The sequence below is a fragment of the Allobosea lathyri genome, assembly GCF_900108245.1.
GTDB lineage: Bacteria > Pseudomonadota > Alphaproteobacteria > Rhizobiales > Beijerinckiaceae > Allobosea > Allobosea lathyri.
This window is the reverse complement of sequence record NZ_FNUY01000007.1, coordinates 109,096-332,013: the sequence shown is the minus strand read 5'-3', so window position 1 is coordinate 332,013 and position 222,918 is coordinate 109,096. Positions and strand designations below refer to the sequence as shown.

The window sequence follows — 222,918 nt, the reverse complement described above, 5'->3', positions numbered from 1 at the left end:
CGCATCGGCCAAACTCACGCTATCCATGATTGGCTCCTGACCAGTTAGTTGGTCATGATATAATCTTTGCGGCGCTGCCCTGCAATGCGCAGAGTTTCAATCGGCGGCAAAGCCGATTAAGAGCCATTCGATCGAAATCCCAGGCTCTCCATGTCCCACAACAGCTTCGGCCATCTCTTCCGCGTCACCACCTTCGGCGAAAGCCATGGGCCGGCCATCGGCTGTGTCGTCGATGGCTGCCCGCCGCTGCTGCCGCTGACCGAGGCCGATATCCAGCAAGATCTCGACCGCCGCCGGCCCGGGCAATCGCGCTTCACGACGCAGCGGCAGGAGCCGGATCAGGTTCGGATCGTCTCCGGCGTCTTCGCCGAGGGGGACGGCCCACAGCTCACGACCGGCACTTCGATCGGGCTGATGATCGACAATGTGGACCAGCGCTCGAAGGATTATTCGGACATCAAGGACAAGTACCGGCCCGGCCATGCCGACTTCACCTATGACGTGAAGTACGGCATTCGCGACTATCGCGGCGGCGGGCGCTCCTCGGCGCGCGAGACGGCGATGCGGGTCGCGGCCGGCGCGATCGCGCGCAAGGTCGTTCCCGGCATGATCGTGCGCGGCGCGCTGGTCCAGATGGGACCGCACAAGATCGACCGGAACAACTGGGACTGGAACGAGGTCGGCAACAACCCGTTCTTCTGCCCCGATGCCGAGGCGGCCGCACTGTTCGAGAGATATCTCGACGGCATCCGCAAATCCGGTTCCTCGATCGGCGCCGTGCTGGAGATCGTCGCGGAGGGCGTTCCGGCCGGGTTGGGCGCGCCGATCTACGGCAAGCTCGACGCCGAGATCGCCTCTGCGCTGATGAGCATCAATGCGGTCAAGGGTGTCGAGATCGGCGAGGGTTTTGCCGCCGCCGAGCTCTCGGGCGAAGAGAATGCCGACGAGATGCGCGCCGGCAATGACGGCAGGCCGCTTTTCCTCTCCAACCATGCCGGCGGCATTCTGGGCGGGATCTCGACCGGCCAGCCGATCGTGGCGCGTTTCGCCGTGAAGCCGACATCCTCGATCCTGGCGACCCGGGCGACCGTGACCCGCACCGGCGGCGAGGCCGAGATGTTCACCAAGGGCCGCCACGACCCCTGCGTCGGCATCCGCGCCGTGCCCGTCGGCGAGGCGATGCTGGCCTGCGTGCTGGCGGATCATTACCTGCGCCATCGCGCGCAGGTGGGTGTGATCGAGCCGCGCTGGCCATTCGAGGGCTGAGTTCGGTTCTCCATTCGGGCCGTCATCCCGGACGCAGCGAAGCGAAGATCCGGGATCCATCGTAGAGCTCCGAGCCCTCCGATGGATCCCGGATCGGCGCCGCTACGCGACTTGTCCGGGATGACGGCGAGGATGTTATTTCAGTATCGCTGAAATTTTATGTGCCATTCATTGCAAGTGAAGATATTCCGCATTAGCTTCGCGTCATGAAGCTCGACGCCTGGCTCACCCAGAACAAGATCGGCCGTAGCGCCTTCGCACGGCAGGTCGGCCTATCGCCGGCTAGCGTGACGGCGCTCTGCAACGACCAGAGCGCCTGGATTTCGCGCGAAAGCGCCGAACGCATCGCCGCCGCCACCGGCGGCTCTGTCACTCCCAATGATTTCCTCGGCCTGTCCGGGCCGCGCGAGGCAAACATGACCAGCCATGTCAGCGATACCATCGAAGCCTTCGCCCGGGGCGAGATCGTCATCGTCACCGATGACGACGATCGCGAGAATGAAGGCGATCTCATCGTCGCCGCCTCGCTCTGCACGCCGGAGAAGATGGCCTTCATCATCCGCAACACCTGCGGCATCGTCTGCGCCCCGCTGACCTCGGGCGAGGCGAGGCGGCTGCGGCTCGATCCGATGGTGTCGTCCAACGACGCGCCGCTGGGCACGGCCTTCACCATCACGGTCGATGTCAAGCACGGGCTGACCACCGGTATTTCGGCCGAGCAACGCTGCAACACGGTGCGCGCTCTTGCCAACGGCAATATGGGCGCGACCGATTTCGTGCGGCCGGGCCATGTCTTCCCGCTGATCGCCAAGGATGGCGGCGTGCTGATGCGCTCGGGCCATACCGAGGCGGCGGTCGATCTCTGCAAGCTCGCCAGCCTGCCGCCGGTCGGAGTCATCTGCGAACTCGCCAATGACGACGGCACGGTGATGAAGGGCGCGCAGATCACGGCGTTTGCCCAGAAGCACGACCTGAAGCAGATCACGGTGGCCGACCTGATCGCCTATCGCCAGTCGCGCGAGAAGCTGGTCGAACGCGTGCACTCGTTCCCGGTCAAGACCGCCTTCGGAGAGATGACCGGGCATGTCTACATCACGCCATTCGAGGATACGCAGCATTTCGCCTTCGTCATGGGCAAGATCGGCGATGGCGAGAAGGTGCCCGCCAGGCTGCACCGGGCCAATGTCGTCGAGGACGTGCTGGGTGGCGCGCCCTCGATCCAGTGCGCGCTGAAGCGCTTCCAGCACGACGGGCGCGGAGTGCTGATCTATCTGCGCGACGGGTCGGCCGGCGTCCCGATCAAGAGCGTCGAGGACGGGTCGGACGCCCAGCGGTCGCAGCAATGGCGCGAGGTTGGCCTTGGCGCGCAGATTCTGCGCGATCTCGGTGTCGCCTCGATCGTCAACCTCGCCTCGTCGCCGCGCTCCTTCGTGGGCTTAAGCGGTTTTGGTATCGAGATCGCGGACACGCAGCCGCTGGAGTGAGGGGCTTCACCCCCGCATCAGCGCCATGACATGGGCGGCGGCCGATTTCGACAACCCCTCGAGATCGTAGCCGCCCTCCAGGATCGAGACGAGGCGGCCGCCGGCGTGACGATCGGCGAGCGCCATCAACTCCTGTGTCGCCCAGGCGAAATCGGGCTCGCGCAGGTTGATGTTGGCGAGCGGATCGCGCCAGTGCGCGTCGAACCCAGCCGAGATGATGATCAGATCCGGCTGGAAGGCTGCGATGCGCGGTAGCAGCGCGCTTTCGAAGGCGTCGCGAAATTCGTCCGAGCCATCGCCGCTGCGCAGTGGGGCGTTGACGATGGTGCCGTGCTGGCCGCGCTCGGAGACCGCGCCCGTGCCGGGATAGAGCGGCATTTCGTGGACGGAGGCATAGAGCACGCTGGCATCGTCCCAGAAGATCTCCTGCGTGCCATTGCCGTGATGCACGTCCCAATCGACCACGGCGACGCGCTCCACCCCATGGGCGCGCTGGGCGTGGCGGGCGGCAATGGCTGCGTTGTTGAAGAAGCAGAAGCCCATCGCCTTGACGCTCTCGGCATGGTGGCCGGGCGGGCGCATGGCGCAGAAGGCGTTGCTCGCCTTGCCCGTCATCACTTCGTCGACCGCGTACACCGCGCCGCCGACGCCGCGCAGCGCAGCCTCCATTGTGCCCGGCGACATCATCGTGTCGGCCTCGATCTGGATCAGCCCGGTTTCCGGGGCCGCCGCCATCAGGGCCTCGGCGAAGGCGAGGGGGTGGCACAGCGTGACCTGATCGAGTGTTCCGAGAGGAGCGGTTGCGCGCGCCAGCGCGGCGAAGCGCTCATCCTCCAGCGCCATCTCGACCGCGCGCAGACGCTCGGCGCGCTCGGGGTGGCCCTGTGGCGTCGCATGCTGGAGGCCGGCGGAATGGGTGATCAGGAGTGTCGTCACGGGAGTTCAGCCTATTTCTGGTCGCCAGGCACAGCCGAGCGTGACCGCTTTGCCACGGTCTTCATGGAAGCGGCGGATTGGCTTGCCATACAGGGAACTTGATTGCGCCTTGATTGTTTCGGCCCTAGAGCTTCGACAGGTATTCGATGTCGCAGCGCGTCCCGAAGACACGAAGCGTTAACTTTTGATTCATCATAAAGGCTGCCTTCGGGTCGCGCTGGTGGAAGTCATGAAACAGAACGTGATTGTTGCCTTGGCGCTGGCGTCCCTTCTGGGCGCCTGCCAATACAAGAGCGTGAATGCGCCCGCTTTGTCCGAACGGGATGCCGAATATATCGCGCTGGTGCCGAAGTTCGAGACCGAACTGACACATCTGCCTTACGAGATCACGGACCCTACCGGGCAGCCTCCCGGCACCGTCGTCGTCGATACCAAAGAGAAGTTCCTCTATTACGTCCTGCCGAACAAGAAGGCGATCCGCTACGGCGTCGCCACCGGCGACGAGGCCTTCGGCTGGACCGGCGAGGCGACCGTGCAGCGCAAGGCGGAATGGCCGCGCTGGACTCCGCCGGCCGAGATGGTCGCGCGCTGGCCGCATCTCAAGCCTGTCGCTGGCGGGATGAATGGCGGTCCCGAGAACCCGCTCGGCGCGCGCGCGCTCTACCTGTACCAGAACGGTCACGACACGCTCTACCGCATCCACGGCACCAACGAGCCCGAGACGATCGGCCGTTCGGCTTCGTCAGGCTGCATCCGGATGCGCAATATCGACGCGATCGACCTGTTCAACCGGGTGCCCGTCGGCGCCAAGGTCGTCGTGTCCTGAGCGATCATTCTTGAATTCTACCAGCGCGGCCGCCTGACGCGGCGGTCTGCGCTTCCGGTGCTCACGGACCGATGTCCGCTCCGCTCCGGTTCTCGACCGCCACGCCATGCGACTCGCGTTGGCGAACTCACGAACGATCGCTGGCGCGCTGTCTTAATCTACGGCTGACCGCAATTACCCCAGCTCCACCAACACGATCTCCGGTGGGATTCCGAACCTGATCGGGATCTGGCTCGTGCCGATTCCGGCGGAGACGACGAGATCGCGGCCGTTCTCGTGGACATGGCCATAGGCGTAGCGATTGCCGTAGCGCGACGGCACGATCGGCGACCAGCCGAGCAGCCGAACCTGGCCGCCGTGGGTATGGCCCGAAAGGGTAACGCTGACGCGGCCCGGCATCCTCGCGAAAACATCCGGCTCATGCGCCATCATGATGACGGGCACGCCGTCTTCGGGAATCTGCGCCAAGGTGCCGGCGAGGTTATCGACGCCATGGGGAAAGCCTCGCCGGCGTGGCAGAAAGGCGATCTGGTCGCCGAGACCTGCGAGCCAGAGCGGACCTGCCGCGCTGTCGAGCCGGATCGCCTGGTTTTCCATCACCGTGATGCCGGCGGCCTGCAGGGCCGCGCCGACCTGTGTCGGCCCGCTCCGGTTCTTCTGCGTCGGGGGGTCATGCCACCAGTCATGATTGCCGAGTATGGCGAAGACGCCATTTGCGGCCCGGAGCTGGGCGAGCTCTGCTGCCCAATCCTGCATGGGTGGATCCGAGGCGCGCCGTGTACGGCTGGCGACGAAGTCGCCGAGGAGCAGGACCATGTCCGGCTCGAGTGCGTTGGTCGTCGCCACGATCTCGGCGACACGGGAGACCGGAACGTGGAGGCCGCCGACATGCAGATCGGAAATGACCGCGAGGCGCAGGCGCTTGCCGCTGGGCCAGCCAAAGGGGGTCAGGCGATACCGGGTCACGCGCTGTTCGCGCGGCTCCCAGGCGGCGGCATAGGCGGTCGTACCGAACGCGGCGAAAAAAAGACCGGCGAGAGTCTTCAGAACTCTGCGCCGGTCAAGCATGGAGGGGTCTCGAGATAGAAGCTACGTCGATCAGTCGTCGAAGTCGTCGCGGAGAACACCGGGAATATCGACCCTGCGATCCTCGCTCTTCCTCTCCAACGTCCGGGACACCTGCCTTGTTCCAGCCGCGACAGCAGGAATCGCAATCGGGCGGAACCACGAGGCATAGGTTTCCCTAGCGGTCGCATCGTGGAAACTGGCGGAACGGGGCGCGGTGCTGCGCGGATTGAGAGGAATCATGGCTCCTGACTTCATTAAATGTTGCATGTCGACGGTTCCTGGCCATCGACACGCAGCAATCTGACTGTTGATCAGGACCACGGCGAGGCGTCATCATGATTTGTTCGTGGCGATCTATGCCGGCCTTCAGCTTGCCGCCACATTCGTGAACAAATCGATACGGCGCCTCAGGCTGCGAGCAGCCCTTCCGCCTTGACCCAGTTGAGGGTCTTGTCCAGAGCCCGCTTGTAGCGGCTGAACATCTCCTCGATCTCGGCCTCGGTGATGATCAACGGCGGGCAGAAGGCGACGCGGTCGCCCATGGCGCGGGTGATCAGCCCTTCCTCCTGGGCGAAGAGGACGGATTTGGCGCCGACGCCCTTCTTGGCTTCGAACGGGGCCTTGCTCGCCTTGTTGCTGACGAGTTCGACGCCGCCGATCAGGCCGACGCCGCGGGCCTCGCCGACCAGCGGATGGTCGGCCAGGGCAGTGAGGCAGCGCAGGAAGGTCGGCTCGACCTTGCGGACATGCTCGACGATCTTGTCGCGCTTGTAGATTTCAAGGGTCTTGATCGCGATGGCGCAGCCGACGGGGTGGCCGGCATAGGTGTTTCCGTGGCCGAAGGTGCCGATCTTGCGGCTCTGGTCGACGAGCGCCTGGTAGACCGTGTCGTTCATCATCACGGCGCTGAGCGGGAAATAGGCCGAGGTGATCTGCTTGGCGAGCGAGATCGTGTCGGCGTTCATGCCGTAGGTCGTGGTGCCGAACATGTTGCCGGTGCGGCCGAAGCCGGTGATGACCTCGTCGGCAATGAAGAGGATGTCGTATTTCGCGAGGACGGCGTTGATCTTCTCGAAATAGCCCTCGGGCGGGGTGATCGCGCCGCCGGCGCCCATGACGGGCTCGGCGATGAAGGCGGCGACCGTGTCGGGCCCCTCGCGCAGGATCATCTCCTCCAGCTCGGCGGCCAGCCGCGACGAGTAGTCCTGCTCGCTCTCGCCGGCTTCGGCGAAGCGGTAGTGATGGGCGCTGGAGGTGTGGAGGAAGCCGGGCAGCGGCAGGTCGAAATCGATGTGGTTGTTGGGCAGGCCGGTCAGCGAGGCCGAGGCCACCGTGACGCCATGATAGCCCTTCAGGCGCGAGATGATCTTCTTCTTCTGCGGCCGGCCGAGCGCATTGTTCATGTACCAGACGATTTTCACCTGGGTGTCGTTGGCGTCGGAGCCCGAGGCGCCATAGAACACCTTGGAGATCGGAACGGGCGCGATTTCCTTCAGCTTCTCGGCCAGCTCGATCGCCGGATCATGGCTGCGGCCGCCGAAGATATGGGTGAAGGGCAGCTTCTTCATCTGCTCGGTGGCGGTGTCCACCAGCTCCTGATTGGAGTAGCCGAGCGAGGTGCACCAGAGGCCGGCCATGCCCTCGATGTATTCCTTGCCGTTGGAATCGGTGACGAAGACGCCCTTGCCGCTTTCCAGCACGAGGGGGCCGGTCTCGCGATGTGTCGCCAGGTTGGTATAGGGATGGACCAGGGTCTCGATATCCCTGACGGCGAGGTTGGACAGCATCGTGCGGCTCCCGATTTTTTATGGATCACTTATGCGACCATAGACCCGCAGCCGCGCAAGCGCTGAGCGATTTTCACGCAAGGGGTGGCAGACTCTGGCGCAGGACGGCGCTGCGGCGCAGACTCTGCGACGCGGTGCTCAGTCCTCAGCGAGCGCGGGGGCGGTGAAGCCGCAACCGGCCTGTTCGAGCATGGCGCCGACGGCGATGGCGGTACGGTCCTCAGCCATCGGCGCGACGATCTGCACGCCCAGCGGGAGCCCTGACATCGAGCGCCTGACCGGGGCGCTCAGAGCCGGTAGGTCGGCGCCGGTGGCGAGCGAGGCCCAGAGCAGGAAGTCGAGATAGGGGCGCGGCTCGCCGTTCACCATCAGCCGCCTTGCATGAATGTCGGGGCTGTGATCATGCGGAATCGCCGCGACCGGGGCAGGCGGGCAGAGCAGTACGTCATGGTTCTGGAAGAAGCGCGCCCATTGCCGTTTCAGCGCGATGCGCCGCTGCGAGATTTGCTGATAGAGGCCGGGCGTCATGCGCGCGCCACGGGCCTGCAGCGACTGATGCGAGAGGTCGTTGGTGCTGAAACCGGCCGCCTGCGCCTGGATGCGGGCTCTCACCTTCGGCGGCAGGCCATAGGCGACGACCGCATGGTTCAGCAGGGCGTAGACCTCGAAGGCCTCGGCGAAGCGGATCGACGGACGGGCGGTTTCGCTGACGATCGCGCCGGCATCGGCCAACCGGCGCGCCGCCTCGCGCACCGCGGCTGAGACCTCGGCATCAACGGGCGCGAAGGCATCATCGGCCCAGAGCGCGACGCGCAGACCGCGTGCGCTGGTCGCGCGTGGCGGCACCAGTTCGGGTCCGGGCAGGGCGGCATCGCGCGGGCCTGCGAGGACGGCCAGGATCAGATCAAGATCTTCGGCTGCCCGCGTGATCGGACCGGCGACCATCAGGTCGACATTGCGCGGCGTGCGCCGCTCCGGTGGCGGCGGGATCGCGCCCCAGGTCGAGACCAGCCCCCAGCTCGTCTTGAGGCCGAAGACGCCGCAGGCATGGGCCGGCCAGCGGATCGAGCCGCCGAGATCGGAGCCGAGCTCGAAGGCGCTCATGCCGGTTGCGACCGCAGCGGCTGCGCCACCCGATGAGCCGCCAGGCGAATGGGCGGCGCTCCAGGGATTGTTGGTCACGCCATGGGCGGGGTTGTAGCTCTGGAAATCACCCGAAAAGACCGGGACGTTGCTCTTGCCGATGATCACGACGCCGGCTGCGCGCAGCCTTGCGACAGCAACGGCATCCTCCGTCGGCACGCGCTCGCGATAGGCCGGGAGGCCGCCCGAGGATGGCAGTCCGGCGACGTCATAGGCGTCCTTGATCGTGACCGGCAGCCCCTCAAGAGCGCGGGCCGTGCCACCAGTCAGCCTTGCATCGGAGGCTTGCGCCATCGCCCGCGCCGCCGCGCGATCCTGCGCGACGATCGCATTCAGGCCGGGATTGAGAGCGTCGATGCGGGCGAAGGTCGCCTCCAGCAATTCGGAGGCCGTGAAGCGCCGGGTGAGCAGGCCCTGCCGCAGCGATGTCGCTGACGCCGTCAGATCGATGGCTGGCATTACGACGCCGGATCCGCATCGACGGCCCGGGCGAAATCGCGCCAGAGCAGGACAAGCCGATCGAGTTCGGCGAGGTCGGGGCCGGGCATCTTGCCGAGTGTGCTGGCCACGAAGTCGCGCTGCGTCCTGATCCCGGCTTCGGCCAGCCGGCGGCCTTCCGGCGTCAGATGCATGGCGTAGGAGCGCCGGTCGCCGGCAATGGCGCGGCGCTCGACGAGGCCGGCCTGGACCAGCCGGTCGACGAGGCCGGAGACATTGCCCTTGGTGACGTAGAGGCGTTCCGCGAGTTCGCTCTGGCTGATGCCCTCGCGCTCGGTCAGCGTCGAGAGCAGGTCGAATTGCGGAATCGAGAGGCCGAGCGTGCGGATGCGGGCCGTCATCTGCAGGAGCATGCGCTGATGCAGCCGCATGAAGCGGAACCAGACCCGGTCCGGCTCCGCGGCTTCGATCTGTGGCGCGACTTTCGGTGCGGACATCGCCTCATCCCCCCGGATTTGATGGATCAGACCTAAACCAACTCGCAAGGCGGTGCGAGCCTTTCGTCGCGCCGCCCGGCGCAGTTTCCAGCTTCTCCCATAAGCCTATGGCTGATTGCTTTCCCATCGCGCCCGCCTGCGTCTATCGTCCTGACAACAAGACAGGACGTTCGGGAGAAACGCGCATGCTCGGCCTGATGCAGGACTGGCCCCTTCTGCTGCACCGGATCATCGATCACGCGGCGATCCAGCATGGCACGCGCGAGGTCGTCAGCCGGGCGGTCGAGGATGGCAGCCTGCGCCGCACGACCTATGCGCGGGTGCGCCAGCGTAGCCTGCAAGTGGCGAAGCGGCTGGGCCGCGAGGGGATCGCGCTCGGCGACCGGGTTGCGACGCTGGCCTGGAACAGCGACCGCCATCTTGAACTCTGGTACGGCATCAGTGGCATCGGCGCGATCACGCATACGGTCAATCCGCGGCTCTTCCCCGAGCAGATCGCGGGGATCATCGACCATGCCGGCGACCGGATCCTGTTTCTCGACCTGACCTTCGTGGCGATGGTCGAGCAGATCCAGGACAAGCTGCCCAGCGTCGAGCGCTACATCATCCTGACCGACGCCTTCCACATGCCGGATACGACGCTCAAGGGCGCCGTGCCCTATGAGGACTGGCTGGCGGAGGCCGATGACGACTTCGCCTGGGCCGAGGTCGACGAGAACACGGCGGCGGGTCTCTGCTACACCTCGGGCACCACGGGCGGCCCCAAGGGCGTGCTCTACTCGCACCGCTCGAATGTGCTGCATGCGCTGGCCGTCGCTGCACCCGATTTCATGGGCCTGTCCTCGCGCGACACGGTGATGCCGGTGGTGCCGTTGTTCCACGCCAACAGCTGGTCACTGGCCTATTCCGCGCCGATGACCGGGGCCAAGCTCGTCATGCCCGGCGCGAAGCTCGACGGTCCCTCGCTGCATGCTTTGCTGGAAGGGGAGAGCGTCACCATGACGGCGGCGGTGCCGACCGTATGGCTTGGATTGCTGCAGCATCTCGAAGCCACCGGTGGCACGCTCACCAGCCTGAAACGCGTCGTCATCGGCGGTTCGGCCTGCCCGCGCGCCATGACGGAAGCCTTCGAGCGCAAATACGGCGTCACCGTCTCCCATGCCTGGGGCATGACGGAAATGAGCCCGCTCGGTTCGTTCTGCTCGGTCAAGCCGGTCTATGAGCATCTGGAGGGCGAGGCGCTCTACGATCTCAAGGTGAAGCAGGGTCATCCGCCCTTCACGGTCGAGTTCCGCATCACCGACGATGCCGGCAAGGACCAGCCCTGGGACGGCCAGACCTTCGGCCGGCTGAAGGCGCGTGGACCGGCCGTGGCAAAAGCCTATTTCCGGCGCGAGGACGAGCCAATTCTCGACGAACACGGCTTCTTCGATACCGGCGATGTCGCGACGCTGGATGCCGCCGGCTACATGCAGATCACCGATCGCTCCAAGGATGTGATCAAGTCTGGCGGGGAGTGGATCTCCTCCATCGACCTGGAGAACCTCGCGATCGGGCATCCCGATGTGGCTGAAGCCGCGGTGATCGGCGTGGCCCACCCGAAATGGGATGAGAGGCCGCTGCTTGTGATTGTGCCGAAGCCCGGCAAGACGCCCGGCAAGGACGAGATGCTCGCCTTCATGACCGGCAAGATCGCGAAATGGTGGCTACCTGACGATGTCGTGCTGGTCGAGGCGATCCCGCATACCGCCACTGGGAAGATCCAGAAGACGAAGCTGCGGGAGATGTTCAGGGATTATCGTCTCCCGGGCTGAGCGAGGCTCCTAGGCTGTCCGGGAGCGGGCTTGATCGAGTTCCCGCCCAATCCGCGGCCGCCTTATGGCCCATCACCATTGCGAAGTAACCCGGGAGAGTCGTCGCGCGGTGCGCGGCGGCCGTTATGATGCCGTCGGGGTCGTAGTTTTGCGTTTTCCGCATGGAGTTCGACATGCTCATGGGAGTAACCAGCGTCGCATTGGCTTCAACGCAAGAGCGAGCGTGTTTCCTTGCGTATCCGAGGCTGCACGATGGATACGATTTCCCTCAAGGGTGGAAACCGTCCGGACAGGGGGACGGGGTCGATGCGGTGATTTTGACGACTGTGGTCCCGGACCACGCCCTCAAAATTGTCCTGAACAACATCAGAGACCCGCTTGTCCCGATCGTAAGCTTCGCAGCCGACGATCGGCAGTGCGTCGATGCGGCGGGGCAGGGGGACCAGTTTGCCTGGACGCGGGCCTATGCGATCCAGGCGCGATTGCGTGAACTGCCACCCTCGATCCGCCACAGCACGCAACCGGAAGACATATTGCTCGCCCGAATGTATTCGCGAGACCAAGGTCTGGATGCCCTATACGACTCATCGTGCCGTGGTCTGGTTCGCTACCCGGTTGCCGGACCGCTGGATAACGTATCAGAAGTCGCGACGGGCCTCTTCGACAAAGGGTTTCTGGTCCGCAGTTTCTTCGACCGGATTCATTGCTGTCCCCAATGTCGCTCCGGGCATCTATCGGTTCGGGAAGAGTGCCATTCTTGCCGGTCGCCTAATATTCGCGAAGAGGTCGTCGTCCATCATTTCCAATGTGCTCATGAAGCTCCGGAGTCACAATTTCGGACTGGCTCCGGCTTCGAATGCCCAAAATGCGCACGGCCGTTGCGGCACATCGGCCTTGATTACGACAAGCCCGGGTCGATCACGCGATGTCATGATTGCGGATCAATAAACGACAAGCCAACTGTCGGGTTTAAATGTATCGATTGTGGCGCTCACTATGCAGCCGATCAAGTTCCGGCCAAGACATGGTACTCGTACAATCTGACACCTTCAGCCATACATAGAATTTTTCAGGATGATTACGCGTCAATATCTTTTCAGGGAGGAAAGGAGAGTAGTTTTCAGATTCTTCTCGATCACGCGCAACGAGAACAACGAGAATTCGGGTCTCCTTATCAGGTTGCCAGCATAACATTCGCGCAGCGGGATACGATCGCCGCCGAAAACATCCGGCTCTGGGAGCAGAGCATGCTTCTCATGAGCGATGTCCTGCGCAGTGCTCTTCGCGAGGTGGACGCTGTGCAGGAGCGCCCCAATGGCATTCTTGTCCTGATGCCGAGAACCGACGCGGAAGGGGCCAGACGTGCCATGGAACAGCTATCCAGCCGGATCATGTCTGTTCTGAAAATAGATCCCGGTTTTCAGTACACGCTTGTCGACGATTCCACGGCTCGAAGCATCCATGACCGGGCAGCCTAGGTATGACTGACCTGGACACTCCCCTGGTGATGCTTGGTCAGTTCGACTGGGCTAGCTGGCTCGCGATGTTCTGGTTCATGATCTTGCTGGAGATTCCCCGATACACACTTTCAGGAGTGGCCATATTTATTTCCAGCTTCAGAAGAAAATTCTCGCTGACGGCCGCCGAGAAGAAATCTCTGGATCAGCTGAAGATTAGCGTGGTGATAGCAGGGCATAACGAGGCCGATGCGATCGAGAAGTGCCTAGGGTCCCTTGATGAGCAAACCCGACGGATTGACGAAATTATCTTTATTGACGACGGCTCTACCGATGGCATGCGGGAGATCATAAATAAATACTGTCAGCTGGGGCGGATCGATATCGCTCTGTCAAATCAAGTTCGAAGTGGCAAGGCTGCTTCATGCAATTTGGGTTTTACGATTGCGAAAGGCGATATCATCGTCAATCTTGACGCTGACTGCTCTTATGACTGCGACGCAATCGAAAAACTCATCGAGCCCTTCATAGACCCGCGAGTGGGCGCCACAACCGGTGCGCTGGGCGTGCGCAACTTCAACTGTTCGGCCGTGACTGCCCATCAGGCGATTGAGTACATTGTCTCGATCGGCATGGGCAAACGCGCGCTTGATATGCTCAACATGGTGGTCTGCGCGTCGGGCGCCTTTGGCGCGTTTCGACGCGAGGCCATCAATCAGGTCGGCCTTCTCGCTCCTGGGCCGGGCGAAGATTTCGATGTCACCATGCGGCTGCGACGGTGTGGCTGGGAGATCAGATTTGCTGCGGATTCGTGGTGCTTCACGGACACTCCCGCGACTTTGGGGGCGATAATCCGGCAGCGGCGTCGCTGGGATCGGGACACGATACGCATCCGCATGCGCAAATTTCGCGACGTGTTCAGCCCGGGTCGTCGAAGGTTCAGCCTGCTTGAGACGTTTGAACAGGTGGAGTGGCTGATCCTGAATGTGCTCGTGACATTCGTGTTTCCGATCTATGTTGCATGGCTATTTCTAATTTTCGGTGGCGGAGCTCTATATATATTGAGCTGTGTTGCCATTGTTTATCTTGTCCTGGATGCGATCGGATTCTTTATGGCGCTGGCAATTTGTCGGCGTTACGATTCAAGTATGGTTTTTGTCATTCTGCCGTATCTGCTCACGTTCGGGCTATACAACGGGATATTTATGCGGTGCGTGCGGCTTTACGCATATTATGAAGAATGGATCTACCGCGCCTCGACGCTCGACTCTTACTCGCCCTTGCGGGTCTCTCGCCAAGCCCACCGTGTGCGGGGATGACATGATCACTCAATTGCATGAACATAAACGCGCCGACAGGTTCCTGAACGATGTTCGGGCCAATCAGAAAGCTCGACGAAATTTGGGTCGTTATTTCTATGTTGCCGCTTTGGCTGGCGTTTTTATTTATCTAAGCAATATTTTCTTTGGTCATCTTCTGTGGTTGCGGGCGGAAGGCCTTGTCGTATCCGATTACGTTATCGTGGCGTCTCCCTACGCTGTTCAGGTAACGAAGATGATGGTGCAGCCGGGGCAGCAGGTGAAGCAGGGTGCTGTCCTGGCCAAAGTCAGCTCCCCACAGATCATGGAAGCCATGGCAACGCTCACGTCCAAGGCGGCGGAGACGACAGCTCGGCAGGCTGAGCTTGCAATCAAGCTGGAGGTTGCCAATGCGGTCCTGAAAACGGCAGATGAGCGTCTCAAGGAGACCGAGGCGCAACTTCGAAAGGTCAATACATCCCGCGCATCTCTGGGGTTCGTTTCGGATGCGTTCGCAGCGAATGTCCAAAAAGATCGCTATTTTGCGATGCAGGAGAAGGTCTCGCGCGAGGCCGAACGCCATGGTGCCATTCAACAACTTGCGCAGCTGGATGTGTCGTTGGAAGAGGCCCGGGCGGCTTTGGCCCAGTTGCGCCTCAGTTACAACAATGGCGTCATCGAGGCTCCCTCTGATGGAACGGTCGGATCGAAGACCGCTATTCAAGGGGACGTCCTCAGACCCGGCGACAACCTGATGCAATTGTTCGTCGGGAAGAAATATGCTTTGGTATACCTCGAAACCGGAGCGTTGTACGAAGTCAAATTGGGAGATCGCGTAAACGTCGCCGATGGATTCAAGCAGACGATGGGCGCAATCTCCGAGATACAGCCTCTTACCGTACCGCTCCCCGCAGAATTTCAGCGTGCATTTCGCCCGCCTTCCCGAGGGCAGGTGGCAAAAATCGAACTTGAAACAGAAGTGATATTCCCGATGGCATCAAAGGTCTCGGTTTCAGGTCGATTCTGGTGAGGAACCCCGCCAGCTCCAATAGCTTTGGCGAGCTGTGAGTTTCGAGAGCACCGAGAGAACACCGAGCTTGAGTGGTTCACGACGTCGGGGATGACGCCCGCTCGATGAAGGGTGCGGTTGCCGCCGCCGCTCTTGTCTTCTCGCCGCTCTTGCCTTCCGGCCGCTCTTGCCTTCTGCCGGCTACGGGATCACCTATGCGCGATGCACCGTCGTCTCGTCTTCGAGGAGCCCGTGTCACGCGCCGCGCTGTGGAGCCGGCGGCTGGCCTGGTTTGCGCTTGCGGTGCTGCTGCTTTCGGTTCTGGCGTTCCGGATGGGCGAGCCTAGCGTCGAGGGGCTGGCCCCGATCATCGGCGCCTATGGCTTCGTCATCCTCGCCTTGCTGCTGGCCCTGACTGCCTTCGCGCGAATCTGGCAGGCGGGTCACCGCGGCGTCGGCATGGCCTCGACTGCGTTCCTGCTCTCGCTGCTGCTGCTTGCTCCTGCGCTTTATGCCGGTTTCAAGTTCGTGACCCTGCCGACGCTCAGCGACGTCTCGACCGATATCGACGACCCGCCCGGTTTCAGCCGGTCGCGCGTGGCGCTCGATGCGCGCAAGGGCCGCGTGCCGCCCGATGTTCCCGCCGAGCAGCGGCGCGCCCAGCGACAGGCTTATCCCAAGGCGGTGCCGATCGTGCTTGAGGTTCCCGCCGAGATGGCATTCGACATCGCGCGCCGGGCGGCTGTCGGTGTCGGCTGGCAGGTGCTCGAATCGTCGCGGCCGGGCGGGCGCAGCGGGGCAGGGCGGATCGAGGCGGTGGCGCGCAGCCGCATCCTGCGCATCTCCGAAGACATCGCCATCCGTGTGCGGCCCCGCGCGGATGGTAGCCGCATCGACATTCGCTCGGCCTCGCGGATCGGCAGCCACGACCTCGGCGCCAACGCCGCGCGGATCGCGGCGTTCATGGCGGAGGTCGATCTTCTCGTCGATGCGCGCTGAGCCTCAGACGAGCTGGAAACGGCTCGCCAGCAACGGCAGGGGATCGTCGGACGCAACGATGCCGCGCAGGACAAGATCCTCAAGCTGAGCGAGGACCGAGAGCGAGGCCGCGCCGTGCAGTGCGACCGGCAGGCCCTGATAGATCGCGGGCACCATGGCGGCGATGGTCTCGTCGCCTGCGCCGAGCCGGCTGAGGATGGCGGCCTCGCGCAGGCGGCGGTGCTGGGCGAGCCCGCGCAGGAAACGCTGCGGCTCGGTGACGGGGCCGCCATGGCCCGGCCAGTACAGCGCGTGATCCATGCCGCGCAGCTTGTCGATCGAGGCCATATAGGCGGCCATCGAACCGTCCGGCGGGGCAACGATCGATGTCGACCAAGCCATGACGTGATCGCCCGAGAACAGTGTCGCTTCCTCAGGCAGCGTGAAGGCGACATGGTTTGCAGTGTGGCCGGGCGTGTCGACCGCCTGCAGCGTCCAGCCCGGCATCGCAATCGCGTCCCCGTCGCCCATCAGCAGTTCGGGCGCGTAGTCGCGGTCGGCGGCGGCATCGAGCCGGTTGATCTCGCCCAGCGCCAGTTCGCGGGCGGCGCGATGCGGGCCGCAGCCGGCGACGATCGCGCCTGTCGCCGCCTTGATAGCGGGCACGGCCGGCGAGTGATCGCGATGGGTATGCGTCACCAGGATATGGCTGACGGTTTCGCCCTGCACGGCCGCGAGCAGCTGCGCGATATGGGCGGGATCGTCCGGGCCCGGATCGATGATCGCGACCGTGCCGCGGCCGACGATATAGCTGCAGGTCCCGGTGAAGGTCATCGGCCCGCCATTGCCGGCTATGACGCGCCGGACCAGGGGCGAAAGCTGCGCGACCTCTCCCGTCGGTGTCGTTGCCGCCCGGTCGAATTCGATCTCGTCGCTCATGTCGTGCCGCTCATCTCTCGTCGCCCATGCTTCGTCGCCCATCCTTGGCCGACCATCCTTCGCTGACTTGGGCCAGTCCGCAATCGCCTCAGCCCGTTCGCGCGGATGCCGCGCGGCTTGTCGGGCTTTGGCGCATTTCCTATAGACGGAAAAGACGGTCGCGCTGCGGCCCCGGGAAACAGGACGATATGCCCATGGCCGATATGCTCCCTCTTCAAGCCTCGACCCTTGCCAGCGCCGCCCTCCCTGCCGTCTCGCAGCCGCGCGCGGCGCTGCTGCGCAATATCGGCCTTGCGATTGCCGGCAGCCTGCTGCTGGTGCTGGCTGCCAAGATCAAGGTGCCGTTCTGGCCGGTGCCGATGACGCTGCAGACGCTCGCCGTGCTGGGCCTGGGCGCAGCCTATGGCTCGCGGCTGGGGGCGGCGACGATTGCGCTCTACATCGCTTACGGCCTTGCCGGCCTGCCGGTCTTCACCAACACGCCGCCGCTCGCTGCCGGCCCGCTCTATCTCGTCGGCCCGACCGGCGGCTTCCTGGTTGGATTCGTGGTGGCTGCGGCCGTTGCCGGCTGGGCTGCGGCGCGCGGCGCCTCGACGCTGCGGTTGATCGGCGGTCTCATCGCCGCCGAGGCGATCATGCTCGCCCTGGGCTGCCTGTGGCTTGCGCTCGGCGCGCAGATGGCGGGCGGCGTGACCGGTGTCGGCTTCGCCAAGGCCTTCGCCTATGGCGTGCAGCCCTTCCTGCTCGGCGATGCGCTGAAGGTGGCGCTGGCGGCCTGCTTCGCGGGGTTCGGCTGGTCGGTTCTCGACCGCCGCAGCTGAGCGGTCCTCGCAATCGCGATTGAGACGGGCCGGGGCGATCACCCCGGCCTTTTTCTTGGCGGGATGCATGCGCGGATAAGCCCTGTCGATTGATTGAAGAGCGCGCGTCAGCTCGCGCTGCAGGTCTTCAGTTCGCGCTACAGGTCTTCAGGTCGCGCTGCAGGTCTCAGCTGGCACTACAGGTCTTGGGCGCGGGCGGGCCGAAGAACGGGCCGAAATTGCCGCATTTGTCGCAGCCCGCGAGGAACGTCGCCAAACCGAGAATCCCGATGAGCTGAAAGACGCGCTTCATGGACCGTTCCACCGATGTCGTTGGGGGGCATGCTAGCGGGCGTCGCGGGCGATAGCCACCGCTGAAACACCCGGCTGAGCTTTGGCGCGCAAAATGCGGGAAGCGCCAAAGCCTTTAAACCAGTGGTCGGAGTGGCAGGATTTTGAACCTGCGACCCCCTCGTCCCGAACGCCCACTAGGCCAAAAATGGTGCGCGCGTTTGCTGATTTCATTGGGCTTTCGGCAACGATCGTTCCTGTTCGGTTCCATCGTTTCTGTCCGTTTCTGTCCGGCGTTCTCTCTTCGGCCTCATCGCGACAGCAGCAGCGGCGGCCCGATTATGGGTCGGGTGATGATGCCCGTAGACCTCCAAAAGAATTTCAAGCGACATGCCCAGCATGCCAGCAAGGGCGTAGGGTTCGGCGCCGTTCTGCATGCCCCAGGTGGCCGCCGTGTGGCGGAGGATATGGGGCGTCACGTCAGGACCGAGGCCGGCCGCGTCCCTGACAGCCCGGAATGCCTTGTGGACACGCTCGACCGGCTTGCCGTTCCACTCGACCACGAAGCTCTTGGACAAACCCTTGGCCTCCCAACGGCGGAGGTGAGCGAGGAGGCGGCTATCCAGGCCGACCGGCGGGGTGCGCTTCTTCGTCTCGCGGACACCATTCGCGCGCCGGTAGAACAGGCCGCGCTCGACATCGACGTACGCATGCCCAACCGTTGGACGGATAGCGGCGGCGCAAACGGCCCCGGCGCGGGTGCCAGTGTACAGGCCAATAAGGATGAAGCGCGCAACATGGCGCGCGGTGTAACGCTCCGTCTCAAGGGCCGGTCCGCCGTTATGTCCGCGACCACGCTTCTGCTTTTCGCGCAGCCGCCAAGCGGCCCATAGCAATCGCGCAACTTCTGATCTCGTAAGCCAACGCTCTCGTGCCGCACCTGGCGGCGGCAGCGTAACGGGGATCGGGTTCGGGAGGATGCGCTCTTTCCAAGCGAGGCGGAGAGCTGCCCGGAGGTCTTCAAGCTCTCGACGGGCGGCGCCGTTACCGCGCTCTATGGCGTAGTCACGACATGTGCTCGGGCGCACCTCGGAGCAACGCTTCGTTTTCCACCAACCAAGCAGACGTGCGACGCGATTTCGGACTTCCGCAGGCCGTGCCTGCTCCTCGGCGCGCTGATCTAGGTAGAACGCGAGGATGTCGGCAATCAGCGGGTCGTCGGATTGGATCTTGGCCGCAGCGGCAGGATCGTGCTTTTCGACGAGATATCGGCGGAGCGCGTCTTCTGCGGCTGACATCTCATCAGGGCCGCAGCCAGTGCGATATTTTCGCCCTCCATCGCGGATGACCCAGACTGCGGGGTCGAGGACGCCTGCCTTGCTCCGGCTCGCGGGCTGGAGATAGAGGCGGGGGCCTTTCGTTGGGCGCGACATAAGCTCACCATTTCTGAGATGGCTGCAAGGGAGGTGTACTCCTTACCCGCCGTCCGCCAGGTTTCAAGGCGGCCGGTCTGTCGTTCCCGCCGCAGGCCTGATTCAGTCATCGAACCATCGGGGAAGGCAAGCGCCGCCGCAACCGACAGGCGAAGGGGAGTGTCTGGAAGCACACTCGCGCGGTCGATTTTGGCGACGCCCATTCTCAGTAGATGCCCATCAGTTGGCCGCGCGTAGCGCCTTCACACACCACCGCGTCGAGTGAGACGGTGTCGAATTTGGAGAACTGCTTGTAGTGTTCCGAAATGATCGTTTTGGCGTGCTCCGGCTGAACGCGCTTGGGAAAGCGCCCTTCATACACAGCGACGACCAACGCGCTGAAGACGTCATCTCGAACATCGCGCGGCAAAGTGCGCGGGATTGCTGCATGACATCTGTCCATCAACTTGTGCTGGTCGGTCCGGTTAATTCCAAATTTGCTTATCCGCCATCGCCGCCGACGAGCCGCCGCTTTCTCCGGGTGCTTATGATATTGCTTCCGCGACGACGCTCGAATGTACTCGGGATTGGCAGCCGCCCACTTCTTCTTTGAAGCGGCAACCTCCTCCGGCTTTTCGGCGCGGCGCCGCGCCATATATTCGCGCTTAGTTGCGCGTGCGCGTTCAAGATTTGCCGCTCTCCAGAGCCGGTGTTTTTGTCGAGCACGCTCGACTTTTTCTTCCTCGGTTAGCTTCACTCTCGGCATCATCAATCTCCCTTGGAAACTGGCGGCCCTGATCGACCAGCCGGCCTATCAGGGCGACATTTTTGCCAATAATTTCGAGGCGGTACGCTGCATGGCCGAAGTCGAACGCCGCACGCGTCGATACTGACTTCACAAAATGCCGGGTTAAGTCGCAGCCATTTCTTTGGACGCAAACCTGACGCGTGTGTCCGCCGTCTGCGAATGGCCATGCGGACTGATTCGCAGAGCAACTGACCCTGTTTATATTGTCCGCCGGCTTGGGTCGCTCCAATTCGATCTGTGAATTTGATGACGGAGTTTTTCTCGCGGTCCAGGCGGCGTGGAGCCCGGTATCGCTGGACAAGGTTGGCGAGCGGATCGCCCAAGATCGCGGCAATCGCATCGCTCATAACGCCCTCCCGATGGCAGGACGCTGGATGCGGCGGAACGGGCCGGGCTTTGCCTTGGGAGCGTGGCGCGCCAGTCGGGCGCACTGCGTCAATTCATCGGCATATTCGATGCACGCTTCGCAGATGGTTTTCCGCTGGTGCTGGATGCTGATGACCCGGCCGGTCCAGAACTGACTGGCGACGTCTTCGTCAGAGCCGCAGAACGAACAGACAGTTCCAGGAAGCCGGGCGCTGATGCGCTGGGATGGCGGAGGGGGAAAGCGCCAGAAGCTCATGACCGCCCCCCGATCGTTAGCTTTGGGAAGCTCCGAGTCTGGTCGACCGCACGGCCGAGAATGTGAACGAACTTGCCGAAGTCCCGGCGCTCAAAAGTGAACGCGTCATTGATGGTGAAGGCCTCTTTCGGGTCGCCTTTGGGCGTGAACCGACCGTCCCCATCACGTCCCGTGCTCTTCAAGCGAACAAGGCGTGGCAAACCGTGATCGAGGGCGACAACGGCGAGAAAGTTGTCTTCTGTCACGCTCTCGATTGGTTCGACTAAGAGCGTTTCGTCGGCGTACTCGACGAAAGCGCCAGTGCAGCGGATGGGGTCAGTGGCCGCCTGGATGTAGAAGCTGGGGCGCTCGTCGCGCGCAGTTGAAGCGCTCATGACGCCACCTGCTGGCGCGAAGCATGTTGCCCCTGCTCGAAGCCAGCAAAATAGAGCCTGTCCAGGTCGCGGGCGAGATCCCCAACATGGCTGATCGCGTAGATCAAACCGTCCCATTGGTCTTTGGTCAGATCGAAGCGGCGAAGATCGTCGTTGCCGGCGACCATGTCTGGATTTTCCAGCGCGTCGTCCCGCATCGTCTCCAGCAGGATCGACGCGTACCGAAGGTTGGGGATAGAATATTCAAGCTTGCGATAGGCGTCAGCGAGGGCCTTCTCGAAGGCCGGGCACCGCCCCATAGCTGCGACGATAGGAGCGTGGCCCGGGTGGGCTCTCACGTTCTGAGGATTGGCATCGGGTTGCGACATGGCTGCTCTCCGGGTGAACCGTGAGACCATATAGCCGGATCGGGTTAGACACGCAAGCTCGAATTAACCCTAATCGGCTATATCCGTCGTAAGCGACGGAACCGCCCATTTAGCTTCAACCGCTATGCCAAGCTGTTTAGCGCGCAGTCCCTTGCGTGGCCGTCCGGTAGGGGTACTGAGCGTGAGGCCTTTTGCGGTGAGATCACCCAGAAACCCCACGAGACTTTCCCCCTCCATGGTCTGAAGGTGGCACATTCGCCCGACGCCAAGGGCGTAATCATCAGGGCCGACCCATACAAAGCGGATCATATCGTGCTCCGCAAAAAACGGATAAAGGGCATCGCCTTCGCACATAAGCCAGTAGGAATGCGGGTCGTCGTGACCGTCCGCAGGCAAAAGCACGGCATCCCGCATGTCTCCGTCCAGCACGGATACTGTGCCGTCAGACATAATTTCACCTTCAACGACTACCTCTCGGCGCAGAGATTCCTGTTTAGGCAGCAGGTCCGCCATACTGGTCCCCAGCGCGTCGGCCAGGCGGCGCAGCCAATCCCCCGTAAGCTGCATCTTCCCGCGCTCCAGCTTGGATATCGTGATCCAATGGGCGCCGACCTTTTCGGCCAGATCCTGCTGACTGAGCTTCGCCCTCTTGCGGACTTCTCCGACCCTGTTTGGCTGATCTGCCACTGAATAACCCTCCGATACGCAACTGACAGCTTTAGCCGATCCCACTGTGGGGGGAACTGCCGTAATGGCTATATTCACTTGCGACGCGCAGGGAAAGTCGATATAGCCGGATTGGTTTATTTTTGGTCGAAAGCGGAAAATGCTTCCCATTGAATGGCGAACCAAGGCTGGTCTTTCTCAGGAGCATGTCGCGAAGTGCATCGGCCTCGCAGGGCTGAACCCGGCGCGGACATGGAGCCGATACGAGCGGGGCGAGCGCCAGCCGCGCCCGGACGTCATCGCTGCGGTTGAGAAACTGAGCCGTGGCAAAATCAAAGCCAGCTCATGGGCGGACGCGCGAGCGGCCCATATCGAGAAATCGGCCTCCGCGCCCGCCCACGCACATGCAGGTGCGGGACGCGCCACGCGCGAGGACGTCGCACCATGATCGCAACCGTAACGAAGATTGCGGACGCGCCGGTCCCCGACCATGTGACCCGGCTTTGGAATGAATACGTCGCAGCGCAGAACCGCGCCAAAGAGACGTTGTCCATTCAGGACGGTCTGGCGGCCGGCAAGGCATGGGGCCGCTGGCTTCGCGTGTATGAAGGGCGCGAGCCTGCCATGGGGGGAGGCATCGCGCGCCTCTCAGACCGGAGGCGCACTTGATGCCTCCCGCCTCGGCGTCCGGCGAACAGCGGACGGAATGGGCGGCGAGCACGACTGAACTAGAAGCTGCACTGCTCGGCGGCGTTCTGATGACACCCGACAAGGCAGGCCCGGCATTGTCAGCCGGGCTTGAGGCCGTGCATTTCCTCGACGAAGGGCTTGGCCTTCTCTGGGAACGCATCAGGGCCGTGGCTATGCGCGGCGATGCCATCGACCTGCGGTCTGTGCTGCAAGGGGGCATCGGTACGATGTTCGGGGCTGGCGTGAGCTTCTATGAGGCGCAGGCGCAGCTTTTGGGGATTGCGGCGCATCCGGCAGTCTTTGGGCAATACGCTCGCAACATTAAGGCGAATTGGGCACTTCGGCGGATCGCTGACATGGGCGATAACGTCCGGTCTACCGCCCTGACAATGGACGCCATCCAGCTCGTCGAGCAAAGCCTGTCGCATCTCGATGAAGTCCGGGAGGTCACGCTAGACCGCAAGGGCACGCGCCGGGGCACGGCAGCAAGTATCGCGAAGACTTTGGCAACCGACGTCCGGGGCATGATGTCCGGCGATATCGTGCGGCCCCCTGGCACAGGCCTTGTGACACTCGACAGGCACTTGCCCAGCCGAGGGCTTGCGCCGGGCTCCCTGATCGTCCTGGCAGGCCGGACGGGCATGGGCAAGACGATGGTGGCGTCGTCGATCGCCGGCAAGGTCAGTCGCGCCGGCCACGGCGTGGCATTCTTTTCCCTAGAGGTGCCATCGTCGGAAATCATCGCGCGGATCATCGCCGAGCGGATCGGCGGCAAGTCGCCGTCCTATGGCGATATCCTTGCCGGCCATGTCGCCGAATCCGATCTCGACATGATCGAATGGGAGCGCGACCAGTTTGACGGCGTGCCGCTGCTCATTGACGACACGCCAGCCCTGAGCATCGCCGACATGATGGTCTCATGCCGCCGGGAAGCCGCACGGCTGGAGTGCGAGGGGAAGCGGCTCCGGTTGGTCGTCATCGACCATTGCCAAATCGTGAAGCCTCCTAATCGCTATCAGGGCAACCGCGTCAATGAGCTGGGCGAGATTGCCAACGGCGCAAAGGTGCTGGCGAAGCAACTCGGCTGTGCCGTCATCCTCGGTTGTCAGGTCAACCGCGCATCAGAGGGCCGCGACGAGAAGCGTCCGACGCTTGCGGACCTACGCGCCTCCGGCGAGATCGAGGAGGCTGCAGACGCCGTCCTGATGCTCTATCGTGAGGCCTATTACATCCTCAACTCCAAGAAATATCGCGACCGCGATGGCGAGGCCCTGAACGAATATCAGCGCACTCAGAACCTCGTCGAGATCGGTATCGAAAAGGCCCGGCAGGGCTCGACAGGGCGCGTCACGCTGTGGTGCGACCCGGCCCGCTCCATCGTCGTTGATATGATGGGAAACGCGGCATGAGTGAGCGAGGCGTCTTCGCTGTCGATCGCGGCATCTGGGAACACCCGACGCTTGCCGAGCCGGGGCCGTATTCGCTGCGCGAGGCGTGGATCTGGCTGTTGTCTCAGGCCGCTTGGAAGCCTCACCGCAAGCGCGTCGGATCGGCCACGATCGAGATCGGGCGCGGACAGGTCGCGCACTCCTATCGCTTCATTTCGGAGGCCTGGGGGTGGAAGCTGGGCAAGGTTCAGCGATTTTTGGGGCGTCTCAAAACCGATACGATGATCGATACGCGAAGCGATACAGGCGTGTTGGTCATAAGTATCTGTAATTATGACAAATATCAGCGCGTGAGCCTGCCCGGCGATACACCTAGCGATACGCCCGCCGATACACTTCCGATACACGACCGATACAAAGTAGAAGACAAGGAAAACAAGGAATTAGATAATACGTCCGATTTGGCAGGGAAATCGACAGAAGCAAAGCAGCCCATCGGAAAGCCTTCGAAGGCTGCAAGCGATGACGCATTCGAGCGGTTCCGGGCAGCTTATCCCAAGCGCAAGGGCGTCGATCCCCGCGCCAACGCGAAAAAGCGCTTCGATGCCAAGGTCAAGGGCGGAGCAGATCCCGAAAGGATAATCGCGGGCGCCAAGGCGTTTGCCGCCGCCGAGGCCAAGCGTGGCGCAGAGGGGACAGAGTTCATCCCGCATTCGGCGACGTGGTTGAACCGTGACGGCTGGGAAGATCACTTCGACGCGCCCGGCACTGTCGGCGCAACGGCCGCCGACGACGTCGAGAGCTGGCGCATCCCGGTCGCCAACTGGCGGAATGACCCGACGAGTTGGACCAGTCATGCATGGGGGCCGGCGCCCGGCGAGCCCGGCAGTGCCGTGTCGACGACCATCCTTGCGAAACTTGGCGTCGAAGCCCGGAGAGCAGCATGACCAGCAATACGACGACGTCCCCCACACCGGAGGAGCGCGCCAGCGCCCTTTGCGCGCAGCTCCGTATGCTCGGCTCACCTACCATCAGCACGCATCTGGGAGAGCGCCAGGGCGGCACGATCTTCTGGGAACGTGACGGCTGGCCTTTCGTAAAAGCGGCCATAGCCAAGGCATTTCGCGAGATAGAGGGTGCGCCGAGCAAATGAGCAGGGCGAAGAAATCAAAATGCCGTTCCCGCGTAGCTCGTGCTCGTGCCGCCCGCCGCGCCGCAGCGCTCGCGTCGCAGCAATCGAGGGAGGAGGTCGCGTCGGCGCCGGTCCTCGGTATAGTTGAAACGCGCGTCCCGGTTTCTTCTGATCTGGACACCGGTTTGGACTGGTATCTCGTCTACACGGCGCCGCGCCGCGAGGAGCATGTTCGCAAGGGGCTGGAGGAGGCCGGTTGGACCACGTTCCTGCCGCTGCTCCGTCGCATCAGCACGACTCGTCATCGACAGGTGGTATACGACGTCGCGACTTATCCCCGGTATTTGTTCGTGGCCGGCGTCCCCGATGGCGCCATTCGCGAAATAGACGGCGTGGTGGATGTCGTGCGGGATGGGCCTGCCTGGGCGCGGGTCAAGCCACATGAGATAGCGGCGATAGCGGCCTTCCAGAACGCGCCGCCGCCACCCCCGCAGAAGCGCAAGCCCGTTGACGTCAACGACTCCGTCAAGATCATGTCCGGCCCATTCATGGGATTTCACGCGACGGTGCGGGAGGTTCTTGGGCGGCAGGAAGCGGAATTGCTTGTGGGTATGTTCGGAGCCGAAACAACCGTGCGGATGAATATTGGACTTCTGGCCGCCGAATGAGTACAAATGATTTGCGGCTTACGCGTCTGGGTGCCCTTGCTTCGGCGGGCTGAGCGCCTCGCGCCCTGCGGCGTTGAAAAACGTGCAATGTAGGCTTGTGCCATAATCAACCCCAGACAGGTCTCATATGGACAAGCTGAAGCGTTTTCTTGTGCTCGTACGAGTTTACGACACGACGCGCGACAACCTCGCAAAAGTGGTTCCGCCTCTGCAAGCCCAACTCGCACAGTTGGGCCAAGGATCTCCGGAACAAGTGTTCCGTTCGTTGGGTGGTGACACCTTTGGGTATTTTATTTCGTCGAAGCTGGCGTCAGGCCAAATCCTTGCCGCTTTGGAATCGCCAGGAAAGGGCGGTTACGCCGGAACTGAGCCATTTTTAGGCGGTAAGGATGCTCTCTTCGTGATGGAGATTGGCTCCGATTTCCAAGCGTCGCAGGGCTTCACTCGTGCCGGGACGTGGTTGCAGCGAAACTGACCAGACTGGGCGGCGGCGATAAGTGTCACTTCGACATAAAGGCCAAGATGCCGATAACAACTCCGCCTAACCCAGTTAGAGCGGTAACAGCTGTCCCGAGGGTCTTTAGCCACCATTCCCAAGACGCCCGCTGCTCCAGCGCCTCCTTCCGTACCGCGCCCCGCAAGTTATGGAATGCGGCGTCGGTCAGAGAAGAACGACCATTCCAATTCGAGCGCGACCAGTTGTCTTGATCAGTCGGAAGTGGAACGCGCAGTCTCATAGCTCGGCGAGTTAGACGTTCGCTGTGTATCTGGTCAATTTGATCGACGTATTCCTGTTCTTCGAAAGCTTGTTGCCCGTGAAGCTCGCCAAGTTTTTCATGGCGCTCTCGCCCGTCCAGTTTGCTGATCGTATCTAACGTTTCCTGATGATAGATGGCGCGCAGTTTGACTAGCCCGCGTCGGTATTCCCGAAGCCGCATGGCTTCCCTAGTCCATCGAATCGCCATGCAAGCCCCCGTATTCCGTGGTCCCTAATAGCACGGCGTGAATTACCGGTTCAGACTCTCGTTTAGCTCACGAAATTCGACAAGCAGGATGCAGCCACGGGATCAGTGGCCTGGTGGTCCGAGCAGGCTGACAAGACCGGCTGCCCACCCGCGATCCTCAAGATTGTCGCGATGTCGAGGCGGCCTGTCGGCCCGGTCGCTATGCCGGGCTTCGACGTGGCCGACAGTTGAAGAGGTGGCAGGTTCAACAATGACAGGACGGCGATCAACGTTCACGCAGGAGACGGCAGACACGATTTGCGAGCGCATTGCCGATGGGCAGAGCCTTCGCTCGATCTGCGCTGATGACGACATGCCGGCGAAGTCGATGGTCTTTCGCTGGTTGGTCAGCAACGAGGCCTTTCGGGACCAATACGCGATCGCGCGCGAAGCTCAGGCCGATGCGCTGTTCGATGAAATCCTAGACATCGCTGACACGACGGAAGAGGGCACGAAATCCAAGAGCGGCCCGAACGGCATTGAGACGACGACGGGCGATATGATCGAGCACCGACGCTTGAGGGTCGACGCCCGCAAGTGGATGGCGAGCAAGCTCCAGCCCAAGAAATACGGCGACAAGACGCAGTTGGAGCACTCCGGCGCAGTCGCGTTGACGCCAACCATTCTCCTCAATGGCAAGCCAGGCTGACGCGACGATAGAGGCCGATCTGCAACCGCGTCCGTGGCGATGACCGTTGGATGCCGGCTTGGCTGCACGGCCGCCCGCTCTGGTACGTCGCGCCCGCGGTGGGCCTGCTCGCAGCGCTCGTGCAGCCGTGGCCGGTCGCGGCCTCGCTGGCCGTCACCTACCTTTTATGGGGGCTGTTCGCCTGGGGCCGCTGGTTCGACCTGGGCCGATTGCCGATTGATCCCTTCCGGCCGATCGATGCACTTGAGCGGGCAATTGGTGCAGTCTCGGGCGGCTCCGATCACCTCGCGCTGTTCCTGCGCCATGTGCTGATCTTGCCCGGTCTTGCGCTCGTCGGATTTGTCGGCGGGGAACCCTGGCTGAGCGCGGTCGCGCCGTTCTTCGCTGCCCTTGTCGTCGCGCTCTATGAGGCCGCGTGGCGGCTCTCCCCAACCGCTCCGATCATCCTCGCCGAAATCGGCGTCGGGCTGCTCTGGGGCGCCCTCATCCTCCTAGTCTGACCCGGAGCCGACCATGATCCGATTTGTCCTCACGGGCGCGCTGGCGCTCGCGCTTCTCTCCGCATGTGCCGCCCGGCCCCAACCTATGGGCGAAGGCATTTGGAAGGCCGTTCCCTCGCATGAGGGGCAGCGCCGATGACCGACCGATTCCCTGCCTGCCTTCCGATCACGCTCGCCTATGAGGGCGGGTACGTCGACCACCCCAAAGACCCCGGCGGCGCAACCAACCTCGGCGTCACGATCGGCACGCTTTCGGGCTGGCTTGGACGCCCCGCAAGCAAGGCGGAGGTCAAGGCTCTGACCCTCAAGGCGGTCGAGCCCATCTATCGCAAGTACTATTGGGACGCGGCCAATTGCGGCCGATACCTGCCCGGCGCCGACCTCTGTGTGTTCGACGCGTCCGTAAACTCGGGTGTCTCGCGCGGGAAAGGATGGGCTGCCCAGGTGAAAGCCGGCGCCGACGCCAGGGCCTTCGTCGCGCAGTTCTGCGATATCCGCCTCGGCTTCCTCAAGCGGCTCGGGACGTGGTCGACCTTCGGCAAGGGGTGGTCGCGCCGCGTCGCTGACATCCGCGCCAAGGCAACGACGATGGCGCTCGCCTGGATGGGCGTCACCGGATCGGCGGCAAAGGTCACGCTACTGCTGGAGGCCGACAGGTCCGAGGGCAAGGCCAATCGCGATGCGACTGCGGCCGGAACTGGCAGCGCCAGCGTGGCTGTCTCGCCGGTCGCGGCCGACGGCGCGACGAGCTGGGGCGTCATCGCCATCTTGGCCGTGGTGGTCCTCGGCGCCGTCGCCTTCCTCGTCATCCGATCCCGCAACCGTCGCGATGAAGCGACTGCATTCCGGCAGGAGGCCGCCAATGTCTGACATTCTCTCGACGTTGGCGAGCACGCTTGCGAAGCAGGGGGCGCCGATGCTCGGAGGCCTGATCGGGACGGCAATCGGCGGCCCTGTTGGCGCTGCAATCGGCGGGCTGGCGGGCAAGGCCATTGAAAGCTTGGCCGATGCGTTCGGCGTGCCCGCCACTTCCGAAGCGGTCACGGCGGCGGCCCAGACGCGGCCTGATGCTCCGGCCGTCATCGCGACGGTCGAAGCGCAGGCGCCGGCCTTGATCAAGCTCTGGGAGATCGAGGCGCAGCGCGTGACCGATGCTCAGGCGGCGGAGATCGATAAGGGGTTCGGCTCCTGGCAGTTTTGGCGCGGGGCGTGGCAAGGGCTCATCATCGGCGGATGGGCTGTGATCCTGTTCGCTGGCGTTTTTGGAGGCGGGCACGTGGTCCCCATGCTGCCGATGGCGGACATTGTCAGCGCATGGGGCTCCGTCACCCTGACATGGCTTGCGGTATTCAATGGCGGCCACACGCTGAAGGAAATCGCGCCTTCTATTGGCTTCGGGAGAAAGCGGGCATGAACCTGCGAGTTAATCAGGACGGCAAATTCTGGGACAGGTTCGTCGCCTCGGCTATTCCGGCTGCGATCGGGCTTACGATCGCCGGCATCGTCTGGTGGAGGGATGCAAGCAATGCGGATAGCCGCGCTTCCGAGGCAATCGGTCGAATCGAGCTGCGTATCGACAAGGTAGAGGTCGAGGCTAGGGAAGCCCGGCGCTCGGCAGCCGAGGACCGACAGAAGACCGTGGAACTGGCGGCGGACATGCGCAATGTCTTGCGCTCCACGAGCCGGATCGAGACGCTGCTCGATCGCTGGATGGGCGCGCCTCCTTCGCCTTCGAGGCCGTGAACACTCGCCGCGCAAGAACTTCAACTCAGTCTCGGCGCAATAGCGATTTCGTGTGAAAATTTGGAACGAATTCTTAAGGCAGCAGTTTGAGAATGGGCACTGCGACAAACACGACGCTTGACTAACGGCGATTAATTATCAAATAAAGTCCCATCAGAAGAAAGGGGGCCCCGAAAGGCCCCCTCGGTTGTCGGTCCGCTATGAGCTGCCACTCTCAGCGGAAAATAAGCCAGATCACAATCTTTTTGGCCAACCTCGCAAGCGTGGGACCGCATGCGAGGAAAGTTTCTTTATACATTCGCACCTTGGCAGCCCGCGGGCCCCTCGATGCGAGCGTGGTTGCGGTCAGTCGCAACACGCAGTCCTCGTACCCCTCAGCCTCGGCCCTATTCGGATAACAGATCCGAATGGCCATCCGAAGATGCAGCGGCAGAGACCCTTCCCCCTCAGAAGGGGGCTCAGTCTCGGTCATTAGTCTTATAACCTTGGCGCCGTCGTTAAGTGGACAAGCTTACGCGCCGCGCATCACGCGTAAGCTGCATTGAAGTGGGCACTGGCCATCTTTTCGCCAAGCGACAGAGCGAGTTCGCCTGTCGGTGTGATCGAAAAGAGACGCCTGGGGCGCCCACCGTTATCGGAAGATGAAGACCCGCTCGTCTTAATCAGACCTTTCGCCTCCAGATCCAGTATCGTATTGTATACGGTTGCTAGTCTGATCTCCTTATTTATCTCCTTTTCAATCATTGCTAGGACGTCAGCCGTGCAGACGCCAGCACGGCTTGTCTTGACAGCTTCAAGAATTGCGATGTCCCGCCCGTTAAGAGCGATCGTCGAGGCCTTGTCGCTGTCGAACAGCTTCAAAAGGCTCACGGTTGTACCTCACTATTTACGTGTCGTTCCTTTGTGATGTCGCATCTCCCCGATGCGACAAGGGTTGGCGCGCTATGGTGCCTCGGCTGGGTTGGATTGCATGGTCCGGCTTCCTTACCTCTGGTTGGGTTTCACGTGAGGGGCTGCACGGCCCTTATTCTCACGTCAGAGTTATATACGCGAAACCGATAAAAATAGCAAGGAGAATGAAACGCCTGGGCCGCCGTTTCGACCTGGCATGCCCTTCATTGGATTCTCCTCTGACGACTTGGTGAGCGGAGGGGAACAAGGGCGTCTGCAAACGGTTGTCCCGGCGCGCTCCTTGGCGCCGCGTGGCTCGCCACACCCCCCAGCCGGGCGGGCCACGCGTTCTACCGCCGGCCAGGAAGCTAGCCGCGGATGTACCGGCAACATCCCGCGGTAGCGAACCAATCTTCGGTGCGGCCAGCGCGAGTTGGCTCCACTTGCTAGCAACACCAGTTCAGGGCGTTCCTGGCTGCCATAGGGCCCACGTTGCGTCAGCGGCATGGTTCGACATGGCAGATCGGATGGCGTTGACGGTCATATCGGGGCAAGCTACCGTATCGGCGGTTGGTCGAGCGGACAATACTTCCGTGGATAAGTCTATGGCTAATACTAACGCCTCGGCCTCTCCTGTTCCAAATATTTCACACGACGATATTCGCGCTCAATTGCATTGCATTTTAGCAAGTTGCGATTTTGATGAACCCGACAGGGTGCGCGCGTTTCTCTCCTTTGTTGTTGAAGAGACCCTCGCTGGCCGGGCTGACCGCATCAAAGCATATGTAATCGCAGTCGAGGTTTTCGGCCGGGGAGCCGATTTCGACGTCACGAACGATCCCGTCGTCCGCATCGAGGCGGCACGGCTCAGGCGGGGGTTGGAGCGCTATTACCTGCTTGCAGGCAGCAGCGCGTCGATCGTGATCGATATCCCAAAAGGCGGCTACGTGCCCAGCTTTCGCTGGCAGTCGAACGACCTATGCGGCCCAGAGCAGCCTCGGATTCCCGTTCTGCAGCCATCCGCAGACCCCCGCCCGCGAATGATCACCTGGCTGAGGCTGCCTTGGCTCGGTGCTTTTGCTTTAGCGCTGGCGATCGGCTCGTTGGTGACCTTCCTCGCAATGGCGGACCAACAGATGAAGACTACACGAGCCAGCCCAGAGGGGCCGGCACTTGTCGTGAAGCCCTTCGTCAATCTCAGCGGGAAGGTCGAAGCGCAGGTTTTCGCTGCCGGGCTTGAGGAGGAAATTCTCTCACAGCTCACTCCGACAAAAGAACTCAGGATTTTTCGCAGCGAGGCTGTCAAAGCCTTGGCTTCCTCCGTATCCTCTTCCGATATCGATCGCCCACTTGGCCGACGGTACATGCTTGAGGGCGTAATCCGTGAAGGCGACGGCAAGCTCAGGATTTCAAGCCGCCTGGTCGATGGGGAAACGACCGCTATCATCTGGTCAGGCATCTACGAAGCCGATTTGAAGGCCCTCAGTGGCTTTGATATCGAGACGACCCTGGCGAGCAAGATCGTCGCGTCAGTCAGCCTCCACAGACCATGGGCCAAGGTGCAGTAGAATGTGCAGAGGTCGGCTTGATCGATAGCCGGCCCGTTTCTCTGTCTGGCCGTGGATAGGGATCGGCCCATACCAAGATCGCTATTGGGGGGCTCAAATTTGGCGCTGGGTGCCCGAAATGTCACTCCGAAATATATTCAGCGCGCTTCCTTTCTAAATGAGCGCCGTTAACTTCCCGTCAATGATGCCACATGCAATCGTTGGCGCCCCTGACTGTGCATGGGAGGAGGATCACATGCGTTTAGGCCTTGTATCCACTACTGTTCTAGCAATGTGCCTGGCAGGCTCGGCCTTTGCGGCCGATCTTCCGAGCCGCGCACCCCCGCCGATCGTCTATGCACCAGTGTTCACGTGGACCGGCCTATATGTTGGTCTGAACGCCGGCGTGGGATGGGGCGATTCTGGCGGAGTTATCGTCACGGGACCCACAGCGGTCTCGTCCGGGTCTCTCGGCGGTGGCGGTAGCGACGGCCGGTTCGTCGGCGGTGCCCAGATCGGCTATAACTGGCAGTCTGGCGCCATCGTTTACGGCCTCGAGGCCGACATTCAGTATGTCGACACCGGGGGTAATCTAAATTGGGGACCCTATAGCTGGTGGGGTGGTCGGGGTGGTGGTGATGGCGCCTATTTGGGTACCGTTCGCGCCCGCCTGGGCTACGCCATCGACCGGACCTTGATCTACATCACGGGCGGTCTGGCCTATGGTGGCCTCAACACCAACCCGCTCACCGGAGACTCGACGAGCAACGCTGGCTGGACCATCGGCGGCGGCGTCGAATATGCCTTTACCAACAACTGGACCTTCAGGGTCGAAGGTCTTTACGTCGACACCGGCGAGGGAAGAAAGACCCAGGCCTTCGTCAACCCGGCAGGCGGCGTCCTTCCGGCTGGTGTCTATACCGCGACGACCAGTGGCGGCGGTGGCGCCGGGCTTCTTCGAGTCGGCGTGAACTACAAGTTCTAAGCCCAGCACTATGACCTGTGAGCAGCCCCGCGCTTTGCGCCGGGCTGCTTTTTAGTTTCCGGTGATTACATCGACCCAGCTGCGCCAGCAGCAGATGACGCGCGTCTACCCCACCGTGGGAAGAAGAGGCAGAACGCGACGGCTCCACCCTTGACCAACCGGACCCAACCGTTCGACGAGAGCCTCGTCTATGAGTGGGCGATCGACCTCATTTTACGCGAAGGCCTGGTGCCCGAGGCTTTCCCTCAGATCGCGCGCAGGTTATCTGCCGAGGCCTTGCCCGACCTTTTGTCCTGGACAATCTCGTAGGATACTTTTTGGCCCTCTTGCAGGTCACGCCAGCCCGCCCGCTCGACCGCGCTGATGTGAACGAAGGCGTCCTGACCACCATCATCGGGCTGGATGAAACCAAAACCCTTGGTCGAGTTGAACCACTTCACCGTACCTGTTGCCATGACACACCTTTTATTTTGGAAGCGGCACCATCGCATGGCTGATGAAATCGGCAAGGCGAATATGGCCATGGAGGTTGGCTATCAAGGAGCCAAGGACCACCGACTTCCGAGTTAGTGAATTCAGATCGTACAAGCGGGTGGTTGGCAAAGTCGCGGGCGGGCACAGGGAATCTCCTTGCCGCGTGTCTAGGCCGTCAGCGCTAGCGCCGTCACGATCATTCGCAGCCGATTAAGTTGCTGCGTCATTTTTTCTCCTCCCAAGCCTGTATCGCCTTCACAAGCGCGTTCAATTCCTGCTGCGCTGCATGGTCTTTTGTGCCCTTGGTGAGCGACTTCACTCGTCTAACTGCTAACGCGTAATCCTCGGGCGTTTCGATTACGAAGGACAGCTTACGGGCAGGCTCGTCTCTATCTTGGCGGATTTTGGTTTTCATGGCCCACCTCCGACAGCTCAACCAAGTGGCGGGTTTAACGTTCCGCGATGCCATTGCGACGCCGTCGAAGTTCGGCGCCGTCTCACCTGATCAGAGGCAGTAAGGTTACGGCGGCGATCACAACCACGATCGCGGAGCGGATGAGAATGCCGTGGCAGTGCTTCATAGTCACGTCGGATTGCGCTCGCATGCTCAACTCCTTTGCGCCCCCACCTCAGGCTTGCGCGGAGGCGGGTGTGTCACAAGAGCGAAGTCGGTTTGACAGCCCGTTCGTCAGGCGGCGTGGCGCAAAGAGCACGCTACCCAGAACGGCCAGCGGCAATTTCGCGTTGGACGCGATCAGTCCCGCCTTGACTCCCGTCGGCGCTCTGATGTTCCATATTTGTTCTCAATAAGAGGACGCGAGTATGTCAGCGCAGCCAGAGCCGGAACCCGATGAAACGGAGTGGGAGATTGCTGAACTCGTTGCCGAACACGGCAGCGAGCGCGCGGCCCTCAGGGCCGTGCTGCACGACTTGAATGTGCTTTTGCTCGACGCCGATCAGGCTTCGTCGCGCGGCTTCCTGCGAGGTCTGTTTTCAGCCGGCGCTAGGCGCCCTGATATCGAGGATGAGCCGTGATGGTTCAGCGCAGCAAACGCAGCATGCCACGAAGCAAGGTCGAGGAAATGAAGGCCGTGCTAAAGCCGTTTCATTCGGAGGTTCGCCGTTGGTGCGGCGAGATCCCAATCGGCTCGACGGTGTACGTTGCCCTTGAGAGCTTGAATTCAGCGCTGCTGCTGACCGATCGCCAGTTCAACGCCGAAATCGATGGGCGCACCCAGGGCAAGGGAGATAACGGTCTCCACGATTTCGAGTGACCCTAGAGCGGCAGTTCATCCGAGAACGGCTCGATCGTGCTCGGATCGTCGTCCCCTTCGCCGGTCTTGTTGACCCGCTTTGAGACGATCCATTCCCGTAGCTCACGCGGCGGCTGCTTCAGCAATTCCATGCCGCCCGAACCATCCAGCCAGGCGTCGAAATCCCGTCGCAGGAGCATGCAGGGCATGCGGTCGTGATATTGCGAAGTCCAGGCATTGGCCTCGCGGACAATCATCGTGCAGGTGGTGATGTTCTCGCCCGTCTCGGGATCGCGCCAGCTCTCCCACAGGCCAGCAAACGCCAACAGATCCCCATCGGCGGCGGAGAAAAAGTGAGGTACCTTATCCTTCTTCTCGCCGGTCCATTCGAAGAAGCCCGAGGCCGGTATGATGCATCGTCTGCGGGCATAGGCTTGCTTGAACGTGCCACTCGTCTCGACCGTCTCGACTCGGGCGTTGAACGTGGCGAGCTTGAAGTCTTTCAGCCCGCCCCTGTGCCAGCCGGGAATAAGACCCCACCGGGCCTTGCGCAGCTCGCGGCCCGTCTCGGTGTTCAGGATAATATCCACATCCGTCGTCGGTGCGATGTTGTAGCGCGCGCGCAGGTTGGGCCGATCAGCAGGCACCGTCAGCGGCTGGCTGAAGGCGACAATCTCCTCCCACGAATAGGCTTGGCTAAAGCGTCCGCACATGCGCCGTGATCCTTGCTGACTAATACCAGCCTAGCAGCCTGACGACCTACACCAAAACTGCGTTCAATTGGCCTCGTCAGCACCCGCTGGCGGGGCCTTTTTATTGGCTGGAACGATTCACCGACGCCGCCGTTTCGACTCGTGTGTGTCGGAGTTGTGTTATGTGCGCGCGTCGCGTTTTGCGCTCGGGTCCCGTGGCCGAGATTGCCAGAAGTCCGCTTCCGAAGCGCCGGGATGCACGCCAACGCGCGCTGACTCTTGACCCCATGCCTGACCGTGTCGAGCCCTGCCTGGCGCTCCTGGCATCCAAGCCACCGGTTGGAGATCAATGGGCCTATGAGGTGAAATGGGACGGCTATCGCCTTGCTGTTCATGTCGACCCCGGCCGGAGGGTCCGGATACTGACCAGGGGTGGTTTTGACTGGACGCTGCGGTTCCCGACCATCGCTCACGATATCCGCGAGTTGGGCGTCGACAGCGCCATCATCGACGGCGAGGCCGTGGTCCTCGACGAACGTGGCGCCTCCGATTTCGGCGCCTTGCAGCAGGCCCTTGGAGGACGCGGCGGCAAGCGCTCTGCCGCAGGGGCGCTGCTCTACGCCTTCGATCTGCTCTATCTCGATGGCCGCGATCTGCGGGCGCTTCCCCTGTCCGAACGGCGGCGCTTGCTGATCGACTTGATCGGCAAGCAGCACAGTTCCATCCGCCTCAGCGAGGAAGTCGATGCAGAGGGCGCGCCGTTCCTGAAGCTCGCCTGCGAGATGGGCCTTGAGGGGATCATCGCGAAGCGGCTGGATGCACCCTATCGCGCTGGCCGGGGCGGCGAATGGCTCAAGATCAAGTGCGTCCAGTCGGAGACGTTCGTAGTGATCGGCTACGAGTTCTCGGCCTCAGCTCTCGGTGGACTAGGTCGGCTGCTGCTGGCAGCGCGCAAAGGGAGCACCGATCTTGTTTATGTGGGCGGCGTGGGTACGGGCTTTGGTCAAAAAGCCGCAACGGCAATTCGAAAGCTACTGGACGGTTTCATCATTCCGAAGCCGGCAATACCTCTTAAGCGGTCGAACGTTCGTTGGGTGACGCCCATGATACCCGTCGAGATACAGTTCCGCGCTTGGACTAATGACGGGAAGTTGCGGCATGCTTCCTACAAGGGCATGCGGGAGGACGCTGACATGGCTGATATCTTCGTCGTGAGCGACTAGTGAGCGTGCTTCAAGACGCCGCCGCAGCAGAGCATTAAAAGCAGGTTACGCTATTTCCGATGCGACTGCATGTGACCCGACGAGGGGATGCCGCAGCCGAAGCAGCAGATGCCATCTCTGCGTTACTGTTTCGAGTGGCCTCCTGGGTGCCGATTTGCGCGCCGACCTGAGCGAACTCCAGTTCGGCCTGAGCATCGGATATTTGCCCCTTGTCCTGCTTTTCAGCGATGGCAAGGCGGGACGCCAGTCGCAATTGGAGTAGGTCAGGCTTGTCGTAGACGGCGGACATCTTCTGTTCGGCGCTGTTGATGCAACGAGCAAAGGCTACCTTGGTAGGGAAGGTTTGCGACCGGCATATCTCCTTATCGGCCGCGATCTGTTTCTGCACCTCCGCCTGCCTTGAGACACACCCTGCCATCGCCATCGCAACGGCGGCCAAAACGACAAGCTTCATTGATTCCCCCAGGTAGGCACGACGGCAATTTGATCTCGTGGCGGATCCTTGAGGGGATATTACCACCAAAGGTTAGCGAGTCGAGTTAGGAGCTAGTCTGAAGCAGGCGCTGGATCTCCAATTCCTTCCGCCGTTCGATCAACCGCTCGCGAAGGAAATCAAGACGCTTCCCTGCCTCGCCGGTGGGGCGAGGGCCAAACCTGCGAGGCTTTCCTTCGGCTTCTCGTTCGTCGTCTCTGAGGTGGTGCAGTTCTTCGCGTGTCAGAGAGACGGCCCACTCCGGCGGCGGCTTGATCGTGTGATCGTTGTCGTCGCGGATGAAGCCATATTGAGATGTCAACTCGACGGGCTCGGTCATCCGACGAGCCAGTCGGGTCGCATTCGTGATCTCCCGCACCATCTGGGATAGCTCTTCCAGCCGCTGACCGAGACCGTCCTCACCTCGGTCAAGCATGGCGTAAGTCGTGCTCGCCTCGTCCAAGCTGAAGCTGGCTTCAAGCCGCGCAACGATTTCTGCGTTGATCGACCGCCGGTTTTGGTCGGACGCGTCTCTGATCCTGTCCCGCAGATCGGCGGGCAGGCGAAGTCGAAAGTGTGGATCATCAGCGGCCATGACGCACCTATGACGCAGATTCTGCTTGACCGCGATGACGCATGCTGCGTCTGTTGGTTGACGCACGATGCGTCATAGGAGAATCAATGTCCAGAGAAGACTCGCATTTCAGATTGAGGCTCGCGCCTGACATCAAAGCTTGGATCTCGGCCTCGGCCGCGCGCAACCTCAGGTCGATGACGGCAGAGGTCAGCTTCGCTCTTCGTGAGCGTATGGCAGCGACGGGGGAGACCTTGCAGGGTGAAGCCCCCGCCGCTGCTCTGAACCAAACCGCCCTGGCAGGCGGCTCCATCTACCAACGGTCGTAAGGAGACCATCGGATGGGACAGATCATTACCGTCAATTTCCGTGGAGACCAACTCTACGGCTTCGAGAACGACGACGGCACCTTCGTGGCGCTTAAGCCCATCGTCGAGAGCATGGGCATGGACTGGTCTGGCCAGCTCCAGCGCGTCAAACGCAACCCTATCTTGGCCGAAGGTATGGTCGTCATGCCCATACCCTTCGGGCGTGGCGGCGACCAAGAGGCGGTCAGCATCAAGCTCGAACTGGTCAATGGTTGGCTGCTGACTATCGACACGGGCCGCATCCCGAACGCCGAGGTGCGGGACAAGGTGCTGCTCTACCAGCGCGAATGCTATGCGGTGCTCTACAAGCACTTCTACGGCCGTTCGCAGTCGGAGCGCCGGGATACGATTGAGGGAACGCCGAACACCGAAGAGCCGATGCAGACCAAGCGTTCGCTGGTGACGGAAGCTCGGCAGACGTTCGGCTGCCAGTCGGCCCGCGAACTCTGGTTCAAGCTGGGCATGCCCACGACGCCTTCCATGTTTGCCGACGAGCGACAGGGTGAGTTCTTCACTTACACCGCGATCAAACGCGACCCTGCGGTCGAAGCGGCCTGATCGACGAGCCGACGCGGCGCTGAAACACCGCGCCGGCTCTCCCAACACTCAATCCTCGGGAAATCGAGCGGTGCTTTTCGACATGGAAGATGATGCCCGGGGGGCGGTCGAAATGGCGCAAGCCATATTCGAACTCGTAGAACAGGAGATTGTCAGAGGGAACAAAGGTCTCTCGCCGCTCCTGCGCTGCGTCGCGCATATGCAGGATCACTCAAAATCCGTCCTGCGGATCTGGGAGCTTGCTCATCAACAGGAGACGGGGCGGCCATGATTCGCTGCAATCTGTCCGGGTTTCTGTCCGGAACGAGAAAAAGCCCCGAAGGGCTTTTGTCGTAACGACTTGATATAATACGGGAAATTTTGGTCGGAGTGGCAGGATTTGAACCTGCGACCCCCTCGTCCCGAACGAGGTGCTCTACCAGGCTGAGCCACACTCCGATCCGCTGGTGGGCGGCTTATAGCCAGCGCCGCGGGCGGGTGCAACAGGCCATCACGTCCGGGATGCGGAATTCTTCGTGCAGTCGACACAACTCGGTGCAGCCGTCACTACCTGTTCGTCCCGCGCACGCGACAGGTTGCGCAAGGCTGCGCCGCGTTCTAGAAGGCGCGGCGCGTTGGGGCGTCGCCAAGTGGTAAGGCAGCGGTTTTTGGTACCGCCATTCGGAGGTTCGAATCCTCCCGCCCCAGCCAGAAAAATCGCGCCGAAAACCTCAAAATCTTCGATAAGCACGGCGGTTTCGGGCCTTTCCGCACCTTGCTGCAGACCGGCGTCACGTCGAGGAAGCTGCCATCATCACCAAGCGCGAACTCGAAGCGCTCTGGTCGACCCTCGCCATGCACGCGATCCCGACGACCGGGGAACAAAGCTTGGCGAGACCACAAGGACCGCATATAGGCGGTTCCCGAAGCTTCAGACAGTCACGATTGAGGAGATCAATTTTGGCTTCGTGAACCCGGCGTCGCGCCGGGTCGCGTGTGAAGCCGTGTCGGTCGATAGACTTTCAACGATACCGTGAAATTGCAACGATACCCTGAAATTCCAATGATACCCTGACATTCGTGGCGAGGAGAGTCTCTCGGTGAGATTGCGCAACCTACTGGTCGTGACTATTGGCGCGATCTTGCTGGCGTTTTTTGTCGCCTCGATCATGGCCGGACATAGGGGCCGGGCGCTGGCGTCCGCCCTGTATAACGACGGCAAGCGGTTGGTGGTGGGCGACTATCGCTCGCTGCATGTAGCAGATTTGCCAATCCATTTTTGGGGAGACAGTCTCACCTCCGGCTATGGCGGCTCGGCCTGGCGGGATTATCCGCATATGCTCCAGGCGATTTTTCAGCGGCGGACCGTCAATCTCGGCATTCCCAAGGAAACCAGCTCCGACATCAAGGCCCGGTTCCTTCAGCGCCCTCGAATAGCGGGACCGGAATCGGTCGTGATCTGGGCGGGTCGCAACGACTCCTACCTCCCGGATCAGGTCATCGCGAATGTCGGGGCGATGGTGGCGTCTCTAAATCCGGGGTCAAAATACCTCGTGCTGGGCGTGACGACGGCGGATATGCCGAACGAATTCGTTGGCGAGCCCGACCATAACAGCATCCTCAAGATCAATGCTGCGCTCAAGGCTGCCTATGGCGAGCGGTTTGTCCCGATAAACGACTTGCTGCTCGCCAAGGCGAACCATCGGTTCGAAGAAGACAGGCTTGCGGTTTCGCGCGGCACGCTCCCGCGTTCGTTGCGGTCCGACAAGCTGCATTTGAACGACGCTGGAGCGCTGGAGGTGGCGGTCGCGGTAAACGACGCGTTTGTTAGACTAGGCTGGTAGAATGCTTGGTCCCGTTACGCGCCGCTCGTGCCTCGGCATGCTTGTCGGCACTGTGCCTGGCGTGACGTGCGCTCAGGCCCTTCAAACTGGCATGGTGCCAAAACTCCGACGTGGGATCGGCGTTCATCTGCCGCTGAACTGGCCCGAGGTGAAGCAGGTCGATGGAAAGACCGTGTACGCATGGCCAGCATTCAAGGGGGCGCGTTTTCAACTCGGAGACGATGACCTTCGGATGCTCTCCGCGTGGGGGTTCGATTTCGTAAGGTTGACGCTCGATCCTGGGATTTTCATGGACGCCGCCGGAACGGAGCGGGCGGCCGTGCTCGACGGGCAAGCCATAGCTTTGGTCCAACGCTTCCAGGCCGCCGGGTTTAGCGTGATCGTCGATCTCCATCCCATCGCCCTCAACCCCGTTTATTCGCCTCGGAGCCTGATGGCGCCGGGAGCGGCCGTCTTCTCGTCCTACGGCGATCTGGTGGAACGCCTCGCCGGCGTTCTGAACGGCCTGCCGCATGACAAGACTGTCTTCGAGCTCATGAATGAGCCCTGGATCGAGGCTCCTGCCGATCTACCGCGCTGGCAGGTGATGCTGGAAACACTGCACCGCCGCGCGCGCGCCGCAGCACCCAACCTGCCGCTGGTCCTCACGGGAGCGATGTGGAGCAACTGGCCGGGATTGGTGCGTCTGGATACGCGGCCCTTCCAGGGCAGCAACGTCTTCTACACATTCCACTACTACGACCCGCACAGCTTCACACACCAGGGCGTGCCCGGCGACGATGCGCAGTTTCTCGCCGGTGTGCCGTGGCCTATGACTGCCGCTGAGGCTCGGGGGCTGGTCGATGCCGCTACCCGGCGCGTCCAATCCGCTCCCGATCTCGTCGGCGACGCAAGTGCCAGGGCTACGGCGCGGACTGGTCAACTCGTCGACGCGCTGGTGCGGAAGGGCCACGGCCCGGCGCAGGTCGAGAAGGATTTCGCCACAGTGGCAGCTTGGGGACGCTCGAACGGCATCGAGCCGGAGCGGATATTGCTCGGTGAGTTCGGCTGCGTCGCAAGCGCACGTGAACGACCGCTGGGCGGCGACAGATTGCGGTGGATCGAGAACGTCCGGCGGGCGGCCGAGAGCCAGCGAATGCCGTGGGCCTATTGGAACTTCAAGGGCTGGGGGGGCATGGAGATGGTCAGCCCGCAGGGTAAAATTGACGAGACCGTCCTAGCGCCCTTGGGGTTGCTGCGCTGAGCGCATGCGGCGCTTCCATGGGCGTCCTCGATTCCGACGCAGCCGTCCGTCGCAGCCGCCATTGACGGTTGGTGGAGCCCGGCGCGGGTTTTGCGCCGGTGGATTGCCGGTACAGATCGGGCAAACCGACGTTTTCCGCTTTCGATCGGATCGAGGCGTTACTTGCACGGGGTCACTCGACCAGAAGGCTGGCGTGCTTTCGGAGGCAGTCCTTCAGTGCGCCGATGGGCGATTGGGCATCATTCGCTGCGCCAATACGGTAAGCACATCGTGTCGGAGGCGTCTCTGGGCGACCGCAAGCTGATTCTGACGATAACCCGATGCCGCCAGTCATCGTACTCGGTGATTGGAGCGTCAGCTTAGGGTTGAGGGCGACATCGGCAGCATGTCCGATAGCAGGCATTTGTGCAGCAGCGGCGAGTGCCTGCGATGGGGAACGAAACCGCGTTCTGCCGCATGGTAACCTTGCCGACAAGCTTCAAACGACCGAGTCTGCCCGCCGCCCGTGACGAGGAGACTCTCCGGCTAGACAAGGGCAATGCGGACGAGGTCCGAGTGGCAACGTAACCTCTTACCGTCACCTGCGAATGGTCGAGAAGCGCTTCCCGCCGTAAGTCGCGGTGTAGGGCACCTGGATGTACTCAAACGCCTTCTGAGCTACGCGGGCTGGCAATGTATCCTTCTGCTTGGAAAAATTTGGCAGGTTCCCTGCTCCGAAGAGGACCTCATTCAAATTGAGGCCGACACCGACGTAGAATGTCCGCTCGATCGGATACCTGAGAGCGCGCTCTTTATTTTCAAAGCCACGCGCATCGAAGCCGACATGAAGTTCAGCATATCGCAGCGGCGTGCTTTTGAGCGGGGCAAATCCACTCCCCTTCAATGCCATGACATAGCGTTGACGTTCGTAAGGCGGCAGGAAGCCGCCATCAGAGGTCGTGATCCCGTACTTTTCATAGCTCGCAGGCGTGTACAGCAATCGCCAGTCCAGCTTTTCTCTCATTCCAGGGACCGTGTTCCGGATCATCGAGAACGCCGCGCCGACAGCATTTGCGGCAATGTCCTCCCGCGAGAAGCGATGCTTGCCAGCGAACCCGTCGAGGGTCTCAGCTAAACCCATGATGCCGAATGCGAGTAGCGAGCCGGTGATCTGGGCACCGGTGGAATTGGCCGCACTTGCGCGGATCCGGTCCGTGAGGAGGTCCGCAATGACGAAAGTGGAAAAGGCATGGCCGATCTTGTCCATGCCGCCATGGCGCGTGTTCTTGGCAAACCAGCCTTCCTCAATGAACCGAAAGTTGGAATCCCCCCATCCCCAATCAGCCAACCCGATGACGGCAAGCGCACCGCCGACGGCGGCCAGTTCCCAGCGTACAGACCACAGATGATCACCAAGCTGGCCCACGGAATAAGAAGGAGAGAGCGTGCTGGCGTCCCGCGGTTCCGGCTGCTCCATGCGAGGGGGAACGCCAGACCCTGTCTTGGCCGCCCGGCCCTTCTTCTTGTCGCCCGAACCTGCCTCTGTCGGTTCGGCCGCGTTTGCGATTGCCCCGAAAGTATTGAGCCCGGACGGAGGACTCGCAAAGACGCCTAAGCACGCAAACACGGCAACAGCCGGCGCAGACCTTATGGGAGGACGGTGCGGCACCGAACTGGTAGGCCTAGGCCGGGTTCCAGGCACCATCAAGTTACTCCGTCGTCGTTCCCGATTTAAAAGTATCCTCGCAGGCTATTGGTCGTCGCGGCTGATCGCCACAGCTACCGATTCAAACGACAATGTGTGAACAAAGTGGCATTTTTGGGCTGACTGGGCTGCCCAAGAGCGGGCGTTCTGGACGTCCTCGTCGAGTCGAAAGCGGTCACGATCCTCAATACAACGGGGCTTTGATCTAACCGGCCGCGGGAGACGTATTGGACGGGTTTCCACGCAAGCCCGACGTTCACGTCACCTCTTGCGAGCCACGATGTAGGGGCGGTTGTCGTTGCCCTTCGTTGCGTGGTTTTCCGTGGTGAGAATATCGAAGCCTGCGGCGTGGATATGCCGGCTGAGCTCCGCCGCCCGAAAGACGCCGGCATAGGGGGCTTTGCCGATCGCGCGCATCGCGGGCAAGGCAAGCCGGATGAGCGGGTTCATATCCCCGACGCAGGGTGTCTTGGAAATGAACAGGCCCTCCGCCGCGAGCAAGGCGTGGATGCGGCGCAGCGTGCCGGGCAGGTCGCGGACCAGATGGAGATAGCTGAATCCCAGAACCGCGTTGAACTGTCCGGCGTCGGGCGCAAGCGCTTCTGCGGTCGCGGTGCGGAAGGCTAGGGCCGGAATAGGCTTGGCCGCGTGCTTCTCATTGGCAATTGCGATCATTCCGGGGGAAACATCCGTCGCAAGATAGGTTTGAACATCGCTTGAGAGCCGGAGCGCCGTCGTTCCGGTTCCGCAGCCCAGTTCCAGCACCCTGTCGGCCGGTCCCAACAGGGCGCGGGTCCGGTCCAGCGTGCGCTCGTATCCAGCCTGATCGGCAATCGCACCTTTGGCGTATTTTCGTGACGCCCGGTCCCAGAAACGGGCGTCGTTCGCTATGCTCATGATGGGCGCCTCCTCGCCAGGAGCCTTATCGGAAAAATGCCGCAGCTGCGTGAAGGGCGGCGTTCAAGGCGAGGTACTCGTGCCTCCGGTGCGGGGTTGTCCGGCGCGCATCGCGATGGCCAGGGCCAGGAGCAGCAAGCCACCGGACAGGCCGAAGGTGATGCGCATGCCGGTCGCGATCACGTCCGGCGTTGAGGTCGCGATGCCGTCGGCCCGCGAGGCGAAGGCAAACACCGCGCCCATGGCAGACGCGCCGGTGACGAGGCCGAGATTGCGGGCGAGGCTCAGCATTCCCGAGACCAGCCCGCGCCGGTCCGGGCCGATGTCCCTCATCACGGCCGTGTTGTTGGCCGCCTGGAACAGCGCGTAGCCGGGCGTGAGGACCATCAGCGCTACAATGTAGCCGGCGATGCCGACCCGCAGCGGCAGGGCCGCAAGGAGCAGGGCGGCGAGGATCATGATCGCGAGCCCGGCCAGTGTCATCAGCCGCGCGCCGAAACGATCGACCAGGCGGCCGGCCGGCACGCCCGACAGGGCCGAGACCACCGGCCCGACAGCCATCGCCAGGCCGATGCCGGCTGCATCGAGGCCTAGCGCTCCTGCGAGATAGAAGGGACCGACGACGAGCGTCGTCATCATCACCGTCGCGACCAGCATGTTCGTGAGCAGACCGGTCCGCAGGACGGGCTCGCGCAGCATCGCGAGGCGGATCAGTGGGGAGGTCACCTTTGCCTGAACGTAGACGAACAGGCCGGCTCCGGCAGCAGCGGCCAACAGGAGCGCAGCGTTGAGCGGGCCGAAACTGCCGCGCCCCCAGGTCATGGCCAGCGCGTAGGCTGCCAGGGTCGCGGCCAGCAGCAGCGTGCCGAGCATGTCGAAGCGCGGCCTGTCTCCCGTCTCCCTGAAGCGATCGGGCGGAAGACCACGCCCTATGATCGCAAAGGCGAGGACGCTGAAGGGCAAGGTTGCGAGAAAAATCGCCCGCCAGCCGAAACCCGCTATGAGAACGCCGCCAAGCGAGGGCCCAAGCGCCGTGCCCACCGCCGACATCGTGCCCAGCAGACCCATGGCGCTGCCGGTCCGGTCTTTCGGCAGGGCCTCTCCGACGAGCGCGAGGCTCAGCGTCATCATGATGGCGGCGCCCGAACCCTGGACAGCGCGTGCTGCGATCAGTCCCGGCAATCCGGAGGCGAGGCCGCATGCTGCGGACCCCAGCGTGAAGAGGGCTATGCCGACGAGGAGGAGACGGCGGCGCCCGAACAGGTCGCCGAGCCGCCCGACGCCGACGCTCAGCGTGGTGATGGCGAGCAAATAGGCGAGAACGACCCATTGCACCTGCTGGAAGGAGGCGGAAAAGGCCTGCGCCAATGCGGGCAGGCCGACATTGGCGATGCTGGTGCCGAGGGACGATAGCAGCATGCAAAGCGACAGGCCGGTGAGGCCCCATCGCGCGGAGGCGCTTCGCATCGGCGCGGCTTCGAGGGAGTGTTGGATGTTCACAGGCATTGCTTCCGCCTCTCCGCTGCCGGCGAGGCTGGTTGCGACAGGGCGAGCAAGCAGCGCGATGTCGAGACGGGCTGGGGAAGGCGATGAACCGGGACGGGAGCAAAGCGACAGGGGATCATGATGAGCTCCGAAAAGGTGTTTCGAAGCAGATAGCGGCGTGCGTGGCGTGGCGGAAGGCGCAGCTTTTGCACTCGATCAGTGCATGAAACGCCATGTCACCATTGACTGTGCTAGTCTTGCCGGCATGACACCGCCTGATCTCAACCTGCTCGTCACTCTCGATGTGTTGCTCGCCGAAGGCAGCGTCGCCGTTGCTGCCCGGCGCTTGCGGCTCAGCCCTTCGGCGATGAGCCGGGCTCTGGCGCGATTGCGCGAGACGACCGGCGATCCGCTCCTGGTCAGGGCTGGGCGCGGCCTCGTGCCCACGCCGCGCGCGCTTGAATTGCGGGCGCGTGTCGGGCCGGTCGTGCAGGAGGCCGAAGAGATGCTGCGCCCCGCCTCGGCGCTCGATCTGCAGCGCCTCGTCGCGACGTTCTCGATCCGCGCCAGCGACGGCTTCGTCGAAGCCTTCGGCCCGGCGCTGATCGTGCGCCTGCAGGAGGAGGCGCCCAGCGTGCGGCTGCGCTTCGTGCAGAAGCCGGACAAGGACAGCGCCTCGCTGCGCGATGGCAGCGTCGATCTCGAAACCGGTGTGATCGGGCCGGCGCAGAGTCCGGAAATCCGGGCGCAGGCGCTATTCTCCGATCGGTTCGTCGGTGTCGTGCGCCAGGGACATCCACTGGCGCAAGGCGAGGTCACGCCCGATCGCTATGCCGCCTGCCGGCATATCCTCGTCTCGCGCCGTGGCCGCGATGCGGGTCCGATCGATGAGGCGCTGGAGGCAGTCGGGCTGCGGCGCGAAGTCGCGACGATCGTGGGTGGTTTTTCTGGCGCGCTGGCGCTCGCACGGGCCTCCGATCTCGTGGCCGCCGTGCCCGAGCGTCATACGCAGACGATGCGCGCCGGCATGATCACGTTTCCGCTCCCCGTCGCGGTGCCCGAGATCACCGTTTCCCTGCTCTGGCATCCCAGGCTGGATGCAGACCCTGCCCATCGCTGGTTGCGCGACTGTGTGCGCGCGATCTGCCGGTCACCGCCGGCTTTTGTACAAGCCTGAAGCGGGCCCCAATTCTCGGTTTCTTCGACTTAGCCGGGCTTTGGACTCAGCCGGGCTTGCGGGCCGAGATGATGAAGCGGTCCTGGCTGGCGCGTTCGAGCCGCTGGTGAAGCGGCATGAAACGGCCCTGCGCGCGATGGATCGCCCGCAGGTTGCGATCGATGGCGATGTCGACGAATCCGGTCTCGCCGAGGAGGCGCGCGATCTCTTCAGGGCGGCAACCTGTCGAGAAATAGACGCGGGAGACGATGTCGTTGTGAACAGCGGCATGGGCGCCTGGCGGCGGCGGATTGGCGATCTTTCGTGCCAGCCGCGCGAGCACACGCAGCGCCTTTCCGTTGCCGGGGCGCGGATTGATCATGTCGACATCGACGATCCCGACACGGCCGCCGGGCTTCAGCACGCGGAACCATTCGCGGAAGGCCGCAGGCGGGTCGGGCAGCGTCCAGACCAAATGACGTGTCGCGACGACATCGTAGCTATCGGAGGCCTCGAATGTATCCTCGGCATCGCCCGCATAGAGCTTGATCGGCTTGCCGGAGGTCTTGGCACGAGCCCGCGCCAACATCGCCTCGGAGAGATCCAGCCCCGTCACGCTGTAGCCGAGTTCTGCCAGAAGCAGGGAGATGACGCCGGTTCCGCTGGCGAGGTCCAGGGCGCGGCCGCCTTGGGCGTCGCCGAGATGGCGCGCGAACAGCTCAAGCCAGCCCCGGCGCTCGTCGTCCGAGAAGATCTCATGGCCGGGCATGGTGTCGAAGGTTTCCGACCGCATCGACCAGTAGTCGCGAATCTCGTCCTTGAGGCTGAGATTGTGATGCAGTGCCGTCATGATCCGCGACATTCGTTTTTGCGTTCTATCGCGCGTCAAAACCACGAAAGGGCACCGGGAAGCAAGCGGCATGTGACTCTGGCGCTGCGGAAAGATCAGTGTCCTGAAGTGGCGAGTTTTGTTTTTGTTTAGAGTAATTCCAGAACATAAATCTTGCGTCTCCTGAATGCTGACCATAGGACCCAACGAGTTCATCTTGAAGGCTGATCTCATGGTTTCCTTGCGCGGACTTTTTCGTGGGTCGCTTCTTGCCGCGTCCCTCATCGCTTCGCTGCCGGCCTTTGCCGAAAAAGTCGTGGTCACCGATGTGCTCGGCCGCAAGGTCGAGGTCGAGGCGCCCGTCCAGCGCGTCATCCTCGGCGAAGGGCGGCAGATGTATTTCGTCGCCGCGCTCGACAAGGATGCGCCCTTCAAGCGCGTCGTCGGCTGGCGTGACGACCTCTCCAAGGCCGATCCGGACAGTTACAAGGCCTATCTCGCGCGCTATCCCGAGATCGCCAAAATCCCGAGCTTTGGCGGCATGAAGGAGGGCGCCTTCGATATCGAGCAGGCGATCGCGCTCAAGCCCGACGTGCTGTTCCTGAATGTCGAGGCCAAGGTCGCCAGCGACGAGGCGAGCCTCGTCGAGAAGCTCGCCTCGGTCGGCATCCCCGTCGCCTATGTCGATTTCCGCGAAAAGCCCTTCGAGAACACCGAGCCGTCGATGCGGCTGATCGGCAAGCTCTTCGGCAAGGAGGCGATCGCAGAGGATTTCATCGCCTTCCGCGCGGCCGAGATCGCCAAGATCACGGACCGCCTCGCCAAGGTGCAGAACCTGAAGAAGCCCGTCGTGATGATGGAGCGCGCGGGCGGGTTCTCGGATGATTGCTGCATGTCCTTCGGCAAGGAGAATTTCGGCAAGATGGTCGAGATCGCCGGCGGCCGGAACCTTGCCGCCGACCTGATCCCGGGCACCTTCGGCACGGTCAATGCCGAGGCGGTCGTGGCGGCCAATCCCGAAGTCGTCATCATCACCGGCGGCAATTGGGGCGCCTATGTGCCCGGCGGGGCCTGGGTCGGCCTCGGCCCCGGCAACGACATGGTGGAGGCGCGCCGCAAGCTCGCCGCGCTGGCGATGCGCCCGGCCTTCGCGCAGACGCAGGCCGTGAAGAATGGCCGCGTCCACGCCGTCTGGCACCAGTTCTACAACAGCCCCTATCAGTTCGTGGCGATCCAGGAGATCGCGACCTGGCTGCATCCCGAACTGTTCAAGGACATCGATGCCTCCGCCACGCTGAAGACGCTGCATGAGCGCTTCCTGCCGCTGCCCTACGAGCCCGGCTACTGGGTCACGGTCGAGCGCCAGTGAATTCGCAAGTGAACTTGCAAGTGAGCTCGACAGTGACCGCGACCGCACCCGCGCAGGGAACGGAGGCACGCTTCGCCTATCGCGCGCTGAGCTTCCGCCGGCGCCTGATCCTGGCCGGGTTGTTTTGCCTGCTGCTTGCCAGCTTCGTCGTCGATCTCATGCTCGGCCCCGCGCGCTACAGCGCGACGCAGGTGCTCGATGCTCTCCTCGATCCGGCGGGCGTGCCGGCAGCGCTGCGCGTGGTGATCTGGGACATCCGTCTCCCGGTCGCGCTGATGGCGGTGGTCACCGGGGCGTCGCTGGCGGTTGCGGGCGCGCAGATGCAGACCATCCTGAACAACCCGCTCGCCAGCCCCTTCACGCTGGGCATCTCGGCGGCTGCGAGTTTTGGCGCGGCGCTGGCGCTGGTCTTCGGCGTCGGGCTCCTGCCGATCGCCGCTGACTACATCGTGCCGATAAACGCCTTCCTCGTCGCCATGGCGACCGCGCTGCTGATTCATGTCCTCAGCCAGTCTCGCGGCGTCACCACGGAAACGGTGATCCTGCTCGGCATCGCGCTGGTCTTCACCTTCAATGCGCTGCTGGCGCTGCTGCAGTTCTTCGCTTCCGAGCAGGCGCTGGGCGCGGTGGTGTTCTGGATGATGGGCTCGCTGACCAAAGCGAGCTGGAGCAAGCTCGCCATCACAACCGGCGTCTTCGTGCTGAGCCTGCCGTTCTTCTTCCGTCATGCCTGGGCGCTGACGACGCTGCGGCTGGGCGACGACAAGGCGGCGAGCTTTGGCATCAATGTCAGGCGCCTGCGGCTCGAGATCATGCTGCTCGTCAGCCTGCTTGCCGCCGTGCCTGTCTCGTTCGTGGGGACGATCGGCTTCATCGGGCTGGTCGGCCCGCATATCGCGCGCATGGTCATCGGCGAGGATCAGCGCTTTTTCCTGCCGGCGTCGGCGCTGGCCGGGGCTGCGATCCTCTCGGCTTCCTCGGTCGTCTCGAAATCGCTGATCCCCGGGCTGATCTTCCCGATCAGCATCGTCACGGCCCTGATCGGGGTGCCCTTCTTCTTCAGCCTGATCATGTCGAGCAGGAAACGCGCATGGTAAGCCTCGCGCTCAAAGGCGTCGGCGTCTCCTATGGCCGCCGCATGGTGCTGCAGGGGGTCGACACGCCGGAATTGAGGGGCGGGGAGGTCGTGGCGGTGATCGGCGCCAACGCGGCAGGCAAGTCCAGCCTGTTTCGCCGCATCGCCGGTCTTGTTCTGGGCACGGGTCAAGTTTCGATTTCCGGCAACAGCATCGTGGCCGGGCGAGCCCGCCCCAGCGCCTGCTACCTGCCGCAGGACACGGCGGTGAACGCGGTTCTCACCGTCTATGAATCGATCCTGCTCGCCTTCAAGCAGGGCGGTTCCTGGTCGGTCAGCGATGCCGAACTGCGGCGCATCGATGCGGTGCTGCGCGAGTTGGAGATCGAGGACCTCGCCTTTCGCGGCTTGGGCGAGCTCTCGGGCGGCCAGCGCCAGCTCGTTTCCATCGCCCAGACGCTGGCGCGCGAGCCCGACATCCTGCTGCTCGACGAACCCACCAGCGCGCTCGACCTGCACCGCCAGTTCGAGGTGCTCTCGCTGGTCCGGCGGCTGGCGCATGAACGCCGCATGCTGGTGCTCATCTCGATCCATGACATCAATCAGGCGCTGCGCTTCGCGGACAAGGTGATGGTGCTCGCTCATTCGCGCCTGGTGGCGCTCGGCGCGCCGCGCGAGATCGTGACCCCGGCATTGCTCGCCGATGTCTATGGCGTGCGCGCTCGCGTCGAAGTTCTCGACGGCGACCAGCCGCACGTAATCGTCGAAGGATCGGTCAAGCACGCGGCGTGACGCTCCCGCCCGATTGCTCGCGGCTGTGTTTGCCACTCTGAAACGACTCTGGCTGCATATCGGGGAATGTCGACCGATCCAGAGGTGCTGCGTGGAAACGTCTCTCTATCTGCCCGTCAAGCGCTTCCTCGAAGGCCTGGGCTACATCGTCAAGGGCGAGATCGGGCACTGCGACCTCGTCGCGCTGCGTGACGATGAACCGGCCGTGGTCGTGATCGGCGAGTTGAAACTGACCTTCAACCTCGAGCTCATCCTGCAGGGCGTGGACCGGATGAGCGTCGGGGACGAAATCTGGTTGGCCGCACAGCTCTCGATCAAGGGCAAGGGGCGTGAAAGCGATCCGCGATATCGCAATCTCTGCCGTCGCCTCGGCTTCGGGCTGCTCGGTGTCAGCAAGGCCGGTTATGTCGAGGTGCTCGTGTCCCCGACCGCGCCGACGCCCCGGAAAGACCCGCGACGGCGCTCGCGGCTGGTCGATGAACACAGGCGCCGCCAGGGCGATCCAGTCGTCGGCGGAGGCACGCGCAAGCCGGTCATGACGGCCTATCGCCAGCAGGCGCTTGCCTGCGCGGCAGCGATGACATCGGCACCGCAACGGCCGCGCGATCTCAAGCGATCCTGTCCCGATGCGCAGAAGATCCTGCATCGGAATGTCTATGGCTGGTTCGAGCGCTCCGAACGCGGCGTCTATGCGCTCACGGCGATGGGGCGCAGTGCAGTGGCGGAGTGGACGCCGCCGTCACTTGCTCCGACTCCGGACCGGGACAGGATGTCGGCTTAGATCGTTTCGCGTTCAAGTAAATGCGGTTAGTCATCCCGGGCGGAGCGTAGCGGAGACCCGGGATCCATTCCGGAGCGCGTCCGATAGAGGTTCCGGAATGGATCCCGGATCGGCGCCGCTATGCGGCTTGTCCGGGATGACAGCGCTCCCAACCAAAACGCGAAACAAACCGGAGCCCGAGTTCGCCCCTAGCGCGGCCTTGGTCCGATATCGGGCATCGATGGTGGCAGCGTCGGGTAGTCGGCGTTGGGATCGGTGCTCGGGGGCTTCTTCATCAGGCGCATGACGAGATAGGCGGCGGTTCCGGCCGAGAGGACGCCGATATAGGCGAGCAGGCCCTGGGGGCCGAAGGCCTGCATGAAGCCTGTAGCGGCGACCGGGCCGATTGCCGCGCCTGTCCCCCACAGGAAGAGCAGCCCCGCCGAGAGCCCGACCGCCCGTTCCTGGCCCAGCCTGAGATAGGCGTGGGTCACGGCGACCGTATAGAGCGGGACGCTGCCGCCGCCGATCACAGCAAATAGCCCGAAGAGCCAGAGCCGGTAATGCGAGGAGCCGACGAGAAGCACACCGCCCAGCGTCGCCACCGCCAGCACGACCGTCGTTGCGGCGCCGAGCATGATGATGCGGCTGTCGAGCCGGTCGGCCAGGAAACCGATCGGCCATTGCAGGATGAGCGCGCCGATCTGGATCGCGGCCGTCAGCAGGATCGCCGATGCCTGGTCCAGCCCGATCAGGATGCCGTAGGCCGGCGCGACATTGGTTAGAGGTCCGCTCATCAGGCCGACAAAGAGGCAGCCGATCACGGCGGCGGGCGCGTGGAGCCAGAGCGTGCTCAGCTTGACCGAGACGAGCGAGGCCGATTCCGGGCCGCGCGCGCGGGTGAGGCCGACGGGGATGAGCGCGATCGAAAAGGCGGCGCTCGCGATCAGGAAGATGTTCTGGCTGAGCACTGCCGCATAGCCGACCGCCACCTGCGACGCGATCAGGGCGATGCGGTTCATGATCTGGTAGAGGCCGAAGATACGGCCGCGATGGCTGGAGCGCGCCTGGCCGCTGATCCAGCTTTCGATACAGATGCCGTGGCCGGCGGCCGCGACGCCCATGATGAAGCGCGACAGGCTCCACCACTCCACCGGCAACAAAGGCAGGCTCAGCGTCAACGCGGCCTGGAGCGCGGCAAATACCGCAAAGCCCCGGATATGCCCGATCCGCCGGATCAGCGAGGGGATGGCGAAACAGCCGATCAGGAAGCCGACCGCGTATGCCGAGCCGACGATGCCTATGAGCAGGGGCGGCTGCTTCTCAAGCGCGAGGCGCAGCGGCACGACCGTGTGGACGATGGTGCTCGCCATCTGCAGGATCAACGCGCCGGTGACGATCGCGCTGAGAGCCGCAGCCGTGCCGGGTTGCGATCTCTCGGACTTGGTCTCGGGCTTGGTATCGGACTTGGTCTCGGGCTGTTTCACGGGCGCTGCCCCTGGCCAGGCCGGGCTGGCTCAGAGCGTGGACATCGCGCGCGGGGCTCCCGGCCGCCGCCAGCATCTGGCTGAGGGCCTCGAGGTTCTCCTCCGCATCGGCGCCGTCCCATCGGTCGAACCTCCCCTCCGCATGCCCTGCAAACGGAGGTCGTCGTCAGTCATCCGCCCACGCGCGCCAGAGTCGTCGCGCACCCGCCCGTTCTTAGATTCGACGGCGGCCGATGATGGCCCATCCAAGGTGGTTCGGCCAGCCTCGCATTGCGCGGCGTGGCGCTCGGCGGGTTATTTGATCCAGCGCTTGTCGCCGATGCGGGTGCCGAAATCATGCGCGAACAGCAGCAGCGCGTCGACGACCGGCTGGTCGCTGGCGCTTTCGAAGGCGAAGAGCGGATATGAGACGCTGATGGCGATGTTCATGCCCTTATGCTGGTCCTCGAAGGCCACCGAGATGGATTTCACTCCCTCGAACAGCTCCTGGTTCGATACGGAGTAACCGCGCAGGCGCGACATCGCGATTTCGCGCATGAGGTCGTCGACCGAGGCGACTGTTCGCTTGGTCGCCGGTTCGGCCGGCGTGGCGAAGAGGTTTTTGATCTCGGCGTCGCTCTTCACGGCGAGCAGGGCCTTGCCCATGGCGGCGGCATGGGCCGGCAGCCTGTGACCCGGCTCGACCGTGAACTGGATCGGCTGCGAGCCCCGCGCCGTCTTGAGGACGACGACCTCGGCGCCCGACAGCACGCCCAGCCAGACCGTGTGCTCGGTCTTTCGGGCGAGCTCTTCCATTTCCTTCTGAGCCTGTTCCACCAGATCGAAATTCCGGTGGAAGCTTGCCGCGAGCTGCACGGCCAGAATGCCGGCCCGGTAGCGCTGGGTCGCCGGGTCCTGCTCGAGAAGACCGCCGCCCGCCAGCGAAGCCAGCAGGCGCGAGGCGCTGCTGCGGGTGACTTTCAGGTGGCGGCTGGTGTCTCCGACCCGGAGCTCGCCTCCGGAGTCGACGAGCAGCTGGAGGGCGCTCACCGCCTTCTCGATCGATTTCATGAATCCCCGGCTTCACGGCTTGACGCAGAGCAAATCCGCTGCGTACCATAAATAATCAACATGTTGCATAATACGCAACACTATCTGGATGTCAACAGGAGACACCAATGCGGGGCACCGGCGGCGCGCTACTTTACGAGACCCTCAAGAGCTACGGGGTGACCTGCCTGTTCGGCATGGAGGACCCGATCCATGTGTTCCACGCCGTCGACCGGGCGTTCACGCGGATCGTGACGGTGCGCGACGAGAAGCATGCGGCGATCATGGCGCATGGCTATGCCCAGGTGACGGGCCGTCCCGGCGTCTGCGCCGCCACATTCGGGCCCGGTGCCACCAATCTGATCACGGGTCTCCTGGAGGCACAGCGCTCCTCGGTGCCGGTGATCGCGCTGGTCCAGGACCATCCGCTGCGGCTCAAGAACAAGAACGCCAGCAGCGCGCTCGATCACGCCGTCGCGCTGGCGCCCTATGTCAAGGACGTGACGCGCATCGATACGCCCGAGCAGGCCGCCGATGCCGTGCGGAAGGCGTTCCGCATCGCGACCTCGGGCCGCCCCGGCCCGGTCGTCCTGCTCTGTCCCGGCGACGTCATGGCCGCCGAGGCCGAAGCACAGGTCTGGGCCGATCCCGCCTACACGCATTTCCCGGCCAATCGGGTGCGGGCGAGCCGCGAGTCGATCGAGACGGCGGCGGAGCTGCTGTCGGCGGCGCGCCGGCCTCTGATCATCGCTGGCGGCGGCTCGATCATTTCCGGCGCATCCGAGGAAATCCGCATGCTGGCGGAACTGTTCGACTGCCCGGTGGCCACCACGATGACAGGGCGCGGCGCGATTGCCGACACGCATCCGCTCGCAGCGGGACCGCTGGGTTCAACCACAGGTGGCCGCTACGGCCGGGGGCAGATCTCGAACACGCTCTTTGCCGAGGCCGACGTCGTGTTCGTGCTGGGCTCGCGCACGGGCCAGCTCTGCTACAGCGACTGGTCGCTGCCCAAGCCGGAGACCAAACTGATCCATCTCGACATCGACCCTGCCGAGGTCGGCCGCAACTTCGCGACCGAGATCGCGATGATCGGCGATGTCAGGGATACGCTGCGCGATCTCATGGCCCATTGCGCCGATCGCGGGCTGGCACGCACGGATGGGGCGCCTGCAAAGCGGATCGCGGAGCTGACCCAGGTCTGGAAGGCGGAGTTCGAGCCGGTCGCGACCTCGACGCAGCAGCCGATCCGCCCTGAGCGTCTGCTGGCCGAGATTTCGGCTCAGGTCGATGACAAGACGCTCATCGTCACCGACGCCAGCTACATCACCGGCTGGGCGATGAGCCATATCGACGTGCCGCGCACGGGCCGCTTCATCCTGTCGCCGCGGGGAACCAGCGGCATCGGCTGGAGCTTGCCGGCAGCGATCGGCGCCAAGATGGCCGATCCGTCGCTCAAGGTGATCTGCCTGACCGGCGATGGCGCCTTCGGCTATGTCTTCAACGAACTCGAAACGGCGGCGCGCTACGGCGTCGACGTCACGGTCATCGTCTTCAACAACGGGACGCTCGCCTTCCAGCGGCATTGGGAGCTGAAGGTGATGGGCCGCTATCTCGAATGCGACTTCCTCGACATCGACTATTCGGAGGTCGGTCGCGCCCTGAAATGCAAGGGCGAGCGCATTACCGATCCCGAGACGATCGCCGCGCGGCTGAAGCAGGCGCTTGCGACCGAGGCGCCCTATGTCATCGACGTCGTCATCGACCCCAACGCGACTGCGCCCATCGTGGGGTTCGAAAAGCTGCAGCTCGAACGCGATGCCGTCCACTGACGGGCGATCACCTCACGAGAGCCGATCTGTTTTACAGCACCAACAAAAGGGGAAGACCATGCTGAGAACTATCGCCAATGCACTCGCCTCGGCCGCCGTCGCGGCGGTCGTCGCGTTTTCGTCCACCGGCGCCTCGGCCGGGCCGACGCTCGATCGGATCATCTCCGAGAAGAAGCTGGTGGTGGGCGTCGCGCCCTGGAACAAGTTCGTCCTGCTCAACCCCAAGACGAGCCAGTATGAAGGCCTGATCGTCGACGATATCCGCAACCTCGAGGCGATGACGGGCATCAAGGTCGAACTCGTCAACACGACCTGGAGCGGTCTCGTGGCGGGTCTTCAGGCCGGCAAATGGGACGTCATCATGAGCGGCCTCGGAGCGACGCCCGAGCGGGCCACCGCCGTCGCGTTCGGAGAAGCCTTCGGCTATCTCTCCTCCACCGCCATGGTTCGCGCCGACAGTCCGGTGCGCTCCTTCGCTGACCTCGACAAGGAGGGCAACACCGTCTCCGTGGTCTCGGGCACGGCGGCCCAGCAATATGCCCAGCGCAGCTTCAAGAAGGCCAAGGTCACGCCGCTTTCCGACACGGGCGCGGCGGTGCTCGAGGTCATGCAGGGGCGGGCGACAGCCTATATCGGCGATTCCGTCTCGAATGAGTTGCGCGCCCAGGAGCGGCCGACCGAGCTTCGCAATGTGAAGTTCGCCGCCGACCAGACGGAGTGGACCAGCATGAACCATGCGGTTCGCTATGCCGATCTCGATCTCCTCGTCTTCCTCGACACCTATGTCCGCGCGATGAAGCTGCGCGGCTGGTATCGCGGGCTCGCGGAGAAGTGGAACCTGCCGCCCGAGCTGGCTGTCGGCCCGCGCTAGTCGTCTATTCCTGCCGGGGACGGATGCGGATCGGCGCCCGTCTCCCGGCAGGCGGAATTGCCTTTGGTCGGATCACCGCTGATCGGGTTGAATCATGAATTACACATTTCAGTTCGGCGTCCTGACCGAATACGGCCCCTATCTTGCCGGCGGCCTGTGGCATGCGTGGTGGACGAGTTTTCCCAGCATCATCATCACGACCATCCTCGGCGTCGTGCTGGCGGCGATGAGCATGTCGCAGCGATGGTTGATGCGCGGGTTCTCCGTCGTCTTCGTCGACCTGTTCCGCACGCTTCCCGTCGTGGTCCTGCTGATCTGGATCCACTATGTCATGCCGATCCTGACGGGGATCTCGTTCTCGCCGACCACGAGCTCGATCATCGCCCTGTCGCTGAACGGCGCGGCGCTCGCCTGCGAGGCGTTTCGCGGCGGGCTGGAAGCCATCCCCGCGACGCAGGTGCAGGCGGCGCAATCGCTCGGCTTCTCGCGCTGGAAGGTGATGCGCTACATCACCTTGCCGCAAGCCTTCTTCGCGACGCTGCCGTCCCTGACCAATGTCCATATCACCGTGATCAAGAACGTGACCGTCACCGTTCTGATCGCCGTTCCCGAAGTGATGTTCCGGGCTCAGGAACTCACCGTCCAGTTCTTCCGTCCGCTGGAATTCTATACCGGAGCGGCCGTGCTCTATGTCGCGCTGATCTGGGGATATGCCCTTCTCATGCGGATGCTCGAAAGGCTTCAAAAATGGCAGCCGATCTGATGACGGCCCCGACGGTTCCCGCGGCGACGACGGCCTTCATCCGCATTCGCGACGTCCACAAATCCTATGGAGCGGTCAGCGTTCTCAACGGCATCTCGATCGATGTCGCGCAGGGCGAAGTCCTGGTGTTGTGCGGCCCAAGCGGCTGCGGCAAGAGCACGCTCCTGCGCTGCATCAACGGGCTGGAGACGATCCAGCGCGGCGGCATTTCGGTGGGCGGGCGCAATGTCGAGACGGCCAATGCCGATACGCTGCAGCAAATCCGCCTCTCGACGGGGTTCGTCTTCCAGAACTTCAACCTGTTCCCGCATATGACGGCGCTCGACAACATCACCATCGCGCCGATGAAGATTCTCGGGGTATCTCAGCGTGAGGCTGTGGAGCAGGGCAGGGCGCTGCTCGAACAGGTCGGCATGCAGGAGAAGGCGGATGTCTATCCGTTTCAGCTCTCGGGCGGACAGCGTCAGCGCGTCGCGATCGCCCGGGCGCTGGCGATGAAACCCTCGCTCATGCTGTTCGACGAGCCGACATCGGCGCTCGATCCGGAGATGCGCGAGGAGGTGCTTCAGGTCATCCGCAAGGTGCACCACGAGCACAACATGACGATGGTCGTCGTCACCCATGAGATCGGCTTCGCCAAGAGCGTCGCCAGCCGTGCCATGCTCCTCGATGCGGGTCGTATCGTCGAAGAGGCGCCGGCGCGGCGCTTCTTCGAGAATCCCACCGAAGAGCGCACGCGCCGCTTCCTGCGCGCCATCATCAACGACTGAAGCCCTGGCCGCCTCTAGAGCTTCAAGATTTTGCGTGGAAACACGCCGTCATCCTGGGCGACCGCAGGTCGACCCGGGATCGATCGTAGAACGCTGTTCCCTATGATGGATCCCGGATCTGCGCGGCTTCGCCGCTTGTCCGGGATGACGGCGCGGTTGTAATCAAGTCATCGCATCTAGTCGGTGCTGCGCGGCGCGTTCTCCAGGCGGAAGGCTGCCGCGCGCCTGTGGCCTTCGAGCCCTTCGCTGGCGCTCTGGCGGATGGCGGGCGGCGCCACGGCTGCGACGCCGCGGGCATCAAGCCATTGATGCGTGCAGATCTTGACGAAAGAACCGACCCAGAGGCCGCCGGTGTAGCGTCCCGCGCCCATGGTCGGCAGGGTGTGGTTGGTCCCGCAGCACTTGTCGGAATAGACCACGCTGGCGAGCGGGCCGATGAAAAGCGAGCCGTAATTGCGCAGTTTCGCGGCCGTCGCATGCGGATCATGGGTGTGAACCTGCAGGTGCTCGGCGGCGATATGGTCGGAATAGGCGAGCATCGCCTCTTCGCTCGCGCAGATCGCGATCTCGCCGAAATCGGCCCAGGCGCGGCCGGCCACCGGCGCGGTCGAGAGCGTTGCGAGCTGCCTGTCGACTTCCTTCAGGGTCGCTTCGCCGAGTGCGCGGCTGGTGGTGATCAGCCCGACCCGCGTGCGCACGTCATGCTCGGCCTGCGCCAGCAGATCGGTCGCGATCATCTCGGGATCGGCGGTCTCGTCGGCGACGATGAAGATCTCGCTTGGGCCCGCCAGTTGGTCGATGCCGACCGGGCCGAAGACCTGGCGCTTGGCTTCGTTCACATAGGCATTGCCGGGGCCGACGATCTTGTCGACGGCCGGAATGGTCTGCGTGCCGTAGGCCATGGCGGCGATTGCCTGAGCCCCGCCGACGCGGAAGATGCGGTCGGCTCCGGCGAGGTGGCAGCCAGCGATCATGGCGGGATGGGCGGTCGGCGGCAGGCAGGCGATGACCTCCTCGCAGCCGGCGACCTTGGCCGGAACCAGCGTCATCACCGGCGCCGACAGCAGCGGATAGCGGCCGCCGGGAACATAGGCGCCGACGCGCTGGATCGGGATGACGCGGTGGCCCAGATGCAGGCCAGGCAGGGCCTCGAGCTCGAGCGGGAGGATGGTCGCGAGCTGGGCCTGCGCGAAGGCACGCACCCGCTCGATGGCGAATTCGGTATCGCGGCGCGTCTGCGGATCGAGAGCGGCCAGCGCGGCAGCACGCTCCTGAGCCGTAACCTCGATCGATTCCGGGTCCATCTTGTCGAATAGCTTCGAATAGTGCCGCACCGCCTCGTCGCCACGGCTGCGCACGGCGTCCAGCACCTCCTTCACGGTTTCCGCGATCCGCTGGGTGTCGCCACCGTCATCGGTGCGGGGCGCCTTGAGATGGTGGATCTGCTCGCGAAGAGCGGGGTCGATGTCCGGCATTGACGTTCCCTTGGAGGTACCCTGCGTGGGGAGGCCGATGGTGAGGCCCCGGCAAGGCGTCCGCAATTGGCGTTGGGGCTGCCGTCTAGTATATTCACCAGACGTACAGAATAATGGGACCGCGCTGATGCCGCATGTCGGACCGGGAATTCGGGAACTGCGCCGCCGCCGCGGCCTTGGCATTCGCCGCCTCGCACTGCGCTCTGGCGTCTCGCATTCCTCGATCTCGCTGATCGAACGCGACCGGATCAGCCCCTCGATCGATACGCTGGCGGCCATTCTGGAGGCGCTTGGAACGACCCTCGTCGGCTTCTTCTCCGAGCTGCAGCAGATGTCGTCCTATTCGCCCTTCTATGAGGCGGGCGAACTGCCCGAAGTCGGCAGCGGCGATGCGATTTCGTACCGTGTGATCGGGATCAACCACCCAAACCGGCAGATTCTGATGTTGCACGAGACCTATGCAGTGGGCGCGGATACCGGCGAGGCCTTCTCGCATACAGCGCAGGAGGGCGGGATGGTCATCCGCGGCGCCGTCGAAGTCACGGTCGGCAATCACGCCAAGACGCTGCAGGTCGGCGACGCCTATTATTTCGACAGCCGCCTGCCGCATCGGTTCCGCAATGTCGCGGAGGGGCAAAGCGAAATCGTCAGCGCGATCAACCCGCCGACCTACTAGCGGTGGCGGTGCCCATATCGGCCCTGCCGTCGAGCCTGACGTAACGGCCAAGAAAACGCTTCACATCATGCCAAAACGGTCGATATCTTCACCGCCCTGCCTTTAGGGGCGGCAAGTATTCTGTCGCCGCTGGCGGAGGCGTGCTTTGCTGCCGCCATAAGCAACAAATGAGGGGACGTGACATGACAACGAAATCTGCACTCTTGCGGTTCGCTGGCGCCGGTTTGGCGCTCGGCCTGCTCGCCGGCGGCACGGCCTCGGCGCGCGATCTGACCGTGGTGTCCTGGGGCGGCAACTATCAGGACGCCCAGAAGAAAATCTATTTCGAGCCCTTCGCCAAGAAGCTCGGCAAGCCCGTGCTCGACGAGAGCTGGGATGGCGGCATCGGCGTGATCGCGGCCAAGGTGAAGGCCGGCGTGCCGAACTGGGATGTCGTCCAGGTCGAGACCGAGGAGCTGGAACTCGGCTGCGCCGACGGCTTCTACGAGAAGATCGACTGGGCCAAGCTCGGCGGCAAGGACAAGTTCCTGCCTGCGGCGGTCAATGATTGCGGCGTCGGCGCCATCGTCTGGTCGACCATGCTCAGCTACGACGCCAACCGCATCAAAACCCCGCCGACCTCCTGGGCCGATTTCTGGGACGTGCAGAAGATCCCCGGCAAGCGCGGCCTGCGCCGTGGTCCGAAATATTCGCTCGAATTCGCCCTGATGGCCGATGGCGTGAAGGCTGAGGACGTCTACAAGGTTCTGGCGACCTCGGCCGGCGTCGATCGCGCCTTCAAGAAGCTCGACGAGCTCAAGCCGCATATCGTCTGGTGGGAGGCCGGCGCCCAGCCCCTGCAGCTGCTCGCCTCTGGCGAGGTCGCGCTGACGACGGCCTATAACGGCCGCCTGTCGGGCATCAACAAGGCGGAAGGCAAGAACTTCCAGGGTGTCTGGCCGGGCAGCATCTATGCCATCGACAGTTGGGTGATCATCAAGGACAGCCCGAACAAGGCTGCTGCCGAGCAGTTCATCGCCTTTGCCAGCGAGCCGGCCAACCAGTCGAAGCTGCCCGAATACATCGCCTATGGCCTGCCCAACAAGGAAGCGGCGGCTGCCGTTCCCGCCGCGCAGCAGAAGGACCTGCCGACGACGGCGGCCAATCTTCCCGGAGCCATTCCGCTGAACGGCGCGTTCTGGGTCGACAATGTCGAGGAGCTGACCAAGCGCTTCAACGCCTGGTTGGCGAAGTAGTCCAGAAGGTTCGCAAAGTTGGAACGGCGCGGCATTGTAGTGCTGCGCCGTTTCCCTGAGACATCATTTGCCAATGCGAGCCTTGGTCCTGAGATGCTGCTTCGCGGCTCCTCAGAGACTGGCCGTGAAAGCATGCATTGCAATCAAATCTTGGCCATCGTCGAACAAAGCGCCGTCATCCCGGGCGACCGAAGGGAGACCCGGGATCCATGCCTGAACCTTTCAGAACGGCGCTCCGGAATGGATCCCGGGTCTCCGCTGCGCTACGCCCGGGATGACGGCGTTTTATTCGACATGGCCAAGCCATTGAAAACACAATCATCATTTCAGGCCAGATTCTGAGGATGAGGGCTGAGGGGAAAGCGAATTGCCGCTCGAAACATCGTTGCGCTCGGCAAATGAGCAGTGGGACTCATCAGCTGTCTCCACTTCGCCCGAAAATGCATTAGCATCGACCCGTGGGCCGAACTTCGCGCCCATCCATCGATCATGACCGGAGATTTCTGTTTGGCGCCGTTCATCCATTTCGATCAGGTGACGAAGTCGTTCGGCTCGCTGCGGGTCGTCGACAATCTCGATCTCAGGGTCGAGAAGGGCGAGTTCCTCAGCCTGCTCGGCCCGTCCGGCTCCGGCAAGACCACCCTCCTGATGATGCTGGCGGGTTTCGAGAATCCGAGCCAGGGTTCGATCCGGCTTGACGGCACGCCGATCGAGAACATGCCGTCGCACCGGCGCAATATGGGCGTGGTGTTCCAGAACTACGCGCTGTTCCCCCATATGACCGTGGCCGAGAATGTCGCCTTTCCGCTGCTCATGCGCGGGGTCGGCAAGGCCGAAACGGTACGGCAGGTCACCCGCGCGCTCGACATGGTCAGGCTGGGCCATCTCAAGGAGCGGCGCCCGGCGCAGCTTTCTGGCGGGCAGCAGCAGCGTGTGGCGCTGACCCGGGCGCTGGTCTTCGAGCCGACCGTCGTGCTGATGGACGAGCCGCTCGGCGCGCTCGACAAGCAGTTGCGCGAGCATATGCAGCTCGAATTGCGCGACCTGCACAGAAAGCTCGGCCTCACCGTGATCTTCGTGACGCATGACCAGTCGGAAGCGCTGACGATGTCGGACCGCATCGCGCTGTTCAATGCGGGGCGCATCGAGCAGCTCGACACGCCAGAGGGCATCTACGACCGGCCGCGCACCCGTTTCGTGGCGGAATTCATCGGCGAGACCAATCTGTTCGAGGGCGTCGTGCGCAGCGTCGCCAACGGCACCGCCGAGGTCTCGGTCAACCCGCGCGTGACGCTGCGGGCGGAGAACCCGGCCGGCATCGCGGCCGGCGCGCCGATCCTGATTTCGGTCAGGCCGGAACGGGTCCATCTTCAGACGGAGGCCGGCGCGGGCAACGCGGTTCCCGTGACGATTTCCGACCATGTCTACCAGGGCGACCATGTCCGCACGCATCTGGCGGGGCAGGACTTGTCGCTGGTCGCCAAGATCGAGCGGCGCGCCGGCATCGGGCCGATCGGCAGTGCCGCCTTCGCCTGTTTCGATCCCACCGAATGCACGTTGATTGAGCCATGATGGGGCCGTCCGCACGCTCCCGGCTTTCCGCCATGCTGCTGGTGGCGCCGCTTTTCGCCTTCCTCGCCATCTTCTTCATCTGGCCGCTGGTCACGATGATGGCGGTGGCCGTGACCGACGGCACGGTGCGCGTGGTGCTGCCGCAAACCGCGACCGCGATCGCCAGTTGGGATGGGCAGGCGGTTCCATCAAAGGCTGTTCAGGATGCGCTGGTGGCGGATCTGCGCACGCCGTCCGAGCAGTTGGCCTTTGGCGATGCGGTGCGGCGGCTGAACAGCGAAGTTTCGGGCTTCCGCACGTTGCTGGGGCGCACCGTCACCGCCGTGCGCCAGGCCCCTGCCGGCCAGCAAGTGGACCTCGTCGCGCTCGATCCGCGCTGGGGCGAGAACAATTTCTGGCTCGCGCTCCAGCGCTCGATGCCGCGCTATACCGACCGTAACCTGCTCGCCGCAATCGACCTGAAGCGCGATACCGCCGGAGCGGTCGTCGCCGACGTTTCCGCCAACCGCACCATCATGCTGCGGACCTTCACGATCTCCCTGATGGTGACGCTGCTCTGCGCCGCGATCGGACTGCCCTATGCGATGATCGCGGCTGCAAGCACCGGCTGGGTGCGCAATCTCCTGCTGCTCGCCGTGCTGCTGCCGCTCTGGACATCGCTGCTGGTGCGCACCGCCGCCTGGGTCATCCTTCTGCAGAATGAGGGGCTGATCAACGGCTTCCTCACGACGATCGGCATCGTCGACAAACCGATCCAGCTGATCTTCAACCGCACCGGCGTCGTCATCGCCATGACGCATGTGCTGCTGCCTTTCATGGTGCTGCCGATCTACAGCGTGCTGCTCGGCGTGCCCCGCAACCTGATGCCGGCAGCGAGTTCGCTCGGCGCGACGCAATGGCGGGCGTTTCGGCATGTGCTGCTGCCGCTGACGCTGCCGGGGCTGATGTCGGGCTCGCTGCTCGTTTTCATGGTGGCGCTCGGCTATTACATCACGCCGGCGCTGATCGGCGGGGCCGAGGACCAGATGATCAGCTCGGTCATCGCCTTCTTCGCGACAGGCACGGCGAACTGGGGCATGGCCGGCGCGCTCGGGCTCATCCTGCTCACCGTCACGATCGCGCTTTATCTGGTCTATGGCCGGCTCTCGCGCTCGCCCCAGATGGTGGGGGCCTGACATGGCGCAGCGCTCGCCCGGCCTCCGCACGGCCCAGATCGTCTTCGGCGCGCTGGTGATGTTCTTCCTGATCGCGCCGATCGTCGCGATCCTGCCGCTCGCCTTCAACTCCAGCGTCTTCCTGAACTATCCGATCGAGAGTTTCTCCTCGCGCTGGTTCGTCGAATTGCAGACCAGCGAGACCTGGCGCCGCTCGATCGTGAACAGCCTGATCATCGGCAGCGGCGCGACGGTGCTATCCACAGTGATCGGCACGTTGGCCGCGCTTGGCCTGCGTAATGCGCGGCTGCCGTTCCCCGATGTGCTGCGCGTCGTGTTCCTGCTGCCGATGGTGGTGCCGGCGGTGGTTCTGGGCGTGGGCATGCAGATTCTCTACGCGCGGCTAGGGCTCGCCAGCAGCTATCTCGGGGTCATCATCGCCCATGCCGTGCTCTGCGTGCCCTTCGTCGTGGTCAGCGTGTCGGGTTCGCTCGGGGGTATCGACGCTTCGGTTGAGCGCGCCGCAAGCAGCCTCGGCGCCAATCCAGCCAATGTGTTTCGGCGGGTCACCTTGCCGCTGGCCATGCCGGGCGTGGTCTCGGGCGCTGTCTTTGCCTTCGCGACCTCGCTCGACGAGGTTGTGATCACGCTTTTCGTTGCCGGGCCGAATCAGCGCACCTTGGCGCGCCAGATGTTCGCCAGCATTCGCGAGAATGTCAGCCCGGCGGTTGCCGCCGCAGCCTTCCTGCTGATCATCGGCACGCTCTGTCTGGCGGCACTTGCGGGGCTTCTGCGCTGGCGCCAGCAGCGGCTGGCCAAGGCTGTCCCCGCGGAGGCCGAGGCCTTGCCGGTGGCATAGGCAGCACGAGCCTGGCTGACCCGACCTATCCTGTCCTCCCGTGAGATTTTTTGCACCGCTGCCATGCCCTATGGGCAGCGGCATGGCATTGCCCGGTCGGAAACCGTAAATGGATCTGTCAGAGCGTATTGAGCGCCGGCTGGATGCGCTGAGGAACAGCTTTCGACCCGTTCACAAGGTGACGACGGCCGCTTTTCTTTCTCTGTCGATTGGCGCATAAGATTACTTGGCGTGTTTAACGCAATCTTAGCGATACAAGAGCCTCTCCATGCAATCGTTGCGTTTATCTAGCACGAAGGCTCTCCATAGCGACCTGGACGTCGCGACGCTCCGGCCGGCCAACGACAATGTGCCGGAAGAGAAAGAGAGCCGTACGAGCATCCTTCTCGGCAGAGTTCTTATCGTTTTTGCTGTGATGGGCGTGGCTGTCGTCACTTTCGTCTGGGTTGGCTGGTTTGGCCGAATGGCTTGGAAAGCCCTGATGTGGGCAATCGGCTGACGAACCAGCCTGGCTGGCCCCGCCTCGACGCCGTTGCATCGCTCGCTCGAGATCCGGACGCGAATGTCGCGTCATTTGACCGTAGCGAAGGGTTTCATTAAAATTTTAGTGAATATCCTGTTCCTGAACCGGGATGCTGATTTTACCCCGTCGGGTGCAGGCAGCCGCGTATCCGGGTTCGAGTCGATATCCGTTTTCGCCGTGCAGGTCAGGCCGGGCGTTTTTACCGATCGGGAACTTCGTTGCATTCCAGCGTCCTGGACACGATCACTGGTATTGCCCCCCTCCAGAAGGCGGGTGCGAACACACGCGCCCTTCACGACCTTCTAAGCGATTGCGAGCGCTCCGACGCCGCGGTCTTCCTGTTCGGGAGTGATGAGCAGGTCGTCTGCCAGCTTCGCGACAAGGTCGGCAGCGCTTTCCCCCGGCTGAAGATAGCGGGCATTTGCGATGCCGATTTCGAGGGCCCGGCGACGCGCGAGGTCGTCGAGCATATCGCGAATGCGCGCGCCGACGTCATCATCGTCGATATGGCGCCTCGGGTTTTCCGCGCCTTTGCGCGCGATCATGCATCGCAGCTTGCAGCCGCTTCGCTGGTGAACCTGCCGGCAACGTTCCGGAGCTATGTATTGCCTGGCCGGGTAGACCGATACCGGCCGCGCAGTCTTGCTGCGGGGGATTCGCTGCTTCCGCGAGCCATGCGTCGTGGCGTCGTGCAGATGCTCGATGGCGGGCGTTTCGCGCGGGTGATCCTTGGCCAATTCGTGGGCCAGGTCGTGCACGGCACCATGCGTCGGCTCCGGACGCAACGGCCCGCCGCCGTTCCGCGCCGCGACGTCTAGGCCCGCCCGCCAAAGCTCGGGCGGTGCGCTCGCGACCCGACGCAGGCTTTCCGCAGCCCTTCTCAACCCGCGTTCATGAAGGCCTTCTTGCTCAGCACGGTCCGGAACAGGATCGCGATATCGAGCCAGAAGGACCAGTTGTCGATGTACCAGTGGTCACATGCGACGCGCTTGGCCATCTTCTCGTCGGTGTCCGTCTCGCCGCGCAGGCCGTTGACCTGGGCCCAGCCGGTGATGCCCGGCCTGACATTGTGGCGGCGCGCATAGAGAGCGATCTTGCGCTGGAACTCCTGATCATGCGCCAGGGCGTGCGGCCGCGGTCCGACCAGGGACATCTGGCCGGCGACGACGTTGAGCAGCTGCGGCAACTCGTCGAGATTGTAGCGCCGCAGGATGCGGCCGATTCTGGTGATGCGCGGGTCGTTGCGTGTCGCCTGGACGATGACGTTGCCATCATCTGTCGTCGTCATCGTCCGGAATTTGAAGATGCGAAAGGCCTGCTGGTTGAAGCCGTAGCGGCGCTGCCGGAACAGCACTGGTCCGGGTGAGTCCAACCTGATCATCAAGGCGATGGTCAGGAGCAGCGGCAAGGCCAGGAGAATGATCAGCGATGCCGCCACGATGTCGAAGCTGCGCTTGGCGGCCACCTCGACAGCCGACAGTGCAGGCCGCGTCAGCCGCAGGCTCGCAAGCGTGCCGGTATGGACGATGTGGGGCGTGTCGAAGCGGTCCATGATCCGCTCCGGTGCCAGATGGATCGCCACGGGCAGGTTCATGAAGGCATCGACACAGGTATCGATCGTCTCCTGATGCGACCAGGGCAGGGCGATGAAGACCGCGTCCGGACGCTTCGCGCGGCAGTTCGCGACGGCGGTGGCGAGATCGGCGGCCAGCGCCGCTGCGGGGTCCTTGACGCGCGCCGGGTCGGCGCTGCGCAGGAAGGCGACGTCGACGATGGCGAAGCCGACATTCCAGGGTTGATGCCGGGTGACGAACGACATCACATCCGGCTCGCGCCCGATGATGAAGATGCGCTCCGACGTGATGCGCCCGGCCTTGCTCGCAAGCGAAATCGTACGGACGATGCCCGAACGCGCCAGGGCAATCACGGGAATGCCGACGAGATAGGTCGCGAGAATGACGGCGCGCGAATAATGATCGGCGATCTTGAGCAGGAACAGGATGGCGATGAATGCCACCATGGTCACGTTCCAGACCGTGAATGCCGAGGCCATCTGCCCCTTGGTCGAGAGGTAGTTGCCGATCTGGTATCGGCCTCGCATCAGATTGATGAAGACGAAGATCACAGCGATGATCGTCGCGAGTTCGAGCGTGACCTGCTCGCTGCCGATGCCGCCATAGACGTGCAGATGATAGGCGACGGACACGGCTCCGACCATGGCCATCACGACGGCTGCATCGATCGCGGCCGTTACGATGCCAAGCCAGTAACGCCACGCATTGGCGCGGGATTCGGAGCTCGCCGCGGCGGCGTAGTTGAGTTCATTGACTGTCATTGTCGGCCCGGCATCCGCTATTGCACACAGGCCGGAAGACCTTGTGTGGCTGCTGGCGCTCCGGCCCGGCACAGTTTGCCGAACCGGATTGCACTGAGCGGACGGTCGCAAGCGCCGTGCCGTACGGGCATGCGCCAGAACGGGGCGCGACCCCGTAAAATATTTGGATTCTGGTGGGTTTACGTATGGTCGTCGGCGGGCGCTTTGAGGCGCCCCATCAGCCCCGTGCCAATACGAAACAGCTGTTGTGGCGGGGCGTTAACCGTTCTTGAGCTACCGCGTTCCGCTTCAGGACGCGCGGCGCAGTCGGTTCACCAGCTTGTCCGCGATGATGGCCAGTGTCATGCCCACCAAAGCGCCGAGAAGCTTGACGACGGCATCATGCGGCTGCCCGTGCCGGCTTGGCTCGAAGGTCTGTCCGACCTCCAGCCCGATCACGAGCGCCACGACCGCGATGAGGACGACCCAGGGGCGTCTCGGATAGGCGAAGGCAAGGGCTCCCGCGAGCAGAAGGAAGGCGGCGAAACGCTCCATGTCTGCGCTCATCGCGCCGATATGCGGCCGGTCGCCGATCGGCGCCAGCGTCGCAAAGGCAATGAAGAGCAGCGTGCTCCAGCCGATCAGGGTCGAAAGGCTCCTCATACGGGCTGCGATGCTGCTCACGCGAATTGTCTCGATCTCGTTTGCCGGGGAAGCCGCGCAAGGCAATTTTCGCGCCGGTGCGTGGTGGGTTGGGGCGGGCCGGGCCGCTTTATCGATGCATGCGCCCGATCGATCAACTGGAAAGTGCATTTGGGCCGCGATGTCTCAGGGGTCAGGCCGCGGCGACCAGCGCCATGTGGTCGACATTCATCAGGCGGACGCCGTCCGGGACGATCAGGATCGTCTTGTCTTTTGCCAGACGCGTGAGGGTCCGGCTGACGGTTTCGATGGTCAGGCCGAGGAAGTCGGCGATGTCCTGCCGGCTCATCGGCAGCGGCACCGTCACCGAGAACTTGCCGACCTTGGCCCAGCGTTGCTGCATGCCGAGCAGGAAGCAGACCAGCTTTTCCTCGGCGGTGCGACGGCCGAGGAGAAGCATCTGCTCCTGCGCAAGCGTCAGCTCATGGGTGGCGAATTCATGCAGCCGTCGCAACAGATGCGGCTTGGCATCGACCAACCTGGCATAGGCGGTCAGTGGAAATGCGCAGGCTGCGACTGCATCGACCGCATCCGCCGAGACGCCGAAGCTGTCATGCATGGACAGGCCGAGGAAATCGCCGGGCAGCGCGAAGCCGACGATCTGACGGCGCCCGTCGGGCAGCATCTTGTACAGCCGCACCACGCCCGCCGTGATGTTGTAAACGCAATCCGCGTGCTGGCCCTGAACGAAGAGCGTCGCCTTCGGCTCGAACCGAACCGGGCGCGCCATCGCATCGAGGGTGATCAGCTCTTCGGGGGAGAGCGAGGCGCAGACGCTGGCGAGGCGGGCCTCGCATGTCAGGCAGCCGCACTCGGCTCGAGCTCCGATGCCGGCATTGACCAGGTGACAATCCACGATCGCGTACCTTTCAGGCCAGCTCCAGACCGGTTCTTCCTGGCCGGTTCTTCCGGCCGGCCCGACAGAAGATGGTATCTACAGCATCAAGCCGTGAATTCGCTGGGGAGCAATGCGTCATATCGATCCAGCGCGATTTGACCGCCTGCCGAGGGCGGCAGCTGGCGCGGTTTTGGCTTCCGGGCTACCTCTCGACCATTGATTTTGACGGGATAACGCCATGACCGCACCTCTCGCCACTCTCTCCCATGGCGGCATCGCCCATGGCGGCATCGCTCAAGGCCGCATTGCTCAAGGCCGCATCGCTCGCGGCGGCAAGGCGATCTATGGCGCGCCGTTGGGCATCGTGATGCTGGAGGCGCGGTTTCCGCGCATTCCCGGCGATATGGGCAACGGCACGACCTGGCCTTTTCCGGTGCTCTATCGGGTCGTTAGTGGCGCAAGCCCCGACAAGGTGGTGCTGCAGGGGGCTGCCGGCCTGCTGCCGAACTTCATCGCGGCCGCGCAGGAGCTGATCCGGCTCGGTGCGGAGGCGATCACGACCAATTGCGGCTTCCTGTCCCTGTTCCAGCGCGAGATGGCCGCGGCGCTCGGCGTGCCCGTCGCGACCTCCTCACTGATGCAGGTGCCCTGGGTGCAGGCGACCCTGCCGCCGGGCAAGCGCGTCGGCCTCGTCACCGTCTGCGCCTCCTCGCTGAGCCCGGCGCATCTCAAGGGCGCTGGCGTGCCGCTCGATACGCCGGTGGTCGGCACGGAAAACGGGCGCGAGTTCTTCCGTGTGCTGATCAAGGCGGAGAAGGACGACATGGATGTCGGGCTCGCCGAGCAGGATGTGGTGAATGCGGCGCTGGAACTGGTCGCTGAGAACCCCGATGTCGGGGCGATCGTGCTCGAATGCACGAACATGCCGCCCTATGCGGCAGCCGTGCAGGCGGCGACCGGGCTGCCGGTCTACGACATCTATTCGATGATCACCTGGTTCCACGCCGGCCTGCGGCCGCGTGTCTTCGGCTGAGGGGCGCGGGGAGAAGGGCGGCGGCTTATCCCCGCCCGTCGTTCCGCGACGGATAGTGGCGCTCCGACCTTGCGCCCCAAAGGGCGCGCCACCCCTCGCGAGGCCCCATGACAGTCACGCCGCGGCTTTCCCTGCCCCTGCTCGCCGCCGGGCAGGCGCAGAAGCACGTCACCCATAACGATGCGCTGACGCGGATCGATGCGCTGGTCCATCTCGTCGTCGACAGCCGTACGCGGACCGTCCCGCCGGCCTCGCCGACCGAGCTTTCGGCCTTCATCATTCCCGCTGGGGCGACAGGTGCCTTCGCTGGACGTACCAACCAGCTCGCGCTGTTCGAAGATGGCGGCTGGACCTTCCTCGTGCCACGCACCGGCTGGCAGGCCTGGGTCGCGGATGAGGCCGAGCACCATCTCTGGACGGGTACCGAATGGCGGCGAGCGAGCCCGCTCAGCAGCCTTGGCGCCGATCGCTGGGGCGTCAACGCGACGGCGGATTCCAGCAATCGCCTTGTCGTGTCGGCCGAGGCCAGCCTGTTCAACCATGCCGGTGGCGATCACAGACTGAAACTGAACAAGGCCAGCGCCGGACAGACTGCGACCGTTTTGTTCCAGAACGGCTTCTCCGGCCGGGCCGAATTCGGGCTGGCGGGGGATGATGATTTCCGGGTCAAGGTCAGCGGGGATGGCTCGGCCTGGACCGAGGCACTCGCGATCGATCGTGCTTCGGGGCTCGTCACCTTGCCGGCATCGCCCTGGGCGGCCGCGCCCAACCTGCTGATCAATGGCGACATGCAGATCAACCAGCGCGGTTTTGTTGGCGGGGTGCTGGCGGCCGGGGCCTATGGTTTCGACCGCTGGAAGGCAGGCAGCGCAGGCGCCACGCTTTCGTGCAGTGGCTTCGATATCACCCTGACGAATGGCGCCATCATCCAGCCGGTCGAGCCTGCCCTATGGGGCGTGGCGCACTTTGCGGGGAGGCCGCTCACCGTGTCGGTGGAGGACCTTTCGGGCGGGTCGCTGACTGTGGGGATCGGCAGCCAGAGCGGCGCGATCACGGCCGGGGCCGGCCGCCGCGCGCTGACGCTGACGCCGGCCGCAGGCGATACGGGCAACCTGCAGATCAGGCTGGCGTCTGCCGGAGGCGCAGCCACCTTCCGGCGGATCAAGCTCGAATTCGGCATGGCTGCGACCGGGCACCAGAACCGGCCGCTGACACAGGAACAGCAGCTCTGCTGGCGTCACTACTGGCGGCACGAGGGCACGATCCGGCTCGACGCCTATCAGGTGGCGGGCGGCGCGTCGCGACAGGTGATCGTGTTGCCGGCGCGCATGCGGGCGACGCCCTCCGTCAGCTTTGCCGTCGTGAGCGATGCCAATGTCCAGGGCGGGGCCGAGCGCGGCATCTATGCGACATCGGCCCAGGGCGCCTATGCCGGCGTGGTCGCCGCCAGCACCGGGCGCGTCCAGGCGGAGTTCGGAGACATCGCCTTCGACGCCGAGATTTGATCGGGTTCGAGCTTCCAGAGCCCTTATCCTGAGAGCCCGGTGGATCATGATATCCCTGTTTTCAAGGGCTTGACCATCCGCGAAAACCCGCCGTCATCCCGGGCGACCGCAGGGAGACCCGGGATCCATTCCTGAACTTCACCGGCAAACGCTCGGGAATGGATCCCGGATCTCCGCTTCGCTGCGTCCGGGATGACGGCGCGTTTCGCGGCGAAATGCCAACCGACTTAAATCGCTTACGACAGTATCGGCCATGTTAGCGAGCCATGTCCCGGGGAATGACGTCTCGAAGGATGTTTCAGGAGGTTCTGGAACCCGCTGGATCATCCTTCGAGACGCTGCTTTGCAACTCCTCAGGATGAGGGCTCAAGTCCCATTTCGTCGCTTCAGTCCAGATAGATGCTCTTCACATGGGCGTTGATCGCGGCGATGTCCGGCAAGGTGCCGCCATTGCGGGCGGCGAGATGACCTTCATGCCAATACCAGTCGTCGAAGCCGACATTCAGCCGCTGATAGCCGGCCTCCGAGAGGAGCGTGCGCATCTCCTCCCGGCGCGGCTCGACGAAATTGTGCTCGATGGTGAAGAGCGCGATGCGATGGCGGTCGAGCGCGATGGTCCTGAGGATATCGAGTTCCGAACCCTCGGTATCGAGCGAGACATAGTCGAAGCCGCGCTGCGGGATATCGCCGATCAAAGCGAGCTCGTCGAAAGTGATGGTCGAGACGGTGATCAGACCGCCAGCGCTGATGGCTTGCCGGCGATGCTCGGCATAGCCATCGGCCTCGGCATATTCGGCGAGCGTGCCGATTTCCTGCGAGGCGACGAAGGAGAGCAATTGACCGGATTCACGATAGACCGCCTTCTCGACCCCGATCGCCGTGCGGCTGCGCGACAGCGCAGCGAATAGCGCCGGGTTGGGCTCGACCAGCACCCCGCTCCAGCCATGGTCGGTCTCGAGGCGATAGGTGTTGCTGAGATGGACGCCGTCGAAGGCGCCGATCTCGGCAAAGCGCCCGTCGCGCCGCCCTTCGCACATCGCCAGAACCCAGCGCTCCTGCTCGATCTGCGAGTTGGTTGGCGCGTCGAAAGCAGCCTGCCAGGAAAGACGGGCGGAGAGCGATGAAGGGGGCACGATCTGTGTCTCGTTGAGAGCGGTGAGACAGCGTACGGCAAACGGCTTGCTCACATAACCTGTTCGTCATCCTGGACAAGCGGCGAAGCCGCGCCGATCCGGGACCCATCGTAGAGCGCAGTTGCCTTCGATGGATTCCGGGTCAAGCCCGGAATGACGGCGCCAATGGACATCGATGCGGAGACTATTCCGCGACGGGTCAATGAATCTCCGGCTCGGGGATCTTCGCGGTGCCTTCGAGATAATCGAAATCGCAGCCCTTGTCGGCCTGGCGGATATGGGCGGCCGACATTTTGCCCCAGCCGCGCGGATAGTCGCGGTTCGGTGGCGACCAGGTTGCGAGCCTGGACCCGATCTCGGCATCGCTGAGATTGACCGAGATACTGCGCGCCTCGACATCGACGCTGATGATGTCGCCGGTCCGAACCGCCGCAAGCGGCCCCTTGATATAGGCTTCCGGCGCGACATGGAGCACGCAGGCGCCGTAGCTGGTGCCGGACATGCGGGCATCCGAGATGCGCAGCATGTCGCGCACGCCCTGCTTCAGCAGCTTGCGCGGGATCGGCATCATGCCCCATTCCGGCATGCCGGGACCCCCGACGGGGCCGCAATTCTTCAGCACCATGACATGGTCGGCAGTGACATCGAGCGTGTCGTCGTTCACTGCCTTCATCATCGCGTCGTAGTCCTCGAAGACCAGCGCCGGGCCGCTATGCTTGAGCAGGCGTGGCTCGGCGGCCGAGGGCTTGATGACGCAGCCATCGGGGGCAATGTTGCCCTTGAGCACGGCAAGCCCGTTGGCGGTCGAGACAGCGCGATCGAGCGGGCGAATGACGTTGTCGTCATAGACCTGCGCCAGCGCGATCGTCTCCGAGATCGGCTTGCCGGTGACGGTCATGGCGTCGGTGTGGAGCTTGCTCTCCAGCTGCTTCAGCAGGGCAGGGAGCCCGCCGGCATAAAAGAAATCCTCCATCAGGAATTCGCCGGAGGGGCGCAGATTCGCGATCACCGGCACCTTGCGGGAGAATGCGTCGAAATCATCGGGCGTCAGCGGCACGCCGGCGCGGCCTGCCATCGCGATGAGGTGGATGATCGCGTTGGTCGAGCCTGCCACCGCCATATGCACGATCAGGGCGTTCTCGAAGCTCTTGCGCGTCAGGATGCGGTCGGGCGTCAGATCCTCCCAGACCATCTCGACGATGCGCTTGCCGGCGGCTGCGGCCATGCGGGGATGGGCGGCATCGGCGGCAGGGATGGCCGATGCGCCCGGCAGCGTCAGACCGAGCACCTCGGCATGGCTCATCATGGTTGCGGCCGTGCCCATCACCATGCAGGTGCCGTGGGAGCGGGCGATGCCGCTCTCCATCTCCTGCCACTGGTCATCGGTGATGTTGCCGGCTTCCTTCTCGGCCCAGTACTTCCAGACATCGGCGCCCGAGCCCAGCACCTTGCCGGCCCAGTTGCCGCGCAGCATCGGGCCGGCCGGCACGAAGATGAAGGGCAGGCCGGCGCTGCAGGCGCCCATGATCAGCGCCGGGGTGGACTTGTCGCAGCCGCCGAGCAGAACCGCGCCGTCGAGCGGGTGGGAGCGGATCGATTCCTCCGCCTCCATCGCCAGGAAGTTGCGGTAGAGCATGGTGGTGGGCTTCTGGTACTGCTCGGACGCCGACATCACGGGTATCTCGACGGGAAAGCCGCCTGCTGCCCAGACCGCGCGCTTAACGGCTTCCGCGCGGTCGCGCAGATGGGTGTGGCAGGGGTTGATCTCGGACCAGGTGTTGATGATGCCGATGACCGGCTTGCCCATGAACTCGTCATGGCCAAAGCCCATCTGCAGGGCGCGCGAGCGATGCCCGAAGGAGCGCAGGTCGCTGGCGCCGAACCAGCGCTTGGAGCGCAGGGTGTCGGGCGTCTTGCGGGGATGGGTCATGGCGCTTCCTTGGATGGTTTCTTGGTGTTCGAACCTCTCCGTCATCCTGGGCGACCGCAGGTCGTCCCGGAATCCATCGGAGGGCGCTGCGTTCTACGATGGATCCCGGATCTGCGCCGCTTCGCGGCTTGTCCAGGATGACGGGGAGGTTGTCAGTTCGGCTGGTCCGGTTACTCCGCCGCGGCGCGCATCGTGCCCCAGGCGGAGACGATGGCGCGTAGTTCCGCGCGCTCCGTCTCGTTCAGTTCCGGCAATCCAGGCAGGCGGACGGGGCCCACCGGCGTTCCAAGCATGCCGAGAGCTTCCTTGACCACGGTGACATTGGCGCCGTTGCCGTATTTCGTCCGCATGGTCTCAAAGCCGGCGATCTCGCTGACCTGTGCGCGTGCCGTCGCATAGTCGCCGGCCTCCAGCGCGCGCCAGATCGCCAGCGAACGTTGCGGCGCGACATTGACCAGCCCCGAAGTGAAGCCGCGGGCGCCGAGCGCATGGAAGGGCGCGGCCCAGCCTTCGGCCAGGCCGCAGATCCAGTTGGCGCTGGTGCCTTCCGTTGCGCGGACGCATTCGGCAAGCAGCATCACATTGGTCGCGGCGAATTTCACGCCCGCGACATTGGCATGCGTCGCGACGCGGACGAGATCCTTCAGGCCGATCGCATCCGAGCGGATATAGGCGACGACGGGCAGGGGCAGCGCATCGGCGATCGCGATGATGTAGTCGGCCTGCGATTGCGGCGCGGCGAAGGGGTCGAGCGGATGGTGCACCATCACCGCGTCGCAGCCGGCCTTTGCGGCGAGCTTTCCGGTCAAGACCGCTTCGCGCAGCGAGCGGCCGATGCCTGCCGTGACCATCGCCTTGCCGGCAACGGCTTCAGCCGCGACGGCATGGCTGCGCACGACCTCGTCTGTCGTCATCGGGTAGAACTCGCCGGTGTTGCCGGCGGAGACGATGTTGTGGATGCCGGCCTCGGCGATGCCGCGCACGATCCTGCCGGTCACCGCCCAGTCCGCCTCGCCATCGGTGCCCCAGGCCGTGACATGCACGCCGGAGATGCCGCGCAGGGCCTTGCGCAGTTCTTCATTCGTCATAAGCCAGTCCCTCCGCATCGGCGCCGAACACCTGCCGCACATGGGCTTTCGCCGAGCGGACGATGTGGCGGCGCATCCTTTGTTCGGCGAGTGCCGGATCGCGGCCGGCAAGCGCCTGATAGATCGATCGATGTTCCTCGAAACCCTGCCGGCGCTCGGCCGGCTCCGCCAGCAGCGCGATGCGCTGGGCGTGGTCGTACATGCGCTGTCCGTCGAGCCGGCGCTCGAGATAGGTGCAACCCGAGATCCGGTGGATCGCGCCGTGATAGGCCTCGTTCAGGAGGACGAGGTCTTCGAGCGCGCTGTGGTCGGTGGCATGCTCCATGTCGTCGATCAGCTGAGCCATGGCGGCAATATCGGCATCGCTCAACCGGTTGGCCGCGATATGGGCCATCACGCTTTCGAGCGCGGCGCGGCCGAGCGCCATCTCCAGGGCCTGCCGCGCCGAGAACTCGACGAAGACGCCGCGCCGGGCCTCGGTCCTGACCAGCCCTTCGCTTTCGAGCTTGCGGATCGCGTCTTTCACCGGGGTCGTGCTGACGCCGAGCATCTCGGCCAGATGCCGCTCGTTCAGGCGTTCGCCGTTCCGGAACCGCCCGGCCACGATCGCCCGGCGCAGGCGCTCATGCACATGCTCGCGCAGGGAGCGCAGCAGATGGGGCGCGACAGGCTCGATGGTGATCAGCTCAGTCATCAGGGTTCCGAAAAGGCGACATTGGTGGCAGCGAATCCGGATGGGATCGCCGCCGCCCTCACTGCCATCACCGCATCAGACATCACAAACGGCAAGCCGCAGCAAGTCTGAAATTTCAGATTTCAAATCTGGAATCCTATGCTATGTCCGATCTCAAGGGTCCGCCAACGGACTGCGCCGGCCACAACCGTGCCGGAGGAAACGGATCGGGAGGTAATGAGATGACGATGACCCGCAGGGCGATGATTGCCGCCACCTGCCTGCTGAGCGCGAGCGCCGCATTGGCGCAGGCCGACTATCCCGGCAACAAGGTCGTGACGATCATTGTGCCCTTCGCCGCGGGCGGCACGACCGACCTGCTGGGCCGGGTCCTGGCGGAGCGTCTTGCCGCACGGCTCAATGGCAAGTTCATCGTGGAGAACCGGCCCGGCGCCGGCGGCAATACCGGCGTCGCGGCTGCGGCCCGCTCGACGCCTGACGGCTACACTTTGACCATGGGCACGGTCTCGACCCATGCCATCAACCCGGCCGTCTATGCGAAGATGCCCTTCGACCATATCAAGGATTTCTCGCCGATCTCGCAGGTGGCGAGCGTGCCCAACATCCTGATGGTCAATATCGATCTGCCGGCCAAGACGGTGCCTGAGCTGATCGACCTCCTGAAGAAAAACCCGAACAAATACTCCTTCGGCTCGTCGGGCGCCGGCACCTCGACGCATATGGCCGCGGAGTTGTTCAAGGTCTCGACCGGGACCGACATGGTCCATGTGCCCTATCGTTCGAGCGGGCAGGTGACGCAGGACCTGCTGTCGGGCCAGATCCAGATCACCTTCGACAATATCACCATCGCCTGGCCGCATGTGGAGGCCGGGAAGATCCGCGCGATCGCCACCGCGACGCCGCAGCGGCTGGCCGTCGCCAAGGACCTGCCGGCCCTGTCGGAGTTCATCCCCGGCTATGATGCGGCCTCCTGGCATGGTTTCTTCGCGCCGTCGGGCGTGCCCAAGGAGATCGTCGCCAAGCTCTCGACAGAGACGCAGGCGATCATGCGGGAGCCCGCGGTAATCGAGCAGATGAAGAAGCTCGGCGTCGACCCGGTCGGTTCCAGCTCGGAGCAGTTCACCGCCCATATCGCCTCCGAAACCAAGCGCTGGGCCGATGTGGCGCAGAAGGCGAATGTGCGGATCGAGTGATCGACCGCACGATAATTCCGCCATCGTGGCCTTCTGGCGCGGCTGTCTGCGCTTCCGGTGCTCACGTACTCGAGTACGCTCCGCTCCGGTTCTCGACAGCCACGCCAGTCGACTCACGCTGACGAAATTCTCGAACGGTCTCCAGAGGACTTTAAATTGATGACCACTACGACCCTGACAGCCGAAAACCGCGAGAAGCTGAAGCGCGTTTCCAGCGCCACGCTGACGACCGCCCTGTTCAAGCGCGGCTTCCGCAACGTCTTCATCCAGGATGTCCGGCCGCTGAACCCGGCGGCTCCGCGCATGGTCGGCGAGGCCTTCACGCTGCGCTATATTCCGGCGCGGGAGGATATCGATCATCTCGGCATGTTCGAGGGCACGCAGCATCCGCAGCGCCGGGCCGTCGAGGATTGCCCGGCGGGTCATGTCATGGTGATCGACAGCCGCAAGGATGCGCGCGCGGCTTCGGCTGGCGGCATATTGGTTTCGCGGCTGATGCAGCGCGGCGTGGCGGGCGTGGTCACAGATGGCGGCTTTCGCGACAGCCCCGAGATCGCGGCGATGGCGTTCCCGACCTATCACAACCGCCCGAGCGCTCCGACCAACCTGATCCGCCATCACGCGCTCGACATCAACGCCCCGATCGGCTGCGGCGACGTGCCGGTCTATCCCGGCGACATCATCGTCGGCGATGGCGAAGGGGTCTGCGTCGTCCCGGCCCATCTCGCCAATGAGGTCGCGGCGGAGGCCTATGAGCAGACGGCCTATGAGGATTTCGTCGAGGAGCGGGTCCGCGCGGGGCAGGGCATCTTCGGCCTCTATCCGGCGAATGCCGAGACGAAGGCGGAATTCGCCAAATGGCGGCCGGGCTGGTCTTAAGGCCGGGTCTCAAGGGGGCAGTCGAGTCAGCCCCTCTTCCGCTCTGCGTGAGCGGGTCGTCCAAGCATCGCGCGGCGCACTCTTTTGGGGCGCGGCGCGGGACAAATAGCGATCAATCGATCGTGGGTGCGCGATCTGCCAGTTCAAGAAAAATGGCGGTGCAGGACAGGAAGAATATCCCCACATAGATCAGCATCGTATCCTCCAGGATCGTTCGAGACCTGGATAGGACGCCAACCGCTACACCGCCGTTTCGGTATATGTTCAAATTTTAGATAAGTCCGCCTTTGCGCCCTTTTGCCATTGCAAGGGCGTTATTCGCATGAAGAAATCGAGTGAGCTGGGGCCGCCATTAAACTCAATTTCTTGCATGCAGCGTGGGCCGAGCCAGCCTACTTGCCTTGCCAGTTCGGTGGGCGTTTGCCGAGGAAGGCTTCCATGCCCTCGCGGAAATCGGCGCTCATATAGCACATGACGACGAGATCGCTGGTTTCGGCGTGGCGGCCTTCGAGCGCCAGGCGGCGCAGCGATTCCTTGGTCGCGCGCAGGGTCAGCGGCGCATGGCCTGCGATCGTCGTCGCGAGTTCGGTGGCGCGGGCGATCAAGCCTGCGTGATCGGCGACGAGTTCGTTGTAGAGGCCGACTTGGTGGCCCTCTTCGGCTTCGACCAGCCGGGCGGTGAAGACGATGTCCTTGACGCGGGCGGGGCCGAGCAAGGTCGCAAGCCTGGCGTAGTTGCTCATCGAAAGGCAGTTGCCGAGCGTGCGCGCGACGGGGAAGCCGAAGCGGGCCGAACGGGTCGCAATGCGCATGTCGCAGGCGCAGGCGATGCTGGCGCCACCGCCCGTGACAGCGCCCGAGATCGCCGCGATCGTCGGGATCGGGCAGCTCTCGATCGTGGTCATGACGCGATCGATCCTGGTCTCGTAGGCGAGCGCGTCCTCGGGCGTCCTGAAGTCCCGGAACTGCGAGATGTCGGTGCCTGCCGCGAAGGCCTTTTCGCCGGCCCCCGTCAGGACCAGGACCTTTGGTGCGCCATGGCCCTCGATATCGCCGCAGATCTCGGCGAGGCGCTCATACATCGCGAAGGTCAGCGCGTTGCGGGCCTGCGGCCGGTTCAATGTGACGAAGCCGATGCCGTCACGGATTTCATAGAGAAGCTCGTCGTTCATGCGTGGGAACTCCCTTAGATCGCGCCGAGGCCCTTCAGCCGCGTGATATCGGCCTGATCGTAGCCGAGCTCGGCCAGGATCTCGGCATTGTGCTCGCCGGCCTCGGGCGTCGGCGTCGCCACGCTGGCGGGCGTGCGCGAGAGCGACACGGGCTCAGCCACGACGCGGATGTCGCCGAGTACAGGATGCGTCACGGGCTGCGCAATTCCCAGATGCTGGACCTGCGGATCGTCGAACATCTCGTCGACGGCGTAGATCGGCCCTGCCGGGACGGCGTGCGTCTCGAAGGCGGCGAGCCAGTCGGCGGAGTCGCGCTGGCTCAGGATGCTCTCGATCAGGACGCGCAGTTCGGGGCGCCTGGCGAAGCGCTTTTCCATGTTGTCGTAGACAGGGTTCTCGCCGAGTTCGGGATGGCCGATCGCCTTGCAGAACGAGCGCCAGTGCCCCTCCGCGCCGACGCCGATATTGATATGGCCGTTGCGCGTCGCATAGACGCCCATCGGCGTCGAATAGGGGTGGTCGTTGCCGGCCTGGGGCGGCACCGTGCCCTCGACCAGAAAGCGCGCCGCCTGGAAGTCCATCATCGCGATCTGCGCTTCCAGCAGCGAGGTCTGCACCCATTGGCCCTTGCCGGAGGTTTCGCGCTCGGTGACCGCGACCAGCGCGCCGATCGCGCCATAGAGGCCGGCGGCGGAATCTGCCACCGCGATGCCCGCTCGCACCGGCCCCTGTCCTTGCAAGCCAGTGACCGACATCATCCCGCCCATGCCCTGGGCGATCTGATCGAAGCCGGCCCGCGTCCGGTACGGGCCGCTCTGGCCGAAGCCGGAGACCGACACCAGGATCAGGCGCGGGTTGAGTTTATGCAGCGTCTCGAAATCGAGGCCGAGGCGGTCCTTCACATCGGGGCGGAAATTCTCGATCAGCAGATCGGCGCTCTCGATCAGCCTGAGCAGGATCGCCTTGCCTTCCGGCGTCTTCAGATTGAGCGTCAGGGAGCGCTTGTTACGATGCAGGTTCTGCATGTCGTAGCCGTGGCGCGGCCCGCTCATGTTCTCGTTGGGATCGAGCCCGGGCGGGCTCTCGACCTTGATCACATCGGCGCCAAAATCCGCGAAGACGCGCGCGCAGGTCGGGCCCGCCCTGACGCGGGAGAGATCGAGGACGCGCAGGCGTTCGAGAGCAGAGGACGGCGTCGGGCGGGGCATGTTTCGTCGCAGGCAAGTGAGGGGCGGCGGAACGCAGCTCTATGTCAGGGAAACGGCCACGCGCGGGTATCTTGCATGCAAATTCCTGAAGCGATAGAGGCGTGGCGAATCTACAAGAAAGACTAATTAAATCATTGTTCTAGGCGCCGGCGCAGGTGCTCGGTGCGGGCTTCTGCCGCTGGCAATCTGAAACGGGCCGAGCCTCATCATGAGACTCGGCACTCGTGTCACACCGTGCGTATGGCGCGGCGCCCGCGCAAGCGGCGGACGGCGGTGCCAATGAGCGGCATCAGCAGCAGGATGAGCCCGATCGACATCAGCGTTGCCACCAGCGGGTTCGACCAGAAGATCTTCAACGAGCCTTGGCTGAAGATCATCGACTGGCGGAAGGCATCCTCGGCCTTGTCGCCGATGACCATGGCGAGCACGAGCGGCGCGATCGGGTAGTCGAGCTTCTTGAAGACGTAGCCGACGAGGCCAAAAGCGAGCGCCAGCCAGATGTCGAACTCCTTGCTCGCCGCCGTATAGGCGCCGATGAAGCAGATCACCACGATGATCGGCCCGATGATCGAGAAGGGGATGCGCAGGATCGAGGCGAAGAGCGGCACGGTCGCCAGGACGACGACGACGGCGACGACATTGCCGAGATACATCGAGGCGATCAGGCCCCAGACGAAATCGGGGCGGTCGGTGAACAGAGTTGGGCCGGGATTCAGGCCCCAGATCATCAGCCCGCCCATCATCACGGCGGCCGTCGCCGAGCCCGGAATGCCCAGCGCCAGCATCGGCAGCATGGCGGCGGAGCCCGCGGCATGGTCGGCGGCCTCGGGCGAAATCACGCCTTCCGGCTCGCCCTTGCCGAATTTCTCCGGGTTGCGGGAGGAGCGCTTCGCCATGGCGTAGCTCATGAAGGAGGCAGCCGTCGGGCCACCGGGCGTGATGCCCATCCAGATGCCGATCAGGCTCGAGCGGAGCAGGGCCAGCCAGTAGCGCGGCAGCTTGGCCGCCGTGACCACCACGTCGCGGATGCGCACCTTGGCGGCGACGCCCTCGAACTTCAGCCCCTCTTCCATGGTCAGCAGCAATTCGCCGATGCCGAACAGGCCGATGACCGCGATCAGGAAGCTGACGCCGGCCAGCAGCACGTCGAAATCATAGGTCAGGCGCACATTGCCGGAGACCGAATCCATGCCGATCGAAGCGAGCGTGAAGCCGATGCCCATGGAGACGACGGTCTTCAGCGGCGAGGAGCCGCCGAGCCCGATGAAGCTGGCGAAGGTCATGAAATAGACGGCGAAATACTCGGGCGACGAGAAGCGCAGCGCGAATTTCGCGACCCAGCCCGACAGCAGCGTGATCAGGATGACGCCCGCCAGCGCGCCGAAGCCGGCCGAGAGGAAGGCGAAGGAGAGCGCTTCCGTCGCCCGGCCCTGCTTGGCCATGGGGTGGCCGTCGAAGGTCGTCGCGACCGATGAGGGTTCACCGGGGATGTTGAAGAGGATGGAGGTGGTCGAGCCGCCGAAAAGGGCGCCCCAATAGAGCGAGGTCAGCAGGATGATCGCCGAGACCGGGTCCATGCTGAAGGTCAGGGGCAGCAGGAGCGAGACGCCGTTGGGCGCTCCCAGCCCCGGCAGCACGCCGACGAGGACGCCGAGCAGCACGCCCGCCATCATCAGCAGGATGTGGTGCGTGGTCAGCGCGACCGAGAAGCCGTGCATCAGGTTGGCGACGTTATCCATGGCTTACGGCACCGCTTTCGTTGTCGAGCCGATCACAGGCCGATGAGCGTTTCGAGGGGACCCTTGAGCAGGCCGATCTGGAAGAACTTCTCGAGCGCGAGATAGAAGAACGCTGCTGTGATCAGCGCTGTCGCCAGGGTCTGGAGCCAGCCATAGCCACCCTGAAAGCGCATCGTGAAGACGAGATAGACGATCGTTGCGACATACATGCCGAGCGTGACGCTGAGCACGACGAAGGCGATGAGCGGCAGCAGGAACGAGGCCACGCGCTTGGCGCGCACGCCATCGAGGAAATTATCGTCCAGAGGTACGTTGCCGGCGACTTTGCGGCCGACGGTCAATGCAAGCGTGCCGCAACTCGCCAATGCCACCAGCGCGCCGATGTAGAATGGGAAGGCGCCGGGCTGCGGGCCCGACGAATCCCAGCCGATGCCGAATTCGAGCGCGCCGTTGACGATGACGAGCCCGAAAGCGAGCGTCGCCAGCGCGGTGATGATTTCGGCCCAGAAGCGGGTGATCATGCAGTCGGTCTCCCCATGGTCACGGAAGTGGGGTTGGTCGGCCGGGCCCGCGTGCCGTCTTTGCGAGGAGCAAAGCGACGAAGCAATCCACGAGGGCTCGCGAGCGGCTCTGGATTGCTTCGCTGCGCTCGCAATGACGAGGAGCGCGCTGGTCAGCTTACTTGGCGACCCAGCCTTCGGCCTCGAACACCTTCTTGTTGGCGGCTTCGTCCTTGGCGACGAAATCGTTCAGTTCCTTGCCCTTCATGAAGCGGCCGGTCTGCGCGGTGCGGGTGACGAATTCCTGCCATTCCGGGGTCTTGCTGACCTTTTCCATCAAGTCGGCATAGAAGGCGACGGCGTCGGCGGGGACTTCGGCCGGCAGCCAGACGGTGCGCGGCATCTGGAAGGTCTCGAGCGGCAGGCCGGCTTCCTTGCAGGTCGGGATGTCGCCCCAGCCCTTGCCCTCGAAGACCGCATCGCTCTTGGCGAGGCGGACCGGCGAGAAGACGCAGAGCGGCTTCACCTGTCCGGCCTTCCACTGGCCGATATTCTCGTTGGGGTTGTTGACGTTGGAGTCGATATGGCCGCCGGCGAGCTGCACGGCTGCCGCGCTGCCACCCTGGAACGGCACATAGATCCATTTGGCGCCGGTGGCGTCCTGGATCATGGAGGTCAACGTCTGGTCGGTGTCCTTCGACTGGCTGCCGCCCATCTTGAAGCCCATCGGCTTGGCCTTGACGGCCTCGACATAGGTCTTGGCGTCCGTAAAGGGCGCGCTGCCATTGACCCAGAGCAGGAACTCGTCGAGCGCCAGCGCTGCAACCGGCGTCAGGTCGGAGAATTTGTAGCCGAGCTTGGCGACATAGGGCAGCAGATAGGCGTTGTTGGTGCCGAAGATGACGCGGTTCGGATCGCCCTTGGCGCCCTTCCCATAGACGTAGCCTTCAGCGCCGCTGCCGCCGCCCTTGTTCACGACCACGATCGGCTGGTCCATCAGCTTATGCTTGGCGATGATGGACTGGATGATGCGGGCGAAATTGTCGGTGCCGCCGCCGGCGCCGGAGGTCACGACGAACTCGACCGGCTTGGTCGGCTGCCAGGCCTGCGCGGCGCTGATGCCAGCGAGAGCGAAGGCGCCAGCGAGGGCCGCTGTGATCTTGTAGGACTTCATATGCGTCTCCCTGATGATTTGGGTTGAGAGGCGGCTCTTGAAGTGGCCGCCTTTGGTTAGATCGACGGTTTCAGGCTGCGGCTTTGGCCTTCGCCTTTCCGTCCTGCGCCATCTTGATGGCGAGCGAGAGCGCGGCGCGGGTGGCGCCGAGATTGGCGATGCCCTTGCCGGCGATCTCATAGGCCGTGCCATGGGCGGGCGTGCAGATCGGGAAGGGGAAGCCGCCGATCAGGGTGACGCCGCGATCGAAGCCGATCAGCTTCATCGCGATCTGGCCCTGGTCGTGGTACATGGTCAAAACGGCGTCGAAATCGCCGTTCTTGGCGCGCAGGAACACGGTGTCGGAGGGGAACGGCCCCTCGACGGTGAAGCCCTTGGCCTTGGCTGCCTGAACCGCGGGCTCGATCGTGTCGATCTCGTCACGGCCGAAATTGCCGCCGTCACCGGCATGGGGATTGATGCCGGCCACCGCGATGCGCGGCGGGTTGAAACCGGCGGCGCGCAGATTTGCGTCGGCGAGCGTCAGCGCCCGCAGGATGCGCTCCTGCGTGATGTTGGCGGCGACCTCGGAGAGCGGGATGTGCGAGGTGACGCGCGCATTCCAGAGCTTGTCGAGGACGTTGAATTCGCTTGCAGGCCCCTCGAAACCGATGGCATCGCGGACGAAACGGATCTCGTCGTCATAGCCGGGATAGGCGAAGCGCATCGCCGCCTTGTTGAAGGGCGTGAAGAACACCGCGTCGGCCTGGCCTGAGGCGGCAAATTGCAGGGCGTGGCGGAAATTGTCGGTCGCGGCGGTGCCGCCGGCGAGCGTCGCCTTGCCGCGCTGAAGGTCGGCCGGATCATGATTGGCGAGGTCGACGAAGACCGGCTTGCTGCCGGCTGCGGGCATCGGCTCGCCCTTGCGGATGACGCTGACGTCGGGATCGACATTGCCGTCCTTGGCGCCGAGATCGAGCAGGCGCTTGTCGCCGAACACGACATAGCGCGCGGCCGAGCGCAGGTCGGCTTCGACAAGGATGCGGGCGGTCAATTCAGGCGAGATGCCGGACGGGTCGCCCATGGCGACGGCGATTACCGGAAGCCGGCTGTTTGCATCGCTGTCCAAAGGGGCATCCTCCAAAGAGTGTCTGATTGGCAGTGTCTGATCGGCCTTTGGCTACCACGACCCTCTGCCGCCATCAAGTATGCTGTATGCAGCATAATCGCCTTGTTGTAGGAATGTCGAAAAGGCGCGGCCTGTCCTGCCGGGATGGTCGCCGATGGAGGAGCATGGCCTTGAACTTTCACGCGCATTACGCCGGGATCACCCAGCCGATCGAGACCTGCCTTGTCGGCAGCGGCGGCTTTGGCCGTAGCTTCATCGCACAGGCGCGCCGGGTGAGGCTCGTCAACGCGCGCATCGCGGTGGACGTCACGGCAGAGGCAGCGGGCCGCGCTTTCGCGTCGGCGGGCATCCCGGCCAGCGAGATCGTGTTGTGCGAGACACCGGCCGAGGCGCGCGCAGCCTGGGATGCTGGCCGTCATGTGGCGGCAGGGCGGCTCGAAACCGTGCTCGACCTCCCGTTCTCGATGCTGGTCGAGGCGACGGGCGCGCCTGAGCCGGCGGTGCGGCACAGCCTGCTGGCGATCGAGGCGGGGCGGCATGTCGCTTTGGTCTCGAAGGAGGCCGACAGCGTCGTCGGACCGGGGCTGGCCAGACTTGCGCAGCAGAAGGGCGTCGTCGTCACGCCTGTCGATGGCGACCAGCCGAGCCTGCTGATCGCGCTCGTGACCTGGGCAGAAGTGCTGGGGCTCGAGATCATCGCGGCCGGCAAATCGAGCGAATATGATTTCGTGCTCGACGCCGCGACCGGTGCGGTCAGTTGCAATGGCGTCACCAAGCTGCTGCCGGAACTGCTCGGTCACTGGCTGCCGGGCGAGCGTTCGGTCGTCGCGACCTCGGTCGAGCGGGCGCGGATTCTCGGCCAGGCCTTTCCGCTGCGGGCGGTGCCCGACCTCTGCGAAATGACACTCGTCGCCAACGCCACCGATCTGGTTGCCGACACCGCCGGCTTCCATGCGCCGCCCGCGCGCGTCCCCGAGATCGCAGACCTGTTCGCCGAAGCCTCGCGTGGTGGCCTGATGCAGGGTTCGCGGCGGATCGACGTCTTCCACCATTTGCGCCTGGCGGAAGAGGCGAGCTTCGCTGGCGGGGTCTTTATCGTGGTACGCTGCGAGGACGAGACGACCTGGGCCATGCTTGCCGAGAAGGGCCATGTCGTCAGCCGCAGCGCGGGCACGGCCATGCTGTATCTGCCAAGGCATCTCCTCGGGGTCGAGGCGGCCACGAGCATTCTCGATGCGGCTGGGCTCGGGCGCTCGGGCTATGGCGACGATTATCGTCCGCGCCAGGACCTGATCGCCGTGGCGGAACGCGATCTTGCGGCGGGCACGATTTTAGCGATGGGCGGGCACCATCACAGCATCGATGGCGTCGGCGCGCAGGTGAGGCCTGCCGCCGCGCTGGCGGCCGACAGACCGGCGCCGTTCTATCTCGTCGCCGACCGCGTATTGACGCGCGCCATCAAGGCCGGCGAGCCGATCATGCTGGGCGATGTCGCAATCCCCGAGGATTCGGCGCTGCTGGCCATGCGGCAGCGCCAGGACGCGCTGTTCGTCAGGGAGATGGAGGAGGCGGGTTTGACAGCGTCGGAGCCGCGTGCCGTAAACGATGCCCATAGAGGAGCCATGGCGGCACAATGAGCGATGCGATAGCCGAGTACCCGAGGATCATGCGTCGCACCTTGCATGAGGAGGTGCTCGAGCGCCTGCGCGACATGATCATCGAAGGTCGGCTCGCGCCTGGCCAACGCATCAATGAGGGGCAACTCGGGGCCCAGCTCGGCGTCTCCCGCACACCCTTGCGCGAGGCGATCAAGACCCTGACCAGCGAGGGGCTGGTCGAGATCCTGCCCGCCAAGGGCGCGCTCGTTCGCAAGTTCAGCGACGCCGACCTCACGCAGATCCTCCAGGTCCTGAAGACGCTCGAACAGTTGGGCGGGCGGATGGCCTGCCAACTGGCCAGCGACGAGACGATCGAGGCCATCCACATCCTGCACAAGCGGATGATCGAGCTCTACGAGACCAAGGACCGGCTCGAATATTTCAAGCTGAACCAGGCCATCCACAGTGCCATCGTGGCCGCCTCCGGCAATGCCGTGCTGGTCGAGATGCACGAGACGCTGCAGGCACGAATCAAGCGGCTGCGCTTCATCGGCAATGAGGGGCCGGTGAAATGGGCAGGGGCAGTGGCGGAGCATGAGGAGATGATCATCGCACTCAAGCAGCGTGATGCGGACGCCCTGGCCGATGTCATCGGCCGCCATATGGATTCGACGCGACTGCGCGTGCGGGAAGTCCTGTAGAGACCGTCGCACTCTCCCTGGGGTATTGGTGTTGCCTCGTCTGCGCCGCAAAACTCCTCGCAAGCTCGGGCCGGGCGGGCTAAGGTCTCTCGCAATAGCGAGATGAACGTCACGGGTTGCCGAGGAGTTCCCGATGAAGATCGTAATGGTAGGATCGGGCTATGTCGGCCTGGTCTCCGGGGCCTGCCTTGCCGATTTCGGCCATGACGTAACCTGCATCGATAAGCTGGAAGGCAAGATCGAAGCCCTGAAGCGGGGCGAGATTCCGATCTTCGAGCCGGGTCTCGCCGATCTCGTCAAGACGAACGCGGCTGCGGGACGGCTGTCCTTCACGACCGACCTCAGCGGTCCCGTTTCGCGGGCCGATGCGGTGTTCATCGCTGTCGGAACCCCTTCGCGGCGGGGCGATGGGTTCGCCGATCTCTCCTATGTCTATGCCGCCGCGCGCGAGATCGCGCAGGCGCTGGACGGCTACACCGTGATCGTGACGAAATCGACCGTGCCTGTCGGGACCGGCGACGAGGTGGAGCGCATTGTCCGCGAGCTTCGTCCCGAGGCTGATTTCGCCGTCGTGTCGAACCCCGAATTCCTGCGCGAAGGCGCCGCGATCGAGGATTTCAAGCGCCCTGACCGCATCGTCATCGGCACGGAGGATCTGCGCGCGCAAGGGGTGATGGGCGACGTCTACCGGCCGCTCTATCTCAACAGCGCGCCGATCCTGAACACGAGCCGGCGCACGGCCGAACTCACGAAATATGCGGCCAATGCGTTCCTCGCCACGAAGATCACCTTCATCAACGAGATGGCGGATCTGTGCGAGCAGGTCGGCGCCAATGTGCAGGATGTCGCGCGCGGCATGGGCCTCGACAACCGCATCGGCAGCAAATTCCTGCATGCCGGGCCGGGCTATGGCGGGTCCTGCTTCCCCAAGGATACGCTGGCGCTGATCAAGACCGCGCAGGATTATGGCACGCCGACGCGGATCGTCGAGACGGTCGCGGCCGTCAACGACCAGCGCAAGCGCGCCATGGGCCGCAAGGTGGTGGCGGCCTGCGGCGGCTCGGTTCGCGACAAGACCATCGCGGTCCTCGGCCTGACCTTCAAGCCCGGCACAGACGACATGCGCGATGCGCCGTCACTCTCCATCGTCACGGCCTTGCAGGACGCGGGCGCGCGGATCAGGGCCTTCGATCCGGAAGGCATGGAGCAGGCAAAGGCGCTGTTGCCGCCCGAGGTAATCTATTGCGCCGACGCCTATGAATGCGTGGCGGGGGCCGATGCGGCGGTGATCGTCACCGAATGGAACATCTTCCGTGCGCTCGACCTCGATCGGGTGCGGAGCCTGATGAACGCGGCCGTCCTGGTCGATCTGCGCAATGTCTATCGTGCCGAGCAGGTGCGCGCGAAGGGCTTCACCTATGTCGATATCGGCCGCGGCGTGCTTGAGCCCGCCGCCAAGGGAGTCGGGCAGGCGGCTTGAGCGCGGCCCGTTGCTTGCATCGATGCCGCGACGGCGTTGGAGGTACTTCTCCGTATACATGTCGCTGCCGCTGACAAGGGAGCCGATTCATGATGAACCAAAGCATTGTACAGGTTCCCATATGATCCGGACGCTTCCTCGTTTTAAGGTGCGTCCTACAGCCCTGCCTAACATGACCAGCTACTGCGGAAGCCAATGACAACCTCATCGATTGTACCGTTGATCATGGCCGGCGGGTCCGGCACGCGTCTTTGGCCGCTGTCGCGCGACACGATGCCGAAGCAGTTCATCGCGCTGCTGGGGGACGGGCTGTCGACCTTCCAGGCGACGCTGCTTAGGATGAAGGACGACCGCTTCGACAGGCCGATCATCGTCACCAATCACGAGTTCCGCTTCGTCGTCGCCGAGCAGATGCAGGCCGTCGGTGTCGTGGGCGAGATCGTCCTTGAGCCGGAACGGCGCGATTCGGCGGCGGCGATCGCCGTCGGCGCGCTGCTCGCGAGCCGGCGGTCGCCCGATGCGGTCTGCATTGCGCTCGCGGCCGACCATGTCGTGGTCGACACGGACAGCTTCCGGACCGATTGCATCACGGCGGCCGGGCTTGCCGGGACCGGGCTGATCATGACGCTCGGCATCGTCCCGACGCACCCCGCGACGGGTTACGGTTATCTGGAGCCCGGCCCGTCGCTGGATGTGCCCAAGGCCAACAGACTGGCGCGCTTCGTCGAGAAGCCCGATGCCGCAACGGCCGGACGCTATATCGAGCAGGGCTTCCTGTGGAACAGCGGCAATTTCGTCTTCGGCGCTGCCACCATGCTCGAAGAACTCGCGGCCTATGCGCCTGAGGTTCTGGAAGGTGCGCGGGCGGCTGTCATGGCTGCGAAGACCGACCTCGATTTCCTGCGGCTGGATGCGGCCGGTTTTGCCCACGCCACCAAAGTCTCGATCGACTATGCGGTGATGGAAAAGACCAAATATGCCGGCGTGCTCGCGGCGAGCTTCGACTGGTCCGATATCGGCTCCTGGGATTCGATCTACGACGTCAAGCCGAAGGACCCCGAGGCCAATGTCCTGGAGGGCCCGGTTGTCGCGATCGACACGACGGGCTCGCTGGTGCGCAGCGAAGACATGCTGACAACCGTGATCGGACTTCAGGACGTGGTCGTGGTGGCGACGCGCGATGCGGTTCTGGTGACGTCGAAGGCGGCGGCCGGCAAGGTCAAGACGCTGGTCGAGCGGCTGAAAAGCGAGGGGCGGCGCGAAGCGACCGAGCATCTGCGCATGTATCGGCCCTGGGGCTGGTATCAGCGCATCGATCTCGGTGCGCGTTTCCAGGTCAAGCGGATCAACGTCAAGCCAGGTGGGTTGCTCAGCCTGCAGAAGCATTTCCATCGCGCCGAGCACTGGGTCGTCGTGCGCGGAACGGCTGAGGTCACGGTCGATGGCAAAATCAGCCACGTCCATGAGAACGAGTCGGTCTACCTGCCGATCGGCTGCACCCACCGCCTGACCAATCCGGGCAAGATCGAGCTTGAGCTCATCGAGGTTCAGGTCGGCAGCTATACCGGAGAGGACGACATCATCCGGCTGGAAGACGTTTACGCGCGGACCTAGAGTCTGCTGCGTTTTTGTGGAAGTGCGGGCCATCCCGGCCGGAGCCCGCGGGTCCGACCTTCGGTCGGCCCAAGGATAGACTGCGCGCAGAGCCGGAATCCATGCCTGAACGATGACCGCAAGCGGTCCGGAATGGATCCCGGGTCAAGCCCGGGATGGCCCAGTGTTTCCGAGTGAATTCAGCACGCTCCAACGAAGGCGAACGCGCGGGTTCTCGGCGAGAGAACCGGCTAGACCTTGTAGAAGTCGCGGTACCAGGCGACGAAGCGCGCGATGCCTTCTTCGATCGACGTGTCCGGCCTGAAGCCGACGCGGGCTGCGAGCCCGCTGACATCGGCATAGGTCGCGCGGACATCGCCGGGCTGCATCGGCAGGTGGCGCTTGATCGCGCTCCTGCCGCAGGCGTCTTCGATCACGGCAATGAAACGGTCGAGCCGCACCGGGGTGTGGTTGCCGATATTGTAGATGCGGTAGGGCGCTGCGGCCGTCGCGGGATCGGGAGCCAGCCTGTCGAAATCGGGATCAGATGCCGGCGGCAATGAGGCGAGCCGCACGATCGCCTCGCGGATGTCGTCGACATAGGTGAAGTCGCGGCTCATTTCGGCTTCGGCATAGACGTCGATGGGCTGCCCTTCGAGGATCGCCTTGGTGAATTTGAAATAGGCCATGTCGGGCCGGCCCCAGGGTCCGTAGACCGTGAAGAAGCGCAGGCCGGTCACCGGTATTCCGTAAAGATGGGCATAGCTGTGCGCCATCAATTCGTTGGCGCGCTTGGTCGCGGCATAGAGCGAGACCGGATGGTCGGCGCCGTCATGCTCGCTGAACGGAACCTTGGCATTGGCGCCATAGACCGAACTCGACGAGGCGTAGATCAGGTGGCTGACGGGATTGTGCCGGCAGGCCTCGAGGATGGACAGGAAGCCGTCGAGGTTGGAGCTGGCATAGGCGCGCGGGTTCTCCAGCGAATAGCGCACCCCGGCCTGTGCCGCGAGATGGATGATGACATCGGGCTTGTACGCGGCAAAGGCGGCCTGCAGCACGTCGTAATCGGCGATGTCGATGGGTTCGAACGAAAAGCCGTTGCGCGGCAGCAGCCGGTCGAGGCGCGCCTGCTTCAATGCGGGATCGTAATAGGGAGTGAGGTTGTCGATGCCGAGGACTTCGACGCCCTCGCCCAGCAGCGCCTCGGTGACATGAAAGCCGACGAAGCCAGCAGCTCCCGTCAGCAGCACGCGTCGAATGGGGGCGTTCATATCCAAGCACACCGCCTGCGCCCGGGGCGCCCAGCCGGCCCCGCCATGTTACTCGATCGACGACTTGAGAGCGCCGGGCTCCCTGCCTCGAACGGCGCAACAGCGCGGCCCGTCAGTCGCGCCCGATATTGGCCGCGATGCCTGACTTGTCGGGTGATTTGCGGCGTTGGGCAAGCTCAAATCGATCGGGGCGAAAGCGGGCTGGCGGGATGTGGTTCAGCCGATGACGCTGGACGACAACGGCGCCAGGGTCTTGTTCTGGCCCGGTTCATCGAGAGCGCCGCATATCGGCGTGCAAGGACAAGGACGGTGGCCTCGATATTGCCGCCGCCTTGTCGCCCGATGCAGCGATGAGGCAGTTGAATGACCTATATGCCGGCGCAAGCCCAGTTCGCTTGCTGCGAATGCGGTTCTCCCTCGATCATCTTTCCGGCAGATATCGCCGATGAGGCAGCCGTATCCTGCGGCGGCTGCCGGCGCGTCATCAGTTCCTGGCTTGGTTACAAATCCTTCGTCAGCCGTTCGATCGGCCTTGAGGCCGGAAGCTCCCGGAGCGCGAAGTCGCTCTGCGTCGACCCCATCATCGCCTCGCCATTGGAGGATGTCCTGGCCGATCGCCAGATCGACAAGCGTTAGATCATCGGACCGGATATCGTATCCGACCCGATGATCTAGCTCTTTGTTTTTGCATCGGCTTTTCCCGAAAACCGCATTCCACTTTTCGGGCCGATGCATTAGCGCGGCGGGATACCAATCGTTCCGGTCGGACTTCGTTCTACTAGTTGACGCGGGCCGGCGGGGCTATCGACCAGTCCCCGCGCCATAGACCCAGCTTTCCCTGCTGGGCAGCCCTGGCGTAGGGGGCGAGGCGCTCGATCATTGTGCCCGTCGGGCGCGCCCATCCGAGTTCGACCAGCAGGAAAGCCAGATCCCTGTCCGTCCAGTTGCTTCCTCCGACGGAGCCGAGGACGCATCGGCTGGTATACTGATCGGGCCCCAGCGACTGGCGCGGCTTGCAATATAGAGTGCTTCCGGCGAGCAGATTGTGAAGGGCGGCGCGGGCCTGCAGGCCGCAGGCCCATTTGGCGCCGGTCTCGTCGAGGCAGACATCGGAGGCGCCGGGCCCTTCGACGCCATCGAGGCGGACCATGTCAGTGCCTCGCAGCAATATGGTGCCGCTTGCCGAGACGAACGGGGCCGCGAGGGCGAATTCGGGCATAGCGGAAAGGTCGGCCCCGGCTTGCGCCCTGATCGCCTCGGGTATGCGATCGACAATCTTCTGGGGAGGTTCCGGGGGCGCCGGTGTCGCCACGCTTTCGGGAGGAGGCGGTGGGGCTACGGGAGCAAGGCCGATGCCGGTCAGTGCTGCGCCGACAAGCAAGAGCAACATCAGCAGGGCAAGTCGGGCGAAGCCCTTTCGGCGAAGCATGTAAGGCACCCTAGACCATCGGCCCGGATATTGTATCCGACCCGATGATCTAGCTCTTTGTTTTTGCATCGGCTTTTCCCGAAAACCGCATTCCACTTTTCGGACCGATGCTTGAGATCACTGTGCCCTGTACCGGAAGGAGCCGCGACAGCCGAGATATGTGGGAGGGATAGCAGCTTTCGTCTGGTGTTCTAGCCTGCCTTCGGCGGGTGGTCGAACAAGCCGCCCAGCTTTCTGGGGCCGCCGGTCTGGGGCGCGGGCGTGACGGCTGGCGCCTTGTCCCGGCGCCAATTGCGGGTTTTGCGGAACTCGCGGCGCATGATGCTCTCGGGAGAGCGCGGCAGGGTGGCAAGGAAGAACAGCGCGCCGAAACTCACGACGCCGTCGAAGCCCACCGCAAGCAGCGCGCCGGTTTCCGTTATGGCGTGAACAAGCACGCAAAACAGCGTTATCAGCATGAATTCGATGGCGCCGCGGTCTTCGCGGCCGACGAAGGGAAGCCATTCCAAGCCGTTTCGCATGGCGCCGAAATAGGGCACAAAAAACAGGACGAAGCCGATCAGGCCGAGATCGAGCAGCAGCGTCAGATACCCGCTCTCCGCACCGAGGATCGCCTGCTGGATAGCCTGCTCGAGCAGAACCAGAAATGTCTCGCCGCCGAGGCTCAGGTAGCCATGCCCTGTCAGCGGGCGCTCCCAGAACTGTTGCAGCGCGAGGTTCCAGACGAGGGTTCTCCCGCTGAGGGTTGAATCCCTGCCGAGGAATTCGAAAAGAGCTTCGCCCGCGAAGTAATAGAGAATGGCCGCGCTGACCGCGATGCCTCCGACAAGGGTGGCGACGAAGCCGGCCGAATTGCGCCTGAGCAACTGCAGGATGGCCCAGGCGGAGATCATGGCGAGCACCATCACCACGGCCGTGGAAGACTCTGCAAAAATCAGACAGGCGATGGCACTGATCCGGGCGAACCACCAGTAAAGCCGCGGTCCTCCCGCCATCCAGGAATGGGTGAAGAGGAAGACGGTGCCATAGGCCGCCCAGGGACCCAGGCCATTCTTATGGCCGAAGATCCCGCGCCAGCGGCCGGCATGGACGTATTGAACCGCCTCCAGGCCGGTATGCCGCCCGATGCTGGGAACGAGAACGGCGAGCAGGAAACTGGCTATGCAGACGACCGCGATCAGATGAAGCGCGGCCCGGACGGTGTCGGCAGCGCCAAGGCGGTGCATGACCATGGAAACCGAGATCCAGATCGCGCAGACGACCACCGCATTCTGGAACGTGGTCATTGGGGCATCTGCCCAGGATGCCGAGGCGAGCGCGAAAATCATGAATGGAGCGAATTGCATGGGAATGCGTGAGATCGCCCAGTTGATCGTCGTATGCGTCGTGACGACGACGATACCGATGACGCAGGACAGCAGGCGCAGGTAATTTATGACCGCGCCGATGGGGTCATAGGCTGTGGGATCGTTGAGCTTGTTGAAGAATACGTCCCGGCCCAGGCCGGCATAGGCCCAGTAAATGCCAATGAAAGCGGCAAAGAGGGCGAAATGCTCCAGCGAGCCCCGGGCCGCGGTATTGCCCAACAGCCGCAACTTGCGCTTGCGGGTCGGTATCGCCTGTCCGTCGAGCCGTTGTGCCATGCGGTGTCCGTGGCGATCCCCGTCATTCACGCAAGCAGGCTCATATAGCAGAGCATGCCCATGCGAAACCCGGACAGCCGCGGTACCGACCGGTTCTGCGCGGGGATGAGCGGTTTTGGTAGCGCCTCCTACGCCCGCGCTCGTCAGGTCTCGCGGAAGGCGCGGCGGAACTGGTCGGTCAGGGGTTTGGTCAGGTAGGACATGACTGAGCGGTCCTCCGTCCTGAAGAAGCTCTCGACGGGCATGCCGGGCACGAGCGGCTTGCCTTCGAGCCGCGCCAGCGCCGCCTGATCGATCCTGATGCGCACGGTGTAGAAGCTCGCGCCGGTGCGAGGCTCCGTCGTGAGGTCGGCGCCGACGCGGTCGACGATGGCATCGAGTTCGGGCGTCGTGCGCTGGTTCAGGGCGGCAATGCGGAGCATCACGCCCTGTCCGGGGTAGATGTGGCTGATTTCCTGCGGGGTGACGCGCACCTCCACGGCGAGCGAATCGTGATTGGGCACGATGCTCATCAGGGCCTCGCCCGGGCTGACGACGCCGCCGATGGTGAAGAAGGCCAGGCCATGGACGATACCGCCCTGCGGGGCGCGGATGTCGATGCGCTTGAGCTGGTCCCTGGCCGATATCTCACGCTCGACCAGTTCGGCGGTCTTGTCCTCGATCTCGCGCAACTCCTTGGCGACCTCGCTGCGGAATTGCTGGTCGATCTGGATGATCTGAAGCCTGATCTCGCTGATCTTGCCTCTGGCCGAGGAGGTCGAGGCCACCAGCAGGCCGAGCTCGCCCTGGATCCGCGCACCCTCGCGTTCCAGCAGGTTGACCCGCGTCACCGGCACCAGGTTCTTGCGATGGAGTTCGCGCACGCCCTCCAGCTCCGAATTGATCAGCGCGATCTCGCGTTCCTTGGCCTTGCGCTGGACGATCTGGCCGCTGATTTCCTCCTCGAGCTGGGAGATGCGTTCCTGCAGCTGGGATTTCTGGCCCTCGCGCGTCGCGGTCCGCAAGGCGAAGAGGCTCTCCTCTCCCGCGATCAGCGCTTGCGCATCCTCATCGCGCAGGCGGGCCTGCAGGCGCTTCGGCGAGACCATGACGGTGGACGCATTGCGCTCCGCTTCCAGGCGCGCCTGCCGGGCGGCCATCTGGTCGAGGGAATTGCTGACGATGGCAAGGTTGGCGCGCGTCACGGTCGGGTCCAGCCGCATCAGGATGTCGCCGGCTTTCACCGTCATGCCCTCCTTGACGGCGATCTCGCCGATGACGCCGCCGGACGGGTGCTGCACCTTCTTGACGTTCGACTCGACCACAAGATGGCCGCTCGCGATGACCGCGCCGGCGATCTCGGTTGCAACCGCCCAACCGCCGAGACCAAAGACCAGTGCGAACGAGAGGCCCAGGCCCAGCCGCAGATAGCGGCGGACGGCCTGCATGGGGTCGGCCTGCATGGAATTGGCCGGGCCGTCGACGCCTTGAGGAACGCTCATCGTTCAGCCTCTCGCCCGTTCGCCGACCTGCCTTGCGGCAGCGGGTCTGGTGATTGCGGCCAGCACTTCGTCCTTGCTGCCGACCATCTGGCAGCGTCCGCCGGCCATCATCATCAGGAGGTTGCAGCCGGCGATGGCGGTGGGCCGATGCGCGACGATGACCACGATGCCGCCGCGTGCGCGGACGCCGAGGATCGCCTGGGTCAGGGCTTCGTCGCCTTCGGCGTCCAGATTGGAGTTCGGCTCGTCGAGCACGACGAGAAAGGGATTTCGGTAGAGAGCGCGGGCGAGGGCGACGCGCTGCTTCTGTCCGGCCGACAGGGCATTGCCCTGTTCGCCGATCTGCATGTCGTAGCCGCCGGGCAGCTTCACGATCATCTCGTGGATGTCGGCTGCTCGCGCCGCAATGATGACGGCCTCAGGTTTGAAGCCGGGCTCGAAGCGGGCGATGTTTTCCGCCACGCTCCCGGCGAAGAGCTCCACGTCCTGCGGCATGTAGCCGATATGCTGCCCCAGCCTCTGGGGCGACCACTGGTCGAGCGAGGCCCCGTCCAGACGGACCGCGCCCCTGGCCGGCTGCCAGACGCCGACCAGCGCCCGCGCCAGGGACGATTTTCCCGATGCGCTGTTGCCGATGACGCCAAGCGCATCGCCTGCTGCCAGCGACAGGGAGACTTCCCAGACATTCGCATTCGCTGCGCCCGGCGGGACCAGCGTCACGCCTTCGAGCGACAATGTCCGCGACGGTGCGGGAAGCCGCATCTGCTGCTGCTTGGGCATGGTGGCAAGCACCTCGCCCAGACGCCGCCAGGCGAGGCGAGCGCTGACGAAACCCTTCCATTGGCCGATCGCCATCTCGACGGGGGCAAGGGCCCGCGCAACGAGGATCGAGCTCGCGATCATGATGCCGCCGGTGGCCTCCTGATGGATCACGAGCCAGGCGCCCAGAGCGAGCACGAAGGATTGAAGCGCGGTGCGGAACATCTTCGACAGCGAGCTCAGTCCGAGCACCACATCCGAGATGCGGCTGTTGGCGGCCAGATAGTCGCTATTGGCCTTCCGCCAATGGGCGCCCAATTGTTCGGCCATGCCCAGCGCCTGAATGACCTCGGCATTGCGGCGCGAGGCCTCGCCGGCATGCCAGCGCCTGGTCGCATTCTCCGTCGCCGTCCTCGTGGCGTCCCGTGTGCCGTGCTCAGTCAGCAGGGTCAGGGCGACAAGGATCAGCGCGCCGACGACTGCGGCGATGCCGATCCAGAAATGGAAGATGAAGCAGATGAGCAGATAGACCGGAATCCAGGGCAGATCGAGGAAGGCGACAGGGCCGCCGCTGCCCAGGAACTGCCTAACCTGATCGAGATCGCGGCTTGGCTGGAGCGGATCCACCTTGCGCTGGCTGACCGACAGGTGGATCGACGCATCGTAGACCCTGCCGGCGAGGCTGTTGTCCAGCATCGTGCCGATCCGCACGAAGATCCGGCCCCGGATCAGGTCGAGCGCGCCCTGAAATGCGTAGAGCACAAATGCGATCACGCCGAGCGCGACCAGCGTGGGGACGCTGCGGCTCGGCAGCACCCGGTCGTAGACCTCCAGCATGAAGAAGGAGCCGGTCAGATAGAGCAGGTTGATGACGCCGCTCATCAGGGCGACGCCGATGAAGGCTCCCCGGCAGGACGCCATGACGGAGCCGGGGGAGATCTGCTCCGGCGCGGATGCGGCAACGCGCATCTGGCGGAGATCGACGAGGGAATTTGCTTTCACCATTCGTCCCCGGAAAATCGCAGGAAAATCGGCGGCCATGAGCCGATGCCGCTGAAGCGTCTCCCGCTTTTATGCCGAAAGGGCCCAAAGGATCGCTTAACGCGGGGTGCGGAAAGCTTGGCTGCGCTGACTGTCTTTTGAGCACAGTGGGTGTTTGCAGGCGGAGATGGCCTGCCCTAAACAGGGCCCGCTTTCACAACAGACCATCTTTCATGGGGCGCGGCTGGAATGCAGGCGATCGCTAGACTTCACCGCCTGTCCCATGCGTGCCATCGGCGCGGGGTTAAGGGGCTGTCGCGGCTTCTCGACGGCGTGTCGCGGGTCGCTTTCGGCTGTTCTGTTCCCGGGCGCGCGCGCATTGGCCAGGACGTCTTCTTCCATCACAGCGGTCTCGGCGTCGTCATCAACGGCGCTTCCGTGATCGAGGATGGTTGCGAGATCGGCGTTCACGTCGTCCTCGGCGGGCGGGCGCCGGTCGTGGGGGCGCCTCATATCGAGCGCGATGTCATCATTCATGCGGGCGCGCGGATCATCGGGCCGGTGCGGATAGGGCAGGGCTCGGTGGTGGCGGCCAATGCCGTGGTTCTGCAGGATATGCCGGCCAATTCGCTGATCGCCGGCGTACCGGCCACGGTTCGGCGCAGCGGTATCGACAACAGCGCCTACAGGCACGACGCGCCGCCGCAAATCCTTGGGCAGGCCGAACTGGCGGCTGAGGGTTAAGCAACCGTCTATCGACCGAATATGATTTGATCGAAGTATTTTTGAAGCTATAAAGTAGGTTATTGCTTCGATTTCTTCTGTATAGACCTCGTTTACGCGCGTTGTCGTTTGTTGCTCCACAGGTTTTACGTGGAGCCTTCAAGTGCGACGCTCAATTCTCTGCATGGTTTTTGCCCTGTGCGGTCTGGCTCTTTCAACTCTGGGGGCGAAGGCCGACCTTTCGCCCTCCAGAATGCTTCGGCCTCAGTATGAGGGCTCGGACATGCGCGAGGGGCCTTTCGTTCTCGCGCCGCAGGCGTTCCTGGCCTTCTGCCGTTCCTATCCGGCCGACTGCGCTCCTTCGGAGGCAAATACCATTACGCTGGACGGCGAGGCGAGCGATCTGCTGCGGCGCGTCAACATGCAGGTCAACCGGAGCGTCGCGCCCGTCGAGCTGCGCGGGCCCGATGTCTGGGAGCTCGATCTGAAAGCGGGGCATTGCGCGATCTATGCGGTCCAGAAGCGTCACGAACTGATCGAGATGGGGATGCCCGCGGCCGCCCTGTCGCTCGCCGTGGTGACAACGCGCACGGGCGATCTCCACCTTGTTCTCGTCGTCCGGAGCGATCGGGGCGCGGTGGTGCTCGACAATCTCAACCCGGAGATCCTGCCGTGGACGGCGACCGGCTATGAGTATCGCCGCGTGCAATCGCGTGACAACCCGATGTTCTGGGTCGCGGTTGCCGGCTCGCGCCCGGTGATCGAAACGGCAGGCCGTGGCGACCAGCGCAAGGCGTCCAAGCTGGCTTCGCTTGGTCTGCCGACGCGTGCCGCAGAGATGGCATTTCGGGAATTCGGGGGGCGAGATCCGCTTCGCGCGCTTCCGCCTCGCGTCGAACTGGCGCTGCTGCTGGGCGACACCCTGACGCAGTGAGGAGGTAACGGGCAAACAAGCTATCGCGAGTTAAACGCCGAGCTGTTAGTTGCCGGGCCTGTCGGCCAGAGGCTTTGCCGGACTCGCGAGGAATTGCAGGATGCCGTTTCGGATTTCACGCAGGCAGTGCCTCGGCGGCCTGGCTGCCATCCTGCCGGTGGCTGCCAATGCCCAGGCCGTCCCTGCTCAAGGCGCTGCCGGTCGGGATGCGCCCCGGCTGAAGCGCGGCATCAACATTCACAATGCCCTGAACTGGCCGCAAGCGACGCGCGCCCGCGAGAAGACCTATTATTCGTGGCCGGCCTTCCGGGCCGCGAACTTCCAGGTCAGCGATGCCGAGCTGAAGACCCTTTCGGCGCTGGGCTTCGACTTCATCCGGCTTACGGTCGATCCGGGCATCTTCATCGATGTGGCGGCCGATCGCTTCGCGGCGCTTGACGCCCACGCGCTGGCGCTGGTCAAGCGTTTCATCGGCGCGGGCTTCAGTGTGGTCTTCGATCTGCATCCGGTGGCGCTCAATCCCGATTATGCCCCGCGCCGTCTCGTCGCGGAGGGCTCTCCGGTATTTGCAGCCTATTGCGACCTCGTCGAACGGCTGGCCGGCGTCCTGAACGAACTGCCGCACGACAAAATCGCCTTCGAGCTCATGAACGAGCCCTGGATCGAGACGCTGCCCGAGCTGCCGCGATGGCAGCCGATGCTGGAGACCCTGCATCAGCGTGCGCGCAAGGCAGCGCCCAATCTGCCGCTTGTCCTGACCGGCGCGATGTGGGGCGATCTTCAGGCGATGGTACGGCTCGATACGAAACCCTTCAGGGCCAGCAACGTCATCTACACCTTCCATTATTACGACCCGCACAGCTTCACCCATCAGGGCGTCGCGGGCGACGACGCGCAATATCTGGCGGCGGTGCCGTGGCCAATGACAGCGCGCGCCTCCACGCCCCTCGTCGATGCTGCGTCCGACAGGATCGCGGCGACTGCCGGGCTCACGAATGAAGCCAGGACACAGGCGATTGCCCGCAGCCGGCAGCTCGTCGACAATCTCCTGCGCAAGAATCATGGTCCAGCGCTGCTCAAGAAGGATTTTGCCCTGGCGGCGGCCTGGGCGAAGACGAACGGCATCGGGACGGATCGGCTGCTGCTCGGCGAGTTCGGATGCGTCGCCAATGCCCGCGACATGCCGCTGGGCGAGGACCGGCTTCGCTGGATCGAAGCCGTGCGTCAGGCTGCCGAGGCGGAGGGCATCGCCTGGGCCTATTGGGCCTATAAGGGCTATGGCGGGATGGAAATGGCTGATCGGGCGGGGAAGCTTGATACGACCGTCCTGCCGCCGCTCGGCCTGAGAACTCCGGCTTAGTCTTCGATGAGCGTGGCGATCCTGCTTTCCGGATATGGGCCGATCTCCGGCCTTGCCATCGCGACCCCGCCGGCCTCCGGGACAGGCTGGTTGACATGGGCCGGTATTCCTCCCACAGCCGCGCTTGAACCGGCGGATACCGGAACGGTGGTCGATGAGCCCTGCGAATAAACATCCGGGGCCCCCGGCGACGATCAAGAACAATTGGCGGGAAATCGCGGCTATCTCGAGAGATACCCGCGCGCCGGACCGAATCTACGCCCATTATCTGCTGGAGCGGGAACTCGCGGCGCGTCTGATGGCGGCTCCGGCGAGCCAGCGGGGCGAAGTTTACGGCGCCGTCTACAATGAGCTGTTCGCCCGCCTGAGCGATCATCCGCAGAATACGCGCAATACCGAGGAATCCCAGGCCATCACCTGGCAGCTTTCCCTGCTGAGGAATCTGGTTCCGGCCGGTGCGCGCTTTGCCGAAATCGGCGCAGGCGATGCGAAGGTCAGCCTGGGTCTGTGCGATCTTTGCTCGGAAACGGTGGCTTTCGACGTCAGCGACTCCGTGCTCTCGGCCGGGCCGAAGCCCGCGAACTTCCGGTTCGAGAAGATCGACGGCCTGCATTTGCCGTTCCCGACCGGCTCGTTCGATTTCGTCTACAGCAACCAGCTGATGGAGCATCTCCATCCTGACGATGCGATCGCGCAGTTGTCGGAGATCCACCGCGTCCTGCGATCGGGCGGCGTCTATCTCTGCATTACGCCGAACCGGCACACCGGCCCCCATGACGTCTCGAAATATTACGACGCCACGCCGACCGGCTTCCATCTCAAGGAATACACCTATGCCGACCTGTCCCGCCTGTTCCGGGACAGTGGCTTTTCACGCACGGCGGCCATCTGGAAAAAAGGCCGCAGGCATATCGTCGTGCCGGGTTGGGCGGGCATGGTTCTGGAAACGGTGTTCGCCAGGCTTTTCCGCAGAGGAAGCGGGCCTGTAACCCAGCGCGTCGTGCGAAATATCATGGGCGTCAATCTTATCGGCTATAAAACCTGACCGGTGGCGCGGCAGGATTCACCAATTTCCGAAAATCAATCTCGACTCTGTCATCCAGTTGAGCGATGTCCTCGACTAGAGTGCGTGTTAAGTTTCGGTTTACCTCATTGCGGGTCGTAACGTGAGAGCTTCCAGTTCGGTTCTTCTCGGCATCTTTGCCGTGCTCGTGTTCGCGCCCGCCGCGCAGGCGGCGGAAGGATGCGTCGTGTCCTCGACGGTCTCGGCCGATGACCTCGCACGCTATCAAAGGTCGCCCGGAGACGTGCTTCAGCTGCCGGAGGGCACTGCCGCCGAGGCGCGGGCCGGCCTGCTCTCGTCACGCGTGCGCAATCTGATCGCGAGCAATCCCGACAGTCTCGCCGGCCTCGTTCCATTCCTGAAAGTGGCGACTGGCGATGAGGCGGGCGGCCTCGGCGTCGGCCTTGGCGCCGCCGCGCAGATTTGCGTGAAGCGCAACCCGCTGGTCGCGCAGGATATCCAGAAGGCGGTTCTGGAAGCCAACAACAACGACCTTTCCCGCTCCTTTGCCGCCATCATCGGCGACCAGCCGGTCCTGGCGGTTTCGTCCACGCCTGCAGTGCCGGTTGCCGGCGACACCAATGTCGGCGGCGGTCCCCATCGCGGCACGACAGATCTGGTCTACGGCTTTCGGGCGGGTTCGGTGCCGGATGGCTCGTCGAGCTTCGCCAGCGCCGGAACGCGCTCGTCGCGCAGCGCGTTTTCCTCCGTCAGCGGTTTCCGCTGAGGACGATTTGCCCGACGCGGCCATTGGCATTCGGGATGTTGGGCCTGACGTGAGCAGGGGCGCCAGTTTGGGGCGGCCGGGCTCGTGGTGCGTGAAATGGCGATGACTTCAACTCACGCCGTTGGAACCGATGGCGCTCGGACCCATGGCGCTGGCCGGGCTACCGGCGTGCGGGACGCCGGCCCTGTCGAGACATTCGCGCTTTCAGCCGTCTTCGTCGCCATCATCTTCATCTATGCCGCGCTCGGGCGTGACGTGTTTTCCAACAGTCTGGTGCAGGGCCAGAATGACGATCTGATCAGCGCTTTGCTGCCATTTCTTCGCGTTGCGATTTGCGCGGCCGGAGTGGTCATCGTCATGGCCCGGGCCGGAATGGACTGGATCTTCGCCCGTATCCCCTGGCTGTTCCTGCCCTTCGTTCTTGTCGCCTCGGCGTCAGTGGTCTGGTCCGTGGATGCGAAGACGACGCTGCGCAATGCCGCCGGCCTTGCCGCGCTATGGATTGCCCTGCCGATCGTCGTGAACCGGATCGGATTGCGCAGGGCAGTCGCGATCATCGTCCATGTCGTGGCGCTCGTGCTGATCGTGAGTTTGATGCTCGCCCTGTTCGTGCCGGATATCGGCCGGCACACCGGCATGGAGATCATGCAGCAGAGCCATGCCGGCAGATGGCGGGGGATGCTGGGGCACAAGAACAGCCTCGGTGCATGGGCGGCGCTGGGCAGCGTTTTCCTGTTCACGCATACACGCCAGCTCGGGGGGCCGAAGCTGTATTGGTGGCTGGCGCGGGCGGCGGCCCTGAGTTGTCTTGTCGGCGCGGAATCCGCCACCGGCATCGTCGTGATGTGCGTGTTGTGGATGATCTGGCTGGGATTGCAGATCTTGCGGCGCGCTCCGCTGATGCTGGCCATCGCCATCAACATCGTGCTGGCGGCCGTGATGACTGTCGGCGGGTTTGCCCTCAACGACCTGCTGTTCGACGTGCTCGGGCGGAATGCGGGGCTGACGGGGCGGCCGATCATCTGGGCAATCGCCGAGCACTTCTACTGGATGAGGCCGTGGCTCGGGAGCGGGCTTGGCACGCTCGGCGGGCCCGAATTCCTCGAATACATCCTCAACAGCATCGGCCAGGCGATTCCGGGACCGGAAAACGGGTATTTCGTGCTCCTGCTCGAAACCGGCATCATCGGCACGGCCTGCTTCCTGCTCGCGATACTGGCGGCGCTGATGGCGGGTTTCGGGTGGCTGCGTTATGTCGACGCGGATGACCGGAGTGCGATCGAATTCATGCTGATGATCCTGCTCGCCGCGCTCGTGACCGGCATCGCGGAATCCAGGGCATTCATCTATTACGGTACGGACACGATCGTGACCTATTGCGCGCTGCTTTCGCTGCTCGCCCTGCCGAAGGCGCCGCGCGCCGTGCAGCGAGCCCAGATGCGCCTGGCGAGTTCCTTCCTGCCACCCACTCCCGTGGATGTGCCGGGGCGCGGGACGTTCAAATGACGCGTCGGCTTCGTATCGTTCTGTTCGCGCCGCATTTTGCGGAATATGCGAGCCGGCTGGCGCTGGGCCTCGCGCGCGATGCCGAGGTCCTGCTGTTCCTGGATCGCCGCAACGCCGCGCAGGAATGCGATGCTGAACTCATGGCGGCAGTTAGAGCTCGCGTAGAGGTCGTTGAGTTCGGCTCGATCGGCCGATCGGAGCGGGCCCGGGCCTTGCTGTCGGTGGTGGTGCGGACCACGGCCTTTGCCCCGGACGTCTTTCATATCCAGGAACAGGTCGACAGACTGACGTTATGGGTCGCGCGGTTCGCGGCGCGGTTCCACCGGCTTTGCCTGACTGTCCATGACCCAAGGCCCCATACCGGCAGCGATTCCGTCTATGCGGCGGAGAATGCGGCCAACCGGGAGATCATCCGACGCGTCAGCCATGCCTTTCACGTGCATGGCAGCTTCTGCCGGGGCGAACTGACCGGGGTCATTGGGATTGGCCGCCCCGTGCTGGATACGCCGCATGGCGTGCTGCTGGTTCCCGGTCCCGGAGAGAATGTCGCGCCGGAACCGGGACGCGTCCTGATGTTTGGCCGGATGGAGGCCTATAAGGGGCTGGAATGCCTGCTCGATGCCGCGCAGATCCTTGCCGACCGGCAGGTCGCGTTCAGGCTCGTCCTGGCCGGTCGCGGCCCCGAACTCTCCCGCCTGTCGGGGAGGATCGCCGGCGCGCGGCATATCGAGCTCATCGAGGGATTTCTCGAAGCGCCGATGGCGCGCCGCGAGATCGGGCGGGCCTGCTTCGTGGTCGCGCCCTATAGCAATGCGACGCAGAGCGGCGTCGTCTCTGCATCCTTCGGCGGCGGGCGCCCGGTTGTGGCATCACGCGTCGGGGGGCTGGCGGATGCCGTTATCGATGGCGTCAACGGACTTCTCGTCGCGCCTTCCGATCCCGTTCTTCTGGCGAATGCGCTTGAAGCCGTGCTTCGCGATGCAGCGTTGCGGGCCCGGCTTGCCGAGGGAGCTGCTGCGAGCGCGCGCGGAGCTTTCGACTGGGAGCATATCGCGGCGCAGATGCTCGTCTTCCATCGGGAGAGGTTGATCCGTGAAGGCTGATGCGTCGCCGCCAGAGGCCCGGCGCAAGCCACGGATCCTGCTCTTCGTGCCGGTGCTCGTGGTCGGAGGTGCGGAGCGGCACACGGTCGATCTATGCGACTGGCTGCGCCAGCGCGGTTTCGACTGCCGTATCGTGGTCCATGGCGCGGCGCGGTCCGAAGCCATTACCGACACCCCGGGCGGCCGCGATGCCATCTTCCTCAATCTCAAGGGTATGTCGGAGCTGCGCGGCTGGTGGACGATCCGGCGGCTGTTCCGAGAGATGAACCCCGATATCATCGTCGGCATCAACCAGACGCCGCTGATCATTTCCGTGATCGAGCGCGCCATCGGCGCGACGCGCGCCAGGCTCTGCTGCATCTTCCACACCACGCAGATGCAGGCCTTCGAGGCCTATCAGGCCAGGATTTTCGCCGTTGCGTCCCGTTTCGCGGATGCGCTGGTCTATGTCAGCGAAACCCAGCGCGAATTCTGGACCGGGCGAGGCGTGGCGACGCGGCTGACGCGCGTCATCATCAACGGGGTTGATATCGACCGTTTCGCCCCGCGACCGGAGGCCGGGGCCGCGATCCGGCAGGCATATGGCTTGGCGCAGGATGATTTCGTCGTCAGCGTCGCAGCCTCGTTCCGCCCCGAGAAGAACCATCGCGAATTCGTCGAGGCGATGGCGCTGCTGCGGGAGAGGGGCGTTATGGTCAAGGCCATGCTGATGGGCGGGGGCGAGACGCTGGATGCGACCAAGGCGCTCGTCGCCACGCTCGGGCTTGGCGACCTGATCCTGTTCGCCGGCGAACAGCGCGAGGTCAATCCGTTCATGTGCGCCAGCGATGTCGGCGTGCTCTGCGGGAAGGCCGAAACCCTGCCGCTATCGGCGTTGGAGTATCTGGCCAGCGGTACGCCGATGATCTGCACAAGGGTCGGCGGGGTCGAGGAAATCCTTCAACATGGCGTCAACGGGCTGCTCTATGAGAGCGGCAGCAGCCTCGCGCTCGCCGATGCGATCGCGGCAATGGCCGACCCCGCCTTCCGCAAGCCCTTGGCCGAACGGGCGCGATCCTCGATCAGCCATCTCTCGCTGACGGACATGCATCTCGCCTATGAGCGGCTCTTCCTCGACATGGTCGCGCAATAGCGCGGCGAGCAGCCTCCGCGCATCGCTCCGGGATGATTTATCCCCGGTGTGAAAACCTCCCGTACTCTTGGGCAATCACCGCCAGGACCGAGAGGATCGGATGCAGGACTTCATCGAAGGCTTTCCCTTTACGACGCCAAGGCTCGCATTCGCCCCGCCCTTCGCCGATTATGTCGAGGATGTCGTCCTTGCGGCGGATGTTGTGCAGCATGTCGCCATTCCCTCCAGTGCCAGGTTCGTTCTGCTGAACTTCGACGGAGATGTCCGGGCCAAGGTCGGCGTGCCCGGCACCGTACTGGCCTCGCCCTCCGTCTCGACGACCAACGGGGCCGGCAGCGAACTCAATCCGACGGCGCGGCGCATTCCCGCGACGCTTGCCGATGGCAGCACCGTGCCAAGCCATATCGTCCTTCGTGCTTCGCTTGCCTGCAAGGGCTCGCTGGCCTTCTACAAGTGAGGGCGCCGGAATGAACGGGTTCAACACACGGGTTTCGGTGTCCGCGGCGCGGTACGCAGCTCTCCGGCAGCGTCCGCTCAACAACAGGATCGGCCTGATCGGCCATTCCATGCTCGATCAGGCCATCGGCCAGTTGGTGTCGGGTCAGCAACTGCGCAGCGCATCGCTTGCGCTGACGGCCTTCCCGAGCTGGGTGTCGATGCTGTCGCGGGGGCGCTACCTCATACCTGAGAACTGCAAGTTCGCGGTCGCGGCCTCGCTCGTCTCCGACCTGTCCGAGAGGACGCTGACGGCTGCGACGGCACCAAGCGGCTTCGGGCTTGGTAAAACGCAGCTCCAGGCCGCGATCGATTGCCCGGCGGCGACGATCGCGGTGATGTCGGGTCACAACGACCGCATGAATGGGGTTTCCTTGGCGACGTCGATCACGAAGATGACGCTGGCGTTGAATGCGCTGACGGGGGCGGGAAAGATTGTCCTGCTCTGCTCGGCGATACCGACCGGCAGCGCATCCTTTCCGACGCGCCGCCTCACTGGAAGCCAGCTCGCCGCCCATCTGGCATGGTGCGACTGGACCACGCGGATCGCCCCGACGCTGTGGCCGGGGCAGGTCTATGCCATCGATTTCTGGCAGGACATGGTCGACATGGCGCCGAGCGCGACGGCGGGGGATGTCGTATCGGCCAAGACGCAGGACGGCGTGCATCCTTCCAGCTGGGGCGCCTATCTGATGGCGCGACGCGTGCTCGCTGTGCTGGACGGGCTCGGCATTCCCGCAGCCGCGCCCAACGTACATCGGCGCGGGGAGATCTACGATGCGACCAGCAATCCTCGCGGCAACCTCCTGGGAGCAAACGGGCTTCTGGCGGATGCCGGGACCGCATTGAGCGGAAGCTCGGGTGGCGTCACGTTCTCCGGCGTTCGGCCCAGTGGCGCGAACGTCTACGTCAACAGCGCCGGTCAGGCGGGGACCCTGACGATCGCCGGGGCGATGGTGACGACGCCGACCGGCGCATGGTGGCAGATGACCGTCACCGGGACGACCGCCGCCAATGCGGGGCCAAATTTCACGCTCAACCCGCCGAATCTCTCTCCGGCAAATGTCGCGCCAAATGACGTCCTGCATGGTTTTGGCGAGTTCGAGATCGACGCAGGCGGGACGGGCCTGTGCGGCTTTCCGCTGGCGCTCATTCGCAATCTGCCGGGCCCGCAGGTCGACAATATGAACATGGGCTATGGCGGCGAGAGCACCGGCGTCCTGGATCCGGTGCTGTCCGGTTTGCCCGGGCCCTTGTCAGGCTCATGGAACGGGGATCTGCTCAGCACAGTTTCCGGGGCGGAGACCGCGATCTCCACCTATCTTCAGATCAATCTGAAGGCATCCGCCACGGTGAACCTCACCATGCGTGTCCGCAATCTCGCGGTCCGCAAGGTCATGTGAGTTTCCGGCGCCCGGAATGGGCGCTTGCGTTGGGCTGTCGACGCGGCGGAGCCTTTCCGCCGCGTTAAGCTTGTCTCAGACATGAAACCCCATGTTATCATCCTCTTAAAGGCCTGCGCGCGAAGTATCCCTCATCCAGAAGGGAGATGCTCGGTGCCGCAGATTTGGTTGAGCGACGAAGAACTCGGCGCGATGTTTGGATGCTCCCGTGCCGTGGCGCGCGACCGCTCGATCGCCCATGGCTGGGCCAGGCGTAGAAGCATGGACGGCCTTAGCCGGACGAAGCTTCCCCAGGAGATGTTCGAAGAGTTCCTCCTGGACTATGCGGCGCGGCTTCTGGCCAAATCAGCCGCCGATTCCTCTGTCGCCCAACTGCGCGGGATGCTGGCAAGCGCACAGCGATTCGAGCGCTATCCAGATCTCCGTCAGGACAACATGGCAGCCTGACATCGCCGCTTCCGATCGTGCGCATTTTTCTTTGATATTGGTGTCGTTCGCGTGTCATATGCGGATGGTGCGATGCGGTAGAATGCCATATTCGGATGGTGCGTTGCGGTCACGCCGATGGTTGGTTGCGGGGAGAGCGTGTGGCGCACTCGACCCGCTGCTAGCGATGGCACGGCCGTCAATGCTGGTCTTGGAGAGAATAGTTTTGCGCGTCTCGCTGGTTTCGATGCACTATGCCGAATATACTGGCAGACTTGCTATGGCGCTTGCATCTCGGCACACGGTCGAACTTCACCTGTCGACATTCAATGCACGAAACGAGGTCTCTGAAGAATTCTTGCGCAGGTTGGCGGCAACCGGCGTTCAAGTTCATCTTCATCCGCGTCCCCTGCGCAAGAATGCGGTCCTTGATGGATGGCGTCTGGGGCGCGCCATCGCCCGGTTCGCGCCAGATGTAATTCATGCTCAAGAGGCGGCGGCATGGACGGTCTTGGCCAGCTTGATGCTGGGGCCTCGGCGCCGGCGTCTGGTGCTGACGGTCCATGATCCGAAGCCGCATCAAGGGGCTGATATGGCGGCCCGCGCCCGGGCGGAATGGGCGGTACGCCGCGTGCGAACCATGGCTGACGACATCATCGTCCATGGCGACAGCCTACTTCAAGATATGGCGGATGCCTGCCCGTCGTTCTCGGGTCGCCTTCATTCGGTTCAGCATGGCGCGCTCGGCGAAGTTCCGGGCGAGAGCCCGAAGGCGCCATTGAATTCGATTTTGTTCTTTGGGCGGATCCAAGCTTACAAGGGTTTGGGGGTGCTGCTCGATGCGGTGGATATCATGACCGCTCGCGGCTTGTCTTTCGAGCTTCGGATTGCCGGAACGGGGCCCGACCTCGATCGCTATCGTGATCGACTGGCGCGGTTGCCAAATGTCCACCTCGATGAGCGATACATTCCCGCGGAGGAGATCGCACCTGCGTTCATGGCGGCGGCGATCGTCGTGATGCCTTACACGGAGGCAACGCAAAGCGGCGTTGCCGCCTATGCCCTGGCGGCCGGCAAGCCCGTGGTCGTAACCCGTGTGGGCGCCATCACGGAGGTTGTTCGCGACGGGTTCAACGGGTTGGTCGTCGAACCCAACGATCCCATTGGACTTGCGGATGCTTTGACCCGCCTCGTGCAAGAGCCGGACCTTGCTGCCGAACTCGCCGATGGTGCCTATCATACTGCGGAAACGATGCTGTCCTGGTCCGTCATAGGCAAGAAGACATCTGTCATCTACGGCCTTGCATCGTAATCGATTTTAAATTCGGACTATTTGTTCCGATCTGGAGATTGTAGATGAATTTTAATCTGTATAATTCGGTGCGTAGCATAAAGAGATACGTCTTTTTAAGATACGAATTTTGGCGTGATTATTTTTCGACGGGCGAATGGGAGCTGCGTGAGATCGGCAAATTCGTAAAATCAGATCGTATGTCTATCGATGTCGGAGGGAATATTGGGGTATACACCTATCATCTTCATCGATTGTCGTCCGAAGTCGTCACCTTCGAGCCTAATCCGCAATATGTAGAGGTGATAAATGATCTCGGCCTGCGGCGTGGTCGAATCGAGGCGGTCGCTCTCTCCGATCAGTCCGGCAATGTGACGCTTCGAGTTCCGAAGCTTGCAAGCGGTTTGGAAGACCGGGGAATGGCCAGCATCGAACCTTCGGTCGTTTCGGATGAGGCCTTGTCGCGCGCGATCGTTGTTCCGATGCGCCGTCTCGACGAATACGGTTTTAAAAATGTGGGGTTCATAAAAATCGACGTCGAGGGTCATGAAGAGGGCGTTCTGGCGGGAGCGCTCGAGACCATCCGGTCGAACAAGCCGGCCCTGTTGATCGAGATCGAAGAGCGCCACAATCCAGGTGGCATCAAGCGGATCGAGACCCTGCTGGCGACGCTGGGATATCAGGGCTTTTTCTACGAAATGGGAAAGAAGACATCGCTAGCGGGCTTCGATATCGGCAGGCTTCAATCAGCTCCCCCCGATATCAAGGCCAAGAAGGACCGCCGATCAGGGGGCTATATCAATAATTTCCTGTTTGTCGCCAACGCATAGCCATTACGGCAGCGACGGCCGATGGATTGCACTCAACCCCTGCGCCTGGACTCCAACACCTCAGGCGCGGCGGCGAACCCTCGCCAGCAGATCTCGCTTCTGGGTCGTGGTCGCGACCAGCAAGAACACGGCTATGAAGCTCACCGTGACATGGGCGCCCGCCACCGCGCCGGTGAGCCACCACGCTCGCCATGCGACCATCGATCCGAAATAGGCGAAGGGCGCTGCAACCACGGCTGAAATTAAAAGCGGATAAAGCAGCTTCCAGTCGACGAGAAGGATGCCGACCACACGAATGATCTGGATTTGGCGGATCACCGTCAAGATCAAGATCGTCGAGAGCGTGGCGAGAGCGGCGCCCAACATGCCGAGATAGGGCACCAATAGCGCGCATGCCAGGAGTTGGACCGCCAGCGCGAGCAAGTTGTTGAACAGCTCGGTCATGTGTCGGCCGGTCATGCTAAGGGCGACGCTGCTATAGTGCGTAACCGTCATCAGCCATTGCGTCAGTGCCGCGACGATGAAGACGGATCCGGTGATCTGGTAGGTTGGGCCAAGCAGCAGATCGATGTCTCGTCCCCAGATTGCGATCGCAACACAGAGGGGCGCGCACAGAATCGACGCCAACGACATGTTGTTCTTGAGGATGGTCGCCATCAGGGCCGTGTCGCCATCCCGCGCGGCGGCTGCAACGCTGCTCGCCAAGGTCTGTCCGAGCGCAATCCCGATCATCGCGACGAGCTGCCCGACCATCTGGACGATGGCGTAACGCCCGACATCGGCCAATGTGGCCCAGTATCCGAGGGATATTGTGTCGAGCGATCGCGCTACCGTGAAGATGAAGGTGGATACGCCAAGCACGAGTGCGTAGCGCATGACCTTGGCCGCCTCATGCCGCGCGCCCAGGAAACCTGCTCCCACGGGAAACAGGCTATGGGCCCGGGCGGCCTGAAGCGCCCAGGCGAGGATGAACGAGATCAACGTACCGATGACCACCGCCCAGAGTCCGCTGATGAAGGAAAGCAGGATCAGGATCGCGACGATGCGGATCGTGGGCTGGATGAAGTAGGTTGTGACAACGCTCAGCAAGGGTCGATAGATGCCGCGATAGGCCCCGCCGAGCACTGCCATGTCCGTCGCAAGCGGCAGAGCGGCCATCGTGAATGCCAGGACCAGGCCAAAACCTGCATGCTGGAAAACATGAGCTTCGAGCAGTCTCGCCAGATCGGTGAACAGAAGTGCCGTGACGGTCGCCGAAACGGTAAAGGCTGCTAGACGCAGCCATGCGACTTCGTTGGCGCGGCTTGCCTCGCTGGCGCGCGCCAGATGCCGTTGCAATGCCAGATCCAGCCCTAGCGGCGACAGCACGACAGCGATCATGAAGAAATTTCGCGCGAGGCTGACGGTGCCGTAATCCTCCGCGCCGAGACGCGACGCGAGAAAAACTCCGAAAACCGCCGTCGCGAGCTGGCTGTAGGCCATGCTCATGCCCGAGAGCAGCGGCACGAGTCTTCGTCCGCCCGTCTTGTCCAAAACAGCCCCCTTGGTGCGGACGCGAAGCCGAGCCGGCGCCGGAAGGCGGTAGCGATACGGAACGCATCGGGCGATGTCCACCGTCGAGAATAGCAATTTATTGCATTGCAGCATGGGCTGTTGCCACAAGGCCCGCGCGCCCCGTAGATACTCGCGCGAGAGCGGCCGGAGACGGTCGCCGTCCTTTACGTCGAACGTGAGCGACAATGGCAGTTTCGAGCATAGCGACCGGCTCCGTCGACGCTGACCGGGCGGCAAAGCGAGTGATGTTCGTGATGAACACACCTGTGGTCGGGGGCGCGGAACGGCATACCTTCGAATTGGCGAGCGCTCTGCATGAAGGGGGATGGCAGCCGACGGTCTTTGCCATTAAGTCCGGCTCGCTGCCGCCGCCCAAGGAGATCGACCTGTCCCAACCGGCGGCGCCGAATGGGCTTTTTGCGCGTATCGCCGATCTCGCGGAGGCGATCCGGACGGTGGCACCAGATCTCATCGTGGCCGTCAACGAACGGCCGGTGCTGGCCGCCGTGATCGCCCGGCTTCAGGCCCGCAGGCGCATGCCGATTGTCGCCATCTCGCATTCCACGGTTCTGCGAAACCGCAAGGAAGAGTGGATGCAGCGCATCTATACGCCGCTCTTCAACCGGATCGAAGGTGTCGTCTTCATCTCGCAGAACCAGCGGCGCTTCTGGCGGGAACGCGGGTTTCGTCCACGCGGCGAGGTCACGATCCTCAACGGGATCGATCTCGATCGGTTCTCGCCTGATATTCGCGCGCTGCATCGCGAGGGCACGCGGCGTGAATTCGGTTTCGCCCCAACTGATTTCGTCATCGGGCTCTGCGCGGTCATGCGGCCGGAAAAGAACCATCTGCAGATCGTCGAGGCGATAAGCCGCCTGCGGCAGCAGGGGGTTCCGGCGCGCGCGCTGCTCGTGGGGGATGGGCCGATGCGACGTGCCGTCGAGGAACGGGCCGCCGCGCTTGGTGTGGCCGAGCATGTCGTCCTGGCGGGGATGCATGGCGATGTCCGCCCGTTCATCGCGGCCTTCGATGTCGGCGTGCTGTGCAGCGTTTCGATCGAGACGTTGTCGCTGGCCGCGCTCGAAACCATGGCGATGGGCATCCCCATGGTGATGAGCGAACTCGGGGGCGCTTCGGAAGTCGTCGACGACAATACGGGGCGGCTGTTCCCGGTCGGGGATATGGATCGCCTTTGCCAGGCCTTGATGTCGCTGACCCTGGAGGACGTCCGGATCAAGGCGGGCGAGGCCGCGCGGCGGAAGGTTAAAGATATTTTCAATTACCGTGACATGGTTCGTTCATATTCTAGTTATTTCTCCTCATTGGTGTCATGAGACCCTTGGTGGCGTGTGGGGGGCGGAGTCCCGGGAAATATGTGTGGGATCTTCGGCTGGATTATCCGTTCCGAACAGTGTCCGGGGCCGGATAAACTGAAGTCACTGACGGATCTTCTGCTTCATCGTGGCCCTGACGGCGGCAATTACGAGATCAGGCACACAAACGACGACCGCTTCTCCATCGCATTCGGCCACCGGCGCCTGTCCATCATCGATATGTCTGCCAACGGCGCGCAGCCCATGCGGATGTATGATGGTCGGATCAGCATCATCTTCAACGGCGAGATCTACAACTATATCGAGTTGCGGCAGGAGCTTGAGGCCCTCGGCGAGGTGTTCGCGACGTCCAGTGACACCGAGGTTCTGATCAGCGCCTACAAGGTGTGGGGGCAGGAGGCCATTCGCCGTTTCCGCGGCATGTTCGCGTTCGCGCTGCATGACCGGAAGGACGACAGCGTCCTGTTCGCGCGGGACCCGTTCGGCAAGAAGCCGCTCTTCCTGGCCGAGCGGCCCGGCGGGATCGTTTTCGGCTCGGAGATTTTGCCGATCATCGAGGCGCCCGGCGTCGACCGCTCGTTCAATGCCCATGTGCTCGACGACTATCTTCTGGACCGCTATGTGCCGGGTCCCGACACTTTTTTTGCCGGCGTGCGCAAGTTGCCGCCGGGGTCGATGGCGGTCTGGCGGGCAGGGCGCATCGAGACTACGCAGTATTATACGCCGCCCATCGCAACAACGGTTCCGGACCTGACCGATTACGCTGAAGCCGTTCAGCTTTTCAGGGAGGCTTTCGACGACTCGGTCCGCATCCGCATGCGATCGGATGCGCCTTTCGGGGCCTTTCTCTCGGGTGGACTCGACTCGTCCGCGACTGTCGGCGTCATGGCGCGCTACTCCGCGGGGCCGGTGAGGACCTTTTCCGTCGGTTTCGAGGAAACCGCCTTCTCGGAGCTGCGGCATTGCCGCTATGTCGCGGATACATTCGCGACGCGCCACCATGAGCTCGTCGTGACGCAGGATTCGTTCTTCCGCAACTGGGAGGCCGCGATCTTGCATCGCGGTGCTCCGGTCAGCGAGGCGTCGGATATTCCGATCATGCTGCTGTCCCAGGCGGCATCGGCGGAGGTGAAGATGGTCTTGACGGGCGAGGGCGCCGACGAGTTCTTCGCGGGCTATCCCAAACACGTCGCGGAGCACTATCTCAGCTCATATCAGCGTATCGTCCCGTCCGGCCTGCATGACGGGCTGCTGCGCCCCGCCGTTGACCGGCTGCCCTATGGCATGCGCCGCTTGAAGGTGCTCGCCAAGGCGCTTGGAGAGCGCAACCCGGCCGACCGGGTCAGGATCTGGTTCGGCGGGTTGTCGCGCGACGACAAGGACGCGTTGCTGGGTGTGCGCAAGCATGGCCGCGAGCGGCACGATGCACCATTCCCCTCGGGTGCTTCGTCGAATTTGCGGCGCAGCCAGTATTTCGATCAGGTGTCGTGGCTGCCCGACAACACGCTCGAACGCAACGACCGGATGATGATGGCCGGATCGATCGAAGGCCGCATGCCGTTCATGGACACGCAGCTGGCGCAGCTTGCCGCACGCATGCCGGATAATTTCCTCGTTCGCGGCTTCCGCGGCAAATCGGTCGTGCGCAAAGCCATGGAGGGGCTGGTCCCCGCCCGCATTCTGCGCCGCCGGAAGAACGGTTTCCGCGTGCCGATCAACGAGTGGTTCAGGACGACGCAGCGCGATCTCGTGCGTGATCTGCTTGTCTCCGAGTCGTCAAGAATCCGCCGTATCCTGAACGGCGAACTCGTGGACCGGATCGTTTCCGAGCATATGCAAAGTCAGGTCAATCACGAGCGGATGCTTTGGTCGCTGTGCAATCTCGAACAGTTCCTTCGCGCCTACCGGCTGGAGCCGGAAGCCGAGTTGCGGTGGACACCTTGAAAACCCGGCAGGTATCGCCCGACGGCGCGGGTCGCGCCGTCCGCGTCATGGTCGTGACGCCGCTCGGGGAGGGCGGCAAGGGCGGCATCGACAGAATCATGGACGAGATTCGCCATCGGCTCGAAAAGTCGCCGCGGCCCGACCTCTCCGTCAGCTTCCAGGTCACGCGCGGACAGGGGCATATCGCGTTGTCGCCGCTGCTCGTCGCCGGGCTTCTGCTCCGGCTCGCGGGCCGGCCGTTCGGTTTTGGACCGGATGTGCAGCATATCAATCTCTCGTCACATGGCAGCACGCTGCGCAAGATCGCCGTCGCGCGCACTGCTCGGCTGTTCGGCATCCCCTACATCATCCATCTGCATGGCTCGGAGTTCCGCTCATACTGGCAGGGCGCCTCGCCTGGACTGTCGGGGCTCATCCGCGACATGTTCAAGCATGCGTCGGGCATCCTCGTCCTCGGGCGGGTCTGGCATGACTTCATCCTCGAACGCGTGCCGGAGGCTGGCAGCCGGATCGAGATCCTGCCCAATGCGACGCCCATGCCGACCCAGCCACGCAGCGCCGCCGGCGATGTCGTCACGATCCTCTTCCTGGGCGAGGTTGGAGCGCGCAAGGGCGTACCGCAACTGATCGAGGCGTTGTCTTGCCTGCCGCGCGAATTGCCCTGGCGCGCGATCATCGCCGGGAACGGCGCGATCGACGAGGCAAAGACCGCGCTGGCCGGCCATGGCCTGTCCGAGAGAGTCGCTGTTCCAGGCTGGGTCGGCCCCGCCGACGTGGCGCGGCTATTGTCCGAGGCCGATGTGCTCGTGCTGCCGTCTTTCGGCGAGAACCTGCCGATGTCGGTCATCGAGGGCATGGCGCGGGGCCTCGCTGTCGTCACCACGCCGGTCGGCGCGGTGGAGGACATCATCGAGAGCGAGCGGACGGGCCTGCTCGTGCCGCCCGGCGACAGCAAGGCGCTCGCCCATGCCCTGGAGCGCGTGGTCGGTGATGGCGAGTTGCGCAGGAGGCTCGGGGATGCGGCGCAGGCTTTCCACCGCGAGCATCTCGAGATCGGGGGGTATGTCGAGCGCCTCGTGACCATCTGGCGCGATCACGCGCGCCGCTGATCCCGATCCTCCAAACCTTCCAATCCTCCAAGCCTCCAAGCCTTCCAAGCCTCCGGATCCTCAAGCCTCCCGATTTCTCGCCTCTCGAACGGCCCAAAATCTCGATCAAGGACCGCCTACGAATGTCATTGGCATGGTACGTCAAGCGCCTCGCGAATATGAGCGTTCCGGAAATTGCGCATCGCGGTGTCGAGCAGGCGCGCCGGTCGATTTCGCGCCGCCGGACCTATGGCTGGGAGGCGTTCGGCTATTCCGGAGAGGTCAGGGGCGTGCCGGCTTTCGCCGAGGCGCTGCGCGCCGGCCGCAACCCGGCATTCGATGCGGCTCTGCGCCGCTCGGTCACGGAGCTGCTGGCCGGCCGGTTCGCGGCTCATGGCGTCGCCTGGCCACAGCGCGATCCGGCCGATCTGTTTCCCGCCTCCATATGGCGGCTGGACCCGGTGACGGGGAATGCGTGGCCAGGGGCGGAGATCTATTGCTTCGATCTCAAATATCGTCACGCCCGCGGCATTGGCGATATCAAATATGTCTGGGACTTCAATCGGTTGCAGTTCCTGCAGCCGTTGGCTGCGGCAGCCTGCCTCTGGCCGGAGGATAAAGCCCCTCTGGCGGCGATCGAGGCCGCGATCGAGAGCTGGTCCGATGCCAATCCGCCCTTCGGCGGGCTCGGATGGAATTCCGGCATCGAGCTTGCGCTGCGGGCCGTCAGTCTGGTTCTTGTCCTCTCGCTCTGCGGTGAGCGTCTCCGGGCCGATACCGTCACGCGCATCGGCGTCATTCTGGCCGCCCATCTCTATTGGATGACGCGTTATCCATCGCGGTTCTCCTCGGCCAACAATCATCTCATGGCCGAGGCCATGGGCGAATTTGCTGCCGCCTATGCGCTGCCTGACCTGCCGCGCGTGGGGGAGATCGCGGCGCATGCCCGCGCGGTTCTCGAGCATGAGGCCGGCGTGCAGATCGTGGCCGACGGCGTGGGAGCCGAGCAATCGCCGACCTATGGTGCCTTCACTGCGGAAATGCTCCTGGTCGCGGATGTCGTGGCCCGCGCGGGCGGGCGGCCTCTCGCCCCGATCGTGGAAGAGCGCCTGACGGCTTTCGCGAATTTCGTCGCCTGGCTGGCCGATGGGGAAGGTTTCGTACCCGCCATTTGCGATGACGACGAGGGCCGCGTCCTGTCGTTGAGCGACGGCCATGAGACGCGCTATCCCGCTTCGGTGGCGCGGGCGATCGCCGGCCATTTCGGCCGGCCGCCCGAGCTTGCGCCCGTCGAGAGCGAAGCCGAATTGCGCGATGCGGTCTTCGCTGCCCCGCATGACACGAAAGCAGCGCCGCAAGGCGTGCGCTGCTTTCGTCAGGGCGGCTATACGGTCGTGCGGGAGGAGCGCGCTGGCCGAAAGCTGCGCTTGACCTTCGATCACGGGCCGCTCGGCTATCTCTCCATCGCCGCACATGGCCATGCCGATGCCAACGCCATCACGCTGTCGCTCGACGATCAGGACATCTTCGTCGATCCCGGCACCTTCCTGTACCACTCAGGTGGCGAATGGCGGGACTGGTTCCGCGGCACGCCAGCGCACAACTCCGTGACCTTGCAGGGGCAGGATCAGAGCACGATCGCGGGCCCGTTCAACTGGTCGCACAAGGCCAATGCGACGTTGGATGAGGTTCGGGAAGGTGCCGACTGGCGCATCGCGGCGCGTCACGATGGCTATGTCAAACGCTTCGGCGCGACGCATTGGCGGGCTGTGGAGGCCTGCGCCGGCGGTATCGTCATTCGCGACAAGCTGCTCGGCGAAACGGGCGTGCCTGCCGAGGTGGTGTTCCAGCTTGCGCCTGGGCTCGACCTTGCGGGCGAAGGCGCGGCGCGAACGGTGACGCATGAAGGGCGCGCCGTTCTGAGAATCGCATTCTCGGCGCCCGGCGACATTCTCGCCTTGCCCGGCGGAGGGGCTGTCGATGGAGGGTGGGTCTCGCCGCGTTTCGGCGCCAAGCGCCCCGCGGCGCGGCTGGTCTGGCGCGGCATGATTCCGCCCTCCGGGCTGGAGACCAGCATCGACTGGAGCTGAGCCTTCAGGCGTGAGAGCCGTAGCGCCGCCTCAGTCCAAGGAAGCTGCGATAGATCAGCAAATGCGACAGGAACGCGGCGGCGAATGTCGCCGTCAACAGAATCGCCCCGGCCAGCAGGGTTCCCGGCAGGCTCGTCCGCAGGGCCGCGAAATCCACGAAGCTCGCCAGCAGATGCTCGGGCTCCAGATGCCAGAGATAGGCCGCGTAGGACATCCGCCCGATCCAACGCATCGGTGCGATATCGAGCCACGGGTTGAGAACGACGCCCGCTATTCCGCTTTGCAGGCTGACGAAGACCGCGATCAAGCCGATTCCCTGCATTGAAAAGCGGATGGTTTCACGGAACCATGGATCGCGCAGAAACAGGCTGGCAAGCAGCACGCCTGATCCGAACGCAAGGAGTGCCCAGCTGCGCTGCCCTCCAGCGACGGCCTGGAGGCGAGATCCGTGGTGCCAGAGCAGCAATGCGGCCAGGCAGCCATAAGCGATGGAGTCGATCCGCGTTTCCGTTGCCTGATAGGCATAGTCGGGCGAAAATCCCATGCTCCAGTAGATTTGACGTAGGGACAGCGATATTATGCAGATTGAAGTGAGCGTTATTCCGATATTTTTTTTGAATTTATAGATGAGAGATAATAATATTGGATACGTTATATAATAATGCTCCTCTACGGCCAGGGACCATAATTGGACGAATCGAAACCCGTTGATGGGGTCCGGAGGTGGCCACAGAATTTGATGGTAATTGGTGTAATAGAAAATCGCCGCCAGAGTATCTTCAATCGGCGGGCTTTGCGAATATATAAAAAACACCTTCAGAATAATGAAGATCAATAATTCGGGTTGGAGACGTAGAAATCTACGAATATAGAACCTTTTTATATTTATTCTGTTATTTGTATCAAATTCGCGAAGTAAAAGCGTCGTTATGAGAAATCCGCTGATAAAGAAAAATAATGTGACGCCTAACCCACCGGGGATGACGCGCTCAAATCCGTAATGCGCGGCAAGTACGAGGCCGATGCTGATCGCCCGAAATCCGTCTACGCCAGATATCTCTCCGACACGAAGCAACGGTCTCATACTAAGCTCGTCGTTGCCTTTATTTCCGGAGTCGCTTTGATGGCGGGATGCGAGTCGTGCTTGTTTTTTTGTCTCTGGCCGGGTCGCCCGACCGATCTAAACTATAAAAGAGCCCAGAATTTGCTCAATGCAAGCTTTTTGTTGCGTTGCATCATTTTCATGAGCGACGTATAGGACGAGGCCTAGGCGGGCATTGGCGTGCTTGCCCGCCCCGCTCGCGAGCGGGCCAGATTTGCCGACCGACGGGGTTCTCGATGAAGATTGCCATCTATGGCCTGGGCTATGTGGGCCTGACGGCAGCCGGGTGCCTGACGAAGGAAGGGCATGAGGTCGTCGGCATCGACGTATCCGAGCGCAAGGTCGCAGAAGCCGCCGCCGGCATCTCGCCGATCAAGGAGCCCGGCCTGGAGGAGCTTCTCGGCGAGGCTGTCGGCAAGGGGCTCCTGACCTGCACCACCAGCGGCGCCGATCGTATCCAGGACTGCGACATGGCCATCGTCTGCGTGGGCACGCCGAGCGGTTCGGACGGGGCGCACAACATGTCCTTCATCGCCGAAGTGTCGCGCCAGATCGCGACTTCGGTGGACCGCAAGCGGACGACGCCGCTCACCGTGGTGTATCGCAGCACGATCCGGCCCGGCACCATCGACGAGCTGATCCGGCCGATCTTCAAGGCGACCCTTGGCGGCGACGTTGGAGTGGTCGAGCTCGTCTACAACCCCGAATTCCTGCGCGAGGCCGTGGCGATCCGCGACTATTTCGCTCCGCCGAAGATCGTCATCGGCACGCATGACGGCAAGTCCAACGAGCGGATGGAGGAGCTGAACAAGAACATCTCCGCGCCGGTCTTCTATACGGGCTACCGGGAAGCCGAGTTCACCAAATTCGTCGACAACACCTTCCACGCCTTGAAGGTGACCTTCGCCAACGAGATCGGGCGCATCTGCCTGGAGCTCGGGATCAGCGCCAGCAAGGTCCACGAGATCTTCGTGGCCGATACCAAGCTCAATATTTCGCCCTATTATCTGCGGCCCGGCGGGGCCTTCGGCGGCTCGTGCCTGCCCAAGGATGTCAGGGCGCTCCAGTACATTGCGGCGGATGTCGGTGTGCATGCTCAGCTGGTCGACTCGCTCATCCGCTCGAACGACACCCACAAGCACTATCTCTTCGAGCATGTGACGCAGCGTCTGGCGCCGGGCGGCTCAGTGCTGATGCTTGGGCTCGCTTTCAAGCGCAACAGCGACGATCTGCGCGAAAGCCCCAATGTCGACATGGCCCGCAAACTGCTGCAGGCGGGCTACAAGCTGGCGATCTTCGACCCGGCGCTCGAGCCCAGTCATCTCGTCGGCCAGAACCTCGGCTACATCTTCTCGCATCTGCCCGGGCTGCCGGATTTGCTGGTGTCGCGAGACTTCATCCTGGAGCGGAGTTTCGATCTCGTGATCGACACAAGCGGCGCGGCAAAGGAATTGCCCGCCAGCATCGGCCCCATCGTCGACATCAACACCCTCGCCTGAGTTCAAGGAACGTTCTTATGGCTGTGTCCGAGACGATCGAACTCGCTCCCCTGCCGATGGCTTCGGCCGAGGCTCCATTCGAGGCATCCGTGCCGCGCGAAGCGCTGGCGGGGCGGCGGGTCCTCATCATCGTCGAGAATCTGCCCGTGCCGTTCGACCGGCGCGTGTGGCAGGAGGCGCGCACCCTGAAGGCGGCCGGCGCGGAGGTCTCGATCATCTGCCCGACCGGCAAAGGCCACGAGGCCGTCTATGAAGTGATCGACGGCATTCACATCCACCGGCATACGCTGCCGCTCGATGCCGGATCGGCGGCCGGCTATCTGCGCGAGTATTCGGCGGCGTTATGGGCCGAAACGAGGCTTGCCTGGCGGGTCTTTTTTGGGGTGGGCTTCGATACGATCCATGCCTGCAATCCGCCCGACCTGATTTTCCTGGTCGCGCTGCCGTTCAAGCTTCTCGGCAAGCGGTTCATCTTCGACCATCACGACATCAACCCGGAGCTCTACGAGGCCAAGTTCAACAAGCGCGGCTTCTTCTGGCGCCTGCTCGTCCTGTTCGAGCGCCTGACGTTCCGGCTGGCTGATGTGTCGATCGCCACCAATGACAGCTATCGCGAGATCGCCTGCACACGCGGCGGCATGGCGCCGGACAAGGTCTTCACGGTCCGAAGCGGGCCCGATATCGGCCGCATCAAGGCGGTTCCGCCAAACCCTGCGTTTCGCAACGGCCGGCGCTACCTTGTCGGCTATGTCGGGGTGATGGGCGACCAGGAAGGCGTCGATCTCCTGCTGGAAGCCGTCGACCACATGGTTCACAAGCTCGGGCGCAACGACGTGCAGTTCTGCCTCGTCGGGGGCGGTCCGAGCCTGGAGTCGCTGAAGGCGATGTCGGCGCGGCTCGGGCTCGAGGATCACGTCACGTTTCTTGGGCGCGCGCCTGACCGCGAGCTTTTCGAAGTGCTGTCGACGGCGGATGTCTGCGTCAATCCCGACCGCGTCAATCCGATGAACGACCTCTCCACGATGAACAAGATCCTGGAATACATGGCCGTCGAGAAGCCGATCGTTCAGTTCGACGTCAAGGAAGGCAGGGTTTCGGCCGGCGATGCTTCGCTCTACGCGGCGAAGAACGATCCGGTCGATTTCGCCGACAAGATCGTCGCGCTGCTGGGCGATGACGAGGCGCGCAAGCGCATGGGCCGCTACGGGCGCGAGCGCGTCGTTCGCGAACTGTCCTGGCAGACCCAGATTCCAACGCTGATCGCCGCCTATCATGCGGCCGCCCGCCGCTGAGCGGTGGCGGCTTCAGATTATCGAGCCGGATGTCGCATCCGGCCTGATGATCTGAAGCGGGCTGTTTTCAGTCGGAACCGAGTCATCCCGGACAAGCGGCTTTAGCCGCGCCGATCCGGGATCCATTCCGGATCATTTCCGGCAAAAGGTTCCGGAATGGATCCCGGGTCTCCGCTCCGCTACGCCCGGGATGACGAAAACGTTTCCGCACGAAACCAGCTTGCTCCAATGGACCGATGCCCAGCGGGTCAGGCAGTCCCGCTGATCGTTCCGCCGCGCGCATCGAGGAAGCGCACCCCGTGCGATGAGATGACCGCGCAGACCAGCATGCCGGTCTGATAGGCGCCGGTATCGATCGAAATCCGGTTGTGACGCAGGACAGGACGTGCCTGTGGCGTATGGCCGTGCACGACGACCGCGCCGAATGAGGCTGTCGAATTGAGGAAGGCGTCGCGGATCCAGAGCAGGTCGCGCTCGCTCTGTTGCGCGAGCCGAACGCCCGGGCGGACGCCGGCATGGGCGAAGAAGAAGCCGTCATGCTGGTAGAAGAGATCGAGCCCGTTGAGGAAGTCGAGATGTTCGCGAGGGATCGCGGCGTTCAGCGCAGAGCGCGCGGCAGTGACCTCGCGGGCTGTTCGCGGCGGCTGCACCCCATAGGAGCGCAGCGTCGACTGGCCGCCATATTCCATCCACCTGACGAAGTCGTCATCGGAGCGGGTCGCTGAGATCAGCATCGCCTCATGATTGCCGGCAAGGCAGACGACTTTCCGGTCCGTGAGGCGCTGGCGTGCGATGAGAGCGTCGAGAACGCCGCGCGAATCCGCGCCCCGGTCGACATAATCGCCAAGATAGACCTCGACGAGGCGAATCGTCTCGATGGCTGCGAGTCGATCGAGCTGCACCATCATCTGGGCGAGCAGGTCGGAGCGGCCGTGCAGGTCGCCAATTGCCGCGATGCATAGATCGGTTTCGGCCAGGGCAATCGCAGTTGTCGGCGCCCCAGCGGCTGTCGGGGCCTGAGCAGTTCTCGGACGAAACGGCTGCACCGGTGGAGGCTCGTGACTGGACGATTCCTGTCCGAGAATACGTTTCACCCAGCGCAGCAACGGGCGCATCATCCTTCGTCGTTGGCGCAAGGTGCGGCGCGCGACGCAACGGCGTTCCCCGCCGGGGAGGCCGCGCGCGAAGTCTAAAGCGCGGCGGCCAAAAGGGGAAACACTTTGAGATCCGCTTCCGCTTGGCGGTGGTTGCCGGCCCTGTCGCGAGCGTCCGTCCGGGCGCGTCGCAGCTGACCTCAAACGCGACGGGTCAGACGAACAGGAAGTCGTTTGCCGTCAATGAGGCGAGCGCCACGCCCTTGAGCGTGATGATGTCGTGCGGAGTCGCGGTGATGACCACGTCGGCGCCATGCTGGACCATGTTGAGATGCGCGTAGTCGGCGACAACCGCCTTGTCGAACTGAAGCGTATCATGCGCGGGCGAGTCGCCGGCCTTGAAGCCGTAGATGGTGTCGTTGCCAAAATCGGGATGGAACACGAACTTGTCCGAGCCAAAACTCGTGAAGCTGTCGTTTCCGCCGCCTGATGTCATGACGACGTCGGCGGCATAGGATTTGACGACCTGCGAGCCGTCGGCCTTGGTCGAGATGGCGAGCGTCTGCTTGCCCAGGGCATCGTAGAAGGCGGAATAGCTGCTGCCATCCGCCGAGACGCTGTGCACATAGTCCGGCGTTCCATCGGCGTGATAGCGCGTGACGCTCGTCGCGATGTGGGCGGCGTTGTATGTGACGTTTTCCGTCACATAGCTCTTTCCGGTGATGCCGAAATCGGAGACGCGCTGGGCACCATCGTCCCAGTACTGGACCATGTGCTTCAGGGCGCCCTTTTCGTCATAGGAGAGCAGGCTGGAGGTGTAGCCCTTGTCCTTGACGCCGTAATCGTAGACGTCCTTCGAGCCGTCGAGATCGACCACCGTCTTTTGCTTCAGCGTGCCTGCCGCGTCGTATTTCTGATAGGTCGTCGACCCGTCGGCGCCGACCTGCTGCTTGTAGTCGAGCGTCTTGTCCGCGTGATAGCGGACGATCAGGGCGATCTTTCCGCTCGGATCATAAGTTATGGCGTCGGACGCATAGGACTGGCCGGTGATGTTGTAGTGGTAGATTACCGTGTTGCCGTCGGCGCGATGCTGCGTGTTGGTCAGCATGGTCCCGGCGCTGTCATAGGTCATGTGCGCGACGGGGTTGATGGCGTCGTTCGCACCATATTCGAACAGTTCGCGGGCTCCGTTCGCCTGAACCACAGATTTCCGCAGCAATGCGCCGGCAGCATCATATGCCGTGTAGGTGGTCGCCCCGCTGCCGCCGAGCATCTGCGTGTAAGCGAGCGTGCCGTCATCATGATAGCGCAGCAGCTTCGTCATCGCGCCGGACGTGTCGTAAATCCGGTGCTCGCTGGTGTAATCCTTGCCTTCGACATGGCTGAGGAAGACTTCGCGAGCGCCCGTCACCTGGGTCACGCTCTTCAGCGTCTGATGGCCCGCAGCGTCGTACTGGTAATAGGTCGTGACCGCGTATGTTCCGAACTTCTGCTGGAGTTCGACCTGGCCGTCCGCCAGATAGCGGGTCAGGCTCGTGGCCGCGCCGGTCTTGTCGTAGACGGCATGCTCCGAGGTGTAGGTCTTGCCGGTGATGGCGAAGGTATCGACGACGCGCGAATTGTCGGCTGAGGTGAGCACCTTCTGCGTCATCGTGCCGTAGGCATCGTAGAAGAGCGTGGTTTTCGTCCCGTCGAGATTGCGCGTGACCATCGATGCCAGCAGGCCGGCGGAATCGAAGGTCTGCACGCTCATCGAACCATCGGGATTCTCGAGCGTCGTGGTCGCGAGCTTCCCGTCGCTGCCGTACTGGTTGACCTTGTACTGGGTGTCCAGCTTCGTCGGCGCCAGCGCGATGGGGGCGCCGGTCGTGAGCGACAGGTCCGAATAGCTGACCGCCATCGTTTCCGATGATTCCGGCCGGTAGATGCCCTGTTTCCAGTAAACGCTGCTCTGCGTGGAATAGCCGAGCGGGCCGTCATATTCGACGATCTTGACGCCGTCGCGGATCAGGTTGAGGTGGCCGTTGCCATTGGGATCGAAGACGATGTCGATATCGAACTTGTAGTCGTGATTCTGCAGGACATCGGCAGTGTCGGTGTAGACGGTCTTGTAGACGGTCTGCCCTGACGCGGCGGTATAGCCGATGACGACCGTCATCTTTCCATTGGACAGGGAGATGGCGAAAGGCGGCGAGTTGCTCGGCGCACCCTCATAATCGTTCTGGTGGAACTGGCCGAGAACCGTCCAGTAGCAACTCGCGCTGCCGCCCTGCTCGATGTTCATTTCATAGGAAATGTGGATCGGCGTACCGTTCGCGATCTGCACGGTGGACGCGATCTCGGATCGGTTGATGCTGTTGCTGTCGACCTGGGACCAGACGTCGCCACTGCGCACTTCGAAGCGAAGCGTATCGCTGTCGACCTCGGTCAGGCTATAGTTTTTGCCCGCATCCTGAATCCAATAACTTGCTCCGGACCAATCGAACTTTGTGTTCGGCGCAAGCACAACCTGGGTCGATGAGGCTGCCATGGTGTCCTGGTGCTTAGCTGATGGCGGGCTGGCCTCTGCCCCATCTTTCGGTGGCGGCGTCTGACCTTGGATCGAGTCATAGCGGTGACCTGTTAGAGCTCTTTTCGCGGAATCGATTGCATTTTAGCGATATGTGCGATTGCGAAATTCCCTGTCGCGGGCCTGTCGTTGGATGAAGCTAAGACGATCTGATAACAGCCGTGCGATGGGGCGATCGATCTTGTTTTTGATGTCGGGACTTGGCGTTGGCGGGGCCGAGCTTCACACGCTGGGCTTGCGCGCCGGCGTTCAGGCCGATGATGTCAGGACGACGCTCGTCGCTCATGGCACGCGTCGTGCGCAGGCGATGGAGCGTCGCCCTGGAGCGGGTGGCGCGATCCAGCTGAATATCCGGGGCATGTCGAGCCTGCGCGGATGGTGGCGCGTCTGGCGCCTTCTGCGGAGCGAGCGGCCCGATCTCGTGGTCGCGGTGAACCAGTCTCCACTGATCGTCGCCATCGTCGCGAGATTGCTGGGGGCGACCGCGGCTCGCATCGCCTGCATCTACCACACGACGATCCTGCGTCCCGGTGACGAACGGACCCAGGGTGTCTTCCGCTGGGCTGTCGGGCGGTCGGATGCGCTCGTCTATGTCAGCGAGCGCCAGGCCAGCTATTGGCGCGCGCGGGGATTGCTGAGCCGCCGGGACGTCGTGATCCAGAACGGGGTCGACCTCGTGGCCTTCCGGCCGGATCGGGCGGCGAGGGCAGAGATGCGCGCCGGCCTTGGCATCGCTGATGGCGATTTCGTCATCGGCGTCGTCGCATCGCTTTGGGCAGAGAAGAACCATCTGCATGTCGTCGAGGCGGTCGCCGCCCTGCAGGCTTCGGGCGTTGCAGCACGTGCCGTGTTCGTCGGGGACGGGCCGATGCGGACGGCGATCGAGCAGCGCGCCCGGGCGCTCGGCATCGAGGCGCGGGTGGCGATGATCGGCGATGTCGAGGATGTCCAGCCCTATATCGCGGCGTTCGATGTCGGCGTGCTCGCTTCCGTCGCGGTCGAGACGTTTTCCCTTGCGGCGCTCGAATGCCTCGCTTGCGGCGTGCCCATGGTGATGTCGGATATCGGCGGCGCGGCCGAGATCGTCGAGGACGGCGTCAATGGCCGCCTGCTGCCGCCAGGGGATCTGCCCACACTGGTCGCTGCCCTCTCCGAGATGGCCGTTCCGGCCTATCGGGCCAGGCTCGCGGCGGCGGCGCGTGGATCGGTCGAGCGCTATTCGGTCGAGCGCATGCTGTCCGCCTATCGGGCGTTGTTCGCGAGCCTTGGCCGATGATTGCCGGGGCGGCGACCCGTCTGGAGCCTGCTTCGCAGGCGCTCGCTTTGGCGGTCTTCGTGCTGGCGCCGATTCCCCTGGGATCCGCCGACAACCGCTGGGTCGCGCTTTGGTGTCTCCTGCTCGGGCTGAGCCTGGCGTCGGCGGATATGAGCGGTCTCACGCGCCTTCACAAACGATACATTCTGCTGACTCTGGCGCTTCTTGCCGCCTGGGTAGGCGTTGCCGCGTTGCAGCAGGCGCCATCGTTATGGACCGGGATCGCCGATCCCATCTGGGGCGAGGTCGGGGGCCTTCTCCCCGAGCCGCGTTCCGCAGCGCGGGCTGCAGCGACTGCTGCATCGCCGCTGCCGGCTGTGGGGATGCCGATCCTGTTCGCGCTCGCCTTCCTGCGCGCCCTGCTCATCGCGCGAACGCCGGCCGGCGGCGAACGGGTCATGACAGTGCTGGCCTATGCTGTCCTGTTGCTGGGCGTGCTGAGTTTCGTGGCCTATCGTCTCGACCCCGGCTCGATCCTCGGCGAGCCGAAGACCTTCTATCGAAACGTCTTCACCGGCACTTTCGTCAACAGCAACACGGCGGCAGCCTATTTCGGCCTTGGCATGGTGCTGTGGACGTGCCGGCTGGTGCAACGCATCCCCGCGGGTCGGCCGCGCCGGCTCAGTGGCTGGGCCGGACGGCTGCTGCAGCTCACCGACCGCATCACGCCCACGATCATCCTTTCGCTCGTCGCGGTTCTGGCCTGTCTGGGGTTCGTCATCATGACGGCCTCGCGCGCCGGGCTCATCCTGTCGCTTGCAGCGTCATCTCTCGTCGCGGTGCTCCTCCTTCGTGGCAGGCTGCTGCCGCGTCGCCGGTCGACAAGCCTGCTGGTGCTCGGCCTGGCGCTCGTCGTCGCCTTCATCGTGCTCAACGGCGAAGTGGTCGTCAGAATTCAGCAATTCGGCCTGATCGACCAGTATCGGCTGGAGGTCTATCGGATCTGCCTGGGCCTCATTGCGCGATATCCCTGGCTCGGCATCGGGCCCGGTGCATTCGAAGCCGTCTTTCCCTCGGTCCGCACCGAGGAGCTGGGCCTGTTTGGAATCTGGGACCGCGCGCATTCGGTTCCACTCGAACTCGCGGTCGAGATGGGGCTGCCCCTGGCGGCGGCTGTGAGCGCAGCCTGGATCGCCACGCTGGCGATCCTGACGCGCGCCTGTTTCGCAGGTGCACAAAACAGGCGAGGCGGCGGCGTAGATATTGTCATCGCCGCGACCGGTGTCGCCCTGTTGGGGACATTGCATTCGCTGGTCGATTTCCCGCTTCAGACGGCAGGCTTTCTGGCGCCTTTTGCGGCAGTTTTCGGAGCAGGAATCGGTACTTACGGTGCGTTGTTGCCACAGTCCGATTTCAATTTTCATGCCCTCAGGGTTAATGCCCCTGAATCAATATGACTTACTTTTCGCAATGCGATATGCGGGATGACCTTTGGTTGGTTGGGGCGCTAGATTGATGTTATCTTTGCCGGGCGGATTTGCCGCGACGCTCCTTCGATTTGGCCGTCAAGCCGCCACTCTTGCTCCCGCAATGCTGGTCGCGGGAATCCTGGTCGGCTGCACTGCATTTCCCAGAGATACGCCCAATTCCACCGATGTCAGGGGCGGTGCGTCGGTCGCGCTCCAGAATGACGACCGGATTTCCTACGCGCTGGTGGATCTGACCGGCTCGGTGCTCCCCGCCGCCAATGCCGCGACCTCGTCCCGCCGCCCGAGCTTCGGGGCGCTGTCGGGCGGTCGGAGCGGAACGTTCGCCAATGTCCGGATTTCGGTCGGCGACATCCTGTCGATCACGATCTTCGAGGCTGCCGCCGGCGGCCTGTTCATTCCCACGGAAGCGGGATCGCGCTCCGGCAATTTCGTGCAGGTTCCCAATCAGCAGGTCGACGGCACGGGCACGATCGAGGTGCCCTATGCCGGGTCGATCAAGGCTGCGGGCCGGTCTGCCCGCGAAGTCAGCGAAGAGATCCGTCGCAACCTCGCCAATCGGGCGATCGAGCCTCAGGTCGTCGTGACGATCAACGAGCGCCGCGGCAACGACATCAGCGTCCTCGGCGAGGTCAACACGCCCTCGCGCTTCGCGATGGACCCCGGTGGAATTCGCCTGATGGGCGCCGTCGCCCGCGCCGGCGGCCCGCGCTACCCGACCTATGAGACGATGGTGTCGATCCAGCGTGCTGGAAAGACCCATAAGGCGATGCTCAGCACGATCCTGAAAAACCCGGGTCAGGACGTTCAGCTGCAGTCCGGCGACGTCGTCTTCCTCTCGCGCGATCCGCAATATTTCATGATCTTCGGCGCCACGCCGGATCCCAGCGGCGCCAACAGCCGCCGCGTGACCTTCGAGAACGACGATATGAGCCTTGCCGAGGGGTTGGCGAAGGCGGGCGGCCTGCGCACGGAGCGCGCCGATCCGCAATCCGTCTTCATCTTCCGCATGGAGGCACGCAGGACCTTGACCCAGCTGGGCGTCGATATTGCTCCCTATACGACCGATGTCGTTCCCACCGTCTATGCCGTGAACCTGCGGACGGCCGACGGCATCTTCCTCAGTGACCATTTCAAGCTGCGTGATCGCGACATCATCATCGCCGCCGATGCGCAGACCGTCGATCTCGGAAAGTTCCTGTCGCTCGTCAATCAGGTGGCTGTCGTCCCCTATAATGTCGGGGTGATCGCGACACGATGACGGTCGTGCGGAGCAAAGCGACGATGGGGCGGTTCTTGCGCGGTCATACGCGCCTGCGCCGGCCTCTCCTCGTCGCTTCGGCCATCCTGCTGGCCGTCGCCCTCGATGCGGGGAGCGGGCGGCCGGCACAGGCGGCCTGCCAGATTCCGGTCGCTTCTGATTATCTCGAGCAGATCGTGCGCAATCCGCGCGTCGTTCTTCAGAACAGTCCACAAGGGGGCGACCAGCTGATCTATCGGGCGCAGATGCTGGCTGCGGCCAGTATCGCCTCCCTGCGGGGGCTGATCAGCGTCGTCCCATTGGCCAACGTCGCCCAGAAGGCCGCGATCGGCCAGGGCATGGGCCGCGCCGCCGGGTCCTGCAGCGCCCGCTACGGGGACACGACGCGCCGTATCACGGATGCGGTCCGCTCCATGGGCGACCGCGAGGTGACGCGGGCCTTCGCAAAATTCCTGACGCCGGACAGCGGAGCCGTTCCGCTTTCTCCGGGGGTAGGGGCGGGAACGCCGGATTCCGACCGCCAGCGACTTAAGCTGGATGGCAGGATCGCACCGATCGGACCGCTAAGGGACCCGTTCGGCAAGCTGTGATGGGCCGCATGGCTGAACAAGGCGTTTTTTCAGTACCCGCGGCGTCGTTGCGCCACAATTGAATGAGTTATCGGCACGTGCGACTTATGTTGCAGTGCAACCTGACCGAGTGACCGATGCTGCATCTTCCGAATCCCAATTCGATGTCAGGTCAGCCGCAGCGGAGCGAGGGCGGTTTCATGCCGCAGCTCGACCTGCTGGCCCTGATGCGCATGTGCTATCGGCAGTGGCCGGTCGTGCTTGGCGCGCTCGGGCTGGCCCTGCTTCTGGGCACGATGTATCTGGCGACCGCGCAGCGTCGTTACACCGCCAGTTTTCTCATCATGGTCGATACGCGCAAGAGCCAGGTGATGGCGCGACAGGACGCGTCCGGCGACCGTCAGCTCGATCCCGGGCTCGTCGACAGCCAGGTCGAGATTCTGAAATCGGACAGCGTCGCCCTTTCGGTGGTGCGCGATCTTAAGCTGACTAATGATCCGGATTTCGTCGGGACGCCCGGCCTGATCTCCAGGCTGCTTTCGCTGGGAGGCGCAGGTACGCCCCGCTCGCAGGAAGATCTCGAGAAGTCTGCCGTCGACACCCTGACTGCCGGCGTCCGGGCCAAGCGGATTGGCGTGACCTATGTCATCCAGGTCGACTATATCGGGACCAATGCGGAAAAGGCGGCTGCCATCGCCAACGCCCTGTCCGATTCCTACATGGTCGGCGAACTTGAGGCTCGCTATCAGGCGACGCGGCGGGCTAGCCGCTGGCTCGAGGACCGGATCAAGGAACTGCGCGAGCAATCGGGCGCGGCCGATCTCGCGGTTCAGAAATTCAAATCCGACAACAACATCATCGATACTTCGCGTGGCCTGATGAGCGAGCAGCAGCTTGCCGACGTCAACACGCAATTGGTGACGGCGCGTGCGGGTACGGCCGAGTCGAAGGCACGCTTCGACCGCGTCCAGGAGGTCATCAACAGCGATATCGTCAATGGCACTGTTGCGGATGCCCTGCGCAACGAGGTCATCACCCGCCTGCGCGCGCAATATCTCGATATTTCGGCCAGGGAGGCGAATTTCTCGGCCCGTTACGGCAAGGACCATCGCGCCGTCATGGATCTGCGCAAGCAGATGACGGAGATCGAACGGACCGCTCGCGAGGAACTCCAGCGCGTCGCCGAAAGCGCCAAGAGCGACTACGAGATCTCGCAGGCCCGCGAGAGGTCGCTTCGTGAGAGCCTGGATCAGCTGATCTCGCAGGCCGGGTCCAGCAATCAGGCGCAGGTCAAGCTTCGCGATCTCGAAAGCTCGGCGCAGAGCTATCGCAGCCTGTATGAGAGCTTCCTGCAGAAATTCCAGGAGGCGACGCAGGAGCAGACCTTCCCCGTCATCAACGCCCGCATCATCACGCCCGCGGCGGTGCCGACCAGGCCGTCCTCCCCGAGGGCGATCCTGATCTATGCCGGCAGCCTCGTATTTGGTCTGGCGCTGGGTTTCGGCGCGGCGCTCTTCCGCGAGCTGCTCGGCAACAATTTTCGCACGCCCGAGGACGTCAATAATTATGCCGGCCTGGAGTGCCTCGGCGTTCTCCCCCATATCGGGGACGAGACCCAGAAATCCCGCGCGTTGCGCAGCGTGACGCTAACGGATGGAATTCTGGGAAGCGCGAATCCGATCGCTCGCCACGTCATCATCGCGCCGTTCTCCCGCTTCACCGAGACGATCCGCAACGTCAAGGTCTCGCTGGACATCGCGCGCGGTGCCAACCGCGCTGCGGTCATCGGGATCACCTCATCGGTGCCGACCGAAGGCAAGACGACCTTCTCGTCGAACCTTGCACTCCTGACGGCGCAGATGGGTCACCGGACGCTGCTGATCGACGGCGACATGCATAGCCCGTCCTTGACCAAGACCCTGCAGCCCGGCCTGGAGCTGGGCCTGGTCGATTTCCTCAACGGCAAGGCATCCCTGAGCAGCATCATCCAGCGCGATGCCGTGACGGGTCTGGATTTCATTCCGACCATCGTCACCGAGCGCCAGCCGAATATCGTCGCGCTCCTGACCTCGACGCGGATGAACGAGCTGATCGAGAGCGCGCGCAAGAATTACGACTATATCTATGTCGACCTTCCGCCGGTCGTGCCGGTCGTCGACGTCAAGGCGTGCATGCACCTGTTCGACAACTATGTCTTTGTGATCGAATGGGCGAATACGAGCCGCGATGTCGTTCGCGATGCCATGCTCAGCGTCGAGCCGGCCCGCCAGCGCTTCGTCGGGGCCATCCTCAACAAGGCGGACCCGGCCGAGCTGAAGCGCCTCGAGGCCTATCGCGGCGCTGCCTACGGCAACTACTATGTCGAAGCCGATGCCGCATGAGAGCATGGACGGGCTGGGCTCTCAGGGGCGCCGTCTGCCTGCTCGGCTTTGCCGGCATCGCCTATGGCAAGGTCTATCTGCCCGATAACGGGAGGACGCTAGACGCGCTCGCGCGCAAGGTCGTGCTTGGCGAGAGCTTTCCACTGCCTGTTCTGGAGGCTGCGATCGCGGACGGCGCACCCGATCGCCAGTCCTGCGATCTCGGCCGGCTGCGGAGCCTGACGATCCTGCGGGCACAACGCGCCGACGAGATCGTGACGGCAAACAATCTCGAACGGATGGATGCCGCCATCCTCGATCTCGGGCAGGTGGCGGAACGCTTGCTGGCCTGCTCCCCGCGTGAGTCTTTCGGCTGGCTCATGCTGTATTGGAGCGAGACGCGCAGGAATGGGCTGAGCGAGGCTGCGATCAGCGCGTTGTCCAGATCCTATGCCTTCGGTCCGCGCGAGGCCTGGGTTGCCATCCGTCGAAATGCGATGGCGATCGGGGTGCTCAGGCATCTTCCGGAGGGGCTTCAGCAACAGGCGCTCTCGGAATTTGCAGCTCTGCTGGAAATGCAGTTCACAGTGCAACTCGCGGCAACCCTGGCAATGGCGCCTTCCGATGTCCAGGCCAGGCTTTATGGCGTCGCCGCCTCCGCCTCGGAGTCAGCGCGCATCAGATTTTCGTTTGCTTTGCGGGCGCGGGGGATGCCGACCCGCGAGCTCGGCTTGCCGATCCAGCCATGGCGCCCCTGGCGGATGGATTGATCGGGACGCCTGTCAGGCAAGCATCGAGTTCGTGGGCATCGATGATCGGCAGGCAGCGCCGGGCAACCGCGTTCAAGCCGTTGCGATGTCGCTGATCAGGGAAGCGCCAGTTTTGCGAGAGCAAATATCATGAGCCCGATCCAGCCGAGGTTCAGGACGGCGCCCAATCCGATGAGAGCCACTGCCGAACCCGACCTCAGCCGGCGAGGAGAGGTCGGCCTGTCGAGCTGGTCGAGTTGATCCCAGGCCGAGGCGTCCATTTGCGGTGTCGTCATGCCGAACCCTCCCTGGGCTGACAGAGTCAGCCGCTCCCGAAGCGACGTGCGGGCTACCTGAGCTCTACCGCAAATATTGTGCCTTGCGGTAAACATAATATTGCACTGCAGCGTTGCATTTTCATGGCAGCGCAGCTCCCGGCCATTGCCGCGCCTCCAGCTCGGACGAAAGCTTCGATGTGGTGCCCTCGAAACAGGCAGCGCTCGGCCAATTTGGGATGCGCGGAGTTGGTCCGCGTATGCTGGATTCCGGCGCATTTTGGCATCATTTTCATGGTTTCTTGCCATATGGCAAGCGTTATGCCTGTACGTAAGAGATTGTTCCTGCTGGCGCAGTTTTTGCTGTGGCAGGCAGAAAAAGTTTTTGTAGCCTTAATAACGTTACGCAATAGCGCAGTAGTTGAAGCCGGTAATGAAACATCGTAGACGGGCGCTTAACGCGACCCGTCAACTGGGAACGATCATGGCGATCGATTTTACCGCTCAAGGGGTGACACGGCGCGGGCGCTGGTTCCGCTACGATTCGATCGGCGCCTTCGTGATGGTGATCGATGTCGTCGCGATCGTCGCGGTGAGCGTTATCTGCGGGCTGGCCTATAACAGCTTCGTCGGCCATTCGCCGGATGGTTTCACCGATTCCCTGGCGATGGGCGTGCTGTTCGCGGCGCTGTTCGTGCCTTTGGTCCAGCTGCGCGGTCTTTACCGGCCGATCGAGCTGCTGAGGCCACTGCGCCAGATATCGAGCGTGCTGGCTCTCTGGGCGGTGGTTGCCGGCTTCCTCACCATCATCGGTTTCGCACTGAAGATGGGGCATTCGATCTCCCGCATCACGGCGCTCGCATTCGTCCTATGGGGCGTCATGCTGATCGCCGGCCTGCGCTTCTATTGGCATGGCTTCATGGTGCGGGCGCTGGCCAGCGGCGCGTTCGCGACGCGCCGCATCGCCATGATCGGTGATCCCGCGCAGCTGGACGAGAATCTACTGGCCCGGCAACTTGCGCCCTTTGGGTTGACCGTGGTGGCCCGGATGAAGCTTTCGCCCGCTACTCTGACGGATGACGAGGCCGTTCGGGCGGTGATCGCGGATGCCGTGGCAGCGTTCCGTGGCTCGCATGTCGAGGAGATCGTCATCGCCCTCAACGGCAGCCAGCTCGACCTCGCCGAACGCGTCGTCGCGGGTATGCGCATCCTGCCGCTGCCGATCAGGCTCATGCTGGATTCGCGGCTCGGGGACATCGTCTCGCGGCCAATTCAACGCTTCGGAAATCTGGTCTCCGTCGAACTGCACCGCGCGCCGATGACGCTCAGCGAGCGCGGTGTGAAGCGCGCGCTCGACGTCATCTTCGCAAGCGTCGCGCTTTTCCTGATTTCGCCGCTGCTGGCCGTCACGGCCCTGGCGATCCGGCTCGACAGCCCGGGTCCGGTCCTGTTTCGCCAGACCCGCAACGGCTTCAACAACCGGCCGTTCAAGATTTTCAAGTTCCGCAGCATGCACGTCATGGAGGACGGAACTGCCGTTCGTCAGGCGTCGCGCCATGACAGCAGGGTGACAGCGGTCGGGCGGTTGATACGCCGGCTTAGCATCGACGAGCTGCCGCAGCTCTGGAACGTGCTTCGCGGCGAGATGTCGATCGTCGGTCCGCGGCCGCATGCGCTCGCCCATGACGAGCATTTCGAGAAGCTGATCGGCGATTATCCGTATCGCCAGCACGTCAAGCCCGGCTTGACCGGTTGGGCTCAGGTCAATGGCAGCCGCGGCGAGACGCCGACGACCGACAGCATGGTCGAGCGTGTGCGCCTCGATATCTGGTATGTCGAGAATTCGAGCGTGTGGCTGGACATGCGGATCATCGCCCGCACATTCACGACGCTTCTCAACGTCAAGCACACCTACTGATCTGGCCGCCAGCTTCCGGCTCGCGTCGGCGGCGTCCCAATTCGGGCGGGGGGCGGAGAAAACGGGGTCGACTCCCTCGTGCCGAACCTACCGCCAAGGGGCTCTCGCCTTGATCAGGTCGATAGAGAGGGCCCTGGATTCAGATGGTTTTCTGTTCAGTCCATGATCGGCGCACGATCCGCCAATTCAAGGAATATTGCAGCGCAGGCGAGATAGAAGATACCAACATAGATCAGCATTGCTACCCCCAGGAGCATTCTTGTTTTGAATAGACCGCGACCCGCTACTCACTGGTTGCTGGATATGGTCAATTTTCCGACAAAATTGCTAATTTTTTCGTCACCGCCCTGTGATGAAATATTTGGGGTCCGCGGCGAGCCCGCTCATAGCGATAACGAGTGCTGGAACAGGAGCCGCCGAGAAACTGGCGAAGAGGGCCGGGGCATGCCAGCCATCGCCCTGCTGCTCGCGTCATCGTTTTCAGGATGTGAGGCTGGGGTCTGCAGACCGCGATGAGGGTGTGGTAAGCGTCCGGAGGAAGCGGCGGGCGCTGTTCCTGCGATCAAAGATCCAGCGGCTTGGTGAGACCTGGCAGCGGCGTTAGGAGGACACCTCCCACCCTGAACTGTTGCACGGCCTTCGTCACCAAATCGCAGTCTGGATCCGCTCGCCAAAGCGTGACGATGATATGGCCGAGGCGTTCTCTCTCCGCGGCGACACTGAGCGGATCAACGGGACGTTGCTCTTCAAGAATTGCCCAAACGGTGTCGAACGTGGCCGTCAATCTGGCCAGGTCCTCAGGCTCAGCGATTGACCGAAACGGCATATCCCCTCCAGCCGACCACGATACCCCAAGGAGGGGCGGCGCGCGGTAATCAATCTACTCGCGAATCGCGTTCTTTGGAACCCATCTAATGTCGTCAATGGAAGTCCGGACGGCGGGCGTTCCTCGATCTTACCCTTCGATCCCTGCGGCGGCAGGACGAAGCGCTTGCTGCATCCGCCCCCTTCCGCTTAGCCGCGCCCGTCAGCGTGCTCGTGATTTGCTGGACGAGCGGTTCGAGCGCTGTCGCAGGCAAAGAGCAGGAACCGCGCTGGACGGATTTGGCTGAGGCGCCAGGAGGGGCTGGACGAGTGGAAGCAGCCCGGCGCAAAGCGCGGGGCTGCTCACAGATCCAAAGTACTCGTCTTAGAACTTGTAGTTCACGCCGACTCGAAGAAGTCCGGCGCCGCCGCCGCCACTGGTCGTGGCGGTATAGACACCAGCCGGAAGGACGCCGCCTGGCGGGTTGACGAAGGCCTGTGTCTTTCGTCCCTCTCCGGTATCGACGTAAAGACCTTCGACCCTGAAGGTCCAGTTGTTGGTGAAGGCATATTCGACACCGCCACCGATGGTCCAGCCGGCGTTGCTCGTCGAGTCTCCGGTGAGCGGGTTGGTATTGAGGCCACCATAGGCCAGACCACCCGTGATGTAGATCAAGGTTCGGTCGATGGCATAGCCCAAACGGGCGCGAACGGTGCCCAAATAGGCTCCATCACCGCCACCCCGGCCACCCCACCAGCTATAGGGCCCCCAGTTTAGATTGCCGCCGGTGTCGACATACTGGATGTCGGCCTCGAGGCCGTAGACGATGGCGCCGGACTGCCAGTTATAGCCGATCTGGGCACCGCCGACGAACCGGCCGTCGCTGCCGCCACCGCCGAGAGACCCGGACGAAATCGCTGTCGGTCCCGTGACGATAACGCCGCCCGAATCGCCCCATCCCACGCCGGCGTTGAGACCGACATATAGGCCGGTCCAAGTGAACACCGGTGCATAGACGATCGGCGGGGGCGCGCGGCTCGGAAGATCGGCCGCGAAGGCCGAGCCTGCCAGGCACATTGCTAGAACAGTAGTGGATACAAGGCCTAAACGCATGTGATCCTCCTCCCATGCACAGTCAGGGCGTTGATGGTTGCATGTGAAACTATTGACAGGAAGTGAATGACGAGTATTTGCGAACGAAGCATGCGAAATATCTTTTAAAGTGATATTTTAGGCACATATGGCATGCCAGATTTTAGGCATCGGCGGAGATTCGAACATTGCAGTCGAGCCTGTGCGCCGCATAGCCAAGGGCTTACCTCGCTCGCGTCGTTCCTAGCGATCGAAGGTATCCTTCTGATCAGCTTCGGGCTGGTCTCGATCAGAATATGATGGTGGTTGCGGCCGAACCGTGAGGTTCGGTGGCTGCCGCCGGTCCAGTGCACGATCACGCGAAAGATGCGCGCCGAAGGCAGCCAGTCAGCCGGCAGCTGCGCCCCAGCGCCAGGCTGACCCGCCCCAGTCTTCTTTGCTGTCGCCCTTCCACCCCTCGATTATCGCCGAAGGCAACTTCCCTTGGCTGCCGGCCTCCACGTGTCGACACGTCTTGCTTCGGCCCTGCCCCGCCCATGTCGCAGCCGAACGCATGCCGCGCGGCCGGGGCGCCGCGAGCGTCCACAACGACGTCCTAATGTGAAAAGTGCGCCGGAGGTGTTGCCGAGCGCGTGGCTACCGCCGCGCTTCGGCATACCGCCCCCAAATGGGAGGCGCTGACAATGAGGCAGGTGCCTAGTCTAGCTGAATGCCGGACGATTTCGACATCATGGCAACCGCCGCGATCACGCCTCACTGGCTGTTGACGCTGGTCAATGCTGCCGGTGCCACGTTTACATGGTGGCTGGTCGGCTGATCCCGCAGTCGCGCAGCATGTCGCGCACCCTTGCGGGCGGCGTCACCGAAGCGTTCCGCGCGATGGTCGATCATGCCGTCGTGCGCGATGCGCCTGACGGAAAGTATGAGGTTGATGTCGTTGGGCCGCTTTCGGCCCTCACCGGGAAGACGCTTCCTGATGGGGGAAAGCGTTGGTAGCGGGAGAGCGATTCACACTGCCCCCCCGAGCAGAACAGAACAGGTCCGGTTCAGTATCTCGCGGCGTGCCCAGTAGGGCAGGCTTTCCCGAGCGGCTTGCGAAAGAAACCAACTTGGGCACCGCCGCTGAGCCATTGATTCCCCCCGCTCGACAAGTCAGCTATGGGGTGGCAAGCAGACCTCCCGCGGGTCAAGGCTAAGGCTCCTCCACGGAGGAGGTCGCGTAGAGCTTCGCGTCCAGTTCCAACGAAGCTACTATTTCGCGGTAATCGGCAACCATCGTGCTGCTTGTCGGCCTCTCCGACCTCGACCATTGTTCAAGCGCGACCCACGCCTGCTCATAGGCCTCGCAGACGTCAAGGAAGGACTGGCTGGAGGAGCGTTCAAAACGAGCCCGCCAACTTGGCAATCGCATTATCAGACGGGCGCGCCCGCGCTCGTGGATCCGCATCATGTTCGGATCTCGTTAAGTGAGGGCGGGGTGTTCCGATCGGTCCCGCCCCGCTAGCCGCTCGCAACCCTGCACATCGCACATCGATCGCTCTATTGGCCTTGAGGACGATGTAACTGTGAATACTGCGGTCATGCGGGGCCATGGCAATTTGGTCAAATGCGAGTTTGAACAACAAGCAGGTATTCATCGGCTGCAGGCCCGGTGGTCGAAATGAGCATTGCGCGCTTGCCAACGCCAAGATGCAGGATAACTTGATCTGCTAGCAGAAGTTGAAATGGACGACCCGGACCGGGGTGGGGCCATGGAACAAGAGAGACAGGGCGGTTCTCAGCCGGGCGTGCCAGCGGCGCTTCCCTTTTGCGCCGAGCGGATCCGCGAGCAACTACATCGGATCCTCTCCAGCGCCGATTTCGCCATGCCCCCGCGGATCCACGCGTTTCTTTCCTACGTCGTTGAAGAAGCACTGGCGGGCCGCGCCGATCGGATCAAGGCATATTCGATTGCGGTGGCAGTTTTCGGCCGGCCCACAGATTTCGACACATTGAACGACCCGGCCGTTCGTATCGAGGCGGGTCGGCTCAGACGGGGTCTGGAACGTTATTATTTGCTGCAGGGCAGCAACGATCCGGTTCTGATCGATATTCCCAAGGGTGGTTACGTCCCGCACTTCCGGTCACGAGCGAGCGAAGGCGACGCCCCTGTTGTGCCGATAGCCGCCGCTTCGTCGCCTAAGGCCTCATCTCGCCGCTTCCCGTGGGAGTGGCACAGTAACGTTTGGCTGCAAGGTTGCCTTGCAGTGATCGTCGTCAGCATAATGGCTATCCTGTCGGTGCTGTCGGAGCGGACTATTCCGGCTCGCGACACCGTTGCATCTCGACCTTACGTCCTCGTCAAGACGTTCGAAAACCTGTCGGGCAGTCCCCATGCAACGGCCCTGGCGGCCGGTCTTTCCGACGAAATCCTCGCGGCTCTGTCAGCGAAGGGTGGGTTGGCGATTTTTCGCAGCGATAGTGCTCACGGCGGGGCGAAAAATGCCGACGCTCACCCCCCTCGCCAAGCAAAACAGTACGTCCTAGATGGGGCGATCCGTGAAGCGAGAGACAAGCTCAGGATTGCGAGCCGCCTTGTGCAAGCCCAAACGGGTGAAATTGTGTGGTCAAATGTTTACGAGGCTGATCTCCAAGCCGGCATCGACCACGAAGCGCAGGTTGCGACCAAGATTTCGGGTTCCGTGAGCCAGGCCATCCATTCTGCGGAGCAGGGGCATCATCCGCCGCGTTAAGCGGTGACAGTACACTCCGACGCGGCCCTCTGGGTTGATTGCCCAAAAGCGGACACCCTAGATGTCCGATATGGGACACCCTCACCGGCGGCTTGATTGGCCGCGAATGTCTCACACGGGTCGGGAGCGGAGCTTGGCCGTCCCGGAAGGGACTTCTAACAGTATGGTTCGCCAACACGCTTGGGCAGTTCGCCCGCGCGGGATGGTGCCCCTGGCCGGGGAACCTCAAGCCGCCTGCGCCAATAGGTTAGCTGTCGGTGAGAAACAAAGCCGTTCTGTCATTTTCCGGGCGTTCCGAGGGGGCTCTTTCCCACTCTCTCGCGGCTTGGACACCGGAATCGAACTCGGCAATGTCAGATTGGAAGTGGTACCAGGCGTAAGTCAGTTATGGGTGGTTTGCTCACATTTCCGATGTCAGCTCGTGGCGGCAGCTATGCGACAGAGCCGACTTTCGTTTCCTAATGTTGAGCTTCATGCCATTCAGCCACCCAAGAGCAGAACGGCCCGAGGAAAGGGCTTACGAAAATCGGCTCTTCTTTTCCGTTAGGGGTGAAACTATGGAAATCATTCTCGTCGGAAGACCATGTCCCTATTACTTCACCGTCCTTGGTGACTACATCGCCGAAGTCGAACTCACCATATCCAAACAGCGTGACTTTCCAGTGTTGCATCGCATCATTACTCTTCCGCACTGGGTCGGGAGCGACCTTGGCACTTGGTCCTGATAACCCGCTGACGGAATAGCGGACAGGGCGGGATTCGATCCTGACTAGTTTAATTGATTACATTGATCTTTTCGCGTTCATGTTGCGCGAAATGTTGCACGTTCTGTTGTACGATTTGAACCGGCTGCAGCGCTTCGCCGCCGAGGCCGTGCAGGAGCGGGAGAGCGAGTCATATTGCTCCCCCGAGCGGAAAAGAACGGGTCCGGTTCAGCACCGTCGTAGCTCACAATGCGTGGTAGGCGGTAGGGAAGCCCGTAACGACAATCGCCCCGCGTTCAGCGAACCGTGCCCAATTCCGACGTGCCAATTAGCTCGTCAAGGTCCAAGGTATGGAACGACCATTTTGGGATGCTGTCTCTACGCGCTTTAATTTGCTCGATTTTTGCCTTGAACGTGTCAACGCTGCTCGTGTTGAGCATTCCTATCATTTTTGTAAAATAAGCTACGGATTTTGCGCGAGCAAACATCTCGATGACGCGTTCATCGATCGTTGAATATAGTAGCGTCTCCGGCCACCAATGATTATGATACAGTTCATCTGTAGCGTTTCTGATGTATAGAATTAAGTCTGCCGCCATAAGATGTTTAAAATCGATTCCAACCGAATTGCAGCGTTCCTTTAGCAGATCCGCACGCGGCGATATGCGGCGCAGCCGCTTAGCGCGCAGCTCGAAAGATTTTAGATAATCCCGAAAAATCGGATAGGAGGCCATGATCTTTCCTCTTCTTGATCGTGAATTCCCTAGATAGAATTCAGTGCTCAAAAAGAAATCGATCGTTGCAAAGCGTTCATATTTGATTAGGGCCGCGATGAAATACAGGAACAACTCATGGATAATGAATTTATAATTATCGCAGTCATCATCGCGATATGATGTGACGTTGTCGGGACTAAAGAAATAATTGTAAATACTTTCGAAGAATCTATGAACGCTCAAAGCCATATCTTCTGTCGGTCTATGGGCAGCAATAGAAATAAAGGTCGCTACTATTTTGTCTTGCTCAGTCTTTTGATATATTTGCGGCGTTATTATTTGAGCTTCCGTGCCGGCTCCGCCGCTCCTTCGGTTCGATTTCTCGGTGTACTGACGGTCACATACGAGAATAATTTTGGTGACCGAATTATCGGTCGACATTTTTTCCATGAAGGCGTTGGCATCATGGCCGGGCTTCAGATCCCATTTGTCGATTACGATATCAATTCCGTGCCCCATAAGTTCCTTTGCAAAATGTAGAACCCATTCTTCATGCTGGGGCGAGCTCCAACAGTACGAAATGAACACCTTAGGCGTTTGCGTAGACATGAAACCCCCACACTTTCTATGTCAGCGGCTAGCACTGGCTTTGCACAAAGGGAAGGGCATTACCGCCATCTCATTGCGAGGCGGTTGATGGGCAGGCACACCCGTGCAATCCACGCGTTCGGTGGCCGGGTTGGGCGGCGCTCTGGTCGGAGTGCATGAAGTGGCGCGGGTCAAGCGCTCAGAGCCCGGTGACAAGCGAAACCCCAGAATTCCAAATTTCGGTATTTCATACGCGGTCTTGCCAAGCCCTTCGCGCACGCTAATGCTTCGGCGGAGGGGGAAGTTGCGCATGGTTTCTGGGATTTGGAGTTACGTGCCTTCATTCGATGGGCAGACTACGGCTTCGATTGTCATTGGCATTGTAGTATCTTTTTGGACGTATTGGCTGAGTTACAAAAGAACAATCGGAGCCCAAGATGAACGAGTGCGTTCTACAAGTAATGAACTCATATCGTCGGTGATTAAAAGAGTTGCGGTTGAGCGAGAGGTGATGTCCCACGTTCAATTTCGGACAATCAGAAGAGCTAAAGCTTATCGAGCTCAAATTGATAACGATAGATTGATATCATTTGATGATGCGAGAGCTGTTGTTCTTTCCGATGTGATCGACAATAATTTTTTGGATCAAGTGGCTAAATCGGCCATAATAGATCTCCTCGACAAAAGTGGTGAGGATAGACCTGCTTTAACCGAAATTGATTCAAAGAATCCAGCAGAAGATAAAAGAATAAGGCTAAAAAGAACCCAACTAAGGCTGGCAGCTCTGAGTTTTGGAGCCGCGGCTACGCTCTCAATCAATGCAGTCTCTAACTGGCTGCGTCGATATGGAAATGAGATCGAATTTGTCGGACCAGCGGAGTTGGCAATGTTGTTTTCTATTATTGCTGCCGCCGCGATCGTTCTGTTGGGATCATACCTGGTGATACCGTGGTGGCTTAGAAAGTCAGAGGAACAGCAAATGGCGAACAAGCAGGCGCTACTGAAGGAATGAATGAACCTCGGCGCTGGTTATTGGACGATTTCGGCTAAGCCGTCTGCCCATCCTTCTTCACGCCGCGCGCAACCTCGACCAGCGCGCCATCCGGCAGCGGGCGCTGCAGGGCCCTTGCCTGCTCCCACGGCGCCGTCATCCAAGTCTCGATCTCCTCCGGCTCGGTCAGGATCACCGGCATAGCCTTGGGATGGATTGCGCCGACCTCGCGGTTCGGCTCGGTCGTCAGGAAGGCAAACAGGTCGGCCGTCTCGACCCCGGTCTTGATCTTGCGGACGCCGGTCCAGCCGGCCGTCCAGATGCCGGCGAAGAAGGCGAGCGGCCGATCCGGGCTCAGGGCAAACCACACGTCCTGCTTCGCCCCATGATCGAATTCGCTGAAGCTGGTCAGTGGCACGACGCAGCGGTTCGCGACGCCGAGCCAAGGCTTCCAGTGTGCGCTCGAGGTGTTGCGGACATTGGTGGTTCCGCCGTCCGGCTCCATGCGCAGCAGCTCGGTGAAGTCGACTTCCTTGCCCTTGGCCCGCAGTTTGTCAGCCCGCTTCGTCGCCGCTTGGTAGATCGCCTGCTTCGACGAAGGCATGCCCCAGCGCACCATGGCGAGCTCACGCACGCCGTCCGAGGCGTTGCGCACGATCGGCGCCGGATAGTCCGGGAAGATGCCGGGGAATGGCGGGAAGTTCGTCTCATGTCCGGGGCCACGCATGGCGCGCGCCAGGTCGCGGATGGCCTGCTGACCCTTTGTCATGCTGTAGAGATTACACATCCACGTCGCCTACCCTGCGGCGGCGCTCGATCGGCGCCGGCTCGGCCGGCAGCATGTCTGCCTTGCCGCCCTGGATCAAGCTGAAGCCGGTCATGCTGGGCGGCAAGTCCGGCGGGCGCGGCGCAAGCACGTCCGGGCAATAGCCGCCGCAGCGCATGCCATATTTCTGAGGCTTGCGCGCGGGGTTCTGTGGGTCCCACGGACAGCCGGCCACGAAGACGCGCAGGAGGCGGCCGACAAGCGCATCGGAGCCGTATTTCGCGGCCAGAACCGCCAGGCGCGCATCACCGCCGCGCTCGCAAACATGGCAGCGGAAGCGAACGACGACATAAGGGAACTCGCGCAGCGAGGTGTGAGGACTGGGAAGACGAGCCTCTGTCACGGCTCATCGTCGACCACCGGTCGCCGCGCGCCTTCGGAGAACTTGCCCCTCAGGTAACCGCGCGAGACCGCTTGATCAGCGTCCGCCAGCAGCGCGTTCCAATCATGGAGCAACGCCCGCATCGCGGCGCGCTCGCTGCCGTGTTCGGCGATCAACTCTGCGATCTCGCACTCGATATCGTCGAGTTCGTCGTCAATTTTTGGTGCTGGTGATGACATGGTCCGCGCCCTCGGCTATGAGAACGAAATCAGAACAAACTGGTTCCGGAGTCAAGCCATGGCGAACGTCGAGACGTTCTTCCTCCAGCCCTTCAAGACCCATCGCAAGCGGCTGGTGCCGGGCCAGCGCGTGCCGGCTAGAACGAAGCACCACGCGCTGAGCGATGGCGAGCGGCTGGGGCGCACTGCCGAAGGCGTCGCGGTCATTCATGTCACGGCGGACGACGAGACTGGCGAGGTCAGCGCGCTTGAGGTGCTCGCTCGGCACGGCGCCATTCCGGAGGAGTTCGAGGAACAGATCCGCGCGCTCTGATCATTGGCAGTCGGCCTTTCCCACCGCATCTTCCGGAGCAGAAGTCAGAGGAGCGAAACGATGTCCGGCATTCTAAATATCAAGAGAGTCGTTGCGGGTGGCGAGACTGATGACGGCCTCAAGAGTGTGCTCGTTCTCGAGCTGGAAGATGGCCGCCACCGCAAGCTCATCTTCGACCTGGCCACGCTCGACATGGTCAAGCAGGCCGTACAGCTCATGTTGGCGGAATCGTATCGCCGCGCCCGTGCTGCAGGCACCGGAGAAAATGTCGAAGCGGAATTCATCAAGCAGCCGATTGTCGTGACGGACTTCCGCGCCGGCCCCGATCTGATTAACGAGATCGTGCTTTTTCAACTGACCGGAACACCAGACGCGGGAACGCCCGAGGACATGACATCGTATGTCGTCGATGCCCGCCAGGCTCGACGCTACGCGGCACGATTGCTTGAATGCGCCAACGAGCTACCGCAAATGGATCTGCCGCTGTAGCACTCGCGCGCGCCCTGCCTGAAATCGAAACCGACATCGAACACGATCGGATCGAGAAATCACCAACGGACCGACATCTGGCCGTGATCGGCCGCGTTGCGCCGAATAATCGAGCAGCGCAGGCCTAACCTTCGAGCTGATAGATCTCGCCGGCGTCGGCATCATCTCGAACGCCCTTGAATGACGCATGGCGCAGCTTTCCATCGTTCGTCCAGGCGCGAAAGGCGATCTCGGCTTTGATGGTCGGCTCGACCCAGCGCCTGCCCTTCTTGGCGGCGCCAGTGACCGCAGGTTTCTCGATCATTATGCTCATCAGCCGCCGGCGCAGCTCCGTCGCCGTCTTCACGGTAAAGCCCGTCCCGACGCCGCCGACATAGACCAGATCCTTGCCTCGCCGCGCGGCCAGCAGGAGACGTCCGATCCCGCCCAGCGCCCCCGCCGAGGCCTCCCAGCCGACAATCAGGAAGGTCTCGGACTGGATGCATTTGATCTTGAGCCATTCGCCGCCCCGGCCAGAGCGATAGGGCGCGTCGAGCCGCTTGGCGATGATCCCCTCGAGGCCCATCTCGCAGGCGAGCTTCAGGAACGGGGCGCCGTCGGCATCGACCTCCTCGCTGAGGCGGATGGAGCTGTGCTGTTTGCCGATCAAGTCGATCAGCATGCGCCGCCGTTCGGACAGGGGAAGCGCCCGGAGATCGCGGCCATCGAGGTACAGCAGATCGAAGGCATATAGCAGAGCGCCTGCGGCAGAGCGCTTGCCGCCGCGCCCGCCGAGGGCCTGCTGCAGCGCACTGAAATCAGAAGCGCCACGTTCGTCGAGGACCACGGCCTCGCCGTCGACGATGGCACTGTCGACGCCCAGTTCGCGGATATCATGAGCGATCGTCGGGAACCGAAGCGTCCAGTCAAAACCACCCCTCGTCAAAATCCGGACCCTCCGCCCGGGCTCGACATGAACAGCAAGCCGATAGCCGTCCCATTTCACCTCATAGGCCCAGTCGTCACCGGTCGGTGGCTTGGATGCCAGCAGCGCCAGGCAAGGCTCGACACGGTCCGGCATGGGATCGAGCGCAAGTGCGCGCTGGCGAGCATCGCGTCGCTTCGGAAGTGGGCTTCTGGCGATCTCGGCAACAGGGCCGGACCGAAGAACTCTACGCGCGCACACCAACGAAACTCCACACAACCGAGTCGCCAACTAGGATGCATAAGATTCGTTCCAGCCTCGGAACCGACGCGATGACGGACGGTTGAGAATGGAGAGTTTGGTGGCGTAGGTGTCCCATGAGAGCAGAACGCGTCGAACACGTTCAACCGGCGTCTCGCCCGGTACGCGGTCGCAAAAGAGAACTCTACCGGGAGCGTTGCGAAGACAGCGACGGCAACATTTATTGCGTCATCGTCTGGCAGATGTTCCGGGGCCTCGACGTCACAAGTTACACGCTCGAAGACGGTTCACCCGTCAAATACATCGACGGCTGCGAGTTCGAAATCGTTTCGACAGGAAAGATCATCAGCCGCTGCGATGAGCCCGACGCCGAAGCCTAGGTGCTGCCATGAAGATTTTCTGGTGGATATGGACCGCATGCGTTGCCGGATCGATCACCACGATCGTGACTGTACTCGCGTTGACGGCCTAGACAGGCGGCAAGGAGATTCCCTGTGCCCGCCCGCGACTTCGCAAACCACCCGCTCGTCCGGTCCGAATTCACCGGCGAGATGATCTCGACCCATTCCGAAGAGTGGCGGCACGAGTGCGAGGTCGCCTTCCTGCTGGCGATGCCGCTGGCGAAGCGCAATGTCTTTCTGGATGGCGTAGCAGGGACGACCGATCGCGAGGACCGTGGAATCAAGGGCGTGCGCGGCGAGGCGGCGGTTGCGTTCCTGCGCTCAGAGATCCAGCGGCTTAGCGAGATCCGACAGCGGAAGTGAAGGACTCTTGCGGGCGAAGACAGACATCTGCCGAGTCGGAGCCTAATAGCTACCGCGCTCCCCGGAACGGAACTTTAGGTCGCCGGGGACCTCGAGTAATGCCGAATTTTATACCGGCAAGTTTTTCGCACCCTCGATCGATCAGTTCGAGAAATTCGTGCGCGTCCGAAAAGTAATTCTTAAAAGCAACCCTTACCTCATCCGCCGTATCAGCGCGAACTAGCACAATATCCTTGCCGGAAGATTCCTGCTCCAATTTGAAAAGCGCCCTCAGAGCGTCTGGAGCATCGCGATACGAGTGGACGTCAAGCGAGCCATCAGTCGAAAAAATAAGGATCATATTCTTATTCTTTGACACTTCAGCGCTAGTTGCATTCAGTCCCCTCAATAAATTTATGAAGCCAATTTCGTTATCAAGAGCAACGAATTCCTTAATCAAGTCCGCGTCAGCAATATCGGGAAGCGATGATTTAGACGATTCGAAACAGCGAGCCAATATTTCAGAAGACAGCAGTAGTATGTGCTGGAACCGCTTATCGCCTTTTTTAAATTTCGGCTGATTTTCCGTGATGAACCCGATCAGCTCAACGCATGTAGCCCATGCGTGCTGAATGCGGGTCCTATACTGAATTTCGATCAATAGTCCGCGGTACATATCCGCGTATTGACTCCTGACATCGTATTCGTAAACATCGTGTATTCCACGATATCCTGTCTCTGGGTTTGGATGTAAGATATAATTATACTTATCGTCCGCATTCCGTCGTCGATGATTAAAGTTAGCCTTGTGAAAATCATGGCGGAAAGCGGTTAGATCTTGGACGCTCTCAAATATCAATCTGCAGCCCGCGATATCATCCATGCGAGATAGCTGCATTTTAGGGAATCGCGTCAGCTTATCGAAAATCGTCGCTCTACGCTTGTGCCTCTGGGCAACTAGAATTTTCTTTCCACGTGTTCGATTCCGCAGAATGGATTGAAAGGTATTTAGAACCGGGCGATGGGATGAACGCCAGAGGTCGATCACAGCCAAATCCTCATCGGTCGGCGTGCCGGCACGAACTGCATCGCCAGCACGGCGCACACGCTCCTTAGAGCCGCCGGGGTAATTTGCACCTGGCTGCAATGCCATCGACAACCTCCGTGAGGCCACACGCGCAAGCTCCCGTGGGCCAATGACCCATTCTGCGTAGAGACCGCGGACAGGGGAACAAATAGCGTCATCCGGAGAAGCCAATTAAGTCAACCCAAGCGAAAAAAGGCCCGGCCCGCAGTGAAGCGGAGCCGAGCCAAGTTTAGGGAGGAGGCCGCTTGCGGCGGCCAGTCGATCGCCGGTTGAGCTGGGCTCAGCCCGGCAATGGGGTCAGGGCGACGAGGCGCCCGATCGGGGCGGCGTGAAAGGGGGCGCTCCGTCGCGCCAGCGCCGCGCCCAGCGGATCAGCGCATCGCAGATCGTCATGCCGACGAGCCCCAGAGCGAAGCCGACCGAACCCTCGATGTCGCCGGTCGGATAGGACCAGAGATCGAGCCATTTCCGAATGATGGGCATGGCGGCCGGCGTTGCATAGCCGGCAGTGAGCCCACCAACCATGGCGGAGCTGAGGCGTTGCGGCCAGGAGAAGCCCTTGGCGATCAGGCCGCGCACGAGCCCGCCGGCGACGCCGGAGACCACATTCACGACCTTCACACCGACGAGCTGATGCAGGAAGTCAGGCGGAGGCAGATCGGCCATCGACGTGCTTACCTCGCCGATACGATCGGATCGGCAGACGGCATCGAGATCACCGTCTTGTCCGGCATCGCGTCGACCGCTGCGACGAGCCCGGCCTTGCGGCGCACCCAGAGGCCATAGCCGGCAGTCGCGAGCGTGACGATCGCCCCCACAACCGCCTCAAGCGTGCCACCATCGATGTAGCCTTTCGTCACAAGGCTGCCTCCGAGGGTCAGGAGGATCTGGCGCACGAAGCTCCAGAACTGAACGCTGCTGAACATGCTTATCTCCATGGTGATGTTGCTGATGAAGGCGATCAGACGCCGTCGCGGGCCTCGAGGACCGCAGCGTAGGAATCGGCGACGATCGTCAGCGCTGCGGCGACATCGGCCGGCGGATTGGCGCAGACCGTGTTGACGGCCGCTGCAGCCATCGCCGCGATATTGCGCTGCTTCTCGGGCGCGAAGAGCGTGGCCCCGAGCGCAACGGCCTGCAGCGCGCCGCAGTATTTCGTCAGCTGTTCGGAGGCCTTGGCGACCTTCTCATCAGCCTTCGTCTTTCCGATCACCGTCCCGACGCCGACGGCAATCTGATGATATCCGGCGCTGGTCGAGCCGAGTGGGCCGCCGCCATCCTTCGGGACGCAGGCGGAGGCGGCCAAGGCGCAAGCGACAGCAAGCGCCGCGAGGACGTTTTTCATAGTGGTGCTCCGAGTTGTTTGCAGAAAGCGCAAAGATTGCGGCAGGCCCGGCCGCTGCGGGGTTTCGGCGCGCTTCTTGAAGAGCTGTAGGCTGAACCCAAGAAGGCGTTTCAAGTTGAAACAGACCGAGCAATTCTGGGACAGAAGCGCCAAAGCGCGTCAGCCGTTGTTCACAGTATTGGCTGGTCTATCTTTTCAACTAGGTCTGATTGCCTTCGTAGCGATGATGGCATTGCGGCTATTGGAAGGGATGCCCAGATGAACACAAGCCCGCGACTTAAGGAGCTGCGAGACAAGCTAAAGAAGCTGCTCGAGTTGAAGACCGCTAAACGGCGAAAAGCTATGCGGAAATCTGGTGGTTCCTCAAAGCAGCCGCGAGACGGCAGCCCGCATGAGGCTCCCACAGGCGGCAGCGCCAATGACAATAGGATCGAACGCCAACCTTGAGACGTCCCACTTCTGCCGCTGCTTGATCCCCAGCGTGCCCTGCACCTCGGCATGTGACAGAACGGTGCGCGGCGTGACCGGGATATCGTAGCGGCGACAGAGAGCGGCGATCACGGGAGGTAGCGCCGCCCATTGCTCGCGGGTCATAGGCGCTTTGCCCGGGTTGAATGGGCTCTCGATCGCGCCCGCCATGCAGCAGAGCGAAACGCCGATCGAGCCGGTATTGCAGTTGAGCGTGTGCGCCGCGTAGCCAGGGCTTACCCCGCCCGCGTCATTCATCGCGATCGAGGGTATACCTCTGATCAGCTTCGCGTCGTACTCGATCAGAATATGATAGTGGCTGCGGTCGAGTTGTGAGGCTCGATGGTTGCCAGCGGTCCAGTGCACGATCACACGAGAAATGCGCGCGGGAGGCAGCCAGTCAGAAGGGAGCTGCGCCCCAGCGCCAGGCTGACCCGCCCCATCATTCTTCGCCGCCACGGCCGCCAGCAGCGCCTTGATCGTGGCGGGCGTCAGTTCGCCCATGGCGGCCAGCCCGCGCCCACGCTGGAAGATCGCGCAGACCGTCTTGCTGGTCTTGCCCCAGTCACCGTCGACACCATCTTTCTTCGGCCCGGTCTCGCCCATGTCGTAGCCGAGCGAAAGCAGCGCGGCCTGCGCCTCGCGTTTGTCCATTGTGATGCTCCGGGCATGAAAAAGCCGCCCGAAGGCGGCGCGTGATCGGGCGGAAGCGGCGCGGCGTGCGTCACGATTCCGGTGCAAGTACCTCGTCGGCGCGGATCTCGCCGAGTGCTGCGACGATGCCGGCACGAAGATCGGGGAAATTCTCGTCGGAGTGATCGAGGTAGCCTGCACCCTCAAAGATGCGGCGCAGGCGAACCGGCGCTGCGGCTAGCGCCAGATCGAGCGCCTCCGCTTCCGCATCGGAGCAGCGCCGCCAGAGCGTCGCCTTTGACAGCCGCGTCAGGGCCGGCAGAGGCACCTCCGGCGCCTCGACGATCTCGAATGCGCCACCCGCCGCAACAATCTGCTCAACGAGAGGATGGGCTGCAGGAGCGGGTTGACCCTCGCTTTCGGCATGGTCGCGAAGTGCCTGCTGGAATTCAGCGACGGCCGCTTCGATATCGAAGCCCAGAGCGTCGGCGATCTGCTTGCTGATTTGGATTGTCATGGTCACACCCCTGCGTAGATCGCGACGTTTTCGATGATCGAAGGCTGAACGTTTGCGGTGGTGCCGGTCCCATTTGTCGCGGCGTCCGCGCTGACCGCGTATGTCGAGGTGTCGCCGGGGACGAAGTCGAGCCACGTGACGCCAGCGGGATTGGGGGTGCCAAACCGACCAATCTGAGTCTGGGGTGCGGGATTTTGATTGCCGCCCCCGACGCCGAGCCGAGACGAATCGATACCGGATATTGCGCCCGTCAACCGGCTGGCTGCTGTGCCGCCCATGTTGCCTCGCCCGACAGAAGCGCGGTCGCGATAATCTGCCACGCCAAATGTGGTTGAACCGTTGCCATTCCCATTCGGGAAGACACGCCCTGCGCCGCCTGATTGCGTAGCGTTGGCGGTCAGCGAAAGCGTGACGTTATAGGTCGTGCCCGAAACGAAAACGATGGCCGCGACAGTCGTTCCGGCCTGAATGCCCGCCCCCTCTATGGGCATCCCTACCGCGATAGCTTCCGCGAGCTGCGTGGACGCAAGGGCAATCTGCGCGGCCGCACTCGCGTTCGTCGTGTAGGTGTTGCAGGCCACAGTAGTCGCCGCGAATAGCAGGGCATAAGTCGTGCGCGAAAGGTTCTGCCCGTTCGCCCACACAGACAGCGCGGGAAGGGACGTGAATTGCCCGGCGATCTTTTCGCCGATAACGGCGGCCCGCACGCCAAGCGCCGACCGCGCGGCCGCTAAGGTGGTCGCGACAACAAAGTCATCGACAGCGCCCCCTACGCCGAGGTTTTGCCGGCCTTGCAACTTTTCTGGCGTGCTGAAGCTCTGAACAGCGTCGACGCGCAGGCGCTTGGCGAGGGCATCCGCCGTTGCAGTGCCGAGCGCGGCCAGCCCCGATGCCGCGCCGTTAGCGACACCGGCGACGGCGTCAACATCGTCGGCAAGCGCCGCCACCTGGCCGGCGATCGTATCGACCTGGCCGGCGACGGCAGCGACCTGGCCGGAGACGATAGCAACCTGATCGGCCACGGCGGTGGCGCTGGCCTTCTCTCCGTCGAGTTCGACCAGGGCAGCTTGCACCGTGAGGGCAGAGATCCCGCCGGCGGGCGTGAAGGGCGTGTTGGCGGCGCTGATCGCGAGGTTGGCGCGCACTGCCGCTTGCGCCTCAGGATCGCCGGCGAACTCGATCAGGCGGTTTGCCGCCAGCATAGGCCGCGAGACCGAGAGCTGCGTGATCAGCGTAGCGAGACGGCCGATCGGCAGGGCGTTGATCCCGAGCACCAGCAGGCAGGCGCCGACCGCGATATCGGGGCCGACCCAGGGCGCGCCGAGCGCGACGGTGTGATTGTCGACGGTGTGGCGGGCGATAGCCGTCTGTCCGGCCGGGCCGATCAGGATAAAGCCTGCCGGCGTGCCTTCTGCGCCTTCGCCGCCGATCAGCTGGGCGAAGTTGATGGGCTCGGCCGCGCCGTCCGGCGCCGCCAGATGCGTCGCGGTCAAGACCGTGTCGCCCGCCACGACGCTGACGCCGCTCAGGATGTAATAGCCGGTTGCCATGTAGTCCTCACGCGTAGCCGGTGACGTCCACGGCGGCGAATACGCCGTCGCTGCGATAGCCGACGAAACCGTTGCTCATCGGGATCTGGACAGGAGAGATCGCGTTGGCGGCCGAGAGCAGCGCCAGGCTGTGGTTGATGTACTGGCCGCTAACCGGGACGAGAACGGGGTAGATCGAGGCTTCGAGGATCAGCGGCACAAGCACTCGGCCGGCAGCGCCCGCGAAGCCGGACGCGTTACCCCGCACGCCTGAAATTTTCAGAACCTTCGCATTCGACTGGAAGATGAGTTCGCCGGCGGCGTCATAAACCTCGAAGCCGAAGCTGTCGGGGTTTGGCGGCGCATCGTCGAATATCCAGAGATAGGCTGTGCCGCTGCTGGGATAGCCGGCGCCAAGAAAGGTAAAGCCCCAGCGATAGGTCCAGTTCGTGCCGTCAAACTGCGTCGAGAGCAGGAACGGCGCGTAATACTGGCTCTGCATCGCCACCAGCACGGTCCGTCCGGTGATGACGATGTCATGATAGGCATTACCGGCGCTATGGCTGAGACTGATCGCCCGCCGCTCGCGAAAGCATAGATTCTTGTAGGTCTCGTCGATCTGGACCGTACCCGCGTCGTTGATGATCTGCAGCCCGGCCGACATCAATGCACCCCGTAGAACAGCAGGTGATCACCGGGAGAAGCGCCATAGGTCATGGTGTTGCCGCTGAAGCCGATCGCCGGTGGAACCATGGTGTTGTTCATGAAGTTCGCGCCGGCGGCATTGGTGCGCAGGCAGGCGCAGACCCCGGCGCCAGTCAGGAAGCCATCGTTGACGACGCTGCCCGATGTCCCCGCCGGCACGTAGAGGATGCCGAGAAACCGGGTCAGCCGGTCGGTGACCTCAAAGAGGAGATCGACCCCGCCCGGGAAGTAGACTTGCGCGCCGGCTGGCATCACCAGATCCCGATGCGAACGCGCAGGGTTCCGGCCGCGTCATAGACCTCCATGCGCTGATTGGTCAGAACCGTGCGGCGACCGCTCGTGCCCGACCGCATGATGATGCGGGAATCGAACACCCAATCGCCGGCGGCGTAGATCAGCGGCGCGAAGGCATTGCCGCCGGCATTGTCGACGAAGACGAACTGGCTCGCGATCATCGAGATCCGGCTAACGCCGCCGATCACGTCGATCATGAAACCGGCATCGGTCATCGTGCCGCCCGACGTCGTCGAGGCCCGCATGCGGATTCGGCTTGAGGGGCCACCGGGACCAACGGTCGCGACCATGTCGAATTGGCCGTTGGCGGAGACGGCATTGACCTTGGCCTCGATCTCAGTGGCATAGCCGACGCTTGCCTTGCCGGCTTCAAGATCGATGATCGCAAAGCCTTGCGTCGTCACCGTGCCCGACAGCGTATCGAGCCCTGCAGCGGTCACGCTGATCTGCGTCGACAGGGTTGCAATCGCGCCCGTCGCGGTGGCGATCGCCGATCCTTGCGTCAGCACCGTCGCCTTGGTCGCGTCGAGGCCTTCCATGGTCGCGACGAGCTGCGTCGACATCGTCGCAATCGCGCTCGTATTGGTCGCGACCACGGTCTGCAGATCGGTGATCGTCGCCTGCGTCGCGTCGAATTTGGCGTCGATCTGCGTCGCCAGCGTGGCGCGGGCCTCGTCCTGCGTGACGCTGACCTCCTCGACCCGGCGGATCGAGGCGGAGGCCTTGAGATCGGCGTTTGATGCCTCCTGCACCGTATTCCAGACCAGCGTGGTCAGATCCGGCATCAGCACCGGCTGCCAGTCGAACTGCGCCCGGAAGCGCGCCATCAGATCGGGCACGTCGACCAGGAAGCGCGCATCCTTTAAGGCGGTCAGCGAGATCCACGGCGTCCATGTCACCGGCCGGGCCGGGACGGTCGCGATCGTGGCGCGGAACTCATAGTCGAGCCCGGTTGGCGGCTGGTCGAGGATGAACTCGCCGTCGCCCGGACTGTCATCGCGCACCCGGGTTGCGGCGACGCGTCCCACCGGGCGGTATTCGATGATCACGGCGATGACGCGTGCATCGGCAATCGGGTCCCAGCGCATGCGCAGGATCGGCCGGGTCGAACCGTCGCCGCTGGAAATCACATCCGGCTGCACCGTGAAATTCATCACGGTCGAAGGCAGAGGCGGCCCGGTCGGCGCGCCTGCCGGCGGCAGATAGGGCTGCTCGTCGGCGGCCGACCAGGAGTAGATCTCGTTGCCGACCTCCTGCAGCGAGAGCGACGGCGTGTCGTCAGGATTGAGCTGCCGCGAGACGACGCGATAGAGCTTGTCGAAGCCGAAGGTCGCGCTCTGCCAGCGCAGCCAGTCGCCGGCTTCCAACCAGAGCAGGTGAAATCCGCAGGTGATGCTGGCGCTGGCCTGCCGGCGCGTCTCACGCATGCGGATGCGGGCGGCACGCTGCGCCTGCGTGATAGAGGTAATCGCCCCGAAATCGAGCTGCACCGCCAGGCGCTCGCCATCCTCGGCCGAGAAGACCGGCGAGGTGATCGGCGGATAGCTGTTGGCCTGCCCCTGCGCGGCGGGGTCAACGAACTGGCCGTGGACCTCATTGGTGCGCTCGGTGCGCGAGCGCGAGCCCTGCCATTTGACGCCGCGCGTCCAGTCGATATCGGCATCGGTCAGCGTCACCACCGGCAACTGCGCTGCCCCGGCCAGCAGCCCGAAGGAACCGTTGCGCTCGATCAGGTAGCCGGCGAGCGCCTGCACCAGGGGCGCGAGCGCGCTGCGATGGTCGCTGTCCTGCGCGGTGATGACGGCGCTGGCGCGATAGCGGGGCTCATAGCCGCCGGCATCGAGCGGCACGCCCTCGTCGGCGATATTGGCCGCCTGCATGAAGGTGTCGCTGAGCACGTCGTAATCGGCGAGATCGAGCCCCATCAGGGTCTGACCCTCGGACTGGATGCCGCGCAGATAGGCCAGCACCATCAGGGCCGGATTCTGCGTGGATTCCCAGGTCGCGGGATTGGACAGGCTATGCGAGCCCGCCCCGCCGAAGGCCGGGTCCTTGCGCGGATCGTGGCAGCGATAGCCGCTGATCACGAAGAGCAGATCGGGGATGGCATCGAAGGTGTCGTTGTTGTTGATCAGCTCGACCACGACATGCGTCATGCCGGCAAGGCGATCGCTCGGCCCCCAGCGATCGGGCGCGAAAACCTGCGGCCGGCCGGGCGCCGCCTGCCCAGGGCGGCCGTCATAGAACCACAGCGTCATGCGCTTGTCGCCGAAGCCGGTGTCGCCGAAATGGTCGACCGTGAACTTGGCGACCGCGCCATTGTCGGGCGCCGTCGGCGTCAGCGGCAGCGCCTTGTCGCCGACCCAGATGCCGTCGAGCGAGGCGCACCAGCCGTCGGAGAGCACGAAGACCTGGCAGAGCCGCTCATTCGAGACGCCGGCGGTGGCGATGAAGACGAGCTGACCCTTGACCGCGCATTGCCCGAAGGCGACCTGACGCGGAATATCGCCGCCGATCTGCAGCGTCGCCGAGACTTCGCCGGGCTTGGCCGCCGCGCTCTTGTTCGAGCCCAGCGCCGAGGACAGGGCCGAGAGGCCGAGCGACAGGCCAACCGAGAGCAGCGCCTTGCCGACGATGCCCAGTCCCGCGGCAAAGCCCGACACCGCCGTCACGGCCGTGCCGATGGCGCTGATCAATCCAGTGATGAACGGCACGATTCAGCCCTTAGCCGACAGCGAAGACGGCAAGCGCCGAGGAGAGCGGCAGCTGCTTCAGCTCGTTGCCCTGCCGCACCAGCAGGACGGGGCCATAGACCAGCCCGAGCGTGTCGCCGGACGCGGTTGGCGCGGCGAGCACGGCAATGTCGCCGCGCTGCCAGTGCCCGGCCGGACGTTCGGGGTACACCGCGGCGATAGCCTCGCGCAGGCTGGCAAAGCCGCGCTTGCGCAGGACCTTGAGCGCGGCGGCATCGCTGGCATAGCGCACGGCATAGGGGCGCGCTCCGGTCAGGGCTTCCGCTGCATCCATCGCCAGCATGAAACAGTCATGCTTGCCCGGCGCATAGGCCGCCGCCCGATGCCGCTCGATCACGCCGAGCAGGGCATCGTCCCATCCATCGATCCGCATCATCTGATCCTAGAAGAGCCCGAGGAACTTCTTTTTCTGCTTGGTCGCGGCCGGGAATTTCGACCACTTGACCTCTTGCGTGGCCGTGACCTGCACATGCCGCAGCGAGCCGTCCGACGGGTCGATCAGGCGCTGGTCGATATCGGTGCGCATGCGATAGCCGGAGCGGCCGAGGTCGATCGCCATGCTCTCGACGGCGGCCTCCATGTAGACCTCACCGCCCTCGGTAACGTTGTGCGAGATCGTGTCGACCCGTCCGCGAAACACACCCTCGACCGAGAGCAGGGCATAGGTGTCGGGGTGCAGATAGGCGCGATAGACCAGGCAGGGCGCGCCGCGATATTGCACGCTCTCGATCGAGGCCAGCGTGGAGGCATCGAGCCCGGCGCGGGCATCGCCGTTGAGGCGGATGGCGAGGCCAACCGCCGTGCCGTCCGAGACGCCGCCGATCGCCGAGATGTGGAAAAGGTTGCCGGCGCCGACGAAGTCGATGCCCGACCAGGTCAGCACACCCTGGCCGCTGAAATAGGCGCGCTGACCGGTCGGCGCCGGGAAATCGAAAAGCAACATGTCGGCACGCGCGATGCGGCCGGCCTGCAGCTGCGCCAGCGTGCCGGCGTCGATAACGCGGGCCATATCAAGCGACCTTCTGCAGCATGCGGAAGGTAACCGGCGCCATGGTCAAACCGTCGCCCGTATCCGGTTCATCCGACGGATCGAGGATCATCTCGCAGACCGGCTGATGCAGCCGCAGCGTCGCGCCACCGGTGAAAAAGGACGGGATGCGCGGCAGCACCGAGAGCGTCAGCGACAGGCCTTGCGGCTGCGCATCCGCCATGACCCGGAACAGGCCGTATCGGTTGGCTTGCTCCAGGCCGATGAGATCGCCGACGCGCAGCCGGAGATTGGCGTTAGGCGCGCCGGCGACGATCGTCGTCGCAGTCAGGCTCGCCACAGTCAGCGTGTCGGCGAAGGTGCCGGATACGATCTGGCCGCCGGGATGGGCCGCCGGCCAGCATTGCGCCGGCGTATAAATCAGCGCCGTGCCCGCACCCATCAGCGCTTCCACGAAAGCAACGGCGCGGCGGCGGCCATATTCGCGTTCGGGCCGAACCTCGATGCCGGCGCGCCAGACCGGCGTGCCGGTCTCTATGACCTGCAGGCCGGTCGGCAGCTTGGCGGTGGCGACCGAGCGCGCCAGCGAGAACGTCACCCGCCGCAGCACCAGGCCGGAGCTGCGCAGGTCGAGGGGATAGGTGAGAGCCAATGCCGCCTAACCTTTGATTGCTCGACTTTGCCGTGGCGAAGGCCGAAGACACCCGCTTGCGAAGCACGAGAGGATCGAAACCGATGACCAAGACATCAGCCACGCTGCAGGAAGTGAGTTTCGGGCCGGGCGAAACCGATGATCACACCCATGTCTGGGCAACGATCCAGTACGACACCAAGACCGGCCAGGAGCCGATCGGCACATTCGCTTCGATCACCGTCGATCTGAGCATTCCCAACAAGACCACCGTCGGCGAGCTGCCGAAGCTGATCGAGAAGGCTGCAAAGCAACGCGTCACAGACCTGGCGAAGGCTTCGCCGATGGAGCTGTTCAGCGGCGATCCCGAAGGCTGATCGCTAGTACCGGCCGGAGCGTCGCGCGGACTGATACCGCGCTTCGCCAAGCCGCCTGTCGAAATTGGCATCGTAGGCCTTCAGGCCCGACACGATGCCGCTCTGCACCATCTGCTCGATCTCGGCATTGCCGCGCGCGCCGACGACACTGACAGTCAGCGCCATCGAGCCGCCACCGCGACCGGCCGGGACGATCTTGCCCGGCGATGTCGGAACGAATGTCTCCGGGCCACGCTCGCCGACGCGATAGGGCTGGCCGGCGTTGACCGGGCCACCCGTCGCGCGGCCGAAGAGATTGCCGGAGAACAGTGAACCGAACAGGCCGCCGGTCGCGCCATTCTCACCCTTCAAGCCAAACAGGCCAGCGAGCGGGCCGGAGCCCATTAGTGCCGCCTGCAGCGCAGCTTTTGCCAGCGAGGCGGCGAGATTCTTGACGACGTCCTCCGCCTTCTTGCCGTTGACGATCAGATCCTCCAGCGCATCGACAGCGGCATCGCCGAAGAACTTCTGCGCATCCCGCAGACCGTCCTGGGCCGCCTTGAGATCGGCCAGCGTCTTGCGCTTCTGTTCGGAGAGTTCGATCTCCCGCGTCAGCGAGGTGATGATCTTCTGGCGCTCTGTTTCGTCGAGCTTGGCAAGATCGACCTGGGCCTTGGCCAACTCGACCGCGGCGCGCTTCTCGGCGTTCGACTTGCCGAAGGTCGCGACCTCCGCATCGAGCACCGAGTTCTGGCGCATCAGCGTTTCGATATACTTCTCCAGCCGCGCCTGTGCTGTTTCTTCCTCGGTCTTACCGCCCCCGCCGCCGCCTGTCGCTTTGGTCGGGATCGCCGTAGTCCGCCCGACCACAACGCCCGATGGCCGAGAGGGAGGGAAAGGCGCTGAAGTAGCCGTAGGGACCGCTTCGTTGGGAGCCGCCGGCGCCTTGCCATTGGACAGGTCGGCGAAGGTCTGCCCAATCCCGGCGCCGGCCCGTCGCGCGTTTTCCATGCGATTCTGAAATTCGACCGCCTTGCTGATCACCTCGGCCAATGCGAGCCCTGCCTGCGTGACGCTGGCCTTCGCATTGGATGTGAACGCATTCCATGCCGTATCCCACGCCTGATCGAACTGCTTTGCCTTGTCGATCACTTCCGAGCTTAGGATCGTGCCTGCATCCGCCGCGTTCCGAGCGAGCCGCTCCAGAGCCGCAGCCCCACCTTCGAGTAGCGGGACGAAATCGGCCGGCAACCCAAACCGCTTGGCAATCTCGATCTTATCCTGTTCGGTTGCAGCTCGACTGATCAGATCTGCGGCAATGGCCAGAGCTTCGTTTGTCGAGATGATCTCGCCAGTACGCGATTTGACCTTGATGTTATTGGCATCGAGCAGCTTGGAAAGCTCAGTCTCCTCGCGCCGAGAGTCGTTCAGCGCTTTTGCCAATCCCTGGAGACCGGAATCGAAAGCCTTGCCGGCAATGCCCTCGTTTGCGCCGGCGAGTCGGAGCGACTGAAAGCGCTCGACCTCGACGCCAGCGCGCCGCGCGCTCTCGCCGAACGCTGCGATTTCTCGATTTGCGGCCATGATACCGCTGGCGATCTTCTCGAAAGAGATTGCTGCAATTGCACCCTTGAGCACGCCCAGCCCGAAATCCCCCCCAAATGATGGGTTGGCCTGCTTGAATCGAGCTTCCATTTCGTCAGCAGCCTGATCGGTGAGCTTAGCCGCTGCCCGCATTTGGCGTTCGAGATCCTTGATCGAAGCTCCAACCGAAATGACGAGATCGTTGGCCATTGGGCGCTTTCGGTGAAAGTGATATCGGTGCCCCCGCAGAGCAGGGGCGCGGGCGTTATGGGGCTGATCGGCAAGGCAGTAGGCGGTACGGCGCTGCTATTCGGCGGATTATTCGCGGCGGGGCTGGCGGTGACGCCCGATCGGCGCGCCGAGACCCACCAGACCGAGAAACCCGTTCCCGAACGCCAACCGACTGTGATCCCCGAGTCATGGCGGTTAGCGGACCATCTCAGCGTCGAGGTCCAAGGAAAATCGTCCCGCCTATCGAGCGTCGCCGTTCTCACATTCCGAATTCAGAACAGGTCCGACATACATCTCAAGGACGCCACGATAACCTGCGATTTCTTCGGCGAGAGCGGCACTAAGCTGGGGGAGGCCCAGCGCATTGCCTATCGCGAATTTCTTGCAAAGAAGACGGTCACCGTACGCGACATGAATTTTGGCTTCGTCCATCAAGAAGCTGGCAGGGTAGGATGCAAGGCGACCTCGGCGGAACGCGCTTCGCCCGTGTAATTCAGAGGATGTAGTCCGGGGCAGCGTCGAGCATAGCCTCTAGAGCATCGGCCGTATCGTCATTGCTGCGCTTTGCTGCTTCCGGCGAGTTTGCCTTCGCCCAGCCATCCGCGCACACCATGAGCTGCCATAGCGACATCGCTCCTACTTCGGCAGGCGTGAAGCCCATCACCACCCCAAATGCATAGAGGTCCCTGAAATCGAGCTTTCCGTTTAGGCGGTCGGGTCGCTCTCCTGCCCCACCGCCTGCGATTTTCCCACTGGCTCATCCAGCTTTCCTATCAGCACCGCCTGGATAACAGCGTGGGCAGGGCGGACATTTTCCAGCCAAGGTCGATCGAGCACGTAGGCCTTGCAAAGACGGAGTGCATCGACAGGCGCCATGCCACCGCCGATCAGCCCCAAGCGGAGCGTCTGGTAGATGTCGCTCACTCGCCATTCTCCCGATTCTAAGCGATTTGAGATGACGATGGGTCCGGCATCACACTGAGTCTGCAACTCTTCCAACTGCGCGAGCGGCAGACAGAACCTATGCGATCCGTCCGCCCATTCCATTTCGATGCTACAAAGGCTCATGTCAGCGCCGCAACCATGGTGCGGGTCAGCGCGCCGTCGCCGGTTGCTTTGGCGCTGGTCTGCCATTTGCTGCCGCGCTGACCGGTGATGTCGCCGGCGATATGCGCCTTGCCGGAGAACTGCAGATCGGGTGTGCCCGAACCAGAACCAAAGCCGACCATGCGCAGCCGCAGGCTCGTCGCCTCGGCACGGTTGATCGCAGCCCAGAGCAACGGCTCGCCTTCCTTTGTCGAGATACCCTCGAATTCGGCGGACCAGCCCATATTGAGCACATCCGTCGCCTTCCAGGCGGGCGCATCGGGATCGTCGCAATCGGGGATCGTGACGTCGTTGGTATCCTTGTCGATCGTCAGCTTGATCGAGTTGAACCCGCAGATCTTGGTGAAGACCTCCGGCGAAGCGCCGTCGCCGAGATACAAAAGGCCCTTTCCGAACGAAAGGACTGTGGGCTGTGCCATTGCGGCCTCCGCTGCTGTGAAAATGGTTGGTCAGGCTGCCGCGACGAGCGCGCGGAAGGTCAGCACGGCATGGCCTGTATGGCCGTCCGGATCCTTGAGATATCGCGTGCTCTGCCAGGCAATTTCGAGAAACTGCCAGGCGCCGCTGAGCGTGAGATCGGCCTCGTGCAGAGACGTGTGCACGGCGCTGGCAATGGCCTTGGCCTCGGTCTGACCGGGATCAGGAGCGTCGCCGGGCCGGGTCCAGATATGCAGCGGCACGAAGACCTCGAAGCCATCGAGACACTGCGCGCCATCATCCAGCGCCTGAAACTCGCCGATCTCCAGATAGGGGAATGTCGCCGCCGTCGGCACCCGGTCATAGACCCGATTCGCCAATACAGTGACGTCGGCCCGAAGCTTCAGATTGATCGCACCCTGTAGGGCAAGGCTTGGATCGCTCATTCGCTGCCCTGTCCGTTGAACTTCGCCACGGCCTTCCTGATCTCGTGTTCGAGGCCGGCGCGGATGTGCTTCTTGTTGGCGCGATAGGTCGGATAGAAGAACTCGCGGGCCTTCATCTTCTGCGTTCCAAACTCGACCGCATTGGCCGCGTCATAGGTCGCCGACTGACCTTTGCGCACCGGCTTCGTCGTCGTCGGGCCGCCGGCCTTCACATAAAACCGATCGCCACGCGCGCCGCCCTCGACACGCACCGAGGCGCGCAGATCGCCTTCGTCGACAGGCGCGGCGGCGGCGATCAGCTGTCCAAGCCGCTGTGCTGCGAGCAGCGCTTCAGTCGCCGCCGCGGCGCGCACCTGAAGCGGGATCTTCGCCAGCCGGGCGGCCAGCCTCTTTGCGCCCTTCGCCATCGTCGAGAACTCCAGCAGCGCTCGCACGCGCGGCATGTGCGGTCGGGATCAGCAGGCGCTGACCGGCCTTGTAGGCGATGAAGACACCGGGCTTGCACGGACAGTCGAAATCGCGGCCGAAGGTGACACGCGGCATCAGGTGGCGCCGCCGGCCTGCAACATCATCTCGATCTCGGCATTGTCGGGCGTCGGGATGATCGACAGGATCTGGCAGACCTTGCCGGCGTAGGGGCCGGCGAGGAAGACGACGCGATCGGCGGCAGTGACATCCGCAGTCGCCGGCCAGCGCAGTACGGTCAGCGTGCCCTGCAGCGACGATTCCAACCGGCCGGCTTCGAGCTGCTCGCGTCCGAATTTCGGCCGGAAGCCGGCCCAGCATTCGACAAGCAGCGACCACGACTGCAGCACATTGCCGGTGCCGTCATCGGCGCCCTCGATCCGCCGCTCGAAGCGGACGCGGTTATTGCGTTGGCCGGCGCTGAGCATCAGACAAAGCTCCGGCGGAAAGGCGATACCATCCGATCGACCGTGATCGACATCGGCACGGGTGACGACGCGCCGAGCGCCACCGTCTCTGAAAAGCGATAGGCGTCGCCGACCATCAGCAGGATCGCGTGGCGGATCGCAGCGGGAACTTCCGCTGCCTCGCCATAGCCGGCCTTGTAGGTCACCGTTACGGCGTCTGCCTGCCCGTCGAGATCCGGCAGCTGGGCGTCGCGGTTGAGCATCAGCATCGGCCGCGAGGCGCCCGAGAACAGCCGCCAGGACGACGACGGCACCGCAACGAGGCCACCGCTACCGCGCGCCGAAACGCTGATGATCTCAGCGACGGGCGCCAGGGCCAGATCGAAGCAGCGCGACGCTGGCCAATAGGCCGAGAACTGGCGCCAGCTCTGCGCCAGCAGCGCCCGACCGAGAATGCCGGTGTAGCCGTCGAGATGCGAAACTGCCGCCTGAATCGCCAGCGTGATCCTGTCGTCGTCAAGGTTGTGATCGACGCGCAGATGCCGTTTCGCATCGATGAGCGAAACGACATCGCCGGAGGGCGGCGTGACGAGTTCAGGCGGCAGGCAGCGCATCGGATCAGGCCTTGCCGGCGTCCTTGGTATCCGGAGCAGGATAGCCAAGGTTCGACCACCTTCTCAGGTCGGGCGATGCGTGCACCAAGATTGGCGATCCTCGGTGGCAGTGCCTTCAAGCGTCCCATGTATCTAGACATGAAGAAGCCCGCGAGCCGTGAGGCTGCGGGCTGCATAGCTTCGCACAAGGCAGCTGGTGAGGCTTGCGCGGGATCCGTGAGATACAACTCCCCGAAGGGCGATCAAACTGCCAGATGAACCGTGCCGCTATAGGCACCGATTCGCCCGCAGTGAGTCAAGCGGTCACGCCGCGTCAAGTTGTGAAATACCCATCGTCACCACCGTCTCACGTCCGAAGATGTCGATCAGGACATCGGCACGATGCAGGCCGATGGCTTCAATCACGGTAGCCTGGAAGCTCATGAATGGGCCGCTGATCACGGTGAGCTTGTCACCGACCTTCACCGAGCGCTCTGGCTTCAGCACATCATGGCGCGGTGGTGTGATGTCGTTCTGGAAGTTCGCTACCATGCCGACGGCGGCGGATGGAACCTTGAGCCAGCCCTGCGCCGTGCCGACCACCTCCTGAACGCCGTCGATATCGCGGATATCGTCAATGGGACGGCCATTCACCGTGACGACGGACACCCCGTCATCGCCGATGATGTCCCGTCCGCGCCTGCGGAAAGGCATGCCGGCACAGAAGAGATAGCGCGGGAAGGTCGCGACATCATGCTCGATCAGCCTCTTGCCGCAGGTGATGACCCGATGCAGCGCTGGAAGAAAGACCTTGCATCCGGCCTCTGACAGCGAGCGCGCCGCCTTCGCCTCCATGCGGGGCGCCGTATAGACGAGATACCAGTCAAGCGAGAGGTCGATATCCATCGGCGCCGGAACCTTGGTGACCAACTCCTGCCGGAGCCCGTAGTCAGGCTTTGCTGGCGGTTTCGAGTGCCTTGCCCGGTTGCCCATCAGAAAGTCACCCCATCATCACCATCGTCATCCTTCCGGCCCGGCGGCAGTGCGCCCGGCAGGAACACCCGGAAATCGCCCTTGAAGACTGGGATGCGCGCGCCCTTTGCGCCAAGCCATGGCCGCCAAGCGTCGATTTCTGGCCCGTCGCAGCGATAGGGCTGAAGCTCGCCGATGCGCTTGACCGCAGCGGTGAGATCACCCGCCGCGACGGAGATCGATTTGCCCGCGTCTGCCTGCTGGACCGAGAAGCTGATCTTCTGGCGCTGCCCGTCGGCGATGCGGGCCAGCAGCATCAGCCACCATTCGCGTGACCAGCCCTTGATCTCGACGAAAGCGCCTGCCGCTTGCGCCAAGGCGCGGTCAGCAGCCTGCTTCGGCACATGGCGCCAGTTGAACCCGGATAGGTATTTCGGGCCGGAGAGCCGGCCAGCATACCCCGCCGCCTTCCGCTCCGAGACGAACCCGGGAATCCCGTCTATCGCCGCCCAGCGTTCGCCGAACGGCACCGTCGCCCAGGCTGAGGCCAAGGCCGCCTGCTCGTCAGCCCCGGCATGGGGATAGGCCTTGCGGAAATCGTCGAGCGTGGCGGATGGCCGGACTTCGGCCGTGCCCGCAGGCTCGCCCTCGCTCGTTGGCGTGTCCCCGCGCTCATGCGCACGCTCTCTCTCAGATTCTTTAAGGGTTCTACTAAGGGGTTGGGTCTCATCAGATGATACCCTAAGCGCGCCAGATGATAGGGTATCACCGTGATAGGGTATCACCGTGTTACCCTTAGTTTCGCATGGCGGCGAAGCATTGACCGCGCCGCCCGCGCCCTGCGCATGGCTGGAATCGTCCTCGTCGTCATTGTCCGGCAGCGGATCGTGCAGCGCGGCGGCCTCCAGCGCCGGCCAGAATTCCGGCCGGCGGAGACGGAACAGCAGGTCGACATCCATCTCGTAATGGTTGGTCGAGCGTCGGCCTGCGCCGCCCTCGCGCACCATGCGCAGCAGGCCGACGGCCACGAACTCCTTCAGCGTCCGCCGTGCGGTCACGATGGAGCATTCGGCATCCTCCGCCACCGTCGCCAGCGAGGGATAGATGTGGGTGCCGTCCTCATGGCAGCAGTCGACGAGCTTGATCAGCACCAGCTTGCGCGTGCGCGAGCCGAGCTTGGCCTTCATGGCGGCTCCGAGCAGGGCGGCGCTCATAGCTCAAGCGCCTCCTGCCTGACGATCGGAGCCGGCGCCCCGAGGGCGAAGCGAGGGCGCTTAAGCTCGTTGGCGATACGTCGACACGCGATATCGAAATACGCGGGAACGGCCTCGATGCCGATGAAGGCGATGTCGCGCTGGACACAGGCAACGCCAGTCGAGCCGGAGCCCATATAGGGATCGAGCACGTCGCCGGTGCCGCCGAGCTGGTCGATCGACCAAGCCATGAGAGCGACAGGCTTCTGCATATGATGCAGCCGCTTTTGTCCCGCGGTCACCTCATGGCGCGCGCCGGTCCCGACGCTGAGCCCGTCCCAGAGCAATCGATAGATCCGCATCGGCTGATCGCGATTGATCCACGCCGCCTCGCCGTCACCCTGATCCTTGATCTTGCCGTTGGGCACTTTGTCCCAGACGAGCCAGGAGCCTTGCGGCAAGCGGTCGGCAAATCGATGAGCGCCCCAGATCAGCATGTCAGGCGCCAAACCAAGGATATGCGATGGATCGAATGGCTCGTCGTCGCCCTTAATCTCGGCATGCGTGCTGGAATGGACGGGAAGGGACCTGCCGCCCTTCTGAACGACCATCTTCGCCCGCGTACCGCCCGCGTAAAATGTGTTGACCTTGTATCCCTGCCCATAAGGCGCGCAGATCAGCCGCCCGACCTTGCTGAGCGTCGGCAGGATCTCGCGACAGTCGCCGAGATAGAGTGTCACGGAATCGGAGAGATGTTCGACGCGGCTCATTCCGCCGCCTCGCCATCCAGCAACGCTGCATCCGCCACGAACCGCCAGCCGTCGAAGCGCTCTTCGCCGCGCCACTCGGAATCCGTCACGACATAAGCGCCGGCAGTCGGGTAATCCGCGACAGCCGTCAGCATCGCGCCGCTCACGGCGATGATCTTGTGGTTCGGATGCCGGCTTTCGGGCAGGCTGCGCTTGCCCTTCTTGCCATCCATCCACCGGGCGCGATCCTCGTCACTCCACCGCTGGCGGATGCTCTCCAGCCCCTCCATGTCGATGCCATCGGGGGGCGTTGCGGCGTCGATCCAGACGCCGCGACGGCGCGACAACAGATAGCCGCGCTCATCGACCGCGAGGCTGTATGCGGTCTCCGGCAGCAGGAATGGACGCGGCTTGCCCTTCTTGCCATCAGGCGAATAGGCAATCGCGCCGTCGATCATCGCCCGGCCGTAATCCTCGACACTCATGCCCGGTTCGCGCGTGGCGCCGATCGAATGGAAGCCGGTTTCCGAAGGGAAGGGCCGGTTGAAATCGGCAGCGTGAATGCCCTCGTGATCGCCGAAGCAGATGATGGCGCGCACATCGCGGTGCTCGACAATGAATTGCCCGGTCTGGCCCCATTTGGGCACGGTGCCGCAAGGCGCCCAGTTCGCGCGTCGGATCGACATCGGCGCATCGTTGCAGCCGACGCCGAAGCTGGTCAGGCCATTGGCGCGATAGAGGATCGCATCCATGCGCTCGCGCTGCGCCCCGGCTTCGTCGACGGCCTCGCGCATCACGGCGTCATGGTGCAGGTCGATCGCCTCGCCATAAGCCGTGGTCAGTGTGGCCAGATCCTCCGGCAACTCCGCCGCGATGGCATCGATGCGGGCATTCCGCTCGTCGCGCTCGACCTGCCAGCTGTCGCGCTTGGCAGCCTTCGGCTTGCTCTTCCGACCCTTCGCCGGGGCTGCCGCATCGATCGCGATGGACTCGACCACGCGCGCCCCGTCATCGCCGACGCTGACGATAACCTCGGCGCTGATGTCAGGACCGGTAGCCAGGTCCAAGCCTACCGTCACGGGCGCAACAGGTGGCGCCTCCGCCCCCCAAAGGTCCCAGCCCTCCCGGGCCTCACGCGCATTCATCTCGATCTTGGGCAGGCTCGGGAAATACGCCTCGGCGATCTCATGGGCGAAGGGCGGTTTCTGGCTGTGCGGCCCCACGGGGAAGGCCAACGCCGAGCGCAGCTGCGTCCCCATCGCCGGCGCAGGCACATTGCCGCGTGTGCCGACGAGCAGCAGTTCATGTTGATTGCGGAACCAATAGCCGGTGCCGACTTCGTCCTTCAGCCAGACGACATGGCTTTTGTAGGTGAAGCCCCAGGCCGCCATGACGCGCAGCGCGTCCTGCAGCATCGGCACCGTGGCCCACAGCAGCAGCACGCAATCATCAGCCGCGATATCGGCGATAGGCCGGGCGCAGATCGCCTCGGTCGGGGAGGTTGGATAGTGGTTGTCGGCGGCGCGATCCATGCCGCTTTCGCGCGAATAGACTTCGAAACGCCACTCCGGATCGGCGAGAATGACGCCATAGCGTTTACCGCGAGCGATCATCTCTGACAGCGCGGCGTTGCCCTGCTCGATTTTTTCGCCGAGCGCGACCTCCTTGTGCGCGCGCAGCTCTTTCTTCGCAGCCTGCCGAATGTCGCGCTCTTCCTTGATTACGCGATAGAGCGCAGCCGGATCGGCGGAGCGGATAGCCTCCTGCTGTTGCGCAAGCGGAAGCCGCGCCAGATCGGCCGCGGCGGAAACGGAAACCTGCCCTTGCGAGACACGCTCAGCCAGTTCGGGGGCACCATGATCGACTACGGCTTTCGCGGCGCGCACGCTGCGCTCCGACACCTTGAGAGCTTGCGCGGCTTCCGCCTGCGAAACGGGGGGTGGTGATGGCACGACGATACCCGGCAAGTTTGCCGCATTATCGGCCGACGAAACGGGGCGCCCCGGCGCCATGTTCGCCAGCCTCGCCGCAACCATGGCACGCTGGCTTTCGGACAGATGACGGCGATGCAGGTTGCGCGAGAGCACGAACGATAGCGGCGTGCCGTCATATTCGGGCAGGAACCAGCGGAACTGCGGCAGGAGATGCCCGCCGCCTGGGTGCTCGAAGGCACCAGGCGCAATGACGCCCGCGGCGCAACCTGCGCGGTAGCGGTTGCGCCCGTCGAGGATCAGGATGTCGTCGCCATCCATGATCAGCACGATCTTTTCGCGCAGACCGTTTGCACGGACATCGGCAGTCAGATCGTCGAAGGCGACTCCTTCGATCAGCGGGAAGAGATTGGCGAGCGGATGGAAGGGCTCAGCCATGAGACCACCCGTTGCGCTGGCCGCCACGATGCGACTTGTTGACGAACGGAGCGCTCGAAGCGAAGCGCCCCTCCGTAAGCTTGTCGAACAAGGTCATGAATTCGACTTCGGCCCGCACCGGGCTCCAGCATTCCAGCGTGACGCCGAGCGCCTCGACCTGCTCCTCCGCCGCCCAGGGCATCGGCGGCGGCGCCATGTTCTGCTCACGCTCGTCGGTGAGGATCCGGCCGTCGGCGAGATGCACCTCGTGCGGCATCTCGGCGGGCAGGCCGAAGCGCGCGCAGATCGCCAACATCACGGCGGTTTCCGCCGCCTTGTAGCTCGGGATCGCCCGCTTGATCGGGCGCGGCAGGTCGACGAGATAGGCTTCCGAGGCGTCATGCAGCAGCGCCCAGAGCCGGTGCTGCGGTGCGACCGCGCCCGCCATCAGCACGCTATGCTCGGCCACCGAATAGAACAGCCGGGTATGCCCGCCATAGCGGCACAGATGCGCCAGCGCATGCGCGATATCGACGATCGAGACATCCTCGGGACGCGGATCGAGCGGCCAGAAGGCTTGTCCGGAAAAGGTTTGAATCCAGTCGCCGTGTCGGGTCATGCCGCACTCCGGTTGAAAGGTGAAAGCGCGACCCCTGCCGGGTCTCGGGCACAGCAGGGGCCGCGCCTTGCGCGTCCGGCCAAGGGGGTTGAAACCGGTGCGCAAGCGGGAATCGAGGACGCGACGGAACTCAGTCGTTCACGCGGAAACGCCCGCGAGGATCGCGGCATGGACGCGGTCGAAACGCTCGATCGAGCGGCGCAGCTCGGCCAGATCGCGGCCGACGGTCACGGCATCAGTTCGGGAATACTTGCCGTCCGCGACACTGCGGGAGAACGAGCGGCACAGATCGGCCACCTCCGCCATCACGGCGGCGTGCGCGTCGAACGGCGTGCCGTCAGGCTCGGCAACGGGGCGCGCGATTGGCTCAAGCCGGAAGCCGAGCAACTCGGCCTCGACGCGGGTGACGACTGGCTCGCCGCATTCGAGTTCCAGCGCCAGCTTGCCGTCGAGCGTGAGCATGGTCGGATCGTCGCGATCCTTCACCCGGCTCATCAGCTGCTGCGTCACGGTAAGCAGCTGTCCCGCACGCGTCGGACCGCCGACGCGCTCGATCAGGTCGGCCATCGCCGCCTTGCGCTGGTAGAAGCTCAAATCCTTGATGCGCATGGAAACCTCGATTGTGAGAGGCGCGCGATACCAATCGCGCTGCCGGCGGGCAGGCGTTACGAAATGGTCTCGGGAACGGGGCGGGGAACGCGGTCAGGCCAGCACTGATCGGACGGCCAATTCTCGGAGAACCAAGAAACTGCGCGGTCATAAGTCCGGATCGTGATGGTTTTTTCGGATTTCAGCCGATCGTAGAACGTCGGGTCGTTGATGGCTTGGCGCCAAACCGTGGTGACACCGACGCCCCGCGACGAGGCAAAGGCGTCCGACAGAGTGAGCAGGTGCTGCTTGAGTTCGGCTTCCATAACCCAAGCGATAGTTGGATCAATCCAACTTAGTCAAGCGGATTATTCCAACTCGCGCAAGGGTGCTGACATGTGGGATATTTCCAACATGTCCAGCCTCAAAGATTTTGTGACTGCTCGCCTAAAGCAGCTTGACCGCAACCCGTTCGAAGCGGCCCGCACCGGCTCGCTGGAGCGCTCATTCGTCAACGACATTTTGATCGGCAAAAAGCAGAGCGTTCAGGGCGCCAACATCGCAAAGCTGGCCCTCGCGCTCGATTGCGCGGCAACCGATATTGTCGCCGCGATGGCGGGGAGGGCACCAGCCTTGGGTGCGGAGCCGTCCCGGGCGAACGACATATCTTCCGCCTCGGAGATTCGACCAACAACCGAGAGTCTGATCCCCATCAAGGTTGCGGGCAAATTGAAGGCCGGCGACTTCATAGCCATTGAGGATCTGGGCGACTGGGACGAGCCGGAGGTCATCTATGACCGGCGCGACCCGCGATTTCCCGATGCTCGCCACATGGCATTCGAGGTCGACGGCGACAGCATGAACGCGCTTAAGCCCCGCCCCATAATGTCGGGCGATCGGCTCTCAGCGATATCGTACGAGGACGTAGCGGACCGACTACCGCTGCGCGATGGTATGATTGTGGCCGTCGAACGCACGCGGCACGGCGGCCTGGAGCGCGAGTGGTCGGTCAAGCAGCTTGAGATCTACGAAGATCGCGTCGAATTTCACCCGCGTTCCACAAATCCGCGCCACAAGCCGATCGTCGTGGTGCGCGACAACAACGCCGATGATGGAACAAAGGTCGAGATTATCGCCATCATCCGCAGGCTTGTGGCCGAGTTCAATCTATAGCGCCGGCTTCTGCCGACAGCTTCAAACGCACTGCTCTTCTGGCCGCCATTGCGACACGCCTATTAGCGTGCCGATAAAGCTCTCGCAGCCGTCACAGAAATAGCGCTGGTTCTGAAAAAACGCGCTTTCAAGAAGCTCGTCGACACCTCTCGGTGCGTCCTCGACGTCGGGTACGTCGAGCGTCTTGGTAATGTTCCGCTCGCAGTTGAGGCAGCGGTAGTGAACCTTGAAACGAGCGGCTAGGCCATCGGGAAGCGGCATTATCGAACTCCACTGGGGATCGAGACAAGCTGGCTCAGCATTGAGAACATAGCAAGAACCGTGTGATTCCGTTCACACGCTGCATTCAATAGGATGTTTCCAATTTTCGTATTGACAGTTGGATTTATCCAATCATATTTCCCCCATCGAACCCCGATGGAGGCCCGCGTGTCGGCAGTCCCAGCCCTCTACATCCCCCAGCAGACCCCGCGTGACGTCGCCCGGCGGCTGATCCTCCGTCGCTGGCTTGCCACAGCCGGCGAGCTGCTGGCGCTCGTCATCTTCGTCGCCATGGTCTGGATCTGGTCGGCGCTCGGCGCCGGCGCGTGACCGCGACCCTCTCCCCATCCCCCATCTCGGCTTGCGTCCGCGGCACCGGACGACAGGCAGAGCGCACCCGCGCCGTTCCCCGCTCAGAGCGGGTGCATCTCCTCTTGCGTGCCGGAGACGAACAGATGCTCAACCAAGCCCATACGACACGCCCTGCCGGCCGCGACATCGTCGCCAACATGGCCGATTTCATCATCCGGCATAATGCCGGCAGCGGCAGCGTCACCCGTGACGATCTGCTGCTCGATTTCACCGAGGCCGAAATCGAGGCTCATTTCCCCGCCGCCAAGCTCCGCGCCCGCAACACCAGCAAGGCCGCGCGCCAATGAGCGCAGTCGTCCAGATGCCGACGCGGGCGCGAACCATGCCGCGCCCGATCACCGGGCAGATGCGGATCGCGCTTGGCCTGCTCTGCTGCGGCGCGCTCTTCCACGAGCCCAACGGCAGCTGGCGCTCGCGTGCCCATCCCGCCCAGACCGTGCGCGACGCCACGGTGCGCAGCCTTGAGGCACGCGGCTTCGCCCGCATGGAAGAGTTCGCCGGGCTCTACAACGCCCGTGGCGCCTGCCTGGTGCTGACATTCGCCGGCCGCCGCGCCTATGGCAGCGACGGCCACCACGCCGCACGCAAAGCGCCGCCGGTCGCAGCCGAGGCGATCCTCGTCGAGGTCGAGGCGGCGCTCGTCGCACTCAATGCCGAGAGCGCGAAGAGCGACCGCGAATTGGCGCAGCTCAACAGGCTCGGACAGGAGGCCCGCCGGATCGAGGCGGATCTCCTCCGGCGCCGCGCCGGCATCGAGAAGCGCATGGAACAGATCGAAGCCGCCCGCGCCAATTTCAACGCCCGCCGCGTCAATCTGCGCTGCCTCGTCATCGAGGCCGCCGAACGTCTGATGGGGGGCGTCACGTCGTGACCTATCCCCGCAACGATCCCGACATGGATGAGCCGATCCAGGGCAACCAGCTGAAATCCATCGTCGAGCGCATCGAGCGTCTCGAGGAGGAGAAGAAGACGATCTCCGACGACGTCAAGGAGGTCTACGCCGAGGCCAAGGGCAACGGCTACGACGTCAAGATCCTCCGCAGGGTCATCGCCATCCGCAAGCGCGACGCCAACGAGCGGGCCGAGGAAGAGGCGATCCTCGATCTCTACCTGCAGGCCGTCGGAGAGACGGCATGAACCGCGTGCCTCACAAAGAGCGTCCGCGCCTGCCGCCGTCACCACCCGCCGAGCCGACTGAGCTGCTGCACGCCGGTTCGGGCTGGCCGGGACTGTTCGTGCCCTTCGTGCCCGGCGCCGCTGCCGGGGCGCTCCTACTCATTGTCGCATTCTTCTGGGGCTGATCATGGCTGACAAGACCGGTATCGAATGGACCGATGCGACATGGAACCCGATCGTCGGCTGTTCCATCGTCTCGCCCGGCTGCACCAACTGCTACGCCATGACGATGGCCGGGCGGATCGAGGCCATGGGCACCGCGCCGCACTATCGCGGCACTACCAAGCCTAGCAAGGCCGGCGCCGTCTGGACGGGCAAGCTCGCTTTGGCGCCCGAGCACATCCTGTTGCAGCCGCTGCGCTGGCAGAAGCCGCGCCGGATCTTCGTCAACTCCATGGGCGACCTGTTTCATGAGGACGTGCCCGACGAATGGATCGACCGCGTCTTCGCAGTGATGGCGCTGGCGCCCCAGCACACCTTCCAAATCCTGACCAAGCGCGCGGCGCGGATGCGGGCCTATCTGACCAGACCGGCAGGCGATGACATCCAAGACGTCCGCAACCACCTGGCGTGGGATGTGTCGTCCCAGATAATGAGCCTTTGGGCACCAGAGTGGCGATCCGAGAGCATTCAGGGAAAGCACCGGTCGCGCGGCATCGGTGCATTCTCAACCTGGCCCCTCCCGAACGTTTGGCTTGGCGTCTCCGCCGAGGATCAGCGCCGTGCCGACAAGCGCGTGCCGGATCTGCTGGCGACGCCGGCGGCCATGCGCTTCGTCTCCGCCGAGCCGCTGCTCGGGCCGATCGATTTCACGTTGCTGGACATTAACGGTGACGGCGAGATGGATGCGCTAAAGCCGCGCGCTTGGAATGAGGAGATCGGAAGCTGGCGTGGATCATCGCCGACCTGGGAGGAAGATTTCCTCGACTGGTTCAACCTGTCGTCGATGCCCAGCAGCGGCAACCTGCATGCGACGCTCGACTGGATAATCGTCGGCGGCGAGAGCGGCACAGACGCCCGGCCGATGCATCCCGACTGGCCTCGCCAAATCCGCGACGGCTGCTCCGCTGCTGGCACGGCTTTCTTCTTCAAGCAATGGGGAGAATGGGCGCCAAGCGAAACGGCAACCTGCCAGCAAGGTGCACTGGCCGTCCTATGCCGGGATGGCCAGCTGTTGCGCGGTCAGGCGATGGCGACAGGCCGGCTCGATGACGAGCACGCGGAGCTGATCGCCAAGTTCGGGAAGGCAAAGGCCGGACGTCTCCTCGACGGCGCCGAGCACAACGCCATGCCGGAGCTTCGGCGATGAGCGATCCACAGATGGAATTGCGAGACGTTTTCCTGCGCACCGCGATGGATGCAGTTGATCTCGGCAACGCGAAGAATACCGTCGAGGCGGCCGTCGCCGCCATGGGCGCCGCGGCGGTCTTGATAGCGATGCTGCCCAGGCAATCGCGCGACACCGTCATAGCCCAGATCTGCGAGGCCTTGCCGAAGAGTGTCCGCCAGCGGAGCCGCGAAATTGAAAGCGGATTGTTCGACCGACAAATGGATAGGCGGCAATGATAAAGCCCGTCCGCCTCCAGCTCTCCCGCCGCAATGGTTTCGACCTGCAGGCCTGGTCGCTAGGCCTCAATGGACTGCAGGCCGTCAAGGTCACGCGGCCGGGCCCATGGGGCAACCCGTTCAACTTCCGCGATAGCGCCTATTGCTGGGCGGCCCTGTCCTATGGCTGCAGGGCCGATCCGACGGGCCGACAGGAAGCGTCGGTGAGCGCCTTTCGCGAGTGGATCGACCCCGGCCACGGCATGCGCACGCTGTCGATAGAACTCGATCCGGCCATCGTCTCAGGCGAGCGCAGGCTGTCACTCGGCCCCAAGGTCGAAGTCGGCAGGGCTCCGGCCATGGAGGAGATCCGCTCGAAGCTGCGCGGGAGGAATCTCGCCTGCTGGTGCAGGCCCGGTGCCCCCTGCCACGCCGACGTGCTGGTCGAACTGGCGAATCGCCCGACCTGCGAGGCGCTCGGCTGATGTCGCGCGCCGCAGCCAGGCGCGAAGCGACGCTCGATCCCGGCTTGGCCCGGTTGATCGAAGCGCTTGCGCGCGAGGCTGCTCGCCGTGATCATGCCGCCGCCATGGGGCAGGGGAGAGAAGAGACCGATGCGCGCAGCGATCTACGCCCGGTTTTCAACCGACCTGCAGAATGATCGCTCGGTCGATGATCAGTTCGCGCTGTGCGAGGCCTATGTCCGCAAGGCCGGATGGCGACTTTCGGGCCGATATGCCGATCATGCCGCGTCCGGCGCCTCGATCCATGGTCGGCCTGACTATCAGCGCCTGATCGGACTGGCGCTCGCCGGCGAACTCGATCTGATCGTCGCCGAGGATCTCGACCGCCTGTCGCGCAATCTCGCCGACATCGCACGGCTCTTCGAGACGCTGACCTTCGCCGGCGTCAAGATCGTCACCGTCGCCGACGGCGAGGTCTCCGAGATGCATATCGGCATCAAGGGCACGATGTCGGCGCTGTTCCTCAAAGGGCTGGCCCAGAAAATCCGCCGCGGCATGGCCGGCGTCGTCAGGGAAGGGCGCAATGCCGGCGGCCGAGCTTATGGCTACCGGCCTGTTCCCGGCCGGGTCGGCGAACTGGAGATCGTCGATGCGGAGGCCGAAACCATCCGGCGCATTTTCACTGAGTATGCCGAAGGGAGAAGCCCCCGCGTCATCGCTGGCTGCCTCAATGAGGAAGGCATCCTGCCGCCGCGCGGGCGCTTCTGGACGGCATCCACGATCAATGGCAACCGCCAGCGTGGCCACGGCATCCTCGTCAATCCGCTCTATGCCGGACGACCGGTCTGGAACCGGGTCCGGATGATCAAGGATCCGGCGACAGGCAAGCGCATCTCCCGAATCAATCCGGCAGACGAGCACCAGGCCAGCGAGGCGCCGCAGTTGGCGATCGTCGCGGCCGATCTCTATGCGGCGGTCCAGGAGCGTCGCGGCGGGCGGCGAGAGATGGCGCCGCGCCAGCGCGTCACGCCTCGGCATCTGCTTTCCGGTCTGCTGCGCTGCGGCGCCTGCGACGCGGGCATGTCGGTCAAGGATCGCGATCACGGTCGGGTCAGGATACGTTGCACGCAAGCGGCCGAGGCCAACAGTTGCAGCAACCGCCGCGCCTATTATCTCGACGGCATCGAGGCCGACGTCGTCGTGGGCCTGCGCGAGCAGCTGGGCCATCGGGACGCGATCGCGCTCTATCTGCGTGTCTACAACGAGGAGCGCCAGCGCCTGGCCGCCGACAAGGTCAACGAGCGCGCCCGCATCGAACGCAAACTGGCGGCAGCCGAGCGCGAACATGAGCGCGTGTATCGCGCCTATGTGAAGGGACTGATCGAGGAGGATGAGCTTGAGCGCGAACTGCCGCCGCTGAAGGTGGTGCGCGACCGGCTTCGCAGCGAACTGGCCGCCACGGACGAACCGCCGCGCATTGTCTCCCTGCACCCGGCGGCGGTGACGGCCTATCTGCGCGCTATCGACACCCTGCACGAGACGATCGCGGCCGGCGCCGAGCATGGCGAAGAATCAAAGCAGGCCCTGCGCAGCCTGATCGACAAGATTGTGGTGATGCCGGGGGCAGCCGGCGCGAGCCCGGCCTTACGGATTGACGGGCATCTAACGAAACTGATCGGAGGGGAGCATTTTCCGTCCCGCAACATCGTCGGGGGGGCGGATGGTAGCGGGAGAGGGACTCGAACCCCCGACACGCGGATTATGATTCCGCTGCTCTAACCAGCTGAGCTACCCCGCCGCACGGATCGGTGCGCCGAAGTGGGCGTGCCGTCGTGAGGGCGCGATATAGGCAATGGGGCGTCCGCTCGTCAAGCCTTGATCCGGCCAAAACGTCCGGCCGGTTCAAGCCTGGTCCGATGGAGGCCTGGATGCCAGCTTGCGCAGCCGTACCACCTTGAAATAGCCGCGCCCGATATGGACGGTTTCGTATCGGCCCGTCGCGGCCGCCCAGCCCGTCAGCCGGCTGACCTTGAAGTCCGTGCTCCAGCCAATCGCCTTGGCAAGCGGAGCAAGAGCGGTCCATACGGGCGCGAAAACGCCGCCATCATCGACGAGGCGGCTGGAAATGATGATCTCGCCGCCGGGTTTCAGCACGCGGTCCATCTCGGCCAGTGCCTGCTCGGCATTGGGTACCAGCGTGATCACGAACTGCGCTGTGACGGCGTCGAAACGCTCGGCCTCGAAGCCGAGCCGGCAGGCATCCATCACCATCAGCCCGCGCACATGTCCGAGTTTCTGCCTCGCCACCTTGCGGTTGGCGACCTTCAGCATGTCGAGCGACAGGTCGGCGCCGAGTACGCGCGATTCGGGGGTGAAATAGGCAAGCGTCAGGCCGGTGCCGACGCCGATCTCAAGAATATCGGGCCCGCAGGCGCAGGCTGCCGCCACGGCTTCACGCTGCGGCCGGGCCAGCATGCGCTGATAGACCCTGTCGTAGAATTTGGCCCAGGTCGCGTAGACGCGCTTCTGGCTGTCGAGATCGTAGGTCACGGGCATGGAGAAGGCTCGCGGCGGGAAAGGGGAGGGCCTTGGCGACCTTTATCAGGGCAAGGCGAGGGCGAGAGCAGGTCCAGGCACCGGGACGGGCAGGGGCCGCCGCATGATGGTGCCGCCGCCGAGCACGCGCGCGCCGGGGCCGGCATCGGCATAGATCACGCAGGCCTGGCCGGGCGAAACGCCCTCCTCTTCGCCAGCGAGCTCGACCTTGAGCCCGGCCTCGTCGCGGGTCAGGCGGGCTTCGCAGGGCGCGCGGGTCGAGCGCACGCGCACCGCGACGTCCAGCCCGCCTTCGGGCAGCGCATCGGGCGCGATCTCGCCGAGCCAGTTGAGGTCGCGCAGCCGGATTTCGCGAACGCTGAGCGCTTCGCGGGGGCCGACGATGACGCGGGCGTCGTCGGCGTCGAGCCGCAGGACATAAAGCGGCTCGGCTGCGCTCAGGCCCAGGCCCTTGCGCTGGCCGACGGTGTAGCGGAGTACACCGTCATGGCGGCCGAGCACGCGGCCGTCGAGATGGACGATATCGCCCGGCCGCGCTGCGCCTGGCTTCAACCGCTCGATCACATCGGCATAGCGACCGTTGGGGACGAAGCAGATGTCCTGACTGTCGGGCTTGTCGGCGATGGCGAGGCCAAGTTCCGCCGCCAGCGCGCGGGTCTGCGCCTTGTCGATGCCGCCCAGCGGGAACCGCAGCATGTCGAGCTGCTCCTGCGTCGTCGCATAGAGGAAATAGCTCTGGTCGCGGGTGGTGTCGGCGGCACGGAACAGGCCTCGGTGGCCATCGCCCAGATCCTGGCTGACGACGTAATGGCCGGTCGCCAGCGCGTCGGCGCCGAGTTCCTTCGCCAATCCCAGTAGATCGCGGAATTTCACCGTGCGATTGCACTCGACGCAGGGGATCGGCGTCTCGCCGGCAAGATAGCTCTCGGCGAAGCGCTCGATCACGGCGTCGCGGAAGCGGCTCTCGTAATCAAGCACGTAATGGGGAATGCCGATGGCCTCGGCGACGCGGCGGGCATCGTGGATGTCCTGGCCGGCGCAGCAGGAACCGGCGCGATGAACGGCCGCGCCATGATCGTAAAGCTGCAGGGTCACGCCAATGACGTCGTAGCCCTCGCGCTTGAGCAGGGCTGCGACGACGGAGGAATCGACGCCACCCGACATCGCCGCGACGACGCGCGTCGCCGCTGGCGGCTTGGCGATATCGAGGGAGTTCCGGGGCGATGTCATGAGGCGCTCTATACCGGCTTTGCGGGCTGCCTGCCAGCAGGCGATCGGCAAATCCTGCCGGCCGGCTTGGGCAGGGCGGCGGTTCTTGCCGCCAACCATGGCGCGAATGTGGCCTAAGCCTTTGAAATATCGATGGGCATATCTGGCTTGGGACTTGCTGGAGGGTGCGGGGGCATCTCTTTGCCCGCGTTCCGGAACCGCCTGATGTCAATGCAGCCTCTGTCGAACACTTCGCCAGCGTCCGAGCCTCCGGCTCAGCGCCGGCGCGCGGCCGAGCCGGAGGCAGGCCGCGAGTCCGAGCCCTTTACGCTGCCGGATGCTCGCGCCGAACAGGCCGCTGCGGCCGCGGTTGCGCCCGCCGAAGCGGCAGCCGTGTCGGCGGAGACGCGTCACGAGCCTGTCGCCAAGCCGGAGGACACGCCCAAGCCAAACGAGACGGTGCCTGCCCCTCCAGCGAATGCAGCCAAGCCCGATGTCGGCGCGCAGGTCACGATTGCCGCCGCGGCCGCAGCTGCTGCCGTAGCGGGGATCGAGGCCGAGGTTTCGGGGAATACCGCGACAACGGTCAAGGCTGAAGCCGCGAGCAAGACTGAGGCAGGCAAGGCCAAGACGGAGACAGAGAAGACCGAGGCAGAGAAGGCCGAGGCGGGCAAGTCTGAGACGGGCAAGTCTGGGACGAGCAGGTCTGAGACGGGCAAGATTGGGGCTGGCAACGCCGAGATGGGCACGTCTGAGGCGGGCAAGGCCGGCACCTCGGACAAAGCCGAAATGTCCGCCGAGACCGAGAAAGCTGCATCCGAGGCGAAGGCTTCGGAAGGCGAGGCTGCGCCGGTCGTCGTCGTCACGCCGCAAGTTCCGGCTGAACTCGTCGCGATTGCGGCTCTGCCGCTGATCGGCGTGAATCTCGCGCCGGTGCTTGATCCCGCTGCCAAGGCGACGACCGCCCCGTCCGGCGCTGCCGCCGTGATCGGCGCCGGAAGCGCCAAGCCGACGACCCCGCAAAATCCAGCCACGCAACCGGCGCAGACGGCTCTGGTCGCTGCACAGCTTGCAGCCTCGACCGGCCCGGAGGCGAAAGCGCCGGCAGGCCCGGATAAGGGCGATCCGGCACAGCCTGCGATCACAGGCGGACAGGCTTCCGCGACAATTGCCGCCACCGAGGGACTCGCCTCGTTTGCCCAGATCGCCGGGCCGGCGAGCGCTCTCGCCGAATTCAAGCCGCTCGAGGCCGCGCTGCAGGTCCAGAGCCCGATCGATGCATCCGCGCTGGCGCAGCAGGCCGCCGCCAAGGCCGAGCCGTTGCGCCTCCTTGCCGCGCTGGAGCAGCCTGCCGCCGCGACGTCGACCGGCGTGAACGGTCGCGGCACGTCGGATGGCCAGCCGACGCCGCTCCACGTCCTGCCGATCGAAATCGGCCTGAAGGCGCTGTCGGGTGCGCGGCAATTCGATATCAGGCTCGACCCGGGCGAACTCGGGCGCGTCGACGTCAATCTCTCGATTTCGGATGATGGCGAGGTCAGCGCGCGGCTGGTCGTCGATCGCGTCGAAACGCTGCACTTGTTGCAGCGCGACGCGCGCACCCTGGAGCGGGCCTTTGAGCAGGCCGGCCTCAAGCCGTCCGATGCCGGCGTCGACATCACCCTGCGCGACCCGTCCGACCAGTCCGGCTTTCGTCAGAACAGGCAGCAGGACGAGGCAGCGCAACGCAGCCGCGCCGCCGCGGGCGCCACGACCAGCGACGACACGATCGTTCCCGCCGAACCCGCACCGATCCGCCGCCTTGTCAGGCTTGGCGGCGTCGATCTCAGCATCTGAACAAGGAGGAGCGCCATGGCAGTCTCCAGCACAAGCGGCGCCTCGAATACCGCCAATACGAGCACTGCGAATATCGCAGGCTCGTCGTCGATCGCCGGCAATTTCGATCAGTTTCTCACCCTGCTGACGACGCAGCTCAAGAACCAGTCGCCGCTCGACCCGCTCGATACCAACCAGTTCACCGCGCAGCTGGTCCAGTTCGCCGGCGTCGAGCAGCAATTGCGGACCAATGAGACGCTGGGCTCGCTGCTCAGCCTCAGCGCGGCGGGCACCGCCACGAACGCTGTCGGCTTCATCGGCGCCAAGATCACCGCCGATGGTGCGACAACGCAGCTCAATGACGGCAATGCCGAGTGGCAGGTCAACGTGCCGCGTGCCGGCACCGCGACGATCACGATCAAGAACGCCAGCGGCAGCGTCGTGCAGACGATGACGAAAAGCCTGGTGGCCGGCGATCAGGCCTATAAATGGGACGGCAAGACCTCGACGGGCCAGGACGCGGCCGAGGGCGAGTACACGGTCACAATCGATGCCAAGGATGTCGCCGGCGAGATCATGACGGCGAAGACGCAGATCGGCGGCATCGTCGATGGCGTCGACTTCACCGGCTCGATCCCGACGCTCAAGATCGGCGCGATCGGCGTGCCGATCGACAAGGTCAAGAGCGTGGTCCGCACGAACTAGCAGCCCGGCCAAAACACGGAAATCCCGCGTGATCCCTTTAGGCAAATCTTAAAGCCGGCGCCCTATGCTCAGCACAAGTAGGTCTGTTGAGTTGTGTGAGTGTACCATGACCGAGCCTTTGCGACCGCGGGTGAAGTATGTAATCGGACCGGACGGAAGTCCGTTGACGATTGCCGATCTGCCGCCGATGAATACACGCCGCTGGGTGATCCGGCGAAAGGCTGAGGTTGTTGCAGCCGTCCGTGGCGGACTCCTGAGTCTGGAGGAAGCCTGCCAGCGTTATACGCTGACGGTCGACGAGTTTCTGAGCTGGCAGATGTCGATCGACCAGCATGGTCTTGCGGGTCTGCGTACGACCCGTATCCAGCATTATCGCCAGTAGCACCGGCGCTCTGCTTTACGTTCAAAGGCGTCGGTCCCTCCCGGGACCGGCGCCTTTCGCGTTATCGCTCATCGACGATCGCGGGCGGCCGGTGCTGGAATTCTTCCGGTCCAGAGGACGGAGCGCCCGGAGTCCGACGATCTTGCGTGGAAACACGCCGTCATCCTGGGCGACCGAAGGTCGGCCCGGGATCCATCATAGAGCTCTGCTGCTTACGATGGATCCCGGAGCTGCGCGGCTTCGCCGCTTGTCCGGGATGACGGCCTGTTTCCAGATCAAATCAGCATGCCTTGACGCAGAAAAGCCCGCCGAAGCGGGTCTCTCAGGTCGATCACGGCAAGATCGGAGCGCGCCCGGCGGCATCCATCATTACGGCAGGCTCACCGTTTGCGGTTGGATTTGGGTCACCTGCACATCGAGACCCTCGAATCGCGCAGTTCAATCCATGGTCGGTGCGCGGTCTGCCATCTCGAGGAACAGGGCGGTGCAGGCCAGCCAAACGATCGCGGTCCAGATCAGCATCACGTCCTCCCGGCTTCCGATTCTTTTTCGTTATCGAACGCGACCCTTAGCCGGAACCATTGTAGGTCAGTTTTCGCGGTCGTTAAGCCATTGTTTTTGTTGTTGCAGTGCGTTTTTTCTTCGCGGCCGCGAGATGGTTCCGGAGACCGTCGGACATCCGGGACCGCATTTTTTGTGCCCGCCCTGCGCGAAATCCGCTCTCCCGCCTTCAGGGAGGGGTCGGATATTTCGTGTCGGCGCGCCCTCCGCCCTGGCCGTTCCAGACATTCTTTCGTAACAACCCGGCAAAATTAACCACCCGCTAACCATGCACTGGGAAAAACTTGCCTAGTGAGCCGGCCTCTATGTGTGACCGGTGCGGCTTTGTGGAACGGATAGCGGCGTGAGCGGCATCGTCGAGCAGTTTACGAAATTCGGAGCGGCGCGCCTGGCGGCGATGCTGGCGGTTACGCTGGGCCTTGTCGGCTTCTTCGGCTTCGTCATGCTGAAGATGTCCCAGCCGGCGATGAGCGTGCTGTTTTCCGATCTTTCGAATCAGGATGTCAGTTCGATCCTCAAGGATCTCGATACGCGCGGCATCAAATACGAGCTGCGCAGCGACGGGCAGACCGTGCTTGTCGCCAAGGCCGATGTTCCGCGCCTGCGGCTCGACCTCGCCAGCAAGGGCATTCCGGCCGGCGGTGGCGTCGGATACGAGATATTCGACAAGGGCGACGCCTTTTCCTCGACCAGCTTCGTCCAGAACATCAACCATCTGCGCGCGCTGGAAGGCGAGCTTTCGCGCACCATCCGTTCGATCAGCCGGGTGCAGGCGGCGCGCGTGCATCTCGTGATTCCCGAGAAGCGCCTGTTCGAGCGCGATCGCGAGCCGCCCCGCGCATCGATCGCGCTCAAGCTCGCAGGCGAGCTCGACGTCGCCCAGGTCCGGGCGGTGCGCCATCTCGTTGCGTCGGCCGTCGACGGGCTGAAGCCCGAGCGGGTTTCGATCGTGGACGAGCGCGGGCGGCTTCTGGCCGATGGCGCGCAGGGCGAGCAAGGGCTGATCGGTCTGGGCATCGACGAGCGCCAGACCGCGATCGAGAAGCGGCTGAAGCTGCAGATCGAGGACATCGTCGCCAGCATCGTCGGCCATGGCCGGGCACGCGTGCAGGTCTCGGCTTCGCTCGACAGCAACCGGGTCGAAAGCCGCTCCGAGACCTTCGATCCCGAAAGCCGGGTGGTGCGCTCCAGCCAGAACCGCACCGAGAATTCGGCGACCACCGAGGGTGCCAACGGCGCGGTCACCGTGGGCAACGAACTGCCCGGCGCCCAGCAGACGCAGGGCACGCAGCAGAACCAGAAGGACGCCTCCTCCAAGAACGAGGAGGTGGTCAATTACGAGATTTCTCGCACCACGCGCACCGAGGTGCTGGAGGGCGGCCGCATCAAGAAGCTGTCGGTCGCGGTGCTGGTCGATGGCACCTATAGCCGCAGCCCCGCCGGCGAGCTGGCCTATCAGCCGCGCAATGGCGACGAGATCGAGCGCATCGGGCAGCTTGTCCGCACGGCCGTCGGCTTCGATCAGGCGCGGGGCGACAAGATCGAGGTGGTCAACCTCCGTTTCGCCGAAGCTCCCCCGGCCCAGGCCGACCTCGTCGAGCAGGGCCTGATGCAGCAGCTGCTCTCCTTCACCAAGGAGGATCTGGTCCGCTTCGCCGAACTCGGCGTGATCTCGCTGCTGACGCTGATCGTGCTCATGACGGTGGTGCGGCCCCTGCTCAAGCAGGTGCTCGCCTCGGAAAATGGCGGCAGGGCGATCCCTTCCTTCATGCGCAATGGCGCGGTGCTGATCCAGGATGGCGCGACGGGAAATCCTGCCGGCTCGTCGCGCGCGCTTGTCGGCGGGGACGATGGGGTCGATGTCGAGGCACCCTCCGAACGCATGCTCGCGGTCGCCCAGATCAAGGGACAGCTCAAGGCCCAGTCCGTCGAGAAGATCGGCGCACTGGTCTCGCAGAACCCGGCCGATTCGGTCGCGGTGCTGCGTGGCTGGATCCATGAGAAGGCGCCGGCATGATGGATTTCTGAACCATGGCCGACGAGCGTTCCATCGCTACCCTTAGCCCCCGAGAAGGCGCCGTCGAGGCCGGCTACAACTTCGGCGTGACCAAGATTGCCGAAATGACGGGGCCCCAACGGGCCGCGGTGATCCTGCTCGTGCTCGGCGAGGACCATGGCCGCGCGATCTGGCGGGAGTTCGACGACGAGGAAATCCGCATCATCACCCGTGCGATGGCGGAACTCGGCACGGTCGATTCCGACGAGGTCGAGCGGCTGATGCTCGATTTCGTCGGCAAGCTGTCGAGCGCGGGTGCTGTGACCGGCTCTTTCGACCGCACGATCTCGCTGCTGGAGAAGATCCTGCCGGGCGATCAGGTCGCGTTGATCATGGAGGAGATCCGTGGTCCGGCCGGACGCAACATGTGGCAGAAGCTCGGCAATATCGACGCCGTGGTGCTCGCCAACTTCCTCAAGAACGAATACCCGCAGACCATTGCGGTGATCCTCTCGAAGATCCGGGCCGAGCATGCGGCCAATGTGCTGCGCAACCTGCCCGGCGATCTCTCGATCGACGTGGTAAGCCGCATGCTGCGGCTGGAATCGGTGCAGAAGGAAGCGCTCGACCATATCGAGAACACGCTGCGGACGGAGTTCGTGGCGACACTGACCCAGACCCGCCGCCGCGATCCCCACGAGATGATGGCGGAAATCTTCAACGGCTTCGATCGCCAGACCGAGACCCGCTTCCTCTCGGCGCTCGATGCCTCCAACCATGATTCCGCCGAGCGCATCCGCGCGCTGATGTTCACCTTCGACGATCTCGCCAAGCTCGACGCCGCGGGCCTCCAGACCCTGATGCGGCAGGTCGACAAGGACGTCCTGGCACGTGCGCTCAAGGGCGCGAGCGAGACCATGCGGGCGTTCTTTTTCGGGGCGATGTCGCAGCGCGCCGCCAAGAACATGCAGGACGATATGGAAGGCCTCGGGCCGCTGCGCCTCAAGGAGGTCGACGAGGCGCAGGCCAAGCTGGTCGTGATGACCAAGGAACTCGCGGACAAGGGCGAGATCGTCCTGTCCAAGGGCAATGCAGAAGACGAACTGGTTTATTGACGCATGGCTACCGCCACGAAATTCATGTTCAGCACCGATTTCCGCGAAGGCGGCCGCCGCGCCGCCGGGGAGGCGGATCTTGCGGTTGCGCGGTCGGATGCCTTTCAGGCGGGATATGAGCAGGGCCGTCGCGAAGCCGAAGGCCAGCTCAGCGGCACGATGGGGCAAATCGCGCGCACCGCCGAGCGACTTTTCGCCGACGAGGCCACCCGGACGGCGGCGATCGAGGCCCAGGCCACTCATGTCGCGATCGTCCTGGCGAAAGCGCTTGCGGCTGCGGCTTTGGCCGAGCGCCCGCTCGCGGCACTGGAAGGCGCCGTGCGCGAGTGCCTGGCCCATGCGCGGCTCGCGCCGCATCTGGTCGTCCGCGTCAACGATATGGCGGTGGAGATGGTCGAGGCGATGATCAAGAAGCTCGCGCAGGAAAGCGGCTTTGCGGGGCGTCTCGTCGTGCTGGGCGATCCCGATATTGCGACCGGAGACGGGCGCATCGAATGGGCCGATGGCGGCTTCGCCATCGATTCCGAACGCCTGGCGACGTTGGTGGAACAGGCCGTCGCCGGTGTCTTCGCCGGCTCCAACCACTCTGCCGAGTGAGGATTGAATCATGAGCACGGGTAACGATCTCAATCTGCCGCCGCTGAACTCGGCGGACCTGTCATTCGATCACAATGACGGTTCGGTCGCGCGTTCGGGGCCGGTTCCGGTCAAGACCGCCGAGGATCTGGAACAGGTCTTCGACGTCCCGGTAACGGTCTCGGCGGTGCTCGGCTCGTCGAGGATCGCGATCGGCGACCTGCTGGCGATCGTGCCCGGCGCCGTTCTGGAACTCGACCGGCGCGTTGGCGAGGCCATCGACATCTTCGTCAACGAGCGGCTGGTCGCGCGCGGCGAGGTCGTCGTCGTCGAGGACCGGCTCGGCGTCACCATGACCGAAATCATCAAGGCCGACCGGTAATGACCGGCCGGCGCGATACGACTTCAAACGGAAGGGCCTGAGCCATGCGCCTCATTATTGCCGGCGGTCTCAAGGGACAGATCATCGCTGCCGCCAGGATCGCGATTTCCCATGGCGCGAGCGTGACGCATACCGAAAGCCTCGACCAGACGCTGGCCGTGCTGCGCGCCAAGGGCGCCGATCTCCTGATGATCGATGTGACGCTGCCGATCGCGCAGTTCGTCGCGGCGCTGGAAGCCGAGCGCATCCGCACGCCGATCGTCGCCTGCGGCACCTCCACCGATGCGCGTGCAGCTGTCGCCGCAATCCAGGCCGGCGCACGCGAATATGTGCCGCTGCCGCCCGATCCTGAACTGATCGCCGCCGTTCTGGAGGCGGTCGCAGCCGACCAGTCCAGCCTGATCTGGAAGGATCCGGCGATGGAGCGCGTCGTCCAGTTGGCCTCGCAGATCGCCCGTTCCGATGCGCCCGTGCTGGTCACCGGCGAGAGCGGCACCGGCAAGGAGGTGATCGCGCGCCATCTGCATCAGAAATCACTGCGCAAGGACAAGCCGTTCGTCGCGGTCAATTGCGCGGCGATCCCTGACAACCTGCTCGAATCCGAGCTGTTCGGCCATGAGAAGGGCGCCTTCACCGGCGCGATCGCGCGGCGCATCGGCAAGTTCGAGGAGGCCAATGGCGGCACCTTGCTGCTCGACGAAATCTCCGAGATGGACGTCCGGCTTCAGGCCAAGCTCTTGCGCGCCCTGCAGGAGCGGATGATCGACCGTGTCGGCGGGACCCAGCCGGTCAAGGTCGACCTGCGGATCATCGCGACTTCGAACCGCAATCTCGGCGACGCCGTGCGCGAAGGCTCGTTCCGCGAGGATCTGTTCTACCGGCTGAACGTCGTGCATCTGCGGCTTCCCGCACTGCGCGAGCGTCCTGGCGACATTCTGGCGCTGGCCGATCACTTCGCCCGCAAATACGCCGAGATCAACGGCGTGCCGTTGCGGCCGGTGGCGTCAGATGCGCGCAAGATCCTGCTCGCCAATGCGTGGCGCGGCAATGTGCGCGAGCTGGAAAACACGATTCACCGCGCGGTGCTGCTGGCCAAGGGGCCCGAAATCGGGGCCGAGGCGGTGATGACGCCGGAAGGCGAGACATTGGGCCCGGCAAGCTCGCGGGACCCGGCCGCACGCGCGGCGCAGACTGCGGAGGCGGTGACGCGTTCGCTGGTCGGCCACACCGTCGCCGATGTCGAACGCGAGCTGATCCTGGATACGTTGGACCACTGCTTGGGCAACCGCACGCATGCGGCCAAGATTCTCGGCATTTCAATCAGGACGCTGCGCAACAAGCTGAGCGAATACAGCTCGGCGGGCATTACTGTCGCAGAACCCGGCCAGGCGCGCACGAGTGCCGCCTGACCGGGCTTGCCTATGTCAGATCACCAGCGGCGATAGCCACCATAGTAGCGAGGCCTGCCATAATAACGCGGGCGGGCATAGTAGCGCGGCCGGGCATAGTAACGTGGGCGCGCGTAATAACGCGGGCGCGCATAATAGCGCGGCCGGCGATAATAATAATACTGACTGAATTCGGCGTCGCTCTTGTCGAGCGCGTCCTTCATATCCGCGGCGAGGGCTTCCTCGTCCTTGGCAGGCGCTGGGCCTGCAAGCGGTGCGATCTTGGGCTGGGCAGCTTCCACGGCAGCGATGCCGCCGATACTGGCTGCGGCCATGCCGCCGATCAGGGTCATTATGAATGAGCGTCTATCCACGACGTCCTCCCAGACTGTTTTCACCGCATCTTGCTGCCCGCATTAGCGCGGACAATGACAGTGAACGATAACGCATTCTGCGGACAATTGTTCCTCTCCGCCGGGTTTTCTTCGATCATCCCTAAAGTTGCTCGGGACAAACCTTAATCCAATGCATTGAGCGGTCGCGCGACCGTTTCCAGCGGCTTGCGCTCGGCGCGAACAGCAAACAGGGATGCTACGACGGCCGCCGCCAGCATCAGGATGGCGCCGAACACGTATCCGGCAAAGACGCTGCCGCGCGAGCCGGTGTCGATCAGGATGCCGAAGAGCCAGGGGCCGGCAATGCCGCCGGCACCCGTCCCGACCGCATAGAACGCCGCGATCGCCAGCGCCCGCATCTCGACCGGGAAGGTCTCGCTGACGGTGAGATAGGCCGAACTCGCGGCAGCCGAGGCGAAGAAGAAGACGACGCTCCAGCACAGGGTGAGCTGCGATGCGGTCAGGAGATCCTGCCAGAACAGATAGCCGGTCCCGGTCAGCAGCAGGCCCGAGAGCGCATAGGTCACCGCGATCATCAGGCGCCGGCCCAGCGTGTCGAACAAGCGGCCGAGGATGAGCGGGCCGAGGAAATTGCCGGCGGCGAAGGGCAGGATGAACCAGCCGATGGCCTGCGACGGCACCTTGTAGAAATCGGTCAGGATCAGCGCATAGGTGAAGAAGATCGCATTGTAGAAGAAGGCCTGCGAGACCATCAGCGCCAGTCCGACAAGGGCGCGCTGCCGGTGGACCACGAACAGCGTGTTGAAGACCTCTCCCAGCGGCGTGATCGCACGGGGGCGCAGCCGGGTCTGCGGCAGGTTCTCGGCGGGGCTGTAGGTCACTCCGGCGCTGGCCTCGATCGCGGTCACGATCGCGGTGGCTTCCTCCTGCCGCCCGTGGCTGATCAGCCAGCGCGGACTTTCGGGGATCCACTGCCTGAGAACGAGGATGATCAGGCCAAGGGCCGCGCCGATGAAGAAGGCCAGCCGCCAGCCCAGTTCGGGATCGATATGGGCTGGGTCGAGAAGCACGATCGCGCCGATCGCGCCAAGCGCCGCGCCGACCCAGAACGAACCGTTGATGACGAGATCGACCCAGCCGCGCACGCGGGCGGGCACCAGTTCCTGGATCGTCGAATTGATCGCGGTGTATTCGCCGCCGATGCCCATGCCGGTGAAGAAGCGAAAGACGATGAAGCTGGCGAAGCTCCAGGAAAAGGCCGTTGCGGCGGTCGCGACGAGATAGATCAGCAGTGTGATCGTGAAGAGCTTCTTGCGGCCCAGACGGTCGGTGAGCCAGCCGAAGAAGAGCGCACCCAGCACCGCCCCGGCGATATAGGCTGCGCCCGCCATGCCGATCTCGGTATTGGTGAAGCGCAGCGTCGGGCTTTCCTTCAGCGCACCCGACACGGAGCCGGCGAGCGTGACCTCGAGCCCATCGAGGATCCAGGTGACGCCGAGGGCTACGACGACCAGCGTGTGAAAATGCGACCAGGGCAGGCGATCGAGCCTGGCGGGCACATCGGTTGCGATCGCCACCTCGGCGATAGCTGGCTGAACGGATGTGTCCGGCGTCGCCATGCCGGCGTTCCCCCTTGCATCTCGGCCGGCTCAAGGCCGGTCTGGTTATTTGTAGAAAGGGCGGCGGCCACGGCCGCCGCCCTCGTTTGATGGCAGTTCTATCAGCGGACGATCACGCGCCGGCGCACGACGACCGGACGACGATAATAGGGCGCGGGGCGGCGGCGAACGACGGTCCGCTGGCGCACCACGACGGGGCGGCGATAGGGGTAGGGACGGCGCACGACGGTACGCTCACGCACCACCACCTGGTTGAAATCGGCATCCGCCTTGTCGAGGCCGGCCTTGGTCGCTGCGCTGATCTCGTCGGTGGCGGGCATCGCGGGAGTAAGATCCGGCTTGCGCGAGGCTGCCTGGGCAATGGCTGTGCCACCCAGGCTCGCTGCTGCGAGGCCACCGAAAAGGCTCATCACAAAAGAACGTCTATCCAAGTCTTCCTCCAACATCTGCGGTCTTGCCGGTCTTCAAGGGTTTGCAAAACCAATTTTATCGACCCCTGCGCGAGTAGTGCGGCGCCGAGTAGTGCGGCGCAATGGGGCGACAACGCGGCAGATTGATAACGATCCGTTCAGGGAAAGGTTCCGCGGCCCATTTTTTCGACTGTCTTAACCACTCGTTTACCATGCACCCGGCAAGAATTGCCGGGTTATGCCTCTGTCGAGGCGCATGTCTGTCGCGGCGCATGTCCGCTCGCGGACGAGTTCGCCTGGCGGCGGGAGTGGGCTGGTCGATGACCGATGTGACGGCAGGTCAAGGCGGCGGCTTCAACATGCCCGACCGCGGCGCGTTGGGGAAACTCTTCAACCGGCCGGATCTCTTCCTGGCGATCGGCGTCATGGGCATCCTCGTGGTGCTCATCTTCCCGCTGCCGGCGGTCCTGCTCGACCTGCTGCTGGCGCTTTCGATCATCCTCTCCGTGCTGGTGCTGATGACGGCGCTGTTCATCGAGGAGCCGCTGGAATTCTCGGCCTTTCCGACGGTGCTGCTGATCGTCACCATGTTCCGGCTGGCGCTGAACCTCGCCTCGACGCGCCTGATCCTGGCGCATGGACATGAGGGCGGCGCGGCGGCCGGCCATGTCATCGAGGCCTTCGCCAATTTCGTGATGAGCGGCAATTTCGTGATCGGGGTGATCGTCTTCACCATCCTGATCATCGTCAACTTCGTCGTCATCACCAAGGGCTCGGGCCGTATCGCCGAAGTCGCGGCGCGGTTTGCGCTCGACGCCATGCCCGGCAAGCAGATGGCGATCGACGCCGATCTTTCGGCCGGGCTGATCGATCAGGACGTCGCCAAAGTTCGCCGCAAGGCGCTGGAAGACGAGGCGAACTTCTTCGGCTCGATGGACGGCGCCTCGAAATTCGTGCGCGGCGACGCCATTGCGGCGCTGCTGATCACCTTCATCAACGTGCTCGGCGGCATCATCATCGGCGTTGCCCAGCAGGGCATGAGCTTCGGCGCCGCCGCACATAACTACACGATGCTGACAGTCGGCGACGGGCTGGTCAGCCAGATCCCGGCGCTGATCGTCTCGACCGCGGCGGGCCTGCTCGTCTCGAAGTCGGGCGTGCGCGGCGCGGCCGACAAGGCGCTCGGCAAGCAGCTCTCGGGCTATCCCAAGGCGCTCGGCATGTCGGCGGCGGTCATGCTGCTGATCGCGGTCCTGCCGGGCATTCCGATGCTGCCTTTTCTTCTGCTGGCTGGCGGTTCGGGCTGGCTCGCCCGGCATTTCGGCAAGCTCGCCAAGGTCAAGGAGGCCGAGGATGTGGTCGCGGCGCAGGCGGCGTCCCCGCTCTCGGCCGATGGCACGCCGAAGGAAGAGACGCTCAACGATCTGCTCAAGCTCGACGAACTCAAGATCGAGATCGGCTACGGCCTGCTGCCGCTGGTCAATGCCGCCGGCGGGCAGGACAGGCTGACCGACCAGGTACGGGCGCTGCGCCGCCAGCTTGCGGCCGAGCTCGGCTTCGTCATGCCGGCGGTGCGCATCGTCGACAACGTCCAGCTCGAGGCGAACCACTACTACATCAAGATCAAGGAGATCGATGCGGGCCATGGCATCGTCTATGCCGGCCAGTTCATGGCGATGGACCCGATGGGCGGCAGCGTGAACCTGCCCGGCCATAACGTGCTGGAGCCGACCTTCGGCCTGCCTGCCACCTGGATCGACGCGGCGCTGCAGGACGAGGCGCAGTTGCGCGGCTTCACCGTGGTCGACGCCGCGACCGTGATTTCGACGCATCTGACCGAAGTGCTGAAATCGCACATGCCGGAGCTGCTCTCGCATGGCGAGGTGCAGAAGCTGCTGCGCGAATTGCAGAAGGACCATGCCGATCTGGTCAAGGAAATCGTTCCGAGCCAGATCTCGACCACCGGCATCCAGCGCGTGCTGCAACTGCTCCTGTCCGAGCGCATCTCGATCCGCGATCTCGCCACGATCATCGAGGGCATCGCCGAGGTCGCCGGCGGCATCAAGAATCCGCGCGACATCGCCGAGCATGTCCGCATGCGGCTTGCCCGGCAAATCTGCGCGCAGTTCTCGAACGGGCAGGGCACCTTGCCGATCATCACGCTGTCGCCGGCCTGGGAGAGCGTCTTCGCCGAATCGATCATCGGCCAGGGCGAGGACCGGCACCTCGCCATGCAGCCCTCGCGACTGCAGGAATTCGTGCATCACGTCCGCGAGAAGTTCGAGGATGCGGCGCGCATCGGCGAGATGCCCTCGCTGGTGACGTCGGGGTTGGCGCGGCCCTTCGTGCGCCAGATCATCGAGCGCTTCCGGCGCGAGACGCCGGTGCTCTCGCAGGCGGAAATCCACCCGCGCGTGCGGCTGAAGACGGTCGGCAGCGTCTGACGGCGCTTGGCTTGTTGAGCCCTCATCCTGAGGAGCCATTCCGGCAGGAGTGGCGTCTCGAAGGATGGTTCAGGAGGCTCGGGAACCATCTGGAACATCCTTCGAGACGCCGCGTTCCGCGGCTCCTCAGGATGAGGGCTCGGATTTCGAACGGTTTTTCGAGAGCGTGATGATTTGATCTGGAAACCTCATGTCATCCTGGACAAGCGGCGAAGCCGCGCAGCTCCGGGATCCATCGTAGGGAGCAGAGCTCTATGATGGATCCCGGGCCGACCTTCGGTCGCCCAGGATGACGGCGTGTTTCCACGCAAAATCATCAAGCTCCAGTTATCGGAGAGCGGGGCGCTCGCGTTTCCACGGGGGCGCGATGCGAGGCACGCAATGGTCAGCCTCCAAGGCTGCGGCTAAGCCGTGTTGATGTCGCGCAACGCTCTTCTCTTCGCTGTCATGTGCCTCGTCTGGGGCCTGACCTGGCTTCCGGTCAAAGTCGGCGCGACGCATGTGCCGCCGGTCTTCCTGGCGGCGGCCCGCTTCCTGATCGCCGGTCTTGCGATGCTCGTCTGGGCCGGGCGCGATGTGCTGAAGGTGCCTGCCTCGGCGCGGTGGCGGCTGCTGGGCACGGCGCTGCTGCTCAACACCGGCAACTACACACTGCTGTTCTGGGGCACGGCGCATGCGCCGACGGGCCTAGCGGCCATCGTGAATTTCGCGACGATCCCGATCTTCACGCTGCTCGCCAGCCGCGCGATCGAGGGGCAGGCGATCAATGGCCGCAAGATCGCGGCGATCGTGCTCGGCACGGTCGGCCTCGTCTTCCTGTTCGCCTCGCGCGCGATGGGCGGCCTGAACGTCGCGCAGGGCGATCCGCTGGAGGCCTGGGGGCTTGCGGCCGTGGCCGCCGGCACCTTGCTCTATTGTGTCGGCGCGGTGCTGTCGCGGCCAATCGCGGGCGCGATGCCGACGCTGACGCTGGCGGGCTGGCAGACCCTGATCGGCGGCATCGGCCTTGCGATCATGTCGCTCAGCTTGGAGCGGGTCGGGCTTGCCGACGTCCGGGCGCTTGGCCAGTGGCCCGTGCTGCCGGCAGTCGTCTTCCTCGTCATCGGCGGCTCGCTGATGGGGTTCACCATCTATATGCGGCTGCTGCGCGACTGGGGTGCCTTCCGCGCCGGACTCTACGCCTTCGTCAGCCCGGCGATCGCGGTCGGGGTCGGGGTCGCCGCGCTGGGCGAGCCCTTCGGCTGGGCCGAGGCGGTCGGCGCGTTCCTGATGTTCGGTGCGGCGGCGATCGCGCTCAAGCGCTGACCGGTCAGGGCGGTGGCGCGATGCGGGTGCTTCGCTTGAGCTGCGCGCGCTCGAAGGCCAGCACCACCGGCAGCGAGATCACCAGCGGCAGGATGAGATAGAACAACCGCCAGATCAGCAGGGCCGCGAACACGGCCGGCGCCGACACGCCCGGCATCACGGCGAGGAAGACCGCCTCCATCACGCCGACGCCGCCCGGCACCTGGCTGAGCAGCCCGGCCGAAAAGGACAGCAGGAAGGCGCCGAGGACGATCAGGAAGCCGGGATTGCCCTGTTCGGGCAGTGCGAAATAGATGATGCCGGCGGCGCCGGCCAGTTCGAGCGGGGCTGCGAGATACTGCCGCGCCACGATCGGCAGGCGGGGATAGATGACCTCGAGCTTGCCGATCTTCAGTGGCCTGAACTTCAGCCATGAGCCGATCGTGTAGAGCGCGACGAAGGCGAGCATACCGACGCCCATCAGTCGCGCCGTGCCGTCGCCGATCTTGAACCAGCTCGACATGCGCCCGAGCGGGCGCAGGATTTCGGGTTCGTAGAGCAGCACGAGCCCCATCAGCAGCAAGGTGCCGAAGGCGAAGGTGAAGGAGCAGAGCGCGACCAGCACTGCGACTTCGGCCGCGCTGAGGCCTTTGGCGGTATAGGCCCGATAGCGCACCATTCCGCCTGAGAAGACCGAGGCGCCGATATTGTGCGACAGCGCATAGGTCACGAAGGAGCACAGCGAGATGTAGAACCAGGAGATGCCCTTCTCCTTGCCCAGGTGCAGCAGCGCGATGCGGTCGTACCAGGCGAGCGCGGCATAGGCGACGAGAGTTGCCAGGCCGGCATGCAGGAAGGCTTCCGGCGGAATGACCGCGATCTTGTGACCGATGCGCATCGCAACGATCCGGATGTTGTCCCAGAGGCTGCCCTGTTCCAGCAGCGTCTGGATCGCGCTGTCGGTGCCGGCTTCCGCCTTGAGCTTCTCCCAGAGCAGATCGACCGACCAGATGACCGCGACGAGCCCGATGAGCGGCCAGAGATAATCGAGATAGCGTTTCATGAGACCCGCGGGCTGCGAGGAGGCGAGGAGGGCGGCGGGACGGCGCGTGCGACCGCGCTGTCGCGGGCCGGCACGCATCTTGGTCCGTGTGTGCCAGCGGTCAGCCGTAAGGGCAAGCGGCGTTGCTGCCACTTGCCGCAAGGGAAAGTCCTATTTTCCGTTTTTCTTAAGCCAGTCGCGCATCATCGCGATTTCCTTCTCCTGTTCGGTGATGACGCCGGCTGCGAGCTTGAGGATCGCGGGGTCCTTGCCATGGGCGATCACGACCTTGGCCATGTCGATGGCGCCTTGATGATGCGGGATCATGCTGCGCACGAAATCGGCGTCGGCATCGCCGGTGAAAGCGACGTCCATGTCCTTATGCATCTTCATGTTCACGGCCTTGTAAGCCGTCGTCGCGGCGCTTTCGCCCGGGCTGGCCGCAGTGGTGCCATGGCCCTGATGCTGCTGGGCAACAGCGATGCCGGCCAGCGCGAGCGCGCCGGCCAGCGCTGCAGGAAGGGCGATCGAGGCGAAGCGGTTCATGATGGTGTCCTTATTGGATGGGGCAGGTGGCGCGAGGGTTGGTCGGCCTGCCGGAAAAGGGTGTGACGGTTCAGGCAGCAGGCATAAGCGACCCTCGATGCCGCCCGGACGCCGAGCCATCGCCAGACCGCATCCGTGCGTGGGGTTGCGCCCGCCGCCTCGTCGATCGTTGCCTGGAGTCAAAGCGCCTGGAGTCAAAGCCGTCATGCATCATCACGGCATGATCTTTCGACCGCGATCATGTCATGATCGCGGCATCGAGTCCGCCCTGATCGTTCGCACGCCTGAAAAGCCCAGCATGACAGCAGACCTGACCATCAGCCTGACCGGCATCACCGATCTGCCCCCGGGCAAGATCGCGGCGGTCGTGACGTCGCTCGAGATGTTCGCGGCCCCGCCCGTGCGTCCGGACCCGCCCGATATCGCGGCGTTTTCGCTGGAGCCGATCGGTCGGGACGACGCGGCCCGCTATCTCGCGATCTACCGCGTGCTCGGCGAGCGCTGGATGTGGTTCAGCCGGCTGGTCAAGCCGGTCTCCGAGATCGAGGCGCTGCTGGCCGATCCAGCCATCGATTTCTATGCGGTGCGGCTTGCCGGGCGCGATGTCGGCCTGCTCGAGCTCGACTTCAGGGTCGCTGGCGAGGGCGAACTCGCCTTCTTCGGGCTCGATGAATCTGTGATCGGGCGCGGCGCAGGGCGCTGGCTGATGAACCGCGCGCTGGCGCTGGCCTGGGCGAAGCCGATCTCGCGCTTCTGGGTGCATACCTGCACGCTGGATCACCAGGGCGCGCCGGAATTCTACCAGCGCTCGGGCTTCACCGTGTTCAAGCGCAGCATCGAGGTCGATGACGACCCGCGCCTGCAGGGGCACATGCGGCGCGACAGCGTTCCGCATCACCCCGTTATCGCATGAAAAAGGGCGGGGATGCGCTCCCCGCCCTTTTTCAGATTGATCTTCGGGTTCAGATGTTGGCGCGCGAGCGCAGGCCGATCGAATCCATCATCGCCTGATCGCGGGCGGCCTCGGCCGCACGTTCGGTGGCGCGCTCGCGGTCGTCGAGGATCTCAACCTTCTTCATGTCCTCGAAGGCTTCCTGCAGCTCGGCCTTGGCCTCGTCGAGCTGGCCCTTCAGATTGTCGGCCGACTGGCGCAGGTTGTCGCGGCGACCGAGCGCGGCCTTGGCATAGGTCGGGTAGGCAAAATGGCCGGGGTCGGTAATGCCGGCCCGCGTTTCCTCGCTCTGGATCTCGCGGTCCAGGTCGGTCGCCATGCGGTGAAACTCGGCGATCATCATCTCGATCTGGCTTACCCGGCGACGCTTTTCGTCGACCTGGAAGCGTTTGAGACGCAAAAGGGTCTCTCGCGACTTCATTTCTTGTCCAACTCCTGATTACGCATTTGGCTGCTCACCGACCCCTCGGCGTGCAACCGGAACTCCATCCGCGAGACAAAAAGCACAATGGGCCAAGGAGGTTGACCGTTCCTTACCGAAAAGGATTGCTTTGCATGCATGTTCAAACCGCGTCATGCCCGCTGCCGCAAGCTGACAGTTGCGTCTAGTAGCGACTTAGCGCTGCTCCTGCGCGCATCACGGATTCTCTCCTTGCCTGCCTCCCCACGCTTTCCCCAACACGGCCCCCTCCTGTGCGGCCTGGCTCTCACGCGGATCATCGGCTGGGGCTCGACCTTCTACGCGCCAGGCGTTCTGGCGCGGCCGATCGAGGGCGAGATCGGGCTGAGCAGCACGGTCGTCTTTGGCGGCATCACGATCCTGCTGGTGACGGGCGCGGTGATCGCCCCGCTGCTCGGCCGGCACCTCGATCGCGAGGGAACGCGCCGCTCGATGTGCGTCGGAGCGGTGATCTGCGCGCTCGGGCTTGCCTTGCTGGGTGTGGCGCAGGGGCCGGTCAGCTATCTCGCCAGCTGGTTCGTCCTCGGCATCGGCCATTCCATGACGTTGGCTAATGTCGGAAACGTCACGGTGGCCCAGTTGATGGGCGAGCGCACGAGGCGGGCCATCGGCATCATGATGCTCGCGACGGGCCTCGCATCGGCGGTGTTCTGGCCGCTGACGGCGGTGCTGAACGAGACCTATGGCTGGCGGATGACCTGGTTCATCTTCGCCGCGATGCAGATCGTCATCGTCCTTCCGATCCATGCCGCGATTCCCAGCCATTCCCATGCCGCTTCGAGCGCGGGACCAGCTCTGGCCGTGGCTGAAGGGCGCGTGCCGGAGAGGCTGCGCGGGACAGCCTTCTGGCTGATCGCGCTGGCGTTCTCGGCGAGCGGGCTGGTCTCATGGGGGCTGCCGCTCCACCTGATCAGCCTGTTGCAGAATTCAGGGCTCAGCAATGCCGAGGCTGTCGGCATCGCGACGCTCAGCGGGCCGGCCACGCTCATGGCCCGGCTGATCGATGCCACGCTGGGCGAACGGCTGCCGGTCGAGCGGGTGGCGCTGGCGGGGCTGCTGCTCGGGCCGCTGGCCTGCCTGACCCTGGCGCTGGTGCCGATGTCCCTCCCGGTTGCTGCTGGCTTCGTCCTGGTATTCAGCTCGGCCATGGGCGTCATTTCGGTCGCGCGCGCAACCTTGCCGCTCGCCTTGTTCGGCCGGCGAGGCTTTGCAGCGATGCTGGGCCGATTGACGGTGCCGCAAAATCTCGCCTTCGCGGCTGCGCCCCTGTTTTTCGCTTTCGTCATCGAGCGCTTCGGGACGAACCCGGCGCTCGTCACCTCCAGCGTGATCCAACTCGTCGGGCTTGTCGCGATGTTCCTGCTGGTGCGTATGCTGCGGCGCGCCTAGATTTGTTGGACGCGTCTTCGTCACGCGAGCCGGTGCCACCTTGCTTGAAAGCGCCTGGATGGCGCTGGAATCAGACCGCCAGCATGAGCGCCAGGAGAGCCAGTCCAGCCGGAACGGCCTGTATGTAGAGGATCTTCACGTTTGCAGTCGCGGCGCCATAAAGGCCGGCCACGATGATGCAGCCGAGAAAGAAGACCTTGATCGGCAGCCCGGCTGCGCCGAGCCAGAGCCCCCAGGCAAGTCCCGCGACAAGAAAGCCGTTATAGAGCCCTTGATTGGCGGCCAGCGTCTTTGTTCTGGCAGAAAATTCAGCCGTCGTGCCGAAGGCCTTGCGGCCACGCGGCGTGTCCCACAACAGCATTTCCAGAACGACGATATAGACATGGACCAGCCCGACGGCTGCGATCAGGACGGTCGCTATCATGTCTGTCTGCTCCAGATTTGTCTGCTTCAAGCGGTGAGCGCCGGGCCCAGAGGCGGAATTCAGGATGCCATGATCGCCGCAAGCTTCGCATAGCACTCGGGCAGGGAGGTCGCCTCGTCCTTGGCCTGTTTGAGGAACCCTTCCAAAGCAGGGTTCAGGCGAATCGCCTCGTCCACCTCCGCGGAGGCGCCCTGGCGATAGGCGCCGAGGCGAATCAGTTCTTCCATGTCCGCATAGGTCGCAAGCGTTGCGCGGGCCTTTTGGACGACAGGATAATAGGCCGGGTCGCAGGCGCGCGGCATGGTTCGCGAGACGGACTTCAGCACGTTGATAGCCGGATAGCGCCCGCGCTCGGCGATCGAACGCTCCATCACGATATGGCCGTCGAGAATGCCGCGCACCGCGTCGGCGACGGGCTCGTCATGGTCGCCGCCATCGACAAGCACGGTGAAGAGCCCGGTGATCGCGCCGTCACTGATACCGGGCCCGGCGCGTTCGAGCAGGCGCGGCAGCTCGGCGAAGACGGTCGGGGTATATCCTTTAGTCGTAGGAGGCTCGCCGGCTGCGAGACCGATCTCGCGCATCGCCATGGCAAAGCGCGTCACGGAATCCATCAGGCACATCACCTGATTGCCCTGATCGCGGAAATATTCGGCGATTGTCAGGGTCGTCAGCGCGGCCTGCTTGCGCATCAAAGCGGGCTCGTCGGAGGTCGCGACCACGACGACCGAGCGCGCAAGGCCGGCGGGACCGAGATCGTCCTGCAAGAACTCCTGGACCTCGCGGCCGCGCTCGCCGACGAGGCCGATGACGTTGACGTCAGCCCTGGCATAGCGCGCCAGCATCGACAGCAGCACCGATTTGCCGACGCCCGAGCCGGCGAAAATGCCCATGCGCTGGCCGAGACAGCATGTCAGGAATGCGTTGAGCGCGCGCACGCCGAGATCGAGCGGCGGCCCGACGCGGCGCCTTTTATGGGCTGGCGGCGGGTCGTTGCGGAAGGCGCACAGCGTTTCACCTTCCGGCAAAGGCGGTCCGCCATCGACGGGGCGGCCGAGCGCGTCGACGACACGGCCGAGCCAGGCGGAGGTCGGCCTGATACCCGGCTGCGCCTTGTCGACATAGGCCGGGCAGCCGCGACGCACGCCATCCAGGCCGCCATAGGGCATCACCAGCGCCTTCTCGCCGGAGAATCCGATGACCTCGCAGGGGACGCGGGTGCCGGGCGCGATCTCGATCTCGATGCGTCCGCCGAGGCTCATCGCCCCGATCGGTCCGGCAATCTCGACCAGCAGGCCCCTGACGGCGACCACGCGTCCATAGATTGTGAGGGCATCCAGCCCGGAGATGACGGATGCGAGGTTGGACAGACGGTCGGAACCGCGCGGGGGGCTGTTCATAACTGCTTCCGTCAACCTTTCGTTTACCTGTGTGATTAACACTGTGCTTCGAGGCTGCGGCGTGTCGCAGGGCCATTTCGACCCTGTTCCCCGAGGCAGATCTCCGCGAAGGGCGTTTTCGCGGGTGAGAGCATTCCGATCCGTGTCAAATTCGACTCACCTCGACAAGGATCGTTCACTTTCTCCCAGGAAGCGCTTGCGCTCGGGAATCACGGTTTGTTAACCATTTCTTCGTAGCGTGTCGCGTGGCGTTTCATCGGGCAAGCGCGTCGTCGTCCAGAACCGTGCGGGTTCGGATGATAAGAACTGTCAGCTTGCCTGCGGGCGAAAATTGGGGACGTGGACATGCGGGTTCTGCTGATCGAGGACGATAGCGCAACCGCTCAGAGCATCGAGCTCATGCTCAAATCGGAGAGCTTCAACGTCTACACCACCGATCTCGGTGAGGAAGGCGTCGATCTCGGCAAGCTCTACGATTACGACATCATCCTGCTCGATCTGAACCTGCCGGACATGTCGGGTTACGAGGTTCTGCGCTCCCTGCGGGTTGCCAAGGTCAAGACGCCCATCCTGATCCTGTCGGGCCTTGCCGGCATCGAGGACAAGGTGAAGGGTCTCGGCTTCGGCGCCGACGACTATCTGACCAAGCCGTTCCATAAAGACGAGCTCGTTGCCCGCATCCACGCGATCGTGCGCCGCTCGAAGGGCCATGCCCAGTCGGTCATCACGACGGGCGACCTCGTGGTCAATCTCGACACCAAGACCGTGGAAGTGGACGCTGCGCGCGTGCATCTGACCGGCAAGGAATACCAGATGCTGGAGCTGCTCTCGCTCCGCAAGGGCACGACGCTGACCAAGGAGATGTTCCTGAACCATCTCTATGGCGGCATGGACGAGCCCGAACTCAAGATCATCGACGTGTTCATCTGCAAGCTGCGCAAGAAGCTCGCCAATGCGTCGGACGGCAAGAACTACATCGAGACCGTCTGGGGCCGCGGCTACGTGCTGCGCGAGCCGAGCGAAGTCGAGGAACGCATCCCGGCCTGATCGGCGTCACCTGCCGGTCATGATCGGATGACATAAGAATCTTGGCCTGATCGTCGGATGTAAACGACAGGCCGACGGGGACCCCGCCGAGAGGCGGGGTTTTTGTTTGGCGCGCTGCGCAGGGCCGCCGGGGCGACAAATTTCCTCGGATATTCGCCGGTCGGCACGCCAACTTGCGGCGGCCCGGGATAGTGGCCGCAATTCCGGCCGGAATTCAGGAGCGGAGGCTGCCAATCGCTGCGGCGCGTGGCGGGTTGTAAGGCCTGACCGGAACCGCCGTCTGCGCCTTGCCGGAGCGGCCGTCGCGGTAAAGGCTGCGATGCTCCTTGTCGGGAACGATCGTCGTGGTGATCCCGATCACCGTCTCGGCCGCGCCCAGTACGAAGGCGCCGTCATGAGCCAGCCGAGGGGCCAGCGCCGCCAGAACCCTGGCTTTGGTGGGCACGTCGAAATAGATCAGCACATTCCGGCAGAAGATGACGTCGAACTGGCCGAGATGGCCGTTCGGATCGAGCAGGTTATGCTGCTTCAGCGTGACCATGGCGCGCAGCCGCTCCGAGACCTGCCATTTGTCGCCGTCCTGATGGAAGTGCTTCAGCAGCATCTGGATCGGCAGGCCGCGCTGGATCTCGAATTGGCTGTAAGCGCCCTGACGCGCTTTCTCCAGAACCTCCGACGAGATGTCCGTGCCGATGATCTCGACCTTCCAGCCCGCCAGGCGGCCGGCCATGTCGTCGAGGATCATGGCGAGCGAATAGGCTTCCTGGCCGGTCGACACCGCCGCGCACCAGATGCGCAGCGAACGGGTTGCAGCATTGGCTGCGAGCTTTTCCGGCAGGATGACGTCGCGGAACAGGTCGAAGGGGGTGTGATCGCGGAAAAACAGGGTTTCGTTGGTGGTCATCGCCTCGACGACCGCGCTTTCGAGCGCCGCATTGCCGCCGACGCGCAGCAACTGCATCAGCGGGACGAGCCCCTCGATCCCGCGCCTGCGGCAGAGGATGCCGAGGCGGCTTTCGGCGAGGTAGCGTTTCTCTGCGCTGAGCGACAGGCCGGAGCGCTGGTGCAGCAGCATGCGCAGGAAGTTGAAATCCGCTTCGGTCATCACGCGTGAACTCCGCGGACGAGGTTGCGGATGGCCAGGCCGATATCGTCGAGCGGGATCACGGCGCTCGCCTGCCTTGCACGCACGACGGAGCCCGGCATGCCCCAGATCGTGCTGGTCTGCTCGTCCTGCGCGATCACGGCCGCGCCGACCCGCCGCAATGCGGCGGCGCCTTCCGTTCCGTCGCTGCCCATGCCCGTCAGCACGAGGCCGAGGGCGGCGGCTCCGAGATGGCGCGCCGCATCGGCAAACAACACGTCGACCGCGGGCCTGCAGAAGCGCACCGGGGGGGCGTCGCTGATGCTGGCGACGATATGGCCGAGCTTGCGGTCGATGCCGAGATGCCGGCCGCCGGGCGCGACATAGATCGTGCCCCGCGCAAGGCGCTCGCCGTCGAAGGGCTCGCGCGCGGGAACGCCGATATAGTTTGCGACCTGCTCGGCGAAGGAGGCCGTGAAGAGCGGCGGCATGTGCTGGACGACGAGCGTCGTCAGATCCTGGAGCCCTTCGCCGATATCGAAGAGCACCTTGGCCACTGCACGGGGGCCGCCGGTCGAGGCGCCGATCACGAGATAACGCGGCATGACCGATACCAGCGGCCGGAGACTGATCGGGCCGGTCGGGGTGTAATCGAGATCGAGTTCCGGCGGCAACGCGCCCGGCTTTGTCTGGGTCTGCGCGATATTGCCGAGCTTGAGCAGGAATTCGCTGCGGAAATCGAGCGACAGGGTCATTCCGCTGCGGCTATCGGGCTTGGAGAGCACATCCATGGCGCCCTTGGTGATGCATTCCAGCGCGATGCGGGTGTTGCGCTCGGTCAGCGTGGTCGCAAGCAGGACGCCGGTCTTGGGGCTCTCTTTGAGGATCTGGGGCAGGGCTGCGGCGCCGTCGACGCCGGGCATGTCGAGATCGAGCACCATGACATCGGGCTTGAAGCGGCCGGCATGGGCCACCGCGGTCTCGCCGTCCCCGGCCACGGCGACGACATGGAACTGCCCGCTTTCGCCGAGCCAGCGCGCGAACAGGCCGCGGACCACGACGGAATCGTCGGCGATCACGACCGTCTTGTGCCGATGGGCGCCCGATCCGCCGGCGGAGGGAAAGCTGGTCATGCCGCGTTTGGTCCGCTGGCTGCAATCGTGATGCCGGCCGATTGGCCGACATGAGGGAAGCGTGCCGTCGCGACAGCGCAGGCTGCCGCAATCGGCCTCACAGGAGGCCGACCTGATGGAATTTGGAGGCGACGATCTCCTTGTCGAACGGCTTCATGATGTACTCGTCGGCGCCGGCATGCATGGCACGCGCGATATGGGCGATGTCGTTCTCGGTCGTGCAGAAGACGACCTTGGGACGCTTGCCGCCCGGCATCTGGCGCAGCGTGCGCAGGAAATCGTAGCCGTCCATGATCGGCATGTTCCAGTCGAGCAGCACGGCATCGGGCATCTCGCCCTTGCAGGCGTCGATGGCGCGCGCGCCATCCTCTGCCTCCGCGATCCGGAACTGCAGACCCTCGAGGATGCGGCGGGCGACCTTGCGGATCACGGCGGAGTCGTCGACGACGAGGCAATATTTCATGGTCAATCTCCAGATGGCCTGCCGCGCTTCAAGCGGCGGCCGGCATGTCGAGTTTCAGAATGGCGTCGACATCGAGCACCACGAGCAGGCGATCAGAGAGGCGGTGTACGCCGGCGGCGAGCATGGCCCAGGCGCGATCCAGATGGACCGGCGGCGGCTCAAGGGTGGATCGATCAAGGCGCATCACCTCGCCGACTGCATCGACGATCAGGGCGTAGGCTTCGCCGCCATGATCGACGCCGACTGCGACCATCTCGGCCTTGTCGTCGGCGGAGCCGGGCATAGGCGGTCTGCCGAGCCGCTTGCGCAGGCAGATCGCGGTGACGATGCGCCCGCGCAGGTTCAGGAGCCCGACGATCTCGGAGGGCGCGCGTGGCACCACGGTGATGCGGTTGGTGATGAAGACGTCGTGGACGCGTGCGATCGGCAGGCCAAGCAGCTGCTCGCCGACGGTCACGGTGACATAATCCAGCGAATGATCGAAGCCGACGGGGGAGCCGGCCGTGTCGCGGAGATCGTGATCGTGAAGGCTCATGCCGCATGCCTCATGTCGGGCCTGCGCTCGGCGAGTTCGCCGAGAAGCGCGCGGCGATCGAATTTGGCGACGATATCGTCCAGCCGTGCCTGGGCTGCGCGCATGTGGAGCTCGGGCGTCGCAAGCGCGGCCATGCCGAGGATGCGCAGGCGGTTGTCGCCCTGTTCGGCGCGCAGCGTGCCGGCAAAAGCAAAAGCCGCTTCCGGGTCACGGTCGAGGTCGATCAGCACGATGCTCATCGCGCCATTGGCGGATTGCCGGGCAGCGGTGGCGAAATCCGAGGCCATCGCGACGCGGTGTCCGGAGGCCTTGAGCACCGGGCTCAGCATCTCCCTCAGGAAGTCGGAGGGCTCGACGAGCAGGATCTGGGGCGGGGCGGCCGGATCCTGCGTCTCGCGCCGCGAATGGAGCCAGCCGGGCTCGTTCATCGGCAGATAATGCGCGAGATCGATGATGTCGGTGGCGCGTCCGCGGATCATCGCCGAGCCGATGACGCTCCTGTCCTGCGAGACGGCCATCTCGAGATCGAGCGTCTCCTCGACGATGTCGACGATGGCATCGACTGCCAAGGCGATCGTCAGATCCCCTTCCGAGATAATGACCAGCGGTTGCAGACCCTCGGACTTGATCTGCGTCTCCGCGACCGCAACCACGGGGATAAGCCGGTTGCGATAGTGCAGGAGAATGCGGCCGCCACCGTTCTGGAACTGCTGAGCGTCGACCTCTTCGAGCCGCGTCACCAGCGAGAGCGGCACAGCCTTGATGCTGTCGGCGCCGGTGCGGAATACCAGCATCGTGGTCCGCTCGCCTGCGAGTGATTGAGCGGCTGCCGTCGTCGGGTCGCGCAACGGGTCGCCGTTCGCGACCGCGCCCACCAGTCCAGCGACGCCGTTGGGGTCGATGATGAGCACGACGGCGCCGTCGCCCAGGATCGTGTTCCCGGAGAAGATCGGGATGTGCCGGAGCTTGCTCGACATCGGCTTGACCACGATTTCCTCGGTATGGAAAACGCTGTCGACGAGAATGCCGAACTGCCGCTCGCCGATCTGGGTGACGACGATGAATCCGTCATCGCTCATGGCGTCGGTCGAGCCCATCAGGCCCGATAGCGCGATGATCGGCAGCAGGCGGCCGCGCAGCCGCAAGACGGGCGCGCCGTTGATCTCCTCGATACGGTGATCGGCACCCGATTTCACGCGAACGAGCTCGCGCACCACGATCTGCGGTATGGCGAAGCGTTGCTTGCCCGCGACCACGATCAGCGCCGAGACGATCGCCAGCGTGAGCGGGATCTTGATGGTGATCGCCGTGCCCTGGCCGGCCCTTGTGGCGATGTCGATGACACCGCCGATGGCGTCGACATTGGCTTTCACCACATCCATGCCGACGCCGCGGCCCGAAACCGCAGTGATGTTGTCGACCGTCGAAAAGCCCGGATGGAAGATGAAGCGGCTGATCTGCGCGTCGCTCATGCGCTCGATCTCGGCTTCGCTGCCCAGATCGAGCAGGATGGCCTTGCGGCGAATGCGCTCGATGTCGAGCCCGCGCCCGTCATCGGCGATCGCAATGGTGACGGAGCCGCCCTCGTGATAGGCGGCGAGGCGAACCGTGCCGTGCTCCGGCTTGCCGGCTGCAGCGCGCTCGTCAGGGGGTTCGATCGCATGGTCGGCGCAGTTGCGGACCATGTGGGTGAGGGGGTCCTTGATCAGGTCGAGGATCTGGCGGTCGAGCTCGGTATCGGCGCCCTCCATCACCAGTTCGATGCGCTTGCCGAGTTCGGCGCTGAGATCGCGCACGATGCGCGGCAGCTTCGACCAGGCATTGCCGATCGGCTGCATGCGCGTCTTCATGACGCCGTCCTGCAACTCCGCCGTGATCAGGGACAGCCGCTGCAGCGGCGCCTTGAGGCCGGTGTCGTTTTGCTGGCGGGAGACTTCGAGCAGCTGGTTTCGGGTAAGTACGAGCTCCGAGACCATCGTCATCAGGTGCTCGATGGTATCGACATTGACGCGCAGGGTGGCGGGGCCTGCGGCCCGGCTTTCGCGCAGGACGCCGTCTTCACCCGCGCTCTCCGCCGGCTCGATGCGACCGTCGCGGCCGCGCTGGGGGCCCGGCGCGCGCTGGAAGATGAGATCAAGCTCGCTGTCGGTCGCAGTCGAGCCATGGCGGGCGAGATAGGCGGCGACGGGGTCGGCGACTTCGGACGACGGCGGCTTCGCCTTCGCGAGCTGGGCCTTGGCCTGCTCGGCCAGCGCGTGCAGCTCGCCGATCAGGGTCTCGTCGTTGCCGGGCGGTTCCTGGCCCTTGTCGGAGAGCTCGGCCAGGATGTCCTTGACCCGATCGATGGTCTCCAGGATGGCGGTGACGGCGATGGCATTGACGACGGCGCCGTCACGGAACTGGCCGATGACCGATTCCGCCGCATGGGTCAGGGCCTCGAGCCTTGGCAGGCCGATGAAGCCGCAGGTGCCTTTGACGGTGTGAACGAGACGGAAAATATTCCGCAGAATGTCGCGGTTGTTGGGCTCCCGCTCGAAGCGGACGAGTTCCCGATCGACCGTGTCGAGATTCTCGCCGGTCTCAGCCAGGAACTCTTGCAGCAAGTCGTCCATGCAGGGGGGACCATCACTCAACGCGACAACGCTGCGATCTACTAAGCAGGAGAAGGGTTTATGATCGGTTGAGATTGAGCAGACGATGCCGCGAACCGGCCTGCCTCTCGATCAAGCCGCCTTGTGCGCGTTGATCGTCACGGTCTCGCCCTCGATCGCGAAGGTGATGGTCATGTCCGCGGCGCGCGCGACCATGCCGGCATAGAGCGGCTGGACCGCATGGGCGTCGATCGTGCCCGTCTCCGAGCGGCCGGCCAGAAGCTCCTCGACATGGGCGGGAATGCGCGCGTGGGAGCCGGTCGCGGTGATGACGAAGCTCGCCTGCTCGCCCTCTATCGTCGCCCGCGAGACCAGCTTGCCGCCGCGCGGCACGGCCTGCGCCGCAAGAACCAGCAGGTTCAGCAGCAATTTGACCTGGTTCTTCGGCAGGAGCGCGCGGGGGGCCTCCCAGTCGAGCGAGAGTTTTTCGTCGTTGAGGAAGCCGTTTGCTACGTTGCCGGCATCGCCGAGATCGATCATCGCGCCTGCCGAGCCGGCGGCTCCGAAGGCGAGACGGGCGAATTGCAGCCGCGCCGAAGCGTTGCGTGCGCTCTTCTTGATCAGGTCGAGCGCGAAATCGCGCATCGAGGGATCGTCCTCCTCCAGAACCTCCAGCGCGTTGACAATGGCGCCGACCGGGCTGATCACGTCATGGCAGACGCGGCTGCAGAGAAGCGCGGCCAGGTCGAGCGGGTCGAGCGAGATGGCGGTCATGGGGCGATGTCCTGGGATCAGATGCGTGGCGCTCGCGGCAGATTTGGCGCCGTTGCCCAAGATATGGTGGCATCTTGGTTTTCATGTGGTTAATCCCGATATTCAGGGCTCGCACTTCAAAGGATAGGCCGCTGGCATGACCGGCCAACTCAATTCAAGCCTCGCCGATCAAGGCTCCGTCGAGGCGCGCCTCGCCGATTGCGACGCGCTTTCCCGGCTGCTCGCCGAGGCGGCGCGGCTGAGTGCGGCCACGCTGATGACCATGCGTGCGGCATGCGACGTCAAGCTCAAGCGCGACGGCTCGCCCGTATGCTCGGCCGATCTTGCCGCCGACCGGGTCGCGAAGGCTGCGCTTGAGCGGCTGCTGCCGGGCTTTCCGATCGTCAGCGAGGAAAGCGCCGAGGCGGTGGCGCCCGGCCCGGTCTTCATCCTGCTCGATCCGCTCGACGGGACGCGCGAGTTCCTGGCGGGCGGGGATAGCTATTGCGTGGCGATCGCCATCATCCGCGGCGACAGGCCGGTTGCGGGAGCGATCGCGGCCCCGCAGATCGGCAGGCTCTGGTTTGCCGGGGAGAATGCCTTCACGCAGGCGCTCGCAGCCGATGGCTCGGCTGTCGGCGAGGCGGTTACGGTTGCAGTGCGCCCGTTGCCGGGCGAAGGGCCGGTAACGCTGGTCAGCCGCTTCCATGGCGACAGCCAGAGCGACGGGATCGCGTCCGCCATGGGCTCCAGCGCCACAATTCCGGTGTCGTCGGCCGTCAAATTCGGGTTGATCGCCTCGGGCGAGGCCGATCTGCATGTGCGCGGTGGCCAGACGATGGAATGGGACACTGCCGCCGGCGACGCCATTCTCGCTGCTGCCGGTGGGATCGTGCTGACGCTGGCCGGCGCCGTTCCGCTTTATGGCCGGGTCGACCGGCACTTCTGCAACCAGCCCTTCGTGGCCGCGTCGAGCGAATTGCTGGCCCGGCGCGCAATCGCCTCGCTGGTTCCGGCCTGATCCCCGGAGAGCCTGCGCTCTAGTAGCGCGCGATCGTGCGGGAAACTTCGTTCCACTTGCCGTCGGCGAGGCGCAGCATCGCAGCATTCTCGACGAAGCTGCGGCGGTTCTCCGACGTGCGGAACAGGAACAGGCGCGAGCCGATGATCGCGAACTGGCGCGGGTCGGTGTCAACCGCGACGCCAGCGACGATGCCTGTCGGATCGAAACCGGCGAAGGCAGGCGCATAGACCGTGGGTGCATCGCGGAAGGCTTCGAGGTTGGCCGCGGAGGCGAACCACCAGACCGCGCCGTCATGGAGCAGTTCATGCTCGGCGTGGCCAGGGGTTGCGCGCCCCTCGACCTGATAGGCCACGGGATCGAAGCCGTTCAGCGCGAGGCCGGAACGCAGGTCGCGCTGCATGGTCTCACCGAGCGAGGGGAGCATCGGCAACCCCGAAGGCAGGCCGGGGACAGGTTGGCTCGATGCGTTCAGGCTGGGTGCGTTAACGTTGGGCGCGCCGGCCAGCACCGGCTGGATTGCGATCGTCAAGGCCAGGATGCCGGCAGCGATCGAAATCCAGCGCTGCCATGTTACGGCCTTCATCGCGGCAAATCCTTGCGGTTCTGTGATCTCGGGGGCGCTCTGTCCTCACCGGAATCTTCACTCCTTGGATACACTTCCAGCGTATCAAACTGGTTACCGAATTGGTTCGCATTTGCGTGGTGTGTTGCCATGGAGCCCGGAACCCAGCGTATCGCCGGGGTTTTGTGCACTCCCCCACCATGTTGGCGGGGCGCTTGAACGGTTGCCGCGCAGCCGCAAGCCCGCGTCGTTGAAACGGACCAAAAACCCGCTCTGGCACCCGGCTTATGCCTTGTGCCCCGCCCGGAGATTCGATTGATGAAACAGACCCGCCGCAGCCTCATCTCGGGTGGTCTCGCGCTCGCCGGGACAAGCCTCGCCGGCCTGCCGGTGCTTGCCCAGCAGTCCCCCTACGCGCAGAACCGGTCCTTCTCGCAAAACGAACTCGTAACCTCCGGCCACCAGTTCTTCGGCAACGTCTCGCGCGGCTTGGCGCTGACGATCGAGGAAGCCGTGCGCCGCTGGGGCGAGCCCAATGGCTATGTGCTGGGCCAGGAAGCGTCTGGCGCCTTTGTCGGCGGCTTGCGCTATGGCGAGGGCACGCTGTTCACGCGCAATGCCGGCGACCGCAAGGTCTACTGGCAGGGACCCTCCGTCGGCTTCGATTTCGGCGGCGAAGGCGCCCGCACGATGATGCTGGTCTACAACCTCCCGGCCGTCGAGGCGCTCTATCAGCGCTTCATCGGCGTCGATGGCTCGGTCTATTTCATCGGCGGCTTCGGCTTCACCGCGATGGCGGCCGAAGGCATGACGGTGGTGCCGATCCGCACCGGCGTCGGCTGGCGCCTTGGGGTCAATCTCGGCTATCTGAAGTTCACGCCGCAGGCGACCTGGAACCCCTTCTAGAGCGTCCGGGGCAGAGGAGGCGCTGGTCACACCGGCGCTTCCGTGGCAGAATTTCCGGCTGACATCTCGTGACGCGGAGCCACATGTCTTGATCGAAGCCGTCATGCTGGTTGCGCTCGGCTTCCTCTCGGCCAGCCTGCTTGCGCTGGCGGCGATACCCGCTTTGGCGCGTCGGGCGGACCGGCTGGCGCGCAAGCGGGCCGAAGCCGCATTCCCGCTTTCGCTTGCCGAGATCGCGGCCGATCGCGACCATCTTCGCGCCGAACTCGCCTTGCGCGCCCGCGCCCTTGAACAACAGGCCGAGCGCGGCTTTGCTGCCAAGGCCGGGGCCATGCAGGAAGTCGGCCGGCGCGACATGACGATCGGCCAGCGCGAGCGCGAATTGCGGGCGCGGGACGAGCGCATCGGCCTGCTCGAAGGCGAACTCGCTACGACGCGTGGCGAACTCGCCGAGACACGCGAGGCGCTTGCCCGGGACAGCGCGGCCCTGGCCGAGACTGCGGCCGCTCTTGAAAAGCGGCTTACCGACCTCGCCAGCCTCGAACGCAATCTCGCGGATACCCGCACGGCCTTGACCGGAACCAGCGCGGATTTGTCCGTGCGCGCCGAGGAATTGGCGCAGGAACGCGCCACGCTCGGGCGTATCGAGGGCTTGCTCGCCGAGCGGGAGGGCGAACTGGCTACCGCGCGCGGCGAGAATGATCAGTTGAGGGTGGCGCAGGTCGAGGATCGGACGCAGATCATGGTGCTGGAAGGCAAGCGCGACGAACTCTCCGGCAGGCTCGCCGCGACGGAGCGTGGGCTCGATGAGAGCCGGACGGCGTTGAAGGCGATGAGCGTCGACCGTGACAGCGAGCGGCTGCGGGCGGACGCATTGGCGGCGCGCGCCGAACAGGCCGAAGCCGGCCTTGCCGCGGCCGATGCGCGTGCCGGCGCGGCGACAGCGGAAGCCTTGCGGATCGAGGGGTTGCTGAAGCAGGAAACCGAAGAGCATGCGGCCGAGCACGAGGCGAGGGAGGCTGAAGGGCGCGATCTCGCCCTGACCAAGACCGCGCTTCAGGCCGAGCGGCAGCGGGTGCTGGAGGAAACGGCGGCGCTGCGCGAGGATGTGCGCGAACGCGAGAGCCGGCTCGAAACCGTGCATGCCGAAGTGCAGACGATCCAGGGCGCGCTGATTCAGGCACGCGCAGACCGGGCCCGGCTCAAGCGCGAGGTTGCTCAATTGCGCAAACCTGTCGGGCCACCTGCTGCCGACGATGCGGCGGCCAGCGCGGCATTGCGTCAGGAGATCATGAAGGTCGCCGAGCGGCTGATGGCGCTGCCGCCGAAGCAGGAGGCGGCGGAATAGAAACAGATCTTCGCGAAAAACCGGTTCCCGCTTTTTCGCATGGATGCTGTAGGTCTTTGATTCTGCATCGGCTTCTTCCGAAAACCGCATTCCACTTTTCCGGCCGATGCTCTAAGAAGGCGCGCAGCTTCCTGCGCTCCGATCGCCTTTTCCAGATGGTTCCAGTTCCGTGACAGAAACCCGCATCGACCTTCTCTGCCTGGGTGAACCGCTGGGCGAATTCAATGCCACGCGCGGCGAGGCCGGGGCCTTTCAGTTCGGCCATGGCGGCGACACCTCGAACTGCGCCGTTGCAGCGGCCCGGCAGGGCGCATCGGTCGCTTATGCAGGCGCGCTGGGTGACGACAGCGCCGGCCGTTCCATTCGCGCCCTGTGGGCTCGCGAGGGGGTCGACGACACCCATGTCTCGACGCATCCGACCGCGCCGACTGGCCTCTATTTCGTCGATCACGGCCCGTCCGGCCATGTCTTCTCTTATCTGCGCGCCGGCTCCGCCGCGAGCCTGGCGGGTCCGCGCGATCTGCCGCGCGACCTGATCCGCTCGGCCCGGATCGTCCAGGCCTCAGGCATCAGCCAGGCGATTTCGGCGAGCGCCTGCGACGCCGTGTTCGAGGCCTTCGCCACTGCGCGCGACGCCGGCGTGCTCACGGCCTACGACACCAATCTGCGGCTCAAGCTCTGGCCTCTGACGCGGGCGCGCGCCATCATCCACGCCGCCTGCGCGATGGCCGATATCGTGCTGCCCGGCCTCGACGATGCGACCCAGCTCACCGGCCTGAACTCGCCGGATGCGATCGTCGATTTCTATCTCGGTCTGGGCGCAAGGGTCGTGGCGCTGACGCTCGGGCATGAGGGCTCGCTGGTGGCGACGCCGGTCCGGCGCGAGCGGCTGGTCCCGATCAAGGTCAAGGCGATCGACGCCACCGGCGCGGGCGATTGCTATGATGGCGCCTTCCTCGCCGAATATATCCGCACCGGCGACGCTTTCGCGGCGGCTGCCTATGCCAATGTCGCCGCCGCCCTCTCGACGCAGGGCTATGGCGCGGTGGCGCCGCTGCCCAACCGCGCCGAGGTCGAGGCGCGTATCGCCGCCGAAGCGAAGGCCAAGCACTGATGGCGATTCCGATCCTGAAGGAGGCGGGCAGCCTGCTCGCCCGCTACGACGTGCTGATCAGCGATGTCTGGGGCGTCGTCCATGACGGGCTCTGGGCTCTGGAGCCGGCCTGCGCCGCGCTGATGCAGTTTCGCGAGCGGGGCGGGGCGGTGGTGCTCCTGTCGAACGCGCCCAGCCCTTCCCAGCAGGTCGCCGGCTTGCTCGACGCCAAGCGGGTTCCGCGCGAGGCCTGGGATCGGCTGGTGACCTCGGGCGACGTCACCAAGTCGCTGATCGCCGAAAGCCACCATCGCAAGGTCTATCATATCGGCTGGACGGAGGACCGCGCGGTGTTTGCGGGCCTCGACGTCGCGCTCGTCGGCGAGGAGGAGGCCGACATCGTCGTCGCCACCGAACTCAACAATTACCGCACCGAGACGCCCGAGCAGTACCGGCCGCTGCTGGAGCGCTTCGCGGCGCGCGGCCTGCCCTTCATCTGCGGCAATCCCGACCTCGTCGTCCATGTCGGCGAGCATCTTTTGCCCTGTGCCGGGTCTCTGGCTGCGATCTATGAGGAGCTGGGCGGCAGCGTCGCCTGGGCGGGCAAGCCCTATCGGCCGGCCTATGACCTCGCGCTCGAGGCGGCTCGCGCGGTGCGTGGCGGACGCGCCGTCGATCCCGCCCGTGTTCTGGTCATCGGCGATGCCGTTCGCACCGATCTTGCCGGCGCAAAAATGATGGGCTTCGACAGCCTCTTCATCGCCGGCGGCATCCATCGCGACGAGACGATGCATGAGGGCGCGGTCGAGCCCGACGGGCTGGCGCGCGTGCTTTCAGGCCAGCCGGCACAGCCGATCGCCGCGATGGGGGCGTTGGCGTAGGGTCTACTTGGGGGGGAGAAGCGTCATTTTGGAAACCGAGCCTCACACGTTCTGACTTTGTCAGCCACCAAGCGCGGTTCTTTGCTTTGCAGCGCGACCACAGTGTCAACATGCTTCTGCATGTATCTCTGAGCATCCTGTTTCGCCCTGCCCAACTGAGCAAACTCCACCTCGGCCAGCGACGCGAGCCTGTGGAACTTCGCTCTGAAATACGCTGCGTCCGCAGCATTCCCGGCATCTGAATAAGCCTGACCGGCAATTGCGAACGCAGCGCCGCATTGAAAGAAGAGCTCGGTTGGCCGCAATAGATCGACTTGCGGCTGCGCGTGACAGACGACGGGAGCAGTGAGAAAGCCCACAAGGGTGATAATTTTCCGCATACGCCCTCCAAAAGTACTGCGCGTTTAGACGCTTAATTCCCAGCAGCGGCAACGGATCGGATGCCGCCGCATGCAAAGCTCAACCGGCTCCACCGTCACGCCCCACCCGCAGCCGCTTGCCGAGATCCTCGAACAGCCCCTGAAACGGCCTGAACACGAATGTCACGGTCGAGCGTCCGGGCGGCACCTGCACGGCCCGGAACAATACGTTGGCGCGCAGCAGTTCGGCCGGTTTTCCGTTGATCTCGACCTGCCACCAATGGTGCCAGACATCGTTGAGGACGACGATGCCGCCCTGTGGGGCGTCGACGGCGAGCGCCACCTGTGTGGTTCCATAGTCGAGCAGCCGGACCGAGCCCGCCTGGGCCGGGCCTGCCGGCAAAGGCGGCAGGTCATGGTCGAGAAGCACGGTGGTGCGTGGGTCGAAACCCTCAGGCCACCGGCCGCTCGCCAGGATCGCGTCGAAATCGACCTTCTGCGCCTGTCTCACCAGAAGCACGCGCGGCAGGGCGCGGGGATTCTCATAGACATACGCGTCCTTGGTGCGGGCGATCTGGACGAGGTCGCCCGGCTTCAGGGATGGATCGATCCGTTCGACGGGGACGCCAGTCGCGATGAAGCGAAGACCGAGCATGTCGGCCAGCAGCGAACGATAACCCGGCATCAGCGCTGAGAATTTGCGCTGGTCGGGCAGTGCGACATGGTCTTCAGCGCCGGTCGCCTTGCTGTAGAGGCCGAGCCTGAGCGGGTTGTAGCCGAGCGTGTTGTCGAGCTCGTGGACGAGGCTGGCATTGGGCCAGTGGAAGTCGATGCCGGCGAGCTCGATGCGGTCGCGCCGGTCGGGGCCGGCGGTGCGGGCGGTCTCGCGCTTGAGGAGGGCGATCGTCTCGTTCCTGCTGTCGGCGCGCAGCACGTCATAGGTCTGCGAGGGCAGGGCGGTCGACTCGCTTGGTCCGTTGTTGACGGAAAGATCGATGGTCAGCGTTGCGCCGAGAACGATGGCCGCCGCAACTGCCGACCCCTGCAGGCTGAGGCCGCGCGCGGCGACGAGCGCGCCGACGGCGAGCATGGCGCAAAGCAGCGCCGTCACCAGCGGCAGGGCGGCGACGGACAGGCGCCCCACCGTCCAGGCGAGCCAGAGCGCAAGCGCAAGCGCGCCGAGGAGCAGGCCGGCCTCAACGGTACGCTGCCAGGGTTTTGCGCGCGGGGCGGTGTCGGTCATGACCAGATGGGTGAGGTAGCCGCCGAGCAGGGCGAGCAGCGCGCCGAGGATGAAGAGCGCGTCGGCGGGCCGGCGATAGAAATTCACCCCCGGCAGTTCGAACAGAAGGCGGAAGCCCGGCGTATAGCGCCCGAGCGCATAGATCAGGACGATCAGGGCCGCTGCGCTCAGCGCGATGATCTCGCGGCGCAGCAGGGCTCCGCGCACCACCCCCACCGTCAGGATCAGCAGCATCGGCAGGAAGCCGAGATAGAGCTGGCTCATATTGCGGGCGAGAAAGAGATCGACCGAACCGAAGCGCGCCTCCCAGGCGGGGCTCGGCGCGCCCCAGAAGTTCTCGAGCGGCCCGGCTGCGCCATAGAGATTGGCGAAAAGCCCGGTCAGCAGTGCGGCGGGGTGCAGCGAGCCCTTGCCGGCGCCAATGAGGTCGATCTCGGGGCGGTTGGATTCCTGCGCCAGGAAGGCGGTCAGCAGGATCGGGACGGTCGCGACCAATACGGCGCCGAGCGTTCCCGCCAGCAGCGGCGGCAGGCTCGTGCGCAACGCCTGCCAGGGCCGCCGGGCCATCGCGATCGCGGCGATGACGAGACCAGCGAGCACATAGACGCCGATCAGCGCCACCTGGTCGCGGCCGAGCACCATGAAGCCCGCGACGATGCCGGCCGCGAAGCCATAGGCGAGCGAACCGCGCTCCAGCGCCCGCGCTATGAGCACGAGCGTGATGGCGAAGTAGCCGAGGCTCATCACCTGGCCGACATGCTGGATGCGCCATGCAGCAGCCGCGCCGAACGCGAAGGCGAGCGCGGCGACGACCGCGCCGGCAGGGTGCCAGTCGCGATCGCGGAACAGGACGACGAAGGAGAGCGCGCCCGCCAGCAGGGTTGCCAGAACGGCGCCGTCGCTCCAGCGGAAATCTGGTGTCGGATTCAACGCCGCGATCAGCGCGAAGGGCGGTGAGAAGATCAGGGATTGCGGATCGGCCACCTGCGGCGACCCCGAGAAGACGTAAGGCGTCCAGAAGGGCGAAAGGCCCTTGTGCCAGCTGCTCGCCAGGAACTGGAGCTGCGGGTGGAAATGCGCCTTGGCATCCCAGGGAATGGTCAGGACGCCCGACAGCCAGGGCCAGGACAGGGCAAACCAGGCCAGCGTCACGATGCAAAACACGCTGGCGAGGGGCCAGCGTGTTTTCGTGTCAGGCGGGATCGACGATCCGGGCTCGGACATCAGGGCGCTCCGGCCGATGTCGCCGCTCAATCCTTCGGCGCGGCACGCGCCATCAGCGCATCCATGTCGATGAAGTGGCCGGCGCGATCGCGCTTGGAGGCGAGATAGCGGACATTATGGACATTGGGCCGGCCGAGCACGCGCTGCGTCGCCGCGACCTCGAGCCCTGCCGCCTTGATCGCGCCGACCTTGAGCGGGTTGTTGGTGAGGGCTGTGACGCTGGTGACGCCGAGCTGCTTCAGCATCGTGGCTGCAAAATCGAAATGGCGCTGGTCGAGATCGAAGCCAAGCACCTCGTCAGCGTCGTAGGTGTCCCAGCCCTGGCTCTGCAGCTTGTAGGCGCGCATCTTGTTGGAGATGCCGTTGCCGCGGCCCTCCTGGTCGAGATAGAGCAGGATGCCGCCCTCGTTCTCGGCCATCCACTGCACGGTCTCGCGCAGCTGGTCGCCGCAATCGCATTTCAGCGAGCCGAACAGGTCGCCGGTCAGGCAGGCCGAGTGCAGCCGCACCGGAACGGCGGTCGCAAGATCGGGATTGCCGACTATGATCGCGACCTGATCGCGCAGGCCCTCGCCACCGCGGAAGACGACGAATTCGGTGTCGGGCGCGCCTTCAAGCGGAACCGGAGCCCGGCCGACAATGGTCAGCGAAGCTGCCTGCGCCGCGCGATAGGCGTTCACCGCTTCGATCGAGACCTCGAGCAGCGGCTCGCCGGCAACCGCCTTGGCCGAAACCGGGACGAGGATGACGGCGGGGAGGACGAGCGCGAGACGCGCCAGTTCGAGCGCCGCATTGTCGATCTCTGAGGCCGGTGCAACGGGCGCATCGACCTTGCCGTCGATCTTCAACGCCAGGTTCTCGATGCGGCCGAGGTCGATCGCGGGCATGGCGAGGATGCCGGTTTCGGCGCGTCCCTTGGCTCCGAGCCGGCGCAACCGCGCCGCGCTGAGCACGAGATGGGCCGTGCCCCCGGCGAGATCGTCGAGACGCTGGACAAGCCCGGCATCCGCCAGTTCGGCGGAAAGCGCGAGTGCCAACCGCTCGCCGGAGCGCAGGAGCACCGGGCGGCCGGCGCGAAACTCGGAGATCGCCCGGTCCACCGCCACGATGTCGGTTTCATGGGGGCGGCCGAAAAGCGTACGCGACTTGGGCATCGAGCTGTCCGTCAGTGCGCCGTCGAGCGGCAAAGGAGTGGATTGTCTACACGCGAAAGGTGGATATGGATGCGTCGCCCTAACCGTTCAATCAAACGTGCCGGCCGCAGCTCAGTTCCCGCAGCCGAAACTTTCTTATCTGTTGCAATCAGCGGTCAAGCCAATCTTCGAGCGTGCCGTATAATGGCGCGATATTGAACGCGAGATGAATGATAGGAACGGGCCTGCACGGCCGGCAAGCCTGCAATCCGGGAGGGTGGAATGACGCATGATCATGGCCCCGGGAATCTCGGCCCCGGGACTCTTGGCTCCGGGACTCTTGGCCTCGCGACGACTAGGCCGGTTTATGGCGCGATTGCGCGTCGCCTGCATTGGGCGACGGTGGGTGCGGTGTTCGTGATGGTGCCGCTAGGGCTCGCCATGACCTATCGCGGCAATACGCTCGATATCTGGGATGGGCTGACCGACGCGCTTTACAGCTCCCACAAGCTGATCGGTTTTCTGCTGCTGTGGCTGATGGTCGGCCGGCTGATCTGGCGGCTGCTGCATGGTGCGCCCCCTGACGAGCCGAGCTTGCTCTGGTGGCAAAAGGCGGCCTCGCATCTGGTGCACTGGCTGCTCTACGGACTTCTACTCGTCGTGCCGCTGCTCGGCTGGATCGGGGTTTCGCTTTACCCCTCGCTGACGGTTTTCGGCCTGTTCGACCTGCCGGCGCTGGCCAAGCCGAATGAGGACCTTGCCAAGCGCGTGCTCTGGCTGCACGGCACGCTGGTTTTCGCGACGGTCGCGGTCATCGGCGGCCATATCGCAGCGGCGCTCTATCATTATTTCATCCGCAAGGACGGCGTGCTGCGCCGGATGCTGCCCGGGCTGAAATAGGCAGTCCGGGCGCTGTTTCTCGCTCAAAGGGGGTTTTCACTGCAAGACAGGGCTTCGTCAGACAGGTCTTGGTCAGACAGGTCTTGGTCAGACAGGTCTGGCCCAGAGGTCGTGATGCCCGACAAGCGCTGAGGTCGACTGACGCCGCGCCGCGAGCCATTCGGCGACGGCGCCGGCATCGACATGGCCGGTTTCCAGCACGGCATCGGCGATGCCCTGCGCCAATGTGCCGGCGAGTTCGCGCTGCTGTCCGTCGATTCGCCAGGCACTGTCGCCGATCGAGACCGCGAAGCCGGATTTGCGGAAGGCCTCGGCCATGATGTCGGTGGCGTCGGGACCTGCGGCTGGGCCGAAGCCCTTATCCGTATGCTGGTGGTGCTTGAAGGCGGCCAGCATTCGGGCATCGACGGGATGGGCGGGTTCCCAGATTTCGCGACCGTCATAGGTCAGCACGGTATAGAGCGGCAGGCGCTGGGTCGCCAGCGCCGCAACGAAGCGCTTGATCCAGGTTTTCGAGGTCAGATCGAACAGCGCGGCGGCCGTGACGAGGTCGGGCTGCCAGCCGAGCACCCATTCGAGGTCCTTCGTCAGGTCGGCCTGGCGGGTGTCGACGGTGATCGTCCTGTCGTCCTTGGAGAGAACGAGTTCCTCGCCCTGCTCGCGGGCTTCGTCGGCCCAGCCCTTCAGGATCTCGCGTGTCGTGGCCAGCAGGACCGGGTCGTGGTCGACGAGCGTCCAGTGCTGGCGCACCGGCAAGGCGGCGTAGGTGCCGCGCAGGTTGGAGCCGGCGCCGCAGCCGAGATCGACGATGCTCAGCGAGGCCCGTGGCGAGAAATGCGTGCCGACGGCCGCCAGAACCTGCGGATTGCGCGCCGCATGGTCGGCCGGCTCGCGCAGGGCAAGCCAGTCGGGGGAGAAACCAGTCATCGCATCACCTTTCGGCCGGTATCGGCCAGACATGCCCTGGCGACGATCGCCGCCGTGGCCGGCCAGCGCGGCAGCGTGTCGGCAGCCGCCCAGGCGGCGCCGGCCAGCCGCGCACGTTTGGCCGGCGCATCAATCAGTGTCGCGAGCGCCTTTGCAAGCGCTTCCGTGTCGCCGGGAGGGACCTTGAGCGCCGTATCGTCGGGCACCGTCTCGGCGGCAGCGCCGCCCGTCGTGCAGACGATGGGCAGGCCGCGCGCGAGGGCTTCAGTCAAGACCATGCCATAGCCTTCGAAAAGCGAGGGCATGACGAAGAGATCGGCGCGCGCATAGGCGCTGGCAAGAGCGTCCTGATCCACGGCTCCTGCAAGCAAGATCCGGTCCTGAAGTCCCGTTGCCATGATCTGGCTGCGCAGGGCTTCCGCGATGTGCGGGGCGCGGTCTGCCGCTCCAATGATGGTCAGCTGCCAGTCCCTGTTCGCGATGGTGCCGAGCGCCTCGACCAGGATGTCGTAGCCCTTGCGCGCAACGAGCGAGCCGACGGCGAGGAGTTGCAGTGGGCCACCCGTCACGCCGCCGGTTGCGCGGGATGCCGCGTCGACACCGGGAACAGCGATGGTGATACGTTGCGCATCCACGCCGAAATCCAAGACCAGCAGGCGCTTCGTCGTCGGGCTGGTCACCACGATTGCATGGGCATGGCGCAGCGCCGCAGCCTCGCGAGCGACGAAGTCGCGGGCCTGTTCGGGGGATAGCCCGGCCTCGAGGCCGAGCGGATGGTGGACCAGCGCGATGATGCGCGCCCTCAATTCGGCCGCGAGGCTTTCCGGAAAGGCGCCATAGGCCAGCCCGTCGATCAGGAGCGTCTCGTCCTCAGCGCAGGAGAGCAGCAGCTGCTGCGTCAGCGCCAGCTCGGCATCGCTGGGAAAG

The 222,918-nt window shown here is 63.8% G+C and carries 227 protein-coding genes, 3 tRNA genes and 1 pseudogene (2 of these 231 cut by a window edge); 120 read left to right on the top strand and 111 right to left on the bottom strand.

The window, feature by feature from the left end; translation table 11 throughout:
- Positions 1-27 carry the start of a type II toxin-antitoxin system Phd/YefM family antitoxin gene (locus tag C4S73_RS18180; RefSeq protein WP_103873914.1) on the bottom strand. Its footprint begins 216 nt before the window's first position, so 27 of the gene's 243 nt are visible here — the first part of the coding sequence; its start codon is at positions 25-27; its stop codon lies off the left edge, out of view.
- Between the two features lie 123 nt (positions 28-150).
- On the opposite strand from C4S73_RS18180, the gene aroC reads away from it, so the two are divergent.
- Both aroC and ribB read left to right on the top strand, forming a co-directional pair.
- The gene (gene aroC / locus C4S73_RS18175; protein WP_103873913.1) at positions 151-1,266 is read left to right on the top strand and encodes a chorismate synthase; all 1,116 of its coding nucleotides are present in this window, start codon (positions 151-153) and stop codon (positions 1,264-1,266) included.
- Positions 1,267-1,472: 206 nt separating this feature from the next.
- Positions 1,473-2,750 carry a 3,4-dihydroxy-2-butanone-4-phosphate synthase gene (ribB, locus tag C4S73_RS18170; RefSeq protein ID WP_103873912.1) on the top strand — a complete coding sequence of 426 codons (1,278 nt, stop codon included), beginning with the start codon at positions 1,473-1,475 and terminating at the stop codon, positions 2,748-2,750.
- 6 nt (positions 2,751-2,756) lie between these two features.
- Here ribB and C4S73_RS18165 read toward each other — a convergent pair whose 3' ends face one another.
- Positions 2,757-3,686: a histone deacetylase family protein gene (locus C4S73_RS18165; protein WP_103873911.1), complete on the bottom strand. Its 930-nt coding sequence runs from the start codon at positions 3,684-3,686 to the stop codon at positions 2,757-2,759.
- Between the two features lie 229 nt (positions 3,687-3,915).
- Here C4S73_RS18165 and C4S73_RS18160 point away from each other — a divergent pair, with 229 nt between their 5' ends.
- Positions 3,916-4,512: a L,D-transpeptidase gene (locus tag C4S73_RS18160; RefSeq protein ID WP_103873910.1), complete on the top strand. Its 597-nt coding sequence runs from the start codon at positions 3,916-3,918 to the stop codon at positions 4,510-4,512.
- A gap of 174 nt (positions 4,513-4,686) precedes the next feature.
- Here C4S73_RS18160 and C4S73_RS18155 read toward each other — a convergent pair whose 3' ends face one another.
- From C4S73_RS18155 to C4S73_RS18135, 4 genes are all read right to left on the bottom strand, one after another.
- Positions 4,687-5,580 carry a metallophosphoesterase gene (locus C4S73_RS18155; protein ID WP_103873909.1) on the bottom strand — a complete coding sequence of 298 codons (894 nt, stop codon included), beginning with the start codon at positions 5,578-5,580 and terminating at the stop codon, positions 4,687-4,689.
- A 407-nt stretch (positions 5,581-5,987) separates the two neighbouring features.
- Positions 5,988-7,367: an aspartate aminotransferase family protein gene (locus C4S73_RS18145; protein WP_103873907.1), complete on the bottom strand. Its 1,380-nt coding sequence runs from the start codon at positions 7,365-7,367 to the stop codon at positions 5,988-5,990.
- A gap of 138 nt (positions 7,368-7,505) precedes the next feature.
- On the bottom strand, positions 7,506-8,969 hold the full coding sequence (locus tag C4S73_RS18140) for an amidase family protein (protein ID WP_103873906.1): 1,464 nt from the start codon (positions 8,967-8,969) through the stop codon (positions 7,506-7,508).
- On the bottom strand, positions 8,969-9,445 hold the full coding sequence (locus C4S73_RS18135) for a MarR family winged helix-turn-helix transcriptional regulator (protein WP_103873905.1): 477 nt from the start codon (positions 9,443-9,445) through the stop codon (positions 8,969-8,971). Before C4S73_RS18135 ends, C4S73_RS18140 begins: the two co-directional genes overlap by 1 nt.
- 185 nt (positions 9,446-9,630) lie before the next feature.
- Here C4S73_RS18135 and C4S73_RS18130 point away from each other — a divergent pair, with 185 nt between their 5' ends.
- From C4S73_RS18130 to C4S73_RS18110, 5 genes are all read left to right on the top strand, one after another.
- Positions 9,631-11,259, top strand: coding sequence for a long-chain-fatty-acid--CoA ligase (locus C4S73_RS18130; RefSeq protein ID WP_103873969.1), 1,629 nt, complete (start codon positions 9,631-9,633; stop codon positions 11,257-11,259).
- Positions 11,260-11,432: 173 nt separating this feature from the next.
- Entirely contained in the window at positions 11,433-12,737 is a 1,305-nt protein-coding gene (locus C4S73_RS18125; RefSeq protein ID WP_146071403.1) for a TackOD1 domain-containing metal-binding protein, read from the top strand.
- Between the two features lie 2 nt (positions 12,738-12,739).
- Entirely contained in the window at positions 12,740-14,035 is a 1,296-nt protein-coding gene (locus C4S73_RS18120) for a glycosyltransferase family 2 protein (RefSeq protein ID WP_103873903.1), read from the top strand.
- Between the two features lies 1 nt (position 14,036).
- On the top strand, positions 14,037-15,044 hold the full coding sequence (locus C4S73_RS18115; RefSeq protein ID WP_160115826.1) for an HlyD family secretion protein: 1,008 nt from the start codon (positions 14,037-14,039) through the stop codon (positions 15,042-15,044).
- A 201-nt stretch (positions 15,045-15,245) separates the two neighbouring features.
- The gene (locus C4S73_RS18110) at positions 15,246-16,022 is read left to right on the top strand and encodes a DUF1499 domain-containing protein (RefSeq protein ID WP_103873901.1); all 777 of its coding nucleotides are present in this window, start codon (positions 15,246-15,248) and stop codon (positions 16,020-16,022) included.
- Between the two features lie 3 nt (positions 16,023-16,025).
- On the opposite strand, the gene C4S73_RS18105 is transcribed toward C4S73_RS18110, so the two are convergent.
- Entirely contained in the window at positions 16,026-16,940 is a 915-nt protein-coding gene (locus C4S73_RS18105) for an MBL fold metallo-hydrolase (protein WP_103873900.1), read from the bottom strand.
- 194 nt (positions 16,941-17,134) lie between these two features.
- Between C4S73_RS18105 and C4S73_RS18100 the strand changes: the two genes are divergently transcribed.
- A complete protein-coding gene (locus tag C4S73_RS18100) occupies positions 17,135-17,761 on the top strand; it encodes a biotin transporter BioY (RefSeq protein ID WP_103873899.1) in 627 nt (208 codons plus the stop codon).
- Positions 17,762-17,927: 166 nt separating this feature from the next.
- Here C4S73_RS18100 and C4S73_RS28945 read toward each other — a convergent pair whose 3' ends face one another.
- From C4S73_RS28945 to C4S73_RS18070, 7 genes are all read right to left on the bottom strand, one after another.
- Complete coding sequence (locus C4S73_RS28945) at positions 17,928-18,053, bottom strand: hypothetical protein (protein ID WP_280177612.1); 126 nt, start codon at positions 18,051-18,053, stop codon at positions 17,928-17,930.
- Between the two features lie 208 nt (positions 18,054-18,261).
- Positions 18,262-19,329 carry a site-specific integrase gene (locus C4S73_RS18095; protein ID WP_244595648.1) on the bottom strand — a complete coding sequence of 356 codons (1,068 nt, stop codon included), beginning with the start codon at positions 19,327-19,329 and terminating at the stop codon, positions 18,262-18,264.
- 340 nt (positions 19,330-19,669) lie between these two features.
- Positions 19,670-20,209 carry a hypothetical protein gene (locus C4S73_RS18090; RefSeq protein WP_146071401.1) on the bottom strand — a complete coding sequence of 180 codons (540 nt, stop codon included), beginning with the start codon at positions 20,207-20,209 and terminating at the stop codon, positions 19,670-19,672.
- Positions 20,210-20,594: 385 nt separating this feature from the next.
- Positions 20,595-20,873, bottom strand: a complete 279-nt coding sequence (locus C4S73_RS18085) for a hypothetical protein (RefSeq protein WP_103873896.1) — start codon at positions 20,871-20,873, stop codon at positions 20,595-20,597.
- On the bottom strand, positions 20,870-21,247 hold the full coding sequence (locus C4S73_RS18080; RefSeq protein ID WP_103873895.1) for a hypothetical protein: 378 nt from the start codon (positions 21,245-21,247) through the stop codon (positions 20,870-20,872). Before C4S73_RS18080 ends, C4S73_RS18085 begins: the two co-directional genes overlap by 4 nt.
- Positions 21,244-21,615, bottom strand: coding sequence for a hypothetical protein (locus C4S73_RS18075; RefSeq protein ID WP_146071400.1), 372 nt, complete (start codon positions 21,613-21,615; stop codon positions 21,244-21,246). The genes C4S73_RS18080 and C4S73_RS18075 overlap by 4 nt, the downstream gene beginning before the upstream one ends.
- Before the next feature lie 69 nt (positions 21,616-21,684).
- Entirely contained in the window at positions 21,685-22,302 is a 618-nt protein-coding gene (locus tag C4S73_RS18070) for a helix-turn-helix domain-containing protein (protein ID WP_160115825.1), read from the bottom strand.
- Between the two features lie 423 nt (positions 22,303-22,725).
- Here C4S73_RS18070 and C4S73_RS18060 point away from each other — a divergent pair, with 423 nt between their 5' ends.
- From C4S73_RS18060 to C4S73_RS18035, 6 genes are all read left to right on the top strand, one after another.
- On the top strand, positions 22,726-22,950 hold the full coding sequence (locus C4S73_RS18060; RefSeq protein ID WP_103873892.1) for a hypothetical protein: 225 nt from the start codon (positions 22,726-22,728) through the stop codon (positions 22,948-22,950).
- A complete protein-coding gene (locus C4S73_RS18055; RefSeq protein WP_103873891.1) occupies positions 22,950-24,380 on the top strand; it encodes a replicative DNA helicase in 1,431 nt (476 codons plus the stop codon). The genes C4S73_RS18060 and C4S73_RS18055 overlap by 1 nt, the downstream gene beginning before the upstream one ends.
- Positions 24,377-25,306: a hypothetical protein gene (locus tag C4S73_RS18050; RefSeq protein ID WP_103873890.1), complete on the top strand. Its 930-nt coding sequence runs from the start codon at positions 24,377-24,379 to the stop codon at positions 25,304-25,306. The genes C4S73_RS18055 and C4S73_RS18050 overlap by 4 nt, the downstream gene beginning before the upstream one ends.
- Positions 25,303-25,512 (top strand): hypothetical protein, encoded by a 210-nt coding sequence (locus C4S73_RS18045; RefSeq protein WP_103873889.1) that lies wholly within the window; start codon positions 25,303-25,305, stop codon positions 25,510-25,512. Before C4S73_RS18050 ends, C4S73_RS18045 begins: the two co-directional genes overlap by 4 nt.
- On the top strand, positions 25,509-26,159 hold the full coding sequence (gene nusG / locus C4S73_RS18040) for a transcription termination/antitermination protein NusG (RefSeq protein ID WP_103873888.1): 651 nt from the start codon (positions 25,509-25,511) through the stop codon (positions 26,157-26,159). The genes C4S73_RS18045 and nusG (C4S73_RS18040) overlap by 4 nt, the downstream gene beginning before the upstream one ends.
- A gap of 127 nt (positions 26,160-26,286) precedes the next feature.
- Positions 26,287-26,634 (top strand): hypothetical protein, encoded by a 348-nt coding sequence (locus C4S73_RS18035; protein WP_103873887.1) that lies wholly within the window; start codon positions 26,287-26,289, stop codon positions 26,632-26,634.
- A 25-nt stretch (positions 26,635-26,659) separates the two neighbouring features.
- On the opposite strand, the gene C4S73_RS27960 is transcribed toward C4S73_RS18035, so the two are convergent.
- Positions 26,660-27,097 carry a hypothetical protein gene (locus tag C4S73_RS27960; RefSeq protein WP_160115824.1) on the bottom strand — a complete coding sequence of 146 codons (438 nt, stop codon included), beginning with the start codon at positions 27,095-27,097 and terminating at the stop codon, positions 26,660-26,662.
- 262 nt (positions 27,098-27,359) lie between these two features.
- Here C4S73_RS27960 and C4S73_RS18030 point away from each other — a divergent pair, with 262 nt between their 5' ends.
- From C4S73_RS18030 to C4S73_RS18010, 5 genes are all read left to right on the top strand, one after another.
- Positions 27,360-27,812: a terminase small subunit-like protein gene (locus C4S73_RS18030; protein WP_103873886.1), complete on the top strand. Its 453-nt coding sequence runs from the start codon at positions 27,360-27,362 to the stop codon at positions 27,810-27,812.
- Between the two features lie 50 nt (positions 27,813-27,862).
- Entirely contained in the window at positions 27,863-28,312 is a 450-nt protein-coding gene (locus C4S73_RS18025; protein WP_103873885.1) for a hypothetical protein, read from the top strand.
- A gap of 135 nt (positions 28,313-28,447) precedes the next feature.
- Positions 28,448-29,182 carry a glycoside hydrolase family 108 protein gene (locus tag C4S73_RS18020; protein WP_103873884.1) on the top strand — a complete coding sequence of 245 codons (735 nt, stop codon included), beginning with the start codon at positions 28,448-28,450 and terminating at the stop codon, positions 29,180-29,182.
- Complete coding sequence (locus C4S73_RS18015) at positions 29,175-29,726, top strand: hypothetical protein (protein WP_103873883.1); 552 nt, start codon at positions 29,175-29,177, stop codon at positions 29,724-29,726. The genes C4S73_RS18020 and C4S73_RS18015 overlap by 8 nt, the downstream gene beginning before the upstream one ends.
- On the top strand, positions 29,723-30,055 hold the full coding sequence (locus C4S73_RS18010) for a hypothetical protein (protein ID WP_103873882.1): 333 nt from the start codon (positions 29,723-29,725) through the stop codon (positions 30,053-30,055). The genes C4S73_RS18015 and C4S73_RS18010 overlap by 4 nt, the downstream gene beginning before the upstream one ends.
- A 525-nt stretch (positions 30,056-30,580) precedes the next feature.
- Here C4S73_RS18010 and C4S73_RS18000 read toward each other — a convergent pair.
- Positions 30,581-30,925, bottom strand: coding sequence for a helix-turn-helix transcriptional regulator (locus C4S73_RS18000; RefSeq protein WP_146071398.1), 345 nt, complete (start codon positions 30,923-30,925; stop codon positions 30,581-30,583).
- 626 nt (positions 30,926-31,551) lie between these two features.
- On the opposite strand from C4S73_RS18000, the gene C4S73_RS17995 reads away from it, so the two are divergent.
- Positions 31,552-32,514, top strand: a complete 963-nt coding sequence (locus C4S73_RS17995; protein WP_146071397.1) for a hypothetical protein — start codon at positions 31,552-31,554, stop codon at positions 32,512-32,514.
- Positions 32,515-32,749: 235 nt separating this feature from the next.
- Positions 32,750-33,478, top strand: a complete 729-nt coding sequence (locus tag C4S73_RS17990) for an outer membrane protein (RefSeq protein WP_103873878.1) — start codon at positions 32,750-32,752, stop codon at positions 33,476-33,478.
- Positions 33,479-33,723: 245 nt separating this feature from the next.
- Here the strand turns inward: C4S73_RS17990 and C4S73_RS17985 are convergent, their stop codons facing one another.
- Both C4S73_RS17985 and C4S73_RS17980 read right to left on the bottom strand, forming a co-directional pair.
- The gene (locus C4S73_RS17985) at positions 33,724-33,933 is read right to left on the bottom strand and encodes a cold-shock protein (RefSeq protein WP_103873877.1); all 210 of its coding nucleotides are present in this window, start codon (positions 33,931-33,933) and stop codon (positions 33,724-33,726) included.
- A 242-nt stretch (positions 33,934-34,175) separates the two neighbouring features.
- Positions 34,176-34,367, bottom strand: a complete 192-nt coding sequence (locus tag C4S73_RS17980; RefSeq protein ID WP_103873876.1) for a hypothetical protein — start codon at positions 34,365-34,367, stop codon at positions 34,176-34,178.
- 407 nt (positions 34,368-34,774) lie between these two features.
- On the opposite strand from C4S73_RS17980, the gene C4S73_RS17975 reads away from it, so the two are divergent.
- Both C4S73_RS17975 and C4S73_RS17970 read left to right on the top strand, forming a co-directional pair.
- Positions 34,775-34,987 carry a hypothetical protein gene (locus C4S73_RS17975; protein ID WP_103873875.1) on the top strand — a complete coding sequence of 71 codons (213 nt, stop codon included), beginning with the start codon at positions 34,775-34,777 and terminating at the stop codon, positions 34,985-34,987.
- On the top strand, positions 34,987-35,226 hold the full coding sequence (locus C4S73_RS17970; protein WP_103873874.1) for a hypothetical protein: 240 nt from the start codon (positions 34,987-34,989) through the stop codon (positions 35,224-35,226). Before C4S73_RS17975 ends, C4S73_RS17970 begins: the two co-directional genes overlap by 1 nt.
- 2 nt (positions 35,227-35,228) lie before the next feature.
- On the opposite strand, the gene C4S73_RS17965 is transcribed toward C4S73_RS17970, so the two are convergent.
- On the bottom strand, positions 35,229-35,918 hold the full coding sequence (locus C4S73_RS17965; protein ID WP_103873873.1) for an SOS response-associated peptidase: 690 nt from the start codon (positions 35,916-35,918) through the stop codon (positions 35,229-35,231).
- Between the two features lie 161 nt (positions 35,919-36,079).
- On the opposite strand from C4S73_RS17965, the gene ligD (C4S73_RS17960) reads away from it, so the two are divergent.
- Complete coding sequence (gene ligD, locus C4S73_RS17960; RefSeq protein WP_103873872.1) at positions 36,080-37,120, top strand: non-homologous end-joining DNA ligase; 1,041 nt, start codon at positions 36,080-36,082, stop codon at positions 37,118-37,120.
- Positions 37,121-37,154: 34 nt separating this feature from the next.
- On the opposite strand, the gene C4S73_RS17955 is transcribed toward ligD (C4S73_RS17960), so the two are convergent.
- Both C4S73_RS17955 and C4S73_RS17950 read right to left on the bottom strand, forming a co-directional pair.
- Complete coding sequence (locus tag C4S73_RS17955; protein WP_103873871.1) at positions 37,155-37,574, bottom strand: hypothetical protein; 420 nt, start codon at positions 37,572-37,574, stop codon at positions 37,155-37,157.
- 85 nt (positions 37,575-37,659) lie between these two features.
- Positions 37,660-38,187, bottom strand: a complete 528-nt coding sequence (locus tag C4S73_RS17950) for an Arc family DNA-binding protein (RefSeq protein ID WP_103873870.1) — start codon at positions 38,185-38,187, stop codon at positions 37,660-37,662.
- 320 nt (positions 38,188-38,507) lie between these two features.
- On the opposite strand from C4S73_RS17950, the gene C4S73_RS17940 reads away from it, so the two are divergent.
- Both C4S73_RS17940 and C4S73_RS17935 read left to right on the top strand, forming a co-directional pair.
- Positions 38,508-39,092, top strand: coding sequence for a phage antirepressor N-terminal domain-containing protein (locus C4S73_RS17940; protein WP_103873868.1), 585 nt, complete (start codon positions 38,508-38,510; stop codon positions 39,090-39,092).
- A 70-nt stretch (positions 39,093-39,162) separates the two neighbouring features.
- Positions 39,163-39,363 carry a hypothetical protein gene (locus C4S73_RS17935; RefSeq protein WP_103873867.1) on the top strand — a complete coding sequence of 67 codons (201 nt, stop codon included), beginning with the start codon at positions 39,163-39,165 and terminating at the stop codon, positions 39,361-39,363.
- 90 nt (positions 39,364-39,453) lie between these two features.
- On the opposite strand, the gene C4S73_RS17930 is transcribed toward C4S73_RS17935, so the two are convergent.
- Positions 39,454-39,530 (bottom strand) — tRNA-Pro (locus C4S73_RS17930).
- Between the two features lie 177 nt (positions 39,531-39,707).
- On the opposite strand from C4S73_RS17930, the gene C4S73_RS17925 reads away from it, so the two are divergent.
- The 3 genes from C4S73_RS17925 (at position 39,708) to C4S73_RS17915 (ending at position 42,158) form a co-directional block, all read left to right on the top strand.
- Positions 39,708-39,782, top strand: a tRNA-Gln gene (locus tag C4S73_RS17925).
- A gap of 389 nt (positions 39,783-40,171) precedes the next feature.
- Complete coding sequence (locus tag C4S73_RS17920) at positions 40,172-40,915, top strand: SGNH/GDSL hydrolase family protein (RefSeq protein WP_146071396.1); 744 nt, start codon at positions 40,172-40,174, stop codon at positions 40,913-40,915.
- A gap of 91 nt (positions 40,916-41,006) precedes the next feature.
- Entirely contained in the window at positions 41,007-42,158 is a 1,152-nt protein-coding gene (locus C4S73_RS17915) for a glycoside hydrolase family 5 protein (RefSeq protein ID WP_160115823.1), read from the top strand.
- 577 nt (positions 42,159-42,735) lie between these two features.
- Here C4S73_RS17915 and C4S73_RS17910 read toward each other — a convergent pair.
- From C4S73_RS17910 to C4S73_RS17900, 3 genes are all read right to left on the bottom strand, one after another.
- Positions 42,736-43,614 carry a DUF2279 domain-containing protein gene (locus tag C4S73_RS17910; RefSeq protein WP_160115822.1) on the bottom strand — a complete coding sequence of 293 codons (879 nt, stop codon included), beginning with the start codon at positions 43,612-43,614 and terminating at the stop codon, positions 42,736-42,738.
- Between the two features lie 489 nt (positions 43,615-44,103).
- Complete coding sequence (locus C4S73_RS17905) at positions 44,104-44,739, bottom strand: class I SAM-dependent methyltransferase (RefSeq protein WP_103873863.1); 636 nt, start codon at positions 44,737-44,739, stop codon at positions 44,104-44,106.
- A gap of 63 nt (positions 44,740-44,802) precedes the next feature.
- Positions 44,803-46,245: an MFS transporter gene (locus tag C4S73_RS17900; RefSeq protein WP_103873862.1), complete on the bottom strand. Its 1,443-nt coding sequence runs from the start codon at positions 46,243-46,245 to the stop codon at positions 44,803-44,805.
- Between the two features lie 244 nt (positions 46,246-46,489).
- Between C4S73_RS17900 and C4S73_RS17895 the strand changes: the two genes are divergently transcribed.
- Positions 46,490-47,401, top strand: a complete 912-nt coding sequence (locus tag C4S73_RS17895; RefSeq protein WP_103873861.1) for a LysR family transcriptional regulator — start codon at positions 46,490-46,492, stop codon at positions 47,399-47,401.
- 46 nt (positions 47,402-47,447) lie between these two features.
- On the opposite strand, the gene C4S73_RS17890 is transcribed toward C4S73_RS17895, so the two are convergent.
- Positions 47,448-48,533, bottom strand: coding sequence for a class I SAM-dependent methyltransferase (locus C4S73_RS17890; RefSeq protein WP_342210579.1), 1,086 nt, complete (start codon positions 48,531-48,533; stop codon positions 47,448-47,450).
- Here C4S73_RS17890 and C4S73_RS17885 point away from each other — a divergent pair.
- The 4 genes from C4S73_RS17885 to C4S73_RS17870 all read left to right on the top strand — a co-directional run bounded on the left by C4S73_RS17885 (position 48,442) and on the right by C4S73_RS17870 (position 52,226).
- A complete protein-coding gene (locus C4S73_RS17885) occupies positions 48,442-49,578 on the top strand; it encodes an ABC transporter substrate-binding protein (protein WP_103873966.1) in 1,137 nt (378 codons plus the stop codon). The genes C4S73_RS17890 and C4S73_RS17885 overlap by 92 nt on opposite strands.
- Positions 49,579-49,610: 32 nt before the next feature.
- Positions 49,611-50,675, top strand: a complete 1,065-nt coding sequence (locus tag C4S73_RS17880) for a FecCD family ABC transporter permease (RefSeq protein ID WP_103873860.1) — start codon at positions 49,611-49,613, stop codon at positions 50,673-50,675.
- Positions 50,669-51,445, top strand: a complete 777-nt coding sequence (locus C4S73_RS17875; protein WP_103873859.1) for an ABC transporter ATP-binding protein — start codon at positions 50,669-50,671, stop codon at positions 51,443-51,445. Before C4S73_RS17880 ends, C4S73_RS17875 begins: the two co-directional genes overlap by 7 nt.
- A gap of 91 nt (positions 51,446-51,536) precedes the next feature.
- Complete coding sequence (locus C4S73_RS17870) at positions 51,537-52,226, top strand: DUF2161 domain-containing phosphodiesterase (RefSeq protein WP_103873858.1); 690 nt, start codon at positions 51,537-51,539, stop codon at positions 52,224-52,226.
- A 188-nt stretch (positions 52,227-52,414) separates the two neighbouring features.
- On the opposite strand, the gene C4S73_RS17865 is transcribed toward C4S73_RS17870, so the two are convergent.
- Together C4S73_RS17865 and C4S73_RS17860 are read right to left on the bottom strand one after the other, a co-directional pair.
- A complete protein-coding gene (locus C4S73_RS17865) occupies positions 52,415-53,692 on the bottom strand; it encodes an MFS transporter (RefSeq protein ID WP_103873857.1) in 1,278 nt (425 codons plus the stop codon).
- A gap of 294 nt (positions 53,693-53,986) precedes the next feature.
- Positions 53,987-54,742: an IclR family transcriptional regulator gene (locus C4S73_RS17860; RefSeq protein WP_103873856.1), complete on the bottom strand. Its 756-nt coding sequence runs from the start codon at positions 54,740-54,742 to the stop codon at positions 53,987-53,989.
- Positions 54,743-54,849: 107 nt separating this feature from the next.
- Between C4S73_RS17860 and C4S73_RS17855 the strand changes: the two genes are divergently transcribed.
- The 4 genes from C4S73_RS17855 (at position 54,850) to C4S73_RS17840 (ending at position 58,957) form a co-directional block, all read left to right on the top strand.
- Positions 54,850-56,553: a thiamine pyrophosphate-binding protein gene (locus tag C4S73_RS17855; RefSeq protein WP_103873855.1), complete on the top strand. Its 1,704-nt coding sequence runs from the start codon at positions 54,850-54,852 to the stop codon at positions 56,551-56,553.
- Between the two features lie 58 nt (positions 56,554-56,611).
- Positions 56,612-57,424, top strand: a complete 813-nt coding sequence (locus tag C4S73_RS17850) for a transporter substrate-binding domain-containing protein (RefSeq protein WP_160115821.1) — start codon at positions 56,612-56,614, stop codon at positions 57,422-57,424.
- 94 nt (positions 57,425-57,518) lie between these two features.
- Positions 57,519-58,187 carry an amino acid ABC transporter permease gene (locus tag C4S73_RS17845; protein ID WP_103873853.1) on the top strand — a complete coding sequence of 223 codons (669 nt, stop codon included), beginning with the start codon at positions 57,519-57,521 and terminating at the stop codon, positions 58,185-58,187.
- Positions 58,187-58,957, top strand: a complete 771-nt coding sequence (locus C4S73_RS17840; RefSeq protein WP_103873965.1) for an amino acid ABC transporter ATP-binding protein — start codon at positions 58,187-58,189, stop codon at positions 58,955-58,957. The genes C4S73_RS17845 and C4S73_RS17840 overlap by 1 nt, the downstream gene beginning before the upstream one ends.
- 176 nt (positions 58,958-59,133) lie before the next feature.
- Here C4S73_RS17840 and hisD read toward each other — a convergent pair whose 3' ends face one another.
- Positions 59,134-60,432 (bottom strand): histidinol dehydrogenase, encoded by a 1,299-nt coding sequence (gene hisD, locus C4S73_RS17835; RefSeq protein ID WP_103873852.1) that lies wholly within the window; start codon positions 60,430-60,432, stop codon positions 59,134-59,136.
- A gap of 127 nt (positions 60,433-60,559) precedes the next feature.
- Between hisD and C4S73_RS17830 the strand changes: the two genes are divergently transcribed.
- From C4S73_RS17830 to C4S73_RS17800, 7 genes are all read left to right on the top strand, one after another.
- The gene (locus C4S73_RS17830; protein ID WP_103873851.1) at positions 60,560-61,108 is read left to right on the top strand and encodes a cupin domain-containing protein; all 549 of its coding nucleotides are present in this window, start codon (positions 60,560-60,562) and stop codon (positions 61,106-61,108) included.
- A gap of 182 nt (positions 61,109-61,290) precedes the next feature.
- Positions 61,291-62,343, top strand: coding sequence for an ABC transporter substrate-binding protein (locus C4S73_RS17825; RefSeq protein ID WP_103873850.1), 1,053 nt, complete (start codon positions 61,291-61,293; stop codon positions 62,341-62,343).
- A gap of 489 nt (positions 62,344-62,832) precedes the next feature.
- Positions 62,833-63,915, top strand: a complete 1,083-nt coding sequence (locus C4S73_RS17820) for an ABC transporter ATP-binding protein (protein WP_200828038.1) — start codon at positions 62,833-62,835, stop codon at positions 63,913-63,915.
- Positions 63,912-65,090 (top strand): ABC transporter permease, encoded by a 1,179-nt coding sequence (locus C4S73_RS17815; RefSeq protein WP_103873849.1) that lies wholly within the window; start codon positions 63,912-63,914, stop codon positions 65,088-65,090. The genes C4S73_RS17820 and C4S73_RS17815 overlap by 4 nt, the downstream gene beginning before the upstream one ends.
- Before the next feature lies 1 nt (position 65,091).
- A complete protein-coding gene (locus tag C4S73_RS17810; RefSeq protein ID WP_103873848.1) occupies positions 65,092-65,928 on the top strand; it encodes an ABC transporter permease in 837 nt (278 codons plus the stop codon).
- Between the two features lie 268 nt (positions 65,929-66,196).
- Entirely contained in the window at positions 66,197-66,427 is a 231-nt protein-coding gene (locus tag C4S73_RS17805) for a hypothetical protein (protein WP_103873847.1), read from the top strand.
- 242 nt (positions 66,428-66,669) lie between these two features.
- The gene (locus C4S73_RS17800) at positions 66,670-67,269 is read left to right on the top strand and encodes a WecB/TagA/CpsF family glycosyltransferase (RefSeq protein ID WP_160115819.1); all 600 of its coding nucleotides are present in this window, start codon (positions 66,670-66,672) and stop codon (positions 67,267-67,269) included.
- A 62-nt stretch (positions 67,270-67,331) separates the two neighbouring features.
- Here the strand turns inward: C4S73_RS17800 and C4S73_RS17795 are convergent, their stop codons facing one another.
- The 3 genes from C4S73_RS17795 to C4S73_RS17785 all read right to left on the bottom strand — a co-directional run bounded on the left by C4S73_RS17795 (position 67,332) and on the right by C4S73_RS17785 (position 70,323).
- Positions 67,332-68,786 (bottom strand): undecaprenyl-phosphate glucose phosphotransferase, encoded by a 1,455-nt coding sequence (locus C4S73_RS17795; protein WP_103873845.1) that lies wholly within the window; start codon positions 68,784-68,786, stop codon positions 67,332-67,334.
- Between the two features lie 288 nt (positions 68,787-69,074).
- Positions 69,075-69,449 carry a hypothetical protein gene (locus tag C4S73_RS17790; protein WP_244595647.1) on the bottom strand — a complete coding sequence of 125 codons (375 nt, stop codon included), beginning with the start codon at positions 69,447-69,449 and terminating at the stop codon, positions 69,075-69,077.
- A 151-nt stretch (positions 69,450-69,600) separates the two neighbouring features.
- Positions 69,601-70,323 carry a helix-turn-helix domain-containing protein gene (locus tag C4S73_RS17785; protein ID WP_244595646.1) on the bottom strand — a complete coding sequence of 241 codons (723 nt, stop codon included), beginning with the start codon at positions 70,321-70,323 and terminating at the stop codon, positions 69,601-69,603.
- Between the two features lie 220 nt (positions 70,324-70,543).
- Here C4S73_RS17785 and C4S73_RS17780 point away from each other — a divergent pair, with 220 nt between their 5' ends.
- Together C4S73_RS17780 and C4S73_RS17775 are read left to right on the top strand one after the other, a co-directional pair.
- Complete coding sequence (locus tag C4S73_RS17780) at positions 70,544-71,338, top strand: aspartate/glutamate racemase family protein (RefSeq protein ID WP_103873843.1); 795 nt, start codon at positions 70,544-70,546, stop codon at positions 71,336-71,338.
- A gap of 107 nt (positions 71,339-71,445) precedes the next feature.
- Positions 71,446-72,843 carry a DUF2793 domain-containing protein gene (locus tag C4S73_RS17775; RefSeq protein ID WP_103873842.1) on the top strand — a complete coding sequence of 466 codons (1,398 nt, stop codon included), beginning with the start codon at positions 71,446-71,448 and terminating at the stop codon, positions 72,841-72,843.
- A gap of 386 nt (positions 72,844-73,229) precedes the next feature.
- Here C4S73_RS17775 and C4S73_RS17770 read toward each other — a convergent pair whose 3' ends face one another.
- The 4 genes from C4S73_RS17770 to C4S73_RS17755 all read right to left on the bottom strand — a co-directional run bounded on the left by C4S73_RS17770 (position 73,230) and on the right by C4S73_RS17755 (position 77,688).
- Positions 73,230-74,030, bottom strand: coding sequence for an FkbM family methyltransferase (locus C4S73_RS17770; protein WP_103873841.1), 801 nt, complete (start codon positions 74,028-74,030; stop codon positions 73,230-73,232).
- Positions 74,031-74,175: 145 nt separating this feature from the next.
- Positions 74,176-75,906: an L-arabinonate dehydratase gene (gene araD, locus C4S73_RS17765; RefSeq protein ID WP_103873840.1), complete on the bottom strand. Its 1,731-nt coding sequence runs from the start codon at positions 75,904-75,906 to the stop codon at positions 74,176-74,178.
- 170 nt (positions 75,907-76,076) lie between these two features.
- The gene (locus tag C4S73_RS17760; RefSeq protein ID WP_103873839.1) at positions 76,077-76,994 is read right to left on the bottom strand and encodes a dihydrodipicolinate synthase family protein; all 918 of its coding nucleotides are present in this window, start codon (positions 76,992-76,994) and stop codon (positions 76,077-76,079) included.
- Positions 76,984-77,688 (bottom strand): GntR family transcriptional regulator, encoded by a 705-nt coding sequence (locus C4S73_RS17755; RefSeq protein WP_244595645.1) that lies wholly within the window; start codon positions 77,686-77,688, stop codon positions 76,984-76,986. The genes C4S73_RS17760 and C4S73_RS17755 overlap by 11 nt, the downstream gene beginning before the upstream one ends.
- Positions 77,689-77,909: 221 nt before the next feature.
- Here C4S73_RS17755 and C4S73_RS17750 point away from each other — a divergent pair, with 221 nt between their 5' ends.
- Together C4S73_RS17750 and C4S73_RS17745 are read left to right on the top strand one after the other, a co-directional pair.
- Positions 77,910-78,881: a Bug family tripartite tricarboxylate transporter substrate binding protein gene (locus C4S73_RS17750; RefSeq protein ID WP_103873838.1), complete on the top strand. Its 972-nt coding sequence runs from the start codon at positions 77,910-77,912 to the stop codon at positions 78,879-78,881.
- Positions 78,882-79,040: 159 nt separating this feature from the next.
- Positions 79,041-79,760, top strand: a complete 720-nt coding sequence (locus C4S73_RS17745) for a ribonuclease activity regulator RraA (RefSeq protein WP_103873837.1) — start codon at positions 79,041-79,043, stop codon at positions 79,758-79,760.
- Positions 79,761-80,152: 392 nt separating this feature from the next.
- On the opposite strand, the gene C4S73_RS17740 is transcribed toward C4S73_RS17745, so the two are convergent.
- The 6 genes from C4S73_RS17740 to C4S73_RS17715 form a co-directional block, all read right to left on the bottom strand.
- Positions 80,153-80,932 carry an enoyl-CoA hydratase/isomerase family protein gene (locus C4S73_RS17740; RefSeq protein ID WP_103873836.1) on the bottom strand — a complete coding sequence of 260 codons (780 nt, stop codon included), beginning with the start codon at positions 80,930-80,932 and terminating at the stop codon, positions 80,153-80,155.
- A gap of 14 nt (positions 80,933-80,946) precedes the next feature.
- Complete coding sequence (locus C4S73_RS17735; RefSeq protein ID WP_103873835.1) at positions 80,947-82,140, bottom strand: CaiB/BaiF CoA transferase family protein; 1,194 nt, start codon at positions 82,138-82,140, stop codon at positions 80,947-80,949.
- A 227-nt stretch (positions 82,141-82,367) separates the two neighbouring features.
- A complete protein-coding gene (locus tag C4S73_RS17730) occupies positions 82,368-83,879 on the bottom strand; it encodes a tripartite tricarboxylate transporter permease (protein WP_103873834.1) in 1,512 nt (503 codons plus the stop codon).
- A 32-nt stretch (positions 83,880-83,911) separates the two neighbouring features.
- Positions 83,912-84,400 carry a tripartite tricarboxylate transporter TctB family protein gene (locus tag C4S73_RS17725; RefSeq protein WP_103873833.1) on the bottom strand — a complete coding sequence of 163 codons (489 nt, stop codon included), beginning with the start codon at positions 84,398-84,400 and terminating at the stop codon, positions 83,912-83,914.
- 157 nt (positions 84,401-84,557) lie between these two features.
- Complete coding sequence (locus C4S73_RS17720) at positions 84,558-85,553, bottom strand: Bug family tripartite tricarboxylate transporter substrate binding protein (protein ID WP_103873832.1); 996 nt, start codon at positions 85,551-85,553, stop codon at positions 84,558-84,560.
- Between the two features lie 70 nt (positions 85,554-85,623).
- Positions 85,624-86,616, bottom strand: coding sequence for a 4-hydroxythreonine-4-phosphate dehydrogenase PdxA (locus tag C4S73_RS17715; protein WP_103873961.1), 993 nt, complete (start codon positions 86,614-86,616; stop codon positions 85,624-85,626).
- A gap of 215 nt (positions 86,617-86,831) precedes the next feature.
- On the opposite strand from C4S73_RS17715, the gene C4S73_RS17710 reads away from it, so the two are divergent.
- The 4 genes from C4S73_RS17710 (at position 86,832) to C4S73_RS17695 (ending at position 92,054) form a co-directional block, all read left to right on the top strand.
- Positions 86,832-88,298 (top strand): SAF domain-containing protein, encoded by a 1,467-nt coding sequence (locus C4S73_RS17710; protein ID WP_146071395.1) that lies wholly within the window; start codon positions 86,832-86,834, stop codon positions 88,296-88,298.
- The gene (locus tag C4S73_RS17705; RefSeq protein WP_103873831.1) at positions 88,295-88,960 is read left to right on the top strand and encodes a GntR family transcriptional regulator; all 666 of its coding nucleotides are present in this window, start codon (positions 88,295-88,297) and stop codon (positions 88,958-88,960) included. The genes C4S73_RS17710 and C4S73_RS17705 overlap by 4 nt, the downstream gene beginning before the upstream one ends.
- A gap of 133 nt (positions 88,961-89,093) precedes the next feature.
- The gene (locus tag C4S73_RS17700) at positions 89,094-90,440 is read left to right on the top strand and encodes a UDP-glucose dehydrogenase family protein (protein ID WP_103873830.1); all 1,347 of its coding nucleotides are present in this window, start codon (positions 89,094-89,096) and stop codon (positions 90,438-90,440) included.
- 195 nt (positions 90,441-90,635) lie between these two features.
- A complete protein-coding gene (locus tag C4S73_RS17695) occupies positions 90,636-92,054 on the top strand; it encodes a mannose-1-phosphate guanylyltransferase/mannose-6-phosphate isomerase (protein WP_103873829.1) in 1,419 nt (472 codons plus the stop codon).
- Between the two features lie 230 nt (positions 92,055-92,284).
- Here C4S73_RS17695 and C4S73_RS17690 read toward each other — a convergent pair whose 3' ends face one another.
- Complete coding sequence (locus tag C4S73_RS17690) at positions 92,285-93,307, bottom strand: NAD-dependent epimerase (RefSeq protein WP_103873828.1); 1,023 nt, start codon at positions 93,305-93,307, stop codon at positions 92,285-92,287.
- 363 nt (positions 93,308-93,670) lie between these two features.
- Here C4S73_RS17690 and C4S73_RS17685 point away from each other — a divergent pair, with 363 nt between their 5' ends.
- Positions 93,671-93,943: a hypothetical protein gene (locus C4S73_RS17685; RefSeq protein WP_103873827.1), complete on the top strand. Its 273-nt coding sequence runs from the start codon at positions 93,671-93,673 to the stop codon at positions 93,941-93,943.
- 142 nt (positions 93,944-94,085) lie between these two features.
- Here the strand turns inward: C4S73_RS17685 and C4S73_RS17680 are convergent, their stop codons facing one another.
- The 4 genes from C4S73_RS17680 to C4S73_RS17665 all read right to left on the bottom strand — a co-directional run bounded on the left by C4S73_RS17680 (position 94,086) and on the right by C4S73_RS17665 (position 99,588).
- Positions 94,086-94,736 carry a thermonuclease family protein gene (locus C4S73_RS17680; RefSeq protein WP_146071394.1) on the bottom strand — a complete coding sequence of 217 codons (651 nt, stop codon included), beginning with the start codon at positions 94,734-94,736 and terminating at the stop codon, positions 94,086-94,088.
- A gap of 191 nt (positions 94,737-94,927) precedes the next feature.
- A complete protein-coding gene (locus C4S73_RS17675; protein WP_103873825.1) occupies positions 94,928-96,379 on the bottom strand; it encodes an O-antigen ligase family protein in 1,452 nt (483 codons plus the stop codon).
- Positions 96,380-96,522: 143 nt separating this feature from the next.
- Complete coding sequence (locus tag C4S73_RS17670) at positions 96,523-97,860, bottom strand: HlyD family type I secretion periplasmic adaptor subunit (RefSeq protein ID WP_103873824.1); 1,338 nt, start codon at positions 97,858-97,860, stop codon at positions 96,523-96,525.
- 3 nt (positions 97,861-97,863) lie between these two features.
- Positions 97,864-99,588, bottom strand: a complete 1,725-nt coding sequence (locus C4S73_RS17665) for a type I secretion system permease/ATPase (protein ID WP_200828043.1) — start codon at positions 99,586-99,588, stop codon at positions 97,864-97,866.
- Between the two features lie 261 nt (positions 99,589-99,849).
- On the opposite strand from C4S73_RS17665, the gene C4S73_RS17660 reads away from it, so the two are divergent.
- The 13 genes from C4S73_RS17660 (at position 99,850) to C4S73_RS17605 (ending at position 112,593) form a co-directional block, all read left to right on the top strand.
- Complete coding sequence (locus tag C4S73_RS17660; RefSeq protein ID WP_103873823.1) at positions 99,850-100,344, top strand: serine O-acetyltransferase; 495 nt, start codon at positions 99,850-99,852, stop codon at positions 100,342-100,344.
- Positions 100,345-100,606: 262 nt separating this feature from the next.
- Complete coding sequence (locus C4S73_RS17655) at positions 100,607-101,257, top strand: transglutaminase-like cysteine peptidase (protein ID WP_160115818.1); 651 nt, start codon at positions 100,607-100,609, stop codon at positions 101,255-101,257.
- Between the two features lie 100 nt (positions 101,258-101,357).
- The gene (locus C4S73_RS17650; RefSeq protein ID WP_103873821.1) at positions 101,358-102,617 is read left to right on the top strand and encodes a glycoside hydrolase family 5 protein; all 1,260 of its coding nucleotides are present in this window, start codon (positions 101,358-101,360) and stop codon (positions 102,615-102,617) included.
- A gap of 154 nt (positions 102,618-102,771) precedes the next feature.
- Positions 102,772-103,662, top strand: a complete 891-nt coding sequence (locus C4S73_RS17645) for a class I SAM-dependent methyltransferase (RefSeq protein ID WP_103873820.1) — start codon at positions 102,772-102,774, stop codon at positions 103,660-103,662.
- Between the two features lie 121 nt (positions 103,663-103,783).
- Complete coding sequence (locus C4S73_RS17640; RefSeq protein WP_103873819.1) at positions 103,784-104,407, top strand: hypothetical protein; 624 nt, start codon at positions 103,784-103,786, stop codon at positions 104,405-104,407.
- 102 nt (positions 104,408-104,509) lie between these two features.
- Positions 104,510-105,913, top strand: a complete 1,404-nt coding sequence (locus C4S73_RS17635; protein WP_160115817.1) for an O-antigen ligase family protein — start codon at positions 104,510-104,512, stop codon at positions 105,911-105,913.
- Entirely contained in the window at positions 105,910-107,016 is a 1,107-nt protein-coding gene (locus C4S73_RS17630; RefSeq protein ID WP_103873817.1) for a glycosyltransferase family 4 protein, read from the top strand. Before C4S73_RS17635 ends, C4S73_RS17630 begins: the two co-directional genes overlap by 4 nt.
- Positions 107,006-108,148: a glycosyltransferase gene (locus tag C4S73_RS17625; RefSeq protein ID WP_103873816.1), complete on the top strand. Its 1,143-nt coding sequence runs from the start codon at positions 107,006-107,008 to the stop codon at positions 108,146-108,148. Before C4S73_RS17630 ends, C4S73_RS17625 begins: the two co-directional genes overlap by 11 nt.
- Positions 108,149-108,248: 100 nt before the next feature.
- Positions 108,249-108,605: a hypothetical protein gene (locus C4S73_RS17620; RefSeq protein WP_103873815.1), complete on the top strand. Its 357-nt coding sequence runs from the start codon at positions 108,249-108,251 to the stop codon at positions 108,603-108,605.
- A gap of 10 nt (positions 108,606-108,615) precedes the next feature.
- On the top strand, positions 108,616-110,046 hold the full coding sequence (locus C4S73_RS17615; protein WP_103873814.1) for an SGNH/GDSL hydrolase family protein: 1,431 nt from the start codon (positions 108,616-108,618) through the stop codon (positions 110,044-110,046).
- Positions 110,047-110,307: 261 nt separating this feature from the next.
- Positions 110,308-110,493 carry a hypothetical protein gene (locus C4S73_RS28290; protein WP_160115816.1) on the top strand — a complete coding sequence of 62 codons (186 nt, stop codon included), beginning with the start codon at positions 110,308-110,310 and terminating at the stop codon, positions 110,491-110,493.
- Between the two features lie 205 nt (positions 110,494-110,698).
- The gene (locus C4S73_RS17610; protein ID WP_160115815.1) at positions 110,699-111,784 is read left to right on the top strand and encodes a glycosyltransferase family 4 protein; all 1,086 of its coding nucleotides are present in this window, start codon (positions 110,699-110,701) and stop codon (positions 111,782-111,784) included.
- A 44-nt stretch (positions 111,785-111,828) separates the two neighbouring features.
- The gene (locus C4S73_RS17605; protein WP_103873812.1) at positions 111,829-112,593 is read left to right on the top strand and encodes an FkbM family methyltransferase; all 765 of its coding nucleotides are present in this window, start codon (positions 111,829-111,831) and stop codon (positions 112,591-112,593) included.
- Positions 112,594-112,653: 60 nt separating this feature from the next.
- Here C4S73_RS17605 and C4S73_RS17600 read toward each other — a convergent pair whose 3' ends face one another.
- The gene (locus tag C4S73_RS17600; RefSeq protein WP_160115814.1) at positions 112,654-114,099 is read right to left on the bottom strand and encodes an oligosaccharide flippase family protein; all 1,446 of its coding nucleotides are present in this window, start codon (positions 114,097-114,099) and stop codon (positions 112,654-112,656) included.
- A gap of 302 nt (positions 114,100-114,401) precedes the next feature.
- On the opposite strand from C4S73_RS17600, the gene C4S73_RS17595 reads away from it, so the two are divergent.
- The 4 genes from C4S73_RS17595 (at position 114,402) to C4S73_RS17580 (ending at position 120,603) form a co-directional block, all read left to right on the top strand.
- On the top strand, positions 114,402-115,481 hold the full coding sequence (locus C4S73_RS17595) for a glycosyltransferase (RefSeq protein WP_160115813.1): 1,080 nt from the start codon (positions 114,402-114,404) through the stop codon (positions 115,479-115,481).
- A gap of 39 nt (positions 115,482-115,520) precedes the next feature.
- On the top strand, positions 115,521-117,425 hold the full coding sequence (asnB, locus tag C4S73_RS17590; RefSeq protein WP_103873809.1) for an asparagine synthase (glutamine-hydrolyzing): 1,905 nt from the start codon (positions 115,521-115,523) through the stop codon (positions 117,423-117,425).
- Positions 117,413-118,534, top strand: a complete 1,122-nt coding sequence (locus tag C4S73_RS17585; protein ID WP_244595644.1) for a glycosyltransferase family 4 protein — start codon at positions 117,413-117,415, stop codon at positions 118,532-118,534. Before asnB ends, C4S73_RS17585 begins: the two co-directional genes overlap by 13 nt.
- A 122-nt stretch (positions 118,535-118,656) precedes the next feature.
- Positions 118,657-120,603, top strand: a complete 1,947-nt coding sequence (locus tag C4S73_RS17580) for a heparinase II/III family protein (protein ID WP_103873808.1) — start codon at positions 118,657-118,659, stop codon at positions 120,601-120,603.
- Positions 120,604-120,607: 4 nt separating this feature from the next.
- Here the strand turns inward: C4S73_RS17580 and C4S73_RS17575 are convergent, their stop codons facing one another.
- Positions 120,608-121,687: an acyltransferase family protein gene (locus C4S73_RS17575; protein ID WP_103873807.1), complete on the bottom strand. Its 1,080-nt coding sequence runs from the start codon at positions 121,685-121,687 to the stop codon at positions 120,608-120,610.
- A gap of 254 nt (positions 121,688-121,941) precedes the next feature.
- On the opposite strand from C4S73_RS17575, the gene C4S73_RS17570 reads away from it, so the two are divergent.
- Positions 121,942-123,204 carry a nucleotide sugar dehydrogenase gene (locus C4S73_RS17570; protein ID WP_103873806.1) on the top strand — a complete coding sequence of 421 codons (1,263 nt, stop codon included), beginning with the start codon at positions 121,942-121,944 and terminating at the stop codon, positions 123,202-123,204.
- A gap of 56 nt (positions 123,205-123,260) precedes the next feature.
- Entirely contained in the window at positions 123,261-124,496 is a 1,236-nt protein-coding gene (locus tag C4S73_RS17565; RefSeq protein WP_244595661.1) for a glycosyltransferase family 4 protein, read from the top strand.
- A gap of 248 nt (positions 124,497-124,744) precedes the next feature.
- Here the strand turns inward: C4S73_RS17565 and C4S73_RS17560 are convergent, their stop codons facing one another.
- Positions 124,745-125,542 (bottom strand): metallophosphoesterase family protein, encoded by a 798-nt coding sequence (locus C4S73_RS17560; RefSeq protein WP_244595643.1) that lies wholly within the window; start codon positions 125,540-125,542, stop codon positions 124,745-124,747.
- Between the two features lie 262 nt (positions 125,543-125,804).
- A complete protein-coding gene (locus C4S73_RS17555) occupies positions 125,805-128,120 on the bottom strand; it encodes a heparin lyase I family protein (RefSeq protein WP_103873804.1) in 2,316 nt (771 codons plus the stop codon).
- Positions 128,121-128,349: 229 nt separating this feature from the next.
- Between C4S73_RS17555 and C4S73_RS17550 the strand changes: the two genes are divergently transcribed.
- The 6 genes from C4S73_RS17550 to C4S73_RS17525 all read left to right on the top strand — a co-directional run bounded on the left by C4S73_RS17550 (position 128,350) and on the right by C4S73_RS17525 (position 135,861).
- Positions 128,350-129,435 carry a glycosyltransferase gene (locus C4S73_RS17550; RefSeq protein WP_160115812.1) on the top strand — a complete coding sequence of 362 codons (1,086 nt, stop codon included), beginning with the start codon at positions 128,350-128,352 and terminating at the stop codon, positions 129,433-129,435.
- Positions 129,432-130,871: an O-antigen ligase family protein gene (locus C4S73_RS17545; RefSeq protein WP_103873802.1), complete on the top strand. Its 1,440-nt coding sequence runs from the start codon at positions 129,432-129,434 to the stop codon at positions 130,869-130,871. Before C4S73_RS17550 ends, C4S73_RS17545 begins: the two co-directional genes overlap by 4 nt.
- Before the next feature lie 133 nt (positions 130,872-131,004).
- Entirely contained in the window at positions 131,005-132,162 is a 1,158-nt protein-coding gene (locus C4S73_RS17540) for a polysaccharide biosynthesis/export family protein (RefSeq protein ID WP_160115811.1), read from the top strand.
- Between the two features lie 23 nt (positions 132,163-132,185).
- Entirely contained in the window at positions 132,186-132,752 is a 567-nt protein-coding gene (locus C4S73_RS17535; protein ID WP_146071392.1) for a hypothetical protein, read from the top strand.
- 116 nt (positions 132,753-132,868) lie between these two features.
- On the top strand, positions 132,869-135,112 hold the full coding sequence (locus C4S73_RS17530; RefSeq protein WP_103873799.1) for a polysaccharide biosynthesis tyrosine autokinase: 2,244 nt from the start codon (positions 132,869-132,871) through the stop codon (positions 135,110-135,112).
- Positions 135,109-135,861, top strand: coding sequence for a hypothetical protein (locus C4S73_RS17525; RefSeq protein ID WP_103873798.1), 753 nt, complete (start codon positions 135,109-135,111; stop codon positions 135,859-135,861). Before C4S73_RS17530 ends, C4S73_RS17525 begins: the two co-directional genes overlap by 4 nt.
- A gap of 95 nt (positions 135,862-135,956) precedes the next feature.
- Here C4S73_RS17525 and C4S73_RS27955 read toward each other — a convergent pair whose 3' ends face one another.
- Positions 135,957-136,136, bottom strand: a complete 180-nt coding sequence (locus C4S73_RS27955; protein WP_146071391.1) for a hypothetical protein — start codon at positions 136,134-136,136, stop codon at positions 135,957-135,959.
- 463 nt (positions 136,137-136,599) lie between these two features.
- On the opposite strand from C4S73_RS27955, the gene C4S73_RS17515 reads away from it, so the two are divergent.
- Complete coding sequence (locus C4S73_RS17515) at positions 136,600-138,033, top strand: undecaprenyl-phosphate glucose phosphotransferase (RefSeq protein ID WP_160115810.1); 1,434 nt, start codon at positions 136,600-136,602, stop codon at positions 138,031-138,033.
- 562 nt (positions 138,034-138,595) lie between these two features.
- On the opposite strand, the gene C4S73_RS17510 is transcribed toward C4S73_RS17515, so the two are convergent.
- Both C4S73_RS17510 and C4S73_RS17505 read right to left on the bottom strand, forming a co-directional pair.
- The gene (locus C4S73_RS17510) at positions 138,596-138,817 is read right to left on the bottom strand and encodes a hypothetical protein (RefSeq protein WP_146071390.1); all 222 of its coding nucleotides are present in this window, start codon (positions 138,815-138,817) and stop codon (positions 138,596-138,598) included.
- A gap of 405 nt (positions 138,818-139,222) precedes the next feature.
- Positions 139,223-139,951, bottom strand: coding sequence for an outer membrane protein (locus C4S73_RS17505; protein ID WP_103873794.1), 729 nt, complete (start codon positions 139,949-139,951; stop codon positions 139,223-139,225).
- A gap of 813 nt (positions 139,952-140,764) precedes the next feature.
- Between C4S73_RS17505 and C4S73_RS28285 the strand changes: the two genes are divergently transcribed.
- Positions 140,765-140,926, top strand: a complete 162-nt coding sequence (locus tag C4S73_RS28285) for a hypothetical protein (RefSeq protein WP_160115809.1) — start codon at positions 140,765-140,767, stop codon at positions 140,924-140,926.
- A gap of 728 nt (positions 140,927-141,654) precedes the next feature.
- Positions 141,655-142,662, top strand: a complete 1,008-nt coding sequence (locus tag C4S73_RS17490; RefSeq protein ID WP_103873791.1) for a hypothetical protein — start codon at positions 141,655-141,657, stop codon at positions 142,660-142,662.
- 1,000 nt (positions 142,663-143,662) lie between these two features.
- Here C4S73_RS17490 and C4S73_RS17485 read toward each other — a convergent pair.
- The gene (locus tag C4S73_RS17485) at positions 143,663-144,691 is read right to left on the bottom strand and encodes an SEFIR domain-containing protein (RefSeq protein ID WP_103873790.1); all 1,029 of its coding nucleotides are present in this window, start codon (positions 144,689-144,691) and stop codon (positions 143,663-143,665) included.
- 289 nt (positions 144,692-144,980) lie between these two features.
- Here C4S73_RS17485 and C4S73_RS27950 point away from each other — a divergent pair, with 289 nt between their 5' ends.
- A complete protein-coding gene (locus C4S73_RS27950; RefSeq protein ID WP_146071389.1) occupies positions 144,981-145,682 on the top strand; it encodes a hypothetical protein in 702 nt (233 codons plus the stop codon).
- 34 nt (positions 145,683-145,716) lie between these two features.
- On the opposite strand, the gene C4S73_RS17480 is transcribed toward C4S73_RS27950, so the two are convergent.
- From C4S73_RS17480 to C4S73_RS17470, 3 genes are read right to left on the bottom strand one after another with little or no spacing between them, the layout of a single operon-like run.
- On the bottom strand, positions 145,717-146,448 hold the full coding sequence (locus C4S73_RS17480) for an SOS response-associated peptidase (protein ID WP_103873789.1): 732 nt from the start codon (positions 146,446-146,448) through the stop codon (positions 145,717-145,719).
- The gene (locus C4S73_RS17475) at positions 146,441-146,830 is read right to left on the bottom strand and encodes a hypothetical protein (RefSeq protein ID WP_103873788.1); all 390 of its coding nucleotides are present in this window, start codon (positions 146,828-146,830) and stop codon (positions 146,441-146,443) included. The genes C4S73_RS17480 and C4S73_RS17475 overlap by 8 nt, the downstream gene beginning before the upstream one ends.
- Positions 146,827-147,048, bottom strand: coding sequence for a hypothetical protein (locus C4S73_RS17470; RefSeq protein ID WP_103873787.1), 222 nt, complete (start codon positions 147,046-147,048; stop codon positions 146,827-146,829). The genes C4S73_RS17475 and C4S73_RS17470 overlap by 4 nt, the downstream gene beginning before the upstream one ends.
- 58 nt (positions 147,049-147,106) lie before the next feature.
- Here C4S73_RS17470 and C4S73_RS17465 point away from each other — a divergent pair, with 58 nt between their 5' ends.
- Together C4S73_RS17465 and C4S73_RS17460 are read left to right on the top strand one after the other, a co-directional pair.
- Positions 147,107-147,361: a hypothetical protein gene (locus C4S73_RS17465; protein WP_146071388.1), complete on the top strand. Its 255-nt coding sequence runs from the start codon at positions 147,107-147,109 to the stop codon at positions 147,359-147,361.
- Between the two features lie 60 nt (positions 147,362-147,421).
- Entirely contained in the window at positions 147,422-147,850 is a 429-nt protein-coding gene (locus C4S73_RS17460; RefSeq protein WP_103873785.1) for a hypothetical protein, read from the top strand.
- 124 nt (positions 147,851-147,974) lie between these two features.
- Here the strand turns inward: C4S73_RS17460 and ligD (C4S73_RS17455) are convergent, their stop codons facing one another.
- Complete coding sequence (gene ligD / locus C4S73_RS17455; protein ID WP_103873784.1) at positions 147,975-148,910, bottom strand: non-homologous end-joining DNA ligase; 936 nt, start codon at positions 148,908-148,910, stop codon at positions 147,975-147,977.
- A 221-nt stretch (positions 148,911-149,131) separates the two neighbouring features.
- Between ligD (C4S73_RS17455) and C4S73_RS27945 the strand changes: the two genes are divergently transcribed.
- Together C4S73_RS27945 and C4S73_RS17450 are read left to right on the top strand one after the other, a co-directional pair.
- On the top strand, positions 149,132-149,395 hold the full coding sequence (locus tag C4S73_RS27945; protein WP_146071387.1) for a hypothetical protein: 264 nt from the start codon (positions 149,132-149,134) through the stop codon (positions 149,393-149,395).
- Positions 149,396-149,509: 114 nt separating this feature from the next.
- Positions 149,510-149,779, top strand: a complete 270-nt coding sequence (locus C4S73_RS17450; protein ID WP_103873783.1) for a DUF7696 family protein — start codon at positions 149,510-149,512, stop codon at positions 149,777-149,779.
- Between the two features lie 49 nt (positions 149,780-149,828).
- Here C4S73_RS17450 and C4S73_RS17445 read toward each other — a convergent pair whose 3' ends face one another.
- The 13 genes from C4S73_RS17445 to C4S73_RS17385 all read right to left on the bottom strand — a co-directional run bounded on the left by C4S73_RS17445 (position 149,829) and on the right by C4S73_RS17385 (position 160,729).
- Positions 149,829-150,911, bottom strand: a complete 1,083-nt coding sequence (locus tag C4S73_RS17445; protein ID WP_103873782.1) for a RelA/SpoT domain-containing protein — start codon at positions 150,909-150,911, stop codon at positions 149,829-149,831.
- 231 nt (positions 150,912-151,142) lie between these two features.
- The gene (locus C4S73_RS17440; RefSeq protein WP_103873781.1) at positions 151,143-151,511 is read right to left on the bottom strand and encodes a hypothetical protein; all 369 of its coding nucleotides are present in this window, start codon (positions 151,509-151,511) and stop codon (positions 151,143-151,145) included.
- Positions 151,512-151,519: 8 nt separating this feature from the next.
- Positions 151,520-151,771 carry a Pam3-gp28 family putative phage holin gene (locus C4S73_RS17435; protein WP_146071386.1) on the bottom strand — a complete coding sequence of 84 codons (252 nt, stop codon included), beginning with the start codon at positions 151,769-151,771 and terminating at the stop codon, positions 151,520-151,522.
- Between the two features lie 35 nt (positions 151,772-151,806).
- Complete coding sequence (locus C4S73_RS17430; RefSeq protein ID WP_103873779.1) at positions 151,807-152,190, bottom strand: hypothetical protein; 384 nt, start codon at positions 152,188-152,190, stop codon at positions 151,807-151,809.
- A 363-nt stretch (positions 152,191-152,553) separates the two neighbouring features.
- Entirely contained in the window at positions 152,554-153,312 is a 759-nt protein-coding gene (locus tag C4S73_RS17425) for a peptidoglycan recognition protein family protein (protein WP_103873778.1), read from the bottom strand.
- 70 nt (positions 153,313-153,382) lie between these two features.
- Positions 153,383-153,808, bottom strand: a complete 426-nt coding sequence (locus C4S73_RS17420) for a hypothetical protein (RefSeq protein WP_103873777.1) — start codon at positions 153,806-153,808, stop codon at positions 153,383-153,385.
- 2 nt (positions 153,809-153,810) lie between these two features.
- Positions 153,811-155,358 carry a hypothetical protein gene (locus C4S73_RS17415; RefSeq protein ID WP_103873776.1) on the bottom strand — a complete coding sequence of 516 codons (1,548 nt, stop codon included), beginning with the start codon at positions 155,356-155,358 and terminating at the stop codon, positions 153,811-153,813.
- Between the two features lie 7 nt (positions 155,359-155,365).
- A complete protein-coding gene (locus C4S73_RS17410) occupies positions 155,366-156,001 on the bottom strand; it encodes a hypothetical protein (RefSeq protein WP_103873775.1) in 636 nt (211 codons plus the stop codon).
- On the bottom strand, positions 156,001-156,294 hold the full coding sequence (locus C4S73_RS17405; RefSeq protein ID WP_103873774.1) for a hypothetical protein: 294 nt from the start codon (positions 156,292-156,294) through the stop codon (positions 156,001-156,003). Before C4S73_RS17405 ends, C4S73_RS17410 begins: the two co-directional genes overlap by 1 nt.
- The gene (locus C4S73_RS17400; RefSeq protein ID WP_146071385.1) at positions 156,294-159,050 is read right to left on the bottom strand and encodes a phage tail protein; all 2,757 of its coding nucleotides are present in this window, start codon (positions 159,048-159,050) and stop codon (positions 156,294-156,296) included. Before C4S73_RS17400 ends, C4S73_RS17405 begins: the two co-directional genes overlap by 1 nt.
- 10 nt (positions 159,051-159,060) lie before the next feature.
- On the bottom strand, positions 159,061-159,462 hold the full coding sequence (locus C4S73_RS17395) for a DUF6950 family protein (protein WP_146071384.1): 402 nt from the start codon (positions 159,460-159,462) through the stop codon (positions 159,061-159,063).
- 9 nt (positions 159,463-159,471) lie between these two features.
- Entirely contained in the window at positions 159,472-160,098 is a 627-nt protein-coding gene (locus tag C4S73_RS17390; protein WP_103873771.1) for a hypothetical protein, read from the bottom strand.
- A gap of 1 nt (position 160,099) precedes the next feature.
- Positions 160,100-160,729 (bottom strand): hypothetical protein, encoded by a 630-nt coding sequence (locus C4S73_RS17385; RefSeq protein WP_103873770.1) that lies wholly within the window; start codon positions 160,727-160,729, stop codon positions 160,100-160,102.
- 83 nt (positions 160,730-160,812) lie between these two features.
- On the opposite strand from C4S73_RS17385, the gene C4S73_RS17380 reads away from it, so the two are divergent.
- Positions 160,813-161,085, top strand: a complete 273-nt coding sequence (locus tag C4S73_RS17380; protein WP_103873769.1) for a hypothetical protein — start codon at positions 160,813-160,815, stop codon at positions 161,083-161,085.
- Positions 161,086-161,088: 3 nt separating this feature from the next.
- Here the strand turns inward: C4S73_RS17380 and C4S73_RS17375 are convergent, their stop codons facing one another.
- Complete coding sequence (locus tag C4S73_RS17375) at positions 161,089-162,648, bottom strand: hypothetical protein (RefSeq protein WP_146071383.1); 1,560 nt, start codon at positions 162,646-162,648, stop codon at positions 161,089-161,091.
- A 153-nt stretch (positions 162,649-162,801) separates the two neighbouring features.
- Between C4S73_RS17375 and C4S73_RS17370 the strand changes: the two genes are divergently transcribed.
- Positions 162,802-163,371: a hypothetical protein gene (locus C4S73_RS17370; protein WP_146071382.1), complete on the top strand. Its 570-nt coding sequence runs from the start codon at positions 162,802-162,804 to the stop codon at positions 163,369-163,371.
- A 1-nt stretch (position 163,372) separates the two neighbouring features.
- On the opposite strand, the gene C4S73_RS28280 is transcribed toward C4S73_RS17370, so the two are convergent.
- The 14 genes from C4S73_RS28280 to C4S73_RS17305 form a co-directional block, all read right to left on the bottom strand.
- On the bottom strand, positions 163,373-163,540 hold the full coding sequence (locus tag C4S73_RS28280; protein ID WP_160115808.1) for a hypothetical protein: 168 nt from the start codon (positions 163,538-163,540) through the stop codon (positions 163,373-163,375).
- Positions 163,541-163,584: 44 nt separating this feature from the next.
- Positions 163,585-163,926, bottom strand: a complete 342-nt coding sequence (locus C4S73_RS17365) for a gene transfer agent family protein (protein ID WP_244595660.1) — start codon at positions 163,924-163,926, stop codon at positions 163,585-163,587.
- 17 nt (positions 163,927-163,943) lie between these two features.
- On the bottom strand, positions 163,944-164,405 hold the full coding sequence (locus C4S73_RS17360; RefSeq protein ID WP_103873766.1) for a phage tail tube protein: 462 nt from the start codon (positions 164,403-164,405) through the stop codon (positions 163,944-163,946).
- A gap of 30 nt (positions 164,406-164,435) precedes the next feature.
- Positions 164,436-164,849: a DUF3168 domain-containing protein gene (locus tag C4S73_RS17355; RefSeq protein ID WP_103873765.1), complete on the bottom strand. Its 414-nt coding sequence runs from the start codon at positions 164,847-164,849 to the stop codon at positions 164,436-164,438.
- Positions 164,846-165,292, bottom strand: a complete 447-nt coding sequence (locus tag C4S73_RS17350; protein ID WP_103873764.1) for an HK97-gp10 family putative phage morphogenesis protein — start codon at positions 165,290-165,292, stop codon at positions 164,846-164,848. Before C4S73_RS17350 ends, C4S73_RS17355 begins: the two co-directional genes overlap by 4 nt.
- 99 nt (positions 165,293-165,391) lie before the next feature.
- Positions 165,392-165,742: a head-tail adaptor protein gene (locus tag C4S73_RS17345; RefSeq protein ID WP_103873763.1), complete on the bottom strand. Its 351-nt coding sequence runs from the start codon at positions 165,740-165,742 to the stop codon at positions 165,392-165,394.
- On the bottom strand, positions 165,742-166,383 hold the full coding sequence (locus tag C4S73_RS17340) for a head-tail connector protein (RefSeq protein WP_146071381.1): 642 nt from the start codon (positions 166,381-166,383) through the stop codon (positions 165,742-165,744). Before C4S73_RS17340 ends, C4S73_RS17345 begins: the two co-directional genes overlap by 1 nt.
- A gap of 255 nt (positions 166,384-166,638) precedes the next feature.
- Positions 166,639-167,220, bottom strand: a complete 582-nt coding sequence (gene nusG, locus C4S73_RS17335) for a transcription termination/antitermination protein NusG (RefSeq protein ID WP_160115806.1) — start codon at positions 167,218-167,220, stop codon at positions 166,639-166,641.
- 86 nt (positions 167,221-167,306) lie between these two features.
- On the bottom strand, positions 167,307-168,500 hold the full coding sequence (locus C4S73_RS17330) for a helix-turn-helix domain-containing protein (RefSeq protein ID WP_103873760.1): 1,194 nt from the start codon (positions 168,498-168,500) through the stop codon (positions 167,307-167,309).
- Positions 168,497-169,249 carry a DNA methyltransferase gene (locus C4S73_RS17325; protein WP_103873759.1) on the bottom strand — a complete coding sequence of 251 codons (753 nt, stop codon included), beginning with the start codon at positions 169,247-169,249 and terminating at the stop codon, positions 168,497-168,499. The genes C4S73_RS17330 and C4S73_RS17325 overlap by 4 nt, the downstream gene beginning before the upstream one ends.
- On the bottom strand, positions 169,246-171,597 hold the full coding sequence (locus C4S73_RS17320; protein ID WP_244595642.1) for an MT-A70 family methyltransferase: 2,352 nt from the start codon (positions 171,595-171,597) through the stop codon (positions 169,246-169,248). The genes C4S73_RS17325 and C4S73_RS17320 overlap by 4 nt, the downstream gene beginning before the upstream one ends.
- A complete protein-coding gene (locus tag C4S73_RS17315; protein ID WP_103873758.1) occupies positions 171,590-172,195 on the bottom strand; it encodes a phosphohydrolase in 606 nt (201 codons plus the stop codon). The genes C4S73_RS17320 and C4S73_RS17315 overlap by 8 nt, the downstream gene beginning before the upstream one ends.
- A 138-nt stretch (positions 172,196-172,333) precedes the next feature.
- Positions 172,334-172,804 (bottom strand): hypothetical protein, encoded by a 471-nt coding sequence (locus C4S73_RS17310; protein WP_103873757.1) that lies wholly within the window; start codon positions 172,802-172,804, stop codon positions 172,334-172,336.
- Positions 172,805-172,860: 56 nt separating this feature from the next.
- Positions 172,861-173,109 carry a hypothetical protein gene (locus tag C4S73_RS17305; protein ID WP_103873756.1) on the bottom strand — a complete coding sequence of 83 codons (249 nt, stop codon included), beginning with the start codon at positions 173,107-173,109 and terminating at the stop codon, positions 172,861-172,863.
- Positions 173,110-173,197: 88 nt separating this feature from the next.
- On the opposite strand from C4S73_RS17305, the gene C4S73_RS17300 reads away from it, so the two are divergent.
- Positions 173,198-173,956, top strand: a complete 759-nt coding sequence (locus tag C4S73_RS17300; protein WP_146071380.1) for a LexA family protein — start codon at positions 173,198-173,200, stop codon at positions 173,954-173,956.
- A gap of 21 nt (positions 173,957-173,977) precedes the next feature.
- On the opposite strand, the gene C4S73_RS17295 is transcribed toward C4S73_RS17300, so the two are convergent.
- On the bottom strand, positions 173,978-174,217 hold the full coding sequence (locus C4S73_RS17295; protein ID WP_103873754.1) for a hypothetical protein: 240 nt from the start codon (positions 174,215-174,217) through the stop codon (positions 173,978-173,980).
- Positions 174,218-174,385: 168 nt separating this feature from the next.
- Here C4S73_RS17295 and C4S73_RS28275 point away from each other — a divergent pair, with 168 nt between their 5' ends.
- From C4S73_RS28275 to C4S73_RS29070, 10 genes and pseudogenes are all read left to right on the top strand, one after another.
- Positions 174,386-174,547, top strand: coding sequence for a hypothetical protein (locus C4S73_RS28275; protein WP_160115805.1), 162 nt, complete (start codon positions 174,386-174,388; stop codon positions 174,545-174,547).
- Positions 174,548-174,672: 125 nt separating this feature from the next.
- On the top strand, positions 174,673-174,876 hold the full coding sequence (locus C4S73_RS17290) for a hypothetical protein (protein WP_146071379.1): 204 nt from the start codon (positions 174,673-174,675) through the stop codon (positions 174,874-174,876).
- Complete coding sequence (locus C4S73_RS17285) at positions 174,873-175,460, top strand: hypothetical protein (RefSeq protein WP_103873752.1); 588 nt, start codon at positions 174,873-174,875, stop codon at positions 175,458-175,460. Before C4S73_RS17290 ends, C4S73_RS17285 begins: the two co-directional genes overlap by 4 nt.
- Before the next feature lie 23 nt (positions 175,461-175,483).
- Entirely contained in the window at positions 175,484-175,726 is a 243-nt protein-coding gene (locus tag C4S73_RS17280; protein WP_103873955.1) for a DUF2312 domain-containing protein, read from the top strand.
- Positions 175,723-175,890, top strand: a complete 168-nt coding sequence (locus tag C4S73_RS28270; RefSeq protein ID WP_160115804.1) for a hypothetical protein — start codon at positions 175,723-175,725, stop codon at positions 175,888-175,890. The genes C4S73_RS17280 and C4S73_RS28270 overlap by 4 nt, the downstream gene beginning before the upstream one ends.
- 2 nt (positions 175,891-175,892) lie before the next feature.
- Positions 175,893-177,074, top strand: coding sequence for a phage Gp37/Gp68 family protein (locus tag C4S73_RS17275; protein ID WP_103873751.1), 1,182 nt, complete (start codon positions 175,893-175,895; stop codon positions 177,072-177,074).
- Entirely contained in the window at positions 177,071-177,331 is a 261-nt protein-coding gene (locus C4S73_RS17270; RefSeq protein WP_103873750.1) for a hypothetical protein, read from the top strand. Before C4S73_RS17275 ends, C4S73_RS17270 begins: the two co-directional genes overlap by 4 nt.
- Entirely contained in the window at positions 177,328-177,795 is a 468-nt protein-coding gene (locus C4S73_RS17265) for a DUF4326 domain-containing protein (RefSeq protein WP_103873749.1), read from the top strand. The genes C4S73_RS17270 and C4S73_RS17265 overlap by 4 nt, the downstream gene beginning before the upstream one ends.
- The gene (locus C4S73_RS28265) at positions 177,795-177,971 is read left to right on the top strand and encodes a hypothetical protein (RefSeq protein ID WP_160115803.1); all 177 of its coding nucleotides are present in this window, start codon (positions 177,795-177,797) and stop codon (positions 177,969-177,971) included. The genes C4S73_RS17265 and C4S73_RS28265 overlap by 1 nt, the downstream gene beginning before the upstream one ends.
- A pseudogene (locus tag C4S73_RS29070) lies at positions 177,889-178,914 on the top strand (recombinase family protein); the annotation flags it as partial. The gene C4S73_RS28265 and the pseudogene C4S73_RS29070, both read left to right, overlap by 83 nt.
- Before the next feature lie 581 nt (positions 178,915-179,495).
- Here the strand turns inward: C4S73_RS29070 and C4S73_RS17250 are convergent.
- The 3 genes from C4S73_RS17250 to mnmA all read right to left on the bottom strand — a co-directional run bounded on the left by C4S73_RS17250 (position 179,496) and on the right by mnmA (position 181,560).
- A tRNA-Met gene (locus C4S73_RS17250) sits at positions 179,496-179,572 on the bottom strand.
- Between the two features lie 104 nt (positions 179,573-179,676).
- Positions 179,677-180,330 (bottom strand): class I SAM-dependent methyltransferase, encoded by a 654-nt coding sequence (locus C4S73_RS17245; protein WP_103873748.1) that lies wholly within the window; start codon positions 180,328-180,330, stop codon positions 179,677-179,679.
- A gap of 45 nt (positions 180,331-180,375) precedes the next feature.
- Positions 180,376-181,560: a tRNA 2-thiouridine(34) synthase MnmA gene (gene mnmA, locus C4S73_RS17240; RefSeq protein ID WP_103873954.1), complete on the bottom strand. Its 1,185-nt coding sequence runs from the start codon at positions 181,558-181,560 to the stop codon at positions 180,376-180,378.
- 204 nt (positions 181,561-181,764) lie between these two features.
- Here mnmA and C4S73_RS17235 point away from each other — a divergent pair, with 204 nt between their 5' ends.
- The 8 genes from C4S73_RS17235 to flbD all read left to right on the top strand — a co-directional run bounded on the left by C4S73_RS17235 (position 181,765) and on the right by flbD (position 190,480).
- Positions 181,765-183,375, top strand: a complete 1,611-nt coding sequence (locus C4S73_RS17235; RefSeq protein WP_160115802.1) for a flagellar hook-length control protein FliK — start codon at positions 181,765-181,767, stop codon at positions 183,373-183,375.
- A gap of 15 nt (positions 183,376-183,390) precedes the next feature.
- Positions 183,391-184,059 carry a flagellar hook assembly protein FlgD gene (locus tag C4S73_RS17230; protein WP_103873746.1) on the top strand — a complete coding sequence of 223 codons (669 nt, stop codon included), beginning with the start codon at positions 183,391-183,393 and terminating at the stop codon, positions 184,057-184,059.
- Positions 184,060-184,165: 106 nt separating this feature from the next.
- Complete coding sequence (gene sciP / locus C4S73_RS17225; RefSeq protein ID WP_038359348.1) at positions 184,166-184,441, top strand: CtrA inhibitor SciP; 276 nt, start codon at positions 184,166-184,168, stop codon at positions 184,439-184,441.
- Positions 184,442-185,345: 904 nt separating this feature from the next.
- Positions 185,346-187,019, top strand: coding sequence for a flagellar basal-body MS-ring/collar protein FliF (fliF, locus tag C4S73_RS17220; RefSeq protein WP_103873745.1), 1,674 nt, complete (start codon positions 185,346-185,348; stop codon positions 187,017-187,019).
- Positions 187,020-187,033: 14 nt separating this feature from the next.
- On the top strand, positions 187,034-188,113 hold the full coding sequence (gene fliG, locus C4S73_RS17215) for a flagellar motor switch protein FliG (RefSeq protein WP_103873744.1): 1,080 nt from the start codon (positions 187,034-187,036) through the stop codon (positions 188,111-188,113).
- A gap of 3 nt (positions 188,114-188,116) precedes the next feature.
- Entirely contained in the window at positions 188,117-188,710 is a 594-nt protein-coding gene (locus C4S73_RS17210; RefSeq protein WP_103873743.1) for a FliH/SctL family protein, read from the top strand.
- A gap of 10 nt (positions 188,711-188,720) precedes the next feature.
- Entirely contained in the window at positions 188,721-189,071 is a 351-nt protein-coding gene (gene fliN / locus C4S73_RS17205) for a flagellar motor switch protein FliN (protein ID WP_103873742.1), read from the top strand.
- Between the two features lie 44 nt (positions 189,072-189,115).
- Complete coding sequence (gene flbD / locus C4S73_RS17200) at positions 189,116-190,480, top strand: sigma-54-dependent transcriptional regulator FlbD (protein WP_103873741.1); 1,365 nt, start codon at positions 189,116-189,118, stop codon at positions 190,478-190,480.
- 20 nt (positions 190,481-190,500) lie between these two features.
- Here flbD and C4S73_RS17195 read toward each other — a convergent pair whose 3' ends face one another.
- The 3 genes from C4S73_RS17195 to C4S73_RS17185 form a co-directional block, all read right to left on the bottom strand.
- Complete coding sequence (locus C4S73_RS17195; RefSeq protein ID WP_146071377.1) at positions 190,501-190,833, bottom strand: hypothetical protein; 333 nt, start codon at positions 190,831-190,833, stop codon at positions 190,501-190,503.
- A gap of 143 nt (positions 190,834-190,976) precedes the next feature.
- The gene (locus C4S73_RS17190; protein WP_103873739.1) at positions 190,977-192,434 is read right to left on the bottom strand and encodes an MFS transporter; all 1,458 of its coding nucleotides are present in this window, start codon (positions 192,432-192,434) and stop codon (positions 190,977-190,979) included.
- Between the two features lie 101 nt (positions 192,435-192,535).
- Positions 192,536-192,865 (bottom strand): hypothetical protein, encoded by a 330-nt coding sequence (locus C4S73_RS17185; RefSeq protein WP_146071376.1) that lies wholly within the window; start codon positions 192,863-192,865, stop codon positions 192,536-192,538.
- A 299-nt stretch (positions 192,866-193,164) separates the two neighbouring features.
- On the opposite strand from C4S73_RS17185, the gene flhA reads away from it, so the two are divergent.
- Together flhA and C4S73_RS17175 are read left to right on the top strand one after the other, a co-directional pair.
- The gene (flhA, locus tag C4S73_RS17180; RefSeq protein WP_103873737.1) at positions 193,165-195,288 is read left to right on the top strand and encodes a flagellar biosynthesis protein FlhA; all 2,124 of its coding nucleotides are present in this window, start codon (positions 193,165-193,167) and stop codon (positions 195,286-195,288) included.
- Positions 195,289-195,705: 417 nt separating this feature from the next.
- Positions 195,706-196,593, top strand: a complete 888-nt coding sequence (locus C4S73_RS17175) for a DMT family transporter (protein ID WP_244595640.1) — start codon at positions 195,706-195,708, stop codon at positions 196,591-196,593.
- A 4-nt stretch (positions 196,594-196,597) separates the two neighbouring features.
- Here the strand turns inward: C4S73_RS17175 and C4S73_RS17170 are convergent, their stop codons facing one another.
- Positions 196,598-197,635 carry a lysylphosphatidylglycerol synthase transmembrane domain-containing protein gene (locus tag C4S73_RS17170; protein WP_103873953.1) on the bottom strand — a complete coding sequence of 346 codons (1,038 nt, stop codon included), beginning with the start codon at positions 197,633-197,635 and terminating at the stop codon, positions 196,598-196,600.
- Positions 197,636-197,785: 150 nt separating this feature from the next.
- Positions 197,786-198,160, bottom strand: a complete 375-nt coding sequence (gene copM, locus C4S73_RS17165; protein ID WP_103873736.1) for a CopM family metallochaperone — start codon at positions 198,158-198,160, stop codon at positions 197,786-197,788.
- A gap of 298 nt (positions 198,161-198,458) precedes the next feature.
- On the opposite strand from copM, the gene C4S73_RS17160 reads away from it, so the two are divergent.
- On the top strand, positions 198,459-199,073 hold the full coding sequence (locus C4S73_RS17160) for a GNAT family N-acetyltransferase (RefSeq protein ID WP_103873951.1): 615 nt from the start codon (positions 198,459-198,461) through the stop codon (positions 199,071-199,073).
- 49 nt (positions 199,074-199,122) lie between these two features.
- Here C4S73_RS17160 and fliJ read toward each other — a convergent pair whose 3' ends face one another.
- Complete coding sequence (gene fliJ, locus C4S73_RS17155) at positions 199,123-199,533, bottom strand: flagellar export protein FliJ (RefSeq protein WP_103873735.1); 411 nt, start codon at positions 199,531-199,533, stop codon at positions 199,123-199,125.
- Positions 199,534-199,764: 231 nt separating this feature from the next.
- Between fliJ and C4S73_RS17150 the strand changes: the two genes are divergently transcribed.
- Positions 199,765-200,961 carry an MFS transporter gene (locus C4S73_RS17150; protein WP_160115801.1) on the top strand — a complete coding sequence of 399 codons (1,197 nt, stop codon included), beginning with the start codon at positions 199,765-199,767 and terminating at the stop codon, positions 200,959-200,961.
- A gap of 70 nt (positions 200,962-201,031) precedes the next feature.
- On the opposite strand, the gene C4S73_RS17145 is transcribed toward C4S73_RS17150, so the two are convergent.
- Both C4S73_RS17145 and fliI read right to left on the bottom strand, forming a co-directional pair.
- The gene (locus tag C4S73_RS17145; RefSeq protein WP_200828037.1) at positions 201,032-201,385 is read right to left on the bottom strand and encodes a DUF1304 domain-containing protein; all 354 of its coding nucleotides are present in this window, start codon (positions 201,383-201,385) and stop codon (positions 201,032-201,034) included.
- Positions 201,386-201,444: 59 nt separating this feature from the next.
- A complete protein-coding gene (gene fliI, locus C4S73_RS17140) occupies positions 201,445-202,785 on the bottom strand; it encodes a flagellar protein export ATPase FliI (RefSeq protein WP_103873733.1) in 1,341 nt (446 codons plus the stop codon).
- Between the two features lie 345 nt (positions 202,786-203,130).
- Here fliI and ctrA point away from each other — a divergent pair, with 345 nt between their 5' ends.
- Positions 203,131-203,832 (top strand): response regulator transcription factor CtrA, encoded by a 702-nt coding sequence (gene ctrA, locus C4S73_RS17135; protein ID WP_103873732.1) that lies wholly within the window; start codon positions 203,131-203,133, stop codon positions 203,830-203,832.
- Positions 203,833-204,046: 214 nt separating this feature from the next.
- On the opposite strand, the gene C4S73_RS17130 is transcribed toward ctrA, so the two are convergent.
- From C4S73_RS17130 to chpT, 6 genes are all read right to left on the bottom strand, one after another.
- On the bottom strand, positions 204,047-204,937 hold the full coding sequence (locus tag C4S73_RS17130) for a CheR family methyltransferase (protein WP_103873731.1): 891 nt from the start codon (positions 204,935-204,937) through the stop codon (positions 204,047-204,049).
- A complete protein-coding gene (cheB, locus tag C4S73_RS17125; protein WP_103873730.1) occupies positions 204,937-206,049 on the bottom strand; it encodes a chemotaxis-specific protein-glutamate methyltransferase CheB in 1,113 nt (370 codons plus the stop codon). Before cheB ends, C4S73_RS17130 begins: the two co-directional genes overlap by 1 nt.
- 97 nt (positions 206,050-206,146) lie before the next feature.
- Positions 206,147-206,512, bottom strand: a complete 366-nt coding sequence (locus C4S73_RS17120) for a response regulator (RefSeq protein ID WP_043237911.1) — start codon at positions 206,510-206,512, stop codon at positions 206,147-206,149.
- Positions 206,513-206,540: 28 nt separating this feature from the next.
- Entirely contained in the window at positions 206,541-207,047 is a 507-nt protein-coding gene (locus C4S73_RS17115; protein ID WP_103873729.1) for a chemotaxis protein CheW, read from the bottom strand.
- Positions 207,044-209,659 (bottom strand): hybrid sensor histidine kinase/response regulator, encoded by a 2,616-nt coding sequence (locus C4S73_RS17110; protein WP_103873728.1) that lies wholly within the window; start codon positions 209,657-209,659, stop codon positions 207,044-207,046. Before C4S73_RS17110 ends, C4S73_RS17115 begins: the two co-directional genes overlap by 4 nt.
- Positions 209,660-209,770: 111 nt before the next feature.
- Positions 209,771-210,412 carry a histidine phosphotransferase ChpT gene (gene chpT, locus C4S73_RS17105; RefSeq protein ID WP_103873949.1) on the bottom strand — a complete coding sequence of 214 codons (642 nt, stop codon included), beginning with the start codon at positions 210,410-210,412 and terminating at the stop codon, positions 209,771-209,773.
- Between the two features lie 136 nt (positions 210,413-210,548).
- Between chpT and C4S73_RS17100 the strand changes: the two genes are divergently transcribed.
- Positions 210,549-211,412 carry a 3'(2'),5'-bisphosphate nucleotidase CysQ family protein gene (locus tag C4S73_RS17100; protein WP_103873727.1) on the top strand — a complete coding sequence of 288 codons (864 nt, stop codon included), beginning with the start codon at positions 210,549-210,551 and terminating at the stop codon, positions 211,410-211,412.
- 19 nt (positions 211,413-211,431) lie between these two features.
- Here the strand turns inward: C4S73_RS17100 and C4S73_RS17095 are convergent, their stop codons facing one another.
- Entirely contained in the window at positions 211,432-211,998 is a 567-nt protein-coding gene (locus C4S73_RS17095; RefSeq protein WP_244595639.1) for a YHS domain-containing (seleno)protein, read from the bottom strand.
- A 297-nt stretch (positions 211,999-212,295) separates the two neighbouring features.
- Between C4S73_RS17095 and C4S73_RS17090 the strand changes: the two genes are divergently transcribed.
- The 4 genes from C4S73_RS17090 (at position 212,296) to C4S73_RS17075 (ending at position 216,205) form a co-directional block, all read left to right on the top strand.
- A complete protein-coding gene (locus tag C4S73_RS17090; protein ID WP_103873726.1) occupies positions 212,296-212,883 on the top strand; it encodes a DUF1134 domain-containing protein in 588 nt (195 codons plus the stop codon).
- Between the two features lie 88 nt (positions 212,884-212,971).
- Entirely contained in the window at positions 212,972-214,231 is a 1,260-nt protein-coding gene (locus C4S73_RS17085) for a coiled-coil domain-containing protein (protein ID WP_103873725.1), read from the top strand.
- Positions 214,232-214,400: 169 nt separating this feature from the next.
- Entirely contained in the window at positions 214,401-215,345 is a 945-nt protein-coding gene (locus C4S73_RS17080) for a sugar kinase (protein WP_200828036.1), read from the top strand.
- Positions 215,345-216,205 carry a TIGR01459 family HAD-type hydrolase gene (locus C4S73_RS17075; RefSeq protein ID WP_103873724.1) on the top strand — a complete coding sequence of 287 codons (861 nt, stop codon included), beginning with the start codon at positions 215,345-215,347 and terminating at the stop codon, positions 216,203-216,205. Before C4S73_RS17080 ends, C4S73_RS17075 begins: the two co-directional genes overlap by 1 nt.
- 23 nt (positions 216,206-216,228) lie before the next feature.
- On the opposite strand, the gene C4S73_RS17070 is transcribed toward C4S73_RS17075, so the two are convergent.
- The 3 genes from C4S73_RS17070 to ribA all read right to left on the bottom strand — a co-directional run bounded on the left by C4S73_RS17070 (position 216,229) and on the right by ribA (position 220,185).
- A complete protein-coding gene (locus tag C4S73_RS17070; RefSeq protein WP_103873723.1) occupies positions 216,229-216,585 on the bottom strand; it encodes a hypothetical protein in 357 nt (118 codons plus the stop codon).
- 79 nt (positions 216,586-216,664) lie between these two features.
- Positions 216,665-219,031, bottom strand: coding sequence for a glycosyltransferase family protein (locus C4S73_RS17065; RefSeq protein ID WP_103873946.1), 2,367 nt, complete (start codon positions 219,029-219,031; stop codon positions 216,665-216,667).
- 26 nt (positions 219,032-219,057) lie between these two features.
- Positions 219,058-220,185, bottom strand: a complete 1,128-nt coding sequence (gene ribA, locus C4S73_RS17060) for a GTP cyclohydrolase II RibA (RefSeq protein WP_103873945.1) — start codon at positions 220,183-220,185, stop codon at positions 219,058-219,060.
- A 261-nt stretch (positions 220,186-220,446) separates the two neighbouring features.
- On the opposite strand from ribA, the gene C4S73_RS17055 reads away from it, so the two are divergent.
- Positions 220,447-221,064, top strand: a complete 618-nt coding sequence (locus C4S73_RS17055) for a cytochrome b (protein WP_103873722.1) — start codon at positions 220,447-220,449, stop codon at positions 221,062-221,064.
- An 87-nt stretch (positions 221,065-221,151) separates the two neighbouring features.
- Here the strand turns inward: C4S73_RS17055 and C4S73_RS17050 are convergent, their stop codons facing one another.
- Positions 221,152-221,991, bottom strand: coding sequence for an SAM-dependent methyltransferase (locus tag C4S73_RS17050; RefSeq protein ID WP_103873721.1), 840 nt, complete (start codon positions 221,989-221,991; stop codon positions 221,152-221,154).
- Positions 221,988-222,918: the 3' portion of a glycosyltransferase family 4 protein gene (locus C4S73_RS17045; protein WP_103873720.1), read on the bottom strand. It continues 137 nt past the right edge of the window; 931 of the gene's 1,068 nt are visible here — the last part of the coding sequence; its start codon lies off the right edge, out of view; it ends in the stop codon at positions 221,988-221,990. The genes C4S73_RS17050 and C4S73_RS17045 overlap by 4 nt, the downstream gene beginning before the upstream one ends.

Coding starts and splice junctions, on each gene's coding strand:
- aroC (WP_103873913.1), top strand. CDS start 151: ATGTCCCACAACAGCTTCGGCCATCTCTTCCGCGTCACCACCTTCGGC.
- ribB (WP_103873912.1), top strand. CDS start 1,473: ATGAAGCTCGACGCCTGGCTCACCCAGAACAAGATCGGCCGTAGCGCC.
- C4S73_RS18160 (WP_103873910.1), top strand. CDS start 3,916: ATGAAACAGAACGTGATTGTTGCCTTGGCGCTGGCGTCCCTTCTGGGC.
- C4S73_RS18155 (WP_103873909.1), bottom strand. CDS start 5,580: ATGCTTGACCGGCGCAGAGTTCTGAAGACTCTCGCCGGTCTTTTTTTC.
- C4S73_RS18145 (WP_103873907.1), bottom strand. CDS start 7,367: ATGCTGTCCAACCTCGCCGTCAGGGATATCGAGACCCTGGTCCATCCC.
- C4S73_RS18140 (WP_103873906.1), bottom strand. CDS start 8,969: ATGCCAGCCATCGATCTGACGGCGTCAGCGACATCGCTGCGGCAGGGC.
- C4S73_RS18135 (WP_103873905.1), bottom strand. CDS start 9,445: ATGTCCGCACCGAAAGTCGCGCCACAGATCGAAGCCGCGGAGCCGGAC.
- C4S73_RS18130 (WP_103873969.1), top strand. CDS start 9,631: ATGCTCGGCCTGATGCAGGACTGGCCCCTTCTGCTGCACCGGATCATC.
- C4S73_RS18125 (WP_146071403.1), top strand. CDS start 11,433: ATGCTCATGGGAGTAACCAGCGTCGCATTGGCTTCAACGCAAGAGCGA.
- C4S73_RS18120 (WP_103873903.1), top strand. CDS start 12,740: ATGACTGACCTGGACACTCCCCTGGTGATGCTTGGTCAGTTCGACTGG.
- C4S73_RS18115 (WP_160115826.1), top strand. CDS start 14,037: ATGATCACTCAATTGCATGAACATAAACGCGCCGACAGGTTCCTGAAC.
- C4S73_RS18110 (WP_103873901.1), top strand. CDS start 15,246: ATGCACCGTCGTCTCGTCTTCGAGGAGCCCGTGTCACGCGCCGCGCTG.
- C4S73_RS18105 (WP_103873900.1), bottom strand. CDS start 16,940: ATGAGCGACGAGATCGAATTCGACCGGGCGGCAACGACACCGACGGGA.
- C4S73_RS18100 (WP_103873899.1), top strand. CDS start 17,135: ATGGCCGATATGCTCCCTCTTCAAGCCTCGACCCTTGCCAGCGCCGCC.
- C4S73_RS28945 (WP_280177612.1), bottom strand. CDS start 18,053: ATGAAGCGCGTCTTTCAGCTCATCGGGATTCTCGGTTTGGCGACGTTC.
- C4S73_RS18095 (WP_244595648.1), bottom strand. CDS start 19,329: ATGTCAGCCGCAGAAGACGCGCTCCGCCGATATCTCGTCGAAAAGCAC.
- C4S73_RS18090 (WP_146071401.1), bottom strand. CDS start 20,209: ATGCCGAGAGTGAAGCTAACCGAGGAAGAAAAAGTCGAGCGTGCTCGA.
- C4S73_RS18085 (WP_103873896.1), bottom strand. CDS start 20,873: ATGAGCTTCTGGCGCTTTCCCCCTCCGCCATCCCAGCGCATCAGCGCC.
- C4S73_RS18080 (WP_103873895.1), bottom strand. CDS start 21,247: ATGAGCGCTTCAACTGCGCGCGACGAGCGCCCCAGCTTCTACATCCAG.
- C4S73_RS18075 (WP_146071400.1), bottom strand. CDS start 21,615: ATGTCGCAACCCGATGCCAATCCTCAGAACGTGAGAGCCCACCCGGGC.
- C4S73_RS18060 (WP_103873892.1), top strand. CDS start 22,726: ATGATCGCAACCGTAACGAAGATTGCGGACGCGCCGGTCCCCGACCAT.
- C4S73_RS18055 (WP_103873891.1), top strand. CDS start 22,950: ATGCCTCCCGCCTCGGCGTCCGGCGAACAGCGGACGGAATGGGCGGCG.
- C4S73_RS18050 (WP_103873890.1), top strand. CDS start 24,377: ATGAGTGAGCGAGGCGTCTTCGCTGTCGATCGCGGCATCTGGGAACAC.
- C4S73_RS18045 (WP_103873889.1), top strand. CDS start 25,303: ATGACCAGCAATACGACGACGTCCCCCACACCGGAGGAGCGCGCCAGC.
- nusG (WP_103873888.1), top strand. CDS start 25,509: ATGAGCAGGGCGAAGAAATCAAAATGCCGTTCCCGCGTAGCTCGTGCT.
- C4S73_RS18035 (WP_103873887.1), top strand. CDS start 26,287: ATGGACAAGCTGAAGCGTTTTCTTGTGCTCGTACGAGTTTACGACACG.
- C4S73_RS27960 (WP_160115824.1), bottom strand. CDS start 27,097: ATGCGGCTTCGGGAATACCGACGCGGGCTAGTCAAACTGCGCGCCATC.
- C4S73_RS18025 (WP_103873885.1), top strand. CDS start 27,863: ATGCCGGCTTGGCTGCACGGCCGCCCGCTCTGGTACGTCGCGCCCGCG.
- C4S73_RS18020 (WP_103873884.1), top strand. CDS start 28,448: ATGACCGACCGATTCCCTGCCTGCCTTCCGATCACGCTCGCCTATGAG.
- C4S73_RS18015 (WP_103873883.1), top strand. CDS start 29,175: ATGTCTGACATTCTCTCGACGTTGGCGAGCACGCTTGCGAAGCAGGGG.
- C4S73_RS18010 (WP_103873882.1), top strand. CDS start 29,723: ATGAACCTGCGAGTTAATCAGGACGGCAAATTCTGGGACAGGTTCGTC.
- C4S73_RS17995 (WP_146071397.1), top strand. CDS start 31,552: ATGGCTAATACTAACGCCTCGGCCTCTCCTGTTCCAAATATTTCACAC.
- C4S73_RS17990 (WP_103873878.1), top strand. CDS start 32,750: ATGCGTTTAGGCCTTGTATCCACTACTGTTCTAGCAATGTGCCTGGCA.
- C4S73_RS17985 (WP_103873877.1), bottom strand. CDS start 33,933: ATGGCAACAGGTACGGTGAAGTGGTTCAACTCGACCAAGGGTTTTGGT.
- C4S73_RS17980 (WP_103873876.1), bottom strand. CDS start 34,367: ATGAAAACCAAAATCCGCCAAGATAGAGACGAGCCTGCCCGTAAGCTG.
- C4S73_RS17975 (WP_103873875.1), top strand. CDS start 34,775: ATGTCAGCGCAGCCAGAGCCGGAACCCGATGAAACGGAGTGGGAGATT.
- C4S73_RS17970 (WP_103873874.1), top strand. CDS start 34,987: ATGGTTCAGCGCAGCAAACGCAGCATGCCACGAAGCAAGGTCGAGGAA.
- C4S73_RS17965 (WP_103873873.1), bottom strand. CDS start 35,918: ATGTGCGGACGCTTTAGCCAAGCCTATTCGTGGGAGGAGATTGTCGCC.
- ligD (WP_103873872.1), top strand. CDS start 36,080: ATGTGCGCGCGTCGCGTTTTGCGCTCGGGTCCCGTGGCCGAGATTGCC.
- C4S73_RS17955 (WP_103873871.1), bottom strand. CDS start 37,574: ATGAAGCTTGTCGTTTTGGCCGCCGTTGCGATGGCGATGGCAGGGTGT.
- C4S73_RS17950 (WP_103873870.1), bottom strand. CDS start 38,187: ATGGCCGCTGATGATCCACACTTTCGACTTCGCCTGCCCGCCGATCTG.
- C4S73_RS17940 (WP_103873868.1), top strand. CDS start 38,508: ATGGGACAGATCATTACCGTCAATTTCCGTGGAGACCAACTCTACGGC.
- C4S73_RS17915 (WP_160115823.1), top strand. CDS start 41,007: ATGGTGCCAAAACTCCGACGTGGGATCGGCGTTCATCTGCCGCTGAAC.
- C4S73_RS17910 (WP_160115822.1), bottom strand. CDS start 43,614: ATGGAGCAGCCGGAACCGCGGGACGCCAGCACGCTCTCTCCTTCTTAT.
- C4S73_RS17905 (WP_103873863.1), bottom strand. CDS start 44,739: ATGAGCATAGCGAACGACGCCCGTTTCTGGGACCGGGCGTCACGAAAA.
- C4S73_RS17900 (WP_103873862.1), bottom strand. CDS start 46,245: ATGCCTGTGAACATCCAACACTCCCTCGAAGCCGCGCCGATGCGAAGC.
- C4S73_RS17895 (WP_103873861.1), top strand. CDS start 46,490: ATGACACCGCCTGATCTCAACCTGCTCGTCACTCTCGATGTGTTGCTC.
- C4S73_RS17885 (WP_103873966.1), top strand. CDS start 48,442: ATGGTTTCCTTGCGCGGACTTTTTCGTGGGTCGCTTCTTGCCGCGTCC.
- C4S73_RS17875 (WP_103873859.1), top strand. CDS start 50,669: ATGGTAAGCCTCGCGCTCAAAGGCGTCGGCGTCTCCTATGGCCGCCGC.
- C4S73_RS17860 (WP_103873856.1), bottom strand. CDS start 54,742: ATGAAATCGATCGAGAAGGCGGTGAGCGCCCTCCAGCTGCTCGTCGAC.
- C4S73_RS17855 (WP_103873855.1), top strand. CDS start 54,850: ATGCGGGGCACCGGCGGCGCGCTACTTTACGAGACCCTCAAGAGCTAC.
- C4S73_RS17850 (WP_160115821.1), top strand. CDS start 56,612: ATGCTGAGAACTATCGCCAATGCACTCGCCTCGGCCGCCGTCGCGGCG.
- C4S73_RS17845 (WP_103873853.1), top strand. CDS start 57,519: ATGAATTACACATTTCAGTTCGGCGTCCTGACCGAATACGGCCCCTAT.
- C4S73_RS17840 (WP_103873965.1), top strand. CDS start 58,187: ATGACGGCCCCGACGGTTCCCGCGGCGACGACGGCCTTCATCCGCATT.
- hisD (WP_103873852.1), bottom strand. CDS start 60,432: ATGCCGGACATCGACCCCGCTCTTCGCGAGCAGATCCACCATCTCAAG.
- C4S73_RS17830 (WP_103873851.1), top strand. CDS start 60,560: ATGCCGCATGTCGGACCGGGAATTCGGGAACTGCGCCGCCGCCGCGGC.
- C4S73_RS17825 (WP_103873850.1), top strand. CDS start 61,291: ATGACAACGAAATCTGCACTCTTGCGGTTCGCTGGCGCCGGTTTGGCG.
- C4S73_RS17820 (WP_200828038.1), top strand. CDS start 62,833: ATGACCGGAGATTTCTGTTTGGCGCCGTTCATCCATTTCGATCAGGTG.
- C4S73_RS17815 (WP_103873849.1), top strand. CDS start 63,912: ATGATGGGGCCGTCCGCACGCTCCCGGCTTTCCGCCATGCTGCTGGTG.
- C4S73_RS17810 (WP_103873848.1), top strand. CDS start 65,092: ATGGCGCAGCGCTCGCCCGGCCTCCGCACGGCCCAGATCGTCTTCGGC.
- C4S73_RS17805 (WP_103873847.1), top strand. CDS start 66,197: ATGCAATCGTTGCGTTTATCTAGCACGAAGGCTCTCCATAGCGACCTG.
- C4S73_RS17795 (WP_103873845.1), bottom strand. CDS start 68,786: ATGACAGTCAATGAACTCAACTACGCCGCCGCGGCGAGCTCCGAATCC.
- C4S73_RS17780 (WP_103873843.1), top strand. CDS start 70,544: ATGACCGCACCTCTCGCCACTCTCTCCCATGGCGGCATCGCCCATGGC.
- C4S73_RS17775 (WP_103873842.1), top strand. CDS start 71,446: ATGACAGTCACGCCGCGGCTTTCCCTGCCCCTGCTCGCCGCCGGGCAG.
- araD (WP_103873840.1), bottom strand. CDS start 75,906: ATGACCCATCCCCGCAAGACGCCCGACACCCTGCGCTCCAAGCGCTGG.
- C4S73_RS17760 (WP_103873839.1), bottom strand. CDS start 76,994: ATGACGAATGAAGAACTGCGCAAGGCCCTGCGCGGCATCTCCGGCGTG.
- C4S73_RS17755 (WP_244595645.1), bottom strand. CDS start 77,688: ATGACTGAGCTGATCACCATCGAGCCTGTCGCGCCCCATCTGCTGCGC.
- C4S73_RS17750 (WP_103873838.1), top strand. CDS start 77,910: ATGACGATGACCCGCAGGGCGATGATTGCCGCCACCTGCCTGCTGAGC.
- C4S73_RS17745 (WP_103873837.1), top strand. CDS start 79,041: ATGACCACTACGACCCTGACAGCCGAAAACCGCGAGAAGCTGAAGCGC.
- C4S73_RS17740 (WP_103873836.1), bottom strand. CDS start 80,932: ATGAACGACGAGCTTCTCTATGAAATCCGTGACGGCATCGGCTTCGTC.
- C4S73_RS17735 (WP_103873835.1), bottom strand. CDS start 82,140: ATGCCCCGCCCGACGCCGTCCTCTGCTCTCGAACGCCTGCGCGTCCTC.
- C4S73_RS17730 (WP_103873834.1), bottom strand. CDS start 83,879: ATGGATAACGTCGCCAACCTGATGCACGGCTTCTCGGTCGCGCTGACC.
- C4S73_RS17725 (WP_103873833.1), bottom strand. CDS start 84,400: ATGATCACCCGCTTCTGGGCCGAAATCATCACCGCGCTGGCGACGCTC.
- C4S73_RS17720 (WP_103873832.1), bottom strand. CDS start 85,553: ATGAAGTCCTACAAGATCACAGCGGCCCTCGCTGGCGCCTTCGCTCTC.
- C4S73_RS17715 (WP_103873961.1), bottom strand. CDS start 86,616: ATGGGCGACCCGTCCGGCATCTCGCCTGAATTGACCGCCCGCATCCTT.
- C4S73_RS17705 (WP_103873831.1), top strand. CDS start 88,295: ATGAGCGATGCGATAGCCGAGTACCCGAGGATCATGCGTCGCACCTTG.
- C4S73_RS17700 (WP_103873830.1), top strand. CDS start 89,094: ATGAAGATCGTAATGGTAGGATCGGGCTATGTCGGCCTGGTCTCCGGG.
- C4S73_RS17695 (WP_103873829.1), top strand. CDS start 90,636: ATGACAACCTCATCGATTGTACCGTTGATCATGGCCGGCGGGTCCGGC.
- C4S73_RS17690 (WP_103873828.1), bottom strand. CDS start 93,307: ATGAACGCCCCCATTCGACGCGTGCTGCTGACGGGAGCTGCTGGCTTC.
- C4S73_RS17685 (WP_103873827.1), top strand. CDS start 93,671: ATGACCTATATGCCGGCGCAAGCCCAGTTCGCTTGCTGCGAATGCGGT.
- C4S73_RS17680 (WP_146071394.1), bottom strand. CDS start 94,736: ATGCTTCGCCGAAAGGGCTTCGCCCGACTTGCCCTGCTGATGTTGCTC.
- C4S73_RS17675 (WP_103873825.1), bottom strand. CDS start 96,379: ATGGCACAACGGCTCGACGGACAGGCGATACCGACCCGCAAGCGCAAG.
- C4S73_RS17670 (WP_103873824.1), bottom strand. CDS start 97,860: ATGAGCGTTCCTCAAGGCGTCGACGGCCCGGCCAATTCCATGCAGGCC.
- C4S73_RS17665 (WP_200828043.1), bottom strand. CDS start 99,588: ATGCGCGTTGCCGCATCCGCGCCGGAGCAGATCTCCCCCGGCTCCGTC.
- C4S73_RS17660 (WP_103873823.1), top strand. CDS start 99,850: ATGCAGGCGATCGCTAGACTTCACCGCCTGTCCCATGCGTGCCATCGG.
- C4S73_RS17655 (WP_160115818.1), top strand. CDS start 100,607: ATGCGCGAGGGGCCTTTCGTTCTCGCGCCGCAGGCGTTCCTGGCCTTC.
- C4S73_RS17650 (WP_103873821.1), top strand. CDS start 101,358: ATGCCGTTTCGGATTTCACGCAGGCAGTGCCTCGGCGGCCTGGCTGCC.
- C4S73_RS17645 (WP_103873820.1), top strand. CDS start 102,772: ATGAGCCCTGCGAATAAACATCCGGGGCCCCCGGCGACGATCAAGAAC.
- C4S73_RS17635 (WP_160115817.1), top strand. CDS start 104,510: ATGACTTCAACTCACGCCGTTGGAACCGATGGCGCTCGGACCCATGGC.
- C4S73_RS17630 (WP_103873817.1), top strand. CDS start 105,910: ATGACGCGTCGGCTTCGTATCGTTCTGTTCGCGCCGCATTTTGCGGAA.
- C4S73_RS17620 (WP_103873815.1), top strand. CDS start 108,249: ATGCAGGACTTCATCGAAGGCTTTCCCTTTACGACGCCAAGGCTCGCA.
- C4S73_RS17615 (WP_103873814.1), top strand. CDS start 108,616: ATGAACGGGTTCAACACACGGGTTTCGGTGTCCGCGGCGCGGTACGCA.
- C4S73_RS28290 (WP_160115816.1), top strand. CDS start 110,308: ATGGACGGCCTTAGCCGGACGAAGCTTCCCCAGGAGATGTTCGAAGAG.
- C4S73_RS17605 (WP_103873812.1), top strand. CDS start 111,829: ATGAATTTTAATCTGTATAATTCGGTGCGTAGCATAAAGAGATACGTC.
- C4S73_RS17595 (WP_160115813.1), top strand. CDS start 114,402: ATGAACACACCTGTGGTCGGGGGCGCGGAACGGCATACCTTCGAATTG.
- asnB (WP_103873809.1), top strand. CDS start 115,521: ATGTGTGGGATCTTCGGCTGGATTATCCGTTCCGAACAGTGTCCGGGG.
- C4S73_RS17580 (WP_103873808.1), top strand. CDS start 118,657: ATGTCATTGGCATGGTACGTCAAGCGCCTCGCGAATATGAGCGTTCCG.
- C4S73_RS17575 (WP_103873807.1), bottom strand. CDS start 121,687: ATGAGACCGTTGCTTCGTGTCGGAGAGATATCTGGCGTAGACGGATTT.
- C4S73_RS17570 (WP_103873806.1), top strand. CDS start 121,942: ATGAAGATTGCCATCTATGGCCTGGGCTATGTGGGCCTGACGGCAGCC.
- C4S73_RS17565 (WP_244595661.1), top strand. CDS start 123,261: ATGGCTTCGGCCGAGGCTCCATTCGAGGCATCCGTGCCGCGCGAAGCG.
- C4S73_RS17555 (WP_103873804.1), bottom strand. CDS start 128,120: ATGGCAGCCTCATCGACCCAGGTTGTGCTTGCGCCGAACACAAAGTTC.
- C4S73_RS17550 (WP_160115812.1), top strand. CDS start 128,350: ATGTCGGGACTTGGCGTTGGCGGGGCCGAGCTTCACACGCTGGGCTTG.
- C4S73_RS17545 (WP_103873802.1), top strand. CDS start 129,432: ATGATTGCCGGGGCGGCGACCCGTCTGGAGCCTGCTTCGCAGGCGCTC.
- C4S73_RS17540 (WP_160115811.1), top strand. CDS start 131,005: ATGCTGGTCGCGGGAATCCTGGTCGGCTGCACTGCATTTCCCAGAGAT.
- C4S73_RS17535 (WP_146071392.1), top strand. CDS start 132,186: ATGGGGCGGTTCTTGCGCGGTCATACGCGCCTGCGCCGGCCTCTCCTC.
- C4S73_RS17530 (WP_103873799.1), top strand. CDS start 132,869: ATGCTGCATCTTCCGAATCCCAATTCGATGTCAGGTCAGCCGCAGCGG.
- C4S73_RS17525 (WP_103873798.1), top strand. CDS start 135,109: ATGAGAGCATGGACGGGCTGGGCTCTCAGGGGCGCCGTCTGCCTGCTC.
- C4S73_RS27955 (WP_146071391.1), bottom strand. CDS start 136,136: ATGACGACACCGCAAATGGACGCCTCGGCCTGGGATCAACTCGACCAG.
- C4S73_RS17515 (WP_160115810.1), top strand. CDS start 136,600: ATGGCGATCGATTTTACCGCTCAAGGGGTGACACGGCGCGGGCGCTGG.
- C4S73_RS17505 (WP_103873794.1), bottom strand. CDS start 139,951: ATGCGTTTAGGCCTTGTATCCACTACTGTTCTAGCAATGTGCCTGGCA.
- C4S73_RS28285 (WP_160115809.1), top strand. CDS start 140,765: ATGTCGCGCACCCTTGCGGGCGGCGTCACCGAAGCGTTCCGCGCGATG.
- C4S73_RS17490 (WP_103873791.1), top strand. CDS start 141,655: ATGGACGACCCGGACCGGGGTGGGGCCATGGAACAAGAGAGACAGGGC.
- C4S73_RS17485 (WP_103873790.1), bottom strand. CDS start 144,691: ATGTCTACGCAAACGCCTAAGGTGTTCATTTCGTACTGTTGGAGCTCG.
- C4S73_RS27950 (WP_146071389.1), top strand. CDS start 144,981: ATGGTTTCTGGGATTTGGAGTTACGTGCCTTCATTCGATGGGCAGACT.
- C4S73_RS17480 (WP_103873789.1), bottom strand. CDS start 146,448: ATGTGTAATCTCTACAGCATGACAAAGGGTCAGCAGGCCATCCGCGAC.
- C4S73_RS17470 (WP_103873787.1), bottom strand. CDS start 147,048: ATGTCATCACCAGCACCAAAAATTGACGACGAACTCGACGATATCGAG.
- C4S73_RS17465 (WP_146071388.1), top strand. CDS start 147,107: ATGGCGAACGTCGAGACGTTCTTCCTCCAGCCCTTCAAGACCCATCGC.
- C4S73_RS17460 (WP_103873785.1), top strand. CDS start 147,422: ATGTCCGGCATTCTAAATATCAAGAGAGTCGTTGCGGGTGGCGAGACT.
- ligD (WP_103873784.1), bottom strand. CDS start 148,910: ATGCCGGACCGTGTCGAGCCTTGCCTGGCGCTGCTGGCATCCAAGCCA.
- C4S73_RS27945 (WP_146071387.1), top strand. CDS start 149,132: ATGAGAGCAGAACGCGTCGAACACGTTCAACCGGCGTCTCGCCCGGTA.
- C4S73_RS17445 (WP_103873782.1), bottom strand. CDS start 150,911: ATGGCATTGCAGCCAGGTGCAAATTACCCCGGCGGCTCTAAGGAGCGT.
- C4S73_RS17440 (WP_103873781.1), bottom strand. CDS start 151,511: ATGGCCGATCTGCCTCCGCCTGACTTCCTGCATCAGCTCGTCGGTGTG.
- C4S73_RS17435 (WP_146071386.1), bottom strand. CDS start 151,771: ATGTTCAGCAGCGTTCAGTTCTGGAGCTTCGTGCGCCAGATCCTCCTG.
- C4S73_RS17430 (WP_103873779.1), bottom strand. CDS start 152,190: ATGAAAAACGTCCTCGCGGCGCTTGCTGTCGCTTGCGCCTTGGCCGCC.
- C4S73_RS17425 (WP_103873778.1), bottom strand. CDS start 153,312: ATGGACAAACGCGAGGCGCAGGCCGCGCTGCTTTCGCTCGGCTACGAC.
- C4S73_RS17420 (WP_103873777.1), bottom strand. CDS start 153,808: ATGACAATCCAAATCAGCAAGCAGATCGCCGACGCTCTGGGCTTCGAT.
- C4S73_RS17415 (WP_103873776.1), bottom strand. CDS start 155,358: ATGGCAACCGGCTATTACATCCTGAGCGGCGTCAGCGTCGTGGCGGGC.
- C4S73_RS17410 (WP_103873775.1), bottom strand. CDS start 156,001: ATGTCGGCCGGGCTGCAGATCATCAACGACGCGGGTACGGTCCAGATC.
- C4S73_RS17405 (WP_103873774.1), bottom strand. CDS start 156,294: ATGCCAGCCGGCGCGCAAGTCTACTTCCCGGGCGGGGTCGATCTCCTC.
- C4S73_RS17395 (WP_146071384.1), bottom strand. CDS start 159,462: ATGCGGATCGATGGATGGGACGATGCCCTGCTCGGCGTGATCGAGCGG.
- C4S73_RS17390 (WP_103873771.1), bottom strand. CDS start 160,098: ATGGCCCGCGTTATCGACGCCGGCACGCTGGCGCAGCTGCAGGCCGGC.
- C4S73_RS17380 (WP_103873769.1), top strand. CDS start 160,813: ATGACCAAGACATCAGCCACGCTGCAGGAAGTGAGTTTCGGGCCGGGC.
- C4S73_RS17375 (WP_146071383.1), bottom strand. CDS start 162,648: ATGGCCGCAAATCGAGAAATCGCAGCGTTCGGCGAGAGCGCGCGGCGC.
- C4S73_RS28280 (WP_160115808.1), bottom strand. CDS start 163,540: ATGGGCTTCACGCCTGCCGAAGTAGGAGCGATGTCGCTATGGCAGCTC.
- C4S73_RS17365 (WP_244595660.1), bottom strand. CDS start 163,926: ATGGAATGGGCGGACGGATCGCATAGGTTCTGTCTGCCGCTCGCGCAG.
- C4S73_RS17360 (WP_103873766.1), bottom strand. CDS start 164,405: ATGGCACAGCCCACAGTCCTTTCGTTCGGAAAGGGCCTTTTGTATCTC.
- C4S73_RS17355 (WP_103873765.1), bottom strand. CDS start 164,849: ATGAGCGATCCAAGCCTTGCCCTACAGGGTGCGATCAATCTGAAGCTT.
- C4S73_RS17350 (WP_103873764.1), bottom strand. CDS start 165,292: ATGCCGCGCGTGCGAGCGCTGCTGGAGTTCTCGACGATGGCGAAGGGC.
- C4S73_RS17345 (WP_103873763.1), bottom strand. CDS start 165,742: ATGCTCAGCGCCGGCCAACGCAATAACCGCGTCCGCTTCGAGCGGCGG.
- nusG (WP_160115806.1), bottom strand. CDS start 167,220: ATGGATATCGACCTCTCGCTTGACTGGTATCTCGTCTATACGGCGCCC.
- C4S73_RS17330 (WP_103873760.1), bottom strand. CDS start 168,500: ATGAGCGCCGCCCTGCTCGGAGCCGCCATGAAGGCCAAGCTCGGCTCG.
- C4S73_RS17325 (WP_103873759.1), bottom strand. CDS start 169,249: ATGAGCCGCGTCGAACATCTCTCCGATTCCGTGACACTCTATCTCGGC.
- C4S73_RS17320 (WP_244595642.1), bottom strand. CDS start 171,597: ATGGCTGAGCCCTTCCATCCGCTCGCCAATCTCTTCCCGCTGATCGAA.
- C4S73_RS17315 (WP_103873758.1), bottom strand. CDS start 172,195: ATGACCCGACACGGCGACTGGATTCAAACCTTTTCCGGACAAGCCTTC.
- C4S73_RS17310 (WP_103873757.1), bottom strand. CDS start 172,804: ATGCGCATCAAGGATTTGAGCTTCTACCAGCGCAAGGCGGCGATGGCC.
- C4S73_RS17305 (WP_103873756.1), bottom strand. CDS start 173,109: ATGGAAGCCGAACTCAAGCAGCACCTGCTCACTCTGTCGGACGCCTTT.
- C4S73_RS17300 (WP_146071380.1), top strand. CDS start 173,198: ATGTCCAGCCTCAAAGATTTTGTGACTGCTCGCCTAAAGCAGCTTGAC.
- C4S73_RS17295 (WP_103873754.1), bottom strand. CDS start 174,217: ATGCCGCTTCCCGATGGCCTAGCCGCTCGTTTCAAGGTTCACTACCGC.
- C4S73_RS17290 (WP_146071379.1), top strand. CDS start 174,673: ATGCTCAACCAAGCCCATACGACACGCCCTGCCGGCCGCGACATCGTC.
- C4S73_RS17285 (WP_103873752.1), top strand. CDS start 174,873: ATGAGCGCAGTCGTCCAGATGCCGACGCGGGCGCGAACCATGCCGCGC.
- C4S73_RS17280 (WP_103873955.1), top strand. CDS start 175,484: ATGGATGAGCCGATCCAGGGCAACCAGCTGAAATCCATCGTCGAGCGC.
- C4S73_RS28270 (WP_160115804.1), top strand. CDS start 175,723: ATGAACCGCGTGCCTCACAAAGAGCGTCCGCGCCTGCCGCCGTCACCA.
- C4S73_RS17275 (WP_103873751.1), top strand. CDS start 175,893: ATGGCTGACAAGACCGGTATCGAATGGACCGATGCGACATGGAACCCG.
- C4S73_RS17270 (WP_103873750.1), top strand. CDS start 177,071: ATGAGCGATCCACAGATGGAATTGCGAGACGTTTTCCTGCGCACCGCG.
- C4S73_RS17265 (WP_103873749.1), top strand. CDS start 177,328: ATGATAAAGCCCGTCCGCCTCCAGCTCTCCCGCCGCAATGGTTTCGAC.
- C4S73_RS28265 (WP_160115803.1), top strand. CDS start 177,795: ATGTCGCGCGCCGCAGCCAGGCGCGAAGCGACGCTCGATCCCGGCTTG.
- C4S73_RS17245 (WP_103873748.1), bottom strand. CDS start 180,330: ATGCCCGTGACCTACGATCTCGACAGCCAGAAGCGCGTCTACGCGACC.
- mnmA (WP_103873954.1), bottom strand. CDS start 181,560: ATGACATCGCCCCGGAACTCCCTCGATATCGCCAAGCCGCCAGCGGCG.
- C4S73_RS17235 (WP_160115802.1), top strand. CDS start 181,765: ATGTCAATGCAGCCTCTGTCGAACACTTCGCCAGCGTCCGAGCCTCCG.
- C4S73_RS17230 (WP_103873746.1), top strand. CDS start 183,391: ATGGCAGTCTCCAGCACAAGCGGCGCCTCGAATACCGCCAATACGAGC.
- sciP (WP_038359348.1), top strand. CDS start 184,166: ATGACCGAGCCTTTGCGACCGCGGGTGAAGTATGTAATCGGACCGGAC.
- fliG (WP_103873744.1), top strand. CDS start 187,034: ATGGCCGACGAGCGTTCCATCGCTACCCTTAGCCCCCGAGAAGGCGCC.
- C4S73_RS17210 (WP_103873743.1), top strand. CDS start 188,117: ATGGCTACCGCCACGAAATTCATGTTCAGCACCGATTTCCGCGAAGGC.
- fliN (WP_103873742.1), top strand. CDS start 188,721: ATGAGCACGGGTAACGATCTCAATCTGCCGCCGCTGAACTCGGCGGAC.
- flbD (WP_103873741.1), top strand. CDS start 189,116: ATGCGCCTCATTATTGCCGGCGGTCTCAAGGGACAGATCATCGCTGCC.
- C4S73_RS17190 (WP_103873739.1), bottom strand. CDS start 192,434: ATGGCGACGCCGGACACATCCGTTCAGCCAGCTATCGCCGAGGTGGCG.
- flhA (WP_103873737.1), top strand. CDS start 193,165: ATGACCGATGTGACGGCAGGTCAAGGCGGCGGCTTCAACATGCCCGAC.
- C4S73_RS17175 (WP_244595640.1), top strand. CDS start 195,706: ATGTCGCGCAACGCTCTTCTCTTCGCTGTCATGTGCCTCGTCTGGGGC.
- C4S73_RS17170 (WP_103873953.1), bottom strand. CDS start 197,635: ATGAAACGCTATCTCGATTATCTCTGGCCGCTCATCGGGCTCGTCGCG.
- copM (WP_103873736.1), bottom strand. CDS start 198,160: ATGAACCGCTTCGCCTCGATCGCCCTTCCTGCAGCGCTGGCCGGCGCG.
- C4S73_RS17160 (WP_103873951.1), top strand. CDS start 198,459: ATGACAGCAGACCTGACCATCAGCCTGACCGGCATCACCGATCTGCCC.
- fliJ (WP_103873735.1), bottom strand. CDS start 199,533: ATGAAGTCGCGAGAGACCCTTTTGCGTCTCAAACGCTTCCAGGTCGAC.
- C4S73_RS17145 (WP_200828037.1), bottom strand. CDS start 201,385: ATGATAGCGACCGTCCTGATCGCAGCCGTCGGGCTGGTCCATGTCTAT.
- fliI (WP_103873733.1), bottom strand. CDS start 202,785: ATGAACAGCCCCCCGCGCGGTTCCGACCGTCTGTCCAACCTCGCATCC.
- ctrA (WP_103873732.1), top strand. CDS start 203,131: ATGCGGGTTCTGCTGATCGAGGACGATAGCGCAACCGCTCAGAGCATC.
- C4S73_RS17130 (WP_103873731.1), bottom strand. CDS start 204,937: ATGACCGAAGCGGATTTCAACTTCCTGCGCATGCTGCTGCACCAGCGC.
- cheB (WP_103873730.1), bottom strand. CDS start 206,049: ATGACCAGCTTTCCCTCCGCCGGCGGATCGGGCGCCCATCGGCACAAG.
- C4S73_RS17120 (WP_043237911.1), bottom strand. CDS start 206,512: ATGAAATATTGCCTCGTCGTCGACGACTCCGCCGTGATCCGCAAGGTC.
- C4S73_RS17115 (WP_103873729.1), bottom strand. CDS start 207,047: ATGAGCCTTCACGATCACGATCTCCGCGACACGGCCGGCTCCCCCGTC.
- C4S73_RS17110 (WP_103873728.1), bottom strand. CDS start 209,659: ATGGACGACTTGCTGCAAGAGTTCCTGGCTGAGACCGGCGAGAATCTC.
- chpT (WP_103873949.1), bottom strand. CDS start 210,412: ATGACCGCCATCTCGCTCGACCCGCTCGACCTGGCCGCGCTTCTCTGC.
- C4S73_RS17100 (WP_103873727.1), top strand. CDS start 210,549: ATGACCGGCCAACTCAATTCAAGCCTCGCCGATCAAGGCTCCGTCGAG.
- C4S73_RS17095 (WP_244595639.1), bottom strand. CDS start 211,998: ATGAAGGCCGTAACATGGCAGCGCTGGATTTCGATCGCTGCCGGCATC.
- C4S73_RS17090 (WP_103873726.1), top strand. CDS start 212,296: ATGAAACAGACCCGCCGCAGCCTCATCTCGGGTGGTCTCGCGCTCGCC.
- C4S73_RS17075 (WP_103873724.1), top strand. CDS start 215,345: ATGGCGATTCCGATCCTGAAGGAGGCGGGCAGCCTGCTCGCCCGCTAC.
- C4S73_RS17070 (WP_103873723.1), bottom strand. CDS start 216,585: ATGCGGAAAATTATCACCCTTGTGGGCTTTCTCACTGCTCCCGTCGTC.
- C4S73_RS17065 (WP_103873946.1), bottom strand. CDS start 219,031: ATGTCCGAGCCCGGATCGTCGATCCCGCCTGACACGAAAACACGCTGG.
- ribA (WP_103873945.1), bottom strand. CDS start 220,185: ATGCCCAAGTCGCGTACGCTTTTCGGCCGCCCCCATGAAACCGACATC.
- C4S73_RS17055 (WP_103873722.1), top strand. CDS start 220,447: ATGACGCATGATCATGGCCCCGGGAATCTCGGCCCCGGGACTCTTGGC.
- C4S73_RS17050 (WP_103873721.1), bottom strand. CDS start 221,991: ATGACTGGTTTCTCCCCCGACTGGCTTGCCCTGCGCGAGCCGGCCGAC.